Origin of the sequence: Brevibacillus sp. AY1 (assembly GCF_029870785.1) — a bacterium.
In the GTDB taxonomy this organism is placed as follows: domain Bacteria; phylum Bacillota; class Bacilli; order Brevibacillales; family Brevibacillaceae; genus Brevibacillus; species Brevibacillus invocatus.
In genome coordinates, this window is sequence record NZ_JAFLPN010000005.1 from 1 (window position 1) to 191,534 (window position 191,534).

181 protein-coding genes, 1 tRNA gene, 5 pseudogenes and 3 riboswitches are annotated in these 191,534 nt (G+C 48.7%); of the genes and pseudogenes, 44 read left to right on the forward strand and 143 right to left on the reverse strand.

Annotation, left to right across the window (positions count from 1 at the left end; translation table 11 throughout):
- Positions 1-129: 129 nt before the first annotated feature.
- Positions 130-507, reverse strand: a complete 378-nt coding sequence (locus tag JZI27_RS06760) for a Spx/MgsR family RNA polymerase-binding regulatory protein (RefSeq protein ID WP_122907697.1) — start codon at positions 505-507, stop codon at positions 130-132.
- 380 nt (positions 508-887) lie between these two features.
- Here JZI27_RS06760 and JZI27_RS06765 point away from each other — a divergent pair, with 380 nt between their 5' ends.
- Positions 888-1,592: a helix-turn-helix transcriptional regulator gene (locus tag JZI27_RS06765; protein ID WP_122907698.1), complete on the forward strand. Its 705-nt coding sequence runs from the start codon at positions 888-890 to the stop codon at positions 1,590-1,592.
- 135 nt (positions 1,593-1,727) lie between these two features.
- Positions 1,728-1,994 (forward strand): DUF2626 domain-containing protein, encoded by a 267-nt coding sequence (locus JZI27_RS06770; RefSeq protein WP_122907699.1) that lies wholly within the window; start codon positions 1,728-1,730, stop codon positions 1,992-1,994.
- Between the two features lie 56 nt (positions 1,995-2,050).
- Here the strand turns inward: JZI27_RS06770 and JZI27_RS06775 are convergent, their stop codons facing one another.
- On the reverse strand, positions 2,051-3,169 hold the full coding sequence (locus tag JZI27_RS06775) for a class I SAM-dependent methyltransferase (protein ID WP_122907700.1): 1,119 nt from the start codon (positions 3,167-3,169) through the stop codon (positions 2,051-2,053).
- A 129-nt stretch (positions 3,170-3,298) separates the two neighbouring features.
- Between JZI27_RS06775 and JZI27_RS06780 the strand changes: the two genes are divergently transcribed.
- Entirely contained in the window at positions 3,299-4,372 is a 1,074-nt protein-coding gene (locus JZI27_RS06780; RefSeq protein WP_122907701.1) for a coiled-coil domain-containing protein, read from the forward strand.
- Positions 4,373-4,386: 14 nt separating this feature from the next.
- Here the strand turns inward: JZI27_RS06780 and JZI27_RS06785 are convergent, their stop codons facing one another.
- Positions 4,387-5,664: a CapA family protein gene (locus JZI27_RS06785; protein WP_280207114.1), complete on the reverse strand. Its 1,278-nt coding sequence runs from the start codon at positions 5,662-5,664 to the stop codon at positions 4,387-4,389.
- Positions 5,665-5,754: 90 nt separating this feature from the next.
- Positions 5,755-6,402 (reverse strand): MBL fold metallo-hydrolase, encoded by a 648-nt coding sequence (locus JZI27_RS06790; protein ID WP_122907702.1) that lies wholly within the window; start codon positions 6,400-6,402, stop codon positions 5,755-5,757.
- 60 nt (positions 6,403-6,462) lie between these two features.
- Between JZI27_RS06790 and JZI27_RS06795 the strand changes: the two genes are divergently transcribed.
- Positions 6,463-6,960, forward strand: a complete 498-nt coding sequence (locus JZI27_RS06795) for a hypothetical protein (protein WP_251243149.1) — start codon at positions 6,463-6,465, stop codon at positions 6,958-6,960.
- Positions 6,961-7,022: 62 nt separating this feature from the next.
- On the opposite strand, the gene JZI27_RS06800 is transcribed toward JZI27_RS06795, so the two are convergent.
- The 3 genes from JZI27_RS06800 to JZI27_RS06810 all read right to left on the reverse strand — a co-directional run bounded on the left by JZI27_RS06800 (position 7,023) and on the right by JZI27_RS06810 (position 9,783).
- Positions 7,023-7,559, reverse strand: coding sequence for a hypothetical protein (locus JZI27_RS06800; RefSeq protein WP_280207115.1), 537 nt, complete (start codon positions 7,557-7,559; stop codon positions 7,023-7,025).
- Positions 7,560-7,630: 71 nt separating this feature from the next.
- Positions 7,631-8,083 carry a hypothetical protein gene (locus JZI27_RS06805; protein ID WP_122907705.1) on the reverse strand — a complete coding sequence of 151 codons (453 nt, stop codon included), beginning with the start codon at positions 8,081-8,083 and terminating at the stop codon, positions 7,631-7,633.
- Positions 8,084-8,448: 365 nt separating this feature from the next.
- Complete coding sequence (locus tag JZI27_RS06810) at positions 8,449-9,783, reverse strand: PhoH family protein (protein WP_122907706.1); 1,335 nt, start codon at positions 9,781-9,783, stop codon at positions 8,449-8,451.
- Between the two features lie 201 nt (positions 9,784-9,984).
- On the opposite strand from JZI27_RS06810, the gene JZI27_RS06815 reads away from it, so the two are divergent.
- Positions 9,985-10,605: a YhcN/YlaJ family sporulation lipoprotein gene (locus JZI27_RS06815; RefSeq protein ID WP_122907707.1), complete on the forward strand. Its 621-nt coding sequence runs from the start codon at positions 9,985-9,987 to the stop codon at positions 10,603-10,605.
- 143 nt (positions 10,606-10,748) lie between these two features.
- Here JZI27_RS06815 and JZI27_RS06820 read toward each other — a convergent pair whose 3' ends face one another.
- The 3 genes from JZI27_RS06820 to JZI27_RS06830 form a co-directional block, all read right to left on the reverse strand.
- Positions 10,749-11,936, reverse strand: coding sequence for a trans-sulfuration enzyme family protein (locus JZI27_RS06820; protein WP_251243148.1), 1,188 nt, complete (start codon positions 11,934-11,936; stop codon positions 10,749-10,751).
- The gene (locus JZI27_RS06825; protein ID WP_122907709.1) at positions 11,933-13,096 is read right to left on the reverse strand and encodes an aminotransferase class I/II-fold pyridoxal phosphate-dependent enzyme; all 1,164 of its coding nucleotides are present in this window, start codon (positions 13,094-13,096) and stop codon (positions 11,933-11,935) included. The genes JZI27_RS06820 and JZI27_RS06825 overlap by 4 nt, the downstream gene beginning before the upstream one ends.
- Positions 13,097-13,192: 96 nt before the next feature.
- Positions 13,193-13,311, reverse strand: a riboswitch (SAM riboswitch).
- 95 nt (positions 13,312-13,406) lie between these two features.
- A complete protein-coding gene (locus JZI27_RS06830) occupies positions 13,407-13,865 on the reverse strand; it encodes a pyridoxamine 5'-phosphate oxidase family protein (RefSeq protein WP_251243146.1) in 459 nt (152 codons plus the stop codon).
- A gap of 119 nt (positions 13,866-13,984) precedes the next feature.
- Here JZI27_RS06830 and JZI27_RS06835 point away from each other — a divergent pair, with 119 nt between their 5' ends.
- Positions 13,985-14,317: a DUF5665 domain-containing protein gene (locus JZI27_RS06835; RefSeq protein WP_122907711.1), complete on the forward strand. Its 333-nt coding sequence runs from the start codon at positions 13,985-13,987 to the stop codon at positions 14,315-14,317.
- Between the two features lie 2 nt (positions 14,318-14,319).
- On the opposite strand, the gene JZI27_RS06840 is transcribed toward JZI27_RS06835, so the two are convergent.
- The 4 genes from JZI27_RS06840 to JZI27_RS06855 all read right to left on the reverse strand — a co-directional run bounded on the left by JZI27_RS06840 (position 14,320) and on the right by JZI27_RS06855 (position 16,930).
- Positions 14,320-15,792 (reverse strand): hypothetical protein, encoded by a 1,473-nt coding sequence (locus tag JZI27_RS06840; protein ID WP_280207116.1) that lies wholly within the window; start codon positions 15,790-15,792, stop codon positions 14,320-14,322.
- Positions 15,793-16,006: 214 nt separating this feature from the next.
- Positions 16,007-16,279, reverse strand: coding sequence for a hypothetical protein (locus tag JZI27_RS06845; RefSeq protein WP_280207117.1), 273 nt, complete (start codon positions 16,277-16,279; stop codon positions 16,007-16,009).
- A gap of 12 nt (positions 16,280-16,291) precedes the next feature.
- Positions 16,292-16,618 (reverse strand): YlaH-like family protein, encoded by a 327-nt coding sequence (locus JZI27_RS06850; protein WP_122907713.1) that lies wholly within the window; start codon positions 16,616-16,618, stop codon positions 16,292-16,294.
- Positions 16,619-16,621: 3 nt separating this feature from the next.
- Positions 16,622-16,930 carry a hypothetical protein gene (locus JZI27_RS06855; protein ID WP_280207118.1) on the reverse strand — a complete coding sequence of 103 codons (309 nt, stop codon included), beginning with the start codon at positions 16,928-16,930 and terminating at the stop codon, positions 16,622-16,624.
- Positions 16,931-17,098: 168 nt separating this feature from the next.
- On the opposite strand from JZI27_RS06855, the gene JZI27_RS06860 reads away from it, so the two are divergent.
- Positions 17,099-17,575, forward strand: a complete 477-nt coding sequence (locus tag JZI27_RS06860) for a glutathione peroxidase (protein ID WP_251243143.1) — start codon at positions 17,099-17,101, stop codon at positions 17,573-17,575.
- A gap of 118 nt (positions 17,576-17,693) precedes the next feature.
- Here JZI27_RS06860 and typA read toward each other — a convergent pair whose 3' ends face one another.
- Complete coding sequence (typA, locus tag JZI27_RS06865; RefSeq protein WP_122907716.1) at positions 17,694-19,535, reverse strand: translational GTPase TypA; 1,842 nt, start codon at positions 19,533-19,535, stop codon at positions 17,694-17,696.
- A 133-nt stretch (positions 19,536-19,668) separates the two neighbouring features.
- On the opposite strand from typA, the gene JZI27_RS06870 reads away from it, so the two are divergent.
- The gene (locus JZI27_RS06870; RefSeq protein WP_280207119.1) at positions 19,669-20,286 is read left to right on the forward strand and encodes a YhcN/YlaJ family sporulation lipoprotein; all 618 of its coding nucleotides are present in this window, start codon (positions 19,669-19,671) and stop codon (positions 20,284-20,286) included.
- Between the two features lie 87 nt (positions 20,287-20,373).
- Here the strand turns inward: JZI27_RS06870 and speD are convergent, their stop codons facing one another.
- The 4 genes from speD to JZI27_RS06890 all read right to left on the reverse strand — a co-directional run bounded on the left by speD (position 20,374) and on the right by JZI27_RS06890 (position 23,414).
- Complete coding sequence (gene speD, locus JZI27_RS06875; RefSeq protein ID WP_251243141.1) at positions 20,374-20,778, reverse strand: adenosylmethionine decarboxylase; 405 nt, start codon at positions 20,776-20,778, stop codon at positions 20,374-20,376.
- Between the two features lie 348 nt (positions 20,779-21,126).
- Entirely contained in the window at positions 21,127-21,723 is a 597-nt protein-coding gene (locus tag JZI27_RS06880) for a hypothetical protein (protein WP_280207120.1), read from the reverse strand.
- Positions 21,724-22,067: 344 nt separating this feature from the next.
- A complete protein-coding gene (locus tag JZI27_RS06885) occupies positions 22,068-22,574 on the reverse strand; it encodes a DUF4446 family protein (protein ID WP_122907720.1) in 507 nt (168 codons plus the stop codon).
- A gap of 237 nt (positions 22,575-22,811) precedes the next feature.
- The gene (locus JZI27_RS06890) at positions 22,812-23,414 is read right to left on the reverse strand and encodes a hypothetical protein (RefSeq protein WP_122907721.1); all 603 of its coding nucleotides are present in this window, start codon (positions 23,412-23,414) and stop codon (positions 22,812-22,814) included.
- Positions 23,415-23,723: 309 nt separating this feature from the next.
- Here JZI27_RS06890 and JZI27_RS06895 point away from each other — a divergent pair, with 309 nt between their 5' ends.
- Positions 23,724-24,359, forward strand: coding sequence for a YktB family protein (locus JZI27_RS06895; RefSeq protein ID WP_122907722.1), 636 nt, complete (start codon positions 23,724-23,726; stop codon positions 24,357-24,359).
- 124 nt (positions 24,360-24,483) lie between these two features.
- Here the strand turns inward: JZI27_RS06895 and JZI27_RS06900 are convergent, their stop codons facing one another.
- On the reverse strand, positions 24,484-25,449 hold the full coding sequence (locus JZI27_RS06900) for an NAD(P)H-dependent flavin oxidoreductase (RefSeq protein WP_280207121.1): 966 nt from the start codon (positions 25,447-25,449) through the stop codon (positions 24,484-24,486).
- Between the two features lie 165 nt (positions 25,450-25,614).
- On the opposite strand from JZI27_RS06900, the gene JZI27_RS06905 reads away from it, so the two are divergent.
- A complete protein-coding gene (locus JZI27_RS06905; RefSeq protein ID WP_251243137.1) occupies positions 25,615-27,087 on the forward strand; it encodes an aminotransferase class I/II-fold pyridoxal phosphate-dependent enzyme in 1,473 nt (490 codons plus the stop codon).
- Between the two features lie 72 nt (positions 27,088-27,159).
- On the opposite strand, the gene JZI27_RS06910 is transcribed toward JZI27_RS06905, so the two are convergent.
- From JZI27_RS06910 to JZI27_RS06930, 5 genes are all read right to left on the reverse strand, one after another.
- The gene (locus JZI27_RS06910) at positions 27,160-29,298 is read right to left on the reverse strand and encodes a hypothetical protein (protein ID WP_280207122.1); all 2,139 of its coding nucleotides are present in this window, start codon (positions 29,296-29,298) and stop codon (positions 27,160-27,162) included.
- Positions 29,299-29,416: 118 nt separating this feature from the next.
- Positions 29,417-29,542 carry a GapA-binding peptide SR1P gene (locus tag JZI27_RS06915; protein ID WP_122907728.1) on the reverse strand — a complete coding sequence of 42 codons (126 nt, stop codon included), beginning with the start codon at positions 29,540-29,542 and terminating at the stop codon, positions 29,417-29,419.
- Positions 29,543-29,674: 132 nt separating this feature from the next.
- The gene (locus tag JZI27_RS06920; protein WP_122907730.1) at positions 29,675-30,481 is read right to left on the reverse strand and encodes an alpha/beta hydrolase; all 807 of its coding nucleotides are present in this window, start codon (positions 30,479-30,481) and stop codon (positions 29,675-29,677) included.
- An 84-nt stretch (positions 30,482-30,565) separates the two neighbouring features.
- The gene (locus JZI27_RS06925) at positions 30,566-30,865 is read right to left on the reverse strand and encodes a DUF3055 domain-containing protein (RefSeq protein ID WP_122907731.1); all 300 of its coding nucleotides are present in this window, start codon (positions 30,863-30,865) and stop codon (positions 30,566-30,568) included.
- Positions 30,866-30,972: 107 nt separating this feature from the next.
- A complete protein-coding gene (locus JZI27_RS06930; RefSeq protein WP_251243135.1) occupies positions 30,973-31,497 on the reverse strand; it encodes a MarR family winged helix-turn-helix transcriptional regulator in 525 nt (174 codons plus the stop codon).
- 178 nt (positions 31,498-31,675) lie between these two features.
- Between JZI27_RS06930 and JZI27_RS06935 the strand changes: the two genes are divergently transcribed.
- Both JZI27_RS06935 and JZI27_RS06940 read left to right on the forward strand, forming a co-directional pair.
- Positions 31,676-32,104 carry a DUF1885 family protein gene (locus JZI27_RS06935; RefSeq protein ID WP_122907735.1) on the forward strand — a complete coding sequence of 143 codons (429 nt, stop codon included), beginning with the start codon at positions 31,676-31,678 and terminating at the stop codon, positions 32,102-32,104.
- 124 nt (positions 32,105-32,228) lie between these two features.
- Positions 32,229-32,867, forward strand: coding sequence for a glycoside hydrolase family 73 protein (locus JZI27_RS06940; protein WP_280207123.1), 639 nt, complete (start codon positions 32,229-32,231; stop codon positions 32,865-32,867).
- 74 nt (positions 32,868-32,941) lie between these two features.
- Here JZI27_RS06940 and JZI27_RS06945 read toward each other — a convergent pair whose 3' ends face one another.
- From JZI27_RS06945 to dapD, 5 genes are all read right to left on the reverse strand, one after another.
- The gene (locus JZI27_RS06945) at positions 32,942-33,304 is read right to left on the reverse strand and encodes a DUF4912 domain-containing protein (RefSeq protein ID WP_122907876.1); all 363 of its coding nucleotides are present in this window, start codon (positions 33,302-33,304) and stop codon (positions 32,942-32,944) included.
- Positions 33,305-33,416: 112 nt separating this feature from the next.
- Complete coding sequence (locus tag JZI27_RS06950) at positions 33,417-34,013, reverse strand: hypothetical protein (RefSeq protein WP_251243134.1); 597 nt, start codon at positions 34,011-34,013, stop codon at positions 33,417-33,419.
- A 246-nt stretch (positions 34,014-34,259) separates the two neighbouring features.
- The gene (locus JZI27_RS06955; RefSeq protein WP_280207124.1) at positions 34,260-35,402 is read right to left on the reverse strand and encodes an N-acetyldiaminopimelate deacetylase; all 1,143 of its coding nucleotides are present in this window, start codon (positions 35,400-35,402) and stop codon (positions 34,260-34,262) included.
- Between the two features lie 3 nt (positions 35,403-35,405).
- Positions 35,406-36,614, reverse strand: coding sequence for an aspartate aminotransferase family protein (locus JZI27_RS06960; RefSeq protein WP_280207125.1), 1,209 nt, complete (start codon positions 36,612-36,614; stop codon positions 35,406-35,408).
- A gap of 14 nt (positions 36,615-36,628) precedes the next feature.
- Entirely contained in the window at positions 36,629-37,339 is a 711-nt protein-coding gene (gene dapD / locus JZI27_RS06965) for a 2,3,4,5-tetrahydropyridine-2,6-dicarboxylate N-acetyltransferase (RefSeq protein WP_280207126.1), read from the reverse strand.
- An 87-nt stretch (positions 37,340-37,426) separates the two neighbouring features.
- Positions 37,427-37,616: riboswitch (Lysine riboswitch) on the reverse strand.
- Between the two features lie 158 nt (positions 37,617-37,774).
- Here dapD and JZI27_RS06970 point away from each other — a divergent pair.
- Positions 37,775-38,335 carry a GNAT family N-acetyltransferase gene (locus JZI27_RS06970; protein ID WP_280207127.1) on the forward strand — a complete coding sequence of 187 codons (561 nt, stop codon included), beginning with the start codon at positions 37,775-37,777 and terminating at the stop codon, positions 38,333-38,335.
- Here JZI27_RS06970 and JZI27_RS06975 read toward each other — a convergent pair.
- The gene (locus JZI27_RS06975) at positions 38,330-38,521 is read right to left on the reverse strand and encodes a hypothetical protein (protein ID WP_122907746.1); all 192 of its coding nucleotides are present in this window, start codon (positions 38,519-38,521) and stop codon (positions 38,330-38,332) included. The two genes, JZI27_RS06970 and JZI27_RS06975, sit on opposite strands and share 6 nt — an antisense overlap.
- Positions 38,522-38,584: 63 nt before the next feature.
- Positions 38,585-40,606, reverse strand: coding sequence for a hypothetical protein (locus JZI27_RS06980; protein WP_280207128.1), 2,022 nt, complete (start codon positions 40,604-40,606; stop codon positions 38,585-38,587).
- A gap of 199 nt (positions 40,607-40,805) precedes the next feature.
- Here JZI27_RS06980 and JZI27_RS06985 point away from each other — a divergent pair, with 199 nt between their 5' ends.
- Positions 40,806-41,567 (forward strand): class I SAM-dependent methyltransferase, encoded by a 762-nt coding sequence (locus tag JZI27_RS06985; RefSeq protein ID WP_280207129.1) that lies wholly within the window; start codon positions 40,806-40,808, stop codon positions 41,565-41,567.
- A 108-nt stretch (positions 41,568-41,675) separates the two neighbouring features.
- On the opposite strand, the gene JZI27_RS06990 is transcribed toward JZI27_RS06985, so the two are convergent.
- The 3 genes from JZI27_RS06990 to JZI27_RS07000 form a co-directional block, all read right to left on the reverse strand.
- Entirely contained in the window at positions 41,676-43,196 is a 1,521-nt protein-coding gene (locus tag JZI27_RS06990) for an efflux RND transporter periplasmic adaptor subunit (protein ID WP_280207130.1), read from the reverse strand.
- A gap of 21 nt (positions 43,197-43,217) precedes the next feature.
- Complete coding sequence (locus JZI27_RS06995) at positions 43,218-44,618, reverse strand: ABC transporter permease (RefSeq protein ID WP_481752801.1); 1,401 nt, start codon at positions 44,616-44,618, stop codon at positions 43,218-43,220.
- A 72-nt stretch (positions 44,619-44,690) separates the two neighbouring features.
- Complete coding sequence (locus JZI27_RS07000; RefSeq protein ID WP_122907756.1) at positions 44,691-45,389, reverse strand: ABC transporter ATP-binding protein; 699 nt, start codon at positions 45,387-45,389, stop codon at positions 44,691-44,693.
- Between the two features lie 223 nt (positions 45,390-45,612).
- On the opposite strand from JZI27_RS07000, the gene JZI27_RS07005 reads away from it, so the two are divergent.
- Together JZI27_RS07005 and pdxK are read left to right on the forward strand one after the other, a co-directional pair.
- On the forward strand, positions 45,613-45,783 hold the full coding sequence (locus JZI27_RS07005) for a hypothetical protein (RefSeq protein WP_183184820.1): 171 nt from the start codon (positions 45,613-45,615) through the stop codon (positions 45,781-45,783).
- 171 nt (positions 45,784-45,954) lie between these two features.
- Positions 45,955-46,770 carry a pyridoxine/pyridoxal/pyridoxamine kinase gene (gene pdxK, locus JZI27_RS07010; RefSeq protein ID WP_280207132.1) on the forward strand — a complete coding sequence of 272 codons (816 nt, stop codon included), beginning with the start codon at positions 45,955-45,957 and terminating at the stop codon, positions 46,768-46,770.
- A gap of 75 nt (positions 46,771-46,845) precedes the next feature.
- Here pdxK and rarD read toward each other — a convergent pair whose 3' ends face one another.
- On the reverse strand, positions 46,846-47,730 hold the full coding sequence (gene rarD / locus JZI27_RS07015; protein ID WP_280207133.1) for an EamA family transporter RarD: 885 nt from the start codon (positions 47,728-47,730) through the stop codon (positions 46,846-46,848).
- A 235-nt stretch (positions 47,731-47,965) separates the two neighbouring features.
- Between rarD and JZI27_RS07020 the strand changes: the two genes are divergently transcribed.
- On the forward strand, positions 47,966-48,874 hold the full coding sequence (locus JZI27_RS07020) for an EamA family transporter (protein WP_280207134.1): 909 nt from the start codon (positions 47,966-47,968) through the stop codon (positions 48,872-48,874).
- 136 nt (positions 48,875-49,010) lie between these two features.
- Here JZI27_RS07020 and JZI27_RS07025 read toward each other — a convergent pair.
- The 18 genes from JZI27_RS07025 to JZI27_RS07110 form a co-directional block, all read right to left on the reverse strand.
- A tRNA-Leu gene (locus JZI27_RS07025) sits at positions 49,011-49,095 on the reverse strand.
- 213 nt (positions 49,096-49,308) lie between these two features.
- Positions 49,309-50,133 carry a hydroxyethylthiazole kinase gene (gene thiM / locus JZI27_RS07030; RefSeq protein ID WP_280207135.1) on the reverse strand — a complete coding sequence of 275 codons (825 nt, stop codon included), beginning with the start codon at positions 50,131-50,133 and terminating at the stop codon, positions 49,309-49,311.
- Between the two features lie 15 nt (positions 50,134-50,148).
- A complete protein-coding gene (locus JZI27_RS07035; RefSeq protein ID WP_280207136.1) occupies positions 50,149-50,643 on the reverse strand; it encodes a hypothetical protein in 495 nt (164 codons plus the stop codon).
- Positions 50,644-50,994: 351 nt separating this feature from the next.
- Positions 50,995-51,651 (reverse strand): YitT family protein, encoded by a 657-nt coding sequence (locus JZI27_RS07040; protein WP_122907767.1) that lies wholly within the window; start codon positions 51,649-51,651, stop codon positions 50,995-50,997.
- Positions 51,652-51,945: 294 nt separating this feature from the next.
- Positions 51,946-54,735 (reverse strand): ATP-binding protein, encoded by a 2,790-nt coding sequence (locus JZI27_RS07045; RefSeq protein ID WP_251243129.1) that lies wholly within the window; start codon positions 54,733-54,735, stop codon positions 51,946-51,948.
- Positions 54,695-55,156, reverse strand: a complete 462-nt coding sequence (locus tag JZI27_RS07050; protein WP_280207137.1) for a hypothetical protein — start codon at positions 55,154-55,156, stop codon at positions 54,695-54,697. Before JZI27_RS07050 ends, JZI27_RS07045 begins: the two co-directional genes overlap by 41 nt.
- A 20-nt stretch (positions 55,157-55,176) precedes the next feature.
- Positions 55,177-55,908, reverse strand: a complete 732-nt coding sequence (locus tag JZI27_RS07055) for a hypothetical protein (protein ID WP_280207138.1) — start codon at positions 55,906-55,908, stop codon at positions 55,177-55,179.
- Between the two features lie 18 nt (positions 55,909-55,926).
- A complete protein-coding gene (locus tag JZI27_RS07060) occupies positions 55,927-56,319 on the reverse strand; it encodes a hypothetical protein (protein ID WP_280207139.1) in 393 nt (130 codons plus the stop codon).
- Positions 56,312-56,716 carry a hypothetical protein gene (locus JZI27_RS07065; protein WP_122907775.1) on the reverse strand — a complete coding sequence of 135 codons (405 nt, stop codon included), beginning with the start codon at positions 56,714-56,716 and terminating at the stop codon, positions 56,312-56,314. The genes JZI27_RS07060 and JZI27_RS07065 overlap by 8 nt, the downstream gene beginning before the upstream one ends.
- 12 nt (positions 56,717-56,728) lie before the next feature.
- Complete coding sequence (locus tag JZI27_RS07070; protein WP_122907776.1) at positions 56,729-57,070, reverse strand: hypothetical protein; 342 nt, start codon at positions 57,068-57,070, stop codon at positions 56,729-56,731.
- 1 nt (position 57,071) lies between these two features.
- Complete coding sequence (locus tag JZI27_RS07075) at positions 57,072-58,088, reverse strand: ATP-binding protein (RefSeq protein WP_280207140.1); 1,017 nt, start codon at positions 58,086-58,088, stop codon at positions 57,072-57,074.
- A gap of 19 nt (positions 58,089-58,107) precedes the next feature.
- Positions 58,108-58,611: a hypothetical protein gene (locus JZI27_RS07080; protein WP_122907780.1), complete on the reverse strand. Its 504-nt coding sequence runs from the start codon at positions 58,609-58,611 to the stop codon at positions 58,108-58,110.
- Between the two features lie 16 nt (positions 58,612-58,627).
- The gene (locus JZI27_RS07085; protein WP_245996509.1) at positions 58,628-58,975 is read right to left on the reverse strand and encodes a hypothetical protein; all 348 of its coding nucleotides are present in this window, start codon (positions 58,973-58,975) and stop codon (positions 58,628-58,630) included.
- A 270-nt stretch (positions 58,976-59,245) separates the two neighbouring features.
- Positions 59,246-59,812 (reverse strand): bifunctional adenosylcobinamide kinase/adenosylcobinamide-phosphate guanylyltransferase, encoded by a 567-nt coding sequence (gene cobU, locus JZI27_RS07090; protein WP_280207141.1) that lies wholly within the window; start codon positions 59,810-59,812, stop codon positions 59,246-59,248.
- 37 nt (positions 59,813-59,849) lie between these two features.
- Positions 59,850-60,626 (reverse strand): ABC transporter ATP-binding protein, encoded by a 777-nt coding sequence (locus JZI27_RS07095; protein WP_280207142.1) that lies wholly within the window; start codon positions 60,624-60,626, stop codon positions 59,850-59,852.
- 4 nt (positions 60,627-60,630) lie between these two features.
- Positions 60,631-61,668: a FecCD family ABC transporter permease gene (locus JZI27_RS07100; protein ID WP_122907784.1), complete on the reverse strand. Its 1,038-nt coding sequence runs from the start codon at positions 61,666-61,668 to the stop codon at positions 60,631-60,633.
- A 1-nt stretch (position 61,669) separates the two neighbouring features.
- Positions 61,670-62,659: an ABC transporter substrate-binding protein gene (locus tag JZI27_RS07105; protein WP_280207143.1), complete on the reverse strand. Its 990-nt coding sequence runs from the start codon at positions 62,657-62,659 to the stop codon at positions 61,670-61,672.
- A gap of 181 nt (positions 62,660-62,840) precedes the next feature.
- Positions 62,841-63,028: riboswitch (cobalamin riboswitch) on the reverse strand.
- Between the two features lie 32 nt (positions 63,029-63,060).
- Positions 63,061-64,467 (reverse strand): prenyltransferase/squalene oxidase repeat-containing protein, encoded by a 1,407-nt coding sequence (locus JZI27_RS07110; protein ID WP_280207144.1) that lies wholly within the window; start codon positions 64,465-64,467, stop codon positions 63,061-63,063.
- Between the two features lie 124 nt (positions 64,468-64,591).
- On the opposite strand from JZI27_RS07110, the pseudogene JZI27_RS07115 reads away from it, so the two are divergent.
- A pseudogene (locus JZI27_RS07115) lies at positions 64,592-65,759 on the forward strand (DUF2515 family protein).
- A gap of 47 nt (positions 65,760-65,806) precedes the next feature.
- On the opposite strand, the gene JZI27_RS07120 reads toward JZI27_RS07115, so the two are convergent.
- The 4 genes from JZI27_RS07120 to JZI27_RS07135 all read right to left on the reverse strand — a co-directional run bounded on the left by JZI27_RS07120 (position 65,807) and on the right by JZI27_RS07135 (position 69,831).
- Positions 65,807-66,757: an MBL fold metallo-hydrolase gene (locus tag JZI27_RS07120; protein ID WP_280207145.1), complete on the reverse strand. Its 951-nt coding sequence runs from the start codon at positions 66,755-66,757 to the stop codon at positions 65,807-65,809.
- Positions 66,758-66,869: 112 nt separating this feature from the next.
- Positions 66,870-67,802, reverse strand: a complete 933-nt coding sequence (locus JZI27_RS07125) for a manganese-dependent inorganic pyrophosphatase (RefSeq protein ID WP_280207146.1) — start codon at positions 67,800-67,802, stop codon at positions 66,870-66,872.
- Between the two features lie 47 nt (positions 67,803-67,849).
- A complete protein-coding gene (locus JZI27_RS07130; RefSeq protein ID WP_280207147.1) occupies positions 67,850-68,251 on the reverse strand; it encodes a hypothetical protein in 402 nt (133 codons plus the stop codon).
- Between the two features lie 266 nt (positions 68,252-68,517).
- Positions 68,518-69,831, reverse strand: coding sequence for a hemolysin family protein (locus JZI27_RS07135; protein WP_122907794.1), 1,314 nt, complete (start codon positions 69,829-69,831; stop codon positions 68,518-68,520).
- A 224-nt stretch (positions 69,832-70,055) separates the two neighbouring features.
- Here JZI27_RS07135 and JZI27_RS07140 point away from each other — a divergent pair, with 224 nt between their 5' ends.
- A complete protein-coding gene (locus JZI27_RS07140) occupies positions 70,056-70,835 on the forward strand; it encodes a DUF1836 domain-containing protein (protein ID WP_122907796.1) in 780 nt (259 codons plus the stop codon).
- A 67-nt stretch (positions 70,836-70,902) separates the two neighbouring features.
- Here JZI27_RS07140 and JZI27_RS07145 read toward each other — a convergent pair whose 3' ends face one another.
- The 4 genes from JZI27_RS07145 to fmdA all read right to left on the reverse strand — a co-directional run bounded on the left by JZI27_RS07145 (position 70,903) and on the right by fmdA (position 75,737).
- The gene (locus tag JZI27_RS07145) at positions 70,903-73,176 is read right to left on the reverse strand and encodes a M28 family peptidase (RefSeq protein WP_280207148.1); all 2,274 of its coding nucleotides are present in this window, start codon (positions 73,174-73,176) and stop codon (positions 70,903-70,905) included.
- Between the two features lie 338 nt (positions 73,177-73,514).
- The gene (locus JZI27_RS07150; protein WP_122907799.1) at positions 73,515-74,126 is read right to left on the reverse strand and encodes an AmiS/UreI family transporter; all 612 of its coding nucleotides are present in this window, start codon (positions 74,124-74,126) and stop codon (positions 73,515-73,517) included.
- Positions 74,127-74,149: 23 nt separating this feature from the next.
- Positions 74,150-74,461, reverse strand: coding sequence for an FmdB family zinc ribbon protein (locus tag JZI27_RS07155; RefSeq protein WP_122907801.1), 312 nt, complete (start codon positions 74,459-74,461; stop codon positions 74,150-74,152).
- A 94-nt stretch (positions 74,462-74,555) separates the two neighbouring features.
- Complete coding sequence (gene fmdA, locus JZI27_RS07160) at positions 74,556-75,737, reverse strand: formamidase (protein ID WP_122907802.1); 1,182 nt, start codon at positions 75,735-75,737, stop codon at positions 74,556-74,558.
- 308 nt (positions 75,738-76,045) lie between these two features.
- Between fmdA and JZI27_RS07165 the strand changes: the two genes are divergently transcribed.
- Positions 76,046-77,320, forward strand: coding sequence for a sigma-54 interaction domain-containing protein (locus tag JZI27_RS07165; protein ID WP_280207149.1), 1,275 nt, complete (start codon positions 76,046-76,048; stop codon positions 77,318-77,320).
- Between the two features lie 70 nt (positions 77,321-77,390).
- On the opposite strand, the gene JZI27_RS07170 is transcribed toward JZI27_RS07165, so the two are convergent.
- From JZI27_RS07170 to JZI27_RS07235, 14 genes are all read right to left on the reverse strand, one after another.
- Positions 77,391-79,055, reverse strand: coding sequence for a peptide ABC transporter substrate-binding protein (locus JZI27_RS07170; RefSeq protein ID WP_122907806.1), 1,665 nt, complete (start codon positions 79,053-79,055; stop codon positions 77,391-77,393).
- Positions 79,056-79,146: 91 nt separating this feature from the next.
- Positions 79,147-80,130 (reverse strand): ABC transporter ATP-binding protein, encoded by a 984-nt coding sequence (locus JZI27_RS07175; protein ID WP_122907807.1) that lies wholly within the window; start codon positions 80,128-80,130, stop codon positions 79,147-79,149.
- Positions 80,130-81,128, reverse strand: coding sequence for an ABC transporter ATP-binding protein (locus tag JZI27_RS07180; protein ID WP_122907809.1), 999 nt, complete (start codon positions 81,126-81,128; stop codon positions 80,130-80,132). The genes JZI27_RS07175 and JZI27_RS07180 overlap by 1 nt, the downstream gene beginning before the upstream one ends.
- A gap of 13 nt (positions 81,129-81,141) precedes the next feature.
- Positions 81,142-82,119 carry an ABC transporter permease gene (locus JZI27_RS07185; protein ID WP_280207150.1) on the reverse strand — a complete coding sequence of 326 codons (978 nt, stop codon included), beginning with the start codon at positions 82,117-82,119 and terminating at the stop codon, positions 81,142-81,144.
- A 14-nt stretch (positions 82,120-82,133) separates the two neighbouring features.
- Complete coding sequence (locus tag JZI27_RS07190; protein WP_280207151.1) at positions 82,134-83,060, reverse strand: ABC transporter permease; 927 nt, start codon at positions 83,058-83,060, stop codon at positions 82,134-82,136.
- A 664-nt stretch (positions 83,061-83,724) separates the two neighbouring features.
- Positions 83,725-84,045: a hypothetical protein gene (locus JZI27_RS07195; protein ID WP_280207152.1), complete on the reverse strand. Its 321-nt coding sequence runs from the start codon at positions 84,043-84,045 to the stop codon at positions 83,725-83,727.
- A 138-nt stretch (positions 84,046-84,183) separates the two neighbouring features.
- A complete protein-coding gene (locus JZI27_RS07200) occupies positions 84,184-85,146 on the reverse strand; it encodes an ATP-grasp domain-containing protein (RefSeq protein WP_280207153.1) in 963 nt (320 codons plus the stop codon).
- 33 nt (positions 85,147-85,179) lie between these two features.
- The gene (locus JZI27_RS07205) at positions 85,180-86,310 is read right to left on the reverse strand and encodes a M20 family metallopeptidase (RefSeq protein WP_280207154.1); all 1,131 of its coding nucleotides are present in this window, start codon (positions 86,308-86,310) and stop codon (positions 85,180-85,182) included.
- A gap of 25 nt (positions 86,311-86,335) precedes the next feature.
- Positions 86,336-87,343 carry an ABC transporter ATP-binding protein gene (locus JZI27_RS07210; RefSeq protein ID WP_280207155.1) on the reverse strand — a complete coding sequence of 336 codons (1,008 nt, stop codon included), beginning with the start codon at positions 87,341-87,343 and terminating at the stop codon, positions 86,336-86,338.
- The gene (locus JZI27_RS07215) at positions 87,321-88,337 is read right to left on the reverse strand and encodes an ABC transporter ATP-binding protein (RefSeq protein WP_280207156.1); all 1,017 of its coding nucleotides are present in this window, start codon (positions 88,335-88,337) and stop codon (positions 87,321-87,323) included. Before JZI27_RS07215 ends, JZI27_RS07210 begins: the two co-directional genes overlap by 23 nt.
- 16 nt (positions 88,338-88,353) lie before the next feature.
- Positions 88,354-89,247, reverse strand: a complete 894-nt coding sequence (locus tag JZI27_RS07220; RefSeq protein ID WP_122907818.1) for an ABC transporter permease — start codon at positions 89,245-89,247, stop codon at positions 88,354-88,356.
- Positions 89,248-89,252: 5 nt separating this feature from the next.
- Entirely contained in the window at positions 89,253-90,209 is a 957-nt protein-coding gene (locus JZI27_RS07225; protein ID WP_280207157.1) for an ABC transporter permease, read from the reverse strand.
- 14 nt (positions 90,210-90,223) lie between these two features.
- The gene (locus JZI27_RS07230; RefSeq protein WP_280207158.1) at positions 90,224-91,879 is read right to left on the reverse strand and encodes an ABC transporter substrate-binding protein; all 1,656 of its coding nucleotides are present in this window, start codon (positions 91,877-91,879) and stop codon (positions 90,224-90,226) included.
- Between the two features lie 469 nt (positions 91,880-92,348).
- Positions 92,349-93,338: a quinone oxidoreductase family protein gene (locus tag JZI27_RS07235; RefSeq protein WP_122907821.1), complete on the reverse strand. Its 990-nt coding sequence runs from the start codon at positions 93,336-93,338 to the stop codon at positions 92,349-92,351.
- 169 nt (positions 93,339-93,507) lie between these two features.
- Between JZI27_RS07235 and JZI27_RS07240 the strand changes: the two genes are divergently transcribed.
- From JZI27_RS07240 to JZI27_RS07250, 3 genes are all read left to right on the forward strand, one after another.
- Complete coding sequence (locus JZI27_RS07240) at positions 93,508-94,770, forward strand: dicarboxylate/amino acid:cation symporter (protein WP_280207159.1); 1,263 nt, start codon at positions 93,508-93,510, stop codon at positions 94,768-94,770.
- Between the two features lie 20 nt (positions 94,771-94,790).
- Complete coding sequence (dapF, locus tag JZI27_RS07245) at positions 94,791-95,645, forward strand: diaminopimelate epimerase (RefSeq protein WP_280207160.1); 855 nt, start codon at positions 94,791-94,793, stop codon at positions 95,643-95,645.
- Positions 95,646-95,781: 136 nt separating this feature from the next.
- Positions 95,782-97,056, forward strand: coding sequence for a helix-turn-helix domain-containing protein (locus tag JZI27_RS07250; RefSeq protein WP_280207161.1), 1,275 nt, complete (start codon positions 95,782-95,784; stop codon positions 97,054-97,056).
- 113 nt (positions 97,057-97,169) lie between these two features.
- On the opposite strand, the gene JZI27_RS07255 is transcribed toward JZI27_RS07250, so the two are convergent.
- A complete protein-coding gene (locus JZI27_RS07255; RefSeq protein ID WP_280207162.1) occupies positions 97,170-98,525 on the reverse strand; it encodes a M20/M25/M40 family metallo-hydrolase in 1,356 nt (451 codons plus the stop codon).
- A 231-nt stretch (positions 98,526-98,756) separates the two neighbouring features.
- On the opposite strand from JZI27_RS07255, the gene JZI27_RS07260 reads away from it, so the two are divergent.
- Entirely contained in the window at positions 98,757-100,082 is a 1,326-nt protein-coding gene (locus JZI27_RS07260; protein ID WP_280207163.1) for an amidohydrolase, read from the forward strand.
- Between the two features lie 68 nt (positions 100,083-100,150).
- Here the strand turns inward: JZI27_RS07260 and JZI27_RS07265 are convergent, their stop codons facing one another.
- The 13 genes from JZI27_RS07265 to JZI27_RS07325 form a co-directional block, all read right to left on the reverse strand.
- Positions 100,151-100,990: a M55 family metallopeptidase gene (locus JZI27_RS07265; RefSeq protein WP_280207164.1), complete on the reverse strand. Its 840-nt coding sequence runs from the start codon at positions 100,988-100,990 to the stop codon at positions 100,151-100,153.
- Positions 100,991-101,015: 25 nt separating this feature from the next.
- Positions 101,016-102,425: a serine hydrolase domain-containing protein gene (locus JZI27_RS07270; protein ID WP_280207165.1), complete on the reverse strand. Its 1,410-nt coding sequence runs from the start codon at positions 102,423-102,425 to the stop codon at positions 101,016-101,018.
- A gap of 46 nt (positions 102,426-102,471) precedes the next feature.
- Positions 102,472-103,893, reverse strand: a complete 1,422-nt coding sequence (locus JZI27_RS07275) for a serine hydrolase (RefSeq protein ID WP_280207166.1) — start codon at positions 103,891-103,893, stop codon at positions 102,472-102,474.
- A 1-nt stretch (position 103,894) separates the two neighbouring features.
- Positions 103,895-104,725, reverse strand: a complete 831-nt coding sequence (locus tag JZI27_RS07280) for a GNAT family N-acetyltransferase (RefSeq protein WP_280207167.1) — start codon at positions 104,723-104,725, stop codon at positions 103,895-103,897.
- Between the two features lie 18 nt (positions 104,726-104,743).
- Positions 104,744-105,871 carry an o-succinylbenzoate synthase gene (gene menC, locus JZI27_RS07285; RefSeq protein ID WP_280207168.1) on the reverse strand — a complete coding sequence of 376 codons (1,128 nt, stop codon included), beginning with the start codon at positions 105,869-105,871 and terminating at the stop codon, positions 104,744-104,746.
- Entirely contained in the window at positions 105,871-106,863 is a 993-nt protein-coding gene (locus JZI27_RS07290; protein ID WP_280207169.1) for an ABC transporter ATP-binding protein, read from the reverse strand. The genes menC and JZI27_RS07290 overlap by 1 nt, the downstream gene beginning before the upstream one ends.
- Entirely contained in the window at positions 106,860-107,846 is a 987-nt protein-coding gene (locus tag JZI27_RS07295) for an ABC transporter ATP-binding protein (protein ID WP_280207170.1), read from the reverse strand. Before JZI27_RS07295 ends, JZI27_RS07290 begins: the two co-directional genes overlap by 4 nt.
- Before the next feature lie 28 nt (positions 107,847-107,874).
- Entirely contained in the window at positions 107,875-108,762 is an 888-nt protein-coding gene (locus tag JZI27_RS07300; protein ID WP_280207171.1) for a class A beta-lactamase-related serine hydrolase, read from the reverse strand.
- 29 nt (positions 108,763-108,791) lie between these two features.
- Entirely contained in the window at positions 108,792-109,706 is a 915-nt protein-coding gene (locus tag JZI27_RS07305) for an ABC transporter permease (protein WP_251243107.1), read from the reverse strand.
- 16 nt (positions 109,707-109,722) lie between these two features.
- Complete coding sequence (locus tag JZI27_RS07310) at positions 109,723-110,643, reverse strand: ABC transporter permease (protein ID WP_280207172.1); 921 nt, start codon at positions 110,641-110,643, stop codon at positions 109,723-109,725.
- A gap of 46 nt (positions 110,644-110,689) precedes the next feature.
- The gene (locus JZI27_RS07315) at positions 110,690-112,327 is read right to left on the reverse strand and encodes an ABC transporter substrate-binding protein (protein ID WP_280207173.1); all 1,638 of its coding nucleotides are present in this window, start codon (positions 112,325-112,327) and stop codon (positions 110,690-110,692) included.
- 30 nt (positions 112,328-112,357) lie between these two features.
- Positions 112,358-113,227 carry a MurR/RpiR family transcriptional regulator gene (locus JZI27_RS07320; RefSeq protein WP_280207174.1) on the reverse strand — a complete coding sequence of 290 codons (870 nt, stop codon included), beginning with the start codon at positions 113,225-113,227 and terminating at the stop codon, positions 112,358-112,360.
- A gap of 63 nt (positions 113,228-113,290) precedes the next feature.
- Positions 113,291-114,757, reverse strand: a complete 1,467-nt coding sequence (locus JZI27_RS07325; RefSeq protein ID WP_122907839.1) for a M81 family metallopeptidase — start codon at positions 114,755-114,757, stop codon at positions 113,291-113,293.
- 303 nt (positions 114,758-115,060) lie between these two features.
- On the opposite strand from JZI27_RS07325, the gene JZI27_RS07330 reads away from it, so the two are divergent.
- The 5 genes from JZI27_RS07330 to JZI27_RS07350 all read left to right on the forward strand — a co-directional run bounded on the left by JZI27_RS07330 (position 115,061) and on the right by JZI27_RS07350 (position 119,514).
- The gene (locus JZI27_RS07330; protein WP_280207175.1) at positions 115,061-115,345 is read left to right on the forward strand and encodes a hypothetical protein; all 285 of its coding nucleotides are present in this window, start codon (positions 115,061-115,063) and stop codon (positions 115,343-115,345) included.
- Between the two features lie 24 nt (positions 115,346-115,369).
- Complete coding sequence (locus JZI27_RS07335; protein WP_280207176.1) at positions 115,370-115,882, forward strand: hypothetical protein; 513 nt, start codon at positions 115,370-115,372, stop codon at positions 115,880-115,882.
- A gap of 165 nt (positions 115,883-116,047) precedes the next feature.
- Positions 116,048-117,199: a hypothetical protein gene (locus JZI27_RS07340; protein WP_280207177.1), complete on the forward strand. Its 1,152-nt coding sequence runs from the start codon at positions 116,048-116,050 to the stop codon at positions 117,197-117,199.
- A 250-nt stretch (positions 117,200-117,449) separates the two neighbouring features.
- Positions 117,450-118,820, forward strand: a complete 1,371-nt coding sequence (locus JZI27_RS07345) for an arsenic transporter (protein WP_481752802.1) — start codon at positions 117,450-117,452, stop codon at positions 118,818-118,820.
- A gap of 28 nt (positions 118,821-118,848) precedes the next feature.
- Positions 118,849-119,514 carry a DUF2642 domain-containing protein gene (locus JZI27_RS07350; protein ID WP_280207178.1) on the forward strand — a complete coding sequence of 222 codons (666 nt, stop codon included), beginning with the start codon at positions 118,849-118,851 and terminating at the stop codon, positions 119,512-119,514.
- A 164-nt stretch (positions 119,515-119,678) separates the two neighbouring features.
- Here the strand turns inward: JZI27_RS07350 and dacB are convergent, their stop codons facing one another.
- From dacB to JZI27_RS07385, 7 genes are all read right to left on the reverse strand, one after another.
- Positions 119,679-121,100, reverse strand: coding sequence for a D-alanyl-D-alanine carboxypeptidase/D-alanyl-D-alanine endopeptidase (gene dacB, locus JZI27_RS07355; RefSeq protein ID WP_280207179.1), 1,422 nt, complete (start codon positions 121,098-121,100; stop codon positions 119,679-119,681).
- Positions 121,101-121,110: 10 nt separating this feature from the next.
- Positions 121,111-122,112 (reverse strand): ABC transporter ATP-binding protein, encoded by a 1,002-nt coding sequence (locus JZI27_RS07360; protein WP_280207180.1) that lies wholly within the window; start codon positions 122,110-122,112, stop codon positions 121,111-121,113.
- On the reverse strand, positions 122,109-123,107 hold the full coding sequence (locus JZI27_RS07365; protein WP_122907842.1) for an ABC transporter ATP-binding protein: 999 nt from the start codon (positions 123,105-123,107) through the stop codon (positions 122,109-122,111). Before JZI27_RS07365 ends, JZI27_RS07360 begins: the two co-directional genes overlap by 4 nt.
- 39 nt (positions 123,108-123,146) lie before the next feature.
- Positions 123,147-124,043, reverse strand: coding sequence for an ABC transporter permease (locus tag JZI27_RS07370; RefSeq protein WP_122907843.1), 897 nt, complete (start codon positions 124,041-124,043; stop codon positions 123,147-123,149).
- Between the two features lie 108 nt (positions 124,044-124,151).
- Entirely contained in the window at positions 124,152-125,072 is a 921-nt protein-coding gene (locus JZI27_RS07375; RefSeq protein WP_280207181.1) for an ABC transporter permease, read from the reverse strand.
- A 44-nt stretch (positions 125,073-125,116) separates the two neighbouring features.
- On the reverse strand, positions 125,117-126,697 hold the full coding sequence (locus JZI27_RS07380) for an ABC transporter substrate-binding protein (protein ID WP_280207182.1): 1,581 nt from the start codon (positions 126,695-126,697) through the stop codon (positions 125,117-125,119).
- A gap of 494 nt (positions 126,698-127,191) precedes the next feature.
- Positions 127,192-128,169 (reverse strand): P1 family peptidase, encoded by a 978-nt coding sequence (locus JZI27_RS07385; protein ID WP_251243175.1) that lies wholly within the window; start codon positions 128,167-128,169, stop codon positions 127,192-127,194.
- Positions 128,170-128,602: 433 nt separating this feature from the next.
- Between JZI27_RS07385 and JZI27_RS07390 the strand changes: the two are divergent.
- Positions 128,603-128,829: pseudogene (locus JZI27_RS07390) on the forward strand (VOC family protein).
- Positions 128,830-129,045: 216 nt separating this feature from the next.
- Here the strand turns inward: JZI27_RS07390 and JZI27_RS07395 are convergent.
- From JZI27_RS07395 to JZI27_RS07410, 4 genes are all read right to left on the reverse strand, one after another.
- Entirely contained in the window at positions 129,046-130,566 is a 1,521-nt protein-coding gene (locus tag JZI27_RS07395) for a tripartite tricarboxylate transporter permease (RefSeq protein WP_122907845.1), read from the reverse strand.
- Between the two features lie 19 nt (positions 130,567-130,585).
- On the reverse strand, positions 130,586-131,029 hold the full coding sequence (locus tag JZI27_RS07400) for a tripartite tricarboxylate transporter TctB family protein (protein WP_183184830.1): 444 nt from the start codon (positions 131,027-131,029) through the stop codon (positions 130,586-130,588).
- Positions 131,030-131,160: 131 nt separating this feature from the next.
- Complete coding sequence (locus JZI27_RS07405) at positions 131,161-132,207, reverse strand: Bug family tripartite tricarboxylate transporter substrate binding protein (RefSeq protein WP_251243098.1); 1,047 nt, start codon at positions 132,205-132,207, stop codon at positions 131,161-131,163.
- A gap of 24 nt (positions 132,208-132,231) precedes the next feature.
- The gene (locus JZI27_RS07410) at positions 132,232-133,536 is read right to left on the reverse strand and encodes an FAD-dependent oxidoreductase (protein WP_280207183.1); all 1,305 of its coding nucleotides are present in this window, start codon (positions 133,534-133,536) and stop codon (positions 132,232-132,234) included.
- Positions 133,537-133,771: 235 nt separating this feature from the next.
- Here JZI27_RS07410 and JZI27_RS07415 point away from each other — a divergent pair, with 235 nt between their 5' ends.
- Positions 133,772-134,665, forward strand: coding sequence for a LysR family transcriptional regulator (locus JZI27_RS07415; RefSeq protein ID WP_251243096.1), 894 nt, complete (start codon positions 133,772-133,774; stop codon positions 134,663-134,665).
- 70 nt (positions 134,666-134,735) lie between these two features.
- Here the strand turns inward: JZI27_RS07415 and JZI27_RS07420 are convergent, their stop codons facing one another.
- From JZI27_RS07420 to JZI27_RS07505, 18 genes are all read right to left on the reverse strand, one after another.
- On the reverse strand, positions 134,736-135,689 hold the full coding sequence (locus JZI27_RS07420; RefSeq protein WP_251243095.1) for an aldo/keto reductase: 954 nt from the start codon (positions 135,687-135,689) through the stop codon (positions 134,736-134,738).
- A gap of 35 nt (positions 135,690-135,724) precedes the next feature.
- Positions 135,725-137,242 carry a tripartite tricarboxylate transporter permease gene (locus JZI27_RS07425; RefSeq protein ID WP_280207184.1) on the reverse strand — a complete coding sequence of 506 codons (1,518 nt, stop codon included), beginning with the start codon at positions 137,240-137,242 and terminating at the stop codon, positions 135,725-135,727.
- Between the two features lie 16 nt (positions 137,243-137,258).
- Entirely contained in the window at positions 137,259-137,765 is a 507-nt protein-coding gene (locus JZI27_RS07430; protein WP_280207185.1) for a tripartite tricarboxylate transporter TctB family protein, read from the reverse strand.
- 8 nt (positions 137,766-137,773) lie between these two features.
- Positions 137,774-138,844 (reverse strand): tripartite tricarboxylate transporter substrate binding protein, encoded by a 1,071-nt coding sequence (locus JZI27_RS07435; RefSeq protein WP_280207186.1) that lies wholly within the window; start codon positions 138,842-138,844, stop codon positions 137,774-137,776.
- 126 nt (positions 138,845-138,970) lie between these two features.
- Complete coding sequence (gene aroQ, locus JZI27_RS07440) at positions 138,971-139,411, reverse strand: type II 3-dehydroquinate dehydratase (protein WP_122907854.1); 441 nt, start codon at positions 139,409-139,411, stop codon at positions 138,971-138,973.
- Positions 139,412-139,421: 10 nt separating this feature from the next.
- On the reverse strand, positions 139,422-140,285 hold the full coding sequence (locus JZI27_RS07445) for a sugar phosphate isomerase/epimerase family protein (protein WP_122907855.1): 864 nt from the start codon (positions 140,283-140,285) through the stop codon (positions 139,422-139,424).
- A gap of 52 nt (positions 140,286-140,337) precedes the next feature.
- The gene (locus JZI27_RS07450; RefSeq protein WP_251243092.1) at positions 140,338-141,768 is read right to left on the reverse strand and encodes an aldehyde dehydrogenase family protein; all 1,431 of its coding nucleotides are present in this window, start codon (positions 141,766-141,768) and stop codon (positions 140,338-140,340) included.
- 18 nt (positions 141,769-141,786) lie between these two features.
- Complete coding sequence (locus JZI27_RS07455; RefSeq protein ID WP_122907857.1) at positions 141,787-143,556, reverse strand: thiamine pyrophosphate-binding protein; 1,770 nt, start codon at positions 143,554-143,556, stop codon at positions 141,787-141,789.
- The gene (locus JZI27_RS07460; protein ID WP_251243091.1) at positions 143,553-144,554 is read right to left on the reverse strand and encodes a zinc-dependent alcohol dehydrogenase; all 1,002 of its coding nucleotides are present in this window, start codon (positions 144,552-144,554) and stop codon (positions 143,553-143,555) included. The genes JZI27_RS07455 and JZI27_RS07460 overlap by 4 nt, the downstream gene beginning before the upstream one ends.
- A 54-nt stretch (positions 144,555-144,608) precedes the next feature.
- Entirely contained in the window at positions 144,609-145,451 is an 843-nt protein-coding gene (locus JZI27_RS07465) for a citryl-CoA lyase (RefSeq protein ID WP_280207187.1), read from the reverse strand.
- Positions 145,452-145,566: 115 nt separating this feature from the next.
- Entirely contained in the window at positions 145,567-146,457 is an 891-nt protein-coding gene (locus JZI27_RS07470; protein ID WP_280207188.1) for a LysR family transcriptional regulator, read from the reverse strand.
- Between the two features lie 120 nt (positions 146,458-146,577).
- A complete protein-coding gene (locus tag JZI27_RS07475; RefSeq protein ID WP_122907861.1) occupies positions 146,578-147,621 on the reverse strand; it encodes a LacI family DNA-binding transcriptional regulator in 1,044 nt (347 codons plus the stop codon).
- A 108-nt stretch (positions 147,622-147,729) separates the two neighbouring features.
- A complete protein-coding gene (locus JZI27_RS07480; RefSeq protein WP_122907862.1) occupies positions 147,730-148,122 on the reverse strand; it encodes a VOC family protein in 393 nt (130 codons plus the stop codon).
- A 39-nt stretch (positions 148,123-148,161) separates the two neighbouring features.
- Complete coding sequence (locus tag JZI27_RS07485; RefSeq protein ID WP_280207189.1) at positions 148,162-149,094, reverse strand: ketopantoate reductase family protein; 933 nt, start codon at positions 149,092-149,094, stop codon at positions 148,162-148,164.
- A gap of 118 nt (positions 149,095-149,212) precedes the next feature.
- On the reverse strand, positions 149,213-149,719 hold the full coding sequence (locus JZI27_RS07490; RefSeq protein ID WP_280207190.1) for a Bug family tripartite tricarboxylate transporter substrate binding protein: 507 nt from the start codon (positions 149,717-149,719) through the stop codon (positions 149,213-149,215).
- Entirely contained in the window at positions 149,673-150,011 is a 339-nt protein-coding gene (locus JZI27_RS07495) for a type 2 periplasmic-binding domain-containing protein (RefSeq protein WP_280207191.1), read from the reverse strand. Before JZI27_RS07495 ends, JZI27_RS07490 begins: the two co-directional genes overlap by 47 nt.
- Positions 150,012-150,015: 4 nt before the next feature.
- On the reverse strand, positions 150,016-150,450 hold the full coding sequence (locus JZI27_RS07500) for a MaoC family dehydratase (protein WP_280207192.1): 435 nt from the start codon (positions 150,448-150,450) through the stop codon (positions 150,016-150,018).
- 20 nt (positions 150,451-150,470) lie between these two features.
- Positions 150,471-152,066 carry an acyl CoA:acetate/3-ketoacid CoA transferase gene (locus JZI27_RS07505; RefSeq protein WP_251243087.1) on the reverse strand — a complete coding sequence of 532 codons (1,596 nt, stop codon included), beginning with the start codon at positions 152,064-152,066 and terminating at the stop codon, positions 150,471-150,473.
- A gap of 276 nt (positions 152,067-152,342) precedes the next feature.
- Between JZI27_RS07505 and JZI27_RS07510 the strand changes: the two genes are divergently transcribed.
- Positions 152,343-152,918, forward strand: coding sequence for a shikimate kinase (locus JZI27_RS07510; RefSeq protein ID WP_122907867.1), 576 nt, complete (start codon positions 152,343-152,345; stop codon positions 152,916-152,918).
- A 56-nt stretch (positions 152,919-152,974) separates the two neighbouring features.
- On the opposite strand, the gene JZI27_RS07515 is transcribed toward JZI27_RS07510, so the two are convergent.
- The 5 genes from JZI27_RS07515 to JZI27_RS07535 all read right to left on the reverse strand — a co-directional run bounded on the left by JZI27_RS07515 (position 152,975) and on the right by JZI27_RS07535 (position 158,308).
- The gene (locus JZI27_RS07515; RefSeq protein WP_251243086.1) at positions 152,975-154,051 is read right to left on the reverse strand and encodes a LacI family DNA-binding transcriptional regulator; all 1,077 of its coding nucleotides are present in this window, start codon (positions 154,049-154,051) and stop codon (positions 152,975-152,977) included.
- Between the two features lie 65 nt (positions 154,052-154,116).
- Positions 154,117-155,397: a TRAP transporter large permease subunit gene (locus tag JZI27_RS07520; protein ID WP_122907869.1), complete on the reverse strand. Its 1,281-nt coding sequence runs from the start codon at positions 155,395-155,397 to the stop codon at positions 154,117-154,119.
- On the reverse strand, positions 155,397-155,990 hold the full coding sequence (locus JZI27_RS07525) for a TRAP transporter small permease (RefSeq protein ID WP_122907870.1): 594 nt from the start codon (positions 155,988-155,990) through the stop codon (positions 155,397-155,399). Before JZI27_RS07525 ends, JZI27_RS07520 begins: the two co-directional genes overlap by 1 nt.
- Before the next feature lie 102 nt (positions 155,991-156,092).
- The gene (locus JZI27_RS07530) at positions 156,093-157,145 is read right to left on the reverse strand and encodes a TRAP transporter substrate-binding protein (protein ID WP_122910733.1); all 1,053 of its coding nucleotides are present in this window, start codon (positions 157,143-157,145) and stop codon (positions 156,093-156,095) included.
- Positions 157,146-157,276: 131 nt separating this feature from the next.
- Positions 157,277-158,308, reverse strand: a complete 1,032-nt coding sequence (locus JZI27_RS07535) for a zinc-dependent alcohol dehydrogenase (protein ID WP_122910732.1) — start codon at positions 158,306-158,308, stop codon at positions 157,277-157,279.
- Between the two features lie 354 nt (positions 158,309-158,662).
- On the opposite strand from JZI27_RS07535, the gene JZI27_RS07540 reads away from it, so the two are divergent.
- Positions 158,663-160,015 carry a hypothetical protein gene (locus tag JZI27_RS07540; RefSeq protein WP_280207193.1) on the forward strand — a complete coding sequence of 451 codons (1,353 nt, stop codon included), beginning with the start codon at positions 158,663-158,665 and terminating at the stop codon, positions 160,013-160,015.
- Positions 160,016-160,130: 115 nt separating this feature from the next.
- Here the strand turns inward: JZI27_RS07540 and JZI27_RS07545 are convergent.
- From JZI27_RS07545 to JZI27_RS07555, 3 genes and pseudogenes are all read right to left on the reverse strand, one after another.
- Positions 160,131-161,281 (reverse strand): annotated as a pseudogene (locus JZI27_RS07545) (thiolase family protein).
- An 85-nt stretch (positions 161,282-161,366) separates the two neighbouring features.
- Positions 161,367-161,966 (reverse strand): TetR/AcrR family transcriptional regulator, encoded by a 600-nt coding sequence (locus tag JZI27_RS07550; RefSeq protein WP_280207194.1) that lies wholly within the window; start codon positions 161,964-161,966, stop codon positions 161,367-161,369.
- A 143-nt stretch (positions 161,967-162,109) separates the two neighbouring features.
- Positions 162,110-162,805 (reverse strand): annotated as a pseudogene (locus tag JZI27_RS07555) (iron-containing alcohol dehydrogenase).
- Positions 162,806-162,900: 95 nt separating this feature from the next.
- Between JZI27_RS07555 and JZI27_RS07560 the strand changes: the two are divergent.
- From JZI27_RS07560 to JZI27_RS07585, 6 genes are all read left to right on the forward strand, one after another.
- Entirely contained in the window at positions 162,901-163,152 is a 252-nt protein-coding gene (locus JZI27_RS07560; protein ID WP_148038786.1) for a stalk domain-containing protein, read from the forward strand.
- A complete protein-coding gene (locus JZI27_RS07565) occupies positions 163,149-163,499 on the forward strand; it encodes a hypothetical protein (protein WP_251243082.1) in 351 nt (116 codons plus the stop codon). The genes JZI27_RS07560 and JZI27_RS07565 overlap by 4 nt, the downstream gene beginning before the upstream one ends.
- A 244-nt stretch (positions 163,500-163,743) precedes the next feature.
- Entirely contained in the window at positions 163,744-164,091 is a 348-nt protein-coding gene (locus JZI27_RS07570; RefSeq protein ID WP_122910721.1) for a VOC family protein, read from the forward strand.
- Between the two features lie 62 nt (positions 164,092-164,153).
- Positions 164,154-164,321 (forward strand): hypothetical protein, encoded by a 168-nt coding sequence (locus tag JZI27_RS07575; RefSeq protein WP_251243075.1) that lies wholly within the window; start codon positions 164,154-164,156, stop codon positions 164,319-164,321.
- Positions 164,322-164,537: 216 nt separating this feature from the next.
- Entirely contained in the window at positions 164,538-165,203 is a 666-nt protein-coding gene (locus JZI27_RS07580; RefSeq protein WP_280207195.1) for an HAD family hydrolase, read from the forward strand.
- Between the two features lie 85 nt (positions 165,204-165,288).
- A complete protein-coding gene (locus JZI27_RS07585; protein ID WP_280207196.1) occupies positions 165,289-165,477 on the forward strand; it encodes a hypothetical protein in 189 nt (62 codons plus the stop codon).
- 128 nt (positions 165,478-165,605) lie between these two features.
- On the opposite strand, the pseudogene JZI27_RS07590 reads toward JZI27_RS07585, so the two are convergent.
- Positions 165,606-167,209 (reverse strand): annotated as a pseudogene (locus JZI27_RS07590) (peptide ABC transporter substrate-binding protein).
- Between the two features lie 247 nt (positions 167,210-167,456).
- Here JZI27_RS07590 and JZI27_RS07595 point away from each other — a divergent pair.
- Complete coding sequence (locus JZI27_RS07595) at positions 167,457-168,179, forward strand: Crp/Fnr family transcriptional regulator (RefSeq protein WP_122910718.1); 723 nt, start codon at positions 167,457-167,459, stop codon at positions 168,177-168,179.
- On the opposite strand, the gene JZI27_RS07600 is transcribed toward JZI27_RS07595, so the two are convergent.
- The 12 genes from JZI27_RS07600 to JZI27_RS07655 all read right to left on the reverse strand — a co-directional run bounded on the left by JZI27_RS07600 (position 168,160) and on the right by JZI27_RS07655 (position 181,652).
- Positions 168,160-168,636, reverse strand: a complete 477-nt coding sequence (locus JZI27_RS07600; RefSeq protein WP_183185226.1) for a DUF3830 family protein — start codon at positions 168,634-168,636, stop codon at positions 168,160-168,162. The genes JZI27_RS07595 and JZI27_RS07600 overlap by 20 nt on opposite strands.
- A gap of 17 nt (positions 168,637-168,653) precedes the next feature.
- Positions 168,654-169,796, reverse strand: a complete 1,143-nt coding sequence (locus tag JZI27_RS07605; protein WP_183185224.1) for an NAD(P)/FAD-dependent oxidoreductase — start codon at positions 169,794-169,796, stop codon at positions 168,654-168,656.
- Positions 169,797-169,820: 24 nt separating this feature from the next.
- A complete protein-coding gene (locus JZI27_RS07610; protein ID WP_122910715.1) occupies positions 169,821-170,789 on the reverse strand; it encodes an ABC transporter ATP-binding protein in 969 nt (322 codons plus the stop codon).
- Positions 170,790-170,804: 15 nt separating this feature from the next.
- Positions 170,805-171,791, reverse strand: a complete 987-nt coding sequence (locus JZI27_RS07615; RefSeq protein ID WP_280207197.1) for an ABC transporter ATP-binding protein — start codon at positions 171,789-171,791, stop codon at positions 170,805-170,807.
- A gap of 16 nt (positions 171,792-171,807) precedes the next feature.
- Positions 171,808-172,869 (reverse strand): M24 family metallopeptidase, encoded by a 1,062-nt coding sequence (locus tag JZI27_RS07620; RefSeq protein WP_183185222.1) that lies wholly within the window; start codon positions 172,867-172,869, stop codon positions 171,808-171,810.
- Between the two features lie 76 nt (positions 172,870-172,945).
- Positions 172,946-174,652 (reverse strand): ABC transporter substrate-binding protein, encoded by a 1,707-nt coding sequence (locus JZI27_RS07625; RefSeq protein ID WP_122910712.1) that lies wholly within the window; start codon positions 174,650-174,652, stop codon positions 172,946-172,948.
- A 12-nt stretch (positions 174,653-174,664) separates the two neighbouring features.
- Positions 174,665-175,591: an oligopeptide ABC transporter permease gene (gene opp4C / locus JZI27_RS07630; protein ID WP_183185220.1), complete on the reverse strand. Its 927-nt coding sequence runs from the start codon at positions 175,589-175,591 to the stop codon at positions 174,665-174,667.
- Positions 175,592-175,603: 12 nt separating this feature from the next.
- Entirely contained in the window at positions 175,604-176,566 is a 963-nt protein-coding gene (locus JZI27_RS07635) for an ABC transporter permease (protein WP_122910711.1), read from the reverse strand.
- A 37-nt stretch (positions 176,567-176,603) separates the two neighbouring features.
- A complete protein-coding gene (locus JZI27_RS07640; RefSeq protein ID WP_122910710.1) occupies positions 176,604-177,776 on the reverse strand; it encodes a M24 family metallopeptidase in 1,173 nt (390 codons plus the stop codon).
- 14 nt (positions 177,777-177,790) lie between these two features.
- The gene (locus JZI27_RS07645) at positions 177,791-179,086 is read right to left on the reverse strand and encodes a M20/M25/M40 family metallo-hydrolase (protein ID WP_280207198.1); all 1,296 of its coding nucleotides are present in this window, start codon (positions 179,084-179,086) and stop codon (positions 177,791-177,793) included.
- 9 nt (positions 179,087-179,095) lie between these two features.
- Positions 179,096-180,295 (reverse strand): M24 family metallopeptidase, encoded by a 1,200-nt coding sequence (locus JZI27_RS07650; protein ID WP_280207199.1) that lies wholly within the window; start codon positions 180,293-180,295, stop codon positions 179,096-179,098.
- A gap of 4 nt (positions 180,296-180,299) precedes the next feature.
- Positions 180,300-181,652: a M20/M25/M40 family metallo-hydrolase gene (locus JZI27_RS07655; protein ID WP_280207200.1), complete on the reverse strand. Its 1,353-nt coding sequence runs from the start codon at positions 181,650-181,652 to the stop codon at positions 180,300-180,302.
- A gap of 367 nt (positions 181,653-182,019) precedes the next feature.
- Between JZI27_RS07655 and JZI27_RS07660 the strand changes: the two genes are divergently transcribed.
- Entirely contained in the window at positions 182,020-185,142 is a 3,123-nt protein-coding gene (locus tag JZI27_RS07660) for a hybrid sensor histidine kinase/response regulator (protein WP_280207201.1), read from the forward strand.
- 974 nt (positions 185,143-186,116) lie between these two features.
- Here the strand turns inward: JZI27_RS07660 and JZI27_RS07665 are convergent.
- Positions 186,117-186,521, reverse strand: coding sequence for a DUF6223 family protein (locus tag JZI27_RS07665; RefSeq protein WP_280207202.1), 405 nt, complete (start codon positions 186,519-186,521; stop codon positions 186,117-186,119).
- Between the two features lie 561 nt (positions 186,522-187,082).
- Between JZI27_RS07665 and JZI27_RS07670 the strand changes: the two genes are divergently transcribed.
- Both JZI27_RS07670 and JZI27_RS07675 read left to right on the forward strand, forming a co-directional pair.
- Complete coding sequence (locus tag JZI27_RS07670; RefSeq protein ID WP_280207203.1) at positions 187,083-187,769, forward strand: response regulator transcription factor; 687 nt, start codon at positions 187,083-187,085, stop codon at positions 187,767-187,769.
- On the forward strand, positions 187,766-188,887 hold the full coding sequence (locus JZI27_RS07675) for a sensor histidine kinase (protein WP_280207204.1): 1,122 nt from the start codon (positions 187,766-187,768) through the stop codon (positions 188,885-188,887). The genes JZI27_RS07670 and JZI27_RS07675 overlap by 4 nt, the downstream gene beginning before the upstream one ends.
- Before the next feature lie 285 nt (positions 188,888-189,172).
- On the opposite strand, the gene JZI27_RS07680 is transcribed toward JZI27_RS07675, so the two are convergent.
- Positions 189,173-190,459, reverse strand: coding sequence for an insecticidal delta-endotoxin Cry8Ea1 family protein (locus tag JZI27_RS07680; protein ID WP_280207208.1), 1,287 nt, complete (start codon positions 190,457-190,459; stop codon positions 189,173-189,175).
- Positions 190,460-190,870: 411 nt separating this feature from the next.
- Entirely contained in the window at positions 190,871-191,149 is a 279-nt protein-coding gene (locus tag JZI27_RS07685) for a hypothetical protein (protein ID WP_280207205.1), read from the reverse strand.
- 126 nt (positions 191,150-191,275) lie between these two features.
- On the opposite strand from JZI27_RS07685, the gene JZI27_RS07690 reads away from it, so the two are divergent.
- The coding region (locus JZI27_RS07690) for a hypothetical protein (protein ID WP_280207206.1) at positions 191,276-191,534 on the forward strand (259 nt) is incomplete at its 3' end.

The window sequence follows — 191,534 nt, forward strand, 5'->3', positions numbered from 1 at the left end:
TCGCGGTGGACACCCTTGCTCTTGGCTAGTGGTTGGTAACTACAAACCCCCACAGTGGACTTTCACCACCTAGTCAATCGCCATGCGTGGCACACCAAAAAAAGGAAGGCATCAGCCCTCCTCTTTTCATTAAGAAAGTAAATTTTTCATCGCGGATGAATTATATCCGACGATCAAGTTTTCGCCATCGGTCAGAATCGGGCGCTTCAGCAGCTGAGGTTCCTCGCTGAGCATTTCCAGCAGTTCCTTGACCGACATATCGTTAATGTCCACATCCAGGTTTTTAAAGCGTTGACTTCGTGTGGACAAAATCTCATCCAGGCCGTTGCTTGTCATTTTAATAATATCAAGCAGCTCTTCTGCTGTTGGCGGGTTTTTAAACAAGTGACGCTCTTCGTAATGTACCCCGTTTTCTGACAACCATGCTTTCGCCTTGCGACAGGAAGTGCAGCTAGGATACGTGAAAAACGTGATTTTTTGAGTGCGTGTACGTTCAGCAACTGCCATCAGTTACCCCTCCGTCTCTCTTCTTTACAGCTTCCTTTTTCATCTATAGGTAGGTGTAAAAAGGCTTAACCGCTTTATAAAAGTTAGCAAATAAAAAAACCTTTCTTACTTTGGATTATAAAGGTCTCATTAACACTATGTCAATAGTAGTTAATATAAAATATAGCCGTAAATCAAACGGTTTTTGTAGCATTTCACGTGATAAATAACTGCGCTTTAAAGGTGGTCTTTTGGTCAGAATCCGGAAAATCCGGCTTCGATACGCATTCTTTCTGAGCTGTAATATCCGCAGAATGTAACAGTTTGCACACTGTAACCTTAACAACCCTCGAAAAATCGGATACACTAATACAGATGCCATTCATGAAGGGGGTACCAGCATGCAAGTTGATGATGCACAAAAGTTAACCAGCGCTTTGGCGGACCCCACCCGTTTTTCCATTTATCAGTTTGTGGCATACAGTAAAAACCCGATAACGGTTCAGGAAGTAGCCGATCATTTTTCCATCCACCCCAATGTGGCTCGGCTCCATCTAACGAAACTGGAAGACGTCCAGCTCCTCACAGCTGTTTCTGACAAGAGCGGCAAGGGTGGACGGCCAAGTCGTCTGTATTCTCTGTCTGATCAGGTGGTTAGCCTGCAGTTCCCTCCTCGTGACTACCAGTTGCTCGCTGATATCGCTATCGAAAGTCTGCTCTCGCTTGGAGAGCCTGGCGAAAAAGCGTTGATCAAGATGGGACATCGAATGGGGACAGAGATGGCAAAACGGGCGGTTGCCCAAAGTCATATACATGTACAATCTGCAGACTTGGAAACAAAGCTTGACCAAATTCACCGACTCGTCGTAGCGCAAGGCTTGAAGCCGGAAATTGACATTATCTCTGATGGACTCTTGCGTTTTCGCGTGCAAAATTGCACGTTTTCTGAGTCTGCCAAAAAATATCCCAACTCCATCTGCAAAATGCATAATGCCTTGCTTACAGGAATATTTGAGACCTATCTGGGGAACATTGAATTACGAGAAGATGAATCGATGCAATGCGGATGTCAATCCTGCAATTATACGGTCATTCAGTATGGATAAGTCCAAAAAGTTCACGATTGTGTGAACAACTGCCAAAAAACCGTCATACCTTCCCGTTTACACGTGTTCACCTGTCCTATATAATGGGGAAGGAATCTTGTAAATATTGCCGATTACGCAAAAGGGGGGATACAGATGGATCGTATGTATCGCGTTCTTGGTTTCTGGACGATCGTGATCGCGCTGATGGCGTTCTGGGCACAGTTGTACCCAATGGCACTGATCTTCTTTGGTTTGACCGCTTTCTTCGTAGCCCTGAGCTACATGAATCTGACTGAGCGGGTATACTTAAACATTTTCTTTGGCTTTATGTTCTTGTCCTTCGTAGGTTTCACCTACTATACATTCTTCGTAATGCCTGTAGGTCCACAAGAACACGCACTCCTGCAAATGATGCTGTAATAAAAAAAGATGCTCTCCATGAGCATCTTTTTTTAATGGAGAAAATGATCCGAGACTTACGACGGAAAAAATGAACAATCCTCCGCTACCTGTTTCCCCTGTACCATGACACGAAACCTGCCTCCCAAGCCCGCCGGATCGACAAGTTGAACGATCGCACGATTTCTTTTCATGGCGTGGCTAGTAAAAGGGTCCCGATCAGAATGGGCGACAGCCTTTTGCAACAGTCCGCTGCGCATGAGAAACTGATCCTGGCGCAAGTAGCTCAGAAGCTTCAGCCCCTCTTCTTCCCCTCTTCTCTTCCATTCGGTAAAGTTCACATGACTGGTGATATCCTGTTCTCCAACATTCAGAAAAGGATTATCATGCCCTTGATGCCGATGAAAACACATGAGTGTCCCTTTTTTGCGGCTCGGATGGTAGAGCTCCTCCTGCCAATCGCCGTAGTCGATCGTAATGACAAAGCCCTTGCTTAACAAGCGTGATACGTCATGGGCAGCCTGACCCATTCCCAGGTTTACCTCAATGCGCACTCCTTTTGGTACCTCAGCTCCATACTTTCGTACATACTCCTCTAGCTGTGGAGTAGGATCGCGTTCCATTTCAGCAAAACCATCCTCTGTGACGGTCACCCACACTTCACGCCAACCTGCATCTTTTTTGACTGCAAGATGTACCGGAAATGCATCCAGCCATTCGTTGGACAAAACAATTCCCTCGATGGGTCCCGCTGCCGCTGCTTCAGCCAGAGATCCGTGCCAGACAATCTCAATCTCATGACCCTGAAGATTTTCTTTTTGCAGTTGCCGATGATAGGGACTTGTCTCAATCATGATGACTTTTGCAGTCTGGTACAGAGCCGGGTCGCTCTCGCGCAGCCGATCTAACATATGCCGGCAAAGCACCCCCGTCCCTCCTCCGATCTCTACAAGGGTAGGTTGTCTGAGCTGCCCCGCATGGAACATCGCTATTGCTACATCCGCCAACGTTTCTGCGAAGACAGGATGGACGGTCGTACTGGTGTAGAAGTCCCCTTCCTTCCCTACCTTTTGCCTATCGGTCATGTAGTAGCCCCAGACAGGATGGTAGAGAGCAAGCTCCATGAACCGCATGAAGGGAATTGCCTGCTCCGGACTGCTTTTTATTTCTTCACGTATCCATTCGGTTAGACCCATTCTTCTCTTCTCCTGCTATCCAAATTCAACTCTATAAGGCTATAATACGAAAAGAAGTCATACAATGTAGAGACAAAAGTTCCTTTCAATAGGCCCAGAGTTGCCCATCACGATATAAAAGGTGAAAATATGCGCAAATTCCTGCTCATCCTGCTCCTCGTTCTGTGCCCCTTAACCGTGTTTGCCCAGGAAGAGCAGTCTGTTCCTCTGGAGCAGCTGATCTTGCAGCAGCATTTTACGCAAAAGGAACTGGAGCGAACGCTAACACTGATCAAGGATGAAGAAACCCGTACAAAAAGCGATATTGCCCGCCTGGAACTCGACATGCAACGGCAAAAACTAATGATAGATGCGATGCGCCGCCACGCGGGTGAAGTGGCGCGCGCCTATTACACAGGCGAACGCGCCGACCTCCTGACCCTGTTGTTTCAGGCAGAGAATTTCAATCAGCTGCTTCTGATGGTTGATTTTATGCAGTACCTCTACGAAAGGGATATCACAAGACTGGAGATGTTCCAGGAAGAACGAACCAGACTGGCAACCATGCAGGCCGATCAGCAGAACTACTTGACCGAGCTCGCTACGCTGCGGGCAAAATACGAAGTTCAGCTGACCGAAATGCTCGCCATTCAAGCGGAAAAGGAGCAAAATGTCCAAAAGCTGGACGACCCAACAAGTGTAGAATCTCTCATGGACCACCTGATCATTGATTGGCAGCAGCGCGGATTGCCTGCATTCCAAACCTTTTTCGGCATGCTTGCCAACGTTATGGTCCAGGTTCCGGAGCTGGCTACTCCTGAGCGGATTCAGTCAAGCGGCTTTTTCACCCACACGCTGACGATCAAACAGGATGAGTTCAATCAATTCCTCGCTTCCAAGGACGAAATGTTCAAGCAATCCAAATTTATTTTCAGCGATAACAAGCTGATCGTGGAAGGTACCTATGACCATATGGAGCTTCGGCTGATCGGACGGTACGAACTGGTCTCACCCAAGCATTTGAAATTCCATATCGATTCTCTCTATTTTGACGGGTTCGAATTACCGCGCTCTACAGTGGATGAAATGGAGAAGATGTATGATCTCGGCTTCTACCCAGAGCTGATCTCCCCGAATATCCAAGTTGAAAAGATGAGCTTGAAGGATGAGGAGCTTAAACTGCAATTAAAACTAAATCTGCCCTTTGGGATGGGCAAACAGTAAAGCCAGCTACTGCGTTAGCTGGCTTTTTTCTGCGTGACTTCTTGAATCACATGGACGGGAATCTCTTGCTGCAAACGATTCATGTACTGAATCGCTTCTTTGGATACATTTACATCTTTCTCACTATTCTTTAGTTTTTCCAATGTTTGGGGAACAGGATAGATCACGTAGCTGCGCTTGCCGTTTTTACGTGAAAAATAGACATAAGTCGGAATCATTTCAGCATGCTCGATACTAGCTTCGCCATTCTCGCCCTTGTGCAAGGTCAGCTTGAGTATAGCCCCTACATCCTTGTAGTCCCAGCGTTGAGCCGAGATAAAGTTGCCCAGCGAATAAGCGATCAATCCTTTGTGCTCCTGCCCATCCTCAAGGGTCACAGTCTTCCACTCGTACGGCTGCACGACATGGGGATGCGCACCGAGGATGAGATCTGCTCCGTACTGAAGCGCCGATTCAGCTGTTTGTTTTTGAAAAGCATTAGGTAGACGCTTGTATTCATCACCAAAATGAAGGGCAACCGCTACGAGATCCGCTCCTTTTTCTCTCGCTCTGGCGATGTCTTTTTTCATCAGCTCATGGTCAATCAGATTGACCAAATAGGGTTTGCCCTCGGGTATTGGAATGCCATTGGTTCCATAGGTGTACGAAAGCAAAGCCAGGGTCAGACCGTCTTTACTGAGCATAAGCGACTCATCCCGCTCCTGCGGATTTCGAAACGTGCCCGTGTGCAAAAGCCCCACCTGATCGAGATGCTCGATCGTTTTGAGAACACCAGCCTCTTTGCGATCCAGCGAGTGATTGTTGGCTGTGGAGACAGCGGTGAATCCGACATCTATCAACGTCTGTGCCAATGACTCCGGCGAGTTGAACATAGGGTATCCGGAGTAGCGGGCCTCCTGTCCGGTCAAGGTCGTCTCCAGATTGCCGATAACCCAATCCGCTTCTTTAAACAAGGGTTGAACATGGACAAAGGAAGGGAGGAAATCATAGGATTTTTCAGCCGAGTTCCATGCACCTTCCAGCTGCTGGTCGTGGACCATGATATCTCCTACGGCCATGACAGACACCCGTGTTTCGGGAAAGCGTGAGGCATTTTCTTCCTGCAGAGGTTCAGGCGGCGGTTCATGGCTCACTTGCTCTGTGGCAGGCTCAGTGGCTGCTGAGGGAGGCATCGGCGGTGGTGGTTGAACTCTATTTTGTTCTTTCAGCTGTGTATTCGGCGGGACACAACCTGCGACCATTGCCAGGGCAAGAGCAATCGCCAACGCCCCGCAACGCCATTTCACTTTCATGCTTGTCGCTCCTTTTCTTTTGTGACCCCATCTTGTTTCGCCAAAAGTTTACAATTTCCTCCAATGCCTCGTGTTGTTCTCTCTGGCGACCTATCGAAGCAGCCCTGTTACGAAAGGATTGTAGGTCTTTTCCGTATCAATTGTAGTTTTTGGTCCATGACCCGGATAGACGATCGTCTCATCATCCAGCTCAAACAATTTATCCTGAATACTCATCATAAGCGTCTCGTAATCCCCACCCAACAGGTCTGTACGTCCGATACTTTGGGCAAACAAGACGTCTCCACCAAAGCAATGCTGTCCGATCACAAAGGAGCAGCTGCCTGGCGAATGTCCCGGTGTATGCAGAACGCGAATCGACAAACCAGCCAATTCCAGTAGCTGCTCATCCGACAGCTCTTGCTCTGCCCGTTCACAAACGATCGGCTCAGGCAAATTCCAGCGGCTGGAGCCATTCAAATCTGGATTCGTTAGCCACTCCTGCTCAACCGGGTGAATGTAAACCGGTGCATGGGTCAATGCTCTGACCTGGTTCAATCCGCCGATATGATCCAGATGAGCGTGAGTCAATAAGATTGCGACGACATTTTTGTTGGCAATTGCCTTTAGGAGAACATCTGGGTCCATCCCTGGGTCGATGACAATCGTTTCTCCGTTCTCTGTATTTGTCAGCACATAAGCGTTTGTCTGAAACATTCCCAGCGCATAGCTCTCGATAGTAAAGGATGCTTTATTCATAGGAACCTCCCTGTTTTTTTGGTACGATAAGGTAGAAAATCGTGATAGGTGGTGGGTCTCATGCAGCATATGTACGGTATCGAAATGCACGTACCCGTCGGCAAATTGCCCGGCTTCTATGCTCAAGTCATACATAAAATCGGGGATCATGTCAATGTGTTTGATCGTGATGATCTGCTTTTTGTCGTGGAATCTGAAGAAGATTGTGAACAGCTGTCCACAATACTTCAAAAGTCGAACATGCTTGGCGACCGTTTTGAGCTTCTTTACGTTCCTTCATCGGCATCTCTTGAGCAGCTCCAGGATATAGGCTTCGTCAGTCAAAATGACCGTATGTATCTTTATGCAGACCGGGTCTCATGTTTTTCTTTTGATCTGCAAACAGGCAGCTCACAGGATCGTTGGGCAGCCCTGGAGCAATTAAAGGAGCATGTACGAGGAAAAATTCCTGGAGCGGATGGACAGTCCCCCCTCTATATCCTCGATAGCAGCATGCCCGATCTAGCAGAAGGCATCGCAAAAGCTTATCAAGTCTCGCTGCAATGGTTGCACCGCTAAGGTTAGCATGCCACTCAAGTACAAAAAAGTGCGTTCATCAAGAACGCACTTTCATCCTCCCATTACAAGCGATCAAAACGGAACCAGACAACCTGCTCATTGATAATTCCGAAGCTGGCCGTCTGCTTGCTGCCTTTGTACACCACTTCTTTTTCCCCAGCAGCTTCGCCATACAGTTTTTTCAATTGTACCTCGCTGTCATACATGGCCAAACCGCGATTCGTTTTAAGCTCCTGTGCTTGTTCCTCGGGTACTCCTGCCAGCATAATCGACTGGATCACCCCATGCTCCACCATGACGATGACCTGTGCACGATCTACCAGCATCATGCCCATCACCATTTTTCCCTGGCCAGACGCCATCTGCTCCACGGTGTATGCTTCGCGTGTCTGCATGTCCATAAAATCAGCCTTGGCCGGGCGCAGAATGTCGATAGCTTCCTGAATGTTCTGTCCTACATACGTACCGTTAATGCCGTATTCTTTTTGATTTTCCGGATCAAAAGAGTCGCCAAGCTCGCTTTTGGAAGCACAAGCCGGAAGAATCAATACCGCGATCAAAAAGAGCGAAACGATTTGTCGATGTCTCCAGTTCTTCATTGTCGCACACCATCTCCAGCCTGTTTGTACATCGTTATCTTAACTCAGGTACAACGATGGAGCAAGAGCGGCTATCGATCATCTCGAGGGCCCGTCACCTTCCGCCTCGGTCGGTTCGGCGGATGATCAGTCGAAACCTGCTGTTTGAATCCTTCCAAAATTTTCAATAGCGAAGCAAAAAAAGGTGATCCAAACACGGCTACAATCCCCCATAGCCACGTGCCGACTTGCCAAGGATTCTCTACGTATGCAGAGGTAGCGCCCAATAGGATGGCAGCTGGATCAAGACCCAAAGCTCCAAAAATAACCCCTGCTGATACGACAGAAATCAGGAGATTAAAAAAACGCTTGTAGTTCATAAACCGCGCTGCCTCATTATGATCCTCCCAGCAGTCTTCTTTCGGCTCGTAATCGGTTGCCAGGAACGGGACGATCGATTTGCACGCTTCTGTGACACCGGCAGCAGCGCTGGATACAGCCGTAATATAAATTAGAAAAGCGATAGATGAGTCCAGACTTACCATATAATACCTCCCCTCCTTCTTTACATATCTATGGGAGGGTGGACAAAAACATGTGGGCGATGCCATTCAAAAAAACAGGCGATCCAAACTGTACAAACAAAACCGCCCCCAATAAGGGAGCGGTCCTTGTCGAGCCCGAAATGCTTTTTATGGGGTATTACCGGTTATTCTCTTTGGCACTTCAACCTCCATTATAGAGTAAAGTCACCTAAAGAATTCGGTTAACGCCAACGCGACTTTCGTCGATTGCTTCATCATGGTTATCCACGGCTCTTCGCCTCCTAAAAGGTTGCACCGTTTTATCATGAATCATCGGGCTCGACAATAACTAGTATGTTCCGTTCTCTTCAGCCTATACATGTCCCTCACAATAAATCTGCGGCAAGCTGTGCCAGCACGCTTCGTTCTCCTTTTTCCAGCCTGATATGTCCAGCCAGCTTCTGATCCTTGAAAACCTCCACGACGTAGGTCAATCCGTTGTTGCTCTCATCCAGATAGGGATGGTCGATTTGTTCGGGATCCCCCATCAAAACAATTTTGGAGCCGTCCCCTACACGTGTAAGAATGGTTTTGACCTCATGCTTGGTCAGGTTTTGTGCTTCGTCAATAATGATGAACTGCTCGGGAATGGAGCGCCCGCGAATGTAGGTCAACGCTTCGACTTGAAGACTGCCCATTCCAGCAAGGATCTTATCCAGGTCACCTGGTCGCTTTGTGTTGAATAAATATTCCAAATTATCATAAATCGGCTGCATCCACGGCCTCAGCTTTTCTTCTTTTTCGCCGGGCAGATAGCCGATGTCTTTTCCTAAAGGCACGATCGGTCTTGCCACCAATAGCTTTTTATATTTTTGCTGATCTTCAATTTGCAGCAAGCCTGCAGCTAAAGCCAGCAATGTTTTTCCTGTCCCTGCCTTTCCTGTCATGGTTACCAGCGGAACATCATCACGCAGCAATAGCTCGATCGCCATGCGCTGCTGTACATTTCGTGCGCGAATCCCCCAGATCGGATCATCGTCTGTCACGAGCATTTCCAGGTTCTTACCATCGGTATCCACTTTTCCCACCGCGGATATGGAGGGATTGCATTCGTCTTTCAATACCAGAAATTGATGCGGATAAAAGCGATACCGCGGAAAACAGATGGGTAAATGCAGCTTTCGGTTTGCGTAGTACGATTTGATCACGTCGGATGAGACCATCATTTTTTGATAACCGGTGTACAAGCTGGAGAATTCTCCTACTACGCGATCTGATAAGAAATCTTCCGCTGTCAGATTGAGGGCATCTGCTTTTACTCGCATCAGGGCATCCTTGCTGACGAGGATTACCGGACGTGGTTGTGGAGACAGATTTTCTTCCTCTTGCAAGTTGAGCGCTACGGCCAATATTCGGTTATCATTGCTCATTTCGGTGAATTGCTTTTGCAGCCTATGCAGGGATGAATGGTTCAGCTCTACGCGAAATAGTCCACCTGTCTCCAGGGTTATTCCTGAGTGCAGATGTCCGTGCTCACGAAAGCTGTCCAGCAAGCGCGATACATAACGGGCATTCCGTCCAATCTCATCCATATAGCGCTTTTTGGAATCAATCTCTTCCAATACTACAGCGGGTATGATGATTTCATTGTCAGCGAAGGAAAACATCGCCCGAGGATCTTGCAGGAGTACGTTGGTGTCCAGTACGTAGATTTTCTTCAAAATCTCGCCTCCTAATACCCATCTTATATACCCTATGCAATTTTTGAAAGGGATGCTCTGATGCAGGAGCGTGATGTACTAAAGTCTATGTGGTTCTTTTAACAGATAGTCTTGGACCATTTCACAGAATGAAAACAGGTCGGTGGGAACACAATACTTTTATCCCTGCCCTTCTTTCGGAGGAAAATAAGGAAAAGGAGAATGCGTGTGAAACGGAGCGTAATTGGAACACTCAGCCTATGTCTCTTGCTTACGGCGTGCACGACGAACAACAAGCCACCTGCTAACCAAGCTGCTCCACAGCCGAATCAACATATTCAGAAGACACAGCGTGTCCAGCAAACGAATCCCACACCTCCCAAGAACCAGTCTGCCGCAGCAACTGCTGATCGTCTGGTTGAACTGGCCAAACGTGTCCCGAAAGTGAATGGGGCTACAGCTGTAGTGGTAGGAAAATACGCGGTGGTCGGCATTGACGTAAACGCCCATCTGGATCGACCTGAAGTGGGAGTCATCAAATACTCCGTCGCCGAGGCGCTGAAAGAAGACCCTCAAGGCGCCACAGCTTTAGTGACCGCGGATCCCGATATCGTCCAACGACTGAGGGAGATGGCCGCAGATATTCGCCGGGGTCGCCCGATTCATGGATTTGCCGAAGAAATGGGAGATATTGTCGGTCGCATTATCCCGCAAGCTCCCCGGCATGTTCAACAACGCGAGGACAAGCCTTCGCGTGAAAATGAGCAACGCATCAACAAGGATGGCAGGTCTAAGCCACATGGAAATGACAAGATCAATGCCAACCGTACACAGGCACCATAGGCTGCATAAGAAAACCTCTATCGAGGCCATTTCAATGACGTGCGACCGCGTTTTAGAGGTAGGTTATTCTTGCAGTATCGGGACGTTTTACTCACAGAAGTTTATACTTTCCGATACTGTAAAAAAAGACATTCGTCCCAGGATTACGCCCGGGAGAATGTCTTTTTCTCATTGATTTTATGTTCAAATGGCGGAAGTGAATCGAGTGCTTGTGCCAGATCCTGCACAAGATCCTCAGTGTCCTCCAAACCTGCAGAAAGTCGGATCAATCCGTCAGTAATTCCTCTTTTCTCCCGTTCCTCTACAGGCATGGATGCATGTGACATCGCAACAGGATACGAAAGAATCGTCTCTACCGCACCCAAGCTGACAGCGACGATCGGCAGCTTCACCTGATCAAAAATCGCTTTTGCCCGCTCCCGACTACCGACATCAAACGAAAGGACTGCGCCATGACCGCTCGCCTGTCTTTCCTGAACGTGGTGTCCCTCATGCGAATGCAAGCCGGTATAATAGACACGGCTCACAGCAGGATGCTCCGCAAGCCAATGGGCAATGTGGTCTGCTGAGCGTGTGCCGACATCCAGTCTTGCTTTCAGCGTTTTTAATCCTCTCATCACCAGCCAGCTATCCTGCGCGCCAAGAATGGCTCCCATGCCGTTTTGAATCATATACAGCTGATCTCCCAAGGCTGCGTCTTTCGTGACTGCCAGACCAGCCACCACGTCGCTATGTCCTCCGATAAATTTGGTTGCACTGTGAATCACCACATCTGCTCCCAGCTCCAGGGGTCGTTGATAATACGGCGTCAGGAAGGTATTGTCCACGATAACCAGCAGCTCGTGTTGTTTGGCCATTCTGCACACTGCCGCCAGATCTGTGACCTTCAGCGTCGGATTGGATGGCGTCTCCAGATAAATGCCTTTGGTAGCCGGAGTAATCGCTGCCGTCACTTGTTCCACGCGGGTCGCATCCACAAAGGTCACCCCGATCCCCATGCGGGACAGCACCTTGGTCAAAAATCGAAAGGTACCTCCATAGACATCCTCTGCGACAATGACGTGATCGCCCGAGGAAAAGAGCATGAACACACTGGAAATGGCAGCCATACCGGATGCAAAGGCAAAACCCCTCTCTCCTCCTTCCAATACGGCAATTGCCTCTTCCAGCGCCTGTCTGGTCGGATTTCCAGAGCGTGCATAATCGTAGCGACCAGGGCATTCCAGATCTGCTTGATGAAAGGTCGAGGCTTGATAGATCGGTACCGAAGAAGCACCTGTGACCGGATCAAAACAAGATGTACCATGCAGCACTTTCGTTGCAAAGTTCATCGAACAGTCCCCCCTGCTACCAGGCTAGCGTCGAGTGCCTGTGTCAAATCCTCGATCAAGTCGTCAGGATGTTCAATGCCAACCGACAAACGCAACAACCGGTCACATACACCCACATATGCGCGAATTTCTTGCGGGATGTCTGCATGGGTCTGCGTTGCCGGATACGTACACAAGGACTCGACGCCACCCAGACTTTCGGCAAAAGAGATGACCTGCAGATTCTGTAAAATCACGGGCACCTGTTCAGCTGAACGGACACGAAAGGATACCATGCCGCTAAAGCCACTTGCCTGTTCCAACTGCGTCAGGTACCCAGTATGGTCCTGCAGCCCCGGGTAAAAGACCTCGGCAACGGCCGCATGATCTTTCAATCGCTGTGCTACTGCCCATGCATTAGCCTGATGACGTTCCATGCGCAGTGCCAGTGTCTTGAGGCCTCTGATCAACAGCCAGCTGTCTTGCGGTCCCAAAACAGCTCCGATGGTGTTATGCAAAAACTTCAGCTTCTCCGACAATTCAGCTCCTTTTGACACGATCAAGCCAGCCAGCACGTCATTATGTCCACCCAGATACTTGGTCCCGCTGTGCAGGACAATATCAGCGCCAAGCTCCAACGGCCGCTGACAATAAGGAGTCATGAAGGTATTGTCCACGATGGTCAACAGGCCATGCTCTTTGGCGATCTGCGCGATCAGACGAATGTCCGTGATCTGCATGAGCGGATTGGTCGGCGTCTCAACAAAAATGGCTCTTGTCTGCGAACGGATGGCAGTTCTCACTGCTGACGCATCACGCAGGTCCACATACGTAAATGCGAGTCCATAACGGGTCAATACCTGCTCAAACAAGCGATATGTACCGCCATACAAATCCAGTGAAACGAGAACGTGATCTCCTTGTGAAAACAAACCCATAACAGTGTGGATCGCAGCCATGCCTGAGGCACAGGCAAACCCACTGTCACCTGATTCAGCTGTCGCAATTGCCTCTTCCAGTATTGCCCTGGTCGGATTCGCCGTCCGCGTATAATCAAAGCCTGTGCTCTGCCCCATCCCCGGATGACGGTATGCGGTTGCGAAATAGACGGGAAAATTGATTGCCCCTGTGTTTTCGTCTCTTCCTACTCCTGTCTGAACCAGTTTTGTTTCCAAATGCATGATGATCTCGCTCCCCTCAAATTCAACTGCGAGGGCATGAAAAAAGCCCTCTTTCCTCTGAAAGAAGGCTTTGATTACGTCACCGTAAACAAATCCTTCTCATCTGTCAGAGTTGAATCACTCTGCAGGAATTAGCACCATTATCTCCCTGTTAAATACAGGTGATTGGTTGCCGGGCATCATCGGGCCAGTCCCTCCGCCGCTCTGGATAAGAAGAATACACTATTCATTTATGCTGTAATTGAACCTAATACTACCGGAATGGTTGCAATTTTGTCAAATCATTTTTTTCAAGAAAGTGGAATTGAATCTATGGACCTTTTCGAAGTGCTGCCATTACTTGACCATCCAGCTTCATCGCCGCTTTTTTATCATACGTTTTCTCGTATTGTGGTTCTACAGAGATTCGGGAACCATAAAACATGATGTCCCGGACCGAGTAAATCTCCATCTCAATCATCGCCAGCTTCAAAGGCACCTCTGCCATTCTGTCAGTCTTGATGGCTGCGCGTCCGTTGACAGCATATGAGGAGTCAGCTACGATCAGATGAAGCACGACCTCAGGCTGTTTGGCGATGTTTGCAAGGATCCGGGAACGGTTATTTACGGCGAAACGAATCAATTGCACAGATTCAGCAAACGTCCATGACAAAGAATGGAGCGCAGGTGCCCCTGTCTCATGGTCGATCGTCGCAAGTGTAACAAAGCGCTCTTGCTGCAGGAACGAAAACAATTCTTCGGACAATGTTTGGGAAACCGTTTCAGCCATGCCACTGCCCTCCCAGGAAAGATATGTAAATCCATTGTACTCTTCATTCGCCTTGATAGGCAACCGAAACTGCATGTTGGATCAAACCCGATCCAGAACAATCAGAAGGAGGCTAAAGCATGTCCCCAACAGAACGATTGCTTGCCCAAATCGATCATCTCTCCAAGGAAATCGCGGAAGTACGTAAACTGAATGAGCGAATGGACAAGATCGCCATGTTTCTAGAGGATATACGTTTAGCGGATGTCATTCAAAATTACACAGCCCCGCGCAAGCTGCTTTGGACGAATTTCCTCGCAGGTCTTGCCCGGGGGCTGGGTCTTACGATCGGGACTGCCATCGTATTGGCTTTATTCGGTTCACTTTTATCCCAATTTCTCTCGATTCCGATCATTGGCGATTACATCCGCCAGATCATAGACTATGTGGAGTCATATCGACAAATCAAATAAGATTAATCCTCATCTTCGTCATCATCGTCGTCATCGTCATCGTCTTCATCGTCGCGATCCTTGTCTTTCCCCTTCTTGTCCTGGTTTTTCCAATATCCGTAGGCATTGCCATTTGGATGCTTGTTATCTTTGGTCGTAACTGTTTTGTACGAGATTTCTTTTTCAATCACGAGCTTGCCATCTACATACAGCTCCAGCTTGACGTCGTCACCATTCCAAGACTTGTTTTTGCCAGAAAGAGAGAACGTGTGGTTGAACTCACCATGCGCATTTGGTTTTACAACCTTTTTCTGCCCATTCGGAGCGACAATCGCAAGACTTACATTTTTGTTCTTGTTTTTATCCCAGCCAGCAACCGTACCGCTGACCTTGATTTTTTTCTGCTTTGCATCGATTTCGGCAACTCCTGTAAGGGTATATACCTTAGCCGTATTCTCCGTCTTATTAATCACCTGGACATCGATCGAAGAAGAAGAGAGCTTCTTATCTCCCTTGTAGATTTCTACCAATGCTTTTTCTTTCCCCTCTGTTACATCCTTGAGGGTAAAGCTGAAGCTGCCTACATCATCCCACAGCTTTTGGACCTTCGCTGATTTTTTGACGCCATTGTAGGTAACGTATATCTTGTCAGCAGGCAACTTGACGATTCCGCGCAATTTCAGTTCGGATTTTTTGGCATCCAGCACCGAATAAGTATGCATCAAGAGCTGTGCGTCATCTTCTGTCTGTGGTACCAGCTTGACTTTTTCACTGTCCACCAATTTCGTTCCCGCATAGGCTTTCACAGTCGCATACTCATCCTTGGAGCTGCCATTCCACAAGAAGCTGACGGCAAAGGTAAGCTCACTGGTCGGCACCACGGTGATGGTATCGCCATTCGGCTTGGTGACGACGATTTTGGTTACATCAGGTGTGACGATCCCTTTTATATATGCCTTGATACCCTCGGTCTCTGCTTGGACACTGACGATTTCCTGATCATCCAGGAAGCGTACTTCCAGCCAAATATTCTTGTAGTGCTCCTGATAGATTCGTTCCCATTCCTCCGTATGGTCCTGCATGAATGTCTGCAAATGGGTATCCAGGCCGATTTCGTCCACAACCATATACAGATGCTCCGCTTGTTGCTTCAGCAGGATTTGCAAGGTGTCCGGATCGTTCAAGGCCAGGTCTTTCAAATTATAGCGCGTCGTTTTTTTCCCCTCGTCGTTCATCACGACCTTTGTCGATGTAGGCTTCAAACCGGAAACAGCACTGGCTGTTACCTGAGTTGCAGTTGCGGGGCTGGCTGCTTTTTGTGTGGTCGCAATAAGCTCCTTGTTCGCGATCGGTGTCGTTGTGACTTCTCCGACTGTTACCTTGGCAGGGGCAGAGTGTGTTTCTACGCTTGCACTTGCCAATAGTGGTGTTACTCCACCAATCAAGACGGCCGTCGTTACAACCGCTACTACGGGCCTGGTCATATATTTTTTCATCGATGTTGCCTCCCTCAAGTCTACTAATATTTACCTACATCACCCTGCGGCAAACTTACTGACGAGGCGTATTCAAGAAAGGTTGCAACTCTTGAAAATCTATTTCTTTATACACAGGCCCAAAGTCCTCAGAAGTCAGCCTCCATGCATAAAAAGCTCCTCCAAGTCGCCCTTTGGATCTAGGGACTTGAAGGAGCTTTCTCATTTTGGCCTTTTATGTATTATACCGGGGTTCATTATTAATCGCGATCAACAAGGCTTGTACAGACTCTGCGGGGTATCTGCTTTCCCATTCTTCACTATCGGACCGCCCTGTCAAGACGTACCAATCACCATCCTGCCGATAAGACAGCTCATTCATTTCATGATCCTCACGCAACATCTCCCGAAAGAAAGAAGCTGTATTCAAAGCGGATTGATCATCTGGTCTGGCATCGGCTACGACTTGGATTTGAATCCAGTTAAACAAGGCGTCATCACGCTTCATGCCGTATCCTCCTTAACTCCGTTTATTGGCATCAGGTTTAATCCGTACTTTCACAATCACTAAAATGGCGATCGCAACCATCATAGAGCTCTTCACCGGAAGCTGTACGTCTAAGATAGCAAAAATAAGTGAGCCAATAAACAAGAAAACAAGCAGCAATACCGTCTTCAATATCGGCATGCGCCAAGTGGTAGCAAATCCCAGATAGTACACGAGAATCAACTCCACGAAGATGATCCATGCCCGGTTGCTATCTGCCCAGATCCGAAAGCTATCATAGGCTGAGAGCTGGTCCGGATTTGCAGGAACGTATTGAGATGCAAGTATGAGCCAATCCATGTCTTATCCCTCCTGTTTCACCTGGGACAAGCCACTCTCGTGCAAGCCATGCAGGCAAACCTTTTCTTCTCGTACTTCATTTTCCTCGTCCACTGAAGCTTCCAGAATGACTGGCAGTTGTTCAAACATTGGAGATACGAAAAATTTCGTCAACGTCTCGCTGCAAGCCGCATCCATGTCATTACGTATTTTCGTGTGAAGCCCCCGCGGGTTCCTGGTGAACGCCTGCAAGGACTCGGCTTCCATGTTCAACGCGTCCAGAGCAGTATGGTACTCATCCTGTTCGACGCGAATCTGGCATTCGACTTTCAATCCGGGTCCACTCCTACATGATCAAGATCTATCCTTTTCACTTTATCAGGTGCACGTTGCCCTGTCAAAACTCCTGCTGCCCTGCACATCCCCGCGCTTCCCGAGCTGGCAAGCTTTGGAACGCACATGATATGATGGTTCTATCTGATAGAAAAAGGTGGGAATACCATGAGTATTTACGAGATTTCCGTCAAGACGATTACAGGAGATACGACTACGCTGGAGGCGTATAAAGGAAAAGCTCTGCTCATCGTAAACACAGCGAGCAAATGCGGTCTTACCCCCCAATACAAAGGCCTGCAGGAATTGTATGATCGCTATCGCGAGCAAGGCTTCGAAGTCCTCGGTTTTCCCTGCAACCAGTTTGCTGGACAGGAGCCCGGCAGTGAAGAAGAAATCGCTCAATTTTGCGATGTCAACTACGGTGTCACTTTTCCGCTCTTTGCCAAAATTGACGTCAACGGAGCAGATACACACCCGCTTTATCAACATCTGAAAGCACATGCGCCCAATGGCGAAAGCCAGGACATCGAGTGGAATTTCGCCAAATTCCTTATCGATCCGGATGGCAGCGTCGTAAAACGAATTGGCGCTCGGGTACAGCCAGAAGAACTGACTTCAGACATCGAAAACCTGCTCAAGTAATGCCAACCAGCTCCTGCATGCGCAACGTGCGGGAGCTCCAAGCAGCATCCTCTTGAAAGCAAGAAAAAGCCGCCTCCTCCTGTACACAGGATAAAGCGGCTTTTGATCTATTTCATCCTTACGCTTGCGGCTGAGCTTCCCAACGTCTTTGCTTTTCGTAGCGCTCACGATCGGATTTGTTCAAATACTTTTTGCGGAGACGAACGGATTGTGGAGTTACTTCGCACAGCTCGTCGTCATTCAAGTACTCCAACGCTTCTTCCAGTGTCAAGATGCGTGGTGTTTTCATTTTCACCGTCTCATCCTTGGTAGCGGAACGAACGTTTGTCGCATGCTTTTCTTTACATACGTTTACCGTCAGATCGTTGTCACGGTTGTGCTCACCCACGATCATGCCTTCGTACACTTCAGTACCTGGATGAATGAACATAATCCCGCGATCTTCTACCGACATCAAGCCGTAGGTTGTCGCAGTTCCTGTTTCATGTGAGATCAATACACCTGCATGACGGCCACCGACAGCACCTTGTACCAATGGACGGTAGCTGTCAAAGGAGTGGTTCATGATCCCGTAGCCGCGAGTGATCGTCAGGAATTCCGTACTATAACCGATCAGTCCACGGGATGGGATAATGAATTCGAGGCGCACTTGACCGAATCCATTGTTAACCATGTTGACCATCTCCGCCTTGCGATAGCCCAAGGTCTCCATGACAGAGCCGGTATACTCCTCTGGTACGTCGATTACGAGCATTTCTGCAGGCTCCATCTTTTGCCCATCAATCAAGCGAATGATTACCTCCGGCTTGGAAACGGCCAGCTCAAAGCCTTCGCGCCGCATATTCTCCACCAGAATAGACAGGTGCAATTCGCCGCGTCCAGATACGACGAATGCATCTGGCGAATCTGTTTCGTCCACACGAAGAGATACATCTGTCTCAAGCTCAGCCATCAGACGGTCGCGAAGCTTACGAGAAGTCACGTGTTTGCCTTCGCGTCCTGCGAATGGACTATTGTTGACCAAAAACGTCATTTGCAGGGTCGGCTCATCAATTTTCAGCAGCGGCAGTGGATCTGGATGGTCAATGTGGCAAATCGTTTCTCCCACGTTGATGTCATCAATACCCGCAATGGCGACGATATCGCCGGCTTTTGCCGTTTTTTGCTCGACACGCTGCAAACCAGAGAAACCAAACAGCTTTTGAATCCGTACTTTTTTCACAGAGCCATCACGTGTCGTTACCGATACCATCTCGTTCACGCTCATGGTACCACGGTAAATACGGCCAATCCCGATACGGCCCAAAAAGTCATTGTAATCAAGCATCGTCACTTGCATTTGCAGTGGCGCATTCTCATCTGCCTCTGGAGCTGGCATATGCTCAACGATCGTATCAAACAACGGACGCAGGTCTTCCTCCAGCTTATCCGGCTCCAAACCAGCAATACCTTGCAGGCCTGATGCATAGACGATCGGGAACTCCAATTGATCCTCTGTTGCATCCAAATCAATGAACAAGTCGTAAACTTCATTAATGACTTCTTGCGGACGAGCATTCTCCCGGTCCACCTTGTTTACGACAACGATTGGAGTCACTTTTGCTTCCAATGCCTTTTTCAATACAAAACGCGTTTGCGGCATACAGCCTTCAAAGGCATCAACGATCAACAGAACGCCATCCACCATGCTCATGATCCGCTCTACTTCACCACCGAAGTCAGCATGCCCTGGCGTATCCAGAATGTTAATAGTGAACTCGTTATACTTGACGGAAGTGGTTTTCGCCAAAATGGTAATCCCACGTTCGCGTTCAAGATCATTCGAATCCATCATTCTCTCTTCTACTTGCTGGTTGCTGCGGAATGTGCCCGATTGGATCAAAAGCTTGTCGACCAGTGTAGTTTTCCCGTGGTCAACGTGGGCAATAATGGCAATGTTGCGTATGTCAAGACGCTTCATGTGTACCTCCTCTATTTTGCATACCTTCCATATTAGCAGTTCATGATTCTAGGCACAATGGGTAGTTTTAACGCCCCAAACTTCTGAGTAAATCCTCACATCCTTGCCATACTAAGGATGGAGGTGGCCCCCAATGACGAAACTCTGGTCCATGACCCTGACCATTTTTCTGTTGTCATCATCCTTGGTAGGTTGCGGAAACGCCGGAAATACCGGAAACACCGGACAGGGAACTGATAACAGTGTACAGTCCCAAAATTACCTTCGCCATGTACCCAGCCGTTATAACAGTATTGTTCACGACTTTAGGGCTTATCAAAAAGACACCAACGAAAACAACTATCGCAAAGGCTTTACATCCAATGGCTTCAACCAAAACCAGGCAGAATTGCTCTCGAGAGCGGCGAACGACATTCCTGGCGTGATCCGTACCAGCGTGGTCGTAAACGGTCCTGAGGCAATAGTCGGGATTATGACGCGAGATCATCATGTAGGACAACAGGTAAAGGTCATCGAGCAGCAGGTTCATTCCATTTGTCGTGCGACTACACCCAGTCTCAAAATCCACGTTACCTCGAACCCCGACCATTTTGCCAAACTGCGTGCCATGAATGCTGCCATTTATCATGAGTCCATCAATCGTGTGAACAACACTCCTGTGGCTCCCAATGTCAGTCAAGGCTCTGTGGCCACCGACTTTTCTGTGATGTTAAACGACCTCGGGGCAGGTCTTCGAACCAATCACCGCTAATCAATCCAGGAAGTACGTTTTACGCACATTTTTCACGGAAAAGAGGTGCGGACAAAGTTCCGCACCTCTTGAATACTTACTCATGAGTTACTTGCTTGCCATTTCAACGACTTTAATCTCAGGCTCAACTACTTGCAATTCACCAGTTCCACGAACCAGTTTCTTCGCGTAGGTTTTTTCCGGCTTCAGCACGGATACGAGATAGTCAATGGCAACCTGTGGATCCACTGTGTCACCACAAGTGTAACAATCCAAAGCAGCAAAGCCGCGCTCTGGATAGGTATGAATGGACAGGTGGCTTTCCGAGAGAAGAACCAGAACGGTAGCACCTTGAGGAGAAAACTGCTTCGCTTGTACACTCAGTACAGTAGCACCACACGCCTCAGCAGCCTCAATCATTTCCTTTTTCAAAAATTCTGCGTCGTTCAACAAGTCAAACTGAACTCCCCATGTGTCAACAGCAACGTGTCTTCCGAAAGTCGAGTATTCCATCTTTCGGTTCCCCCTTCCTAGCAAGTGTAATGTTAAACATCGCTAGGACCTGCGTCATTCACTAACGGGGGCGGTTTCTTCTTGTTATCCACCCTTTAAAGTGAATCCTGGTTCCTAATCCTGTTTCCAACGAAAACAAACATACCATGCTTATGCCTACTTTGACAATACCCTTTTTTGCGGTGAAAACTGGAAATCAGACAAACGTTAAAAATGTGCCTAGAGCTTGAACGGATCAAGTGTGGCAAAAGGCCGTTCTGACTGCATCACGCTAGGCGATTACGCGATTTGCCAAGCAAATGAGCACAAAAAAATGGGCGCTACAAGGAGCAGTCCCATTTTTTATCCTTACACTTCTAATTCAAATAATCGTTGAGACAATGCGGTTAGTCGTTCATCAATCGCACTTAGCTTTTCCGGGGCAGTTCTCTTTGCCCAATTTCGCAGATCCAGCCATCGGTCGGTCTCCTGACGAATCGACTCAATCTCCTCTTCGCCGCCTGTCTGCTGGAACAGCTGATCCAGCTCGCGCGAAACGTAAGAGGCAGTATTTTCAAAGATGGACAATTCTTCGTCACCGGTCACTTCATGGATACTGACTACCGATCCTTGATCGTAGTGGTATACCATCGTGAAGCCGTCGTAAATCCGGTGTACGATTCCTTGGCCTCGAAACGTTTTCATGGCTTTGCGCATCGCTTCAGCAAGCTGTCGATCCCGGATGAGATACGAGCTGTCGCATGAATATCGATTGCCTGCACGCAGGAAATTCAGCTGAATTTCTCCGCTCTTGTCATTCAGAATAACGTCGCGATCACCGTTGTCGCATACTTTGACATCGACTGAAATGTGTTCATTGGTGAAGAGAGAGACAAATTGTGCCAGCTCTTCTTCATTCATCGTAAAATAGGCCTTGGCGTAATTGGTTGCTAAACGCTGTGCCATACTATCTCCTCAATTCTTTTGGTTTGCATGGGCCAAATGTGACCGTTACAGCTTCCAAGTCATGAGGAGACACGCTAAGTGTCAACGAAGGAACGTTGTAGAACCTGGCCTTGCCCCGGGAATCGAGAATCGATTTGGGTATTGAAGGCGGATCACCTACTTTTTGTATTTACGAAACAGCCATCCTTGACAAATTAATTATACATCAAGGCTTATAAAAAGTCTTGAGCATTTAATGGATGAATTTTCGCAAAAAAGCCGATTATCCGGATTTAACCCTTGGGAGGGATGATCATCTCCCTCATTCTCTGCTATTCTAATCGTTTCAACGGAATTGCTCAGGTTCAAGCGCCGATTTGCGGATTCATCGCTTTACGGATGGCAGCCAGCTCCTCTTCGGATAAGGCGTATTCAGAATCTCCCGCTTGTACGGGCTTTGCATACACACGCGATTCTTCACGTCCAAAAATGCTCGTAATGACGACGCCATTTTGTGCGTCATCGACCAACGCCACCGAAAAGCTCAGGTCGCTGCCGCGTTCGCCAAACGCATTGTAGCGAATGACAGCAACATTGCTACACTGGCCAGCCATTCGTTGTGCAAGACGGTTGATTGTAAATTGCTGGTCACTTTGCAATTTTTTCACTTCACCCACCTGATCGAGCAGTCGATGCATACCTTCCTCCAAGTTCGTTCCACTTGTTCCCGTAAGAAGCCGATTCATGGATTTACGCAGTCGGCTAATACGGACAGACTGCATAATCATGATAAAAATGAGAATGACGAGAAGCACCAAGACGGCCAAGAGCAAGATCGGCATACTGGGGACTTGTGATAGGAGGTTTTCCATGAAACGTTTTCTTCCTTTCTATTGCTGGGGTTCCAAAAGACTTCTCCATTGTACCTCCACCGAGCCGACGGTTCAAATATTCATGCTGTATTTTGTGTAAGTTTGGAGGGAGACATACGGGTAAATGGTTCCGTTTCCTCTCACCAAAAAAAGCGACACTCATCACGAGATGTCGCTTTTTTTATTCCTTATACGTTTGTGTCGAGCTCATCGTCCTTTTGACATCCTCCAGTCGTGCTATACTTCGAGCAACAGCATCTCTCGGCGAAGTTGCTTCAATCTTTCTGTAGAGCGCTTCACTTGCGTTTTGTCTTCTTGTGTCAGAGCATCGAACAACGTGGCCAATTCATAGTCCAGCTCCAAACGCAACACGGGGATCCGTTCTTCTGAATCACGTCTCTTCAACGCGGCTATCACCTGGTCCATCGTAACGTTGCAAGATTTTTCGTAGATCACTTTTTTCTCAGCTCCTTTAATTTCCACTATTCTGACGGCTTCACCGTACCGAATGTACTTCATCAATACACTCTCGTCGTCCACACTTACCTTGACGACCGCATGCCCTTTCGCTTGCTCCACGAATCGGTACAGAATCACGGCTACCCGAGAATCCTGCACCGGGACACCAGCCAAATGGAGTCTGTATGAGCCATTTAGCTTTTGCATGATCCATTCGGTTTGACCATCAGTGGTTTTCACGAGGAGGTGAAACTTCTCGGGAGATTCTTTCCACGTGACATTCACCCCAACTTCCACCAGGGCCTGCAACATCGCGTGCAGTGTTTTTCGATTAAACCAAACAGCCAGATTCAAATACTCCAGATCATGATCCAGATGCATTCAGGCCCCTCCCAATTGCAGAATACTCTGATAAAAAAGGCGCCTGTTAAGGGAGCGAGTGGTATATCATATTATTCAGACTTCGGTTTTGCTATTCATTTCCTGGCGTGTATTTTTTTCCTGCTTGGTATGATATCATATGGAGGATTCCAAGCTCCCTTGACAGGGACGTGCGCCCTTTTCTTTTCAGTATCCGTCGATACTGGTTGAAAAGCTCCCCATCTCTTGTGCTGCCACTAATGCTTAAGCAGGCAATGCCGGAGGATTTCTTACGGCGTACGATGATTGTCCGAAATGAGGTGTCTGAACATGTCAACATTCAAAGGTTTTACGCAAGAAGATTTTGACGTTTTTGCCATTGACGGCCTAGACCCACGCATGGAGGCCATCAAGACCGTTGTCCGCCCCAAACTGGAGGCACTCGGTCATCACTTTTCTCCTTCCTTATCCATTGCTACTGGCAATGAAATGTTTTTTCACGTGGCCAAGCATGCACGTCGAACGGTTAACCCCCCAAGCGATACATGGGTAGCCTGGGCGGCTGACAAACGTGGATACAAAAAACATCCGCATTTTCAGGTCGGATTGTGGGGAACCCATCTGTTCGTCTGGTATGCTGTCATATACGAATCTCCAGTTAAGGATCAGATCAGCAAGGCAATGCGTGCCAACTTGGATGAAATTCTCTCCCTTGTTCCTGCGAATTTTCACTGGTCTCCTGATCACACCCTTCCCGACAGCACGCCCCAGTCTGAATTGGGCAAAGAAGGTGTGCTAAAGCTGGTGGACAGGCTGGCTCAAGTTAAAAAAGCTGAGATTCTCTGCGGTATTCAGATTGATCGTCATGACCCGATACTCGCGGACAAAGATGCGTTGCTAACTCGTCTGGACGAGACGTTTGCCATTTTAAGCAAATTGTATCGCATGGGCCAAAGCCATTCTTAATCCGCCTTCTCCCATGTTGATAAGATATATGCAAAAGAACAGGTCCGCTTTCTTTCGAAAAGCGTTTGCCTGTTCTTTTGTTTTTGGCATAACACCGTCACGAGGGGAACACTAATGAACGAAGCTACTTGTTCGAGTATCCCTGAAGTCGGTCCAATGTAGCCTCTACACCCTGAAACATACGCGTGAAAAGCTCCTGTACGGACGGTACGTCATCAATCAGACCGATGACTTGACCAGCCCATCCGAAGCCTTGCTCCGCGTTTCCTTCATAAATGAAGATGCAATTATTTTCGCCGCTGATATACGATTTTAACTGCTCATAGCCTGCTCCCTCTTGCTCCATTTGCAAGATGCGATCCGAGCCTTTCGTACGAACCACGCGTGCAGGAGCCCCCATGGTTCGCTTGATGACAGCGGTATCCTGCTCGGTTGCTTGCAGAATGGCTTCTTTATAGGCAGCATGCGCATGAACGCACTCCTGGGTAGCAATAAAACGGGTCCCCATTTCCACACCTTCTGCCCCGAGTGCCAATGCGGCAAGAATGCCGCGACCATCACCGATCCCTCCGCTTGCAAGGACAGGGATCTTTACAGAATCCACGACTCTAGGCACGAGCACGAAGGTGCCAATATCATCCCGTCCGAGATGGCCGCCACCCTCCTGACCAACTGCCATGACGGCATCTGCCCCAATCGCTTCCGCTTTCTGTGCCTGTCGGACGGAGGCGACCAGTACCAGCTTCTTGACATCGTGACCATCCAGCCTGCGAATCAAGGGCTCCGGATTTCCGCCTGTAACGGAGATGACAGATACACCTTCTTCCAAGGCGACATCTACCATACCCTCATAGGTGCGATTGTATTGTCCGATGGCAAAGTTTACACCAAATGGCTTATCAGTCAATAAACGTACTTTTCGAATTTCTTCTCGCAGCGCTTCTTCGGACGTTAGGGACATTGCTGTAATTTGACCTAGACCGCCAGCGTTGGAGACGGCAGCAGCTAGATCTGCGTAAGCCAGGTAGGCCAAGCCTCCCTGGACCACTGGATACTGGATTTGAAGCAGTTCACTTACCCTTGTTTTCATGCCTATCACCTCGTTACTTCAAAAAATTCGCGGCACCTATTCCGAACTCCTTCTATGCCTATAATGATGAATAAAAATTCGCTTGCTTTCCCCCCCTATTTTGCTATACTCAATTTGTTTGTTTTTTCCCCTTTTATTCTTTATTCGTAAAGCGAGGCGATCGTAGTGAGACAAATGAAAACACCTTTGTTCAGCGGGTTGTTGGAGCACGCCAACCGGAACCCGATTCAATTCCACATTCCGGGCCATAAAAAAGGCATGGGCATGAATCCTACATTTCGCGAATTCATCGGCGAGAATGCTCTCTCGATTGACCTGATCAATATCGCGCCACTCGATGACCTGCATCATCCGAAGGCCATGATCAAAGAAGCTCAGGAATTAGCCGCCGAGGCGTTCGGCGCTGACCATACATTTTTTTCCGTTCAGGGGACAAGCGGTGCCATCATGGCCATGATCATGGCTACCTGCAACCCTGGCGACAAAATCATCGTCCCACGAAACGTGCATAAATCTATCATGTCGGCGATTATTTTTGCAGGCGCCTATCCGATTTTTATCCATCCCGTCATGGACGAAAAACTCGGGATTTCTCATGGAATCACCGTCAAGTCCGTACAAAAGGCTCTGGAAACCCATCCCGATGCAGCAGCCCTTTTGGTTATTAATCCGACTTACTTCGGGATTGCAGGCAACCTGCGAGAAATCGTTCGGACTGCGCATAATTATGAAATTCCTGTCTTGGTCGATGAAGCTCATGGTGTGCATATTCAATTCCATGAGGATCTTCCTATCTCTGCCATGCAAGCAGGTGCCGATATGGCCGCGACCAGTATGCACAAGCTCGGCGGCTCTCTGACCCAAACCTCCATCCTGAATGTGCGGGAAGGCTTGGTTGACGTGGACCGGGTCAAAACTGTGATGAGCATGCTTACGACCACTTCTACATCCTATATTCTCTTGGCATCTCTGGATATGGCTCGCCAGCACCTGAGCCTGAACGGTCACCTATTGAATGAACGCGCGATGCAATTGGCTGAAAAGGCCAGAAACATGATCAACGAAATTCCTCGTATCCACTGCGTTGGCCGTGAAATTCTTGGTAAGCCAGCCACTTTTGCAATGGACACCACGAAGCTGTTGATCCATGTTCGCGATCTGGGCATTACCGGATGGGAAGTCGAAAACTGGCTGCGCGACAAGTACAGCATCGAAGTGGAAATGAGCGATTTGTATAACATCCTATGTTTTGTCACCGCTGGAGATACCGAGGATACGATCCAAATTCTCGTGAATGCCTTGCGTGAATTGGCTGTTGAATTTGCTCATGTCCAGGCAGAAGACAAGCCGACCATTTCGCTGCCTGAAATTCCAGTACTTTCGTCAACACCACGAGATGCCTTCTACGCGCCAACGGAGACAATCCCCCTGACAGAAGCAGCTGGCCGGGTTATCACCGAATTTATTATGGTATACCCACCTGGGATTCCGATCTTTTTGCCGGGTGAAGTGATCACGCAGGAAAACATTGCGTACATCCAGGAAAATATCCGCGTCGGTCTGCCGGTGCAAGGACCAGAAGACGAGTCCTTGAAGACCATCAAGGTCGTGAAGCGACAAACGGCTATTTCGGGTTGAGCTACGAAGAATGAAGATAAAGCAGGCTGATTGGTATTCCACATACCATCAGCCTGCTTCTTTTTAGTCGCTTTACTTGTAAACGCGGATACTCAAATCATCCATACCGGCATCATCGAGTAAATCCAGCAAACGATCACTATTATCCAATGCATCATTCAAATATAGAACGATTTCTTTATTTGTCCGAGCAAAGGCAACAAAAGCAATGTCATCGAAATCATGGTTGTCTAGAAGGTCGAGGAACAGATCATCTTCCAATGCTTTGGCAAACGGATAATCGGTGTAATCCCCATAATCGATCCCGCCGTTATCTGTATCATCGTCGTCATCTTCGTCTTCACGTGCTTTTGCAAATGCCATCGTGTACACAAACGGATCTCCATCCCGCTCATCGATCCACACGACACGGTTTCCGCCTATGCGAGGCGATTCCATCTTCGCTTCGTCTTTCCAGTAGTACTTGCTGAAAGAGTCTTCTTCAACATCAAACAACTCAAAGTAAAAATCTCTAGGTTTAGGCGACAAGCGGTTGTCCGTAAAGAGAACCATGTTTCGCGACGCTTGAGGATCCAACTGATCACGAGAATTCCATCTCAGCAAAAGGTTGGTTCTACCACGATCGAGGTCGTAATAGTACATATCCCAAGAAGGATCAGTACCTTCTGCATATTCGCTCCATACGACAAAATTGTCGCCAATGGAAGCTTTCTCCACTTGTACTCCTGAGCGAATTTTCGAGTCGCGATCTCTGTCGATGTCGTACAGGTAAATGGTTGCTTTGTTTCGGCTGTCCTCCAGAACCCAAGTGATGTATTCACCGTAGATGTCAATGCTTAACGGGTCTTTGCTCAAACGAGCGACATCTACATTTTTTCCGGTAGACAGGTTTGTTAAGACGAGTTGGTTTCTGCGATCTTCATTGATCCAGATCAAATTGTTGCCATCCAGCTCATAATAATCTCTGAGCGGTTTTACTGATTTATCCGTGACTTTGGACAATTTTCCTTTTCGGATATCATATGACATCAGAGCTTTATCCGACTTGTCATACCAAACCGCATAGCGGTTGCTTACCAAAGGACGAATTGGATCTGAATCGGTCTTGCTGATGACTTGGCTTGCTCCAGTCTCCACATCGTACAAAATGACGTTAGAAGCTCGTTTTGCAGAGGAAACATACACAACATAGCGATCCGAGCCAGCAGGGTCTGAAGGATCACCTGATTCTCCGCCAAGTGTCACCTCTTCATCTTCATCCAGGTCGTACATATGCAGGCGTACTCTGCCTTCTTCATCAGTCTTGGCAAAGAGAATGTAGTCTTCATAGATGCGTGGCTGTAATCTGGAGTATACGCGAGAGGAGATTTTCTCCACATCATCTTCATCAACATCACCAAGCATCAGCGTGCTTTTGCTCAGGTACACGTATGTATCTTCATAGAGATGAGGTACACTTTTTATACTGCTGTCTGAAGTGAGCCTTTTATTCCTTTTGGTACGAATCGTATACATGTACAATTGGTCGCCACCGAATTGTTCGTAAACGATTTGATCGCCATCGATGACTGGGTTCGTTTGCTCCCCGGTGCTGACAACCGCTTCTTTTTCTTCCTGTGCTTTAATGTCGTAGTAATAAATATCAGCGTCTTTTTTATTGCGTTTATCCTGCCATGCTACATAGGATTGGCTTACGGTTGGCTTACTCGCTGCACCGCTAGTGGAAACCTGCTCCTCTGTATCTGTCGAGATATTATACAGGTATACATCCGTTCCTTTGTTGCGTGTGTCGGTCCAGACGATGTTGTTTCCGTAGATCTCGATATCTGTTCCTACTGTTGAATCACTGGTGATCCGCTTCTCTTTCTTTTTGGAAATGTCATAGAGATAGACATCCGAACCACCATGCCGCGAATCGATCCACACGACATACTTTCCGTCCACTTTCGGATTGGTTTTTGCAGATCTGCTATCTCCAATTTTCGTCTCGGTCGAATCATCAAGATCATATAGGGTAATGGTCTTTTCACCCTCTACAATCCAAACAGCGTAATCTTCGGCAATGTCGAAACCGTCCTTGGAGATTTGCGGCTGTCCCGAGTTGATTTTCACTTCTGCTCCAACGCTATTGGCAAACGCAGGCGTCCCGCTCCACAGAGTGGTGACCAGCATAACAGCGGCCATCATACTCTGGATGGGTTTTCGCTTCATGCAAAGATTCCTCCTTTACCAACAATTTTCATTCTTCCATATCCACACTATTATCCCCCATCATGAAAAGGTTGTCAAAAAAAATAGGACTCTCCATGAGTCCTGCGTACCTAGTATATTAATGATTTTCTTGTTTTTCATTCAGACATCCGTCGCAATTGCAAACGGCATAAAGCGTTTTCACTTGATTGCTTTCGAAATGTTCGATAATCGTTCCACAAGTTTGACATACAATTGTACCCATGTGTCGTTCCCTCCGTCATCACCTTGCCTCAGGCAATGTGAGTGAAATCATGCTCAAATAAGATGGTACCTCTATCTTAATATGTTACACTATTCGGAGTCAATACGGTAATTTCACACAATTATTTATCAATTAGTATGTCACATTTCGTTTTATCTCTTGATTCATCCATTCTTCCATCTGGTTTAAAATTTGCTCTTTTTCCGGTTCATTCAAGATTTCGTGACGAAGCCCTGCATATTTTCGGAAGGTGATTTCCCCACGGACACCATCTACAAAATTTTCAACCGCTTTTGCATTTACCAGGAAATCATCGCCCGCTTGCAAAACGAGCATCGGTACATCCAGCTTGTCTCGATTCGCCCATGCTTGATCCATCGCATGATGCAGCTCCTGAAACCAGCGCACACTCACTTTATGATAATTAAACGGGTCCGTACGATAACGCAGTTGGATATCCGCATCCCTGGAAACCATATCCGGAGTTATGCCATTTGGAATGGTCAGTGTAGGCCAAAAGCGATTCAAAGCTTGCGCTAAATGTGCTTTCCACGCAGGCACTTCCAACTGCAACTGCAAACAGGGAGAAGTCAAGATAACCCCGCTTAGCTTTTTGCTCTTCTCGTCATTTTGTACAAATCTTGTCACGATCAAGCCTCCCAGACTGTGGCCCATAATAAAAACGGGTCTCCCCTCGGCATCCGCACAGGCTTTGAGCGTCCATTGCCGCACCGTGTCCACATATTCGTGAAAGGAATCGATATGCCCCCTCTTCCCCCCGGAACGCCCACAGCCAGGTAAATCGCCAGTATATACGTCCCATCCTCGCTCATTGAAGTAATTTGCAACATGCTCATAGCGTCCATGGTGCTCGCCAGTACCGTGTACAAGCACCATCGCTGCCTTCGGGTCTTTTGCAGACCATTTATGTGTGTACATGTTTATTCATCCTCCGATACCTATCCTGCATGACATCAGCTAAATAAAATCAAACGAGCAGAAGTATAAACTTCTGCTCGCTACCTAATACTGATTTTCTTCAAAGGAAATGGTAGGTAAACACTCGTGGAAAAACTGGGCGAGGGCTTCCGCTTCACTCGCAGAATCTAGGCGAAATACTTTTTGCAGATAACCTGGATTCACCGCATCCTCCGAACAAAGGAGTGTCGATTGCCCGGTTTGCATACAGATGACCAGAGGCTTTCCAAAAAACTTGTGGGTAAATACAATCCCGAAGTCATGTCGAGTTCCTTCTGAGGCAAATCCGAGAAAACGTACTTTGGCGTTCTCAGATTCGTCGTACAAGTGGTCGAAATGCTCCATCAGCAATCCCTCCTCGTTTGAAGTTTCACACCGAATCGAAAATTAATGAAATATTCGGTGTAACATTAAGTATAAAGCAATTACCCTATTTTTTCCACCCCCTATTATCAGCTAATCAGATGCTGTTGGTTGGGAATTCTGTCTTCGCCCTCCTGAATCCAGCGCACCTTTTCTGAACCGTGCAAGGATTGGGCCAGGAAGGACAGGCATTCAAAGAACAATTCTACTACTGCTGTACTGTAGCGTTCCTCCATTTTCTCCAAAGCATACGTCAAACGGAAAATAGAGGGTACACTTCGACGACTTGCTTCAATGACTTCTTTCCCTTTGGGGGTTGGATAGACATGAACGACACGTCCATCTAATTCTGACTTTTCAATCGTGACCATCCCTTTATCCATCAATTTCTTGATGTGGATTACGATCGACGATGGATGCCAAAAGGTCCATTCAGCAATCTGTGTGACACGCACTCCTTCGTAGCAGTAGATAATCCAAAGGATGTTCAATTGAACAGACGAGTCCAGTTCTGCTTCTTTGGCAGCCTTTTCCCAGTCTTCTTTGTTCACGACATCAATGGCGCGCATCGTGTTTAATGCTTCAAAAACATTCCTGATAGAGACCTCCTGCATGGCTTATTCCCCCATGATCCTTTATCATTCTACGAATCTCATTTAAATAATAGTTATATTTTACACTTTTCAGAAAAGACACGCAATTAAAATTCGCTACAATTTGATACATTGCCAAAGAGTGGAAGCAATGCTACACTAAACAAAGTATTTCCATGTACGAGGAGTGATGGCAATCGTGAAGCTGCAATCCGCCTACATTTATTTTGTAGAGGGCTCAACAGCCACTCATGCAGACATTGAAGATGTTAAAGCCAAGTTTACACGATACATCGAAATGACGAAAAAGACCGGCGAACAGCTCGGTTGGTCATATGCCGAATCTGCATTTCCCTATGTGCTGGAGGAACGTCCAGAAGGGAAGGGCTCCTGGTTCCTTTTGAAAGGAATAGATCCCACTGTCTACAAAATGATCGTAATTGGCGTAGGCTCGAAAGAAGAGGACGGCAAAGAAAAACACTACGTGCAAGTCTCGCTACCTGAATCTTCAACAAACGGAGACAAGGGAAAGGCCAATGAATTCTGCCGTTATCTTGCACGTGATTACAAGGCAGAGCTACATCTTTTCAACAACCGCGTACAGTATTTCCAACCTCGCAAGCCTTAAAGGTTCAACCAAAACAGCCGCGCATCCTGCGGTTGTTTTCTTTTTTCCACCTTTCCCTCATACCGTTCGGACCTCTGTTCTCATACTATATAAGGAATTGTGAATATTGAAACGAGGTGACCGTATGGAGCAACAAGCTTTCATCGACCTGATCGCAGGGTCTGCACGTCAATCGTTTTTGACACACCATCTATTTCCCTCCGTCACGATCGCCCAAGCCATCCTGGAATCAGGCTGGGGCCAAAAAGTACCTGTCGATCCCGCAACGGGGCGTTCCTCCTATAACTTATTTGGCATTAAAGGTACGGGGCAAGCAGGTTCCGTCACCGTACGGAGCAAGGAAGTGGAAAATGGTGTTACAGTTGAACGACCTTCTCTATTCAGAGCTTACTACAACTATCAACAGTCCTTTGACGATCACGCCCAATTTTTACAAAAGCCAAACTACAAGTCAGTCCTAACATCTGCTACCCCTGAACAGGCTGCACAGGAGCTGGAAAAAGCAGGGTATGCCACGGACCCGCAATATGCTGAGAAACTGATACGCTTGATTCGCACCTATAATCTTACCCGCTATGATCAATTCTCACCGACAGATACACTTCCTTACCCGCCTTGGAAAGTAGATCTGGGCAAACGAGCATTGACGGAAGGGCTGCTCACCTCACCCGAATGGCTGAGTAAGCTGGATGAACCCATGCCAGTCTGGGCTGTACTTGCAGTAGCTCTAAGGCTACTGGACCAACAACGGAATGTAAAATAGCGCACCAATTCCGAGAAGGAAAGCAAAAGAAAAGAGGCCCCAAGACGTGGGCCTCTCTTGAATGAGCACGATGATCAAATCATTTGAGATCTCGACAGCGAGTAGAACCTTCCATCCACCATCCGGATTCCCAGATCGACGCAATAGGACAAGCCTTGCGTAACGCCGTAGAGAATCCACTCTGAAGAGAGGTGGTTGATATCAAAATCTGTGTAAAGGTCACTGCCATCCTCACGTATCTCTTGCCGGTCCGTCAGATCGAAAAGGCGAAGGACAAACGGTAGTTCGGCGAAGGGAATGGCGAATTTTTTCTCCACGTCCTGCTCGAACTCCTTTGTCATGCTCCACTTTGCCTGGATAGAATGCTCATCCTTCCAAGCAATGCAAATACTCGGGCCTTCTACGTCTGTTGATGACCGCGCGGGATTTGTCTCCATTTGCTCCCATCGTTCCTTTCTATCATGTACTTGCTGTTTACAGGTATTGATACATTTGTCTGTCATTATACCATGTTCACAAGCCATGTGAAAACGCATCCAAGCTATTCTTTTATCTTCCGACTGTAAAAGTATTCTCGCCTACCATGATGTAATCCTTCGATTTTTCGTATTTCATGTGTACCTGCACCTTGTATGTCCCGTATTTATCCAGCTTGGTCGAGACGAACGGTTCGGAGAAATAGAAGCTGTTTGCGTTTTGCGTCGAATACTTCCACTCTTTTCCCTGATCCACTTTCTTGCCATCAGGTGCGATCAATTCCACCCGTATTCTCAGGTCCTTCGCGATTGGTGCTTCATCTACCTCTACAAATACGTTGAATGTGCGCGGAACATCCTTGTCGCTGTATCCTTTGATCGGGTTGCTGAAAACCACCGTTTTATTGCGAGTCTGCTGAATTCCCTCGAGAACCAGTATATTCACGTTCGGCTTGATAATTTCCATCTTTCCCGTACGATCGTCGTAGTCGACAAAACCACCCATGCGGTTGATTACATCTTCTACTGGTTCAGCTGAGGAAGCCGGCAAATTGTTGGCAACTCGCTCACCACCAAGGAATACACGCATTTCCCCTTCTCCCACCGCAGCGCTGCTCCCTACACCCGCTACCGCCAGTACCATCAAGGCAGATAACCATACTTTTTTCATTCCACAATCCTCCAATATGAGTGCGCAACTGCGCGTATTATTCCGAAAATGTTACCCAATATATAAGACGCCCAAACACGCAAATAGTTGTGGCATCTTCATAAATTTTTTCAACAATATCCACACTATCCACAGCCCTCTGGATAATAGGCACAAAGACTTATGCACAGGGTTTTGTGAATAATTTCAAAGGATCATGAACAAAAAAAGAGCATCCCCCTGTAGAGACGCTCTTACCCTCACTGATTATGCTTTTATTGGCTGTGAAGAGAGCCACACAAAATAACGAGACACAGTCCGAATCGCCACATCGATTGCCTCTTCATTCGGCTCGATCTTCGCATGGTGCAGCCCAAATGGAGTATTGACCCCCAGCCAGAATAAAAAACCTGGTATCTCTGACAGGAAATAGCCAAAATCTTCACCCGTCATAGCTTCCGAACAGTGGATCAATGTAATGTCTGGACAAGCATCCTGTACCCATTCCATAAACGCTTCGGTCAAGCTTTCTTCATTATAGACTTGACAATAGCCGCATCCGTAATCAATTTCCGCAGAACATTCAAATCCTGCCTCGATGCCTTTTACGAGTGCCTCAATCCGGCCTTTGACACGAATCATGGATTCCATCGAGAACGTACGGATCGTTCCTTCGAGTCTGCCTTTTTCCGCAATGATGTTCTGTTTGGTGCCGCCCACGATCTTGCCAATCGTAATCACTGCGGAATCGAGTGGATCGATATTGCGTGCTACGACCGACTGCAATTGTGTCACCAGATGGCTCGCAGCGACCACCATGTCATTGGTCTTGTGCGGAAACGCAGCATGGCCGCCCTTGCCAAGCAGATCAACGAACAATTCTGAAGTGTTGGCGAATAGAATACCCGGTTTGGTAGCGATATGCCCTACTGGATACTCGGGAGCAATATGCAAGGCAAAGATGCAATCAGGTCTCCAAGCGGCGAATTCCTCACTTTGCATCATCGGCTCTGCTCCACCAGGCCCTTCTTCCGCCGGCTGAAAAACGAACAGCAAGTCGTCAGAGATCGGATGGTGAACAAAATGGGTCAAGAGACCAAGCGCAATGGCCATGTGCATATCGTGACCACATGCGTGCATATACCCCTCATGCAAGGAGCGGAACGGATAAGAGGTCTCCTCGTAAATCGGCAGGCCATCCATGTCCGTGCGCCAGGCAATCGTACGCTGCGGGTTCGTCCCGCTCACACGAACCAAAACTCCGGTACGCCACGTCTTGATCTGCATGCGCTCTTGTGGAAGGCTATTCAGATAGTCAAGAATGTAGCGCTGTGTCTTGACCTCCTGAAAACCCGGCTCGGGAATCTGGTGCAAATCCCTCCGGATCTGAACAAAGGCAGAGGTACTCATCCGTTACGCCTCCTTGGCAGAAATCGCGTTCAAATGTCGCGTGAAAACACCAAGGAAGAAATCGACATCCTCTTTGGTCAAGGTTAATGGAGGCAGAAGGCGGACAATCGTTTTTTGCGTAATATCGACCAAAATTCCGTCCTCCAGAAGATTTTGTTGCAAGCGACTGGCTTCCTCCGGAGACACACTCAGCGGAATTCCCACCATCATCCCTTTGCCACGCAATGCCTGCAGCTGCTCTGGCAAGCGCTCCTGCAAGCTGGCCAAGCTGCTCCACAAGTATTCAATCACTTCCTCCACATGGGAGGCAAAAGCAGGATCTGTCCATTCATCCATGACCGCGTTCCCCAGGGCAGCGGATAGTGGCGAAGGAGCAAAGGTGGTACCGTGGTCACCCGGTTTGAACTGGTTCATCAGTCTCGGACCAGCGATCACGCCCCCCAAAGGAAGTCCTCCCCCGACGCCTTTTGCAAACAAAATCAGGTCTGGTGTAATGCCTGCGTGCTGGTAAGCAAACAGCTTTCCAGTTCTCCCCATCCCTGTCTGGATCTCGTCCATCGCAAGCAACATGCCTTCTTCCTGACAGACTGCGGCTACGTCGCGCAGAAAGTCCTCAGATAACGGAATTACACCGCCAGAACCAAGTACCGGCTCCATCAAAACAGCAGCAGGCTTCTCGTTTTTGCAGATCGCTCGCAAGCCGTCTATGTCCCCAACCTCCAGCTCATAGACAGGAAAGGAAGGTTGCGGGAAATCCTGATACACATGAGCTTGTCGCGTGAGGCGAACCGCCCCCAACGTCCGGCCATGAAAGCTGTTGCGCAGGACGACAATCCCGTCTCTTCCTGCTCCATCGGTTTTCGACCATTTATGGATGAGCTTGATGGCTGCCTCTGTCGCCTCCGCTCCCGAGTTGCTGAAAAAGACCTTTCCCGGGATTGTCGCGTCCACCAAACGTTTTGCCAGTTTGATAGCAGGCTGATTGAGGAAGATATTGGAGATGTGCAAGAATTGCGTGCCCTGTTCTTTGAGCGCCTCCACAATTTTTGGATGAGAATGACCAAGCACGTTAACAGCAAGCCCAGTAAACAGGTCTAGATAGCTTTTCCCTGTGGTGTCGTACAGGTAGTTGCCCTCACCCTTGGCAATTGCGATCGGCAAGCGTTTATAGGTTGAGATGATGTATTGTTCATCGAGCGAACGCCAGTCCATGAGTCAACTCTCCCTTAGAGCTGACGCAGCTCTTGCATGATTTCGGTTTTGGAGCGTGTTTTGTCATCGATTTGCTTGATCACGCGTGCAGGAGTTCCCGCTACTACCACGTTTGGTGGTACATCATCAATGACGATAGCTCCAGCAGCTACTACCGAGCCTGTACCAACGCGAACGCCTTCCAGGATCACCGCATTGGCGCCGATCAAAACGTCATCCTCGATGATTACCGGTGTAGCAGATGGTGGCTCTACAACACCCGCGATGACAGCGCCCGCACCGACGTGGCAGTTTTTACCAATCGTTCCACGTCCACCTACAACAGCATTCATATCAATCATGGTACCTTCGCCAATAACGGCTCCAATGTTAATGGATGCGCCCATCATAATGACGGCATTATTACCGATGGTAACCTGATCACGAATGATCGCTCCTGGCTCGATACGTGCTTGAATACCTTTCATGTCCAAAAGTGGAATAGCGGAGTTGCGGCGATCGTTTTCCACCACGTAGTCTTCAATTTTTTCGGCGTGCTGAGTCAATACAGGCTCGAGATCTTTCCATTCACCAAACACCACACCTGTATTTCCCGTAATGAACGCTTTGGAGTTCACACCAAAATCGATGCCTTCCAGTTCTCCTTTTATGTAGAGCTTCACAGGGGTTTTCTTTTCGCTTTTCTGAATAAACGCGATAATTTCATGGGCATTCATCATGTTCATGGGTAAAATCCTCCTTTTGATTAAAAAGCATGTAAAAAAGCAATGAGTGCACATGCTATCTCATTGCTTTTGATTTCTCGCCAGCAAATCGTAAATAGCACTCCAAAAAAGGCCCTATGCCTTCAATGACAGGATTTTGGTTCTTCACGTCAATCCCAGCTCTTGCTATCTACGGGGTGTAGCAAAAGCTTCGGCGCTTCAGCCTTTCCGTCTTTTCCTACCCCCATGGTAGTTGATGAAAAGATGTACTCTTCGTCAGCGCACCTCTATTTAGATTTATCTATTGAATTTCATTTAACTCTACCAAATTCAACTTCAGGTGGCAACAGCTTTCTCGAGCATGAAGATGAGACTTTTATGAATAATCTCCTTAACAACAAAAGGAATTCTGTGGTACACTTTCGGTCCACGTCTGATAATCAAGGAGAGTCAATCATGCTCATACGTAACCAAGAAGCCATTTATCTTCGTCCTATGCAAGTAAGCGATGCATACGAACTGCACTCCCTCCGCACGCGCAACCATCATTTCTTGCAGCCGTTTGAACCCATTCGTCCTGCTGCACATCTCACACTCACAGGTCAAACCGAGCAGCTAGCGCAAGCAGAACGTGATTTTGCAGCCGGGACCGGATATGCTTTTGGCATTTTCCTGAACGATACAGACCAACTGATCGGAAGAATCGCATTGTCCAATGTGGTGCGTGGTGCTTGGCAAAACGCAACACTTGGCTACTTTCTCGATCAAGTCCAGAATGGCAAGGGATACACTTCGATGGCTGTGGGTCTTGTACTGGACTTTGCGTTCAATACGGCTGAATTACATCGTGTACAAGCCGGCGTCATGCCTCATAATTTGCCTTCCATTCGCGTGTTGGAGAAAAACGGATTTCGTCGTGAAGGTCTTTCCCTACACTATTTACAAATCAATGGTAAATGGGAGGATCATCTGATTTTTGCTCGTACCATCGAGGATACTCAATCTCCTTCCTTATGATTCCGATCGTTTCCACAAGCATTGGTTTCTGAGTAGCTCTACGATGAATTGTCGCAAGTCATCTGCGTGGGCATACTGCTCTACTTTCTCCAGCTGTATTTCGACTCCCGTCTTCCTATGCTTTACAATGCCCTCTTCCACATGAAAACCGTACGACTTCAGCATAATTATTTGCTCCTCTGTCATCGAATGACCTCCAGGTACACGTAAGACCCTCGCCGTCAGCAAGGGTCTTACATGCGCTATCCTTTATTTTACTTCTACGGTGAATACCAGTCTTTGGACGATTTTTTCATCGTCGATTTTCTTTTTATATGCGCTGTATCTTTCCACAATTATGCACGTGCGGTACGTTAAGGTGTTCTCAACCTCTACTGTATATTCGCCTGTTCGTCCATCTTGTTCAATCAATCTGCCCAGATCAAGGGAATCGTATCCGCCCGGTTCATAGTCCTCTGATTTGCGCGGTTTATACGCTTTGATGACTTCCCCATTATACTTCACCACTAATTCGTTTTTGGCAGAAATCTCACCGTCACCGAAGTCAAACATCGCCCCATACGGTACGGCACCATACTCCCATTGCAGATTGGTGATGTAAAGAAATCTGTTGTCTTTCTTGCCTTTATCCCGCCTGATTTTTTTCAAGCCCTTGTTGATTACATGTGTGGCCGATAGCTGCAGCTCTTCCAATTCATCAGGAGAGTTGACAACCATTTTGTCACCATTTGCGTACTCCTTGCCATCCTTCGTACGCAGCTTCATCGGGGTTAGTGTAGGAACTGTCCCCTTGTCCCCAACCTCACAGGATTGGGTAGATGCGGTCGGTGGCGTGTCTTCAATAATTTCGATGTAGCCACACCAAGACAATTCAGGATTTGCTTTGCTGTAGTAATTAATTTTATGGCGTCCCGTTTTGTAGCGGGATAATTCCAGACCTGTATGATCCCCGTTGAGGTAGGAGGTGTCTACGACCACATTATTCACCGCCCAAACTCCAGGCCCTTCTTCTGCTGATCCAGAGCCAAACCTGAAATGATCCGATGCCGTAGCTACCCATACCTTATGAATCGGATTTTGATAAATTTTTACGGTTGCATCCGATGAGTACAGATTCGATCGCTCCTCCTGCAAAGAAGAGGATTTATTGTTCTGGACCAGGACATCCAATGTAGTTCTCGCTGAGCTCACATCACAGCTCTGAGAATCTCCAGGTATTTGGATTTGGATGGATGTCGCACTTCTCGACGCTCGCTCTGTTCCCTCATCTTGATCTGGTTCGAATGTGACGGAGATGGTCATGCCCTTCAGACTTTCTGGAATCGCCACATCAATGTGTTGGGAACCTGAAAGAGTCTGCCCTGTACCATCCACCCACCATCGACCTGAGGCGGATGAAAACAGCTGAATCGTTCCCGGCACTGATTCAGCTGAGATTTTTTGGCGATCAGATAACTTCTGACCATTCGAATCTGTTCCAAGGTATAGGGACGGAAGCCCTACCTGAATCGTAATCTGCCAAGGAGACAAATTCGCATCATCAGGTATAAAAGTCAGTTCGTAATCACCGGCTAGTAACACTCCCGTAGAAAAAACCTGCCCTGTGAAATGATTGACTTCACTATTGGAGCTTTTCTTCACAAGTTTCCATGTTCCAGATTTGTTGCTGGTATACACCTTGGAGCCGTACTGCCCAAAGAGGGATTCCGTTGCACCGGTGGGAATGCTTGCGCCTGCTGCCTGCTCTCCCGGATAAATAAACGGAAAATTATACGCCTCGACACGGAATCGCACATGTACCGTACTTTTCGTATCGACTGCATCCGAAACAACAAAGCTCAGTGTATGTACTCCTGCTGACAACTGAGCAGCTGGAATCGTAAAACGCGGAACCTCCCATCGAAATGAGGTCTGATTGTCAGCTGTCACAGATGAAAATTCCGGCATCAGAACGCCATCGAGATAAACCTCTTTTTTATTCATATTTGTGCCGCTGCCGAAGGTCGTTTGGATCAAATCAATATCGAGTGGCGTGTCGGGCGGTAGAATAAACTCGTCATTTCTTACCCAATTCCAGCCTTCTTCACTCAATCCCGCTACCTGATAATCATTGAATACAATCAATTCGTGAACTGGCTTTTGATGTTTGGTAGTCTGACTGTCCCGTTTCACGGCTTTTGTCGCTCCAAAGGCAGGAGAAACAGAGGCTTCTGAGTAAAAACTGCCTGTCACCAGACATACCAGAAGCACGGATGCGAGCCATTTCTTCACGTTCTTCCTCTCACTTTCTGTATGGCAAACTTCATTTCGTTCTTATTCGACAAAAATGCTTGTTTTCCTGTCGTTTAGCAAAAATAGAAACGTATGTCTAACCTCTATTTCGATAGGTAAAAACTATTTGTTTTATAATTTATATAGATTTGACTTATAGTCTATCGGACTGGTAAAACAGGGGTAAGGAGGGGTTTTGATGAGTCAAGCGAATCAATGGAACGCAGAATTGTACGATGAAAAAATGAACTTTGTCTCCTATTATGGCAGAGGTTTAATCGAATGGCTACAACCTGTTTCAGGCGAACGCATTCTAGACCTAGGCTGCGGTACAGGAGATCTCACTGCCCAACTCGAAAAGGCTGGTGCCACAGTAACCGGGATGGATTATTCGAGTGAAATGATTGAATCTGCCAGAATAAAATATCCTCATCTCCCTTTCTTGGTTGCAGATGCTCATTCGTACCGCACAGATGAAATCTATGATGCCGTCTTCTCCAATGCAGCCCTGCACTGGATGACGCGGCCATCAGAAGTGGTGCGCTCTGTCTGGCTGGCACTGGCCCCAGGGGGAAGATTTGTCGCTGAGTTCGGAGGAAAAGACAACTGTCAGCAGGTCGTAGATGCGATCGGGACTGTTCTTGCCAAAAATGGCCTCTCCGCCCAAGAGCGCTTCCCGTGGTACTTCCCTTCCATCGGGGAATATTCAAGCCTGTTGGAAGCACAAGGATTTCGGGTAACTCTCGCCTCGCATTTCGATCGTCCAACGCGGATGCCTGACGGAGATCTTGGACTTCGACATTGGCTGAATTCATTTGGTGATTCCTTTTTCGCAGGCATGTCTGCAGAGGAAAAAGACGAGGCCTGCGCACAGGTAACGGAGCTGTTGCGTCCAGCACTTTTCGACGAGGACGGCTGGATCGTGGATTACAAGCGAATCAGAGTGATCGCATACAAATAATAAATCCGGAGCTGGAGCTTGTGTAGACAAAAAGACACGATTGTAAGAAAAATCCCCGAAATGCAAGACGTAATGTCCTGCCAACGGGGATTTTTCAATTCAACACCGTTACATGCCGCCCATGAGCAGCACTTCGTCTCCTTCAGCCAAACCACTCACGATCTCCAGATAATCCGTACCTTCTACGCCAATCTCCACTTCTTTCGGCATCGGCTCTCCATTCTCCGGATTCTTCACCATTACCGTGCCTTTGCCTTCTTCCATGACTTCAACAGCATTCAGCGGCAGGCGAAGGACGTTCTCTTTTTGCTCGATGAAAATGTCGCAGTCGCCCGTCATACCATGCTTCATTTCAGATGACTCAGCGAGCTCTACCTTTACCTCGAAACGAACTGCCTTGTCCTCCTTGGTGCCTTCTTTTGGCACTTCAACGACCTTCCCGACAAAAGGACGATTTCCAAAGGCTGTCACGTAAACTTCTACAGCTTGACCAAGCTTGATTGCCGGAATATCGATTTCATCAACCGCTGCCATAAAGTAGACGGATGAGGTATCCATGATGACTGCTACAGGCTCTCCGCCACTTGGTGTTTCCCCTTCCTTGACATTGAGCTTGGTAATGACGCCGCTGATCGGTGCTTCCACTTGTTTTTTCTCAATCTCACGTTTCTTTTGCTCCATTGCCAACAAAGACTCTTTGACGGAAAGCTCTTTTTCCCGAAGCTCCAGCTCTGCTGAGGAAACATCCATCCTGAAGAGCACTTGGCCTTCTTTGATCATGTCGTCTTCCTTGAACATCACCGAATCAATTTTTCCATGTGTATCGGCAACGACTTCCAGGTCATCCGGAAGCTCCAACGGAGTGGGATACTGACTTGCAAATAAAACGCCTTTATCGTTAGTAAATTGTACTTCCCCCATATCTCCGGCATACAAGGCACCTTGCTTACGCACCAAGACTTCCACGTCATGCATACCGCCACCCACTCCCTGAACCTTAGAGCCAGTCAAATCTATTTTACTGATGGTGCCATCCACATACGTGAGGGAAGCCCTCAAAAACACCTTCACTTCTTGACCTACTCGAAACCGCTCGGCTTCGAAGGCAGTAAACTTGCCGTTAATTTTCAGATGGTCAGTATCGACAAGTTTGACTACTACTGTATCTGGAGTCACTTCAGCGCCTTCCTTGACCAGAATCTCCTTCACTTTACCCGATTTTTTGGATATGATCCGGTCCTTTTTTTCCTTGAGTTCTGCCAGATCTTTTTGCGCCCGGGTAATCACCAGCTCCTGCCTTTGCAATTCGAGCAAAGCGTCTGTGGTATCTACCGTATACAGGAGATCTCCCTTACTTACCGTTTGTCCTTCACTGACCAGCAGTCGCTCCACTTTTCCGCTAACTTCCGGCTTTACTTCCTCTCTCGCTTTGGCTGCCACCGTTCCTCCTGCGAAGATGGTCTTCTTCACTTCCCCTCTCTCCACGTTTGCTGTCGGAAAGGATGGCTGCTCCATCGTCATTTCGTCACCATTTGAAGGGGTGGCGTTTAAATAGGAATACCCGAAATATCCTCCTCCACCCAGAAAAACGACTACAGCTGAAATAATGATCCACTTTTTCTTATTCATCACATGTTCCCCACATTTCTTTTATTCAGATCGAATCGCTTGCAAGGCGCTTAAACGGGAAGCGCGAATGGCAGGGAAAATTCCAGCCAGCAAGCCGATAATAAATGAAAACCCGATTGCAAAGAGAGCCAGCCAGCCAGGAATGTAGGCAAGGCGCATATTTTCACCATTCGGCCCAAAGCCCATGTTCAGACTATCCATCATGCCGCTGGAGGACCCGAGGTAATTGACAATCTCGACCGCTCCCCATGCCATTCCCAATCCGGCCAAGCCACCAATCAAGCCGATAAAGCCCGACTCCATCAGGAACAACCAGCGAATGTTGAATACGGTAGCTCCAATTACCTTCATAATTCCGATTTCCTTGGTGCGCTCCAGGATGGACATGATCATCGTATTGACGATCCCGATCGTAGCGACCAGCAGAGAAATCGCCGCGATACCGCCCAGGACGAGCTGAATGACGAAGAAGAAGTTGTTAATCGTCTCCAGCTCACGCGCTGGTGACCAGACCTCAAATCGCTTCTCTTGCAGGGCTTTGACCACACTCTCTACCTGTTCACGCGATTCGACTTTAACTGTAATGGAATCGAACTCCATCTCATTTTGCTTGTTTGCTTGTTCACGAGTACGCGGCGATGACGTACTGCCTTCGTCCCCACGACTGCGCATGACCCAGTCATTCAATTCCTTAATTAATTCGATCGGAGCATAAACAGCTCGCTGATCCCGGTAGCCTTCCGTTTGAAGCAATTGTCCGACTACCCGTACACGCACTTCTTTTTTCTCGTATTTAGGCTCGTCATCTACGCGATATTCACGTGTTAATTCCAGAGTGGCTGCTTTATCCACCAGATTGAAGGAAGAAGCTTGCCCCCCCATATCAGGAGGCTGCTCCCACATCTGCGGACCGCCTTGCTGTCTGCCGCTGTCCGCATTGCGTCTTCGGGCTTCACGCTTTTCCCGCTCTACGTCGCGCAATTCGCGAGTGACACCGAAAGCCACTACGACTTCTTGGGGCGAACCACTTAAATAGGTTCCTTTTTCGATATCGTTTTTCCGGTAGTCTGCCGATTCTCGTACATCCACCCCGATCAAATCGACATGCCCTTCCCGTCTGCCGACTTTCAGCTTGGCTTGCTCGTACAACCGCTTCATCGGCATAACAGCTGCGACACCCGGAATCGATTTCAGCTCTTGCACAGCTGCTAGATTCAAACGCTTTCGTTGATCGTCCGGAATCATCTCTTCTGTTTTCCGGTCCCAGTACATTGGTTCTACGTCCATTTCAGTCAAATTCCCAAAATTCTCTAAGCTTTTTACAGCGTTGTCCTTGAGGCCCAAGCTTAGTGCCATCATGGCTACAATAGCCGCCGTACCAATCATGACCCCGACAGAGGTCAAGGCGGTACGAAGCTTCATTCTCCAAAGATTTCTCCAGACAATACGAAAAGAATCAGTCCATCTCACTTGTTTCATTCACCTCGTAGCCAACTAGGCAGGCCTTGTTCTTTTTTGTACAATACGTCCATCCTGCATGTAGATCACCCGGTCAGAACTTTCAGCCACTTCCTGCTCATGGGTGACAATAATGAACGTTGTTTCATTTTCCTTGTTCATTTCTCTCATCAGCGTCAGGATTTCCTGTTCCGTCTTACTGTCCAGGTTTCCTGTCGGTTCGTCAGCGAGGATGATCGTCGGTTGATTGACAAGCGCCCTCGCGATACTGACCCTCTGCTGCTGCCCACCACTCAATTCGTTCGGCCGGTGGTGAATACGCCCTTCCAGACCTACGCGATTCAGAATTTCCGTGGCTTTCATTCGTCTTTTTTTAGGGCTCTCCCCCGAAAAGATCAACGGAAGCTCCACATTTTCCAATGCAGTCAAATTCGGAAGAAGGTTGTACGATTGAAAAATAAATCCCATGCATTTTCTGCGAAACAAGCAAAGCTGATTTTCATTAAAGCGTGAAATTTCTTCGCCGCTGACATAGATGCTGCCTTCTTCCGGCTTGGTCAGTCCAGCCAGCAAATTCAAAAGCGTGGACTTTCCTGAACCGGAGGAGCCGCACAGGGCGACAAATTCTCCCTTGTTGATATGAAGATTGATATCGAACAGCACCGGAACCTTGATCTTGCCTGTTCCATAGCTGTGATTAACATCCTTCACAGTCAATTCTCCTGCTGAATTCATCTCTTCTCTCTACACCCCTTTTACACATCGCTAAGAACATCATAAAGACATACTCCCATATAGACGTTACAAACTGGTAAAATGTAACGTCATTTTTGGTTATTATACAAATTTCATAAAAATGCAAGAAACTCTTCAAGAATATGTAACAAGCGCTTTAACATTTGCTCCCAGTCTCCTGATACAATGAAGTCAGTGAGAAACGAAGAGAGGGCAGATAGCGATGAGCATTTACCGATTTTTATTCGAAACCGCCACACGCCAATGGGTAGAAATCATCAAGGCACCGAGCATGTTTGAAGCCGCCAAGCAAGCGAAGCAGCTTGCTCTGAAACGCTCCAAGAGCATGTCTACGCCGATCCACTTCTCCTTTCATCACGCTGCTTCTGTGTAGACAAAAGCTCAAACAGAATCTACAGCCTTCTCCTTTAAAAGAGAAGGCATTTTTGTTCGTTCCCCAAGGCGCATCCCTTATTGACATCGACCTTTTTTTCCTCTTCAATAAGAGATAGTACTAGACTCGCATTCCGTATTGTTGCGGTTATAAAAAGGGAGATAATCGAAAATGACTATTCGCAAAGCACTTACCATCGCAGGTTCAGACACCAGCGGAGGGGCAGGTCTTCAAGCAGACCTGAAAACGTTTCAAGAGCGCGGCGTTTTTGGAATGACTGCTATCACGGTCATCGTGGCACAAGATCCTCATAACAGCTGGTTCCATGAAGTGTTCCCCATCGATGTTGCCGTTCTGGAAAAACAAATCGAAACCGTACTGTCCGGGATTGGTGTAGACGCCGTGAAAACAGGGATGCTCGGCTCCACAGATTTGGTCGATCTCGTCGCTCGCAAAATGAAAGAATACAATTTGCAAAACGTGGTTGTAGACCCTGTCATGATCTGCAAAGGCGCGGATGAAGCTCTCCACCCTGAGATTGCGGTTAGCTTGCGAGAAGTTCTCTTGCCTCATGCCACTGTTGCTACCCCCAATCTGTTTGAAGCAGGCATCCTCAGTCAGCTGGGTGCACTGAAAAGCGTGGATGACATGAAAGAAGCAGCGAAGCGCATTCACGATATGGGTACTGCAAATGTCGTGGTAAAAGGCGGCGGAAAGCTTGCCCATGAACATGCTGTAGATGTTTTCTACGATGGACAAACCTTTGAGGTGTTGGAAGCTGAGCGTTTTCAAACAACCTACACACACGGTGCGGGATGCACATTCGCAGCAGCCATTTGTGCGGAGCTGGCAAAAGGGAATTCCGTACGTGAATCTGTGCTGGTTGCCAAGGATTTCATCACGGAAGCCATCCGCCATTCATTTGCGCTGAATCAATATGTTGGCCCAACCCATCACGGTGCTTACCGCATGGCAAAACAAGGTTAACTCCAGGGCTAGAAAAAATTCCTGACTCTCTTGGCTGATCGGCCGAGCTGTCAGGAGTTTTTTGCTTTTCCATCCTTATGTTCGCAGCGCAACTGGCTGAGATTTTTTCCGCAAGGAGCTGATCGTAAAGACGATCAGAGCTGCCCAGATGAAGGAAAAGCTGATGATATGCGTGATCGTAAAAGGCTCGCCAAAAATGAAAATAGCCGAAAACATGGAGATGGTCGGTGACAGATACTGGATGAAGCCGATCGTGGATAACGGCAGTGTTTTCGTTGCCTCGGCGAACCAGAATAGCGGCAATACCGTTGCCACCCCGGTCAGGGTCAGAAGCAGAATCTGCCAGCCTTGCATATCCCACGCCGTGGCCGTTCCGTTCGCTTGTATCGCGCTCAAATAAAGGAGGGCAACCGGTACGATCAGCAGGGTCTCACAAGCCACGCCGGTCAGCGCATCCACCTGCACCTTCTTCTTCGCCAACCCGTACAAGGCAAACGATAATGCGAGCGCAATCGCCACCCACGGAACTTCTCCGTATTGAAGGGTGTTGTATAGAACTCCGATGGCTGCTAGCGTTAGCGCAATCCATTGTCCCAACTGCAGCCGTTCCCTTAAAAAGATGACACCAAAAAAGACACTCAAGAGGGGGTTCATGTAGTAACCCAAGCTCGTTTCGAGTACTTTTTCGTTATTAACCGCCCAGATATAAATGAGCCAGTTCGCTGATATTAAGATCGAGCTGAGAATCATCGCCCCTCTTACTTTAGCCCCAGAAAGAGCGTTTATCATGCTTCTCCAACGCTTCTTGATCAACAAGACGATTCCTACAAATACAAATGACCATAAGATCCGATGGGCAAGTATCTCAAATGCTCCTACGGTTTGAAACACGTTCCAATACAACGGAAGCAAGCCCCAGACCAAATACGCAATGACAGCGTATACGACTCCTCGTCTCATTCTCATTAGCCCCCAGTGGAGAAATGAAATCTCGTCTAATGCTCCTAGTGTAGCGGATTCACCCGATTCCTGCTATCACATTCTCGCTCTAGATTACAGGTAGACGGTTTTCTCCGTTATTTCACTACCACATTAGTAGAATAAAGTGCCAAAAATATTAATTGTACCAATTTTACCTCTATAGTACAATATTTTTATTCACCAAATTTTTAATGTATCGAAAGGAAGTTCACCTATGACATACTGGCGCTCTGTAATCCTCGTCTTGCTCGGGGCATGTAGCTATGGCGTATTATCCATGGTCATGAAGCTTGGTTTTTCAGTTGGCTACACACCCACCGAGCTGAGTGGCAGCCAGCTTCTTTTTGGCGGAATCATCATGTCTGTACTTGCACTCCTATTTTCCAAAGAACGGTTTCGCTTCAAATACGTCATGTCCCTTGTACCCGTCAGTCTGATGATGGCTTTTGCCAGTTATTTATATAATCTTGCCGTGAGTCATCTCTCTGCGTCGCTGGCTATCGTCCTGTTCTTTCAATTCACCTGGTTCGGCATTCTGCTTGAATCCATCTCAAAGCGTCAATGGCCAAGCCTGGATAAATGGATTTCGATCATCATGATCGGCGGCGGAACGGTTCTTGCCAGCGGCCTTGGCGAGACAGGCTGGAATGATGTCAGTCTGTTCGGCTTGGTATGTGGACTGTTATCCGGCTTTTCCTTTGCCGTCGTCATTTTTATGAGCGGCCGTATTCTTCCAGACCTGAATCCGTATTTGCGAAGTGCCATTTCGATCAGCATGGCATCCTTGATGCTCTCACTGGTGTACCCGCCGACCTTTTTACTGAATGGACGATTGCTGGACGGATTATTGCCATACGGGCTGCTCGTAGCCTTGTTCGGCTCGGTTATTCCGATCTTTTGTCTCTCCGTCAGTGTTCCCCGCCTTGGAAACGGATTGGTCACCATACTCAGCGCGATGGAGTTGCCTGCAGTTGTCCTGTTGGCCAGCTTTGTTCTACACGAGCCAGTCAGTTTGACCAAATGGAGCGGCGTCTTGTTGATCCTGGCCGCGATTGCAGTACCACAAATCAAATGGCGGCAAGTCCTCCCTCCATCACAAGCCATGAGGGAAAAAAGCGGTTGAGACGTCTATGCATACACAAGAAGCTGACTCCTGTCTACGAGAGACGAAGAGTCAGCTTCTTTTACAATAGAAAGAAACCAGCGATGCTGGCTCGAAGGCCAACAAGCTGGTTTTGTTCGTGTACGTCCTATGTAGATGGTGCGGTCGGCGAGACTCGAACTCGCACGGGTCGCCCCGCCACCCCCTCAAGATGGTGTGTCTGCCAATTCCACCACGACCGCATGGTTTAATAGGATAGTATATGTGTAGATTTTAAAAATGGGGCGGGTGATGGGAATCGAACCCACGAGACGAGTTGACCCCGCCTACACGATTTCCAATCGTGCTCCTTCGGCCGCTCGGACATCCATCCAACATCATGCTCAAAAGACGAGCATGTGCAATGATTAATCTATCATAACTCTCCATTGAATTCAAGGGCAAGTCATGACAGATTAACCCCCCTGCTCCAGCACTTCTTTTCGCACGACTCCCATCCGCTTCACATCATCTTCCACAATCGCAGACAGCTCATTCAAAAACTGCACCTGAAAGCTCCCTGGGCCTTCTTCTGCAGATTTTTTGGCCGCTTTTTCAGCTGCTACCCCATAGCAAACAAGGGCCGATGCCCCTGCCAGGAGCAGATCGCTTTCCACCGCAGCAAAAGCACCAATCACAGAAGTAAGCAGACAGCCTGTACCGGTCACCTTGGTCAAGATGGGATGACCGTTCCCGATGCAATACAGTGTTTTCCCATCGGTGATGACATCTTCTTTTCCCGTGATGGCAACGATCGTTCCTAATTGCTTGGCCGCTTTTTGGGCGAGTGCGACGACATCCTGATTTCCTTGTGCCGCATCGACGCCTTTGATCTGCCATTTTTCGCCGATGACATTCGCGATTTCTGCTGCGTTTCCTCTGAGAATCGAGACCTTGACCTGCTCGACGATTTTTTGAGCGGTTGCTGTACGGTACGCAGTAGCACCGGCACCTACCGGGTCAAATATGACGGGAACTCCATGTTCGTTGGCCGATTTTCCCGCAAGGATCATTGCTTCAACTTCGGTTTCATTCAAGGTTCCCATATTGAGGACCAATGCACCTGCAATGCTTGCCATTTCGGCAACTTCCTGCTTGGCGTAGGCCATAACCGGCGAAGCTCCCAATGCTAAAAGACCATTCGCGGTGAAGTTGGTGACGACCACATTGGTGATATTGTGAATAAGTGGATTGACTTGGCGTATTTTTTCCAGCGATTGTCCCACGACTTCCGATTGCACTTTAATATCTCCTCTCTATGCGCTTGACTCGGAGCGAGAAAGAAGCTTATGTACCTCCAACACCTCTCCAAGCTCGGGATGGTTTTGCATGACCCCCATAATCATATAAGATTGATTCAATTCGGGCAATTCACGTGAATGCGCCAATACCTTGTTTACTTCACCATCCAGGCAGACTACTTGGCCCAAATACACATAGTGACCGGGACCTTCCTTCATGATCTCGATCTCTTTGATGTGTCCTGTAATTTTTATCCTTTCGTCCTCTTCCCTAATCGCTTGCTCATCGACCCACTTTTGCTTCAATTCCTCGATGGACAATTCATGCGAGCGAACCAGAAAATCCCAATCTCTGGAATGCGGGAAAATATGCTTCGTTTCTTCTAAAAAAACATTATATTCATCATGCAAAAGATCTACATAGTGTACGACGTCCTCTGAGATGATCCGGATTGAATCCTCTCCACATTTATTGATGTGATAGGCAAGAAATTTGAATGATTCGATCATGTCAAAATTTCCCCATCCCCATGCCTGGCTTCCTAAGGAACCTCCTCTGGTCCCACACTTTGTACAAGTGAAATAATAGTAGGTTGTCATCGTGAGTTCCCCTTTATCCATTTTCTTCTCTATTCTGGTATCGGATGTGGAGGCTAAGGGTTTTATGCGCCGTTAGTCGCAACATTGCGTATCATTGAAAGAAATTTGATCAAAACTAAACACCCCTCCATGCAGACAGGCAACTCCACAAAGGGGTTCCCATCTCATCATGAAGGGGTGTCAGTATCAGTCGTTCATCGCGACGTTTGATCAAGAAGTGTTTATTAGATGCGATGCGTACCACTACGCACATCTCTTTCATTATCGATGGTTCAGGGACACGCGCCCGTGTCCGTGACCTTGATGAGCCTCCATTTGAGGTGCAGCACCAAGACCCATACTCCAGTTAATGACGCGACTGGAGATCACCACTGCAAGAATCGTGTAAAACATCTCTTTTGCAGGCAAATACCAGAAGGAAAGACTGAGGACCATCACGTCCATCAATAGGAAAATCGTCCCTACTGTAAGTCCTGTGTATTTGCTGAGCAGCAAGGAAAGGATATCGTCACCGCCTGTAGCGGCTCCAAAGCGCAATACCAGCCCTGTCCCAAGTCCAGTGAGGACACCGGACAACAGTGAAGCAAGCGGCATCATGGAGCTCATGTCCAAAACGATAGGCGAATACTTTTCAAACAGCTCGTAAAAACCCGTAAAAGAAAGAGATGCGACCACCGTGTTCCAGATAAACTGACGTCCTTTTACCAGCCATGCCACCAAAATAAGTGGGATGTCTAACGCCAGCATCATGAGTGCCGGTGACAAGTCAAAGATGTACTTGGCCAGTAAGCCCAGCCCGACGAACCCTCCTTCTGACAGGTGGTTCTGAAAATTAATGTGATAGTAAGCAAAAGCAAGCAAACAAGCTCCAAACAAAATCATACCGTAACGTTGAATGAACTGCAGCGCTCTCTTCATCTTGAATTCCTCGCATTTTTGTCGGTTTAGGCATGGGCTGCCAACCGACTACGGAGGATATTCGCAAGTATAAGTCGCTACTCATACAAATGGCCTCGCTTTCGTAGTAGGTTAACCGCCCGAGTGACGATCGACTACTACGAAGCTAGATGTAGGAGAGGTCAAATTGTTTCCAAATCGTCCTGTGGGGACGCATGGTATCCTTATCCCTTCCATTGCTTTTTTTTAATTATATCATAAAAAAAGCGATTATAGAAGCCTTCACAATGCCCGTTACCATGATCAGGACGATGGTCACACATGCTGTCCAAGCGTTACCCAAGGCTGCATGGGCTTGATCGCAAAATACTTTTCCAACAGCTCAGGATAATCGCTGCATTCATCCAGAACGATTGCATGACAGAGTCTGCTTTTTTGCCTACTGTTCAGAACAGAAAGCTCAACCATGGCTGCAATGCCGCTGTACTTGAGCACCCTGGCCTGCAGTCTACGATTGTCCTGGTGAAGCTCCTCAGGATGTTCCAGCAGTTCAGACAATGCCTCTCCAGTCGGAAACAGCGTTTTCATCCATGCATACGGAGTAGCCAGGTCCGCATATCGTTCCATGCTGTAAGGAACGGATGCAGCCGGAAGAAAACGGGTAAGCGCGTCTCTTAGGACCTCAAGCGGAGCTTCGCCTTGTTGAATCGTTGTTTTTATCTCTACCAGGTAAACGTAAGAAATCCATTCGGCTAGAGACGTATCCTGCAAAAAACGCTGGACGAGAGAGCTCCAAAGTCCCTGTATCGTCCCCTGATCAAATTGCTGTCCCGTTATACGGCTGACGAGCTGCGACAGTTTCTCATTGATCGCGCACTCTGCTTCCGGAAACAAGAGATACGTTCCGATGAGCCGCTTGCTATCCGAACGAAATCTTTCCTGCTGCAGGACGAATCTAGCCAAATCAAAGGGAGCTCGCTCTGGACGTTTCGGATCGGCTTGATTCTCGGCCAACAGTTCTGCGTCAACCTGGACATGGACTTTCATCGGCCGATCAATCTGTCCATGAAAAATAACGGCCTCTCCTTGCTTCAACCGAATGATTTCCTGGATCTGTTCATCATCCAGTCCGATGGCGTCACCAACCAATTGCCTGTCATCTTTGGCGAACAGCCGATGAATGATTTTCAGATTCGTATTTTTGATAATATCAGGAGACAGCTTTGTCGGTATCTGGTCTGCGATAATCATGCCCTGGCCGTACGTACGGATCTCGGAGAGCATGTGGTTGAAGGTCTCGACAGCTTTTCCCCGCAAATCGCCAATTTCCTGATTCGAGGAGCGTTGCGCATTTTCCAACAGGCGGTGAGCCTCTTCGATGACAAGCAAATGCTGAAGAGTGCCGCTATGCTTCCCCTCGGAGGAGTAGTGCTCGTAAATGGAGACGAGAAGCAGCCCCATGAGAAACACCTTTTCTTGGTCATCTCCGATATATTCGAGCTCCATCACCGTTGGCGTCTGCAAAAGCTCTGAGATGGAATGACCCTCCTGCGTGTTCAATATGCTCCCTTTCGCGCCACTGAGCAGACTGCCGATCCGCACCTTCAATGCCCCGCGAATATCGCTGGTCAGATCAGCTGAATAGCCTACAGCCTCTATAGCCTGATCGATGGCTTGATGCAAATCTTCCATAGTCGGGAAAAGCGCTTGGCGTTCCAATTGTTCAGCAAACAGATTGGTACCGGAAATGAAATCCCAGCCGGTGCGCTGATAGATGTGATAGAATGCCGTCTCCAGAATATAGGGCATCGGTCCATACATCGGAAAGGCTGCGACGAATACCGACTTCAAGTGATCCAGATGGGTCTGAATATGAATATGCTCTGGAAAAGCAAAAGGGTTGATCCGAAATCCATTTGCACCCTCGATGCCAAGTGTATAGCGACGCAGGTTCGGAACCTGATTTTCGAGGTATTTGTACTCGGTCTTAGCAGGCTCCAAGACTAAAAACGGCTTCTTCGCCTCTACGGCTTTCATCAGGAGGCTCTTGATCGTGCTCGTCTTCCCGCTTCCTGTGACACCCGAAACGAACACATGCTTTGTCAGATCCTTCAACGCGATCTGGACAGGAATACGGGTAGCGTGATGCTTGACCAGGGTACCCAGCTCGATTGCGGGATACTGAGGTTCTTGCAGATCGACGTCGAATTCAACGCGTCTGTTCAGCTTGATCCCAGGGACGCCGCTCGTCGGCAGCGCGATAATGGGTGCAATACAGTTCGCGGCAGCATAGTTGACATACTCCAGGCTGCTGCTGGCTTGTTTGCGCAGCTGATACATGCTGAGCGATCCAGAGCGTCGAGCGAATGACTCCATTTTTTTCGCTATTAGGGACGCAATGCCATCCCCAGCGTAAATATGATAGTCCACCTGCTTGAAAACAGTGCCTTGCGTGCTCAAAACGTAGAGATGATTCTCCAATACTTCCAGCTGTTGCTGAGCAGTCACATCCTTCAACTGATACGACGTGTTTTCTCCTCCAGCAATCATTTTCATCAGATTCTCACCAAGATGCCCCTGCTCGCCCACTTGAGTCATGCTTTTTTGCGAAAGCTTGGCAATGTGATCGTGCAGCAATCGAAGTTGTTCCTTGAAGACCGACTCTTCCTTCAGGTGGAATTTGACCTGGATGAGAAAATCCTCCCGTGGGATCATCTTCACAAGTTCGTCCAGCAGGTTTTCTTTTCTATCCTGTAAAACGAGTGGGGACACACTGCCCGATAGCGTTACTTTCTCCGCAGCAAAAGCTGTATCCAGGTCCCGAGGCAGCTTCTCCCACACGCACGAAGAAAAGTGCTTGTTCAATTTTTCGCGAAGCTCACTATCAGCGGTTCCCAGCATATAGGTGAGCTTTTCCTTTTGATAGACGATATAAAGGGACAGCGGTTCACTCGCCTGCGAATGATGCGCGATAAACTCCACAATCTCCTTGGCTATCGAAAAGCCGAAATTCAACTGGATCTGGATCTCGTCCTTACCCTGATAAAAATAATAGCTGTCATGCTCACTGGTCCGATCCAATTCTGTTAATTGATAAAATGGCACCTGCTTCCAACTCCCCGGTGTTCCATATCAAAATAAAATGCTCGCTTGCTTCATTCCGCACAAGCGATTGGAACAAGCTCTCCAATTCTGACGGTATCGCAGCTTCGTGCTTGTCCATCAGTTCTTTTAACTCATGCGGCCCATACAAGCCATTGAGCAGGCTGCTTTTGAGAGCAGGCTCCTGTATGTCATCCCACTGTGCAGCAGAATAGCATGCCGGTTCAACGCTTCCGCTTTGGAACAGCTGATGGATTCGGACTTCGATCTGTTGAGCAAAGGCATGCAGTTTTTCAAGCGAGTCCACTTTGCTGGCAAAAGGCAAATCCCGATCTGCTGCCGCAACAGAGCATGACGCGTACTGCTCATAGAGGGTCTGCAAGGTTTTATCGTCCGATTGAAGAATCAAGACTTTCATTTCCACTTCACTCACGCCCTTCCTTACTACAGGAACATAGCCATTTGTACGGATTGCTTAGGCAACCCCACAATCAGCTTCCCGCCTGCGTCTTGGATTTGTTCGATCACAGCTCTGGCTTGCTCTGGATTTTGCAGAAGCGCCTGTGCCGTATCTTCATTAATAACCACAAAGGAATGGTCCGAAATCTGTCTTCCTGCCTGAATCTGCTGCTGAAGCTCCCCTGCAGCCAGTTCTTGACGAAGATAGGACATTCCGCCGTTCTTCACTTCGTACGAAGCAGAATCACCCTTCATCACATCGTAATTGGCATCCACCACCACGTGATCTTTGTCCAGTCTCAGCTCCCACTGCTTTAAGCTCGCGTCCGATTCAAGCAATTGAAGGTCAATTTTATTGCCAGTTGGGACGCCATCCAGCTGGACTCCGATTTGTGTCCGGACTTCGCCATGCTGCATGAGGACGGATTCCATCAAGCTTTCCCCGAATTGACCTTTCAAATGAATGTCATTGTAAGCTGCTCGCACCATCTCTGGCGAGTGTTGTGACAATTCCCGGAATTCGGCCAGTTTTTTGTAGCGATCCTGATCCAACAGGACGTTGATGTTTTCCATAACCTGCTTGTTCATTTGCAACTCTGCCGCGCGGTTCCATTCTTGCGCCATACTGCTGACTTCTGCCAGCTTCTTGCCCGCCTCCTGAATCGCAAACGTCTCTGCTGTCTTCTCCGCGACAACCGCCGTCATGACTGGTTCCATAGCCGCCCCTCCTCCCCTTTACATGCTCGCCTTCGCTTTTGGTGGCTCCAGCTCGTATTGGACTTCTCCACGGCTGAGCAGCTCGGCTTGAGCCTCTTTTGTCAACCGGCTCAAGGGTACTGTTTTCCCGATCTGTTTTTGAATCCATTCGCCTTGTTGATTCTGAAAGTACATCTGGATATCGAGGCGGATGCTGTCAACCTCCGCTTTCTGCATACAGAATCTGCCCCCAACATAGTGCAAGGAGCCTTTTTCTGACTCCAGCTCGATCATCCGATCACATTCATCCGAATATTGAGCTGCCAACTCATCCAATGTGACGCGCTGGTTGTCCTTCTTCATCTTGTGCTTCCACATGAGATAGCAGCCAGCTGTGACAAGCCCACCCACGATAATGGTTTCTTTAATCATGTTGTTCACCTTTTTCCGGATGGGTAAGTTCATAGGCGATCCGTCTTTCTTGTTTCAGCGCACGCCTGTCGTCCAAAATCAATAGCTCGATGGGATATTTGCTGCTTTTGTTCTTTTTCACAACCCATTCACCGTCCGTTTTTTGAAAAAAGGCCTCCATCCCGACCAGAAAATGCTGTTCGTCCTCCGTGATTTCAATAGTAAAGGAGCCACCTATGAATAGTAGCCTTTCGCGTGCAATCGCTGCGAGGATGACAGCGTCGCAATCCGCTTCGTAATGCTTGGCAATCGCTTCAAACGTGTTTTTTTCTTTGTTGAATTCAATGATGAGGTTTTTATGTAATAAGTCACTAAACTTCTCGACCGACTTTATCATCTTGCCCGGCATTTCTTTCACATCATCTCACCCCTACAGGATCAGCTTTAGCTCATCTTCCAGTTCTTTGGAAATATCGACTTCCTTGTTGATCACGCGGGCTTTCTGACGAATTTCAGGCGGGACCTCTGATTCCGAGACGCGCTTGGTTTCGGTGGTTTCATACCATTGTCCCTTGCTGTCCTGCTGATATGTCTTGGCAATTTCTTCGTACGCTTCTTTCATTTTTTTCAAAAAGATCTTTGCGCCGATCACCGTTGCTTTCACTGCTTTCCTTGCTTTTGCAACCAAAGATCGCATCCAGTTCTTGATTTCGTCCCAAAAAGAAATCGCCAATACGGCAACTGCGCCGATCAGTAACGCGGTAAGTATCACCCTACTTCAACTCCTCAAGCTTCAATTGGCTTTTGACGTATTCTTCACTGACTGGTCGCGTTTCCACTTTGACCGAATCGGAACGGTCGGACCACGTGTTATTCGCCCTTTTACTCTTCATGATTCCTTGCAAAGCATCCGCCAGGTATTCATGTTTGACGAGTGGTTCTTCCGCTCTCGCTGCACGAAAAGCCGCCATGAGAATCGCGTTGGAGATATCGCTACCGGAAATCTGGTCAAACTCTCTAGCCAATTCCTCTGTACGAATATCGTGTGGGAGCTTTGTCGGAATCAGCTTTTTCAGAAGTCGAACACGACAGTCAAAATCAGGCAGTTCAAAATCGATGTGTGCCAGGATTCTGCGCATAAAGGCTGGATCGTAATTGGAGATGTAGTTGGTCGCAAACAAGATGACACCCTGGTAATCGTTCAGAAGCGTAAGCATAACCGAGCGAGTCTGATTCACACTGGTATCGGTCGCATTGTTCATATTCGTTACTCTTCGACTCAGAATCGCATCTGCCTCGTCAAAAAATAAAATGCTGTCAGAATCTGTGGCGATGCGGAAAGCCTCGGTCAAATTTTTTGGCGTGTCTCCCACAAATTTGGACTCTATGTCGGCATAGTTGATGACTAACAGCTTTTTACCCAAATATTCTGCGATCGCATGAGCGACCATTGTTTTTCCCGTGCCCGGCGGACCGTACAGATTTAACCCAACCTTGCGCGAGTGTTTATGCGTTTCCGAAAATCCCCAGGCGTCAAAAACCTGATCACTTTTATCTTTGATCGCGAGCGCATTCTGGATAGCTTCCAAAGTCCGGGCTGGCAAAATGACGTCTGCAAAGCTGTACTTTGGCGATTGCGGGATAAATGAAGCCGCTTGGGGCTTGCTGTCTTTACCTGCTTCTGCAACAGCCGGCTTTACTGGCTCTATATTTTTGGGTCCAACGATAGACCCTTGTGCACTCAAAGGCATAGTGGGCGTGCTTTGATCAATCCTTCTGCCGATTCCCATGTCAAATCCCCTTCCTCACTCAGTCCAATCTAATATGCTTGGTAATAACTCCGTTCGGATACTCGCGTTCGTCTGTCCAGCGATACACGCGTTCTTTTCCCTTGAAATCCAAGACCTCCAGTTTGCCCGTATCCACGAAATGCTGGACGGCTCTTCTCATCTCAGAGCGATCCATCTGACCTTCAAGTCGCAGCTTCTCGTGGAGCTCGTCCATCGTTGCCATTTCGATATCGAGAAAGATCCGCTTTACTTTTTGCCCTGTACTCTCCGGCTTGAAGTAGACGATGGCCGTCACAATCAGGCCGCACACGGCAAAAATGGCAATCGACCAGTAGCCGATGACGGTGTACAAATAGTAGAAACCATATAGAATACCGGCTGGGATCAGCACGTACAAAGAGAGTTTGAACAGCTTCCAAAGGATAACCAGAATGAAAACAATCGCGTAAAATAAATACTTGAGCAACGTCACGACCAAGCCAACTGCTATGAATAAAAGAACGATACCAATAATAATTTCCATGTTAAGTCTCCTTTGGCTATCGCGTCAGCTGAGCTTCCAGTTCATCTGTGATATCGGTCTCGCGGTACTTCTGGGCCATGGCTCGGATGTCTTCTGGAACATCTCGTTCGTTGACCTTTCTCGTGATCACCGTCTCCTGCCAACGTCCATTTTCCTTGGCGTAATGCTTGGAAATTTCCTCAATAGCCTCACCGATCTTCTTAATGAATACCTTGGTTCCATAAACAGCAGTCTTGATCACTTGCTTCACTTTTTGAAGGCATCGCTTGAGCCAATCGACAATACTGTTCCAATATTTCGCCACCAGGCTTCCCCCTACCAAAAGGGCAGCTCCTATCAATAACGCTTCAATAATCATTTGCATCGACTCCATTCCTCATGTTCCATCTAATACCCAGATCCAGACATGGATTAAACATTGCCTGCGACCCCATAAGTACATATACCCATATTCAATAGCCCCATAGACGGATTCTAGAGACTACTCACTATAGAACTTTATTCCCACTAAATTATTTATCATACTACGATATTTTCAGACAATTGTCGATCTCAAAATTGCCAGTTTCTTCTGTCTGACAGCTATTTAATGGTGAAAAAAAAGAAAGAAGGCATTGCTTCACCTTCTTTCTCACTAAAATTGAAAGGCTTGCTTTTTCATTTCCACCGGGATGCCAGCCGTGACGAGAAAAACCTGCTCACATTCCTGGGCAATACGCTGATTCATGATACCGGCGACATCCCGAAAGACTCTCCCGAGTGGATAATCCGGAACAATACCGTAGCCCACCTCGTTTGTAACAAGCAGTAGAGAACCTGGAAACGTGCGAATGACCTCCTGCAATGTCGTTATCTGCTCAAGTAAATGCTCTACTGAAGGGTGCCCTTCTCCACGCACCAACCAATTGGACAGCCACAGAATCAGACAATCGACCAAAAGGACAGTGCGACCATCCTGCACGTCCGGCCGTCCACCTAGTTCCGTCAGTTTTTCCGCCAGCTGAAAAGGTTCTTCTACCGTCTCCCAGTGAAAGGGAGAACTCTCCCGTCTTGCTTGGTGCTGCTTGACCCGCTGCTCCAATTCCTCGTCAAAAACGGGACTCGTCGCGATATAGATGCCTCGTTCCCCGAGATGAGCGGCGTATCGCTCCGCAAACGTACTTTTTCCACTACGGGCTCCGCCCGTCACCAATGCAATCATCCTGCACCCTCCAAACGCTGATCCTTCCCCTTGCGTCCTATCCACCTGCCTGCAGCATGATCTGCGGCAAATGATGAACCGGGTGCTCCAATACGATCGGTCTAGTGCCATAGACGTCTTCGATCAGACTGCTGCGCAATATTTCTTCGGGACTGCCCACGCTTACCTGCCTTCCCTTGTGGAGCATCAAAATCCGATCACAGTACAACGAGGCCAGATTCAAATCATGAAGCACCGCAACAACTGTAACCTGCGTCGTCTTTTGCCAGGAGCGCACGATATCCATCAGTTGGATCTGATAGCCGATATCGAGGTATGTCGTCGGTTCGTCCAGGAGCAGAACCATGGGCTTTTGCACCAATGCCTTGCCCAGCGCGACACGCTGTTTTTCTCCTCCACTCAAGTGATCGAGCGAACGCTGCTCAAGCTCACTCAGATTCAACATGTGAATGATCTCATCAATCAAGGGAGTAGGGTCCAAAGCTTCCTCGCCCAGCCAGTTCTGATAGGGGAATCTCCCCATCTCCAGCACTTCACGTACGAGAAATCCTACAGGTGGAAGAGCTTCCTGCTCCAGCACCGCCAGCATTCGGGCGAGCTCCTTGCGAGAGTAGCGCGTGAGCAGCTTTCCATCTAGACGAATCTCACCCTGGTCCATTCCGACGACACCAGAGATCAGCTTGCAAAGCGTCGATTTTCCGCTTCCATTCGGGCCGATGATGCCGAAAAACTCCCCCTTGCTTACGGAAAACTGGATATCCTGCAGGACAGGTGTCTGATTGTAGGATTTATGCAGTCCGCTTACCTCGATCATCTGACTATCCTCTCCCCTGTTGTTTTCTCTTCCTTAACAAATAGGCGAAGAAGGGCGCGCCCAGAAAGGCCGTAACGACACCCAATGGTATTTCTGTCGGGCTGAGCAGCATTCGCGCCAGCGTATCTGCCCACAGAACATAGATTCCTCCGAAGATCGTCGCCATCGGCAGCAGCAAGCGATAATCAGGGCCCATCATCAGCCTGACCAAATGCGGTACCACCAGTCCGACGAACCCGATAATTCCCGAGATGGATACTGCTGCTGCTGTTAACATGGTAGCTGTGACCAGGACAATCAATTTGGTTCGATCGACATGGACACCGAGATGCGCTGCCTGCCGCTCTCCCAATGCAAAAAGATTGAGTGAGCGCGCGTAGCTGATCAGCACAACCAATCCGATGATCAAATAAGGCAGCAGGACGTACGAAAACGCCCAGCCCCGAAAAGAAAGGCTGCCCAACAGCCAAAAGATGATCTCATTGACCATCTTGTCTGACAGAGAGACCATGAAGGATACCAGTGAGCCCAAAAAGGCTTGCACCACGACGCCAGACAGCAGCAAGGTCTCGGTCTGGATCTTGCCCTGTGTATTCGCGAGACGCATGACAATCCATAGACTGAAAAGCCCAGTCAGAAACGCGACTACGGGTGTGCTCCATTGTCCGAGAAAGGCAATTTGCAAGCCAAAAAGCAAGAGAAAGGAAGCCCCGACAGCAGCACCCGATGCTACCCCCATCGTGTATGGATCTGCCAGTGGATTGCGCAATACGCCTTGAAAGCCCGCACCTGCCAGAGAAAGGGACGCTCCCACCAGAATGGCCAAGACCACACGTGGAAAGCGCACCTTCATCACGATTTGTTCAGCAGACTCTGGCCAGGTGACCGGGATGTGCTCTGCCATGCCAGGAAGCTGATGCAGAAGGATCAGCCACACCTGCGACAGCGGCAGGCTGGCAGCCCCCATCGAGATACTCACGACGATAGAGAGGAGCAGAGTAGCAATCCCTACACCTCCCCATGCAGCCAGTCGTCTCTTCATCCTACTTCACCCGATCGGGATAGATGGCCTTCGCCACTTCAATCAACCCTTGCGTGATCCGTGGCCCGGGACGGGACATGACATTTTCGTCCATGCCAAAAACCTGTTTTTCTTGGATCGCCTTGATTTTTTCCCATCCACTTCGTGTGACGATGATTTCCTCCAGATTTTTGCCGGTATTTTGATCGACGAGCCCTTTTGCATACAAAATCACGTCCGGATCATCTTGGACGATTTTTTCCTCACTGATCTGATTCCAGCCTGTAGTATCGGAAGCGATATTGATTGCCTTGGCCAGTGTAATCAGTTCATCCATAAACTCTCCCTTGCCCACCGTCCAGCCGGGAGCAAATTCGAGGTATACCTTTTTCATTTCCTCGGGCCCTAGATCTTGAACCGCCTCTGTTACCCGTTCGATATCCAGCTTCATCTGGCTGACAATCGCTTCTGCCTGTTCTTGCTTGTTGGTGATCTTGCCCATGAGCAAAATATTGTCCATGATTTCAGCCACGCTATTGGGGCGTGTGATGTAAATTGGCAAACCTAAAGATTGGAGCTTTTCTGCGATCGGCTTATCCATCGAAATGCCGCCGATGACCAAGTCTGGACTCTGGGACAGAATCGCTTCTTCGTTGGGCTTGACAACTCCACCCACTTTTGGCTTCTTTGTTGCTTCGGCAGGGTAGTCATCAAAATCGGACACACCCACGATGTGTTCTCCAAGACCCAGGGCAAACAAGATTTCCGTCTCTGCAGGAGACGTGGAAATAATGCGCTCAGGTGCTTTTTCAAACGTGATCTCTTTTCCGGTCGCATCCTTGACGGTAAGTGGATACACGGTCTGCTTGGAAACCGATTCATCTGTATTTTGATGTGGTGTTTCCTGCTTTGCTTCAGGTGCAGGCTGAGCTTGAGGGGCTGCCTGCTCCGAACATCCCCATAATCCAATCGTCAACAGGACAGGGAGTCCCCATTTCCAAAAACGTTTCATCCGTGCTTCTTCCTCTCTTCTTCCATTCCATCATCACGATTCCTATGAAATCGACACCTACTAACGAAAAACCCTTTGAATCCACGAAGGAAACAAAGGGTCGGCTTTATGCTCAGGAGGCGCGGACACACAACGATATCCTATACTTCCCAATCCAGCCGATCCTCTCCGCGAAGGAACGCAGGTAAACGTACAACAGGCAGGTCTCCTGGCTCACGGGTATCAGATGCCCTCCCCTTCCCGTTTCCATAGAAACAGTGGCACGGAGGACCCTACCCGATTTACAGTGGCGGGACCGCGCCGGATTCTCACCGGCTTCCCTTTTCACCTGTCCATTTCGGACGAGGCACCTGTTGTTTTATACATAGTGAACGTGATGAATCAACCATATTCTCGTATCATCATAGCATTCCTGTCAGCAAAAAAGAAGGAGGAATGGCGAGGCTCGTCGGGATTCTGTATCCATCCGCCGTGGAGGGATCTGTACTGACGGTATCTGCCCCTTCGATCGGCAGGTTTCGCACCAGCGCAGAATCCGTATTTTTTTCAAAGGCAGGCCAGCCACCGTCGTCGTTTTGCATGGATAAAAGCCAAACCAGACCACGGTTCCAAGCGGCGGCTGCCAGTTGATCAGTCTTGGCCTGATTATGCAGGGCTCGCAAGGCAGCCGTCGTATCATCGATATCCGGATTCATCGTGTTGTGATCGGAGAATCCCCAACCACCGGGTTTCACTCCGGGATTGCGAATTTTCCAGTCTCCGTAAGTCGTTTGCTGTTTGCTCAGGAGATAACGATTGGCCTGTGAAATCGCGGGGTGAGAAAAGGAGAGTCCGCTGCGCTGCAAGGAATGGGACGATAGAGCGGTGTCCCAGACAGCGGAGGTCGCAAGCTGCAGGTGTACGCCAGCAGCTTGCGAGCATACAGAGGCTTTGAGCCCAGCTACAGCCTTCTGAATGACAGGATCTCGAGAAGAGTAGCCGCGTGCAAGCAGCGCATAAATCATGAGGGTGGTGGATGTGGAGTAATTGTACAGCGTTCCGTCCGGTTCAATACGCGAAAGCATAAACTGCTCCAGTCTTCGAAGGCCTACTTCGTGAAGCTTGCCAGGCAGAAAAGGAAGTCGCTGCACATAGTCGTGGATCGAGGATAGCAAGACTTGCCCATCTTTGGCGAAGCGTTCGAGGATACCATGTGGATAGATGCCCGGAGCGATGGGGTGAACGGCGTACAAATCAGACAGATCGGGTGTGTCAGGGAGCTTTTTTACGTATTTTCGATCGGCACAAATCATCATAGGCGCCAAATGAACACGGGCATACCCGACAAAATCATAGAAGCTGACGGGCAAGCTCGGAGGAAGTAAAGCCAGCTCTACAGGAACGATAAAATGCGCAGGCCACTGGTATTGTCCTGTCAATGCAGTTGTGATCTTGGTCAGCAGGTTCGCCTGGGTAAGCCCTCCCCTTTCTCGGATAAAGGAACGGGCTAGCGCCATTCTCGGCTCATTTTTCGTATACCGGCCAGAGAACAACAGGGCGTAGTAAGAATCAATCGTAGCAGACAAATTCCCTTGTGGTTCGTCCGGGTACAGTTTCCATGAACCGTCATCCTGCTGCTTGGAAACGATATGGCTGACCAGTTTTTCAATCAATCCTTCATCATCAATAGAAAGGGTTCGCAATAGGATGATCATGTGCGAATCTGTCATGGGAGAGGTTTCTAGACAAAATCGCCAGGATCCGTCTGCCTTCTGCCATTCGACCATAGAGGTCTGAATACGCCGAATTTCCGTTTGTACATCGCTCACCTGGTTCACCTCCGCAAAAATATGCTAGTAGAAAACTTGGCTGCTCCAAGCTTTTGGCGGAGCCTAAGTACCCAAAAGGCACAGGTAAACTTTTCGATCGTACAACGAAAGGAGGAGAGATCTCATGGAATTACCGTGGTTCTTGGCTCCCCATCTCCTTTCCTTCGCTAAGGAATGTAAGAAGGTAAAGGCAAAAGGCCACGCAAAGCAAGCAGCAGCATCCCTTTCAGAGAAAGATCAGGAAACGATAGAGCGCATCCAACAACAAACGCGTGACTGGAATGGTGACAATATCAGTCGAACCAGTGCCTATCTAACATTTTATCAAAAGCGCCCCGAGGTTCAATGGGCTTTGCTAGCTCATCTGGTCTCCCGAAACGCCGGATGGAATATGACCGATCTGCGCGGAGAATTCCTTCCACGGCTGCTTTCAGCCAATTATTACTGTATGAGGAAAGCGTCAAGCAACAGACCAATCTTTTTCATCTACTCTCCCGGCTCCATGCCTCCTCGTTCATGCAGGGTGCCTGGAATCACTTTTGGAAAACAGGGGATCGCAGCTTTTGACCATCAGCTTGATCATCAATGAACAGCACTATCTTGAAGAGCAGGTCATGCGAGATCAGAAGTACCAGAAAACAGTCATACAGACGCTGCCCTTTACCCTTCAGGAGCTGCTATCTCTAAGTCACATTCTTTTCCCTAGCCAGATGAAAGGATCAGGAGGAAGTCCGTTGCGGCTATACGGGGATAAAGTCTCACATTTTGCTTCCCTATCTGAGCGCATTGCATTAGGCAAAAAATTGTACGCGCTCTTGTTCAGGGATTCAGCTCGGTTGGAAGGAATTCTGGCATGGACCGTCAACCAACCACACAGCGGGTCGAGAAAAGATTATTGGCCACATCTCTTTCACGATGTAAACGAATCGGTGCCCGGTCAGCCTAACGTCAAAAAATTGAGCAATTGTCGGCTCAGAGCCGGTGCGAAACGCCTGTATTCCCCTATTCTCCGGCATGCATGGGAGCCTGAAGAGCATGCACCACCGACGCATCAAGACTGGTATCGTGGTGATCTTAGCGTCTTGCGCTTGTTCATCTCGTCCGAGAACCTTGTACGCGACGAAGAGATGGGGGACATGTATTGCAACGCACTAGAGACGATTGAGCTTGCCGTGATCGCCCGAGGCAAAATTTTTCCTGCCTATCCACGCTCTCCCCGGAATAAACGGCTCCATATGCTTGCGCCGCCTTCTACGCATCGATCATCATCTGAAGACGCAAAAAACCCTTGAATCCCTAAAGGGACCCAAGGGTTGGCAACTCAGCAGCCATGTGCAGGCTAGGCATTCCTTTTCTTTTGCAAATAATCCTCAATCCCCATCGCACAAACACTAAGATCAAGCTTGATGATATCGAAAACAGCATGGCCATCGCCAATTCCAAGCGGCTTCAAATGTTCTGCAACTTTTGCCAGAAGTCTATCGCAAAGTACGTCATGCCCCAGACCTTCCGCGATGACTTTTTCTCCCTCCGCTACAAAAATCGGAAGCCACTCTGTTACCTGCCGGAACGCTTCTTCTACCTGCTCGCTCATGCCGAAATGCCCGAAGTACAGCCTGTCCAATTTTCGTTCCCGGAATCTCGCGATAGAAGCCAGCATCGCATCCGGGCTGAATTGGTTGGGAGATGTGGAGGGCAAGAAGAAATCGATTCCCTCCCTTTTCAAGGTGCAATAGTAGACACCTGCCGTATCTCCTGTAAACATCCCGTTACTCACCGGATCATAGATACTGAAATGATGATTGGCATGCCCCGGAGAATCCAGGAATTCAAGCGTGCAATCAGGCCCGATCGTCAGCTTTTCTCCATCAGCGCGAATGAGCAGCCTCTCCTCTGGAACGGGCAGGATCGGATCAAACAATTCATCGAACTGCTCGCCATAGACTGCCCTCGCTCCTGCAATCAGTCGGCTGGGATCTACCAGGTGGCGCGCTGCCTTGGGATGGAGCACGACTGTAGCGTTCGGGCACTCCTGAAGAAGCAACCCCGCTCCCCCAGCATGATCGAGGTGAATATGTGTCAGGATCACGTATTTGACCTGCTCCAACGAAAAGCCTAGCTGCTTCAGCCCAGATCGGATGTATGGAACAGAAGGGCTTGGTCCCGTTTCAACCAAAGTCAGCTGCTCTTCTGCGATCACGTATGTGCCCGTTCGTTCCGGAAGCCCCCAGTCATAGCCGTCGATCAGATGAATCCGTTTGCCCAGTTCGATGGGTGAGTGGTCGTGCATGGTAACGCCTCCTTTTTCGATCACATCGGAATTGACCCAATATTTCCACTTTAAATGTAACATGAAAGCAGGCTGCCGGGCATCTCCCCACGGCAGCCTGCAATTTTTCTTTTTATAGTGCTTGGAACGTATCGGTCAAGACTGGTACAACTTGTTTCTTGCGTGATACGACGCCTTTGAGAACAGCCTTGTTGGCATCCAGCTGGACGTTGTAGGCTTTCTCAACGACGTGAGCCGCTTTTCCTAACGCCAAAGCCACGGAATCGTTATTCAAAATATCCGTTACGACGAAGAGGAACAAATCCAGTCCCTTTTCATCGATGATCGCGGTCAATGCCGCTTCCAGCTCAGCTTGACGATGCATGATATCATTTACATCTACTGCGTTTACTTGGGCGATTTCCACTTTCGCACTGCCCATTTGGAATTCTTTCGCATCGAGGGAGATCAGCTCTGTAATGGTTTTATCACTCAGGTCAGCACCTGCCTTCAGCATAGCCAGACCGTATGTTTGCAAATCTACGCCTGCGATTGCAGCGAGGTCGTGTGCAGCTGCCACGTCCTGCTCTGTGCAAGTTGGCGATTTCAGCAAGAGGGTGTCCGAGATGATAGCAGAAAGCATCAAGCCTGCGATTTCTTTCGGAATCTCCACGCCATTTTCTTTGTACAGCTTTTTGAGAATCGTGGTGGTGCAGCCAACTGGCTCTACACGCATATATAGCGGGTTGCTGGTTTCGAAATTGGCGATGCGGTGATGGTCAATGACTTCCACCACTTGTACCTGCTCAATATCCGAAGCGCTTTGTTGACGCTCGTTATGGTCTACCAGAATGACTTCCTTACCTTCATTCGCTACGGTTTCTACCTGGCGAGGTGCTTCTACCTTGAAGTAGTCCAGCACGAATTGCGTTTCACCATTCAGTACTCCCAGGCGAACCGGTTCAACGTTTTCACCCAGTTTGGATTTCAGGTCTGCGTAAACCAGTGCAGAGCAGATGGAATCAGTATCAGGATTTTTATGGCCGAAGATCAGTTTTTTTTCCACGTCACATACTCCTTAATCTTGTTTTGGCGAGAAGATTATACCATAGTTTAGAGGATATTCGCACGTATCATTATAGGTTCATCTCGAAGGATTGGAAAGCCTTGCCTGTCGGTAATGCACGACTGCCGATTGTACAAACGCGATGATTTCGGGATCGATCGGATATTGAAAAGCAAGCTCGGGTGCTTCCTTCTGAATACGCCACGCCTTTTTTTGCAATTCTTCTCTTCCGGCAAAAATCTGATCCGACGCCTCCGCGATCCTCCGTGCCCAGCTTTGTGCCTTTTCCGATAAGGGATCGCGTTCTCAACCACGGTATCGAGCGTCTGTTTCACCTGCTCCTGATCCGATACGTTGCAGGAAATGGCCATCGCTAGCGCTACGCCTCGTCCAACACCACGACCTGCTCCAGTGACAATAACAATCTTGCCTTCTAGTCGTTTACTCATATCTATCATCCTTTCGCGCTCTATCTGCAAGGTAATGTTCCATATAGATTGGTTGTACCAAGCTGTTCGTCACATCCTCATTGTAAAAGGTGACGTAACGTCACGTGCAAGAGGGTTTTTACATTAGAAAACTTGGCTACGCCAAGCTTTTGGCGGAGCCTTAGTTGCACTTATACTATCTTCCGCTAATCTTTTTAGCGCTTTAGCGCACTCAACACTTTCCGATAGTACAAAAAAAGATGGGAAAAGTCCCATCCTCTTCGTTACTAGTGTTCTCCTACTTCAGCAGGGACACTAGCTTTTTTTATGATCTCGATTTTTCGCACACGATGCTTATCCTTTTTCAATACGGTAAACACCATGTCCTGGTGCTGCCACTGACTGCCTTCCTTCAACGCAGGGTTTTGATTGTACAGCCACCCACCAATGGTATCCAATTCATCTTCCTCGATGGATGCGCCCAGCAGGTCATTCACATCGGAGAGCAGCACTTTTCCATCCACAATCAGATGTTCATTTGGCTGCAACACTTCAATCTCCGCTTTTTCCTCACTGTCAAACTCATCTCGGATCTCCCCTACGATTTCTTCAAGAATATCCTCGATGGTCACCATACCTGAGGTACCGCCGTATTCGTCGACCAAAATCGCAATATGTGTCCCTCTTTTTTGCATGGTCTTGAGCAAATCCTTCACGGGTGTTGCTTCCGAGACGGTGAGCACAGGACGAATCAGTTTTTTCAAATCGAGATTGCCGTCTTCTGCATAGCGCAGGAAGAATTCTTTCGTATTGATAACCCCGACGATCTGGTCCTTGCTCTCTGCAATAACAGGAAAACGTGTATATTGTTCTTCCTTGATCGTTTTCATGTTCTCTTCCAAGGAATCCTCACGATACAAGCAGATCATATCCGTACGCGGCACCATAATTTCGCGAGCAAGCAGCTCGTCGAAGTTAAAGATGTTGCTTACATACCCGTACTCAGATTGATTGATTTTTCCACTTTCGTAGCTTTCAGTCAAAATAATGCGCAGCTCTTCTTCAGAGTGGCTATCTTCATGCTCTTTTGCTGGTTTCATACCCATCAGCTTGATCAGCTTTGCAGCGGAACCATTGAGCAACCAGATCGCTGGGTAGAGTACCTTATAGAAGACAATAATCGGCTTGGCAACCCACAGACTGACTGCCTCCGCTTTTTGAATAGCAATGGTTTTCGGCGCCAGTTCCCCGACTACTACGTGCAAGAAGGTGACGATCGAGTATGCGATCAAAAACGAGAGAACGGCTACCACCTGTTCCGGCAGGAAAGGCTGCAAGATAGGATACAAAATGGCTTCTACGGTCGGCTTACCCAACATACCCAAACCAAGGGCAGTAATCGTGATACCCAATTGACATGCAGACAAGTAGCCATCAAGATTGTTCGTTACCTTTTGTACGGCAAGCGCGTTCTTTCTCCCTTCCATGACTAGCTGGTCTACCCGACTTGGGCGAAGCCGGATGATTGCAAATTCCGTCGCTACGAAGAATCCGGTAGCAAAGATCAGAAGTGCAATCAAGAACAAATTTAGCGTAAGCAATATCCTATCCCCTTCATATAGCTGATTTCTTATATGTACTTAATTGTAATGGATGCAAGGGAAACGTATCAAATCTCCCTGAAAAGGGTTCTGGCCGATTTTTACCCGTCTGGGGTGAATTTTTGATATTACGTCTATCGCTCTCCCGCTCAACTCTTCTTTTGACAATTAGCTTGACTAGTCATAATATGAGTTCATAAGAACTTAAAAATAAGGGGGACGTTATGGAAATCCTACAACTAACCCGAAAAGAAATGTCACAACTGCTACTCTGCTTGAATGGAGCTCGGGAAGACTCCCCTCTCACGATTCTTCGGGAAGCTTGGTCAAGCACGCATCAGCATGCCATTCAAAATGGACAAAGCTTTTCAGCCTTTATCACCACTTCTCTTTCTCCGATTTTCGAAAAGCTGATCAAGGCTGATAAAACCGAGCGCGGTCTCTCGCTGCATGATATCGTAGCACTGGGTAACCAGATTGAGTACACACACTTTTCGGTTACTGCCGTACAAAACTGGGTCAAACGAGATATGAAGGAATGGATTGGTACTCCCCGAAACGGGAAAAAGTATTCCATTGAGCAGGCGGCACTGCTGTACATTATAGAGGATCTGAAGGCAACGCTTGATTTCGAATCCATTCGCAAGCTGTTTTCCCTGATTTTCAACAATCCCGAGGATCATAAAGACGACCTGATCAATCCAATCGATCTGTATGCTGCCTACTCGTCCATTTTTGAGGAGATGGATGCGGACAACGATCATATCGTCGATACAGCAGCCGTGCAAAGCACGGGAGGCAGGGCAAAACCAATGATGGATTCCCTTATTCAGATCAAAGCAAGGGACTTTGCGGATACACTGACACACCTCAACGCCGATCAGAAGGAAGCTATCATTCATACTATCGTCATCGCTATCCTTTCCATACAATCCGCATTTTTCCAAACGCTGTCCAGACGTTCCTTGAATGCTGCACTTTTTTTGAGAAATCTTCATTCCTAATCCAACACGCAAAAAGGACCTCACCTGCATTTAGCAGATGAAGTCCTTTTTTCTTTTCAGTCTGGCTTTAAGGAAGCATGTAGCTTTTCATAACCAATGTCATATTATCGTACTCATATCCCCCAATCATTTCCGCAGGTCGAGAGGCTACCTGTTCTCCTGTGGGCAGGCCGAAGCTGCCATCCATCAAACGAAGGGAAACGGGAGCCGTAGGAGTCGTGGTTTTTAAGCGAAGAGTGACCCGCAGGCCCTCTACCGGCACCTGGTAGTACCTCATTCGCCAATTCCAGTTACGCTGTTCTGCGTAACGGTAATCAGGGGCGTTGCCATTGATTTGCACTTCCTCCACATCTGCATCCACTACTTCCAGCATGATGTAGTCTTTGGCACCCCTCCCCGTATTCAACAGGAGCTCAACCGTGCGGTACTCTCCGTCCTTCTCGTCCTGGAGTACAGACAATTGAGGGGACGACAATGCTTGATAGTTCGCCTCCTCAACCCAGACCCTCCGCTCTCTTCCTCCATCGATGATGAAATCGTTGAGATTGGTCTCATGAGGTTGCTGGAGAATAGTGCTGATCCATGCATCAGGACCTGTTCTACTCACCCAGTACGAGCTGCCTGTATCTGCATTTTCCACAAAAAACAGGTTGTTCAGTTCCGGCGTATCAGCACTTGGCTGGGTTTGATAATGAAAGCTCCCAAGCAAGACAACAGAAAGTACGACGAGTCCTAACGCAATGAGTCTACTACCCTGATTCACAAGAACGAGAAGAGACGGGTACATCCAAAATCCGATCAGGACAAATAGCGTAAACAGGACAGGCATGAAGACGAGCGGCAAAAAGTGAATCAGAATGAAGAGAAAGGGCAGGAAAAACCAACCTACTAATGCAGCACTGGCTGCATGAAGCAACCATCCCCGCTCCCCCTCACGCTCACTTTCTTTTCCAAAAACAAACAGAGCATAATGCAAAAGAAAAGGGAACACAAAGAAAAAGCTGGCACCTGGAAGATAGAGCGTCGTGAGCCATAGCAGCAAGAGACTGATCAGCACCCCTGCTGCGTGCATATGCCGCAAATCGGCCCATCTCTGCAAAATGGGAAACGTACAGGAGATCAAAGCCAGGATCAATAAAAGCATCGCTGCTGCCATCCATTCGATTCGGTACAAGAGCATATCTGTCGTCCAAAACATGGTTACAGCAGACCAGATCGCATACATCATGGCCCATGTCCCTGCCAATCCCCCCAAGATGAGCAGAATGGCCTTGCCTAAACTTTTCCACTGCAAGCACTGCGCTTTTCGGCGACGAATCAGCGTGTACACAATCACTGCTGTGATGAGCAGAGCAATGACAATACTCCATGTTTTGGGATAGGAGATCACTTGGTTCAACATCGAGAAATAAATGCGATCCGGTCCTTTGATCTCCAAAAGGTCAGCATGGCCAAAATGAACGATCGACTCAAAGACATTCTCTCCTTGATGCTGGAGCGAGCGCATATTGACATGTTCCAGATCATCCAGGGCGATATGATACGTATAGCCACCTTCGCCGTAAGCAAAATACAGCCCGATCACACCTTGCTCCCGTGCTATCGTAAAATCTGTATCATTGTTCAAAATTTCGTATGCATTGCTCATGCTGGAATTCGTTACAGGGTGCGGAAGAGCAAGAGCCATTTGCTGAATGAGCCAGCCATTTTGTTTTCCGGTTTCAAACATCATCGATGGTCCGGATGAACCTTTTGATTCATAATTCAGAACCATTCCCACGTCCTTTGCCCACGGATGGTCTCTCCAGAACGCACGGGCCCCTAATAAATCCAGCTCTTCCCCATCTGAAAAGAGAAAGATGACATCATTTTTCAATGGTTCCAGGTAGGTAAGTGCTCGCATCGTCTCCAAGATCGCCGCAACCGCTACTCCATTGTCATTCGCACCAGGGCTGCCGATTGCCGAATCGTAGTGAGCGGAGACAAGAATGGCCTTGCTGGAGGATGCACCCGGGACTCGTACAACAATATTATGCAAGGTGGCTGAGGTGACCAGGTTCCGATTTGCCCCTGTCAATGCATACTCGGCCACCTGAATTTCCGGCTTGTAGCCCCATCGCTCGGCCTCTGAAACAATATATTCCCTGACACGATCGTTTTCTGCAGAGCCTGTCGGATGAGGTGCACGGGCAATTTCCTGAAGAATCGCATACGCCCTTTGTGCAGAAAAGCTGTGATCTGCCGCTTGTGAGAGAGGCACCGGCGGCTGAATTTGCAAAATTGAGACAACAGCGACTCCAATGAAAAAGAACAAGAGTACTGCTTTTTTCAGGTAAGACATGTGTACGCCCCCATTGCACCAGTTCCATGATGTACCTATTTCTATGTAGTAAAATGGCCCCTTCATTGGCATGCTTCAACAAGACTGAAGTGATGAACGCTTAATGATCCCGCCATTTCGAATGGATGAAGCAGGCTTGTAATGGCAGGGTGGAGCCTTTGTTTTTGCTAAACATTAAAAATCCTTTTATTGCTCAGACTATTTTACCACCTCCTGGCTTGGGAACCCATCCCTTTTTTCTTCATTCTTTGCAAAATGCATTGGGTATTTTTTACCATTTCAAAAAAGAAGTGTCCCCCAAGTCGTTTCCAACTGAGGGACACCGTTCAAGCATTCGTTTACATAGTTACTTTGTCGGTTACCTGCGACTTTTTCGATGCACCGTACAGATAAACAAAAGCCACGACCGCCACCAACGTCACCAACCAGACCCAAACAAGCGAGATTCCTTGCCACACGCCTACCAATGACAAAAATGCAGGAACCGTAGCCGTGATCCAGGATTGAATCAACGTAACGAAACCGGTATATCGTCCAATATCTCGCTTCAAACCCAATAAGATAAAGAAGAGCGTCCATAAAAAAGACCACATCAACCAGATGATTCCGAATTTGATATCTCCAAAGTACATAAAGTTCACGAGAGAATACCCAATGGCTAAAATCGCCACCCACAAGGAATACCACCCAACCCCAGTCGTGTCCAGCTTGCAGAGGTTGGTAATTCCGACGTACAAATACGTAAATCCAAAAAGAAAGATGCCGGAAGCACCGAGAATAGCGGCAGTATCACCCTTTGCCTGAAAAATCAGGTACAGCGGAGTGATGACTTGAAGGACACCTACGAACAGATTAAAGATGCCCGCACTCTTCCCTTCCACTCTCCCCAGCAGCATGATGCTATTCAGAAACAATACTCCTCCAACGTACAAGAGACCTACATCTGACATCAGACATCCCTTCCTCTAGACTCTCAATGCCCTACCATCCAGGGTCTTTTGGGAGCGTGTTGATGAGAGTGATTGCTTTTGGCATGGGAGTGACCGCCTTGCTGACAGCTTCCCCCTTCATGCGAATGACTTTCTTTCCTCACGATCTTGGGTTCAACTCCCCGTTCAATGCGCTGACGCAGTGCTTGAGACGTGAAAATGAGACCAGGTGCAGAATACGCTCGATTGCTCATTTCTTCGCATGCTGGACAAATGACTTGCTCGGTGACCTCACTCATGCTCATCCATTGGATGAAAGGACCACACGAATCACATACATATTCATATCTAGGCATCGTTTTCTCTCCTTTTGCCAGGTTCACTGTCAGGTATAGAAGATGGGGAAAAAAGAGCAGGGCGAACATCGTGCCCCGCTCTGTCTTTCCGCTGTTACTTGGGCAGGATGTCGCGATCAAAGATGCTGGTCGGGATGGACAACGTGCAGCATGCATTGGGTATATCGACAATGCCGGCGATTCTTCCCTCCACCGGAGCCGTGCCGAGAAGCATGTATGCCTGTTCACCAGTAAAGCCCATTGCCGTTTTCAAATATTCAATTGCATTGAGGCATGCATTGCGATATGCGACATGAGCATCCATATACAACTGCTCTCCTGTCGTCTCATGGACAGAAATGCCTTCAAACACGAGGTACTCGGAATAATGCGGCTCTACTGGACCCGGCTTGAATACGGGGTTGTTAATGATGTTATATTTCGCCATACCGCCCTTGATCACATCCACATGCAAATCAAGCCATCCTGCCATCTCGATGCCTCCGCAGAAGGTGATCTCACCGTCTCCTTGGGAGAAGTGCAAATCACCCATCGACAGCTTTGCCCCTTCTACGTAGACAGGGAAGTAGATTCGCGTTCCTTTGGACAGGTTTTTAATATCGCAGTTTCCACCGTGCTCACGAGGAGGCACCGTACGCGCTGCTTCTCTGGCAATCCGATCAAATTCTGCTCCATGCAATTTACCCAGCACCGCACTTTCCGGAGTAGGCAGATTGGCAAGAGGAGGAACCCTTGTGGGGTTTTTCGCTACGAGTTCACTTTCGCGTTTGTTCCAACGATCCAACAATTGGTGGGATGGTGCTGTTCCAATCAAACCGGGATGAAGGATTCCAGCAAATTTGACGCCTGGCAAATGCCTGGAGGTTGTGTAAATGCCATGGAAATCCCAGATGGATTTGGCCGCCTGAGTATAGTGGTCGACAAGGAATGAACCTCCATTCTCTTTGGCAAAGATTCCATTGAATCCCCATTCGGAGTTCGGCAAGGCTCCGATATCCAGAATATCGACGACCAGTAGATCTCCCGGTTCTGCGCCATTTACCCAAACAGGCCCGCTGAGAACGTGAACGCGGTTCAGATTGACATCGCGAATGTCGGAGGGGTCGTCATTGTTGGAAATTTGGCCATCGGTCCAGTCTTTACACTCCATCCGAAACACAGCGCCTGGATTGACGGACACAGTCGCTGGAATATCCGGATGCCACCTGTTGTGTCCAGGAGCTTCCTGTTCCTCCATCGGCTTGTTCAGGTCTACACGAAACAATACGTCTGGCATGCTGTTTCCTCCTTATACTCATCTCGGTCATTCACCCTAAGACAGAAGCAAAAGACATGCCAAGAAGACTTCGTAAAAGAGAAATTCGACGGAGAGTCCATATTTGCCTGATAAATCTGACTTTGTTGGACTACCTGCCGGATGATTCAGGTATACTAAAGAAGAGTGTGTGTCTCATTTTCAATCACCTACCACCATTTTTCGAAAATGGCTTCGTTGGTTACCTGTGATCCTGCTCTTTGTCTCGTATTCGGACAATGTCTCATGATCGGACAATCCAACCATTTGCTGAAGGAGGCTGGCCATGTATGGAAAGAAATGATGATGCAAGCTTGCACATCCCCTTAGCGGGTGTTTCTCCTGATGTGGCAACTTCTCCTTGTCATTCGCTTCTGTGCGCATGGGGGAAGGTCAGTCAAGAGTATGTCATCGCAGTTGCTCGCAACCGTGTCGTCTATTTTGTCAACCGCCGTGCATCAGAGCGCTTTACCCTCAGACCTGGCTCTGTGCTAGACGATGACTGGGAACAGCTGATACAGAAAGAATGGACGATCGAAGAGGTTGATTTGGAAGAAGAGCAGCTCTATCGCCTTTATTTCATCCGTCCCAAGCTAAAGCCCAGCGTAGAAGCAAATGCCGCCTCCGCTTTTCCTGCCATCAAAACCAGCAGCCCGCTGTATCAAGCTCAGCTACATACCGCGCGAGTCGCCGCTCACTCCGTCTCCAACACGATGATTTCGGGTGAAACAGGATCGGGAAAGGAAGTGTTGGCCCGTGCCATTCATGCCGCAAGCAATCGCAAAGATAGGCCTTTTATTGCCGTTCACATCGCCTCTCTCCCTCGTGAGCTATTAGCGAGTGAGTTGTTCGGGTATACCGACGGTGCCTTTACAGGTGCAAAAAAAGGGGGAAAAATCGGAAAGCTGGAAGCAGCCAACGGTGGAACGCTGTTTCTGGATGAGATCGGCGAATTGACGCCTGAGATGCAAGTGGTTTTGCTGCGCGTTCTGGAGGAGCGAAAGATTACTCGATTGGGCGACCATGAGGAAAAGCCTCTCGACATCCGGATCATTGCTGCCACAAATCGTAAGCTTCAAGATGAAGTGACGGCGGGACGATTTCGCGCTGATTTGTATTACCGGCTGCATGTGCTTCATGTCAAGATTCCCCCGCTTCGAGAACGAAAGGAAGACATTCCCGATCTGGTTGAACTGCTCCTCCACAAGCTACAGGCTCAATACGGCAGAGGACCGCTTTCCGTATGCAAGGCTGCCTGGCAGCTCTTGCTTTCACATACCTGGCCAGGCAATATCCGAGAGCTTCGCAACGTCATGGAACGGGCCTTTTTGCTGGCGCTAGACGAATCGATCATCACCATTTCCCATCTCCCTGTAGAATGGAACCACTCCGCCCCAATAGTGGAAGCAACGGGCTTCAGACGTTCATCACTGCGTGATCTGGAGAGGGAAACGATCCAGCGCGCACTCGCTGACGCAAAATCCATCAGCGCTGCAGCCAAACAATTGGGCATTGCACGCAGTACCCTGTATCGGAAAATGAGCGAGTGGCACGGTGTTTTGTGAACGTAATAAGGCGTTCCTTCCGTCTGTGAAAGACTTTGGGAACGCCTCATTGTTTTTTTATGCCTTCAGGTTATTCAACGGTCGCATATTCAAAGTAAGTATGTCCGATGTAGTTTTTCATGACTCCTTTGACATGCGGTTTTGCCAGATAAGTATCCTGGTAGAAATAGAGTGGGAAGACAGGCATTTCGTCCATCAGGATTTGTTCAGCCTTGGCATAGTTAGCAGCGCGCTTGGTTTGATCTTGAATTTCCCGGTTTTCTTTCAGCAAGGCATCGTACTCCGCGTTGCTCCAGCGAGGGCCGTCTTTGGCATTGACGGTTTCAAACAAGGTCAGGTTGGTCATCGGATCCAGATAGTCTCCCGTCCAGCCATCGCGAGCGATCATGAAGTTGCCCATTCTCATTTCATCCCAATAAATTTTGGACTCCAAAATATTGATGGTCACTTCGACACCCAGGTTTTCTTTCCACATGCTGTGCAGGGCTTGTGCGATATCCTTGTCGGTATTGCCGGACATCGTCATGAACTCGATCTCTGGCAAGCCTTTTCCATCCGGATAGCCTGCTTCAGCCAAGAGACGTTTTGCTTCTGCTACATCTTCCTTGAACAAATCTCCTACCACATCGCGGTATTCCTTGGTAGGATCGACGAGATCTGGCATGCCGTAAGGGACAAAACCAAAAGCAATTTTTTCATTGGATTGCAGAACGTTTTTCACAATCGCCTCACGATTGATGGAAATGGCGAACGCTTTTCTCACACGAGGATCATCGAAAGGCTTCACGCTGGTATTGTAGTCAAAGTAGTAGGTACCAATACGCGGCTCTGCAAAAAATTCAGGTGTGTTCAAGTATTTTTGCAGCGATTCATTGTTGATGTTATCGGAAACGTCGATCTCACCATTCGTATAAGCAGCCAATTCGGCTTCTGCCGCTTCGATGAAGACGATTTCCAAAGTATCGAGCTGGACTTTATCTGCATCCAAATAATTCGGGTTTTTCTTCAGCACGTATTTTTGCTTGGGATGAATCTCAGAGAGTGTGAATGGACCTGTGACCAGATACGTCTCTGGTGTTTTCGTCCAGCCATCATTGCCGTCCACGACATCTTTGCGAACTGGATAATAGGACGTTGCACAAAGCAGGTTCAGGAAGTAGGTGGTCGGATTCTCCAGCTCCACCTCGAGTGTTTGATCGTCGACTGCTTTTACGCCAACCTGGTCAGCTGTCGCCTTGCCTTCGTTGTATGCCTGACCGTTTTTCAGGTAGAACAGGTCAAAAGCAGCTTCAGAGGCAACATCAGGATTCAACACCCGTTTCCAGGAATATTCAAAGTCATGCGCTGTGACAGGTTTGCCATCACTCCATTTGGCATTTGGATTGATCTTGAAGGTGTATTTCGTCCCTGTCTCATCGAGTTTCGTTTCACTAGCCAAAGATGGAACAGGAAGTCCATCTTGACTAATTTTGTAAAGTCCTCTGAACAGGTTTTGCATCACGATGGACGAACGTGAGTAAACGTTCAGCGTAGGATCCAGCGTTTCTGGTTCGGAAGGCAGTGCGTAAATGATTTTCTTTTCTTTTCCAGTTGATTCCGCGGGCTGTTGTGTTGCTGGCGCCTGTGTGTTCGTGTTGTTGTCCGTGCTTGGTGCTGCTGTGTTGCTGGAGCTACAACCAGCAACGACTACCGCTACTAATGATAACTTGAAAAAAAGGCCGACAAGCTTTTTCATTTTCTTCCCCCTCTGTCTTGTTTTCTTATGAAAAACTGTCTGTGACAGCTTCCATACCTACTGATTCAAGCATGATCCGGCATAAGCTTTATCATGAAGAGACGATGTGACAAGCGACCTGGTGTCCACTGCCGATTACCTTAAGCTCTGGTTTTACTTCTCGGCAAGTCGCGACGGCATAGGCACAACGCGTCTGAAAAGCACATCCCGGAGGCGGATTGAGCGGGCTTGGGACATCTCCTTGCAGATGAATCCTCTCACTCTTTTCTGCCAGGTCCGGATCTGCGATCGGCAAGGCAGACAACAAGGCTTTTGTATAAGGATGCTGCATGTTCGTGTACAACGTGTTGGCGTCTGCGATTTCGACCAAGCTGCCCAAATACATCACCCCAACTTTGTGGGAGATGTGACGCACCATCGACAAGTCATGCGAGATAAACAGATAGGTCAGACCGAATTTTTCCTGCAGTTCTTCAAGCATATTGACCACCTGGGCCTGAATCGAGACATCCAGCGCTGAGATCGGTTCGTCACAGACGATAAACTCTGGTTCCACAGCTAGCGCGCGGGCGATGCCGATCCGCTGTCTTTGTCCACCTGAGAATTCATGGGGATAACGGTTGATATGATCCTTTTTCAATCCAACCAGCTCTATTAGTTCCCGAATCCGATCTGCTCGATCTTTACCGCTGCATATCTTGTGGACATCCAGGGGATCGCCGATGATCTCACCGACCGTCATCCGAGGATCGAGTGAAGCATAGGGGTCTTGGAAAATCATCTGCATCTTTTTGCGAATGGGAAGGATTTCTTTGAACTTCAAGTGCTCAATCGGTTTTCCCTGAAACAGGATTTGACCTGAAGTCGGTTCATACAGCTTGAGCAGTGTTCGGCCTGCAGTCGTCTTGCCGCAACCAGACTCCCCTACGAGTCCAAGTGTTTCTCCCTTTTTAATGGAGAAGCTGACGTCATCCACCGCTTTTAGCTGGCGATCGCTTCGAGAGAACAATCCTTTTTTCACATCAAAGTACTTCTTCAAGTTTTTGACTTCAATGAGATTCTCGTTATTTTCCATCAGCTGCCCACCCCTCTTTCCACCTTTGCGGCTTTCGGGTGCATCAACCAGCATGCTGCCCGATGGCTTTCACTCAAGGAGATCGGGACAGGCGACATTTGTGTGCAGATCTTCATCGCGTGCTCACATCTGGCTGCAAATGCACAACCCTTGGGCGGAGATAACAGATCGGGTGGACTACCCGGTATCGGGATCAGTTTTTTCTTTTCACCCTCTGTGACTTTGGGCATGGAGCGCATCAATCCCCATGTGTAGGGATGCTGCGGGTTGTAAAAAACTTCCCGGGTCGTTCCTTCTTCTACGATCTCTCCACCGTACATGACGATGATCCGGCTGCACATGCTGGCTACGACTCCCAGATCATGCGTGATCAACACAATCGAGGTATTGCCCTTTTTCTTCAAATCGCTCATGAGATCCAGAATTTGAGCCTGAATCGTCACGTCCAGTGCCGTCGTTGGTTCATCTGCGATGAGCAGCTTCGGATTACAGGAGATCGCGATGGCAATCATCACCCTTTGTCTCATCCCGCCAGAAAACTCGTGCGGATATTGATTGAGACGGCTCTCCGGGCTGGGGATTTCCACCATCTTGAGGACCTCGATCGCTCTTTTTTTGGCTTCGGATTTGGACAGCTTTTGATGAATCCGAATCGGTTCCATGATCTGATCTCCGATAGTGAATAGCGGGTTTAGCGAAGTCATCGGATCTTGAAAAATCATCCCGATGTCGTTGCCGTGCAATCTTCTCATCTGCTTCTGGTCCATATCCATAATTTCCGTACCGTCAAAGGTCAAACGGTCGGCATCAATCTTTGCATTTTCGGGCAGCAAACGCATGATAGACAGCATCGATACACTTTTTCCTGAGCCAGACTCTCCAACAATGCCGACCGATTCTCCTCTATCTACATGAAAGGAGATACCGCGAACAGCTTGTACTTGTCCTGCTTCGATATGAAAAGTCGTTTTCAAATTGTTGATTTGCAACAGCTTCACCGGTAACCCCCCTTTATTTCTTCAGACGTGGATCAAGCGCATCCCTTAACCCGTCACCAATAAAATTAAGTGAAAACATCGTGAGACTGATCGCAAGTGCAGGGAACAACATCTGATAAGGTTGGGTAAAGATGGTAGGGATCGCATCATTCACAAGCGTACCCCAACTCGCAATCGGAACCTGGATACCGATTCCGAGAAAGCTGAGGAAAGCTTCCGAGAAAATGGCAGATGGCACCAAGAACGTCACCGTTACAATAATCGGGCCAATGCTATTCGGAATCAGGTGCTTAAACAAGATCCGCAGATTGGATGAACCGATGGAACGAGCGGCCAGCGCATACTCCTGATGCTTCAGCGTAACCACTTGAGAACGAACAATCCTCGCCGTACCGATCCAGGACGTCAGGCACAAAGCGATTAGTATACTTTGTATGCTGTTGCCCAGGAACATCATCACCAAAATGATGTACAGCAAATCCGGAACCCCGATCATGATATCGACAATCCGCATCAGGATCATATCAACCCTTCCGCCAAAGTAGCCGGATAATCCACCGTAGATAACCCCAATGACCATGTTGATGGCGGCAGCAACGAAGCCGATCAGCAAGCTAATCCTTGCGCCGTACAACGTCCGTACGAAAATATCGCGCCCAAACTTGTCCGTACCGAACCAGTGCTCCGAGGATGGGGGTTGGTTTCCATTATTTAAATCTTGGCCATCATATGTATATTGCGAAAACATTGGACCGAATATTGCGAAAACAGCCATAATCAGAACGAAGCATAACCCGATCATCGCCAAGCGATCCTTGCGAAAGCGGCCCCAGGCATCCTGCCAGTACGATTTGCTTGGGCGGGAAATCTCTTCGTTGTCTTGCTTCGAGTCTTCTCCGACCTTCTCGAACAGTTCATCTGGAAGCTCGTTTATGTGTTTCCCTGGAAAACGATCCTCTTCCTTGTCATTCATATGAACCGAAATACTCATTTTCCTCACCCCCTCTACTCATCTATTTTGATGCGACGATCGATTACCGCATAGAGAATATCGACAATGATATTGCAAATCACGATAAAAGCACCGAAGAAAACCGTCATACCCAAAATAACCGAATAGTCACGATCGCTGATCGAGGACACGAAATCCCTGCCGATGCCTGGAATGGAGAAGATTCTCTCAATGACGAAGCTGCCTGTCAACAGAATCGCAACCAGCGGACCCAAATATGTAACGATAGGAATAATTGCATTTTTCAAAGCATGCTTGCAGATGACTTGCAGCTCGTGTACGCCTTTTGCACGTGCCGTACGGATGTAGTCGTAACGCATAACTTCCAGCATGCTGGATCTCATCAACCTGGCGATGTAAGCGATCGGACTAAAAGCAAGGCATGTCACGGGTAGAATATAATGCTGCCACGAAGTCAACCCGAATGTAGGCAATATCTTCAATACGACTGCAAAAAGGAACAGCAAGAGTACGGATAGAACAAAGTTGGGAATCGAAATGCCTACGGTCGCAATGATCATGGATAGCCAATCAGCCCACTTTCCCCTTTTGATCGCAGAGGTAATCCCCAGTGGAATACCGACTAAAAGAGCGACGATGATCGCGATCAGACCAACCTTGGCAGATACCGGAAACCCTTGTTCGATCAACTCATTGACCGTTACACTGGTTTGCTTGAACGAGATTCCGAAATCTCCCTGAGCAAGGTTTTTGAGATAATTTACATACTGAACGGGCACCGGATCATTCAATCCGTATTTTTCCTGAACTTTTTCCATAACAGCCTTCGGTACCTTGCGCTCCTCAGCAGGGCTAAACGGTCCCCCTGGAATGGCATGCATCAAGAAAAAGGTTACCGTAGTCAGAACAAACATAGTAATGAGACCAGCAATGATCCTTTTGATGATATATCGACCCATTTCCACACTCCTCTCCTTCTGGACAGTAAAGCACTACTGCAATATTGTGTAAGACTTTTAAAAATTTTCTATCAAATCGAAATTATAGATCAATTATAGCTTATGAGTCATATAAATCGTCAAGTAGTAGTAAACATTTGAAGATAATTGCATATATTTGTTTAATCTAACTTTCTATAAAAAATTTTTATAATGGATATTATTTTAGTGAATATTAAAAACCCATCCTGCTTTCACATCCAGGATGGGAGCCTTTGTATCATAAAATTGGTGTTGCACATAACTCGTATCAAACCAGCGAAATTCCTACAAAAACGCCGGACAAGCGATACTCTGGTGGAGGCAGTTCATAGGCATCCATTGAACCATAGGAACATTCCCCAAAGCTGAATACCGAGGATCCCATTGAACAAGAACAGCACGAGCGGTGAATCTCTTCGCATCGGTTCTCCCATCCTATCACTGCGATTCGGTCCCTCCCGTTACACCTCAAACATGTGGACGAATCAACGAGGCGAATGTTACCCCATATGTCTCTTCAACTGGTTTTTCAAGGTAATTCGCCTTCTCCTCATCCATTTTGTATTCGGGTTTGTAGCGATTGAATGGCAGCCGTTATTTGCAAGATTTCAGCAAGATACTCTCAAAATAAAGCCGTCTCCTCTTATGTAATTTTGAAAGTATAGCGCAAACAGGAAAAGGCAGGCAAGGCACCCAGATTCCCGATCGCAAAGCTGACGCCAAACATCAGAGTAATGCCCATAATCCCCGCAATCGTAATCAAACTCGCACCGTGTAGGGAAAATGAAGGGATCCCATAGATTCGTAGCATGACGCCTGCTCCCAGCACTTGTATGAGTGAAACACCCATAATCATCGCAAACAGTCCCTGTTCCTTACCGATTAATGCATTCAGCGAGCTTTGCACCGCTCCTATCAACCCCGCCGAAAAAGCTAGAATCATGCTGATTACATAACTGCTCACAAAGAGATCTCCTTTTCGTTGACCGATGGTATACGAACGAATTTCAAAATAGAGATCAACGTAAAGCGTGAAAGCGACCGCCTGCCTGATCAGAACCAGGAGACGATCGCTTTCATAGCTGAATGCAGAAAAACGGTTTTACTTGGTAGAGATGATGGACTCGCCTTCCACTTTCTCTAGTTCCTTGCCTAAAAACTTGGCCAGTTCCAGCATGGCATACGTGCCTGCCGCTGCTTCTGCATCCGAGTTGTAATTGGTGTTGGTGTTGATGTCATAGGTGAAGATCTCACCAGCCTGATTGCGGATGAACTCGATCCCGGCGATCTGGATCTTGTTGGCGGCCAGAACCTCCTCGTACTTTTGAATGATCGGATCTTGGAAGTTCTCGATGACCTGGAACTTCGGCTTTTGTGGCTCTTCCTCTCCTGCCGGGCAGAACAGGTCCCCAATCTGGCATGCGTCTGCCGGGCACAGCTCAAAACCTTCCGAGGTATCGACGCGTACAGCGTAAAGAAACTTGCCGCCGATAAATTCGCATCGTGTGATGAATGGCTCAGGTGCCTGAATGTACTCCTGGATCAACGTGATCCCGTCAACCGAATCTTCGAATTCCGGACCAAACACGTAATCCTTCAAGCCCTCCAACGAGTAGAACAGTCGAACTCCCAGCCCTTTTCCCGCACGGTTATGCTTGGTGATAAACGGCTTGCCCAGGAATTGTTCAGCTGCCTTGACGATCTGCTCTTTTCCTACTGCAGCAATGGTTTTCGGCGTTTGAACGCCATGCTGATTGAGAGTGGCGTACTGGTATACCTTGTTTACCTCCAGCTGGATGGCACGACTGCCATTGAACACCTTGCGTCCATGGTGCTCCAGCCAGGACAGGACAACGCCTGTCAGTTCAGGGGCGTAGCGGTGGCCGCGCGTGTGGGAGGATGCACTCATGCGATTGTAAAAGACGCCCTCTGGAGGAGCGGAGGCGAGGTCGACCAACCCTTGATCCAAAAACCATTCCTCATAGGGCAGTCCCAGCTCTTCCAATCGGCGTGTCAAATGAACGGTCCATTCGCTGTTTTCGTGGATGATATGTATCTTTTTCATGGCATGACGCCCCTTTCCAGCTCTATTAGTATCTTACGAAAGCTTCTGGATGACTTTGGCGATGAGCAAAGTCCTCTCTACCAGGGAATCGATTTCCAGGTATTCTTCTGCGCTGTGTGCTTGTGCACCAACCGGTCCCAGACCATCGATGGTCGCGACGCCTACCGCAGCGGTCAGGTTGCCGTCAGAGCCACCACCGCTCTTGATGTCTGTGATCTCGACGCCCAGTTCACGCCCTGCCTCCTGTACAACAGCGAGGAGCTCACGTGATGCGTCACTCAGGATGAGGGGCGGTCTGCGCATCTTACCCGTCAGCTCGATGCTCGTACCCTCTACATCGGGAGTCGCACAAATCTCGCGGATTTTCTGATCCATTTCTTCGGCCTGTTCCGGGGTTTCCACGCGCACATCCAAGGCTCCATAGGCGTGAGGGGAGATGGTATTGACGGAAGTCCCCCCGCGGATGATACCGACATTGAGGGTCACTCCTGCCTCCAGATCGGTCAAAGCATGCAGCTTCACAATCTTATGTGCCAGCTCCTCGATTGCACTTCGTCCTTTTTCCGGTTCACCGCCCGCGTGTGCTGCAATTCCGCTGACTTTGAGAAAGTACTTTCCGCCGCCCTTTCGCTGGGAGACGACCGTTTCTCCGGATTGGGATGGCTCCACGATCAAGGCGTACTTTGTTTCTTTTGCAACTGCTTCGATCAAGGGACGAGATTCCGGAGAACCGATCTCTTCATCCGTGTTCAACAAAATGACGACATTTTTATAGGCTTCTGCGTTTTCTTGAATCAATGCCTTCAATGCGTAGAGCAAGGCCACCTGGCTGCCCTTCATATCGTGGACTCCCGGCCCGTAGGCACGCTTTTCATCTCTAGTAAAAGGGCGTTCACTCACGGTTCCTTCTACAAATACCGTGTCCATATGCGCAATTGCAAGAATCTGCGGATCACTTGCATCCTTGTGGCGAAAGGTTAGATTGTTGCCGCGCTCGGGCTGTTCGTCTACCTTCACCACGTAACCTAGGGTTTCGTATTCTTTTTGCAGCACTCTGCCTACTTCGTCGATCCCGCTCTTCACGTATGTTCCGCTGTCGATATTCACCAGCTTCTCCAGCAAGTGAAGCATCTCCTCTTGTTTGGACTGCAAGTAATCTTTCATTCTGCTCGCTCCTCTCAACCTGCCTCTAGTGATTTTCGTGAGTCTCATCGTACAAATGACACTGCACGTAATGATGGATAGAGATTTCTTTGTTTTGCGGAATCTCCGTCCTGCATCGTTCCATCGCAAATGGACATCGGGTATGAAAGATACAGCCCGACGGAGGATTCAGTGGAGACGGGACATCCCCTTGCAGCAAAATCCGTTCGCGTTTGATCTTGGGATTGGGGATGGGCACCGCTGACAACAGAGACTTCGTATAAGGATGGAGCGGTTGAGAGAACAATTGCTCCGTCGGTGCCTGCTCGACCAGCTGACCCAAATACATCACCCCTACCCGGTCTGCAATGTGCCGAACAACACTGAGATCATGGGCCACGAACAGATAGGAAAGCCCCAGCTCGGCCTGAATCTCCTGCAGGAGGTTGATCACTTGAGATTGGATGGACACATCCAGGGCTGATACCGGCTCATCGCAGACAATCAGCTTAGGGTTGAGAGCCAAGGCCCGAGCAAGGCCGACACGCTGACGCTGCCCGCCGGAAAGCTCATGGGGATAGCGATAATAATACTCTTTGCTGAAGCCCACTTTGTGCAGGAGTTCAAACACCCTTTGTGTGCGCTCCTCCTTTGTTCCGAGTCGATGGATGATCATCGGCTCCTCGATCGCATAGCCGATCCGCTTTTTCGGATCGAGGGAGGAATGGGGGTCTTGAAACACCATCTGCATTTCCTGGCGAACGGTACGAAGCTCGCTTCCTTGTAGCTCCAACAAATTTTTACCTCTGTAGAGGATCTCCCCCTCAGTTGGCTCGATCAAGCGCAGGATGCTTCGGCCTGTCGTGCTTTTTCCGCATCCGGATTCTCCTACCAGTCCAAAGGTTTCTCCTTCATAGAGATCAAATGAAATGGAGTTGATCGCCTTCACATGGTTGATGGTACGTCCGAGCGTGCTTTTTAAGGGGAACCACTTTTTTAATCCCCTCACACGCAGGAGCAGTTTTTTCTCTTCAGTCCAGATGGTGGCGTTCATGTTCCTCCCCCTGTGTCTTAAATTTAGCAGCATGCCAGCATCTGATCTTTTGCTTTGGCGATATCGCATGAAGCTGCGGCGGTTCCTGGCTGCATTGGCTATCCGCATACTCACATCTCGGGGCAAAACGACACCCCTGTGGAATCTGATGCAGCGATGGAACCATTCCTTTGATGACGTGCAGCTTCTGCTTGCGATCTCCGTCGATGGTAGGCACAGCTTTCATCAGACCCTGGGTGTAGGGGTGAAGCGGATTTTCAAATAGCGTCTCGACATCTGCTTCCTCGATGACCTGCCCCAGATACATGACCACGACACGCGTACACACCTCTGCCACTACACCCAAATCATGCGTGATCAGGATGATGCCCATCTGCGATTCTTGCTTCAGTTCTTGCATCAGTTCGAGGATTTGCGCCTGGATCGTCACATCCAATGCAGTCGTTGGCTCATCTGCGATCAACAGATTCGGCTGACAGGCGAGAGCCATGGCAATCATGACGCGCTGCCGCATACCTCCGGAAAGCTCATGCGGATATTCGTGTACTCTTTGCTCGGGTGCGGGGATGCCCGTACGGCGGAGCAGCTCTACTGTCCGCGAGAAGGCATCCTGCTTTGAGCACTTTTGATGTTGCGTGATCGCTTCCGCTATTTGATCTCCGATGGTAAATACCGGATTGAGTGATGTCATCGGGTCCTGAAAGATCATGGAGATCTCGTTACCCCGAATTTGCTGCATCTGATCGATTGAAAGCGCAAGAAGGTTGGTTCCCTGGTAGCGGATTTCCCCCAGGTAGTTCGTCTTTTTCTCGTCCAGCAGACGCAGTATCGATTCGGCGGTAACACTTTTTCCGCAACCGGATTCCCCTACGACCCCGACTGTCTCTCCCGCATCGACATGGAAGGAGACGCCATCAACCGCTGTAACCACACCGCGTTCCGTAGAAAAGGAAGTCTTCAATTCCTTGATCTCCAGCAGATGCTTATATGCCATGCTTCCTCCCCCTTCTCTACTTTTTCGTCTGGCTGTTGCGGGGATCGAGCAGATCGCGCAATCCATCACCAAACAAATTCAGCCCAAGCACCATCGCCATGATGAAGACTCCCGGAAATACCGTCATCCACCACGCGTTAAAGATCACGGATTTGCCGTCCAGAAGAATGTTTCCCAAGCTGGGATCAGGTGCCGGAATCCCTGCTCCAAGAAAACTGAGTGCCGCTTCTGTCAATATCGATGCGGCAAAGATATAACTCGTCTGGATAATCAAAGGTGACGTCGAGTTCGGGGCCATGTGCACCCAGATGATCCTCCACGCACTCGCTCCTTGGGAACGCAAGGCTTCGATGTATATTTGCTCCCGAACGACCAAGGCGACAGAGCGAACAACCCGGGCCACGGATGGCGTGTAGACGATGACCAGTGCCAGGATTACATTGCTTTTCATCGGCCCCATCGCTGCGACGATCGCAATCGCCAATAATATAGAAGGAAAAGCGAATAAACCATCGCAAATTCGCATGAGAACATGGTCCAAAATCGCGTAGTAGGCACAGAGCAACCCAATGACCAAGCCAAGGAAGGAAGCGACCAGCGCGACAGAAAAGCCGACTGAGATGGATACCTGCGCTCCATACAGAACACGGCTGAATAAATCCCTGCCGAAGTTATCGGTTCCAAACCAATGCTCAGAACTCGGTGCCTGCAATCTGTTTTTCGGATCGACCTCCAATGGCCCATAGGTCGTCAAAAAGGGAGCAATCCATACGAGCAGAATGATGACAAGCAAAATCGCGGAGCCCGTAACTGCAAATCTGTTGCCCCAAAAACGGCGGATATTGCGCTGCCGATGCTCTCTTTTGATCTCCAGCATCGAAAAAACGTCCCGTTCCGTAATCACTTTCATGCGAACTACCTCTCTTTACGATTCAGACGAACCCTGGGGTCAACAATCCCGTAAAGCAAGTCGATGATTAAATTGAGCAAGACATACGTGACCGTGATCAACAGTACCGTGCCCTGAATGACAGCATAATCCCTTCTCTCCACAGAGCTGATGATCAATTGACCGATACCCGGAATATTGAACACCGTTTCCACGACAGCAGCACCCGTGACCAGTCCGCCAAACGTCTCGCCGATCACCGTCAAAATCGGAATACATGCATTGCGGAGAGCATGCTTATAGATGACCATTCTCTCTTTCAAGCCTTTGGCTCTCGCCGTTTTGATGTAATTGTCTGCTATAATGTCCAGCATCGAGGAACGGGTCATCCGCGCAATCAAGGCCGCTTGCATGAAGCCTAGTGCAAGTGCCGGCAGGATGAGATAGCGCAGGTGGTTCCACAAGCCAGAGCTGAGCGGCTTGTACCCTGCTACCGGGAGCCATTTCAGCTGGACGGCAAAGAGTAGAATGAGGAACAAGCCGAGCAGAAAGCTGGGCACCGAGATTCCAAACAAGGATACGCCCATAACGGCCTGATCGATCATGGTCCCTCTGCGCCGTGCAGCCATAATCCCGATCGGTATAGCAATCAGGATCGCGATAATCTGCGCCAAGATCGCAACAGAAACGGTCGGACCCAGATGTTCCCAAAAAGCCTGGGTGACGGGTACATCCGAAAAATAGGATTTGCCCAAATCACCCTGCAAGACATTGGCCAGCCAATGGAAGAACTGAACGGCAAGCGGGAGATCGAGGCCGAGCTGTGAACGCAGCTCGGCTATCTCCTTTTCTCCTGCCTCATCCCCCAGCATGACCGCCGCCGGATCGCCTGGAGTGAGATGTACAATCATAAAAACCACGACGGCTACTACTGCCAGAATGGGTAGCATGGATAGAAGACGCTTCAGGATGTATCCACTCAAACCAAGCTACCTCCCTACTTTTTCGTTGTACTTACATTCCACAGGATGGGTCCGATGACGTCCTGCAGTCCTTGCACATGATTGGCCACAGCAGCCATGTTCACGCGATTCCCCAGCTTGATGATCGGCAGTTCTTGCCACACCAACGCTTGCAGCTGATCCACCAGGGGCTTGGCTTCCGCGATGGACGGTGCGCTCTGAATCTCATCCAAGAGCTTGTCGATCTCCGGGCTGTTCGTCCAGCCTGGATAGCCGCCGCGAGAATCCAGGAATGGCAGCTGATGCAAGGTCGGACGAACCGCAAAGCCTACAACGAAGAAATCCCATACCTTCTCATCCTTGCGTCGTTCTTGCATCGTCGGCCAGTCGTACACATCCAGCTTGGCATTCAACCCGATGGCTTGGAGCTGCTGCTGAGCCACGACCGCAGCATTGTAATAATCGGGGTAGTCGCGTGTCACCAGAATCGTCACTTCTTCCCCTTTGTAGCCGGATTCAGCCAGAAGCTGCTTTGCTTTGTCCAGATTGTGCTGATTGTATTCTTCTTTCCCTGCCTGGCTGTGCCAGTCGGACTGATTCGGTAGGGCCAATCCGGAATCGAGGGTGTAATAGCGTGAATCCCGATAAGCCGAGATCAGGATTTCCTCGATGTCCAATGCTGCATTGACCGCTTGGCGTGCTTTCACATTGCTGAAGAGGCCAGATTTCTTGTTAAACACAAAGGTCGTCATGCCGCCCTCACTGACAAAGCTGCTTACATCTGGTGAGTTTTCGATTTGCTCAGCGTTGTCAAACGGGATACTGAAGGCGATGTCGTATTCCCCTGTTGTGATTCCCGCCACCCGCGTCGACTCGTCCGTGACATAGTGGAAGTACAAATCATCCACCAGCGCTTCCTTCTTGCCGCCCAACCCGTCACTTGCTTCAGTACGAGACGCATAGTCCGGATATTTTTTCAGATGCACGTATTGGTCCTGCTTCCATTCCTCCAGTTGGAAAGGACCTGTACCGATAAAGGTTTTTACGGCCTCTACGCCGCTTTCCTCGATGATTTCCTTTGGCATGATCGCAGGAAACGGAGCAGTATCCGCTAAAATATGTAAGGTCAACAGTGAAGGCTTTTGCAGGGTCAAAACCACCGTGCTTGGATCTTTGGCTGTGAATGCAGCCCCAGACAGATTGGCTTTTCCTTGTGTCGAAACCTTCAGCCATTTATTCATGGACGCAACCACGTCGTCAGCTGTCATTTCCTTGCCGTTATGGAATTTGACGCCCTTTCGCAGAGGGAAGGTGATCGACAGTCCATCCTGGCTCACCTCATAGGATTCCGCGAGCATCGGTACCACTTCGTATTTGCTGTTCAAGGTCACCAGTGGCTCAAAAATCTGCCGGGCGATGTCTTTGGTCGAGGCATTAGTTGTCGTGTGCGGGTCAAGCGTTGCTGCCTTGGCCGGATAGGCGATGTTGATAACTCCCCCAGTGGCTGGGCTCTCCGCTTGGGTGGAATTGCCTTGAGCTGGTGTCGAACCGGAGCCGGCATTCCCCTCGCTAGTATGACCACCTGTCGTCTGGCCGCCGCATGCTGTCAATGCAAAGACACTTGCCAGAAGTATGGGCAACAGCTTCTTTTTCAAAGGTGAATCAGTGAATAAGCTTCTTCTTTTCTCCATGATGGCTCCCCCTTTTGTGACTCTCGTCTGCGTCTGATAGGTTCGAGAGGTACCTCTCGTTGTCTCAAATCTCTTCCGCTAGCTGCAACCTTTTGCAGGACGTAAACCCCGATTGGTTTGCTTGGAATTGTTATACAATAAAATAATCCTCAAATTCTCATCTGTCAAGTCGGAATTACACATTCGTCTTTTTTTCATGTAAAACGGGACACGAAAAAACCCTCGAATCCATCTTCGAGGGTTAGGATTTTGGCTATTCGCCAATGGCTCTTTACATGTCTCGCATAACCGGCGGCACTTCCTTGTAGCCCTTTGACTTGATAGCTCCCAGGATCACCCCTGCCAAAAGCCAGCTTCCACCTACGACGTAGGTCATGGTGTCAAAGCCTGACCAGACAAAGATGTAAATGTCCGCGGCCTGCTAGTGTTGTTCACTGCTCTCTCTCCCGTAGCTGCTTCATTTTAGACCCTATTCGCTCAACGCTTCATCTACAACCAGCAAGACTTTCCCCGTACTTTTACGACTTTCCACCCATTCATGTGCTCTGGCAGCCTCACTCAGCGAGAAAGTACCCCCGATTTTGATTTGCAATCGCCCCTGAGAAAGGAAAGGGATAACTTGTTCGGCAGTACGGCGCAGTTGTTCCGGGCGCTTTTGCCGAGTGGTGCCAAAGCTGAATCCGAGAACAGAACGGCAGCTCGCATGCAAATCCACCGTCTGGAAGCTTCCGATCTCTCCACTGGCATTTCCGAAATGGACGAGCCGTCCGTATGGAGCCAGGCACGTCATGCTTTTTTCAGAAACGCGCCCGGAGATCGAATCCAGAATGATATTGGCTCCCTCCCCTTGTGTCCATTCATTGACCTTCTCGGCAAAATCCTCCTGTTCATGACAAATCACGTGATCCGCGCCAGCCTCAAGTACGATCCCCGACTTGCTCTCACTACCCACGGTTCCAATCACTTTTCCTGCTCCCAAAAGCTTTGCCAGCTGGATCGCGGTCGTTCCGATTCCCCCTGCTGCTGCATGGATCAGTACGGTTTCTCCCGATTCTATTCTTGCTACCTCGGCAAGCAGCTTGTACGCGGTAAAAGAGACGATCGGACTCGCTGCTGCCGCCCTGAAATCCAAGCTGTCCGGGATGGCAAAAGTCAGCGCTTCATCCGCTACGACATACTCCGCATAGGAACCCTGGCTTGGGAAAGCGATGACTCTTTGCCCTATTTGAAAATGTTCCACTTCCGTACCCACACGCTCGATCACTCCGGCGACATCCAATCCCGGAATAAAAGGAAGCTTTCCCCCTTTTTTCCCATACCGGGATTTGATATCAGCAAAATTCACACTGGTCGCGACGGTTCGGATCAAAATCTGCTTCGGCATCATTTCCGGCATCTCGACGTCTGTATAGATCATGTTTTCGGGTCCACCGTACCCCGTAACAAGAATAGCTTTCATCTGTATCTCCCCCTACTCGCATGATTCAAGGTATAGTGCTTGGCCCTTGAATACTTCGTAGACTTCGTCCTTCATATCGTAACATCATTTGGAATTTTTCTGCTGAATATGTTATATTTTCAGAAGATTTAAAATTAAATCTTCCAATCGAAAGGGAGACTGATCTTTCATGGTTCATGCATCAAAAAACAGCGTCTGGCAGTCGTACCGTTATCCCATCATGCTCCTGATCTGCATTGCGATCGGGGCTATCGTCGGCACGATTATGGGGAAAGATGCCGAGGCATTGAAACCATTCGGGGACATCTTCATCAATATGATGTTTACGGTTGTCGTCCCCCTTGTCTTCGTGAATATCAGCAGCGCAGTCGCCAATATCGTCGACTTGAAGCGCTTGGGTAAAATCCTGGGGATCATGCTTGCTGTCTTTATTATCACCGGGATCATTTCCGCCACATTGATGCTCGTCGGTGTCTCCATCTTTCCTCCAGCCGAAGGAATCAACCTGGAATTAAAGGCCCCAGAGGAAATCAATCAGTTGAACACAGCAGACCAGTTTGTTCAGGCATTTACCGTTTCGAATTTCAGTGATCTTCTATCCCGAAAAAATATGCTCGCACTTATTGTCTTCTCCATTTTATTTGGGTTATCGGTCAGCCTGGCCGGAGAGAAAGGGCGAAAGGTTGCAGATGGACTAACCGCTTTGTCAGACGTTATGATCAAGATGATCAAAATCCTGATGTATTACGCGCCTATCGGTTTGGGAGCTTACTTTGCCAACCTGGTTGGGGTATTCGGTCCAGACCTGCTTGGATCCTACGCCAGAGCGATGGCCATCTACTATCCGATTTCCTTTCTCTATTTCTTCCTTGCATTCACGATTTACGCGTATTTGGCAGTGGGAAAACAAGGGCCTCGCATCTTTTGGAAAAATGCCATCTCCCCAGCTGTCACTTCCTTTGCGACTGGCAGCAGCGTGGCCACTATCCCAGTCAACTTGTCTGCAACAGAGAAAATCGGTGTACCCAAAGACATTCGCGAGATCGTCATCCCGCTGGGCGCGACTGCTCATATGGACGGGTCCTGTCTGAGTGCAATCTTGAAAATTTCATTCATCTTCGGCCTTTTCAACATGCCTTTTCATGGAATAGATACCTATTTAACCGCGATCATGATCGCTGTGCTGAGCGGTGTGGTGATGTCTGGCGTTCCAGGTGGTGGATTTATCGGGGAAATGCTGATTGTCACCATGTACGGCTTTCCGCCAGAAGCCTTGCCGATCATTGCGATGCTGGGCACGCTCGTCGACCCTCCTGCCACGATGGTAAACGCTACGGGAGACACAGTCGCAAGTATGCTGGTAGCGAGAATCGTCGACGGCAAGGAATGGATGAAAAAGAAAGTGATGGGCAGTCACAGCGAAACTGCTTAATGTAGAAGGAGTGCACGGACATGACGGCAAAAACGATTCCTTTTTCAAAAATGAATGGCTGTGGCAATGACTTCATCGTCATCGACAACCGCGAGCAAATCATGGATGGCTTCGAGCTTTCCACCTTTGTCAAAAACATCTGTTCACGGGGCACCTCATTGGGCGCTGACGGATTTATGATGCTCGAAAGCTCAGATCTCGCGGACTTCAAGATGCGCTATTTCAATGCAGACGGCAGCGAAGGAGAAATGTGCGGCAACGGTGCGAGATGCCTGTCCCGCTTTGCTTACCTTGCCGGAGCGGTCAAGGACACGATGACGTTTGAGACGCTGGCCGGGGTGTATCAAGCAGAAATTTTTGACAACAAGCAGACGGTGAAAGTAAAGTTTCCAGACGTCTTATTAGACGAATTAAAGCTTCACCAGCCCTATCCGCCCGGCGGTCCAGCGACGAACTACCACTACGGGTTTGTCGGGGTTCCACATACAGTCTGGTTTGTCGAAGAGCTAGCCAAGATCGACGATCAGCAGATTATACAGTGGGGAAAACAGGTTCGCTATAACGAGCAGCTTTTCCCTCAAGGAACCAACGTGAATTTCATCGAAGTAATCGGCCGACAAACCCTTCAGATTCGCACGTATGAGCGCGGTGTAGAGGCGGAAACGTACGCATGCGGCTCAGGATCGACAGCCGCAGCCATTATCGCTGGAATCATGGAAGTGGTCGATCCCGATTTGCCCGTGTACCTGCAAACACGAGGAGGTTTGCTTACGATTTCCTATGAATTGGCAGGCGGTGTTTCCCGCGACATCTTTATGGAGGGAAATGCCAAGCTCGTAGCGACCGGCGAGCTGCTGCCGGATTCCTGGATGTAACATGTCAGGCAAGCTGACAAGCATCAGCTACACAAACAAGCCTCCCTTTCAAGCAATCGCGGAAAAGGAGGCTTTTCCTTTTATGTTAAACGAGATACGATTACAGGCAACAGTTTCCCATTAGGAGGCCTTCTCTTTGGATAGACTTGCGATCATCGGTCCCATAGATTCAGTTGCATACATAGCAGGAGTTTGCGAGCAACAAAATGTATTCGAGCCCGTCCCGCTTCCCTACTCGCGCATAGAAGAGTGCAGAGAACTTATTTTGAACAATCGGCACCGCATCGATTTTTGGTTGTTTTCCGGCCCTGTCCCCTACTCTTATTGCGTCGAACAAGAATGGGTGACAGCTAAGAATGCGGCCTATCCGCCTTTGAACGGACGCGGCCTGACTAATGTATTATTTCGTGTCTTTCGAGAACGCACTCCGATTGCCGGAATCAGCTTTGATACATTTTTGCAAAATGAAATCGATGAAACCATGAACGAACTGCATCTTACAGATATTCCGATCACAACCTACGGATACGTCGGCTATCTCGATGCCAGTCAGATTCTTGCGCATCATCGCACGATCTGGGACGCAGGAAAGGCAGACATCATCGTCACCTGTATCCACAGTGTCTATGAAGAACTGCGGGCACAAGGACTTCCCGTCTATCGCGTAAGCCCTCCCATCTCCGTCTTGCGCCAAACCTTGCAAATAATTGAGCAGCGACTCAAATCCGAAAGATATCAGCTCTCCTCCGTCGTCATCATGGCCATCGAGGTCACCTACCCTGTGGAGAGTGAACAGGGCTTTTCCAACGAATCGGAGAAGTTGCGCTTGCAGCTCTACTACGATTTGCTCGATCTGGCTGAAAAGGCAAACGGCGCTCTATACCCCAGTACACCAAACCTTTTTCTCCTGTATACGACGAGTGGCGAGCTTGCCAACTTGAATCAAAAGCTGAGCCTTTATGAGTTTTTGCAAAATATCAAAGTAATGCTATCTGTCGAAGCCAAAATAGGAATCGGCTATGGACTGAATGTCCATCTCGCCAGAAAAAACGGACAAGCCGCCCTCGAACACGCCAGGTACTCTCCTGTATCCGGCATTTTTGAAGTTAGAGAAGACGGCAGCCTGCATGGTCCCTTAGAGCCGAAGAAACACGGCAATGACCATTGGGAGAGCATGATCAAGGAATTCTCTCTCAGCCCGATGCTCCTTGCACGCATGGAAGCATTCACCAAGCAATACGGTGTCAGAGAAGTGACACCTCAGGAATTAGCCCGCTTTCTGAAAATGACAGAGCGAAATGCACGCCGGATTTTGCAGGAAATGGAACATTCCGGTCTTGCCAGCCACGTTCGGATCGAGCAACCAAACGGTCGAGGTCGACCGAGAAAGGTTTACAAGCTGTTCCATTGATCCTCCTGCTCTCTATCCACATCAAATACCCCCGCTGCACATGAGACAGCGGGGGTATTCCGTGCTCCACCAAACGAAAATGGCAGACCATCAATGCAACGCAACTCCAATCGTCAATCGAGATCCCGTTTGGCGAAATCCTCCATGATGGCTGCGATATGCTTGATTCCTTGGATGTAATCCTCGACAAATATATTCTCGTTCGGTGCGTGATTATTAGACTGAAAATTACCCACCCCAACGGAGACAGCAGGAACACCGATGCTTTGGCATAGCACGTACATGGGTCCTGTGCCCGGCGACATGGGCATAAGAGTAGGCTCCATTCCGTATACCTCGATGCACGTATCCCGTACACTTGCTGTCAGGGGATTGACGATCTCGGTACGAGCCGGATAATCGAGCGAGTAAGCTTCTATCTCGATATCGGAGAAGCCATGCTTGTCCAGATGCTCCCGTAGCAAGCGCAAAATTTCATGCGGGTCCTGATTCGGAACGAGGCGAAAATCAATTTTGGCACGCGCGACAGATGGAAGCACCGTTTTCGTGCCTTCTCCCGTATAGCCGGATTCGATTCCACAAATCGTACACGTCGGTTGAAAGACCAGCTTTTCCTTTAAGGGAAGTCCGGACAAATCAAGCAGGAAGGATTCCAAGCCCAGGTTCTTGAGCATGCTCTCCTCGCTGTAGATCATCTGGTCCAGCGCTTCATAATCCTCCGGCGAGAGAGTGGCTACCCGGTCATAAAATCCTTCAATCTGAATCCTTTCATCGGGGGTTTTCAAGGTGGACAAAGCCCAGTTCAGTCGCCATGCAGCATTTTCGATAATGGCGGCATTCGCGGAATGTAGATCTGTGTTGGCGCCCCGACAAGTCAATTCCACATAGCACATTCCTTTTACGCCCAAACTCACTTGTGGACGTCCATCGGCATTCTTGTACCCAAACTCCCAGATGCAGCCGTCCGCGTGGAGCAGCTCTTTATGCTGGTGAACGAATTCTTCCAGACTGGTACTTCCAATCTCCTCTTCTCCCTCGACGATGAACTTGACCTGAAGGGGCAATTCACCGCGAACCTGCTGATAGGCGTGTACGGCAGCCAATCGCGCCATCAGATTTCCTTTATTGTCCGCTACCCCTCGCGCATAGACGCGACCGTCTCGGATCTCCGCCGCAAATGGCGGGGAGTCCCACAGCTCAATAGGGTCTTCTGGTTGAACGTCATAGTGATTATAAAAGGAAAGGATTTTGGATTTATCCGGATTAAATAATCCATACACGACAGGATAGCCCGAAGTGGACACCTGCAATGTCTCGGCACCCAATTCCTTCAGAATCTTCTCCACCATTTCGGCTGTTTCCTTCATGCCCCGATTTTGTGCTGCCACGCTTGGCAGCCGACAGATTTCCTGCAGCCAGGTGAGGTACATTTCTCTATTGTTTTCAATAAAAGCAAAGACATCCTCCATCGCGATCCCTCCCATTAAGGAAACATTCCTAAATAACCAGATATTTACTCATTATTGAGAATAATATGTCAAATTTTCCACCTATGTCAATTGCTGATTAGACTCTTTTCAAAATCAACTAGAGGATTTCATTCGCACACAGCGAATTAGTACTTCCATTTAAGGACTTTTTCCTAAATTTATCGCAATGGATATCCTTTGAGATGAAACTGGATCGGAGTTGAATCGAACATGAAAACGCATTGGCTGGATGACGTCGACCTCCTCTACCCTACCTTGGTAGAATGGCGAAGAGATTTTCACAAATACGCTGAGTCCGGTTGGGTTGAATATCGGACTGCAGCCAAAGTCGCTGGCCTCCTGTCCGACTGGGGATATGAGGTCAAAGCCGGAAAAGAAGTGATCCACAAGCATGCGCGTATGGGCGTTCCTCCACTAGCTTTCTTGCAGGAGCAGGAAAAGCGGGCGTTGGAGCAAGGTGCAGATCCCAAGTGGGTCGCACGTTTCCAAGGTGGCTTTACCGGGGTCACAGGGATTCTTGAAACAGGCAGGCCTGGTCCTACAGTCGCTTTTCGCTTTGACATGGACGCATTGGACCTCGAAGAATCAAGCAATGAGCAGCACCTGCCGGAAGCAACCGGCTTTCGATCGATTAATTCCGGCATGATGCAAGCCTGTGGGTACGATGCCCACACCACGATCGGACTCGGCTTGGCCCGCATCCTCATGCAGCTGCGCGAGCATTTGAACGGCAGAGTGATGCTTATCTTCCAACCCGCAGAAGAAGGCGTACGTGGCGCCAAATCGATGGTCGAGGCAGGAGTTGTTGACCATGTCGACCTCTTTTTTGCCTGCCACATCGGAACTGGCCCTTCCTTGGGAGAAGTCGTTTGTGGTGCAAATGGCTTCCTCTCGACGACCAAGCTCGACGTCACCTACCGTGGGGTCGCCGCCCACGCTGGCGCCAGACCGGAGGAAGGAAAGAACGCTCTGCTGGCTGCCGCGGCCGCGGCCCTGCATCTTCACGGAATTTCCCGGCACAGCGGTGGCGCATCCCGCATCAATGTCGGTGTCTTGACTGCAGGCAGCGGCAGAAACATCATCCCCGACTCAGCTACCCTCAAACTGGAAACGCGAGGGGAGACTTCAACGATCAATGCCTACATGGTTGAGCAGGCCATGAACGTCATCAGAGGCACCGCAGTCATGTACGGCGTGGAAGAAACGGTCCTCGTACAAGGTGGCGCCCAAAGTGCCGAACCGAGTGAAGCGCTGATCCCCTATATCCGAAATCAGGCCCAGCAGGTGCCAGGTGTCAAGCGAATCATCGATCTCCAATCCGCTCTCGGTTCTGAAGATGCTACGTTCATGATGGAACGCGTCCAGCAGCAAGGCGGTCTGGCTTCCTACCTGATTTTTGGCACAACTCTCGCAGCTGGTCATCATCATGAGAGGTTCGACATCGACGAGGATGTCATGAAAATCGCTGTAAAGACACTCGTTCACTGTGCATTACATACAGACCAGCTCACCCCTATCCTGCATGCGAAACCGTGAAAATTTGGCAAAAAAGGTGCTGCCCTCGATAAACCTTGGGACAGCACCTTTTGTTTACACTTCTTTCGTTACGTACCTGTAATCATGCGATTTACCTGACCTGTAAGCAACAACATCGCCTGCACGACGGGCATGATGCTGGCCATATCATCGGACTGGTAGCGCACCGTACGTCCATCAATCAGCTCTACTCCCGGCATCCAGCTAACCGCTGTGGCAAACTGCGACTTCGTAAATTCGATTTCAATCGTATTGACCTTTGGCAGTTCAATCGGCTTGACCTTGCTTCTGTTGAGCAGCGCCTCTTCTGCCGTCTGGCGTATCAGCTCTCGCGCCCGCTGCGGATGCATAGCGAGAGAGGATAGTCCGGTAATGCCCGATTTGACTGCGACTGTATGGACGCCCGGGATATCAGCCTCTACTTCCTGCGCCGTCTGCGAATCGCCCGTAACCAAGACGACTGGCACGTTGAAGGCTCCTGCGATCGCGGCATTCAACCCTGCTTCCCCCACTTCTTTTCCGTTCAGGACCAGGCGATGGATGGCAACACCGGACAATGTGTGGTTGAGCACAGCCTCACCCAAGCCTGCCCTTCCGTGATAGCCGATGAAAAATGCTGCGTCACATGTGTCATCGATGCCTTGCATCATGCAGAGTGGCTTGAAAAAGCCACGGATCACGTCAGCCGCAGGGTGCAGCTCCTCCAAGAGCAGATTGTTCATCGGACCATGCGATTCATTCACGATGATCTGCGTAGCCCCTGCTTCCAAAGCCCCCTCGATCGCCGCGTTTACATCCTGTGTCAAAAGACGCCGACCTGCCTCATAATGGCGTCGACCCGGAATGACATCCTCCCACTCACTAATGCCCGAGATGCCCTCCATATCCAATGAAATAAATACTTTCATGAACCATCCGTCCTCTCACTTCTGATCATGATTCCACTTTGGGCAGTTGGCGCGAACCCAGGGCAAAGCGCTTGATCTCACCGTCTTGATTTCGTACAAAACGGACGAGCGTATCGATCTCTCGACGAGTAAAGAGGAATGCATCCTCCCCAATCGAACGTAGCGGCAACGTTTCTTTTCCCATCTGGATGTGCAGCTGACCTGCTTCCTCATCCAGCTGGATCGTCACTTCATCGCCTTCCCCCGATTTGAACGCCCCAGCGTAAGATTTCATCCTGGCAAGTGGAACCTCGTAATCGGCAAAGGTCGCAAATGGCGTCTTTAACGGGCGATCGAAGAGGCTGTTCAACAGGCCCAGAGTCAGCTCCGTAATCGGGGCATCATCCACGTTGGTCAATAGGATGCCTGTCAGACCTGCCTCAGGCAAAATCAGCATGTGCGCTGTAATGCCCTTCAACCCCCCCGTGTGCTGGATGAGCGTCACTCCTTCCGCAAAAGAGAGCATGCCTAGACCGTATCCATAGCTGCGCAGGGCATCCACTTTGGCATGGGGCGAAACCATTTGCGTCACGCTTTCTGGCGTAAGGAGTTTTGTCCCTCCTGTCCGGTATAGCTCTGCGTATCGGAGCATGTCACGCGCGGATGCCTTGAGAAAACCAGCCGCCCGCATGGAGGGTGAATCCCACCAGATCGGAGCCCGGTACACTTCCTTTACGCCGTCTTTCTCTCTCGTCGAGTACAGGACGGAGTGATTGTCATCATGCAGCTCCTCTACGAAAAAGACCGAGCGCTCCATGCCGAGCGGCTGCAGAATATGATCCTTCACATAATCCTCGTAGGATTTGCCGCTTACACGCTCGATGATCGCACCCAACAGTCCAAAGGCGTCGTTCGAATAGCTGAATTCGGTCCCAGGTGGCCCCAGCAATTCGATGGGTTGATCCCCGATGTAAGCCATCAATTGCTCAAAGGTGTCGATCGGCTCTTTTCCCGCAAACTCCGGATGCTTCAAAAGCTCTTCTGCAGCCGGATCGTCTTGCATACTGCGCAGCATGGCCGGGATGAGCGACGACAGCGGCGGGAGGCCCGGTGTATGGGTCATGAAATGGTGAATCGTGACCTTTCGCGTATGTTCTTCATCCGGTGTACGAAACTCCGGCAGGTAGGTCACTACTGGATCGTGGACGGACAGCTTTCCTTCCTCTTGCAGCTGCATGATCGCGACGCAAGTGAACGATTTTGTAATCGAACCAATGCCAAATACGGTATCCAGATCAGGCGGCAATTGCGCTTCGCGGTCGCGGTAGCCAAATCCCTTTTCATAGATCAGCTCTCCGTCTTTGGCGACAGCGACGACGGCACCCGGCACTTTCAGCTCATCGAGCAGCTCCTGGGCAAACGTCTCAAATGTTTGCTCCCACGCCTTGGTCTTCATTTCGTGCCTCCTTTTTGATTAAAAAAGTCTCTGCGAAATGCGGTCGTCAAGCAAGCTGGTCCTGATCGCTTTGCTTGATGAGCTGACGGAAATGGAAGGAAACCCGGCTGACATCGCCTGTCTCCGCGCGAATAAAACGGATATACTTCTCCAGTCCCGTACCCATTTTAAAGACAAAGCTGTCTTCCTTTACAGGCCGCAACGAGAACGTCATGCCTTGCAGTTGCATTTCCAAGCCCGCTTCGTTCAAGGAGACCTGGACTTTTTCACCCTCGCCGGACTTATACTCGCCGATAAATTCATTCAGGGCATCTGCTGACACCGGATAATCAGGATAGAGCACGATCGGTTCTTCCACCGGAAGAGCTTGTGCCGTATTCAAGGTCGCTGCCAACAGCTCTGTAGATGGCGAACCATCCAGGTTGGTGAGAATGACACAGGTGATCCCCTGCTCGGGTACGATACAAAGCTGTGCCGCCACTCCTTTAATCGCGCCTCCATGCTCGATCAAAGTCCCGCCGCGGAAATCCGGTGTGACCATAAAGCCGTAACCGTAGTGACGTGTTGGCTCCAAACCCGCATAGTTGCCAATCATCTGACGGACGCTGTCCTCGGACAAAATTCGTCGCTCTCCCACCAAACCGCCCGTACGGAAGATTTCACCGTAAGCGAGCATATCGCGTCCCGTAGACTTTATGAAGCCGGCTGCACGCATCGACGGCGCATCCCACCAGAGCGGAGCTGCGAACACTTCCTTGCCTTCTTCTCCCTTTTTACTGGTGTACAGGGTCGTAATGTTGTCATAATCACCCAAATCTTCGATCAAAAAAACAGTGTGCTTCATCCCCGCTGGCTCCAGGATATGCTCCTGTATATAGCTTTCATACGTTTGTCCGCTGACGCGCTCGATGATGGCACCGAGCAGGGCGTAGCCATCATTGCTGTAGCTGAATTCGGTTCCTGGTTCTCCGAGCAGCTCTACGTCCAGACTGGCGATAAAAGCCATCAGTTGTTCGTACGTATCAATCGGTTCATGCGCCGTGAGGTCCACACTGTTGTTCGGATTTTCTTTCACCGCAGGGTCGATCTCCATACTGCGTCTCATCGCATAGTAAAGCGTCGGCAGCGACGGCAAGCCGGATGTATGCGACATCAGATGGGCGATCGTGATTCGCTTCGTCCGCTCTTCATCTTTCGTCCGAAATTCTGGCAAATAGGTGACGACTGCATCGTGAACGGACAGCTTTCCTGCTTCTTGCAGCTGCATAATCCCTACGCAGGTAAAGGATTTCGTAATTGAACCAATGCCAAACACCGTATCCTCCGTCACTTCTGCCTGCTGCTCCAGATCGCGAAGCCCAAGCCCTCCAGCGTACTGCATTTCCCCATCCTTTGCGATCCCGATAAACGCTCCAGGCAGCTTCGCGTCTTCCATCAGCTTCCCGGCAAATGCTTCCAATTGTGTCATTTCACATTTCCCCCTCGACGATTTTTTCAAGCACGTACGCATGCACCGGTTCCTCCGTTCTCAGCAAACCGATGATCGTATAGCCTAGCGTAAAAGCCGACTTGCACATATTGCGCAAAGCAAGACGCCATTCCAGTGCGACATCGAGATGTTCCTGCTTGATGGAATGAATCGCCGCCGGGACGGATAACAAGATGCCGGAATGCTCGCCAAGCCCTTCCCTAATGAGCGGGCGAGGCTGTTTTTGTTCGTCGTATTCCCAATCGATCAGTCTGGGATAGCTCCTCCAGGCGCTTTCTTCGTGCTGCCTTCCTTCGATTCCCATAACGGCTCGCTTGGAATCCAGCTCCCACTCCAGCAAAAAGCGGTCTGACGGCAATCCTTTGTTGATGCCGTCGCGCATTTCCCCGTAGTAAGACTCCATGTAATGCCGCACCTTGCCCCCCAGCTTGCTCAGGTTGAGATAGGCGTTGCGAGCCTCCAGAGGATCATACGTCCAGGTGATCGTCTCGTACCCATAGTCCAGAGCCCATTCCCGCTGCAGAAGCTTGAGTCTTCTGCCGATGCCCCAATCTCTGTAGGCAGGCAGGATTCCCAACATGTGTGAGCAAAGATGTGACTTCCCTTGCTTGAAGCCAGAAAAACCATAGCAAAATCCAACTGGCACATCCCCGTGATAGGCAGCGATGACGACTCCTCCGTTGTGAGACGCAGCCAACAGCTGGGCGACAGGAATCACGCTGCTTTCGCCCCATATTTGTCGTTGAAGGTCCTCGATTTCGTTCATCCGAGTCGCGGATGTGACGATCGCGTATTCCAATTCCGGCTTCATCTGTCTTTCACCTCAAAATCATGATGTCACGTCTGCCATGGTGTAGCTTTTTTCCTCGACCTGCAGTGCATGGACTACGCGCCAATTGATGTCATAGCCTATTCCCGGACCTTCCGGAACGCCCAGGATGCCGGGCTTGAGGAAGTTCACCTCGGGAACGACAATATCCTCTGCCCAATAACGGCTGGACGCAGACGTATCGCCAGGAATCGTAAAGTTGGACAGAGAAGTTATCGCGATATTGTGCGCTCGGCCTACTCCACTCTCCATCATGCCGCCACACCAGACAGGTACCTGATGGGCTTCACATAGATCATGGATTTTCTTGGACTCCGTGAGTCCCCCGACACGACCGATCTTGATGTTGATGATTTTGCAGCTACCCAGCTCAATCGCTCGTCTGGCATCCTCTGCTGAATGGATACTCTCATCCAGGCAAATTGGCGTTTTCAACTGTTTTTGTAATACAGCGTGATCGACAATATCGTCGTGAGCAAGCGGTTGTTCAATCATGATCAGATTGTACTGGTCCAGCTCCTTCATCACGTCGATCTGGTCGAGAGTGTATGCCGAATTGGCATCCGCCATCAGCGGCAGTGAATCCCCAAAACGTTTTCGCAGGGCATCGATCAAAGCAATATCAAAGCCAGGCTTGATTTTCACCTTGATCTTCTTGTAGCCATCTGCCACAAATCCCTCAACCTTTTTCACCACATCCTCCACGGATGGCTCGATCCCTACACTTACCCCTACATCGATTTCCTTGCGTTTTCCTCCAAGCGCCTGGGCAAGCGAAATGCCCTTTTGCTTGGCGTACAAATCCCAAACGGCTCCTTCGATCGCCGATTTTGCCATGCTGTTGCGGCGAATAGGCTCAAACAGACGGCTCACATCCTCCGGAGCCTCAATCTTATTCGTCAGCACCATCGGAATCATGAAGGTTTCCAGCATGTAGTGGATCGTATCCGTTGTCTCTTCATTGTAGAAGGGAAAAGGCATCGCTACGCTTTCCCCATATCCTGTCTCCCCTTCGCCATGCGCGCTGATCAGCAGGAAATCACGCTTTGCCAGTACGCCAAAGCTGGCCTCGAACGGATTTTTAAGCGGCAGATGCAGTCGTCTTACCTCGATTTTCTCGATCTTCATCAATGATCGCTCCTTTCAGGTGACCCGTAGAGATGGCAAGCAACGGCATGATTTCGTTCGATTGCAAGCTCCTGGGGCCGTACTCGTTTGCAAATCTCCATAGCCTGACTGCATCTGGGGTGGAAGGCACAGCCTACCGGCGGATTAGCCGGACTTGGCACGTCTCCGCCCAGTACGATCCTGTCTTTTTTCTGATTGGGATTAGGGATCGGAACTGCGGACATCAAGGCTTGCGTGTAAGGGTGCAACGGCTGCTGAAAGAGCCGCTTCTTGTCTGCGATCTCGACGATTCTTCCCAAATACATGACGGCAATGCGATCGCTAATATGCTTGATCACACCCAGGTCATGCGAGATAAACAGGTACGTCAACCCCAAATCATCCTGCAAATCCTGCATCAGATTTAAGATTTGTGCTTGAATAGAGACATCCAGCGCGGATACTGGCTCATCAGCTACGATGAGCTTTGGCTTCACGGCAATAGCGCGAGCAATTCCGATGCGCTGCCTTTGTCCTCCGCTAAATTCGTGCGGATAGCGATCCGCGTGATTGGGATTCAATCCAACCAGCTGCAGGAGCGCCAGTACTCGTTCTCTCATCTCATTGGTTTCCTCTTGTCTGGCTCCAACAGAAAGAGCTTCCGCCAATATCGTCGCAATGGTCAGTCGCGGGTTGAGCGAAGCATACGGGTCCTGAAAAATGATCTGCATCTGATTGCGCATGCTCCGAAGTTTTGCATGCGGCATGGAAATCAGCTCTTCTCCGCCGAATCGGACTGAGCCGGAACTTGGGCGAACCAGCTGCAAAATACTGCGTCCCGTCGTCGATTTGCCGCATCCGCTCTCCCCGACAATTCCCAAGGTCTCCCCCTGCCTCAATTGAAAGGAGACGCCATCCACGGCTTTGATATCGCCTGTTTTTTGTCCAAACAAACCTTTCTTCAGCGGAAAGTAGGTTTTGAGATCTTCTACGACCAGCAGATTTTCGCTCATATGGCCACCTCCTCGTCCGCATACATCCAGCACCGCACGGCATGCTTGCCAGTACGGACCACGGGCGGCTTTTCCTGCGCGCACCTTTCGATAGCTTGCGGGCAGCGGGAGAGAAACGGACAGCCTTCGTGCACTTCTCCCAGGATCGGCACATTGCCTTCGATTGGGGTCAATCTCCTGTTCTCCCTCTCCAAGCTCGGAATCGACTGAAGCAGTCCCACCGTATAAGGATGCTTGGGAGAAGCAAAGAGCGTTTGTACATCCGCCTCTTCGACGATTTCACCGTAGTACATCACCATGACACGATCAGCCATCTCCGCCACGACCCCTAGATCATGCGTGATCAGCAGAATGGCCGTGTTCACCTTTTGCTTCAGGTCATTCATCAGGTCGAGAATTTGCGCCTGAATCGTCACATCCAAAGCCGTGGTCGGCTCATCCGCAATCAGTAGATCAGGCTGACAGGCCATCGCCATCGCGATCATGACGCGCTGCTTCATCCCGCCCGAAAGCTGGTGGGGAAAGTCCTTGACGATCTTCTCCGCACGAGGAATCCCCACTTTCCTGAGCACGTCGATCGTGTGATTGCGCCTTTCCTGCTTGGTAGCATCCGTGTGCAGCCGAAATACCTCATCGATCTGCCTTCCGATTGAATGGACTGGATTCAGCGAGGTCATGGGCTCCTGGAAAATCATGGAGATATCACAACCGCGTATGGCTCGCATCTCACGCTCGTGAAGTTGGTTCAGGACCTTGTCCTTGAAACGGATTGTCCCGTCAATCTTTCCTAGCTTTTTCGCGATGAGTCCCATGATCGACAGAGAGGTCAAGCTTTTGCCACAGCCTGATTCACCGACCAGCGCTACGGTTTCTCCCGCCTCAATCTGAAAGCTGACTTGATTGACCGCCGTAAACGTACCTCGTTCCGTTTTCAGATTCACAGAGAGCCGATCAATATCCAACACTGTCTTTTTTTCCTTCATCGTGCAGCCCCCTATCCTTGCAATTCCATTACTCGTTTACGAAATGTTCATAGGCGGTTTGGGCCAGCCGGGCAATCATGCGCTCCCCTTCTTTGGTGGATGCATGGCCAAAAGACAAAGCCGTGATGGTAAATGCTCCTTTTTCCTCGGGAAGGTAGACGATACCGACATCATTCACCACATGGCCGACCGTACCAGACTTGCTGGCTACTACAGTCTGATCCGGCAGCAGGTACGGGATGCGATTGCGCAGCTGCTGCCTTTTCATGATGTCGAGAATGCCGTCACTTGCCGCTTGTGAGGAAAGCTGTCCTGTGCCAATCCATTCGAGCAGCTGGTTCATGTCAGCAGGTGTGGTGACGTTGTTTTCCGGTGTTGGTTGAAAAATGACGCTGTCCGAATCGAAGCCGGATGTCTTAAAGGCTTCGGTCACCTTATGAAAGCCTTCAGCCCCTTTTTTCTCACTGCCCATTCCGGCTCCCACGCTGAGCAGCTCCCAGCAGCTCTGCTTGATCGAGATATTTTGCAGGCCCAGCTCTTTCATGTAGGCGTCGACACGTTCGGCACCAATCAACTCCAGAATCTTGTCTGTGGCCAGATTGTCACTGACGATAATCATCAGCGTGGCCAGATCCCTCAGCGCTACGTCCGCTCCAGGAAGAAATTCCTTCAGTACGCCAGAGCCAGGAACCAAATCATCCTCCGTCAAGCGAAAACGCTGTTCCAAGCTACATGTTCCCTCGTCAATATCACGAAAAAGTGTCGCCAGAATCGGCACCTTAAAGGTACTTGCCATTTGAAAGTATTGCTCCGGACGAACCCTTGCCTCTTCTCCTGTCACCAAGTGCTTGACAACCACCCCGAAGGTTGCTGAACTTTCTGACAACACATATTCCAGCTTTTCCTGCAAGCTCATATCGTCATTCCTCTCCTTTACCCGTTCCGTTATTTTGGATCAAGAGCATCGCGCAGCCCGTCACCCAACAAATTGAAACCCAGCACGACCAACATGATCGCCAAGCCAGGGAATATGGACATCCACCACGCCTGCCCCAAAAATGCCTTTCCGACGTACACCATCGCACCCCACTCCGGTATCGGCGGCTGCGCACCCAATCCGAGAAAGCTAAGTGCCGCTGCGGCCAATATACTGGTCCCGAATTGCAGGGTCATCAAGACGATGATCGGCGATAGAATATTCGGCAGGATATGCTTGGTCAAAATGACGATATCGCGTATTCCCAGTGCCTTCACAGCTTCGATGTACTCTTTTTCACGAATGGAGAGGACCGAAGCGCGTACCACCCTGACATAGGAAGGAATGACCGCGATGACGATAGCGATCATGGCATTCGTCAGCCCTGGACCGAGCACCGCAATGATGGCAATCGCCAGCAGCAAGGCCGGAAGGGCCAGCATAATGTCCATCACCTGCATGATATAGAGCTCCACTTTGCGGTAATAGCCCGCAATGATCCCGAGTGTCACCCCGATCAAGGAGGCGACCGTGACTGTGATCAGCCCTGTCAAAAGGGAGATTCGGCCGCCGTACAGCAGCCTGGAAAAAATGTCTCGGCCAAAATCATCCGTCCCCAGCAAATGCGCAGCTCCAGGTCCCATCAGTCGATCCTTGAAGTTCATCTGATCGATCGGATGAGGAGCGATCAAGGGCGCACTGGCACATCCAATCGTAAACAGGATTAAGATCATGGCACCGAGCATAGCGGTTTTGTTGCGCACCAGCCGTTTTCCCACCTGTAGCCAATATGATGAAGGAGGAGGCGCTGCCTGATTCTCAACCGCTCGGATCGGAGGAGGCGTCTCATGGGCTACTTCTACCTGGCTCAAGTTTCCACTCATGGCTTCACTCTCCTTCCTACTCGTATTTGATCCGAGGATCAAACAGGGTATACAGCAAATCAACCAGCAAATTCGTCAACGCAAACAACACTGCTGAGAAAAACACAATTCCTTGAATGGTAGGCAGATCCCGCTTGCCTATCGCTTCAATCGCGAGACTTCCCAAGCCCTGCAAGGAGAAAACCGTCTCCGTCACGATAGCTCCTGCAAGCAGGGATCCAAATTCGATCCCGATCAACGTTATCACGGGAATGATCGCGTTTTGCAAGCCATGCATGATAATGACCGACGTCCGGGGCGCTCCTTTGGCTTGCGCGGTGCGCATGTACTCCTGTTTGATCACATCCAGCATGCTGGAGCGCGTCATCCGGGCGATCATCCCCGCCCCACCCAACGCAAGCGTGATCGAAGGCAGAATGAGCGAAAAGAACCCGTCATAACCGGAAATCGGAAAAATGGATAGCTGGTAGGCAAAGATCCAGATCAAAAACAGGGCGATCCAAAAGCCTGGTGCCGAAATCCCCAGAAGAGAGAAAAATACTACCAACCGATCCACCCACGTATTCTGCTTCACCGCAGCGACCATCCCAACCACAACACCGATCACAGTCGCCAGAATGATGCTGTACAAAGCCAACTGCATGGTGATCGGAAAGCGATCCTCGATCTCCTGCCACACCGTGTAGCCTGTGATGTAGGACGTCCCCAGATCCCCCTGCAGAAGCTTGGCGACAAAGCTGAAATAGCGGGCGTACCACGGTTTATCCAGTCCCAGCTGGGCATTCATAGCAGCGATGGCTTCTTCCGTAGGGTAATCCCCGAGCAGATACTGCACGGGGTCCCCCGGAATCAGATTCACCAGCAGAAAGATGAGGATGGTGACGCCTAAAAGCGTTCCCAAGAGCGAGAGCAATCTTCGAAAAAGATATCGGTGCAAAAAGCCTCATCTCCCTTTTTCTCGTCATGTTTGATAGCAGGAATCCTTATTTGGTGAGCTTGATGTCACCGAACAGGATATCACCCGTGAATGGATTCAGCTTGTAGCCTTCAATATCACGCGTGGCTGTTACGGTTTCACTCACGTACAGAGGAACCCATGGCGGATCGTTTACCAGGATTTCCATTGCTTCCTCGTAGACTTTCATTCGCTCTTCCTCTTTCAAGGTCGTGCGTCCTTTAGCCAAAAGTTCATCTACCTTCGGATTGGAGTAATGGACACGCTTGGAATTGTTTGTCTCCATCAGCAAATAAAGAATGTCCGGATCGTTCAAGCCGAAGTACAGAAGGAATAATTCATGATTCCCTTTAATGGCCCGATCCTTTACGGAAGCTGTATCTGTCACGGCGATCTTGATATCCAGGCCGATTTCTTTCAGCTGGTTTTGCAGGATTTGCGCTACACGCTGCAAGGCGGGATCTTCTGACAAGAGCAGCTCCAGCGAGAAAGGCTTGCCGTCTTTCTCTGCAATGCCGTCTCCGTTACTGTCGGTATAGCCAGCCTCCGCGAGCAGCTGCTTCGCTTTTTCGACGTTGTAGGCATACTTTTCCTTCGCCATGTTTTCGATTCTCTCGCTGTGGCCCGGAATGGTTGGGGGCAGCGGACCGTAGATCGGCTTGGCAAAGCCAGACAACGCGTATTGTACGATCGGCTCTCGATCTACTGCCATTGCGATCGCTTGCTTCACTCGTACATCCTTGAAAATATCCTTCTGGTTGTTGAAGCCCAAATACTTCATGCCCTGTTCCATGCTAGTCTCGATTTTGACACCAGGCACGTTTTGCAATTCCTGGATGTAGGTGCTCGGCACCTCCTGCAAAATGTGGATGGTCCCTTTCTTGAATTCGAGAATACGGGTATCGTCATCTTTCAGGAAACGGAATACCAGTTTGTCAACATAAGGTGCTCCCTGATTATCCGCGTAGACCTGGCCCCATTTATAATCCGGGTTTTTTACATACGTCAGAGACGCGCCACGCTTGATCTCCGGATTCATGAAAGGCCCCGTCGCCAGCGGTGCTTCTCCGAACTGCTCACCTTTTTCTTTCAGACGCTCGGGATCCAGAGGTGTTATAAAGGTACCGAGAAGCATGTTGGCAAAAGGAGCAAACGGCTCTTTAAAGTAGACCTTGACCGTATGTTGATCCGTCGCTTCGACCTTCTCAATGGGTCCTGCCAGGTCTTTGACGGGCGAGATCTGGGCGAAGCGCTCAATCGATACCTTGGCCGCTTCCGCTGTCATCGGCGCACCGGAATGGAAGACAACATCCTTGCGCAGCTTCAATGTCCATACTTTGCCGTCTTCCGATACCTCCCAGGACTCCGCCAAATGCGGAACCAATTTCCCTTGCATATCCCGGCTTAAAAATGAATCATACGGTTGGCTGTTGGTTGTATCCAGCCACGTTGTTTTTTGCGGGTCCAATGTATCCGGCTCCACAGGGGCTGCAATGACGAGTGTGCCTCCCTCTTTTGCTTGTGCCTGCTGCTGTGGAGCAGCTGGTGAATCCGTGCCTGTCGGCTGCTGGGTGACACTCGTGTTGGTTGAACATGCGGCAAGCAACAAGGAAATACTGAGTCCAATCGTTGCCAAACTTCTGTTGCGCCTTCTCGATCTCATCATGTCATACGCCCCCTTTGACCTGTTCACTTTTTATTCTTTTTGTTGAAAGAATGGGTAGAACTGCTCGCTGGTCTGGTCATACCGTTTGATTCGTTTTTGTACCTGCTCCCGATCTGCCTGCGACACACCGCTGACGAGCACGTTCAACAGCGTAAAAATAGCAGACATTCCTTTCAAAGTAGCCGGAGAAGGCGTAGAGACTTTGAGCAGTACATCTGCAACAGGACCAAGCGGTGACAAATCATGATCAGTTATGCCTACTATCGTCGCTCCTTTTTCTTTGGCTGCCTTGGAAAAAAACAACGTCTCCTGCAAATAACGGGGAAAGTACAGAACGATGATCAGCCAGTCTTCATTGGCTTCCGATATCAGATAATTGGCATCGTCCACTTGCCCTCTGTAGAGATGCGTATCTCCCCTGACAATATTTAAGGCATAGGCTAGCCAGTAGGCCGGTGCATAACTGGTCCGCCCTCCCAGCACGACGATTTTCTTCGCTTTGATGATAGCCTCAACTGCCTGATCAAACACGCGGCGGTCCAACCCATTCAAGGTTTTTTGGATAAAAGCCAGGTCCTGTTCCATCGTAAATGAGATGACATCCTCGCTATCCTTGTACTCATAAGCAGAGTCGTGGAAAGTTTGCACAATGTTCTCACGAATCACCGGAAACAACAGCGACTGGCGGATCTCGTTTTGCAGTTCGCTATATCCTGAGTAGCCAAGAGAATAACAGAGGCGGATCACGGTAGTCTCACTGGTTCCGGTCATGGACCCGATTGCTTTTGCTGGATGAAGAGCAACTTGATTCGGCTCATCGAGTAGGTATTTTGCTACTAATTTTTGCTGGTTCGTCAATTGTTCGTATGATTTGCGAATTTTCTCCTGCAAGCTCTCCATCGAATCACCTATTCCAATAAATATGGCCTTTCTATTAAAATCGTTTCTTTCTATCAGGTTGGATTAGCGCGTGACAGCATCCAGCGGATAGACGGGCCTGTTCAAGCGTTTGTAGTCAAAGGATTGGAAATTCAGCGTAGTCAGTCCTGGTGAGTCTACCGTAATGATCTGGGCGCTTATCGGTTCAAAGCTAGCACGGAAATGCTGGCTGGACTTCAGCGAAACAATTTTGTACTGTGTGACATCGATGCCGTGTAGAAGGAAAATTTGTTCATCGAGCACCTGTGTTTTCACCGAGCAGACGAGGATATCGACACCGTTGGCCTGCAAGCGTACCGACTTGCCCAGATGGACGGGGGAGCCTTTGCCCATTGGCGAGGAGGTGATGAACGAGCCGTCTGTCAGTGCTTTTACATAGGCCTTGAGCTTGATCGGTTCACCATGCAGCTTATCCGTTTTGCCACCAAGCTCGACCTCGATGGTAGCCCCTACTCCTTTTTCATGAGCAAACGCAGCCACTTCTGGATCGTAGATAAAGCCAAAGCATGCATCTTTCAGATCTGCCGCCAGCATGGCACGAAGCAGGTAGGTTCCATCTCCAGGCGTCCCGCCGCCCGGATTGTCGGAGGTTTCATTGATGACGACAGGGAACGCGTTCGCTGCTTTCGCCAAGGCCAATCCTTCTTCGGGAGACAGGATGTTCAGTGAAAACTCCTCTCGTTTTTCCCAGATCGCATTGGCTACATCTTCTGCCGCTCGCTTTGCCAATTCAGCATCGTTGTTGGTCACGGCTACGACCGTAACGCCTAATTCTGGAATATCCGTGTAGGGAAAACCGTGGAAAAACGCACAGTCCACCACCCCTGGTTCTTTTTCCCATTTGTAGCAGACTTCGTTGATATCTTTTGCTGGGGAGAGATTCGTGGTAGAAGTCGGAACGATCAATGGGAGTTTAGCCCGATACATGCGTGGAACGAGCGAGCCGTTCACCATTTTTTCTGCCAGCTCTACAGCTTCCAGTCCGCGTTCATAGCAATCTGTATGCGGATAGAGATGAACCCCCAGCAGGATGTCAGCCTCTGTGATCATCTCCTCTGTTATATTTCCATGCAGGTCAAGTGTCACGATCAGCGGAATGTCATAGCCTACCTGCTGACGAACGGATTTGATCAGGGCTCCTTCCAGGTCATCGATGCCTTCTGCGACCCCTGCGCCGTGCAGAGACAGGCAGATCGCATCTACCTTGCCAGCTGCAGCGATTCCCGAAAGCAATTCGTCCAGAAGCGCGTCATAGGTTTCTTTGGTGATAGTTCCTGCCGGATACGCACTGGCAGCAAACGCCCCTACGACCTCAATTCCGCGCTGTTCCGCTGCATCGACCATCCCTCCAAGAAAATCGCGAACCCCTCTATGCGCGTTCACGATCTCTTCCCCTCTCGTCCATTCCCACAGTTCAAACAGGTCCCTCGTAGTCGGGACATTCGAAAACGTGTTCGTTTCGTGCATGACCTCCGCAATTACGATTCTCAATGCTCTCTCCCCCTGTTTTTCATAGTCAGAACATCCCTGAAGTCTAAACTTTAAAATGTTATGTTTTTTGAAGTTATAACTCTAGTTGGATTATATGCCCATTAGTGGGATTAATCAATATGAACTTTCTGAAAAATTAAAAAATAATTTTTAAACAATAAAATCGTGTTACGCGTCGAAGCCCGGTCGGCTATTACCTATCAATTACAAAAAAAAAATAGACTGGAACATGATGGCATTTGCTTATACCCTGCCTCGCCAAAAGTCATACATTGGTTAGCAAGGCAAATGGGAGGTGATTGAATGCCAGGGAAAGACAAGAAACACGAAGATCAAAAAAATAAAGATAAAAAAGAAACGCAAGAAGCAAACGCACCGGAGAAAAAGAAGCGCGGTTCAGATGACAAGCAGAAACACGATTCCAATGGCAAAGGCAAGGAACCGGAAAAGAAAGCAGGAAGTAACAAACCTCCCGGAAAAAAAGCCCCCTCTCAAGAAGGCGATGCTGGTAACAAGAAGCACGTAAAGGATGATAGTGGGAAGCCGGACTCCAATGACAAAGCCAAACGTGAGAACAAGAAAAAATAAACTCTTAGGAGGAAGGGATCATATATGGACAAAGCTAGTCTTGATTTGCTTTTGGGCAGATCGATCCGAGTCGACAGAGGCGGCCCGGAGTCAAAAATCGGCAAGCTCATAGCGGCGAAAGGCGATCACTTTGTTGTCTATAATGAAAATGATGGCATGCTGTATTATAAAACGGATCACATTAAAAGCCTGACCTTAGACACTCGTGACAATTCCGACGCACCAGAAGATCCCAATGCGTTCCAACCCTTTATCCCTAAACATATCGATGTCGATAATTTTGCCAGTATTGTAAATGAAATGATGTTTCATTGGGTTCAAATTAACCGTGGCGGCCCGGAAAAAATTGAAGGTGTTCTGGTTGATGCCAATGATTCGCACATTACTGTCATTGCAGGCAATGAAGTGATCAAAATACTGGCGTTCCATATTCGAAATATCAGCTATGGTCAGAAAAAGAAAGACGATCAGGAAAAGGACAAGAACAGCCAAGACAAAAGCAATCAAGATAAAGATAAGAACAAAGATAAAAACTAAGTAGAGACGTGTAACGCAAAAATTGCCGTATATACGGCTCTTTTTGTTCTCACATTCTGCTTCTGCGGATTTTTAATCACCGAAGACACATTCACTATGCACGTTTTTCCTAGTTGCATATAGATGTGGTAGCACTGTCCATCCGTGATGATTGGAGGGAGAAGAATGAAATACACCAATCCTCGTTCCTTCAACTATTTGATCAATAGACTAGTACGTATTCATTGTAGCGGAAAAATATCGCATTCTGGGCGACTGTTAGCTGTCAAAGATGATTATTTGGTACTCCTCACAGATGACAAGCATCTCTACCTTCCACTCCACCAAGTGAAAAGCGTTGCTGTTGACAGCCTAGATAATTTCCCCGTGTATCAGCTTCAGTGCCCGCTAAGTGATTATTTTGACGCAGAGAATTTTCAGCAGCTCCTGCGGAAAATGATTTATCGGACCGTCCTCATTCAAAGCGGACCAGAACGTATACGAGGGGTCCTGGTCGGCTTGCGCGAAGAGGATATAGATCTGATTGACGGATACGAACTTATTAAGGTGGCAACGTATCATATTCATACTCTTTGTCGTGATAGTCATCAAAAAACACAATCATCAACCATTGATTCAAAAGTAGCTACGAGCAAGCCAGAAAAAGCAGCCGAAAACAAAAAAGATAAAGCAATGGAGAGCAAGAAGGAAAAAGCAGTTGATTACGACAAAGGAATAGTCATCGAAAACAAAAAAGATCGAGGGAAGAACGCTAGCGTAGAAAAGGTGGCACCGCCTATCAAACAAACGGATTCCACTTCAAGCAAAGACCAAAAAGCCAGTGCCGTAGATGCAGCCGCGCTCCCCCCAATAACAGTCAGACCCGAACAGGCAGCCCCTATTTCCATACCGCAGGAAAAAGATCATACCCAGAAGTCAAGCTCTATTCCCACATTGAAAAGCCCTGCACCCGAACCTACCAGAATACCTTTTCTTGTAGAGGATCCGGAAGATAGAGCGATCGAATCCCCCTCTCCTACTAAGGAGCCACTGATGACATTCGAATCGAGACTTGACTCAGCATCCCTTCCTCTCCAACGACTTCCCCATCATTCCCCTCCTTCTAACAGCCAGAAAAACCGGCTGCGACAAAACAAGAAAGTCCAGTCCAGGAAAAAACAATGGAAAGTTACGAAAAATAGAAAGAAACAAACAAGTGGCTTTTTAATAACCAAAAAACCTCTTAAAAATAAATGGTACCTGAACGTAAAAATTCGCTCAGGCAGACAGTACGGCAAGATTTGGTTAGCGCCGGTCATTCTATATGGTCGTTCGTAAAAGCAGGTATGAAGGGAGGGGAATCGAATGATCATCAGTTTCTTCCTATTCATTTCTAGCGGTTATTTGCTCTATATGCTATTAAAGCCCCCCGTTTCTTTCCACCAAGAAAAGGAAAGCACCCAAGTGTTCGATCCAAAACCAAAGATACACCTCCATCCTCAATCTGCCGGGAAATTAGCCAATGTCAAACAATACCCGAACCAGCCTTTTTTGAGGAACTCTGTGACTAGTATGGCGAATACCAATGATTAGCACGATGACCGTATTGATGATTTCCATATTTGCGCTCACAGTGATCTTTATCCTGTGGAGGCCGTATGGAATAAATGAGTCAATCCCAACCTCTATTGCAGCTGCTTCGATTTTATTGATCGGACTTGTTCCCCTCACCGACGTATTTACTATTTTTGATACCGTCACCGGTGCTTCCATCACCATTTTATCTACGATCGTAATGTCCATTGTTCTGGAAAGTATCGGGTTCTTCAGATGGGCTGCATACAACCTCGCTATGAAAGCAAAGGGCTCCGGCATTTTGCTGTTCTGGTATATTAACCTCCTCTGTTTTTTAATGACCCTCTTTTTTAACAACGATGGAAGCATCCTCATCACAACACCTATTATCATCCAAACTCTTACTTTGCTCCGAGTCAAACCTCATCAGCAAATCCCCTTCCTCATATCGGGAGCGTTGGTAGCCACCGCCGCTAGCGCTCCGATCGGAGTAAGCAATCTCGCCAATTTAATTGCACTGAAAATCGTAGGTCTGGATTTAAACTCTTATGCTGCCATGATGTTTGTCCCCTCGATGGTTGGAATCGTCTGTATCGCAGCTGGTCTCTATGTTTATTTCAAAAAAGACATCTCCATCAACTTCCACTCCCTGACTGAAAAGATTGGCAAGAAGGAGATGCACTTGCAAACCTTCGGAACAAGAATGCCACATCCTTTGGGAGCAAAAACGAATGGACATGCGTCTATAGATTGGCATATGTTTCGAATTTGTATCAGTATAGTCGTGCTAACCCGAATCAGCTTCTTTGCCCTCGCTCCTTTTGGTGTTCCGACAGAATGGCCCGCTATCATCGGTGCTATTTTGTTGATCTTGGTTCGATGGTACAAGAAAAGAATGGGCCTAATGGATATCGTGAAGAAAAGTCCGTGGCATATCATTATTTTTGCATTCAGTATGTATGTAGTCATTTTCGGCCTGCATAACGTGGGTTTGACTTCCATCATTATCAACACCTTGGGAGATACTGTTGCGGCACATCCTCTGTACGCCATTTTCATCATGGGTCTTCTGCTTACGATCCTGTCGAATGTAGCCAATAACCTGCCTGCCATTATGATCGGGACGATTTCTATTAAAGAAATGGGATTAGACATGCACACGATGCAGGTTGCTTATTTAGCCAATGTGATTGGAGCCGATATAGGTTCACTTATCCTTCCGATGGGTACCTTGGCTTCCCTGCTCTGGATCCACACTTTGAGACAGTACAAGATCCCGATGAACTGGGGCAAATATCTCAGAGTAACCTTATTCGTCATTCCCGCGAGCCTCATTCTGAGTTTGCTCATGCTGTATCTGTGGACCGAATACTTTGTGTTTTAATTTTGGGACGAGGGAGGATTGACGAATAGTGAGTTACCTGGATTCACTGGTGGGAAAGGTCATTCAACTGGAAATATCAAACAAGATCAATCTGTTAGGACTATTAATCGATTATGGTCTTGATGTCATCGTCATCTTTGATGGTATTGACTATGTCTACATCCCCTCTGGCCATATTCAAAATATCCGCCTTGTTTCAAATGACACGCAAATTTCAAGCCCTTCGAATGACAATATAGATGCGGATAACGACTTGTCGTGCAGGAAAATACTGATGGAGTCAAAAGGGATGTTTGTTCAGATCTTCGTGGCCGGAAATCAATCCATTCACGGCTATGTCACCAATGTGCTCTCGGATTATTTCTGTTTCTTTTCACCGGTCCATAAAACGCTGTTTGTTCCCTTATTTCACCTCAAATGGCTTATTCCTTATCCCGAAAATAAAACTCCCTACACCCTGGACAAAGATAACCTCCCTGTAAGTCCCTCTGTGATCAAACTGGCACGTACCTTTGAAGAACAGCTGAAAAAAATGGAGGGTAGAATCGTAGTCTTTGATCTGGGGAGCAACCCTGAAAAAATCGGTCTGCTAAAAAGCATCCAAAACAGTATGGCCGAGTTGATCACTGCTGATCAAAAATCACTGTATTGGAACATTCATCACGTAAAAATGGTCAACTTTCCTAATATGTGAGGATTAGAAAACTTGGCTACGCCAAGCTTTTGGCGGAGCCTTAGTTGCACTTATACTATCTTCCGCTAATCTTTTTAGCGCTTTAGCGCACTCAACACTTTCCGATAGTATAAGAAAAGGGCCCCCTTAACGGAGCCCTTTTTTCATGCTATTCCAACCGCTTCTTATGTGGCAGATCCCTCTGCCAGCGCCAACAAAATCCGATCCTCCTGCGCCTTCAGGTAATCTGTCTCGCCTGGATAGCGATTGCCCATAATCGAAAAAACAAGCCTTTCGCCGGATGGCATCGTGGCGTAACCGGATAAACCGCTGACAGAGGTCAGCGTACCTGTTTTGGCTTTTACCTGTTGAGAGAGAGGACTATCAGTCAAGCGAGACTCCAGTGTTCCATCCACCCCAGAAATAGGGAAAGAATGGAGCAGGCTTTCATACTCCGCTTGTGTGGTCATTGCCTCCAGCACCGTCAAGATTTGCCGTGGGGATACAAGATTGTACGGACTTAATCCCGAACCATCGCGCAATTCAAAGCGACCTTTTACACCCAATTCCTCCAGCGTCTCACGAACGACCTCGATACCCGCAGTCGCGCTGCCTTCACCTTTTACAACCGCGCCCATCGTCTTCAGCAGCATTTCCGCGTAATGATTATCACTCGTCTTGTTCAAATGCTTGGCGAATTCCTTCAATGGTGCAGATTCCAGCGCTGCAATTCGATTCCTGTCTTTTGGCTCTACACCCCCCACAACCTTGCAATCAGGTGCCAGAAGGACTCCTGCTTCGGCTAATGCTTCTTTCAGTACCGTTCCGACGTAGAAAGGCGGCTCGTCTACAGTCACCGAATGAGAGACTTCCTCCCCAAGAGGTAGATTGCCCTTTACGATAATGCTGTTCGTTCCGCGTTTCCGCTTGATTTCCAGCGTGTTTGTCTCTTCTGCTGAAGCCGTCCTAGCTTCTGATTGAATCTCTACATAGCTGGTATTTGGCAAAAGGGCAAGCTCAACAGCATCCCCCACTTGTGCCCCCGGACGAGCCTCTACCAGAACGGTTCCGCGATTCAACGACAAAGGACTGGTCTGGGCACTGTAGTATTCTGATTCATAGTCCCACGCCCATCCATCTCCGAGGCGTTGTTCATCAAAATAGGACGTATCCACGATGATGTTCCCCGTAAGCTGTCGGATGTTTTTCTCTGTAATGGCCGCCACGATTTGCGCAATAGACACGCCGTCATGAACTTGAAATGGCGCGCAGGAATGAAGGGTTGGGTCACCAAAGCCCTTGATCACCAGGTCGCCTGATAGCACCCCATCATGATGCAGCTCTCCCGCATAGGAAATCTCCGTTTGATAGCGGAAATCCCCACCCAGTCTTTGCAGCGCGGCCAAGACTGTCAAGATTTTGGTATTCGAAGCCGGGGTAAACAACTTGTCTGCGTCGTGCGCAAACAGTACCGCTTGATCCCCTTCCCGATCAAGGGATTTGACCATGACACCAATAGAGGCACCAGTCAGCTCGACTTCCGATACAATCTGATTCAGTCGATCCTGCAAGGTGTGGATGGTGCTCTCATCATAGGATTTTGCCAAGCTTAACGCCTCATTTCTCTGTAGGGTTGGGATGAATGTCGCGATAGTAGAGATGACAGCTAACGAAGTGACCGGGTTCTGCTTCGATCTCGCGCGGCTTCACTTTCTCGCATACTTCCATGCGAAATTGGCAGCGCGGATTAAAGTAGCACCCTGTAGGAGGAGAGATGGGACTTGGAACGTCTCCCTTCAAGATAATCCTCTCTTTTTTCATATCTGGATCGAGTGAAGGTATCGCCGACATCAGGGCTTGGGTGTACGGATGCAATGGCTTCTGGAACAATTGCTTCTTGCCTGCTTGCTCCACCATTTTCCCGAGATACATGACGCCGATGCGGTCACTGACGTGCTTGACCACACTGAGATCATGCGCGATAAAGATATACGTGAGCTCGTACGTTTTTTTCAAGTGCTGGAACAGGTTCAAAATCTGCGCTTGAACAGAGACATCCAAAGCTGACACTGGCTCATCCGCAACGATCAGCGAAGGATTGACCGCGATGGCCCGCGCGATTCCGATCCTCTGGCGCTGACCGCCGCTAAATTCATGCGGGTAACGCCCGGCGTGCTTCGGGCTTAATCCGACATTCACCAGCAGGTCGGTCACCATCTCTTTTCGCTCTTTTGCATGTTGACCGATCTGATGCGTCGATAGAGCTTCTACCAGAATCGACTCAACCGTCAATTGCGGATTTAGCGAGGCATAGGGATCCTGGAAAACAATCTGGATGTCGCTTCGCAGCTTTCGCAATTCATTCTTTGACAAATCCGTTACTTCTCGGCCTTTAAACTTGACCGACCCAGAAGTGGGCTCAATGAGTCGCAGGATGCTCCTGCCCATGGTGGATTTGCCGCATCCGCTCTCCCCGACAATCCCCAGAGTCTCTCCTTTTTGAACACGGAAGGAAATATCATCTACTGCCTTGACGAATAGGCTGTTCTTGTTGAAAAAACGATTGCCAACAGGAAAGTATACCTTCAGCTCTTTTACATCCAGCAGGGCATCCGTCATGCGATCACCTCTTGATTCTCATACAGCCAGCACCTGACCCATTGTTCTCCTCGCTCGAACAATGGCGGATTCTCCAGATGACATTTTTGAAAAGCTTGTGGACATCTCGCATAAAAAGGACAGCCTGTCTGAATCACCCCGAGATTGGGCACATTCCCAACGATCGGAACCAGTGGCTTGTCGCTATCGTCATTCATATCTGGCACCGAATTCAGCAGTCCCACCGTATAGGGATGCTTGGGCTTTTTAAGCAGCGTACGCACATCTGCCTGCTCGACAATTTGTCCGTAATACATCACCATGACGCGATCCGCCATCTCCGCAACGACTCCCAGATCATGGGTAATCAGCAGGATTGCGGTATGAAAATCCTTCTTCAGCTCGTTCATGAGCTCCAGGATTTGCGCTTGAATCGTGACATCCAGTGCTGTCGTCGGTTCGTCGGCAATCAGCAGCTTGGGAGTGCAAGCCATTGCCATCGCGATCATGACCCGCTGTCTCATGCCGCCAGACAGCTGGTGCGGATACTCGTCCATGATTTTCTCAGCGCGAGGAATTCCGACTTTTTTGAGCATCTCAATTGACTTTTCCTTGATTTCTGCCTGGGACAGGGAGGAGTGCAAATAAATCACTTCCCCGATCTGTTTGCCTATTTTGTGCACAGGGTTCAGGGAGGTCATCGGCTCTTGAAAAATCATCGACATGGTATTGCCACGGATGGAACGCATTTCTCGCTCCGAAACTTTGTTGAGATCCTTCCCCTCAAAGAGGATTTTCCCTTCCGTATAGCCTGCATTTTTCGGAATGAGCCTCATCAGCGAAAGGGAGGTCACACTTTTCCCACAGCCCGATTCGCCCACTACGGCCAGCGTTTCCCCTTCTTTGATGGTCAGGTTCAGGTCTTTTACGGCTTGAATATGACCGCCGTTTTCCGCCTTGAAGTGAATATACATATTCTCCACTTTTAAAAGCTCTTTTTCTTCTGTATTCGCCATGATCTACGCCCCCTTCTTCGTCTCATGAACATTCCACGATTATTTCATTCTGGGATCGAGAGCGTCACGCAATCCGTCTCCTAATAAGTTAAAGCCCAGGACGACCAGCATGATCGCCAGTCCTGGAAAGAGCGTCATCCACCAAGCCTGGCTCAGGAATGATTTTCCTACAAAAACCAATGCCCCCCACTCCGGGTTGGGAGGTTGCGCACCCAGTCCAAGGAAGCTCAGGGCTGCAGCGGCCAGGATACTGACACCAAATTGCAAAGTCGCCAAAACGATGATGGGAGAAGCAATATTCGGCAGGATATGGCGGAAGATAATCTTCCAATCCCGTACCCCCAATGCTCTCGCGGACTCGATGTACTCCTTTTCACGAACAGCCAGTACAGAGCCCCTGACAACCCGGACAAAGGAAGGGATGACCGATATGGCTACGGCGATCATCGCATTGGTCAAGCCGACACCGAGTACAGCCACGATGGCAATGGCCATCAAGAGCGATGGGAACGCCAAAAGGATATCCATGAGCTGCATAATATAGAGGTCCAGTCTTCGGTAATAACCGGCGATCACGCCTAGCAATACACCGACCGTACCGGCAATCGAGACGGCGACGAGCCCCATCAGCAGGGAAACGCGACCGCCGTACAGGATTCGCGTGAAGATGTCCCTGCCGAATTCATCGGTTCCAAGCCAATGCTCTGCACTCGGTGCCTTCAGGCTCTCATCAAATCTCATCTCGTTCACCGGGTAACTCGTTAGGAGAGGCGCACATATGGACGTGAGAATAAAAAAGAGCAAAATCGCTCCACCAAACATCGCACCTTTGTTCTTCCGCAGTTTTTTCCAGGCCATACCAAAGAATGAAAGGGATGCTGATCCCAGCTCCTCCGGAACGACTGGCTGCAGATTACCTTCGGTTTTTGTCATCATCTGGTTGAACTCCCCTCCGAGATGTGTAGTCCAACTATTCCTTCCACGCCAGGAGATTGACAAGCTGGAAAACGATTGCACCAGCTTGTCAATCCTGTCGAGCAGCATTTAATCGTAGCGAATACGCGGATCGAGTTTGGTATAAATCAAATCAACAACTAGATTGACGATGATAAACAAGAACGCCATGAATAGGATCAAGCCTTGCACGGTAGGGATGTCACGGGTCGCAATGGCGGAAACAATCAGGCTTCCCATACCAGGAAGGGCAAAAACGGTTTCCGTCACGACAGCTCCTGCCATCAATGCGCCAAACTGCAAGCCGATCAGCGTCGTTACTGGAATCATCGCATTCTGCAGGCTGTGCTGAATGATCAACCGATACAGGTTGGCTCCTTTTGCCTTCGCCGTGCGGATATAATCCTGCTTGATGACCTCCAGCATGCTGGAACGTGTCATCCGCGCAATATTCCCCGCTGTTCCCAAGCCCAGTGTGATGGATGGCAGGATGAGCGAGTAAAACCCTTTGTAGCCCGATATCGGAAACAATCCCAGGTGATAGGCGAAAAACAGGATCAGGAACAAGGCGATCCAAAAGCTCGGTGCTGATATTCCGATCAAGGAGATGACCATGGCGAGCTGATCGAAGATGGTATTCTGGTTCATTGCCGCAATGATCCCGATGATGATCCCGAATATCGAGCCAAAGATGATACTGTACACCGCTAGCTGAGCGGTAATGGGAAATCGGTTCAAGATCTCTTCCATGACGGTATAGCCCGTCACATAGGAGGTACCCAGATCACCCTGGAATACGCCTGCCATATAGCTGAAATACTGCATCGGAAGTGGCTTATCCAAGCCCAATCGACTCTCCAAATCGGCAATCGATTCCTCGGTAGCGAAGTCTCCCAGGATATACCTCACAGGATCACCAGGGATGAGATGGAGCATCATGAAGACCAAAAGAGATACGCCGATGAGTGTTACGCCCATTGTCAATAATCGTTTGAGAAGGTAAGACGGCAATCTAAGCCCCCCTAGACATAAGAAACTTCAAGTACGTGCTGTCATTATTCGGTTACCTCTACATCCTGCCAGATAATTCTGTTAGAGATCGGATGCTTCTTGAAATTTTTCAGTCCGCGTGTCGCTGTGATGCTCTCACGAACAAAGAGCGGTACCCAAGGTGACTGTTCAACCAGGAATTCCTGTGCCTCTTCGTAAATCTTGAAGCGTTTTTCCGGATCCATTTCCACTCTTCCTTTTTGCAGCAGAGCATCGAGTTCATCGACTTCATAGTGCAAGCGCGTGGATTTGCCTTTACCAAAGAGCAGGAAGTACAAGATATCCGCATCGAACCAGCCATAGCTCCACAAGATCATTTGGTGGGAGCCTTTTGGCGTTTGCTCGATAATCGCAGCCGACTCCTTCACAGTCAATCTCACATCAATGCCGATCTCTCTTAACTGATGCTGCAAAATTTGGGCTACCCGTTGCATGGCAGGCTCATTTTGCACCCACATTTCCACCGATAATGGCTTGCCATCCTTCATCACAATGCCTTCTCCGTTCTTCTCGGACCAACCCGCTTCGGCCAACAGCTGCTTCGCTTTTTCTTTGTCCTGTGTATACTTTTGACGTGCTTTTTCTTCGATGGCTGGGCTATGTCCATTGACCACCTCTGGCAGAGGACCGAATACTGGCTTCGCCGCACCTCTCATCGTATTTTGGATAATCGGCTCGCGATCGACAGCCAGAGCAATGGCCTGACGCACTTTTACATCTTGGAAAATAGGCAATTTATTGTTCCAGCCCAAGTAGGTCATGACATAGTCGGACACTCTTTCCAGTTCCACGCCCGGTTCTTTTTCCAGCTCCTCGATATATTGGAACGGAACATCCAGCAGGACGTTGACCGAGCCCTTCTTGAACTCCAGGATTCGGGTCTCATCGTCAGGAATGAAGCGGAAGGTCACCTTGCTGAAGCCCGGAGTTCCCTTTGCTCCCCAATCCGCTTTCTCAAACGGTTTGTAAACGACTGAATCTCCTCGTTTGACCTCTGTCAGCTGGAGCCTACCAGCAGCACTCGCATTTTTGTCGAACCCTTCACCCTGTGCATCCAAAGTCGATACGTCCAAGGGAGCAAGATAAGCCGAGGTTGCATTGCTGAAGAACGGTGCATACGGTTCGCTCCAGGTAATTTTGAACGTGGTTTCACCCAGAACCTCGATTTTTTCAATGGAACCTGCATTTGTTTTGAAAGGCGATTTTTCGAGGAAGCGCTCAAATGATTTCTTGACTGCTTCGGCATTGATCGGTTTCCCTGAATGGAAAACAGCATTTTCCTTCAACTCAAACGTAATCTCTTTTCCTCCATCTGCAACCTTGTAATCTTTGACTAACCCTGGAACAATCTCTCCATTCAAATCTCGCTCGAAAAGTGTGGCGTACAAATGTTCAGTCGGTTCGCCAATCGATGAGGTTTTGTGAATATCCAGAGAATCCGGTTCCGTAACAGCGGCAACCACGATCTCCCCTTTAGCTAGTTCCTGACTAGGCTCTGGATTCTCCTGACTCGCTGGAGCGCAGCCCGTAAAGAGCAGGGATGCAATCACCGTTGGGATCAGCCAAGATTTGGTTCTCTTTTTCATGTTCATACCCCCGTTTGCAGATAGAATGAATAGGATGAATACCACTTGCATGAAAACCATTCTGTTCTCTTACAAACCAAAGCTGTTTACTTTTTTCCCCCTTATTTTTATTAGATTATTCTGTATATTGGTAAAAATAGTACTTTTAAAACAATTTTAAATCCAATAGGAAACTCTCATGAGGATATAAAAAATAGTAATAGGGGAGATAAAGCGAATGGAAGAAATAAAAAAAAGCCCAGCACTACTGGGCTGGACATCCTTGAAAATGAATGTGGTGGGGACCCTCTTAATCAGTTGAATAGCCATAAAAATGTATTTTATATGCTAAACTTTGCATAAAATTACAAAAATCCAAATGCTCCTTAAACAGCGTACACCATTCTATACCCCAATCGAAGGTATTTTAAACGATGAACTCTCCCAATCCCACAATCCCGAGATGTGAAAAAGCATGCAGACCTACTCGCCCTTGCAAAATAGGCACCAGCTTTTTATGTAAGATCCCGGTAAGCCGGAAGCCCTTCAGCTCCCTCGGCTGCTTTGATTGCATTCACGACTGCAGCGGCCAATACTTCCGCGGACAAGGTCCCCACGAGATTGACGGAAGCGTCTACTCCTCCAGTCGCAACAGCAAAAACCGTATCGCCATCGCTCATGGTATGGACGGGAAAAATCGTTTTCGCTAGGCCGTTATGCGCCATTTGGGCTACTTTGTTGGCCTGGGTCTTGTTTAGATTGGCATTGCTTGCGACTACCGCAATCGTCGTATTCGTGCCGCTCGGTACCGGAGGAGAAGCCTGCTCGATCATCCAGGAAAGCGCATCGCGAATTTTTCCAGAATCATCGCGGGCTCCAGCTAAAATCTCACCGGATACAGGATCCTGTACCTGTCCCACTGCATTGACTGCAACCACCGCTCCCACCACCAATCCGTTAGGCAGCTGAATCGATGCGGAACCAAGCCCCCCTTTCATCGCTCGCTTTCCACCAGCAAGCTTTCCGACTGTTGCGCCTGTCCCTGCCCCTGCATTTCCTTGTTTGACCGGATCCTTGCTGGCTATTTTGGCGGCTTCATAGCCCATCTGCTGATCCGGTCGAATTTTGGCGCTGCCAAAGGACAGGTCAAAAATCACCGCAGCAGGAACGATGGGGACAACTCCCACCCCGACATTGTGACCGATCCCCTGCTCTTCTAAATAACGCATGACCCCGCTTGCTGAGTCCAAACCATATGCACTGCCTCCAGTCAATACGATGGCATTTACCTTTTCCACCATATTGATGGGATTGAGAAGATCCGTTTCTCTCGTTCCAGGAGCCGAGCCGCGAACGTCTACTCCACAAGCCGACCCTTTTTCCAGCACCACTACTGTGCAGCCCGTCATAGCGCTCAAATCCTGCAACTGCCCGACTTTTACTCCAGGTACATCCACGATGGTACCGCCTGTCTTGAATAGGTCTCCCGACATGGGGGCTGCTGCTGCGACATTCGTGCCCTGTGCTTCTTCTGCTCTCGCAGCACTGACACCGATTAGACTGGTCGGTACAGCAGCCGCCAAGCCCAGCATGGCCGCTTTTGTTAAAAATTCTCTGCGTGAATAAGAGCGGGCGTCTGCCCAATCAGCCTGATCATTGCCATGATCGCTATGTGCTGGACTCACGGATATAGACTCTTCGAATGACTCTTTCCCAGTATCGCCTTTCATCAACGTCCCACCTTTTCGACAGATTTAACAACATTTTATTATTATTTGAATATTTAGTCTATTTAATTCAGTAGACAAAATCTTTCATAAACTACCGATTATTCGCCTTCTTTCCTTTCAGAACATCTACTTTACAACTATGTTTAATAGGGTTTTTAATAAAGGAAATAATCTACAAAGAGATGAGGCGGAATACATGGCCAATAAGCGCATGGATCACGTGGGAATGGTAGTGAAAGATTTTGAGAAAGCGATCGCGTTCTATCAAACGGTGGTCGGGTTTGAACTCAAGGGAAAAATCACCCACACCAATGGCTCGGAGCGCAGTTCGTAGACAAAGAAATCGTCACTCTGCCAAATGGCTACCGCTACTTTTTCATTTTTGGCCCGGAAGGTGAATGGGTCGAATTTTTTCAAAGATAAGCTAGCGTTCAAGATCCTCTGTAGCGGCCCCTTCCATACAAAGATCAGAACCCCCAACTCCATGAGAAGTTGGGGGTATTTCGCACCAGCGCTATTCGTTGTGTACGGCTATTCGCGATTGATCCGTCATACGAGCTCGACGAAGCAGTCTCTTCATTCATCCACCTGATGCGATCGTTTACAGCGCAAGTGGGAAATGGGAAACGCTGTACATGATTACTCCGTGATTTCTACATCAGAGCCCACTGCATCCTTTACCCGTGATTTTGTCCGTCTCATCATCACAATAGAAAGGACGAACAGAACGATGGCTAACAGGAAGATGGTCAATGAAATCGGTCTTGTGAAGAAAATGGCAAAGCTTCCTTTCGACATCGCCATAGACTGGATAAACGATTTTTCAAACATGGGTCCCAAAACAAAGGCCAAGAGCAATGGAACGACCGGCCAACGATATTTGTTCAGGAAATAGCCAATGACACCAAAAATGATGGCGATAAAGACATCGAACAAGCTGTTATTGATCGAATAAGCCCCGACAAAGCTGAGAATCAAAATGACAGGTCCCATGATGCCATAAGGGATTTTGGTCAATTTCGCCCACAGCCCGATCAACGGCAAATTCAAGACCAGCAGCATCACGTTGCCGACGAACATACTGGCAATAACTGCCCATACAAATTCACCGTTCTCTTCAAACAAAGTAGGTCCTGGCGTCAGCCCGTTAATCATGAAGCCCGCTAACAGAACGGCTAATGTGGTTGAGCTTGGAATCCCCAGAGCAAACAAGGGAATAAAACCCGATGAGCTGGTTGCATTATTCGCCGCTTCAGGGGCCGCAACCCCTTTCATTTCACCATGACCAAATCTTTCTGGGTGTTTTGATACTTTTTTCTCCAGGTCATAGGCCAAAAAGGTTGTAACGGCTGCGGAGCATCCCGGCAAGAGCCCCAGGAAAAAACCGACTAAACCTCCACGGAACATCGCTCCGGAATTCTCGCGTATTTCCTTGAACTTGGGATAAATGTTGGTAATTTTGCCAACAGCAATCGATTTCGTGTTCTCTTCCATTCCTTTGATAACTTCCGAAATGGCGAATAAACCGATCACGACGCTGATGATATCGATGCCTGCTTGTAATGGCTCGATTCCGAAGCTGAAGCGCACCTGACCACCGGTAAGTCCAACCCCTGTCATGGAGAGCAAATAGCCAAAGAGTCCCATGATCAAGCCTTTGATCAAAGACGCGCCAGCCAAATTGACGATGACCGTTAACGCCAGGAACATCAAGGCAAAATATTCGGGCGAACCGAATTTCAATGCTTGATCGGCAAGCAGAGGAGCGAAGAAAACAAGGCCAATGACACCCATCGTTCCGGCTACAAAGGAACCGATCGCGGCAATGCCAAGCGCCGGTCCGCCCCTGCCTTGTTTGGCTAACGGATACCCATCCAAGGATGTAGGAACCGCGGATACCTCACCTGGAATATTGAGCAATATGGCGGTAGTCGACCCCCCGTACATGGAGCCGTAATAGATCCCCGCCAACATGATAATCCCTTCTGTCGGCCCAAGAACGGTGGTGACCGGCAGCAAAATCGCAATGGTGGAAGTCGGTCCAAGACCCGGCAGCATGCCTACTAGCGTGCCAATCAATGCTCCCCACAGCGCCATCATGATGTTCATCGGTGATAAGGCAACCGAAAATCCGTCTAGCAGTAGGTTTAATGTTTCCATTTACAAGTCACCCCCTGAATCACAAGTTGAATATCCCAGCAGGGAATGGCATATCGAGCCAGTAGACAAATACTGCGTATACACATACCGTCTGAATCGCAGAGAAGATGACCGATTTACGAAAATTGTAGGAACCGATAATCCGAAATAACGCGATGGAAATGATAAAAGTTCCGATGGCAAAGCCTAGAAAATAGAGTAGAACACAATAGCCCAATAAAACGCCAAAAATGCCGATAATTTTCCGCAGCATTTGACGGTCAGGGAATTCAACTTTAAAACTTTGCCCTTTTACAAAGACCGCGAGTAAACCAAGCACGATCAATCCGATCCCGATCACGCCCGGCATGATGTGGTCCCCGACGTAAAAACTCAACCTGGTAGGGTATAATCGAAAAGCTTCGTAGAGGGAAAGCCCACCAAAGATGATGCTGATCAAACCTCCGACACGATCGGCCACCATAAGCTTGCTCCTTTCCAATCGTTCCGATGCCAGCCAAATTCCTGACAATGATCATATTTGCAAAGAGGGATAGCGTCTACCCCTCCTTGCAAAATGACAGTGGAACTTGAACTTGTACCTTTACTAGAACACTACTGTTTCTTAGGGATGTTCAAGGTTTCAGGGCTTACTTTCGCTGCACCTGCATCCTGTAGCAGCCAAGCAGAGATCGACTGCTGTTCGCGCCAGAACTTCTCCGCCTCTTCCCCGCTGATGCCCATCGGGATAATTGCCAAATTTTTCAGCAATGCTTGGTAATCAGCATCCTTGGAAGCTTCTGCGAATGTTTTTTCCAACGTTTGCTTAACGTAGTCAGGCGCTTCTTTTTTCACCCACACGCCATAGAACGGTCCCCATGGCATGTACTTCGACATAGCTGGCAATTCATCGGTAATGGCTGGCACGTCTGGAAGCTCTTCTACCTTTGCATCGTTTACGACAGCCAGGACGCGAACCTTCCCGCCTTTCGCGTTTTCGATTGCCTTCGACAAGCTGACGATCGATACGTCAATATGGTTACCGAGCAGCGCTGTAACGATTGGGCCTTCACCATCAAAAGGAACCATGTTGAATTCAACGTTCTCACTCTGACTGATCATTGCAGTTACCATGTAGGACAGTCCGCCCGGTCCAGTCGTCCCCATTTTAATATCGGCAGGATTCGCCTTTACATCATTCATCAGATCGGTCATGGTTTTGTATTTCGAGCTTTCGTTTACAGTAATGGCAGCCAACCCGCGGCCCATGATGTGAACGGGATAGAACTCCTCAAAGCTGCGCTCTGAAAGCTGCAGTACACCATAAACGGTCGGGTTTTCTGCTGCGAACAGCAAGGTATTGCCATCTGCTTCTTTGTCAAAAACGTACTTTGTCCCTACCGTACCTGTCGCACCTGGTTTGTTCGTGATGTTGATCGATTGACCCAGCTGTTTTTCAGCTACTGTTGCAATCGCTCGTGCTACCAGATCCGTTCCGCCACCTGCTCCGAAAGGAACGATACCTTCGATTTGTCTGGTCGGATATTGTGGCTGTCCGCTATCTCCCTGGCCGCTGCTGCATGCGGACACGAGAAGCATGCTTGTCAGCAAGCAAAGAGCTGCTCCCTTTTTCCATAGTGAACGCTTTTTTTGTTTAAACATGAACATTCTCCCCCTAATCAATGATTAAATGATTGCGCCTTGCTCGCATAATTGTTTCTTTAATTTGCTTGTATCGATATCTTTTAGAAGTACCTGATCCTGCATGCTCAACACACACGCAACGCCTGCCGCTTGTCCGATCGCCATGCAGATGGCCATGACTCTTGTGGAGGCATTGGCAAAATGTGTGGTGGAAATCGATCTTCCTGCGACAAGCAGGTTATCGACATTCCCAGGAATCATCGTCCGATACGGAATCTGGTAGTTTTGCTTCAAGTAAGTCTTGATGGTCCTGTTCTCGGCAGCATCGTGATATTCGACTGGCCAAGCCCCCCAACAAATCCCGTCCTCAAACGTGGCTCCCTGCATCACGTGTTCCTCTGTCAGAACAAAGTCAGCTACAATTCTTCTCGACTCTCTGACGCCGATTTGCGTAGCGATTTCACTCAAATGAGAATCCTTGAAGCCAGGGACCTTATCTCGCAAAAACTTGCTGTACTCCACACTGGATCTTCTACCCTCGATTTCGGCTTCTGTCAGTTGTTTGGCATCGATGGCTGAAAAAGTGATCCAGTTCAAGTTGGCAATGACCGAATTGCCTACGGCAGATTCCATATAAACCCCTGAAGTCCGGGTAAACGCATACTCGCTCTTGTCAATGCTTGCTTGCGCCAAATCCTTATATTGCTGACGGGTGAACGTCCTTGCTTCCGTGAAATCGACATCTCCCATTTTAAAAATGGTCGTCGCTGCTTGTACCTGCCCTGTTTCATTGCCAATTACATAAGGGGCGTCTACCATCGGTATAACGTCTGCATCTCCCGTACAATCCACAAATTTTTGAGCGAATACGCGGAAGACTCCCTCTTTGTTCGTAATGATAGCATATTGGATGTTTCCGCTTTCTTTTTTCACGCCAATGACTTGTGTATGCAGCAGGAGCTGGATCTTCTCATAATGGGCCAACAAGCGGTCAATGGCGACTTTGAGTAAGTGATGGTCGCACGTATCTGCCCGATGCTGCCCAAAATCAACGCCTTCATTCGCTCCGCCCAGCTTGCCGAGCTCCAGGAACAGCTCGTCTCTTACCCCGCCGATAATCTTGCTTTCTTTATCAGCCGAATAAGCGCCGCAAATCGTGCTCACTGCGGCGGTAGTAGCCATTCCGCCGAGAAAACCGTATTTTTCGATGAGAAGCACTTCTGCCCCGCATTTAGCTGCCCCTACAGCTGCCCCAATCCCGGCGAAACCGCCACCCATCACCAGGATCTCCGTATGCAGATCGCCGCCGTATTTAAAACCCAACTCCGTTACTGCCGATTCAAACATTGTGTCTGCCACCTCATGTCTATACCTTTAGTAAAATTTCTTCACTCACCACTTACCTGATGCTTATTTGCCACCTCCTGATTGTCTGCGAAAATAAGCGTTTTCATTTTCACTATTAATGATCAAAAATTTCATGAATTAAGAACAGTATCGCCCTATTATTTATAAAATTCAATCTGTATAATCAAAGTATTAATAAGTAATAACCATAAATAGATAGAAAGCTGGTGTCCTTATGGAATTGCATCAGTTACAGTACGTCATTGAAATTGCCAGGCACAATCATTTTACACGTGCGGCAGAAGAGATCTGTGTCTCGCAGTCAACACTCTCTCAGCAAGTGACGAAATTAGAGGAAGAACTGGGGGTCAAGCTCTTCGATCGGACGACCCGTACAGTCAGACCCACTCCAGCAGGAGAAGAATTTATCTTTTATGCGAAGCGAATCTTGTCGGATATCGAAAGAGCCAAAAATCGGATGCAAGAGTACGCGGGTCTTTCAAAAGGGAAAATCAAAATCGGTGCGATCAACTCCATGAGCAATCTGGCCAATATCATCGTGAACTTTCAAAAGGATTATCCTGGCTTGAACATCATGATTGTGGAGGAAGGTAGCTACAAACTGTTGGAAATGCTGCAAACGCTCCAAATCGATATCGCCATCATTACCCCTCCTGTAGAAATGAATCTGCAAACAACAGCTGATATTTACGAGCTGATTGATGATGACCTGGTTCTCGTTACCCCCAAAAATCACCCTTTGGCCCAAAGAGACAAAATCGACTTGGCCGAAGCAGCCCAGGAGAAGTTTATTTTTCCGAGTCGAACACACAGCGCGTACAATTTAGCCTTGCAAGCTTGTCGAGACGCCAATTTTGATCCGGATATCGTTTGCGAAAGCAGCAGCCTGTACTCGCGGTTTGACCTGGTCAGCAAAGAGATGGGGGTTTCCCTCGTCTCCTCCAAAGGAGTGATATCGAGCGACAACGATAAGGTTTCTACCATCGCATTGACGAAATCGATCAAAAAGCCGACCGTTCTCGCCTTGCTCAAGCATACCTACCATCCCCCTGCCGTCATGGCTTTTCGGGATTATATACTGGATTCTGTATCCTTCAAACAAGCCTAGATCAAACAATACCCCCAACCGGCAGCAAGGTTGGGGGTATTTCACACTAGCGCTATACGTTTTCGTACGGTCATTCGAGATTGATCCATCTGACTTCCTCTTCACTTAATGGAAGCTCCAGTGCGACGAAGCAGTCTCTTAATTCCTCCACATTTTGCGGTCCTATTACAGCGCAAGTGGGAAATGGCTGATTCAAGACATAAGACAGGGCGATGTGATTCGCGGTATAACGGCTTCCTTTTTGTGCTGCCAATTCTTTCGCCCGCGAAAATCGCTCCCAGTTTGCTTCACTGTAGTATACACGTACCATGTCAGGGTTGTCAGTGATGTCGGGTGCAAAACGACCCGTAAAGAAGCCACTCGCCTGTGACGCCCAGGACAGCATCGGCATTTGCGTCTTTCGATGCCACTGCTCGTATTCCTGATCGATATAGACCGTTCCAGGCCACCTGGGTTCGTTCGCTTTCGCTAGGCTGAAGGATGGGCTGTTCACCAGCAAGCGATGATATCCTTTTTGATCCGCATACTGATTGGCTTCCTCGATTCTCTTATAGGACCAGTTCGATACACCCGCCCGTCTGATTCGACCAGCACGGATATGATTCTCCAGCATGTCCATCAATGCATCTACAGGAACGGCAGGATCATCCCGATGCAGCATGTACACGTCTACATAGTCTACTTGTAGCCGCTCCATGCTTTCTACCATGTCTTTCGTGATTTCCTCCGGATTCACCCTGTTCACAGATGCATCGTGAGTCCCATCCTCAGCCACAAAATGATGTCCGCCTTTATCTACAATAACCATCTGTTCACGGTTGTTTCGCGCTTGCATCCAGCGCCCGATCATTTGTTCACTTTTTCCCCGGTTATAGAGATTAGCGGTATCGAGCGTGTTGCCACCAAGGGCAACGAACGTGTCCAGCATCTCAAACGCAACCTGTTGATCGGTAGACAGACCCGATGTTCCCAGAATGAGCTTCGAAAAGGATTTGTCCAAACCAGGGATGAAGATCGTTTTCACTCTTTACCACCTCCTTGCATCTTAGCACTCTAACCTTAGACATCAGCTGATTTTTTCGAGAATTTCTGGAGCAGTTGGCCCTTCACTTTTTTATAGAGGGCAGTCTGCGAGAAAAGGGTAAACAGAACGAAGAGAGTCAGGATCAAGCTGATCGGATGGATAAACAAGCTGGATACGAAGCCCCAGATGCTGCCTTCCTCAGTAATAATCGCTCTTCGCAAGTACACATCCATCTGTGGTCCGAGAATAATCCCCAAGACCATAGGTCCAGTCGGGAACTTATACAGTCTCAGCAAGTAACCGATTACCCCAAAGACGATCATCCAGTACACATCTGCGACACTATTGTTAATCCCGTACGAACCAATGACGGTAAAGAACACGATGATCGGCATCAATACGTATTTAGGGATCAAGATGACTCTGGCGAAGAAAGAAATCGCAGAGAGTCCCCAGATAACAATGAAGATGAGGGAAACGAGTGCAGCACCCAGAATGATCCAGAACAATTCAGGGGTTTCCACCATTAGCATCGGACCTGGCTTCAAGCCGTGAATGGTCATGGCACCGATCAAAACCGCGGTAACCGCATCCCCCGGAATCCCCAAGGTCAGCATCGGAATCATCGCGCCACCGTTTGTAGACATTACTGCTACTTCTGGTGCGACCAGGCCTTCATAGGCACCTTTACCAAATGGACGGGTCGGATTTTTTACTGTCTTTTTGGCATGGTCATAGGCGAGCAAGGAAGAGATTTCCCCACCGGCACCGGGCAGAATGCCGACTACGACACCGATAATGGCTGTACGAATAGTGAGAGGCAAAAACTTGATCAGATAGATGAGTGGAGGCAGAACTTTTCCAATAATGACATCCGCTTTGGTTTTTCCGAGATTGTGCAGCTGAATCAGGACTTCCGACAATCCGAACAAACCTAGCATACACGCGATATAGTTAATCCCGCTTTTCAACTCCAGATTTCCAAAAGTAAAGCGTTCTACACCGGTAAGGGAATCCATCCCCACCATTCCAAGCGTTACACCTACACCTGCCACGAAAATGGCTTTGGCCATCGAGCCTTCGCTGAGTCCACCAACCAAGAGCAGGCCGAGGAACATGATCAGGAAGTAATCGCGTGCAGCAAATCCCAAAGCAAGCTCACCCAGAAACGGCGCTGCTACCCCGAGGCACAAGAGTCCGATCGCGCCACCAATCACCGCGTAAATTGTCGTGATCCCGATGGCGACCCCTGCTTCTCCTCTCTTCGTCAACGGATATCCGTCAAAAGTATGTGCCAGCGAGGAAGCCGAACCAGGGACGTTGATCAGAATAGAAGAGCGCGCGCCTCCGTACACTCCGCCATAAAACACGGCAATCATCGTCACGATCGCGGGAATCGTTTCCCAGGTATAGGTCAAAGAAACTAGAAGGGTAACTGCCATCGTAACAGACAGCCCAGGCAAAAGTCCTTTCACGACACCAAAAAGGGTTCCCAAGGCGATCAGGATCAGCAGTTGAATATCCAAGAAGGGTACTAGTATCTGATCTAACATGCTAAACACTCCTTAACTAGGGAAACACAATGTGGAAGACATGGACGAACGTATAATAAAACGCTACCGAAACAATCAGGGAAACGATGAAGCTGCGAAGCATTTTTTCTCTGCTGAGCAGAAGCATCGATCCAAAGAGAAACAAGAAAGAGAGAACCATGAAATTGATATAATTCATCAGGATGGCGAAAAGAACAACGAGGGCAGTGAATAAAATCAATCGAATATTGATCCCTTTTTGGGTGATGTTCTCTTTTTCATACATCTCTTTCTCAGGTTCTTCCTCGTCGTTTCCTTCAACCGCTACATGCTGCTTCGTCTCTTCTTGCGCAGAAGAGGGAGATTGAATCCCTCTTCTGGCAATCATAAGAGCACTAATGAGCATGACAACGCCAACTAACGCAGGAAAAAAGGAAGGAGAGGAAGGGTCAAATACATCCTGTTCTTCGATGTTAAACGATAACACTACAACTGCAAGACTGAGTACAATCAGGAGTGTAGAAATATATTTTCCCGCTACCATGTCATCACCTAATTCTTTTTCTCGATGTTCAAATCAGCCGGACTTACTTTTGCAGCTCCTGCCTCCTGCAGCAACCAAGCCGTAGTCGATTGCCAATCCATCCAGTATTTCACGGCTTCGTCACCCGAGATCCCTACAGAGATCGCACCCGAGTTCGACAGGAAGTCTTGGAAATCTGGATCTTGCTGTGCCTTAGCAAAAACGTCTACCAAATATTTTTTCACGTCATCCGGTGTATCCTTTTTCACCCACACACCATAGAAAGGTCCCCATGGGAGGTATTTTTTCATATCTGGCAATGTTTCTACGACTGCTGGAACATCTTTCAGCTCGTCGATTCTCTCGTCGTTGATTACAGACAGTACGCGAACTTTTCCTGCTTTGGCATTCTCAATCGCTGCAGGCAATCCCAGAACAGTTGCATCGAGGTGTCCGCCGAGCAGTGCAGTCAGTGAAGGTCCGTCTCCATCAAATGGAACCATGTTGTACTGGGTATTCGTTACAGTACCGAGCATCGTGGTGACCGTGAAAGGCAGTCCTCCTGGTCCAGTAGAAGCCATTTTGACTTTGCCAGGGTTTGCTTGTGCATCCTTGATCAGGTCATCAAGCGTTTGGTATTTGGAATCCCCCGGAACAACCACTGTTGCGATCCCGCGAGCCAGGATGTTTACAGGGTAGAAATCTTTGAAGTCCACATCAGAAATCTTCATGACCCCGTAAAGCGCAGGATTTTCTGCTGCAAACAGCAGGTTGTGTCCATCGGATTTTTTATCGTTAACATACTGTACGGCAATGGCGCCAGTCGCACCTGGTTTATTCGTCAGAACGAGGGAGTTCCCCAAGTGTTTTTCAGCCAAAGGACCGATTTTGCGTGACATGGTGTCCAACGCTCCACCTGCTCCCCACTGAATGACACCGGTTACAGTACCTGTCGGAAAGTTGGTGGTGCTTTCTTGTGGTGCGCTCGCATTTCCTTGAGGTGCGCTGGAATTGCTAGCATTACTTGCTGGTTGGGAACCACATCCCGCCAACATCAGCATACTGAAAGCGATTACAGAAATAGCTGTCTTGCGTAACATACATTTTCCCCCTTCATTTTTCTTTTTAAATAGTTTTAAAAATTTTTATAAATACTATTATAGTATAGAATCGACATTTTTCTACTTCTAAAGTAAATATTTTATTGATGAGATTTACTTAACTGATTATTCCTCGATCGACGCTACAGCTGCTCTCAGACCTAGCAGGTAGCTTTCGACCCCGAAGCCGCAAATTTGGCCTTTTGCGATCTCCGCAAATACAGAGTGATGGCGGAACTCTTCTCTGGCGTGGATGTTGGACATATGAATTTCAATGATCGGAACCGTAAGAATGGCGAGTGCATCACGCAGGCCGTAGCTGTAATGCGTCCATGCGCCAGCATTGATGATGACGGCATCCTTCTCTTCCTGATAAGCCTGGTGAATTCTCTCTACCATCTCTCCTTCATGATTGGAGTGATAGCACTCGATCTCGACGCCCAGCTCGTCAGCCAGCCCTTTCAATTTCGCATTGATCTCATCCAGCGTGACCGTGCCGTATTGCTTCGGGTCCCGCTTGCCAAACATGTTGTGATTGATTCCATGCAGCATCAATATCTTTTTCATATCGCTTCTCCTATACTTCAATTAGTTTTTTTTTATCGGTCGACAAAGACTCTTGATTAGTGCGCGGGTGCTTTTCAAAATACGCCTTCGCTGACTCCAGGCATCGGCGGGCAAATTCCTCGTAGCCCAGCTCCTGAGATCGTTTGGTGTTCGGCAATTCTATGGAGTATGGAATCTCCGGGATCCGGTTTACCACACTCGCAATATCGATGCCGCCCTCCCCTACATACAGGCGTGCCTCGCGGAGAATGCGCGTCATTTCCTCCTTGGCGGTCGGAATCTCGACTGGCGCATCGCACAGGTGGAAGAAACGGAACCATTCACGTGGGATGGCGTCCAGATCCTCTACTTTATCGCCCGAGCGATGGAAGTGATGCATGTCGAGCATGACACCTGCATTGTCTCGCTTGACTGTATGGAGGACATCAAGTACACCTGCAAGCGTGGATACGCTGGCGATCGGAACGAATTCCAGCTCCACCGTCAGTCCCAACGGTTTTGCCAAATCGCACAGCTCCGCGAAGCGCTCGACGGCAAAATTGCGGTCATCCGTCCAGATACTGCTCAGGACATGACGCCCACCTAACTCGGCAGCCGCTTCCATCGAAGGCAGGTAGCGCTTTGGATCTACGCCATCGTAAATCCTTGCCAATTCGATGTCGAGCAGCTTGATGCCCGTGTCGGAAAGCGCTCTCTTTGTCTTTTGCATCAACTCCTTATTATCAGCAAGCGAGTAGTTTGGTTCGCCAGGAAGACCCATGTAAATGGGTCTTAAACTGACGAAGTCATAACCAGTTCTTGCCGCGATTTCAATCATCTCGTCCGGTGGGCAGCCTAGCACAGTCAGATACGCTAAGGAAAATTGCTTCGCCACTTGGTTATTCCTCCAATCGTATGATGGTGGATGTCTTTTGGAAAAAGCAGGTTTACTTCTCCAACTCAGGATCGAAAAACTCTCCGAACAATTCCTCATCAGATGGTTTGTCTTCTGGAATCGGGCGTGAAACCCAAGTTGTGTTCATATAGTGCTTCAGGTGCACATTCTCGGAGACGATATTGCCGCCCCAGGTTCCGCAGCCCAGGCTGGAAGTCATCGGCATCCCGTTGTTGAAAGCTCCAGCGTTTGCCTTGGATTGCGGCTGACGTACCATGATCCGGCTGACAGGAGCAGCCATACCCAGACGGTGGATGTGGTCATCATTGAAGGAGTAGATTCCGCAAGAGTGACCTTTCCCTCCTACCTCGTAGACCGCACGCATCATATCCAGCGCATTCTCGAACTCGCCCTCGTACTTGTAGACAGCTAGCAGAGTCGTCAGTTTTTCTCCGGAGAATGGATATTCTTTTCCGATTTTGTCGCCTCTGACGATGATGAATTTACGATCATCCGGAATGGAGAACCCGGCGATTTCAGCCAGCTTTTGCGGCGCCAGAGCGACTGTGGTCGGCAAGCGATGTCCTTCGTCGTCCCACATGACAGCACGCAGCTTTGCTTTTTCTTCTTCATTTGCCAAATATCCGCCGACCTTTTGCAATTGCTCCAGCATGTCGTCAAAAATCTTGTCACTGATGATCAGATTGCCATCAGAGGAGCAGCCAGAACCAAAGTCAGAGGTCTTGCTCAGCATGGTGTTTTTTGCAGCATCCGCTGTATCTGCGGTTTCATCGATAATCATGGTTGCGTTACCCGCACCTACGCCATAAGCAGGTGTTCCTGAGCTGTACGCGCTCTTCACCATGTCTTTTCCGCCAGTTGCCAGTGCCAGATCTGCCCGTGCCATCAAGGCTTTGGTCATCGGAATGTTGACGTTGGTCAGGCATTGCAGGATGTCAGCAGGCGCACCTTCACGCTCCAGCGCTTCTCTCATCAAGCGAACCGTTTCGAATGACGTTTTCTTGGAGCGCGGATGTGGAGAATAAATAACTACGTCTCTGGCTTTGATCGCATAGATCGCGGTACCTGCCGGAGTCAGATCCGGGTTGGTCGTCGGAACGATGGAAGCGATGATGCCGACCGGCTTCGCGTATTTTACAATGCCCTTTTCCGGGATTTCTTCGATGATTCCGATACTTTTTTGGCGAAGCGCATCGCGCAGGATCCCGCGAATTTTAAATCGCTTGTTCATGCGGCTCTCAGGATCACCCAGTCTGCTTTCCTCGATGCCCATCTCTACCAGACGTGCGAATGTTTTCTTGTTTGCAACAGCCCACGCCACCGCTTGGCACAGACGATCCACTCGCTCCTGATCGTAGGTCTCGATGATCGCCAGCGCTTTTCTTGCCTTTTCAAACGCCAGATCCAGCTCCTGCTGTTGTTCTTCTGTCAATTCAGTCGCTCTTACTTTTACCTCTCCCATGTCTCCCTGCCTCCTCTGTTATGCGTCTACCGCTACGTGGTGAACTTTCTTGTCCGGTGAATAAATGTCCATGATATTCCAGTGGCCCGCTGTTGGGGTTGGGATATTCTGCATTTGCACGTCGATCACAACGGGTTTATTGGATTCAATAGCTTTTGCAAGCGCATCTTTAAATTCAGACGCTGACTCAATCTTGATGCCTTCGACCCCGTAAGCTCTTGCAATTGCCGCATAGTCTGGCGAATAAGGTTTGCCGTCGCGTTTGAACAACGTTCCGAGAGTGGTACCGAAGTGAGCCTTTTGCAAACCGGCAATCGTACCGAACGCGTAGTTGTTCATGATGACCCAGACGACAGGAATGTTTTCTTCCGCTGCGGTTGCCAGTACGGCAGGGTTTTGTCCGAAGCCGCCATCTCCCACCAGGGAAATCACCACTCGATTGGGTTGGGCGATTTTGGCGCCGAGTGCTGCTGGAGCACCGAAGCCCATCGTAGCCAAGCCGCCTGGCGTCAATACGGTACCTGGTTCATAGACCGGGAACTGCTGACCTACCCCGTTTTTGTTCCAGCCTACATCTGTCGTGATGAAAGCGTCTCTCGGCAGTACTTCGCGTACCTCCTGCAGGATGCGTTGTGGTGTCATCGGGAAAGCATCAGACTCGATATGCTCTTTGTTCAATCCTTGGAATTCAGCGCGATTCGCAGCGATCTTCTGTTTCAGTTCCTCGTTTTGCTTGCCCGCTGGCAGCAGTTCTTTGGCTACGCGATTCAATGCCGTCAAGGCCTGCTTCAGATCCGCTACTGCTCCGATGTCTACCGGATAGTTTCTGCCGATTTCACTAGGATCGATATCGATATGAATCAGCTTGGTTTTCGGAATGTCGAAGGTGTATTCTTTTTCCCAGGAGCTTGCATCTGCTTCGGCAAAACGCGTTCCGAGTGCGAGTATCAGGTCTGCGTTGCGAGTTGTATCGTTGATAAAGGTAGTTCCCCAGAAGCCGGTCATTCCCAGCGTCAGTGGATGGTCGTCAGGAAGCGCTCCTTTTCCCATCAGGCTGTGAGCTACAGGAATGCTCAGATGATCGACCAGCTCTTTCAATTCTGCTGCCGCATCGGCGATCATGATGCCTCCGCCAACATACAGCACGGGATTTTTTGCAGCAATGAGCTTCTCCACGATCCGTTTAGCTGTCTCATGATCGAGCGATGGCTTGTGCAGCTTGCGAGTATGAAGCTTCACCTTTTCAAATAGTTCGACATCGATTTCCATCGAAAAGATATCCATTGGAACGGATACGAGTACGGGTCCCGGTCTTCCGCTCTCTGCGAGCTGGAAGGCTTTTTCCAAAATCTGCGGGAATAGATCCGGGCGGTCTACGCGCCATGCCCGTTTCACGAATGGACGGTAGATTTCATATTGCGAAGCGTCCGCGTGCAGGTTTACTTCCTGGTGCGGGTGCTTGCCGTAGTAGTGGCTAGGCACGTCGCCAGCAATGACGACCATCGGGATGGAATCGAGTGCTGCGTTGGCCACGCCTGTCGCTGCATTCGTAAGCCCTGGTCCCAAGTGACTCAAGACGACTGCCGTCTGCTTTTTCGCACGCGCATAGCCATCGGCAATGTGAGCGGCGATCTGTTCATGTCTGGTGTTGATGAATTTGATGCTGCTGCCCTCTTCCAAGGCATTCAATACGGCGATGTTGGTGTGTCCGCACAGTCCGAAGAGGTGCTCCACGCCGCGATCTTCCAAATACTTGACCAGTTGATGAGAAATGAGTTCCTTTTTCATTCGCTATGATCCCCCCTGAAATCGAGAATGATTTTTCCATAATCGCCCGAAAAAGCGTTTTCAAATGCTTGTTCATATTCTGAAACCGGCAAGATCATCGAGACTACGGGATCAACCTGAAAATTATCATTTCGCAAATATTCAATCGTCTGCAAAAAGTCATCCGGGAAGTTGTAGATGATCGAGCCGTAAAGTGTGATTTCATTGCGTACGACATGGGCAACAGGAAATTGTGCTTCCGAGGTGATTCCGATCATGACCATCGAACCGCCGGGAGTGACAAGCTGCATGCCTTGTTCGATCGAGGCACGCGTACCTGCTGCTTCAATCACAATGTCAAACGTTTCACCAGCCACCTCGTCTGGCAGTGCAGTCCGGATATTTTCTACCATTCGCCCTACCTTTTCCAGCTTCAACGGGTTGATGTCAATGGCGGTAACCTTTGCTCCCAGGTAGCTTGCCATAAGCACAGCCAGCTTGCCTTCATTGCCGCAGCCTACAATCGCTACGGAAACATCTTTGTCGATCTTGACTTTGCGCAAGGCATGTACCACTACTGCGAAAGGCTCAATCAGGATGGCTCTTTCATCTGTCAAATCATCCGGTACAGGAAGTACGAATCGCGAGGAAATGACAAACTCTTCTGAAAATCCTCCATCTGTGTTGATCCCGAGAGATTTCTTGTTCTGACAGACGTTCGTGAGCCCTTTTTTGCACTTCACACAGCGTCCGCAAAAGGTGTTCGGCTGTACGACAACCCGTGTTCCAGATGGATACAGTGCGTCCTCTCCAGCCTCGACGATGGTACCGAGCAATTCATGACCCGGGCGCACCGGATATTTGGCGTAGTTGATTCCACCTTTGAACACATTGAGGTCTGTTCCGCATATCCCGCCGTAAATCAGTTTGATTTTCACTTCGTCTCCGGTCGGTCCGGGAAGTGCTTCACTTTCACGTAACTCCATCTCGAATGGATTGTTTAGATATAATTCCAGCACTCGCTTATGTTCACCACCTTGTTGTTTCGTTTCTGCCTTTTCGAGTGCAAGGGGTTAGTCTTGCTTATCTAAATGTCTCAGCTCTGGTCCAGAATAGCGGACCAAGTCGTCCCGATTCGGACACGGACCTTTGATCAAGACTCGGTTTTGCAGCTCCTCAAAAGCATGAGCGACAATTCCCATCCCTCTTGAGAGAGCAAAGATACCTTTGGCCGACTCGGCAGGGATTGCCAGTTCACACTGGATCGCTGCAGCCACGCCATCGACGTTCATCGTCATCTTTCTCTTCTTGCGCTCTTCCAGCTGGCGTCTGAACTCTTCCGCCATTTTCAGGTAGGCTCCCGAGATTTCGCCCTCTTCCACAAGCGTTTGCGCAAGCGCATACAATCTTCTGATGCGAGGGTCATCGTCATGCAGCTGATGCCCGATGCCAGCCAATTTTTCTCCGTTCTGTTCAAGCAGATCGAGCTGCTCCCCAATCACTTCGTTGAATGAACGCTTCGGATCGGCTTCCAAAATCCCATTTGTCTTATAAAACAAGGTCATGGCTTTCTCAGCGGCTCCGCCGTGCACATCACCCAATACGTTGATGCCTGTTGCGACGCAGGAATTAAAAGAGATTCCGCACGTTGCTGCCATTCTAGCTGCAGCGATAGAAGGGGCTCTCGGACCGTGATCCGCTCCCGCTACTAAAACGCTTTCAAGTAAGCGTGCCTTTTTCTCGCTGAGCACCTCTCCACATAGAAGCAAATAAAGCATCTGGCTGTAGGAGAGCGTACCAATCAATTCTTCAATCGGATAACCTCTGACGATGATTTCATTTTTCTTGATACTGCTGATCTCGGTATCCCACCATACATCTCCGTTGGAATAAGCATCCAAAGCACTACGGCCCATCTCTCATTCACTTCCTTTTCCATCCTTCTTCGCTTCTCTTGATCACAGTATAGCTGGTGTTTTGCCAGTAATAAAATGAATAAAACTCATGGAATCCATGAGTTTTAGGAATGTCTTATTTGATTAACTTTTGGCTTTCTTCGATAAATCGTTTGAACTGTTCGAGGGCAGGCGACATATAACGATCCGATCGCCATACCATTTGGATGGTTCGTTTGCAATTCGGATCGGCAACGGTGAGAATAGAGAGTTTGTCCATATCCAATCCCGGGATGAAAGGGATCAGGGCTACGCCAAAATTGGCTGCCACAAACCCTGCGATCGTCGCATCCCCTACCCCTTCAAACGTTACCTTGGGCTTGAATCCTGCCTGCTGACAGAGGTTGTCAATCACTTCGCGAATCCCACTCTCATGCTTGTAGGAAACGAATGGCTCGTCCGCTACCTCTCGCAAATAGACTTCGGTCCTATCAGCGAGTCGATGGTTCTTCGGTACGATGAGAAAGAGCTGCTCTTCCATCGCTGCTACTGCTTCGATGTGCTTGTTTTTCATCTGCTCGTTGGGTGAACAAAACCCGAGCTCGATTTCCCCTGCTTCCAGCAGATTCATGATTTTTCTCGTAGAGTCTTGCGTCAGCGCAAACTCGATACCCGGAAATTTTTCGCGAAAGACGCCAATCAGATCAGGCACAAAGCTGGAGCCAAGCGTATGGATAAACGCCAGAGAAATACTTCCGTTGTAGGGATCATCCAAATCCTTGATTTCCTGCTTGGCAAGTGTGATCTCCTGCATCGCCCGATTTACGTACGGCAAGAGAATCTCCCCGTACCGATTCAGCACAACGCCGCGAACCTTGCGCTCAAACAAGGGAACCCCCATCTCTTCCTCCAGCTTGGCAATCGAGCGACTGAGTGCAGATTGAGTCAAAGCCAGTTCATCTGCTGCCCGGGTAAAATTCTGCACTCTGGCTAAGGTTTGGAAATATTCAAGCTGCTGCCACTCCATCTGAACGCCTCCCGTGCATTCTAATCATAGCTACTTGCTACTACTCGATATGAAAATAAGTTGCAGACGGATTATAGAAACATTTCCAGTCTACAACTTATATTTGGTTTCGCATACACATCACTCGTTCGTTTCTGATTTTATCCAAGAGCTGGAAGTGCGAACGATTAATTCAGGCTTGATAATAATACGTTGTGGCTCGATATCCAAACCCATGATTCTTTGGTGCAGCAAATCTGCCGCATAGGTGCCGATCAGTTGCGGGCATGAAGATACCGTGGTCAAACTGGGAATCGAAGTAGCTGCTTCTTTGAGATTATCAAACCCTACCACAGCGATGTCTTGACCTGGCGTTAGTCCTGCTTCTTGCAAACCGACCATAGCCCCAAATGCGATGACGTCATTGTAGCAAAAAATGGCTGTAGGCGGGTCGGGATGCTTTAATAGTTGCCTTACCGCGTTTAGTCCGCCATCTCTTGTCATTGGGCTACCTACCATCAAGGTTTCGTCAACAGACAAGCCCGCTTCTTGGAAGGCTTGACCATATCCTTCTTTTCTTGCTTTCCAAGAAGAAGCTTCCGTAGGCCCGCCAAGCAAAGCGATTCTGCGATGTCCAGCAGAAATCAGGTGCTCGACAGCGACTTTTGAGCCCGGTGCAAAGTCAACACCCACGTAATCACAGTCCGCACCTGATATTTCTTTTCCGATGAGAATGACTGGGATTCCCCATTTCTCTAGTCGATTGATCGTATCCAGAGAGCTCTTCGTAGCTGGACAGAGAATCACACCACTCACTCGATACTCCAGCATCGTGGATAGCAGACTGTCTTGCTTGGCCCCGGATTCGGAGGTTGTTCCCAATAACACAGTATATCCGTGCTTGTCCAGTTCTTGATGTACACCCTCCAGCAATTCTGAAAAGTAAGGATTTGCGATCTCTGTGATAATCATCCCGACCGTAGACGAGCTTTGAGAGCGCAAATTGGCTGCTACCCGATCATATACGTATCCCAAGTCACTCATCGCGGCCAAAACTCTTTTTTGGGTAGCTTCTGAGATATTCTGAACCTTATTTCTGACGATTAAGGAGGCCGTTGTCTTCGAAACCCCTGCATGATCCGCTACCTGCTGCAGAGTGACGCGCGCCCGTTTTTTCTTATTCACGACTTCCAATCACCTACTCAAGACTTTCTTCCTTCTCTTTTGACACAAATTAATCCTAAACCAAAAATAAAGGCAAGTAAAGAAAACGAAATCGTAAGAAGATGGGACTTACTTCGTAACATAACTAACCTCGACAGAAAGCAGTTGATTGACACTGTTAGCTTTTTCCTGAATCAATTCTAGAACCAATCCATCTGGCAGTTGAACCCAGTTACGTCCCTTTGGCAATCCCGAGCATCCCCAGGTGTACACCGCTTCTAGCGCCTGCTCCAAATCCTCAGTTATGATAGCAATATGACCCATGCGCCCTTCACCTGCTACAAAACCCGGATCCGAGATGAGTTGCAAGCCACCCATAAGCCAAACCTGCTTGGGGTCTTTTTTTTCCCCATCATAACCTACGACTGGCATTCCCAATGCCTCCTGAAAAAAGCCAATATGCCAATGAATATCCTTGACGAAATAGGCTACGTGCTCCACATACGACTTTTTTGAGTACACGAAAGTTTGCCCCTCTCAATATTAATGATGTCGTTCCAATCATTTGAGATACTGTAGCCCATATTCGATTCCTTTTACACTCGCCACCAATGTTTTGTTGACAGGAGTGGGAACCCCCCATTTCTCTCCCAAGCGGACGACGGAGCCATTTATGAAATCGATTTCGGTTGGCATTCTTTGCTCGATACTTTGAAGCATCGAAGGTTTAAAATCATCAGGCAAGCCTTCCGAAGCTTTGAACCAGGCTTCCGTTGGCTCCCGAATGGACAGTTGAACACCCATTGCCTTTGCAACAGCCATTCCTTCTGCTACCGCCTCAAGCGCAGTTTCCATCAGCTGTGGCATTTTATACAACCCGCCATACGGCAGTCTCGTGATTGTACACAAGGCACCTGTGGCAATATTGATCAGCAGCTTATCCCAAATGATGCCCATGATATTGGAGCTGACCGCGGTCGCCAAGCCTGCATGATTAAATACTTCAGCTACTCGGTTTACCCGCTCAGAGATCCTGCCGTCCATCTCTCCGATATAGGTTTCTTTCCCTACCGTTCCCGCATTGACATGGCCCGGATTCAGCATGACGCCACCTACATAAGTCCTGCCTACCAACACGCGTTCCTTGCCCACGACCTCGGCGATGATCTCTTCATTGCCCAAGCCATTCTGTAAAGACATCACCATCGTGTGCTCCCCCACAATCGAGTGGGCATTCTCTATAGCCTCTCTGGTGTGATAAGATTTCACGAGTACAATCATTAAGTCTACAGGTTCCATCCCTTCACAACTCGTAGCCGCGTGCACTTTCACTGTTCTTTCACGGCCATGTTCCCGAAGAGTCAGACCTTTTGTATTCATCACCTGTACATGTTCAAGCGAACGCCGAACCAATGTAACCTGTGAACCCGCTTCTGCCAATTGGCCGCCAATCGTACTGCCTAAAGCTCCTGAACCCAGTATGCATATTTTCATCAGTAGCCTCCTCGCCTGTATCCTTTCCTATGGGATGACTCTTCATCAAAGATAAAGCCCTGCTTGACTCATTTCCAGAAGAAAAAAGCTGCGCAGGACTTTTTTTTCTAAAGATCAATTATTCTTTTTTCTGAATCCCCAACTGATCCGGACTCACTTTGGCCACTCCTGCATCCTGCAACAACCAGGCCGTCGTCGACTGCCAGTCCTTCCAAAATTTAACCGCCTCAACGCCTGACAATCCGATCGAAACTGCTCCTCTTTGCTTCAAGAAATTCTGGAACTCGGCATCTTGTTGTGCCTTGGAGAAAGCATCAGTCAATACCTGTTTGATCGGATCTGGAGTATCCTTTTTGACCCAAACGCCATAAAAAGGACCCCACGGTAAGTATTGTTTTATTTCGGGAACCGATTCCACAATCGCGGGAATCTCTTTTACTTGCTCTACTCGCTCTTCACTGAGCACTGCAAGAATACGTACCTTGCCTGCCCTCATATTCTCGATAGCAGCAGTTAGACCTGTAACCGTCACATCTACGTGTCCTCCCAATACAGCTGTCAAAGCTGGCCCTCCGCCATCAAAGGGAACCATGTTGAACTGAACATTCGTCACTGAAGTAAGCATGGTAGCCATCTGCATTTTTATCGACGACGTATTGCAAGCCAATCGCACCGTTTGCTCCTGTTTTGTTACTTAACACGATGGATTGACCCAGATGTTTTTCTGCCAATGGAGCGATGGCTCGCGAGATCGAATCGGTATCTCCACCTGCTCCCCAAGGGATGACACCTGTTATGGTCTTTTTCGGATAGTCAGCGCTCTTCCCCGTTGTATGACCACCTTGAGAACTGCATCCCACTGCCAGAATCAATGACAAGGTAATTAGAAAATTGGTTGTTTTGCGAAAATGGCGCATAGGATCAACCCTCCACAGGGAAAAACTTCAAAATATGCTGTGCAGCTGTACAGATTTCATCTTTCTGGTTGAACACTTCCACTTTTGCAACCGTTCGCAGATTCTCCTCGTCCACTTCGATAATCGTATACTTGGCAGTCAGGGTGTCCCCAAAAAATACAGGTTTTATAAAACGGAGTCTGTCATAACCGTAGGAGACACTGGGAAGACTGGCTCTTGCCTGCAGCTGGATCAGCGTGGATGCAGTAGAACCGATCGCGAGGGAAATGATGCCATGCGCTATCCGTGTTTTGTATTTGGTCGTCTTCATGAATTCTTCATCGGTGTGCATCTGGCTGTAATCCCCTGTGATCTCCGCGAATTGATACACTTCTTTTTCTGTGATGGTCTTGGAAAAAGAGCAAGTGTCCCCTACTTGAAATGGCAATTGATGACTCATCTTATTTCCCCCTCAAAATGTTATAGTCCGTTTTTTGACCTGCGCCACTCGTCGCGAATATTCATCGGCTGGTTTTGGAACAAGCGATCATCCATCGTTTTGAGATCTGCTGAAATCAGCGGTCTGAATCCCATTTGGCTAATAATGTCGCGTTCAAGGTCAATCCCCGGCGCGATCTCGATCAGTTCCAAACCATCAGAAGTGAGACGGAATACCGCTCGTTCTGTGATGTAGAGCACATCCTGTCCCCGCGTCAACGCATCCGGACCGTTAAACGTGATCTCAGAGACCTCTGGTACCAGCTTCTGAAAGCGCCCCTCCTGATTGATCTGCAAAACGCCGTTCTCTACCGCGGTCTTCAATCCACCAGCTGTCAATGTCCCACTGAAGATCACTTTCTTGGTGTTTTGGCTGATGTTGATAAAGCCGCCAGTCCCCATGATTTTGCCGTTGAACTTATGGACATTCACATTGCCTGCCTGATCCACTTCGGCAAAGCTCAGGAAACAGACATCCAATCCTCCACCATCGTAGAAATCGAACTGAGCTGGCATATCGAGCATTGCCTGCATATTGACACTAGCGCCGAAAAAGATTCCTTGAGCAGACACCCCGCCGATCGGCCCCGTTTCCACCGTCAATGTAAAATCCTCGCTAATCCCCTCCTCTCGCGCGACGATTCCGATGCCGTCCGAGATTCCTACGCCTACATTTCCCACATGACCGGCAGCGACCTCAAAAAGAGCGCGACGGGCAATCACTTTTCTCTCATTCAATGGCAACGGAATGACATTACCTGTCTCCATCATGTAATCGCCCGACATGAAGCGATTGACCGAACCGGAATACAGCTGTGGCTGTTCATGATGGACCACGACTGCATCAACGAGATAGCCGGGTATTTTTACCGATTTTGGATGTAGAGATCTTGCCTTTACCAGCCTTTGTACCTGTGCAATCACAATCCCACCGTTGTTGTGAGCGGCTTGAGCCATTGCCAGAGCATCCAAGTAAGCGATTTCATCTTCCATGCTGATATAGCCTTCCGTATCAGATGTTGTACCGCGGATAATCGCAACATCGGGTCGCACTGCCGGATAGAACAGGCAGTCCTGACCGTTCACTTGCATGACAGAAATGAGCTCTTCTGTGGTCCGTTCATTCAGCTTGCCTCCCTTTTGACGGGGATCAACAAACGTGCCAAGACCCACATGGCTAAGGATTCCCGGATGTCCAGCTGCAGCAGAGCGAAGCAATTGACTCATGACTCCCTGTGGAAAATTATAAGCTTCGACTTCATTGTTTTCTGCCATCTCTGCCAGACGAGGGGATTGCCCCCAATGCCCCCCGATGATTCTCTTTACGAGTCCTGGCAGTGCTAGAGGGGACAAACCTCGATCAGCACGATCACCAAGGCCAGTCGAATGCCAGAACGTTAAATCTCGAGGTTCTTGCGACTCCTTAAATCTGCGAGCCAGTGCTTCGATTACGGTTGTAGGCTCTAGCAAACCGCCACCAGCGCCACAAAACGCCACTGTAACTCCTGAAGGAATCCATGAAACGGCTTCATCCGCACTGACAATCGCGGCCAAGCAAGTGCTTCGTTGTGGTTTCATGACTTTTGCACTCCTTATCATTGCTTTTGAAAAAACGTGTAAATATCAAGATTTAATTTATCGATATACTATATCGATTTAGTATATCGATACAGTTGATTATAATTAGGTGTTTCTAATATTGTCAATTTTTAATAAATTTTTATTGAAAAGCATTTTGAAAGATAGGTTTGCAGCTCGTTGAAATGATTTGACACAAGGGACTTTCCCGCATCATAATAGACTTTAAAGCGTAACAGTAACCAACTAGACCACAGGTAGAAAGTGAGTTTACGAATGACTGAAAATATAGATATATCCATTCGAGAAAAAAATATCGCTTTTATCGGATTTATGGGTGCGGGCAAGACGACCATCGGACAGCTGGTCGCCAAAAAACTGTATCGTGACTTCATTGATATCGATCAAGAAATCGAGCGAATCCACCAGATGCCGGTCTCGCAAATCTTTGAAAAGCTGGGAGAAGCCAGCTTTCGCAAAATGGAACGAGAACTGATCGTTTCCCTTTGCACAGGCACCCGGCTGAAAATCATCTCCCTCGGAGGCGGTGCGTATTTGCAGGAAGAAGTGAAAAAAGCCTGCTTGTCTCACTGTCTGGTCTTTTTCCTCGATTTATCTTGGGAATCCTGGAAGGAACGCATTCCACTGATCATCGACAGTCGTCCTGTTTTGCAAAATAAATCGCTCGACGAAATCGAGGAGCTGTTCATGAAACGAAGAGACGCCTACTCGATCAATCATTCTCAGTTTACTACCAGTGAAATCGACCCCGAGACCGCGGCGGATCGTATCGTGGAATCGTTAAAGCTGGCTTGGGACATTTATCAACCCAATCGAGATGATATTTATTAAAAAAACCTCCCTCTTGAGACTGTAAAAGTCGAAAAGGGAGGTTTTCCTGTATTTGTTTAGTTGAGCGAGGGTGTACACGATTCGCGTACGACCAGCTGCGGTTTCAAAATAATTCGTCTAGGGGCATCTTCCAGACCCCGAATCCGCTGGTGCAACAGCTCGGCAGCATTCGCCCCGACCAGCTCCGGGGTGGCGGCGATGGTGGTCAAGCTAGGATTGGAAATTGCCGCTTCTTTGATGTTGTCAAATCCGACAACTGCCAGATCCTTGCCAGGCGTCAATCCCGCTTCCTTCAAGCCGTGCATGACCCCGAACGACACGACGTCGTTGTAGCAAAAGACGGCTGTCGGCGGTTCGGGAAATTGAAGGATCTTGCGCAGAACCTCCACTCCACCTTCCCGCGTGGCTGGACCTTCCAATCGCAGGCATGGGTCGACCTCGATCCCCGCTTCCTGATGGGCAAGCAGATACCCCTGATAACGATCTCTCCAGGCAGATGATTCGGAAGGTCCACCCAAAAAGGCGATCCGTTTATGCCCGAGCGCAATGAGGTGATCCACCGCCATTTTTCCGCCCACTACGTTGTCGATACCGACATAGTCACAGTTGGCATGCGGGATGTCTTTGGCTACCAAAACGACGGGTATATCCCACTGTCTGAGACGCTCAATGGTTTCCGATGACGTACTTTTGGAGACGGGGCTCAAGATGACGCCGCCTACCCGATACTCCAGCATGGTGGAGATCAATGTATCCTGTTTTGCCTTTAGATCGAATGTAGTTCCGAGAATGACCGTATATCCATCCTTGTCCAACGCTTGATGCACACCCACCAGCAATTCAGAAAAGAACGGGTTGTCGATCTCTGTGATCACGAGCCCGACCGTGGACGAGTGCTGCGAGCGCAGATTGGCTGCCACTCGATCGTATACGTAGCCCAGCTCGCGCATCGATTCCAGCACCTTGTTCCGGGTCGCTTCCGAAATATTCGTGCTGCCTCGAACAATCAGGGAAGCGGTTGCACGCGATACACCTGCATGTTCCGCCACCTGCTGGAGCGTGACCCTCGGCCGTTTTTGTCGTTTTACGATAGGAATCACCTGCTTGCCGCTTATTGTCAACAGTACAGTCATTTTATCATTGTCACTAACAGAGGTACAGGCAATAATCCGTTCTTTTACAAAATATGCCTACCCTGTCAAATCAGCCATTGAAGGGGAACTGTCACGATCGACGGGAACAAAATCAGCAGAAGCAGTACGATCACTTCCACCAGCAGGAAAGGCCAAATGCCCTTCATGATGTCCTCAATTCCGATCTTGCCCACCCCGCAAGCCACGTTCAGAACGGTACCTACTGGCGGAGTCAACAGTCCGATGCAGTTCGCTAGGATGAAGACGACGCCAAAGTAAATCGGATCGATACCGGCCTGTTTGACTATCGGCATGAGGACCGGGGTCATAATCAGTACAACAGGTGTCAGGTCCATCGCTGTGCCGATGAGCAGCACGACGGCCGTGATCGCCAGCATGAGCAGAGTAGGGCTATCAATCAGTGGAGCGAGCATTTCCGACAGAACCAATGGAATATTGGCAACCGTGATCAACCAGGCTGTGACCATCGCCGCTGCCACAAGGAACATGACGACGCTCGTGGTTTTTGCCGAGGCAACCAATACTTTGTACAAGTCCTTTACCTTCAATTCCCGATAGACCACAAAGCCTACAAACAGGGCATAAAAAGCAGCTACTACAGCAGCTTCTGTAGGCGTGAAAATGCCCATGCGCATTCCGACGATAATGATGACGGGCAGCATCAATGCCCAGACCGCTTGCTTGGCGGCACCCCAAACCTCTCGCATCGATTTGCGAGGGAAAACCTGGACATCATCTTGTTTGCGCATGACCAGCCACCAGGTCGTGACCAAACCGAGACCGATCATCAATCCCGGCACGATTCCAGCCATGAACAGCTTGGTGATGGAAAGACCGCTGGAAACACCGAAAATAATAAAGGGAATACTCGGAGGAATGATCGGGGCAATAATCCCACCTGCAGCAATCAAGCCCGTCGAGCGATTGCGGTCGTAGCCCGCCTTGATCATCATCGGAATCAGGATCGCTCCAAGCGCTGCCGTATCTGCCACCGCTGATCCGGACAAGCCTGCGAACAGCACGCTGGCCACAATCGCGACATAGCCCATCCCTCCGCGGACATGACCGAAGATCGACATGGCAAAGTTGATGATGCGCTTGGAGATTCCCCCTGCATTCATCAGCTCTCCGGCGAGGATGAAGAAGGGCACGGCCATCATGGGGAAGCTGTTGGCTCCGTTGATGAGATTTTGCGCGATGATCTGGCTGTCAAAGACGCCGAGAAAAATCATCAGAGCGACTCCGCTCACGAGCAAAGCCAATGCGATCGGCATTCCCAATGCCATGACGCCAAGCAGTGAGCCGGCAAAAACCACTAATGCCATTACGCTCTACCTCCCGTCGTATGCCATTTTTGGCGTGAGTCATCTGTTTCTTCCGCTGCTTCCGCTGCTGCCACCGCTTCCATTGCCTCCTCGTCTGATCCTTTCATGGAGATAAGCCTCTCCACTGCATCTTTGTGAAACAAGACCTGATACATATTGAACAAGACGATAATAGCCATCCCAATGCTCACTACGATTCCAATTCCATAAATGTAGGAAAGCGGCAAGCCGACTGCTGGCGAGAGTGCTTTCGTACTGATCATGGTGGATTTCCAACTACCATCCAAAACGAGCCAGAGTACATAGAGAACAATCAGGTTACTGAGGACAAACGCCACTTTTTTACCAACCAATGGCAGTTTTTTGATGAACATGTCTACACCCAAATGACTGTTGTCCTTGAGCGCCCCAATCGCGCCTAGAAACGTGAGCCATACGAAGAGAAAACGAGACATTTCCTCTGACCAGGTAATACCTGAATCGAAAGCATAGCGCAATACCACGTTCAAAAAGACCAGAATGGCCATACCGCTCAAGCAAACAGCCATCAACACATTCGTGACTTTGGTTAAAACGGCCAGGGCTTTTTCCATGATGCTACCTCCTTATGAAGAAATGACGATGCTGACATCGGGGGTAGAAACATCGAAAGGAGGATCAGGGTTTGTCCTCCTTTCGACCTTCACACAAAAGCGTTACTTGTTGGCATCCATCAATTTTTTCACGAAATCCTCACCCAATTGAGCAGAGTACTTTTGATAGATCGGTTGCACTTTTTCGTAGAATGCTTGTTTTTCTTCAGCAGACAGCTCAGTGACCGTCATGCCGCTATTCTTCAAATATTCTTCTGCCGTCCTGGTTTCTTCCTGGTTCAATTGACGCTGGAAGTCCTTCGCTTCATCGGCAGCCTTGGTCACCATTTCTTTTTCTTTGTCAGAGAGGGAATCCCAGAATTTTTTACTGATCAAGAATGGGCTTGCATTGTAAATGTGGCCTGTCTTCGTATAGTATTTTTGCACTTCGTAAAATTTGGATGAGGTCACGTTGCCTGCCGGGTTTTCCTGACCGTCCACTACACCTTGCTCCAACGCGGTAAACAGCTCGGTGAATGCCATCGGTGTAGGAATGGCGCCCATTTCCTTCCACATATCAATGTGCAGTTCATTCTCCAGAGTCCGAATTCTCAATCCTTTAATATCCTCTACAGTCCGCACATCTCTCTTTCCATTGGTCAGATTGCGGAAGCCATTTTCCCAGTAGTTCAATCCAATGACCCCAACCGCTGGTAGTTCATCAAGCAGCTCTTTTCCAATCGAACCATCGAGAATTTCATAGGCTGTCTTCTCATCCTTAAACAGGAAAGGCAGGTCCAATGCAGTGAATCGAGGGACATCTACTGCGATGGGTCCACTAGACATGGTCGAGCCTTGAATCGTGCCCACTTTCATGGCATCAAAAACGGCACGGTCTCCACCCAGCTGTCCGTCTGCGTAAACCTCTACTTTAATGGAGCCGCCTGATTCCTTCTCCAGGATTTCTCCAAACTTCTCCAATCCTTTCGTTAAAGAACGTTCTTTCGCCGTTACAACAGCCAGCTTCATCACTTTCGGCGCAGCTGTTTCTGCCGGCGTGGCTCCATTGGCAGCAGGAGCAGGGGTTGGAGAAGCTGAAGGACTAGATGATTGCGACGAACATCCGACGAGAGCCAACATGCAGGTAAGTACAGAGAAAATGACGAACTTTTTCATGCAAAATCCACCTCATCTTTTTTTCTTTGTCTTGTAATCACGCGCTCCAAACACCAATCCTCTTTTTATCTCGATCTGGTCACCCCGATCCCCCTCCTCCATAGCAGTGAATTGATGTGCATGGTGACCCGCTACTTTTTAGCGGTAGACTCTTCCTGTCCTCCATCGGCGATTTCAATATTATTGAAATCCAATACAATCTTTCCAAAATCCCCTGATAAAGCGCTTTCAAAAGCTTCTTTATACTTAGTAAAGGGAAGAATCTTGGATACGATGGAAGCTCCATTGAATGTCGGGTCACGCAAGTATTCAATGGTTTCTCGATAATCAGCAGGAAAGTTGTAAATGATGGTTCCATACAGCGTGAGTTCATTACGAACCACATGCGCTACAGGCAGATTGGCTTCCTTCGCGAGCCCGATTACCACGAGTGCTCCTCCGGGTCTAACCAGGTGTACCGCCTGCTCGACCGAGCTTTTGGTACCTGCAGCCTCGAAGACGACATCGAATGTCTCATTGTCCAAATCTTCTGGCAAAACAGCGCGAATCTCTCCTACCTTGGAAATGAACTCCAGCTTGTTTGGATTGATGTCAATCGCTGTCACCCGACCTCCCAAATGATAAGCCAGTGCAGCAGCCAGCATGCCTTCGTTGCCGCACCCTACGACACAAACGGAGGTTTCTTTTGTAATGTTCACTTTTTTGAAGGCGTGAACAACGACTGCGAAGGGCTCAATAATGACGGCTCTTTCATCAGGAAGATCGTCTGGGATGTCCATCACATACCTGGAGGAGATGAGAAATTCCTGGGAAAACCCGCCATCCACCGTGACTCCGAGCGATTCCTTTTTCTCGCAGATATTGGTTTCGCCCCTGCGGCATGGAACGCATTTGCCACAATACGTATTTGGCAAAATGACAACCCTCGTTCCAACCTGATAGGCAGCGCTGCTTCCTGCTTCGATGACGACTCCCACCAGCTCGTGTCCTGGACGCAACGGATACTTGGCATGATTCAGCTTTCCCTGGAAGACACTCAGATCCGATCCGCAAATCCCCCCGTACATGACCTTGATCTTCACTTCGTCCCCTACAGGTGTGCGAAGCGTTTCTACGTCTCTCAATTCCATTTCGTTTGGTTTCTTTAAAAATAACTCCAACACCTTATCCCACCACCATGTTGTCGATTGTAGATCAGTTGTGCTCTTGATTCGTTTTCCACTCTTATTAGATCGATCTAACAATGATTAAAAAATATATGATCGTCCAAAGCATGTCATCAAAAATCCTGACCTGCCTGTAGTCCAATCATCATTTGATCGTGAAAACGACGTGTTGACTTTACTAGATCGATCTAATAGAATAGAGAGATTCTTCCATGCCCTACCCGAATTCTTGCATTTGGCAACCAGAGTTGATTAGATCGATCTAATAGGATTATATTCTCTCGTTGAAAGCGTTGTCAATAAAATGTTCTGAATTCGGATAATGTTTTGTTTATGAAAGGATGTCACATCATGCGTACACTACTCTATTCAACCTTGATCGCGCTGTACATGCTGTCTCAGTTTGTGCCTCATCCGGCACTCAATTACACGATTGGCGTGATCGCAATCGTCGTGCTCATCTTCTCTTTTTTTCATACCAATAGCCTGTACCGCGTTACTGGACTCATCTTTCTTACCTTAGGCATCATTTTATTTGTTTATAACGGCCTTGCCTGGCACACGTTTTTCCTTCACTTTCAATCTATGCTGGGTCTGCTCTCGCTCTTTTTGGTCCTCCCCTTTATCAACTCGCTCATTCGCATTGGGCGTTATGATAAGAGCTTGAGTCAGCTTTTGCGCGATCGTGTCACCCGCTTTACGACGATTTACAAACGCAGTTTTCTGGTCAGCCACTTTCTCGGTGTGTTTTTGAATATGGCGACACTCCCACTATTGATCGGTTCATTAAAGCCATCCCTTCAGGCCTTTTCCGAAGAGATGAAGAACAAGTATTTCTGCACCAATCTATTGCGCGCCTATGCGATTTGTCTGACCTGGAGTCCGATGGAGGTTCTCGTCAGCCGTACGATTGACATTACGGGAGCTTCCTATCATTTTATCCTACCGATTGTGCTCGGGATCGTCGTCATTGCGATTGCCGTGGATTTTGCCATTTCGGGGTTTACTTACAAAAACCTGCCATTGACGATTGAATTGGCCCAGGAGATCAACTACAAAAATGTGTATAAAAAAGTGGCACAGATGCTTGGCATGCTGATCGTTTTCGTGCTGGTCGTATCCTGGATTCAGCAAACGCTGGAGAAAGGCTTTCTTTTCTCTGTCGTTCTGCTCCTGATCCCTTTCTCGATCCTGTGGTCCGTGATGATCAAGAAAACCAAGAGCTATCTTCGTGTAACCATTCCTTATTGGAAGCAAAGAACGAAAGGCTTGGCCGACTACTTTTTCATGTTTCTGAGTGCAGGCTTTTTTGTCGGGGTTCTTTCGATTTCCGGATTGCTGTCGTTCCTGCAGCCGATTATTCAGGAGGCCGCTGAGACGCCGATCCTGCTCTATCTGCTGATCGCAGGGTATTATTTGCTTACGTCATTCATCGGCTTCCATCCGTTGATCTCGCTTACGTTATTGGCGGAGTTTTTGGTACCGATTCTCCCGCATGTCGCTACCTTGCCACTCGCAGTCGTCCTGATTACCTGCGGATTGGCTACGGTTATGTACGGTCCGTTCAGTTTGTCGGTTTCGCTGATGGGCAGCGAGCTTAGAATCAACCCTTTCCTAATCACGAGATGGAATGTCGGGTTTGCCATTTGTTTCATGCTCATCAGTATTGCAGTAGCATTTGGGGTAGAAAAGATTTTTTATTGATCCGGTCTGGAAGGCTACCCTTGCAGTCGTATTGATACAGCAAAAAAAGATGGCTTCTGCATTCAACAGAAGCCATCTTTTTTATGCATATGGGACGTGTTTCACCCCTACTTACTTAGCCTTCACGCTCGATGATTGTAGCTACAGCCATCCCATGCATGATGCAAAGCGTGGCAAGACCGTAACGCGCTTCTCTTTTTTCGAGCTCGTGCAGCATCGTGGCAATCAGTCTTGTGCCACTAGCACCGAGTGGATGTCCCAGTGCAAGTGCTCCTCCGTTGACATTCACTTTTGCCGGATCAGGCTTAATCTCTTTTTCCCAGGCGAGAACGACCGAAGCAAAAGCTTCATTCACTTCGAACAAGTCGATGTCTTCCAGCTCCAGCCTCGCCCTTTGCAACACTTTTCGCGTAGCCGGAATAATGCCTGTCAGCATGATCGTGGGATCGACTCCTGACACCGCTGTAGCCACCACACGCGCTCGGGCCGATAGCCCAGCTCCTCTGCTCGTTGGCGGGACATGAGCAGGACTGCCGATGCTCCATCATTGATCGGACTGGAATTACCTGCGGTGATCGATCCCTCCGGTAAAAAAGCCGGCTTCAGTGCTGCCATTTTTTCCAGGGATGTTTCACGCGGAGATTCATCCATGAGGAAGTCCATCTGTTGACCGTCTGCCGTATTCGCACGGACAGGTACAATTTCTTGCGCAAACCGATTGACGGCTTGAGCCCGCAGAGCCTTTTCATGACTGTTCAGCGAGTAAAGATCCATGTCTTGGCGGGACAGGTCCCATTGCTTCGCGATGCGTTCCGCTGAAATACCCTGTGGAATCATCTCGTATTGGGCAAAGAGTTTATCACTTAGTTGTGTCATGTCAATGCCCATTTTTACTCGGTTCATACTCTCGACACCTGCTGCAATCACCACATCCGTCATGCCTGCCAGTATCTCATGTGCCGCCTGATTCAAGGTTTCCAGACTGGAGCCGCACGCCCGGTTGGAGGTAACCCCGCAAACCTCCACAGGAAAGCCTGCAATCAGTGATGCCAGGCGAGCGATATTTCCGCCCTGTTCCGCTACCTGTGTGACACATCCCATTTTGACATCCTCGACAAGTACCGGGTCCAAGCGGTTTCGTTCGACCAAGGCTCGAAGTACCTGCGCAGCAAGCTCGTCTGGGCGCGTGTGGCTCAGAGCTCCATTCTTTTTTCCGATTGGCGAGCGTACGGCATCCACAATCACTGCATTATGATTCGATTTCATCGTTATGCCCCCTTCTATTTTTAAAGACCGATCGGTCCTTTTTTCGCCCGAAAAAAAGCCCTTTGCGGCTTCTTTTTTATCTTCATCAACTACCCAGTTCTTCAGTCAAAAATACTTTCAGATGCCGGATGGATCTTTCCATATACACCGGATCACCATATAGCTTGCTCAGCATCAAGGCTCCTTCGAGCATGGATATAAACATTGCCGCCACGTATTCGGCATCTGCATCCTCCCTGACCTCACCCTTTCTTTTGCCAGACTCGATCACACCACGAATCGCTCCCAGCAATTGGTCCATCGCATGAATGGCTTGCTGACGCATCAAAGGATCGGTATCATCTGCCTCGATAGCGGCATTCATCACCGGACAGCCCCCAGGCATGAACTTACCTTTGGCTAGCCCTTCGAATACGGATGCGATGGCAAGCAGGCGTTCCATGCACCCTTTTGTGCCAGTCAACGCTTCTGTAAAATAATGGGTCATGGTTTCGACCGAATAGGAGAAAGCACTGAGCATCAGTTCTTCCTTGCTTTGAAAATGGTTGTAGATCCCTCCCTTTCGTAGTCCTGTCTCGTGCATGATATCCGATATTGAGGATGCCGCATAACCCTGGCAATTGAACAAGGTGGATGCTTTTTGCACGATCAAGGCTTTGGTTTGTTCGCCCTTGCGATACGTCATAGAAAACTACCCTCCATAATTTAAGACCGATCGGTTTGTTTCATTATACATCCAGTATATTCCATTGTAAATATGGACATTTACGTTTCGCCAGTCGAAAAAAACGCTGCTGCTTCATCGTTCCTAAGCAGCAGTGTTCTTTTTTAGCCGAGCGAATAAGCGTAATCGTAGCAGGTCAGGTAAAGCTCCACGATTTCTTCCTTCGACGGTACTCTCGGATTGTTTCCAGGGCTTCCACTCGCTAGCGCATCATGCATTGGAAATGCCGTGTGGGACATGGAAAAGGGCGCCGATTGGACGAGACATCCCGTGTACCAGGGTGACAGATGCGTTGGAAAAAGCCATGCCGGCCTGCAGCGACCCGATGCACATACCCTCTTTGGCATCCAGATCATGCGGATCATCATAGGAGCGTTGCAAGGAGCTGGTGATATGTGTGATAGCGGATCGGGCAAGGGTATGAGTCATGGGATGTGCCTTTCTGGATAGAAACGCTTCTACAGCATGGCAGAGAGCATCGACGCCTGTAGCCGCGATGACAGGCGGTGGCGCCGAGCAGGTCAGGTAAGGATCGACGATGGCGATGGTTGGCATGAATGCAGGGTGCTTGATCATCATTTTGACGTCAGTAGCGGTGTTCGTGATGATGGTGACATCGGTGGCTTCCGAGCCGGTTCCTGCGGTTGTGGGAATGGCAATATGCGGGATGATAGGAGCTGTCCACATTGCTCGACATAACCAAGCTTTGTCATGATGGAATCGGTAATGATCAATGCTTTTTTCGCGTGAGCGGCTGCTGCTTCTTTTCCGATCTGTTGAAATGCCTCCCTGCCGTACATGATTATTTGTGTCCAATCCGCAGGGAATCCAAATTCTGAAGGCGAATCAAGATCTACCTCAGGATTATGCAGAAGGAGGCCTAGCTTTTCTTTTGGTGATTAACGGAAAAGGCTTTTCTCCTGAGGAATCCGCTGTTTACGTAAGCGAAAAGCAAGACGAGATCATGGTGCCTGTACGCACCATCGCGGAACAGCTCGGCTACAAGCTTAGCTGGAACCAAAACAACAAGTCGATCGAGCTGACCAAAGGTCCTCATTTCCATATGATCAAGATCGGCGAAGATCAATACAACATCGCAAAAATGAATATGACACTCGGTGCAGCACTGTCTATGGTCCGATCATGACCGCGAGCCTCCCGCCGATCACAAGTGCTACAAAAATCGTCGTCAAGGACAGCACTGACGCACTGGAAATGCTGGGAACCTCCGGAGAAGTCACTGAGGTTACGACTACTGCAGATGGACACACGCAATTGACCATCAAAGGAGAAAAGCTGTCGGATCAATCTGTGGAGCATATCACGTTGACACTGACTGACGATACACCAATCATTGGAACCAAGGACAACCAGCCGATCCAGGTTGACGATCTAGAAAAGGGAGCAAAGGTGTTCGGTTTCTATGGCCCGAAAATGACGAGAAGCCTTCCACCGATTGCTGAGGCTGTAAAAATTGTTGTAGAGGAAGAATAGATACAGGAAGAAAAAACAGCGCAAGCCGGTCGACTCCGAGCCTACGCTGTTTTTCCTTTCTGCTGGTCTTGAATCTGAGGCAGAATGGTCCATCTCATCCAAACATGATTCAGGAATAAAAGGAAGGCAGAGCCAAGAAAAATCATCGGCAAACCGAACGCAGACTATAGGAAAGTCGTGATTGACGTTGAATAGTTTTTGGTAGAAAAAAGAGCCTTAACCTGGCTTGGGAGGTTTTCGTTCGATGATCATGAATCAAATCGGTACCGTCTTCGTTCCAGTTCGCGATATTGAAAAAGCGAGAGAATGGTATTGTCGTATTCTCGGGTTACCGGTAGAAGGCGATATTCTTTTTGGACACCTCTACGTGGTTCCGATGACAGCTGGTTCGGGGTTGGTGTTGGATAGCAGGATTTTTGAGGAAGAAACACGAAGAAATTCGCCCTTGTTTCATTTTAATGCGGTGGATATTCAGGCAGCCTACGACTGGATGAAGCAGAATGGCGTGGAACTGATCACCGGTATTGAACACGATCATTGGTTTAATTTCAAAGATCCGGATGGGAATGTATTGATGGTATGTAGATGTTGAGGGAATAGAGAATAAGACAAAACCCCCTTGAACACACTAAGGTGTTGAGGAGGTGACCATCCATGAGCGATCGCGAGAACCAAATGAATCCAAACCCTGACCAGGATGAAGTCAAATACACGATTTCTGATCTGGACGAAAGCCAAATCGAAAAGCAGCATCAGTTTCAGATGTTTCCTACACCTGATGAAGAATTCGCTTATGAAATCATCACGGAGCTGGAAGATTAATAGCCAGAGCACCTTCACCGGATCTTGTGGAGGTGCTCGTTTTTTGTTCTCTCCCCCTTCCGGTGTGAAAAGCCCGGAGACCGAAACTTTCCCCGCAAGATTTGGAAGCGTATAGGTAGAGTGCCTACGGAGAGAGGAATGTCGGGTTTTTACCCGAATATTTGAATCTTGTCCTGTAATAATGAGAAGCCTTCCTAGGGAAATGAGGAGATAGACGTGCACGACATCCTTTCAAAAAAGAAGGGCATTATTTTTGACATGGATAATACCCTTTTGCAATCCCGGATCAACTTTCCGGGTATGAAAAAAGCAGTCTTTGATTTGTTGGTTCAGCATCAGCTAATGGATCCACAGCTGGATTACACAAAGCATTCTGCTTCTCAGCTCATCGATTTCGGGCGTCATTCCGGCCGCATTACTCACGAGATCGAAGCCTCGATTTGGGATACCATCGTCGCCTACGAAACAGAAGGCATGCATGGTGCCGCACTGGAGGATGGAGCTGCAGAAGTGCTCGACGCACTCAAGTCGCACTACACGTTGATCATCCTGACGAACAACGCCAGGTCTGCTGCAATAAAAGCTTTGAACGAAACCGCAATTATCCATTCCTTCGATCAGATTGCTGGTCGGGAGCAAATGACGATGCTCAAGCCCTCTCCATCTGGCATCCATTTCATCCTCGAGCAATATCCCGACATTTCGGCAGAGCAATGGGTTATGGTGGGAGATTCCTGGATTGACGGGAAAGCGGCGCAAGACGGTGGCGTATCTTTTATCGCTTACCAAGGCGACCAGCAGGAAATGGAGGGGCATGGGGTCACTCCCGTTGCGTACATCGGTCATTTGCGCGAGCTGCTTTCTCCCGGTATCCTGAAATAAAGAACACTGAGTTTCTCTTTTTACGCTATAATAGCCCTTGTTCGATTCCGTTTCACATTTTCTGATCCGAGGTGGCCTGTAGTCTATGAAAAAGAAAATCGTTCTGGTATTAGATGTCGATATCAAGCAAAATGCAGATATGCAAGGTATGGCTGACGCCATGTCCAAAGCCATCCAATCGGTTGATGATATCGTCCTCCATGAATTGGTTATGTTCGATAATGATGAGACAAGTGCGGATAAGCTGATTGCTAGCGTAAAGAGTGAGGGATAATCCCTTTCTCAACGTTGAACAAAAAATGAAGTTTCTCTACACTTTGTGAAGCCACCTTAATGGTGGTTTCTTTCAATCGTTCTACTAGACCGGGATATCGAAAAAAAAAAGAAGGGCAAGCTCGCCCTTCATTCCGTAATAGAAGCCCATTTATAATCCACGGAGCCCAAGCCATCAATAACAACATCTTGGACGTATTCGCGTTTCACCCAAGAGTTGATGTAGTAGTAAATAGGCATAACCGGCATTTCATCCATTAAAATCTGCTCAGCCTGCTCCATGATTTTCTCCCGCTTGATCGGATCCTTTTCCATTGAGGATTGATTCAGCAGCTCGATGTATTTGGAATTCTCCCATCGGGTATCATTGGTTCCCCCATCCTTGTACTTGAATAGCTCTAAAAAATTGATCGGATCGTTGAAGTCTGCCAGCCAGCCCATTCGACCCAATTGATAATTTCCATCGTGCATGTCTTCGATATGAACCTGCCATTCTTTTACTTCCAGCTTAACATCAACACCCAAGGATTCCTTCCATTGACGCAACACTTCTCTGGCGATTACCTCATGACCCTCTCCAGAGTTGATAGAAAGCGTGATGTGTGGTAACGACTTGATGCCCATTTCCATCATACCTTCTGCTAAAAGCTTTTTGGCAGTCTCGACATCGTTGTCTTTAAAATAATGCATCTCTTTTACCTTCATGGTTGGCGGAACTACGCCCAATGCTGCAATATGGTACATCGAAACGTTTTCGAACAACGTTTGTCGGTCCAGTGCATAGGCGAATGCTTTCCGAATTTTTGCATTTTGGAACGGTGGCTGCTCCGTATTAAACTTATACCAGTACACACCGCAATCGGTTTTACATATAGTAACCGATGTTCAATAAGCTTGGGTACAGCATTTGCAGGAATGTTTCCCAGAGGAGATCCCGCCCAATCTAATTCACCCTTTAGGAATTTGGAGAATTCCTGATCGCCATCCCTGATGATGGAATAATCAATTCCATCCAGCCTGACGCTGTCCTTGTCCCAATAGTTGTCGTTTTTAACTAGCTTGATTCGTTCTCCCCGTTCCCACATCGTGAGTTTAAACGGGCCATTTCCTACGTGGGTGTTTACATTTTGTGCCCAGTTCGGATTGGAGTTAGCCAATTTCTTGTTTACAGGATAGTAGCTATAAAATGATGTCAACTCTAAAAAATAGGGAGTAGGATGCTCCAATGTGACCTGTAACGTTTTGTCATTGAGTGCTTTTACTCCTACTTCATTCAGAGAGGCTTCTCCCCATTGTGCCTTCTCCGCGTTTTTGATCGGGAACATTTGGTAGGCGTAGCTTGCCGCATTTTCAGGATCGATGACTTGCTTCCACGCGTATTCAAAATCATGGGCGGTTACAGGATCCCCATTGCTCCATTTCGCATTGCGCAAATGAAACGTATAGGTGACGAGATCATCCGACACCTCAATTTTCTCTGCCATTGACTCATGGGCTTTTCCGTCCTTACCGATACGGGTCAATCCATCAAACAAAGCCTGAATAAAAGCGACAGAGGTAGTATCCTCTGCAACACTAGGATCCAAGGTTATCGGATCGCTCATCACTGCCAATCGTAAAATATGTTCATCCGAAGCGGATGCTTTCATTTCCACAGCTTGAACAGGAGCTTTCGGTAAGAGAATCGTTACGATAAGAAATATATGAAAAACCATAACTAGAAACCTTAACATTCTTTTGCCCCCCCTTTTCACACTTTTCACATTTTATATCCAATTCCAGTTATTATCAATGCAACAAAAAAACTCCTCAATCCTCTCTAAGAAATGGAAGGCTTCTAAACTCGCACAAAACAAGGAGCCCTCCAGCTACGAAGGACTCCCTTTTCGTCCAGCACTATCCCCTGGTCGATCCTGGCTATGATATAATCCTGTTTAGCGACAATCCTTTCACAATTTTCTAACAGCAGAGGTGGATACCATGCTAGAATCCATCAGAGAAGTCTATCAGGCGACCCCGTGGCTGGAGAATTTGCCCCATCAATGGGATTTGTTGAAACATGCAGGGACCCCGATGGAATGTAAAAAGGACACCATGATCTTCGAGCAGGATGACCATGCCGATCACTTGTATCTGATAGCAAGCGGCAGAGTCTGTCTCTATGCGACCACTCCATCCGGCGAGGAAAAAGCATTGGCCTTCATCGGAAAAAATGGCTTGATCGGAGAGTACGACTCGTTTGGCGACCTGCCACATGCCACCAGCGCCATTACAGTCTCTAAAACGGTTCTCTACAAGATCAGCACAAGCCAGTTCAGAGAACTTCTCAAGCAAAACTTCCATTTAGTAGAGCAGCTGCTCCATTTTGAGAGCCGCAAATACCGAATGCTGTGCGCTCAAACCTTGCAGCTGAGCTACAGTAAAGCTCCGCACCGCATCTGCGCGACGCTGATTCAGCTGGCGCTCAATTACGGTACTCCCTTGGAGCAGGATCATCTCCAGATCACGACGACCTTTACCCACCAAGAGATGGCAAATCTGGTGGGTACGACGCGTATTACCGTCATCAATACGCTCAAATGGCTGGAGCGTCACCACATTTTGAAAAAACCGAACAAATATTATGTGATCACGGATCTACATCGGCTCGAATTACTGGTTCAGGATGAGACGTGGAAGCTGACTAAGCACGCTGAATCATGATGGTTTGCTGCCCCTCCTGGATCGCCTTTGCCCCCATGAAAGCAAAGGCTTCGAGATCCTCTTGCCGTATGACCGCAAACCGGTTTCCAGGCACCCACCCCATCGGGAAAAAGGTTCGGCAATCCTGACCATAAAAGCACCCCAGATCATAGATCGGTGCAGGGATGCCATTCCAGGCAAAGGGCGGCATGTAGGTAAACAAAAGATCCCCGACCGCCGGAAAGCACGTTTGATTTTCCGGAACGATTTCATGTAACGGAGTGGTGGCGCAGCGCTCCTGCGGGAGTTGGATGGAAAGCTCCTTTCCCGTGTACATAGCATGCTTGCAGGAAATCTGCAAAGGCTCCGAGAGAATTTCCCAAATCGCCTTGCACGTAATCGGCGCCTTATCCGTCAACAGGTCTGCCCATATCTCGATCTGATGTTCGGGAAATGACAGCTTAATCTGATTGGACATGTTCTCTCTCCCTTCCATTAGACCACCCTCGGTTCGGGGATCAGCGCGTTTTGGCGGAAACGGTTGAAATGAAGCGGTGATATATCGATCGTCGGTTTGTTTCCAATGATCGTATCCGCGATGGTTTCACCAATGGCTGGAGCCATCATGAAGCCGTGTCCGCTCATCCCGATCGCTTGATAGTACCCTGCCACTTCATCCACTCCTCCGAGAATAGCCTGATGGTCAGGGGTACTATCGTAGGTACCGTCCACATGCGTGCGGAACTCTACTTGTGCCAATGGCGGAAACAGTTCCATACCTACTTCAGCGGCTTTCATTTGATAATTGAAGCTATTGTACGGAGGCTTCATATCACTTCCCAAATAGCTGAGATAGATGGTTCCATCCGTCAGCTGTTTGGCCGCGAATCCACGCTCAAAGGATATCAGCAGCGGCTCCAAAATACGTTCTTCGATTCGATTGGTGTACAAAATTCGCCGAACCTCTGGTTGAATCGGGATATCCACCCCGATGGTCGCGGCAAGTTCTTTGGAGCCCAGCCCGGCGGCATTGACCACCATGCTGCAATCGATTCGTCCACGCGCCGTTTGCACCCCGACCACCCGATCGTTCTCTACTAGAATTTGCGGAACCTCATCCAGAATAAACCGAACCCCTCGCCGTTTAGCTGCGGCTGCGAAGCTATTCGTTACATGATAGGCATCATCTGCAAATCCATCTGTCGGGCAAAAGGACGCGGACAGAAAAGTTTCTGTGTCGACTCCCGGTACAATCTCTCTCACTTCATCCCGATTGATGAGCTTTGTCGGGATGCCCAGCTTGTTTTGCAGCTCGATGCTCGGTCGATAGTTTTGTTCTGCCTGCTCGCTGTGGAACAAGTACAGGTACCCCACCTGTCGGAACTTGATCTCATATTCCGGCTCCAGCTCATCGTTAATCCGCTGATAGAAGCTGGTAGCTGCCTTGGACATCAGGCAATTGATTTCCGTCCCCCATTGCTGCCGCACACCTCCAGGGCAAATCCCCGTAATCCCTGAGGAAATCCCACCCTTATCAATCACCACAATATCTGAATATCCTTTTTTGGATAAAAAATAGGCAATGGAGCAACCTATCACCCCTGCACCCACGATCACGATTTCCGCTTTATCTCGCATCATACTGCCTCCATTCCCTCGACATTATCGTAAATGACATGCGACGAGATGCTGATTTCCCACCTCTTTATGAGGCGGCTGAACTTCCTTGCAGATCGCTTGCGCTTCCGGACATCGGGAGTAAAAACGACAGCCCTGCGGCGGATCGACCGGACTCGTCAAATCACCTTTTAACAGGATTCGCTCCCGCTTGATTTCCGGGCTGGACGACGGAATCGCACTGATCAGCGCCCGCGAATACGGGTGCTGAGGATTCCGAAAAAATTCTTCCTTTTCCGAGATTTCGACGATTTGCCCTAGGTACATCACTGCAATCCGATTGGAAATATGTTTGACAACACTTAGATTGTGCGTGATGAACAGGTATGTCAGCCCGTACTTTTGCTGCAAATCCTGAAACAGATTGAGGACCTGAGCCTGAACAGAAACATCGAGCGCCGACACGGCTTCATCCATCACGATCAGCTTGGGTCTGACAGCCAAGGCCCGGGCAATCCCGATCCGCTGGCGTTGACCGCCAGAGAACTGGTGTGGAAAATGATTCAGGAAGTGCTTTCCTAAGCCCACCTCGTACAGCAGCTCTTCCATGAACGCATCTCGTTCTTTTTCGCTCACCACCTGATGCAGCTTAATCGCCTCGCCGATGATACTACGAATCGTCAGCCTGGGATTGAGCGAAGCATAAGGGTCCTGAAACACGATTTGCATGTCTTTTCGCTTTTCCTTGAGCGCTGTTTTTCCCATTCGGTACAAATCCTGCCCTTCGAGCAAAACCTCGCCCTGCGTCGCTTCGATCAGGCGAAGTATCGCCCTGCCCGTCGTCGATTTCCCGCAACCCGATTCGCCAACCAGCCCCAGCACTTCCCCTCTGGGTATCGAAAAACTGACATCATCCACCGCTTTCAAATAGCTATTCGTCTTTGAAAACAAGCCCTTTTTGACAGGGAACCATTTGACGAGATTTTTCACCTCGAGAATGTTCTCTTTGTGCATCGGCAGCCTCTCTCCTTATCTGGGTGACGGTTCCCAACGCTCTGTGTATTTCCAGCAGCTCACCTGGCTGCCTTGATAGCCGATGAGCGGCGGTGCTTCCTCTTCACAGAGGGTTTGTTTTTCATCGCATCTGGTGCAAAAACGACACCCTTGTGGCATCTGCTGCAGGGTGGGAACAACGCCCCTGATGACCTGCAGACGCTCCCTGGTCTGCTCCAGCGTCGGAATGGAATTCATCAGTCCCTGCGAGTAAGGATGCAGCGGTTCCCTGAAAAATCGCTTGACCTCGGCATACTCGACCACCTTGCCAGCGTACATGACCGCCACATGATCTGCTGCCTCCGCGATCACACCCAGATCGTGCGTAATCAAGAGAATGGACGTTTGCAGTCGTTCCTTTAAATCGAGCATCAAATCGAGAATTTGCGCCTGCGTCGTCACATCCAGCGCTGTCGTCGGCTCATCTGCAATCAACAGGTCAGGCTGACAGGATAAGGCCATGGCGATCATCACCCGCTGCCTCATCCCTCCGGAAAGCTGATGCGGATAGTCATCCACTCTTTTCTCCGGGGATGGGATGCCCACCAGACGTAGCATGTCGATCGTCTTTGCTCGCGCTGCTTTTTTGTCCAGCTGCTGATGCAGGCGAAGCACCTCCATGATTTGCTCTCCCACGGAATAGACAGGATTTAACGAAGTCATCGGCTCTTGAAAAATCATCGAGATTTCATTGCCGCGAATGGCACGCATCTGTTCTTCGCCAAGCTGCAGCAGATTTTTGCCTTTGAACAGGATCTCGCCGCCTACAGCCTTTCCCGGAGTAGGGATCAGATTCATGACGGATAACGAGGTCAAGCTCTTGCCGCTTCCAGACTCGCCCACTACACCCAGGGTCTCCCCTTTTTTCAGCGTGAGACTGACCTTGTCTAAAGCAGGGAGAAATCCATCCTCTGTGAAAAAGCCTGTGCTCAGTTCTTTTATTTCCAGCAAATTGTCACTCACGCTACCACCCGCTTCCTTACAACCTAATCACTCGAGGAGTCCGCGTCAGCACCCGGCATCCATCTGCGGTCACCACGACCATATCTTCAATCCTGACACCGCCAACGTTTGGCACATACACCCCCGGTTCTACGGTAAACAGCATGCCAGGCTCGAGCCGGGCTGGGTTATCCATCACCACACGGGGGAATTCGTGAATATCCAAGCCAACTCCATGACCTAACCCCCGGAGGCTATAGCTTTCGAGATCTGCCGCTACCAAAACATCACGCGCCAGCTTATCCACCTCATGACAGGTGGAACCTGGCTTGATTCCAGCCACAGCCTGTTCCAAAGCCCGATGAACGCAATCGTATACGTTCTGCAACACAGGCTCCAGCTCGCCCACGATGATGGTCCGGGTTATATCGGATCGGTATCCCAGCCAGGTTGCCCCAAAGTCGATCACGATCAGATCGTTTTCCTGGATCTTGCGCTCTGTTGGCTTGGCATGAGGAAGCGCAGAGTTGGTGCCGGATGCGACAATGGTAGCGAACGCAGGTGCTTCACTTCCCAGCTTTCGCATGAGGATTTCCAGTTCGACGGCGATTTCTCGCTCGCTCACACCAGGTTGGATAAATGGGCATAGCTTTTCCAATGCGTCCTCGGCAATTTTCAAAGCTTTTTGGATGCCTCCCACCTCTTCATCCTCTTTTACCGAACGGAGCTGGATACAGATATCGACAAACGGTACCCAATCTATTCCGGGATTTCCGCTGCGAAGCGAGGAGATCTGAAAATCGGTGATTTCCTTGGACTCATAGCCGATGGAGGCAATCCCCAGCTTCCTGATCGCGTCCGAAATGACCGAAAATGGGTCCAGCCCGTGGATGATAACCTCCCAGCCTACCGCTTCCTGCCTCGCTTGCTCCGAGTAGCGCTGATCGGTGATGAGCACCGCATTCGTCGCTGTAATCAGCAGATAGCCGTTGCTTCCGGTAAAACCTGAAAAATAACGAAGATTATTAAGCGATGGGATGAAATAGGCGTCAACGCCCTTCTCCCTGATGGCGTCACGGATTTTTTCCAGTCTCTTCATACCCATTCTTCTTTCTTTCAAAAATTAGCAGGTCTCCCTCCCACTATTCGATCAGGAGGGAGCTGCTTCACCTTGCTTATTCGCTGACGGCCCAATCCTTCGCGTTGAACGTAGGACCTCGGAAATCAGGTTCAAAACCAACGAGTCTCTTGTTCGCCACATAGGGAGCTTCCTGCTCGTACAGCGGAATCCAAATCTCGTCCTCGGCCAGCTTTTTGCCTACTTCCCAGAAGATGCTCTTCCGTTTTTCCACATCGACTTCGGCGACTTGCTGCTCCAACAGCTGATCCACTTGAGGATCGGAATAGCTCACGAAATTGTAGCCATTTGGCGGCATGTATTTGCTGCCGAAGTAGCTGCGGTACTCATCTGGATCTGCTTCCACACCAAAGCCGAGAATGTAAGCATGATAATCATCGGCTGTTACCTTACGCTGTGTGCCATCCGCATTTTTCGGCAGTAGCTTGGTGACCAGTGTTGGGAAATCGAGCGCTCGCAGCTCCATGTTCACACCAATCTGCTCAAAATTTTGTTTGATCAGAGCAGCCGTTTTTTCCCGTTCTGTTTTCCCTGTCGGTACTTCCAGCGTAAAGGTCAGCTGCTTGCCTCCCTTTTCATACATGCCTTTTCCGTTCTTTGCATAGCCCGCTTCCTGCAGCAGGGCTTCCGCTTTGGCCGGATCAAAAGGATACTGAGGCAGGTTTGGATTATGGGACCAGTGATTGGACGGGAAGATATCGAATGAGACTTTGCCGTATTCACCCAAAATCGAGCCTACAATGGACGCCTTGTCGATTGCGTGAGCCAAGGCCAGACGCACTTTTTTATCCTGAAAATGCTCATTGAGCGCATTGAAGCCGATGTAGTACATGCTCAGCTGATTCGCGAGCTTCAAATCCGCGTAATCGAGTGTCTGAATACTCGGAATCTCGGCGATCGGCACAGGCGCCACATCTACCTCCCGATTGATGAAGGCAGCCAGCATGGTGTTGGTATCACCAAAGCGCGCAACGATTTTGTCCAGCTTGGGTGCTCCCTTGAAGTAGTCTTTGTTGGCTTTCAACTCAATGTACTGCCCGGATTCCCACTTGACGAACTGGAACGGTCCAGTACCAACAGGATTGCGGTTAAACTCGTGTTTCGCCCACTCCTTAGGCGACACGTCCTTCAGAAGATGCTCTGGCACGATCCCGATAAACAGACCTGAGATGAACGGTGCGAATTTATCGGTGGTCGTAAAGGAAATCGTGTTGTCGTCAATCACTTTGATTCCGGACACCTCTTGCGCTTTCCCGTCTCGCACTTCTTCCGCTCCGACGACAGGGGATACCCGCCAGTAACCGCCAGCATCATAATCTGGCTTAGCTAGCGAAGAAAAGGTAAAGGCAACATCTTTTGCGGTAAAAGGTGTTCCATCATGCCACTTCACGTTCTTTTGCAGATGAAACGTATACGTTTTGCCATCTTCGGATACGTCCCATTTCTCTGCCAGACTTCCAACCATTTTCAACTCTTTGTCGGGAATGACCAGCGAATCAAAAATCATATGTGTCACAAACGTATCGGATGACGTGGCCCAAATATGAGGATTGAGATTGCCTGGCTCACTTTCCGAGGCGATAGTAAGATTTCCGCCTTCTTTCGGCGCCGCTGTCTCCGTGGGACTGGCTGGAGTCTGTGTCTGTTGCTGTGGCTGTGGCTCTGGACTGGATGAAGAAGAGCAGCCAGTTATCGCGAAGAGGACTGCAGAAAGGAGAAGTGCTACAAAAGATCCTTTTTTCACCTGAAATACCCCCTAGTTTTTTGTCTTTGGATCAAGCGCATCGCGCAGTCCGTCCCCGACCAGATTGATCGAGAGGATCGTCAGTAAAATGGCAATTCCGGGTGGTGCCCAAATCCACGGCTTGAACTGAAGCACCATGATCGACGTCGCATCCTGCAGCATGTTCCCCCAGCTCGGGATCGGCTGCTGCACACCCACGCCCAAAAAGCTCAAGGCTGATTCTGTCAGAATGGCTTCTGCTGTTTGCAGGGTTGCCTGAACCGTGATGGGTGCCATGATGTTCGGCAAGACGTGTTTAAACACGATCACCAGATTGTTTTGTCCCAGTGCCCGTACTGCTTCCACGTACTCCATCTCCCGGATTCTCAGTACCTCTCCCCTCACCAAGCGCGTCATGGTCGTCCAGCTGACCAGACCAATGATGATCATGACATTGTAAATGCTTGGCGTCAGCATGGTGGAGACGGAGATCACAAGGAAGAGAACCGGAAAACAGATCACGATGTCTGTAACGCGCATGATGACGGCATCCACCCATTTTCCGTAGTACCCTGCCAGCAAGCCGAGGAGTACCCCAATTCCTGTGGAGATCGCGACTGCGACCAATGCGACGCTCAAGGAAATACGTCCACCGTAGATCAGCCTGCTGAGAATATCCCTCCCCAGGCTGTCCGTTCCCAGCCAATGCTCCCCGGAGGGCGGTGCCATCACATTGAGCATCCCCGTCTGATTTTTTACTGATGAATAAGGATCATAGGGAGAGATCAACGGCGCGAATACGGCAGTCAATACGAGCAGACAGAGGATCATGCCTCCGACCATCGCCAATCTGTTCTTTTTGAATCGTTTCCAGGCTTCCGCGACGATACTGTCTTTTTTCAGGGAAGAGATGGTTTCGTTTACCGCGGTGTTGCTTGCAAGATCTGCATGTTGGCTCATGTTCATCTCCCCTTACGAATATCGAATCCGCGGATCGGCCCAAGCGTAGGAAATATCGGCGATCAGATTGCCCGCCAGCACCAGAATCGAGGTGAACAGATTCAAGGCCATGATCACCGGATACTCACGGCCCACAATAGAGGATATCCCCAGGCTGCCCATCCCTGGCCAGTTAAAAATGTGCTCCGTTATATAGGCGCCGCCAAACAAAAACGGGATTGAAAGTCCAAAGATCGTAATAACGGGAATTAATGCATTACGCAGAGCATGCTTGAAGATGACCACGCTTTTGCTCAGACCTTTTGCGTGCGCCGTCCGGATGAAGTCCATCGAGAAGACCTCCAGCAGGCTGGATCTGGTAAATCGCATGACGACAGCAACAGTAGGCAGTGCCAAAACTGAGGCAGGTAAAATGATATGTTTGGCGTAGTCGATGTACAAGGCGAATCCGGTCAGATCTTTTCCGATCGTTTTCATCCCCGAGGTTGGGAACCACCCGAGCTTTAACGCAAAGAGGAAGATCAAGCCCAAACCGAAGAAAAACGACGGGATGGAAATGCCCACCAGAGACACTACCGTTAATACGTAATCAGGCGTTTTGTTGCGGTGCAGCGCAGAGTACACCCCCAGCGGAATGCCGATGACAAAGCTGAGCAGAAATGCCGTACAGGTGAGGAGCAGCGTCGCAGGCAGCCGCTCCAGTATCAATTGCGTCACAGGCTGACCTGTCTTGATCGTGTAGCCGAGATTGCCCTGCAAAATTTCTTTCAGCCAGTTGAAGTACTGGTAGATGACCGGCTTGTTGAAGCCCAGCTCCTCTTGCACCTTTTGCATCTCACTCAGCGGGATTTTCGGGTTGATCATGGTTTGCATGGGATTCCCCGGCGCCAGTTGCATGATGAAGAAGGTGAGCAAGGTAATCCCGATCAGGATGGGAACGGCCTGCAGCAGCCGACGAACAATATAGCTTCCCACGATGTAATCACCGCCTTTTTGCTTTTTTGTTTACTTTTTATGGAATGAGGATCAGTTCGTCCTGACGTTCAGTGAGGTATTCGATGCCCGCTTCGGTGACCAGGACATTTTCCTCAACGATGAAGGTCGGCCCGTCTTCTGGCAAAATCGTTGGCTCCAGCGTGAACACCATGCCTGGCTCCACCAATCCGTATGGCGCATGGCCGTAGCGCTCCCATCTCGGACCAAGCAGCGTTCCTCCGTCATGGACGTCGCGACCGATCTGATGACCAGTAGCATGAGTGATCTCCGGCATTCCTCTGTCCAGCAGCAGATTGCGTGCGACCAGATCGACCTCATAGCCCTGAACTCCTGGCTTCAAGGCTTCTCCTGCCGCAGTAATCGCTGCATGGGCCGCATCGAAGGCCGCCTGGATATGGGCTGGCGCTTTGGTCTCTCCCGGCTTGAGAAAGTAAACCGTCCGGGCGATATCAGAGACGTATCCCTCGACATCCACCGAAAAATCCATGATGACCAAATCCCCTGGAGCCACGATGGCTTCTCCCGGCGGTCGGTGAGCGATCCGCTCTTTCATAACGATTGGCATGGAAAGGGTACGGTCTACGCCATTGACCACCTCGCGCTTCTCCATTTCCTTGACGAACAGCTGCCCAATCTCGATCTCCGACATGCCTGCCCGCAATTGCGTAAAAATCTCGTCGTAAATCTCCTGCGTGACGACGATAGCTTGCTTGATTCTCTCGATCTCCAGTGGTGTCTTGATGCTGCGCAGCTTTTCCAGAAATCGTTCAGAAGAAGTGAATTCGCCGGAATAGCAATCCTTCAACACATTGCGCAGCCAGCGATAACGTCCGGTCGTCAAACCGTCCGCCAGATTTTCCTTGCGCGAGTAATTCAGCGCGATAGTCTTTGGCTGATGCTGCGTCACGAACTCTCGCAGAGTTTCACCCAATTCCGTCGAGTATTTGAGCACCTCATCAAACAAGCCTGACTCCTCGATATCCTGGGCATCGATCCTGCTGCACATCGCGTACTTTTTGCCGTCCTTGCAGATGAGAAACGCTGCCGGGCCTACGGACTTCACACCCGTAATCAAGGGCAGGCAGGGATCGCTGCCCTCGCTGGTCAGGATCAGCCACAGGTCGATATCACCCTCCTGCAAATAACGCACGGCTTGTTCCATTTTTTGTTGATGGATGACGTAGTTCATCGTCTTTCCCTCCCTTACGAATCCAAACAAATCTGTCGCAATGTTTCGGCAATCAATTTGGTGCCAAATAACAGAGAGCTGACTGTGATCGCTTCGTTGTGGTTATGTACTTTTCGCAACACATCTGCGAAGGGTAGCTGCGGCAGAAGCGGTGAAAACCCGTACACATCTGACCCTCTCGTCCCTAAAAAACGTCCGTCTGTTCTACCCAGAGCGAGAATCGGCAGCAGCGTGACGCCCGGATCATGCTCACGCAATCTGAACGCAAATGCCGTCACGAGTGCGGAATCCTCCAGCCTGCTTTCAAAGCCTGGTTCAAAGCTGTCGATCTGGTAGCTGATTCCAAATGCTGTGCACCATTTCTGGAGCAGCTCTTCCACGGCTGACTGGCTGACGTGAGGCAAAAGTCGAAATTCGATCTGTGCCTGAGCCTTGTAGGCAATAACATTGATCCGCTGCCCTACCTCAACGGAATTGACAGTGACGCTGTTTCGCAGCACATAGTGACGCAAATGCTGCAACGTGGGATCGCTTGCCATTCGCGATTCACCCATCGTTTCCAAAAATCGCTTGCCTACTCCTACAGCTTCTTCCGGGAACGTATGTGCGGTGATGTGCTCGATCGCTCTGGCCAGCTTTTCAATGGCCTGCCCTTCTGGTGGACAAGATGCGTGGCCGCCTTGCCCCGTGGCAAGAAGCGTAGCTTTGCATACTCCTTTTTCCCCGGCTGTGATGAGCATGTAGTCTTTGTCGCCGTCTGCCAGATAAAAGCCTCCGCCTTCGTTGATCACCCATCCTCCGGGAAACCACTCTGGATGCTCTCGAACGAGATATTCCATGCCCTTCCTGCTGCCTTGCTCTTCATCGGCAGTGGCGAAGAAATACACATCTCGGTTCAGTGCGTTTGTCGTGGAAGCTCGCTTTAGCAGGATGAACGCCATCAGCTCCATAGCCACTAGATTTTTGGTATCCAGTGCTCCCCTTCCGTAAATCCACCCCTCTTCTTCGACAGCGGCAAAAGGGGGATGCATCCAATCTTCTTCAGACGCTGGCACCACATCCAAGTGGCTGATCAGCAAGATCGGGCGTTCTTGGCTTTTGGCTCCCTTCAGCTTGGCGAGAAGATTGCCTCGTCCTGGCTCGCTTTCCACGATCGTGCTCTCGATCCCCTCAGCGCGCAGCACCTCGGCGATATAGCGCGCTGCTTCTGTCTCATTTCCAGCAGGGGCCGATGTGTTGATGCGGATCAGCTCTTTAAAATGCACTACCGTTTTCTCTTCCAGCTCATTCGTCCACTCGATCGAAGACATGATATCCTCCTAAGATCCACAAGCGATGGTCACCAGCTCCAGCTGCCTTTTGCTCAACACTTTCGCGCCTTCATCCGTGATGAGTACGTTTTCTTCCACGAGGATGCAGGGCAAACCATCGTCTTGAATCACCGTAGGCTCGATGGCGTAAATCTCTCCGATCTGCACGGTTCCTTCGACAGCTGGTCTTGGCGGTGTGCGGCGCGGCCCCAGCGTCGTTCCCCCGTCGTGTGTTTCTCTGCCTACCTGATGTCCTGTGGAATGGCGAATCGTCGGATAGCCAGCCGCTTCGATCACCTGACGCGCTACGGCATCTACCTCCCAGCCCTGCACGCCCGGCCGGATGAATTGAATGGCTTGCGTAATCGCGTCGATCGCGGTGCGGAACGCTCGCTGGATCTCTTCCGGCGCTTCTTTCTCGCCTGGCTTCAGCAAATACACCGTTCTGGCGATATCCGAGACATAGTCTTTCACCTTGAGCGAAAAATCGATGATCACTATGTCTCCCGGGATCGTCTTATGGTCTCCCGGCTTCCGATGGGCCAACCCATTTCGTACTGTACAAACGAGCGGTGGATCATGCGGATTGCCCAAACCATTGGAGAGACCGCGCTTTTTCATCCCTTGCACGAACAGCTCGCCGATTTCTATTTCTGTCATACCGCACTTGATTTGGGAAAATACTTCCTCGTATATCTCGATGGTAGCGTCTACTGCTTCCTGCATGCAGGTGATCTCAGCAGGAGACTTCACGCTTCGCAGCTCCTTCAGGATCGCTTCGCTCGACACCTCGATTGCCTGCAAGCGCTCTTGGCCTAGCAGCTCCTCTAACCACAGATATAATCCAAGCGTCAAGCCGTCGCACAAATGATCGTGGTTGGAAATATTGAGCGCCAGCTTTTGTGGGGCCAGCTTTTCCAGCTCCTGCACAAAAACCTCATCCAGACTGGAGTAATACGGAATCACCTCCGCGAACAAACCGGTTCCCTCGTAATTTCCTTTGTCACTCACCGTTGCAATGACCTTGTGCTGACCAGTCCGGTTGATAAAGATCGCTGCGGTATGAAACGAACGGATGCCAAACAATAGCGGCATGCATGGGTCCGAGCCTTCTCTCGTCAGCACCAGCCAGGAATCCACCCCCGCCTTTTCCAGCAGGGTCACGGCATGGTCCAATTTTTCCTTAGCAATCTGATATTTTTCCTGCACCTGATTACTCCCCTTCCGCCATGAATTGGCCAATCGCTTCGTATAAAATCTTGACTCCAAACACCAGTGAGTCCAGCGGGATGCGCTCGTTTACTCCATGCACCAACGGAAGCACCTTTTCAAATGTGACATCGGGAAGCATGGGAGAAAAACCGAACACCCGAGAGCGGTAAGGCAAAAGATGACGGCCGTCGCTGCTGCCCGTTGCGATGAACGGCACCACTTTGCTGCCCGCAATCTCCGCTCGCACCTTTCGATCAAACCAATCAAACAACGGACCTTCAAAATCCGTCTCGTACCCTTGGGCAAAGCTCACAATCTGCCAGGTCACAGGCAGGTCCTGCACCAATTGCGCCAGCTTCTTCTCGACCATTTCTCTCATAACTCCCGGCAGTAGACGGCAATCCACACAGATGACGGTTTCGCCTTGTGGCTGCCGAGCCAGCCTGCCCCCCTTCCAGATGGTGGGTGCCATTGTGTTTTCGGTCATGGCGCGCAGAACATTATCCATGAATGGACTGACATGCGGCTGCAAGAGGCGCAGCTTCTCTGCCAGTGGGGCTGAGCTTGCCTCTCCCAGCTGACAGCTTTGCAGCAATTCATCCAGGAGGTAACGCGTGGTCTTCGGTGTCTCCTCCGCCCAGCGGAATTGTGTGATCCGCCGCACCAGTTTGGCTGCAGCATGCATTGGGCGATTGTCTACGTAGTACGGAGTCGACTGACTTTTTTCCACATAGAACGTGATTTGGCAGATTCCTTTTTGTCCTGTCTCACACAGATAGTGGGGAATCCCGTTTACCAAGATGGGAAAACCGCCACCTTCGCTGATGACATGCTTGTTGCGGAAGAGTTCACCGTGTGTTTTCAGCAGTTCGAGAAGGCCATAGGTGCTGCCGCTTTCTTCGTCTGCTGTGGCGACCAGCAGGATGTCTTTTGGGAAGGTACGATTTTCCCGCTTCAACAGGATCAGCGCCATCAGCTCCATGATGGTCAGCTGTTTGGTGTCAATCGTTCCGCGTCCCCAGAGGACATCATCCACGATCTCGCCGGAAAAGGGCCCATGTTCCCAGTCATGTTCATCAGCACCAACCACGTCCAGGTGCGAAAGCAGAAGCAGTGAGCTGCTTTCCGGGGCTTCTAGTGCCTGAGCCGCACTCTGTTGATAGGAGATGAGCAGATTGCCTCTCCCCTCGGCTGTTTCTTGGATCTCGGCATGAAGACCGTTCTCACGGGCGAGCTCTGCCAGATAACGGGCTGCTTCCAGCTCATTGCCTGGTGGATTCGTTGTATTGATTTGGATCAGCTTCTGCAAATACGTGGCTGCCTCGGTTTTTACGAGGTTCCATTGAATTGACATGGAATCATTCCTTTGTTGGTGCTTGAGCAGTATTTCTGTCTTTACTTTCTGAAATGTTTTAATTTTTCACAATCTTATCATGGGTGGGAAAAAGGGATGGGTAAAATATTTTACAAATATGAAAAAAGAGGGCTGTATGGTCTGCCCTATTGGAAACGCCAAAAAGACCGCTGGACATGCGGTTTTTGATTTTACATTGGTAGAAACATCTCTATCTTTTCTTACACGACCATGCTCGCTGTGGTAAATTATGGAGTAACACCTGCTTGCCTGTATGCGACAGTAGGGGCTATATTCACATAGAAACATACTACAAAACTGATTAGGAGAGAGAACGTTCCTGGCAACTGTTTCTCCAAAATACCAAATGAAAAAGAGTCATATTTTCTTATTCATAGGCCTATTATTGGTTATTCTGTCTACCTCACGCATGGTGTGGATGGAATTGTTTCGTGAACAAAAACAAGTCTCGATTCAGAATGGACAATTAGATTTGCGGGGTTGGAATCCAGAAGACGGTGACATTCTCTTACTTGATGGGGAATGGGAGTTTTATCCCTCACAATGGTTGATGGGTGGACAACAACAAGGTACAGGCGAGGAGGCTCCAAAGCTTATACAGGTTCCAGGAGGATGGAATGAAGAATTGCATGCAGAAAAGTCAACACCGTATGGATTTGCTTCCTATCGCCTGCGTCTGTATGTAAATCCGGAGATGGACCTGAATTATAGTATTCGTGTGCCAAGTGTGCGCTCTTCCTCAGAGTTATATGTGAATGGCCGACTGCTTGCCCAATCCGGACGAGTGGCGAAATCGAAGGATGATTATATCGCGAAGAACCTGCCTTATTCTACAACCTTTACGGCCGACGAAAACGGCGTCATCGAGCTGGTCATTCAGGCGGCCAATTATATGGATAGTCGAAGCAGCGGCATTATTCGCTCGATCAAATTCGGTTCAGAAGAAGCCATTGCAAAGGAAATGAAAATCTCCATCTCCATGCAGCTTCTGGCGGTCATTATATTTCTCATGCATGCTGCCTATTCACTTATTTTGTTTTTACTAGGGAATCGAGAAAAGAAGCTGCTCTATTTTTCTTTGCTGACGCTATGTACAGCCCTTTCGAATATATTAAGTATGGATGAGAAGCTGTTTCATCTCTTGTTTTACATCGGCTATGATTGGGATTTTCGGCTATCCAATGCAGCTCTCATTATTGGCTGCTTTGCTCTGATGGAGTGTACCGACCATCGTGAACTCCCTTATTGGAGCAGGATCTATCCGATTTACAAGACAATGAATTTGGGGACTGCTGGCATTACGTTGTTTTTAGCGACTGATCAGGTCATCATGCTTTTTCCGGTGTATTTTCTATTGGTTAGTGTGGCAACAGGTATCACCATCATCGCCATCATAAAAAAAATATTGAAGGATATTAAAAGCCACCTGCTGCTGCTCTTTTCCATACTTGCGCTGATCCACCATTTAATCTGGTCGTTAAGCTGGCGGGAAATCGGAGTGAGCGTTGTCCACTACCCTTTTGATCTGATTATTGCGATGGGGTGTTTTGTCTCTGTATGGTTTCATGAATATTTCAACATGCATACGAACACAAAGAATCTTGCTGCAACTCTGCAAAGAATGAATGACCATAAGGATCAATTTTTGGCAAACACTTCCCATGAATTCAAAAATCCGCTTCACGGCATTCTGAACCTGTCACAATCTGTTTTGAAAAGGGAGCGACATTTGTTGCAGGAAAGGAGTATCAAAGAGCTTGAAACGATATTATCTGTCGGACGTCGGCTGACATTGATACTCAATGATTTGATCGATGTAAAGAGCTTGCGTGAAGGCAATCCTCGTCTACAGAAAAAAGCCCTTTTGATTCAGCCAATCGTGACCGGAGTAATCGACATGCTGCAATTCAATGCAGAGGTGAAGGCTGTCAAAATTGAAAACCATATTCCTGAAGATTTTCCTTCTGTAATGGCAGATGAAAATCGGGTCATTCAAGTGCTTTTCAATTTGCTTCATAATGCTGTGAAATATACGAATGATGGAATGATTTCGATTCAAGCGTTTGCGAAGGACGGAAGAGCTTATATCGTGATTACCGACACCGGAATCGGCATGGATCAGGACATGCTGAAGCGCCTCTTCCGTCCCTATGAGCAAGCCAATTCGAACGCGACCATGATTGAAGGCGGATTTGGGTTAGGTTTAAGTATCAGCAAACAGTTGGTTGATCTTCATGGTGGTACTTTAGAAGCGTCATCTGTTTTGGGTGAAGGCTCCACATTTACATTTTCGCTAAAGCTAGCAGGTTTGGAAGCGGAGAAAGAACAAGATGCTTCACCCTCCTTCGAAGTGTTGGCCATACAACCTACGTCGATTCAGGATAAAGTCTCAGCGAGTGTCGAAAAAGAGGAAGTCACACCAGCTGCGAAGCAAACCACTCTCCTAGAAATGAATCGAAAACGTCCGCTCATTCTCATCGTGGATGATGATCCCGTCAATCTACAAGTGCTTGAAGCAATCGTACCCCCAGATGAATATGAGGTATCGATGGTAACGAGCGGCAAAGAAGCAATGGCTATGCTGGACACAAGGGATTGGGATCTCGTGATCTCCGACGTGATGATGCCACAGATGTCCGGCTATGAGCTGACGCGAAAGATTCGCGAGCGGTTTACACTCACCGAGCTACCCGTTCTGCTCCTGACCGCCAGAAGCCAAGCGAAAGACATTCAAAGCGGTTTTTTAGCGGGAGCAAACGATTATGTGACAAAGCCAGTGGAAGCCATTGAAATAAGATCGCGGATCGAGGCGCTGACTACGATTAAACAAACCGTTCGAGAGCAATTGCGATTAGAAGCTGCATGGCTGCAAGCGCAAATCCAGCCTCATTTTATCTTCAATGCCTTGAATGCTGTAGTCGCTTTAAGTGACATTGATTTGGACGAGATGCGCACCTTGCTCGATGAGTTCAGCCATTTTTTGCGGAATAAATTCGAGTTTCAAAACATGGACGAGCTGATCCCAATCGAAGACGAGCTAAGTCTGGTCCGCTCCTATCTCTATATTGAAAAAGTTCGGTTTGCAGACAGGCTGCAGGTTGATTGGGAGATCGACAACTGCCAGGATGTAAACGTTCCTTTTCTGTCGATCCAGCCTTTAGTGGAAAATGCGATCAAACATGGCATTATGAATCGCACGCGTGGAGGAAAGATTATTATCCGGGTCTCTGTCTATGAAACGTATGCGGAAATTACCGTTGAGGACGACGGGATTGGAATGGATGAGGCACAATTGCAACGGATATTGGAAAGAAATGCAGACAGCAGGTTGGGGGTTGGATTGATCAATACAGATCAACGATTGATACGGCATTTTGGGACTGGGCTTCAGATTAGAAGTGTATTGGGTAAAGGGACGAAGGTTGCGTTTCATGTGCGGAGCAAGGTGAATACGCGGAAATTAGGGTGATTGAAGGAAAGAAAGGATGAATGGTCGAGAGAGATTACTTTTCCCGTGTTGTTGCTACATTTGGGAAAATCGTTAAGATAGCGAACTAGTGTGGCGGTAATAGGCAAAAATAAACGGCCTTAGTTCCATGGATAACGGGACTAAGGCCGCTTAACACTTTTTTCGCATCTTGTCCAAACAAGCGCTTGATAAAATCATATTTTCTAATAAACAAAGTTTGCATTACAAAAGCTTGACTTCATTCTATGAGTACTAGGTGTACAAACCACTATGTAATCAGGCCCGAATCGATACAAGCCCTGTACATCAGTGCTTCAAGCTTTTTTTGCCCTTCCATACCGCCGTCCCCTCTATTATAGGAGCATCGGCTTATTACATTTGCCGAATAGACTACAATGATTCAGATAAACTATCAACTTTTTCCGCTCCCTTATGAAGGGATTAGTATGGTAAATCGGAAAAATGATCGAATGGAAATTAGTATAAGGTGTAAACCCTAAAGTCGTAATTGAGCGCTGGGGATATGCCACAATTAAAAAACTGTAAACACATAGACTCATGTCTATTGCTAGCATACTCTAATTTTCTGAAATACCCTCATAAGCAGGCACCACTGAAATGAAGCATAAAGGAAAGAGATTCGGCTATTTCCGAAGAACGGATATAGTTGAATCTCCTATTTGATTTAACCGTATTCCAAGTTACAGCTTGAACGATAATCTCCTCAAATAAAGTCCTTGTTCCTTAGTCTCCAAAGGGGGGTACAAACAATCTTCGCAGTTGCTCCTATGTTACGTGCATTCCTGATTAGGGAAGTAGTAGCTGCTGATCCCCATGTATGCTAAACATTTTTGTCCATATCATTTTTCTCGTAGATCTTCAAACCTAAGCATCCTTACAGTATTATGGGGAGCGTAAATAGTATAGTACGTATTGAGGCCGCACGTGGAATCGTATTTCATACACCAGCAATCCTATCGGCGCCGGGAACGGACCAAAGTTAATCCGGCGAAAATCACGCTGGTTAGCCCCATCACGATTGCAACGATCGCCCCGGCTCGCCCGTCTCCTGTACCGAAATTACCCGTGTATAGGGTCAGATGCAACGTACCGTAGGCTATGACTATCAGCCCCACTACCACGGCAACAATGGCCCCACGTCGCCCGCTACCTGTGCCAAATCGACCGGCGGAGCGAGCCAAAGACAGCCCTGCGAGTATCGCGCTCATCAGCCCTACTACCGCGTCTACCGTGGCCCATAGTCGCCCGGGAGTGGTTAGTCCATATCCGACATTAGGGTTGGTTACCTCTGCGGAGGCAATAGTTGGCACAAGTACAAGCATACAAAGTATTACGAATGAACCTAGCTTCATTTTCATTAGTTCATTTCCCCTTTTGTTTTTGCAAATCGAATGAATTTTAAGTATATAAAACTTTTTCCATCAATTTCTCGAAGGCTCGAAGAGTTCGATAAGAGCAAGATTAGCTATTTATACCGCGCGATCTCCAACTTTCGGTTCACTACCGCTTTCGGATAAGTTGCTCATCATAGAATCCTCGCTTTCGATAAATTTGAAGCTCTTCGTATTCGATCCCATGATCCGGCTGTGTCGGGTTTCTCCGATTTCAGGATCTTTGTCGTTAAACAGTGTCCTCCAGGTGGTTGGTTATAGATACAATCTGGTTCGAATTCCAGGCTAAAGTCTGGAAAGCTTGATAAATCCACCTCCTACAAGGCGTACACTTTTCATTACGCCTACCCTCCCGGTTCAAATGTTTTACCTTCACAGCCACTTTACACAATAAATGTCGAGAACTTATGCAGATCCTCTTCTCATTGCGTGGATTTCTTCAAGTACCGGAGAAATCACGATATAATCTCGGTAAGCAGTTTCATTTGGTCAACGATGCAAACTACATATAGAAAAGATGTGATGAAAATGGATGCAAAACTGTTGCTTGTGGAGGACGAACCGGGCATGTTGGATGAGATGCAGACCTATTTGCTTCGCGAAGGATTTCAGGTATTGACTGCCCGTACCGGCAAGGAAGCGCTCACGATTGCCCGGTCTGAACGGCCAGATCTTGTCGTGCTTGATTGGATGCTCCCCGAGAAAAGTGGTATCGACGTATGCCGTGAGATCAGGCAAACTTCGCAATGCGGCATTATTATGGTCACGGCACGATCGGAGGAATCGGATAAAATCGTCGGACTGGAAATCGGCGCGGACGATTATTTGACGAAACCATTCAGCTTGCGAGAGCTCACTTCACGTATTCGAGCGCTACTTCGCCGCTTACACGGATTTGAGGAAAGGTCAATATTCTTGGAAAGAGATAACTTGATCATTTCCGAGGCGAAATGTCAGGTATTAAAAGACAGCCAGGAAATCCAACTGACACCGACCGAATTCAAAATTTTGTACACGCTTGCAGCTCGTCCCGGCATTGTTTTCAGCCGTTTGCAATTGTTAAAAGTGGCCTTGCAGGATGAGTACATGGGATACGAAAGAACGATGGATTCTCATATCCGAAATCTACGCCGCAAGCTGGGAGACGATCCAACTAATCCTCGTTATATTCAAACGGTATACGGTTTCGGTTACCGATTCGGTGAACCATCATGACGTTGACCGTACGCCAAAAAATATTTGTCTGTATGGGGCTGCTCGTTCTTATCCTCGGCGGCTCTCATGCCGTAACCAATCTGTTTTATATGGAGTCCTTGTTCGATCAATTCCGGAATGAAGAATTCAGTGCATCTTTTTTGAACGCTCCGCCCGCGGAACAAATCGAAATCTTGAAAACATATGTCATAGACAAGATGAAGTTGTTTTGGCTTGGAAAATGGGGATTTTTCGTAGCGACTGGCCTATTCTTCAGCTTATGGATTTCTGGGGTACTGACGCTCCCGCTTCGAAAGCTCATTGCCGCTATCGAACGCGTTGCAAAGGGGGATCTGGAGGTGAGCGTTCCTGTACAGTCAAAAGACGAATACGGGAAAGTCATCCAGACATTCAACGATATGACGCTGCGCCTGCGTGAAGCTGAGGATGCCCGTAGGCGGTTGGTGGCTGATGTCACTCACGAGCTTCGTACTCCGCTGTCCATCATGCAGCTAAAACTGGAAAATTATCAGCAGGCCGGTCATCCTGTCCCGCCGGAAATGCTTCGGATCCATGATGAAGTGATCCGATTGAGCATGCTTGTAGAAGATCTTCATGTCTTGTCGTTGGCAGAAGCAGGCAAGTTGTCGCTCGATTGCAAACCGCTCGATCTGGCGGCACACCTGGAACGAATCGTGGACGACGTGAAAGTCGAAGCGGAAGAAAACGGTTTGGAAGTTCACCTCCATACGATTTCAAGGCCGATTACCGTGATGGCCGATTCGAGACGGATCACGCAGGTTTTCATTAATTTGCTGACCAATGCAATTCGTTACACGGCTGCTGGAGGGAAGATTACGGTTGAAATCGAAGACCGGGTCGTTGATCAGAATGCTTCATTCGCACGTGTCTCGGTCATCGACACTGGTATCGGAATACCAGCCGAGGACCTTCTCCACCTATTCGATCGATTTTACCGCGTAGAAGAAGCGCGCTCGCGGCATACAGGCGGTACGGGGCTTGGATTATCCATCTCCCATCATTTTGTAAGAGCCCACGGCGGTTTTATCCGCGTTTCAAGTCAGCCTGATGAAGGCACTACATTTACTGTTTATCTGCCTATTGGCAATGAAAATTAAAACAAGTTGATAACCCTAGCGCAGAAACAAGCCCTACTGAAAATAACTTGATTTTTAGCAAGCATGAGATCTTCTAGTTGGAATAGTAACGTCAATAGACAATGAAAGACTTCTTAACATTTCCAATCAGCAATGACGTAATGCTCATGTCACGGTTTTCGATTTTTTAGGGCGTTATCTTCTAGAATCCGGTACGTTTATAACACAAAAACAGGACTTCACGGTTTGCGTAGTCCTGTTTTTGTGTTATAAATGGGGTTTCTGGTTACTTCGGCCATTAAGACCTTAGTTACTATATTTGAATCCTAGCTTTATGACAGAAATTCCTGACGTTCCTGATGGTCCAGATCCCGTCTTATAAGCACTGCAGACAAGCTTGTAATTAGACTCTACAACTGCATCCACGTCGGTTCCGCTCCAATTTTTACGATTTCCAAGCATTCCAGATGTTGAGCCATCTGAAAATAAAACTTCCACTCTACATATAATTCCTGAAGAGAATCTCAACTTCATGCCCGTAACATACTTATCCTGTGTTGCATGTAAGTAATGAGGCTCTCCACCCTTTGGATTACCAACAAAATTCCCTGAATGATCGGTATATATCAATTGCATACCATCAATGGAGTTGTACTCACGAATGTACACTTGCTTAAGTTCACCTGGTTGGTCTGTTACATTTACCGAATACGACACCTTCCTGTCATTTCCATTGATGGATAAACTATATGGCCCCATCCAAATCGTTTCAAGATTCGGGTCTACAATGGCTGGTTCACTCTCACGCCCAGGCAAGTAATGGTGGAGCGTAAAAGTCGTAGCGATACTTGCTGCAATTTTCGCAATCGCATCATTCATCCAGCTCTCTTTGATCGCTTCGCAAACCCCTTGAAAAGTTGCTTCGATACTATTAAAATCATCGCGGTAATGGACGCTTTTTCCTGTAAATGTATCTTTGGCATTCCCATGAGCTGCCCAATAAAAAAATGGAGGGACTGTAGTAGCGTTCTTGTCTGTATACCACTTTATCTCTATTTTACTTTCTCTCCATGCCTTCCATTTCGGGTAAATCTCAAGGAAAAATTTATGATAGTCTTGATATCTCTTCGTCAAATCCTTTTGCCATACTGTCGTATTGTCTTCGGTATATATTTCTTTGCCGTGACTGAGTCTTTCTCTGAGAAGCGTTAAATGTATATTGGCGATCGTAATGGTGAGGGGAATTAAATGAATGGAGTTAGATGACTCCGTGAGTTTATGATGCATAATATTTAACTGTGTAAGCATGGAGGTCATAAAGCCGCCCTTTTCACGATTACCAGCATCCACATATTGCTTCATCGTATCTTCTAAACCTTCAATCTCGTGCTTCCGTTCCTCCATCTCTTTGTCTAATATCGCTTGATCTACTAATCCCTTTACCTGCTCCTTAATGAGGCTAAAAATATCCGCTTTATCTGTTGGCCATAACTGCCCAATAGCAAAGGAAACAATAGCCCCGACATACGGAATCTTTTTTACAGCCCCCTCTGTTATGCTTTTAATTCTATTATTCCACGTATCAGCAAGCATCAAATACGTATTCCCCTTTCTTACATGGATGTATAGTAGTTCTCCTCATGTTAAATAATTCCTCCCCTTTATGACCAGGTCAGATAGCGTTTATACAAAAAAAGCCCGGATTTCCCTCTTTCAGGTATTACCGGGCAAGCTCATTTTTTTCCTGTGTGGCTTTACTTTTTGTCACTCCATACCATCTTCTCAGTAAGCTCTATCATTTCCTCCACTGTCGGGTCAGGGTGCAGGATTATCACCGTATCCCGCAATCTCTTTTCGTCCCACGTAACGACTCGAATCTCGGGCATATTAGGAAGCGGTCAATCCACGAACTTTGATAGCATGATCTCCATTCGTTCCAATCGAGCCATTTTCAGTTGGGGTAGGAATGACACCTTAAAAAGTAAAAATCCCTCAATAGAGGGATTAGTAAGTTATTGACGTTTCCTTATATTTTTTCATGACCGTATGAGCAATATCCATTTTTCCATCTAAGTAACCAGTTGGATTAACAGTAGTTATCGATCCACTTTCAAGTTCCTGCAACCTTAGATCAATAAGACAACCTGCCACCCTCGATAAATTATCGATTACTGTTAACAACTCGTTCTGTTCTTGATTCATGCCCATTTGCAATGAAGTGGCATGAATTTCAATAATCTTTTTGTGTAATTCCATAAGGTATCCTGAGTTCAATTGAGTCATCCCCATCACTTCCTTATATAAGTTTGTCTACTTCATTAATATGTTTAGGGATGATGGTTAGAACTAAGGATGAAACATAATAGAATCTCATTTAAGTATAGTTTGATTGGAAAAGGAGTTGTTTCTGTGATTTATCCATTAGTAATGTGTACTCAATGTAGGAAAAGAACTTTGATACCTGGGCTAGCAGGTATCCCTATAACCATTACTGATTGGCTGAGTTATAAGGATAGCGCCTTGAAAAATGCGAAATTCACAATTTCCTATGTGGATAATAATCAAAGAAAAGCAGTTGAGGTGGAACGATGGTATCTCTTAAGCCCCGAAATTGGATTTGAGTCATACCCCCTTATCCTGTTAAGCTGGTATCAGAAGAACAGAGGGG

What these genes read in the sequence shown, in the direction of transcription:
- JZI27_RS06760 (WP_122907697.1), bottom strand. Translation starts at nt 507, where the DNA reads ATGGCAGTTGCTGAACGTACACGCACTCAAAAAATCACGTTTTTCACG.
- JZI27_RS06765 (WP_122907698.1), top strand. Translation starts at nt 888, where the DNA reads ATGCAAGTTGATGATGCACAAAAGTTAACCAGCGCTTTGGCGGACCCC.
- JZI27_RS06770 (WP_122907699.1), top strand. Translation starts at nt 1,728, where the DNA reads ATGGATCGTATGTATCGCGTTCTTGGTTTCTGGACGATCGTGATCGCG.
- JZI27_RS06775 (WP_122907700.1), bottom strand. Translation starts at nt 3,169, where the DNA reads ATGGGTCTAACCGAATGGATACGTGAAGAAATAAAAAGCAGTCCGGAG.
- JZI27_RS06780 (WP_122907701.1), top strand. Translation starts at nt 3,299, where the DNA reads ATGCGCAAATTCCTGCTCATCCTGCTCCTCGTTCTGTGCCCCTTAACC.
- JZI27_RS06785 (WP_280207114.1), bottom strand. Translation starts at nt 5,664, where the DNA reads ATGAAAGTGAAATGGCGTTGCGGGGCGTTGGCGATTGCTCTTGCCCTG.
- JZI27_RS06790 (WP_122907702.1), bottom strand. Translation starts at nt 6,402, where the DNA reads ATGAATAAAGCATCCTTTACTATCGAGAGCTATGCGCTGGGAATGTTT.
- JZI27_RS06795 (WP_251243149.1), top strand. Translation starts at nt 6,463, where the DNA reads ATGCAGCATATGTACGGTATCGAAATGCACGTACCCGTCGGCAAATTG.
- JZI27_RS06800 (WP_280207115.1), bottom strand. Translation starts at nt 7,559, where the DNA reads ATGAAGAACTGGAGACATCGACAAATCGTTTCGCTCTTTTTGATCGCG.
- JZI27_RS06805 (WP_122907705.1), bottom strand. Translation starts at nt 8,083, where the DNA reads ATGGTAAGTCTGGACTCATCTATCGCTTTTCTAATTTATATTACGGCT.
- JZI27_RS06815 (WP_122907707.1), top strand. Translation starts at nt 9,985, where the DNA reads ATGCGTGTGAAACGGAGCGTAATTGGAACACTCAGCCTATGTCTCTTG.
- JZI27_RS06820 (WP_251243148.1), bottom strand. Translation starts at nt 11,936, where the DNA reads ATGAACTTTGCAACGAAAGTGCTGCATGGTACATCTTGTTTTGATCCG.
- JZI27_RS06825 (WP_122907709.1), bottom strand. Translation starts at nt 13,096, where the DNA reads ATGCATTTGGAAACAAAACTGGTTCAGACAGGAGTAGGAAGAGACGAA.
- JZI27_RS06830 (WP_251243146.1), bottom strand. Translation starts at nt 13,865, where the DNA reads ATGGCTGAAACGGTTTCCCAAACATTGTCCGAAGAATTGTTTTCGTTC.
- JZI27_RS06835 (WP_122907711.1), top strand. Translation starts at nt 13,985, where the DNA reads ATGTCCCCAACAGAACGATTGCTTGCCCAAATCGATCATCTCTCCAAG.
- JZI27_RS06840 (WP_280207116.1), bottom strand. Translation starts at nt 15,792, where the DNA reads ATGAAAAAATATATGACCAGGCCCGTAGTAGCGGTTGTAACGACGGCC.
- JZI27_RS06845 (WP_280207117.1), bottom strand. Translation starts at nt 16,279, where the DNA reads ATGAAGCGTGATGACGCCTTGTTTAACTGGATTCAAATCCAAGTCGTA.
- JZI27_RS06850 (WP_122907713.1), bottom strand. Translation starts at nt 16,618, where the DNA reads ATGGATTGGCTCATACTTGCATCTCAATACGTTCCTGCAAATCCGGAC.
- JZI27_RS06860 (WP_251243143.1), top strand. Translation starts at nt 17,099, where the DNA reads ATGAGTATTTACGAGATTTCCGTCAAGACGATTACAGGAGATACGACT.
- typA (WP_122907716.1), bottom strand. Translation starts at nt 19,535, where the DNA reads ATGAAGCGTCTTGACATACGCAACATTGCCATTATTGCCCACGTTGAC.
- JZI27_RS06870 (WP_280207119.1), top strand. Translation starts at nt 19,669, where the DNA reads ATGACGAAACTCTGGTCCATGACCCTGACCATTTTTCTGTTGTCATCA.
- speD (WP_251243141.1), bottom strand. Translation starts at nt 20,778, where the DNA reads ATGGAATACTCGACTTTCGGAAGACACGTTGCTGTTGACACATGGGGA.
- JZI27_RS06880 (WP_280207120.1), bottom strand. Translation starts at nt 21,723, where the DNA reads ATGGCACAGCGTTTAGCAACCAATTACGCCAAGGCCTATTTTACGATG.
- JZI27_RS06885 (WP_122907720.1), bottom strand. Translation starts at nt 22,574, where the DNA reads ATGGAAAACCTCCTATCACAAGTCCCCAGTATGCCGATCTTGCTCTTG.
- JZI27_RS06890 (WP_122907721.1), bottom strand. Translation starts at nt 23,414, where the DNA reads ATGCATCTGGATCATGATCTGGAGTATTTGAATCTGGCTGTTTGGTTT.
- JZI27_RS06895 (WP_122907722.1), top strand. Translation starts at nt 23,724, where the DNA reads ATGTCAACATTCAAAGGTTTTACGCAAGAAGATTTTGACGTTTTTGCC.
- JZI27_RS06900 (WP_280207121.1), bottom strand. Translation starts at nt 25,449, where the DNA reads ATGAAAACAAGGGTAAGTGAACTGCTTCAAATCCAGTATCCAGTGGTC.
- JZI27_RS06910 (WP_280207122.1), bottom strand. Translation starts at nt 29,298, where the DNA reads ATGAAGCGAAAACCCATCCAGAGTATGATGGCCGCTGTTATGCTGGTC.
- JZI27_RS06915 (WP_122907728.1), bottom strand. Translation starts at nt 29,542, where the DNA reads ATGGGTACAATTGTATGTCAAACTTGTGGAACGATTATCGAACATTTC.
- JZI27_RS06920 (WP_122907730.1), bottom strand. Translation starts at nt 30,481, where the DNA reads ATGTACACACATAAATGGTCTGCAAAAGACCCGAAGGCAGCGATGGTG.
- JZI27_RS06925 (WP_122907731.1), bottom strand. Translation starts at nt 30,865, where the DNA reads ATGGAGCATTTCGACCACTTGTACGACGAATCTGAGAACGCCAAAGTA.
- JZI27_RS06930 (WP_251243135.1), bottom strand. Translation starts at nt 31,497, where the DNA reads ATGCAGGAGGTCTCTATCAGGAATGTTTTTGAAGCATTAAACACGATG.
- JZI27_RS06940 (WP_280207123.1), top strand. Translation starts at nt 32,229, where the DNA reads ATGGAGCAACAAGCTTTCATCGACCTGATCGCAGGGTCTGCACGTCAA.
- JZI27_RS06945 (WP_122907876.1), bottom strand. Translation starts at nt 33,304, where the DNA reads ATGGAGACAAATCCCGCGCGGTCATCAACAGACGTAGAAGGCCCGAGT.
- JZI27_RS06950 (WP_251243134.1), bottom strand. Translation starts at nt 34,013, where the DNA reads ATGAAAAAAGTATGGTTATCTGCCTTGATGGTACTGGCGGTAGCGGGT.
- JZI27_RS06955 (WP_280207124.1), bottom strand. Translation starts at nt 35,402, where the DNA reads ATGAGTACCTCTGCCTTTGTTCAGATCCGGAGGGATTTGCACCAGATT.
- JZI27_RS06960 (WP_280207125.1), bottom strand. Translation starts at nt 36,614, where the DNA reads ATGGACTGGCGTTCGCTCGATGAACAATACATCATCTCAACCTATAAA.
- dapD (WP_280207126.1), bottom strand. Translation starts at nt 37,339, where the DNA reads ATGAACATGATGAATGCCCATGAAATTATCGCGTTTATTCAGAAAAGC.
- JZI27_RS06970 (WP_280207127.1), top strand. Translation starts at nt 37,775, where the DNA reads ATGCTCATACGTAACCAAGAAGCCATTTATCTTCGTCCTATGCAAGTA.
- JZI27_RS06975 (WP_122907746.1), bottom strand. Translation starts at nt 38,521, where the DNA reads ATGACAGAGGAGCAAATAATTATGCTGAAGTCGTACGGTTTTCATGTG.
- JZI27_RS06985 (WP_280207129.1), top strand. Translation starts at nt 40,806, where the DNA reads ATGAGTCAAGCGAATCAATGGAACGCAGAATTGTACGATGAAAAAATG.
- JZI27_RS06990 (WP_280207130.1), bottom strand. Translation starts at nt 43,196, where the DNA reads ATGAATAAGAAAAAGTGGATCATTATTTCAGCTGTAGTCGTTTTTCTG.
- JZI27_RS06995 (WP_481752801.1), bottom strand. Translation starts at nt 44,618, where the DNA reads ATGAAGCTTCGTACCGCCTTGACCTCTGTCGGGGTCATGATTGGTACG.
- JZI27_RS07000 (WP_122907756.1), bottom strand. Translation starts at nt 45,389, where the DNA reads ATGAATTCAGCAGGAGAATTGACTGTGAAGGATGTTAATCACAGCTAT.
- JZI27_RS07005 (WP_183184820.1), top strand. Translation starts at nt 45,613, where the DNA reads ATGAGCATTTACCGATTTTTATTCGAAACCGCCACACGCCAATGGGTA.
- pdxK (WP_280207132.1), top strand. Translation starts at nt 45,955, where the DNA reads ATGACTATTCGCAAAGCACTTACCATCGCAGGTTCAGACACCAGCGGA.
- rarD (WP_280207133.1), bottom strand. Translation starts at nt 47,730, where the DNA reads ATGAGACGAGGAGTCGTATACGCTGTCATTGCGTATTTGGTCTGGGGC.
- JZI27_RS07020 (WP_280207134.1), top strand. Translation starts at nt 47,966, where the DNA reads ATGACATACTGGCGCTCTGTAATCCTCGTCTTGCTCGGGGCATGTAGC.
- JZI27_RS07035 (WP_280207136.1), bottom strand. Translation starts at nt 50,643, where the DNA reads ATGATCGAATCATTCAAATTTCTTGCCTATCACATCAATAAATGTGGA.
- JZI27_RS07040 (WP_122907767.1), bottom strand. Translation starts at nt 51,651, where the DNA reads ATGAAGAGAGCGCTGCAGTTCATTCAACGTTACGGTATGATTTTGTTT.
- JZI27_RS07055 (WP_280207138.1), bottom strand. Translation starts at nt 55,908, where the DNA reads ATGGAACCAGTCATGACGGCGGTTGTCGCGGAGAAGACAGCAGAGACG.
- JZI27_RS07060 (WP_280207139.1), bottom strand. Translation starts at nt 56,319, where the DNA reads ATGATTAAAGAAACCATTATCGTGGGTGGGCTTGTCACAGCTGGCTGC.
- JZI27_RS07075 (WP_280207140.1), bottom strand. Translation starts at nt 58,088, where the DNA reads ATGGGAATCGGCAGAAGGATTGATCAAAGCACGCCCACTATGCCTTTG.
- JZI27_RS07080 (WP_122907780.1), bottom strand. Translation starts at nt 58,611, where the DNA reads ATGGAAATTATTATTGGTATCGTTCTTTTATTCATAGCAGTTGGCTTG.
- JZI27_RS07085 (WP_245996509.1), bottom strand. Translation starts at nt 58,975, where the DNA reads ATGCAAATGATTATTGAAGCGTTATTGATAGGAGCTGCCCTTTTGGTA.
- cobU (WP_280207141.1), bottom strand. Translation starts at nt 59,812, where the DNA reads ATGATTGCATTGGTGACGGGCGGAGCCCGTAGTGGAAAAAGTACGTTT.
- JZI27_RS07095 (WP_280207142.1), bottom strand. Translation starts at nt 60,626, where the DNA reads ATGATCGAGGTAAGCGGACTGCATAAATCCTACAATCAGACACCTGTC.
- JZI27_RS07100 (WP_122907784.1), bottom strand. Translation starts at nt 61,668, where the DNA reads ATGAAGAGACGACTGGCTGCATGGGGAGGTGTAGGGATTGCTACTCTG.
- JZI27_RS07105 (WP_280207143.1), bottom strand. Translation starts at nt 62,659, where the DNA reads ATGAAACGTTTTTGGAAATGGGGACTCCCTGTCCTGTTGACGATTGGA.
- JZI27_RS07120 (WP_280207145.1), bottom strand. Translation starts at nt 66,757, where the DNA reads ATGCACGACCACTCACCCATCGAACTGGGCAAACGGATTCATCTGATC.
- JZI27_RS07130 (WP_280207147.1), bottom strand. Translation starts at nt 68,251, where the DNA reads ATGAGTAAACGACTAGAAGGCAAGATTGTTATTGTCACTGGAGCAGGT.
- JZI27_RS07140 (WP_122907796.1), top strand. Translation starts at nt 70,056, where the DNA reads ATGGAAATCCTACAACTAACCCGAAAAGAAATGTCACAACTGCTACTC.
- JZI27_RS07145 (WP_280207148.1), bottom strand. Translation starts at nt 73,176, where the DNA reads ATGTCTTACCTGAAAAAAGCAGTACTCTTGTTCTTTTTCATTGGAGTC.
- JZI27_RS07150 (WP_122907799.1), bottom strand. Translation starts at nt 74,126, where the DNA reads ATGTCAGATGTAGGTCTCTTGTACGTTGGAGGAGTATTGTTTCTGAAT.
- JZI27_RS07155 (WP_122907801.1), bottom strand. Translation starts at nt 74,461, where the DNA reads ATGCCTAGATATGAATATGTATGTGATTCGTGTGGTCCTTTCATCCAA.
- fmdA (WP_122907802.1), bottom strand. Translation starts at nt 75,737, where the DNA reads ATGCCAGACGTATTGTTTCGTGTAGACCTGAACAAGCCGATGGAGGAA.
- JZI27_RS07165 (WP_280207149.1), top strand. Translation starts at nt 76,046, where the DNA reads ATGGAAAGAAATGATGATGCAAGCTTGCACATCCCCTTAGCGGGTGTT.
- JZI27_RS07170 (WP_122907806.1), bottom strand. Translation starts at nt 79,055, where the DNA reads ATGAAAAAGCTTGTCGGCCTTTTTTTCAAGTTATCATTAGTAGCGGTA.
- JZI27_RS07175 (WP_122907807.1), bottom strand. Translation starts at nt 80,130, where the DNA reads ATGGAAAATAACGAGAATCTCATTGAAGTCAAAAACTTGAAGAAGTAC.
- JZI27_RS07185 (WP_280207150.1), bottom strand. Translation starts at nt 82,119, where the DNA reads ATGAGTATTTCGGTTCATATGAATGACAAGGAAGAGGATCGTTTTCCA.
- JZI27_RS07190 (WP_280207151.1), bottom strand. Translation starts at nt 83,060, where the DNA reads ATGGGTCGATATATCATCAAAAGGATCATTGCTGGTCTCATTACTATG.
- JZI27_RS07200 (WP_280207153.1), bottom strand. Translation starts at nt 85,146, where the DNA reads ATGAAAAAGATACATATCATCCACGAAAACAGCGAATGGACCGTTCAT.
- JZI27_RS07205 (WP_280207154.1), bottom strand. Translation starts at nt 86,310, where the DNA reads ATGAAAGATTACTTGCAGTCCAAACAAGAGGAGATGCTTCACTTGCTG.
- JZI27_RS07210 (WP_280207155.1), bottom strand. Translation starts at nt 87,343, where the DNA reads ATGAACGCCACCATCTGGACTGAAGAGAAAAAACTGCTCCTGCGTGTG.
- JZI27_RS07215 (WP_280207156.1), bottom strand. Translation starts at nt 88,337, where the DNA reads ATGGCATATAAGCATCTGCTGGAGATCAAGGAATTGAAGACTTCCTTT.
- JZI27_RS07220 (WP_122907818.1), bottom strand. Translation starts at nt 89,247, where the DNA reads ATGAAAGTGATTACGGAACGGGACGTTTTTTCGATGCTGGAGATCAAA.
- JZI27_RS07230 (WP_280207158.1), bottom strand. Translation starts at nt 91,879, where the DNA reads ATGGAGAAAAGAAGAAGCTTATTCACTGATTCACCTTTGAAAAAGAAG.
- JZI27_RS07235 (WP_122907821.1), bottom strand. Translation starts at nt 93,338, where the DNA reads ATGAAAGCTATTCTTGTTACGGGGTACGGTGGACCCGAAAACATGATC.
- JZI27_RS07240 (WP_280207159.1), top strand. Translation starts at nt 93,508, where the DNA reads ATGGTTCATGCATCAAAAAACAGCGTCTGGCAGTCGTACCGTTATCCC.
- dapF (WP_280207160.1), top strand. Translation starts at nt 94,791, where the DNA reads ATGACGGCAAAAACGATTCCTTTTTCAAAAATGAATGGCTGTGGCAAT.
- JZI27_RS07255 (WP_280207162.1), bottom strand. Translation starts at nt 98,525, where the DNA reads ATGGAGGATGTCTTTGCTTTTATTGAAAACAATAGAGAAATGTACCTC.
- JZI27_RS07260 (WP_280207163.1), top strand. Translation starts at nt 98,757, where the DNA reads ATGAAAACGCATTGGCTGGATGACGTCGACCTCCTCTACCCTACCTTG.
- JZI27_RS07265 (WP_280207164.1), bottom strand. Translation starts at nt 100,990, where the DNA reads ATGAAAGTATTTATTTCATTGGATATGGAGGGCATCTCGGGCATTAGT.
- JZI27_RS07270 (WP_280207165.1), bottom strand. Translation starts at nt 102,425, where the DNA reads ATGAAGACCAAGGCGTGGGAGCAAACATTTGAGACGTTTGCCCAGGAG.
- JZI27_RS07275 (WP_280207166.1), bottom strand. Translation starts at nt 103,893, where the DNA reads ATGACACAATTGGAAGCATTTGCCGGGAAGCTGATGGAAGACGCGAAG.
- JZI27_RS07280 (WP_280207167.1), bottom strand. Translation starts at nt 104,725, where the DNA reads ATGAAGCCGGAATTGGAATACGCGATCGTCACATCCGCGACTCGGATG.
- menC (WP_280207168.1), bottom strand. Translation starts at nt 105,871, where the DNA reads ATGAAGATCGAGAAAATCGAGGTAAGACGACTGCATCTGCCGCTTAAA.
- JZI27_RS07290 (WP_280207169.1), bottom strand. Translation starts at nt 106,863, where the DNA reads ATGAGCGAAAATCTGCTGGTCGTAGAAGATCTCAAAACCTACTTTCCG.
- JZI27_RS07295 (WP_280207170.1), bottom strand. Translation starts at nt 107,846, where the DNA reads ATGAAGGAAAAAAAGACAGTGTTGGATATTGATCGGCTCTCTGTGAAT.
- JZI27_RS07300 (WP_280207171.1), bottom strand. Translation starts at nt 108,762, where the DNA reads ATGAGCTTGCAGGAAAAGCTGGAATATGTGTTGTCAGAAAGTTCAGCA.
- JZI27_RS07305 (WP_251243107.1), bottom strand. Translation starts at nt 109,706, where the DNA reads ATGAGTGGAAACTTGAGCCAGGTAGAAGTAGCCCATGAGACGCCTCCT.
- JZI27_RS07315 (WP_280207173.1), bottom strand. Translation starts at nt 112,327, where the DNA reads ATGATGAGATCGAGAAGGCGCAACAGAAGTTTGGCAACGATTGGACTC.
- JZI27_RS07320 (WP_280207174.1), bottom strand. Translation starts at nt 113,227, where the DNA reads ATGGAGAGCTTGCAGGAGAAAATTCGCAAATCATACGAACAATTGACG.
- JZI27_RS07330 (WP_280207175.1), top strand. Translation starts at nt 115,061, where the DNA reads ATGCCAGGGAAAGACAAGAAACACGAAGATCAAAAAAATAAAGATAAA.
- JZI27_RS07335 (WP_280207176.1), top strand. Translation starts at nt 115,370, where the DNA reads ATGGACAAAGCTAGTCTTGATTTGCTTTTGGGCAGATCGATCCGAGTC.
- JZI27_RS07340 (WP_280207177.1), top strand. Translation starts at nt 116,048, where the DNA reads ATGAAATACACCAATCCTCGTTCCTTCAACTATTTGATCAATAGACTA.
- JZI27_RS07360 (WP_280207180.1), bottom strand. Translation starts at nt 122,112, where the DNA reads ATGACGGATGCCCTGCTGGATGTAAAAGAGCTGAAGGTATACTTTCCT.
- JZI27_RS07365 (WP_122907842.1), bottom strand. Translation starts at nt 123,107, where the DNA reads ATGGCGAATACAGAAGAAAAAGAGCTTTTAAAAGTGGAGAATATGTAT.
- JZI27_RS07370 (WP_122907843.1), bottom strand. Translation starts at nt 124,043, where the DNA reads ATGATGACAAAAACCGAAGGTAATCTGCAGCCAGTCGTTCCGGAGGAG.
- JZI27_RS07380 (WP_280207182.1), bottom strand. Translation starts at nt 126,697, where the DNA reads ATGAAAAAGAGAACCAAATCTTGGCTGATCCCAACGGTGATTGCATCC.
- JZI27_RS07385 (WP_251243175.1), bottom strand. Translation starts at nt 128,169, where the DNA reads ATGTCGGGAGACCTATTCAAGACAGGCGGTACCATCGTGGATGTACCT.
- JZI27_RS07395 (WP_122907845.1), bottom strand. Translation starts at nt 130,566, where the DNA reads ATGGAAACATTAAACCTACTGCTAGACGGATTTTCGGTTGCCTTATCA.
- JZI27_RS07400 (WP_183184830.1), bottom strand. Translation starts at nt 131,029, where the DNA reads ATGGTGGCCGATCGTGTCGGAGGTTTGATCAGCATCATCTTTGGTGGG.
- JZI27_RS07405 (WP_251243098.1), bottom strand. Translation starts at nt 132,207, where the DNA reads ATGTTTAAACAAAAAAAGCGTTCACTATGGAAAAAGGGAGCAGCTCTT.
- JZI27_RS07410 (WP_280207183.1), bottom strand. Translation starts at nt 133,536, where the DNA reads ATGTTTGAATCGGCAGTAACGGAGTTGGGTTTTAAATACGGCGGCGAT.
- JZI27_RS07415 (WP_251243096.1), top strand. Translation starts at nt 133,772, where the DNA reads ATGGAATTGCATCAGTTACAGTACGTCATTGAAATTGCCAGGCACAAT.
- JZI27_RS07425 (WP_280207184.1), bottom strand. Translation starts at nt 137,242, where the DNA reads ATGTTAGATCAGATACTAGTACCCTTCTTGGATATTCAACTGCTGATC.
- JZI27_RS07430 (WP_280207185.1), bottom strand. Translation starts at nt 137,765, where the DNA reads ATGGTAGCGGGAAAATATATTTCTACACTCCTGATTGTACTCAGTCTT.
- JZI27_RS07435 (WP_280207186.1), bottom strand. Translation starts at nt 138,844, where the DNA reads ATGTTACGCAAGACAGCTATTTCTGTAATCGCTTTCAGTATGCTGATG.
- aroQ (WP_122907854.1), bottom strand. Translation starts at nt 139,411, where the DNA reads ATGAAAAAGATATTGATGCTGCATGGAATCAATCACAACATGTTTGGC.
- JZI27_RS07450 (WP_251243092.1), bottom strand. Translation starts at nt 141,768, where the DNA reads ATGGGAGAGGTAAAAGTAAGAGCGACTGAATTGACAGAAGAACAACAG.
- JZI27_RS07455 (WP_122907857.1), bottom strand. Translation starts at nt 143,556, where the DNA reads ATGAAAAAGGAACTCATTTCTCATCAACTGGTCAAGTATTTGGAAGAT.
- JZI27_RS07465 (WP_280207187.1), bottom strand. Translation starts at nt 145,451, where the DNA reads ATGGGCCGTAGTGCTTTGGATGCTTATTCCAACGGAGATGTATGGTGG.
- JZI27_RS07470 (WP_280207188.1), bottom strand. Translation starts at nt 146,457, where the DNA reads ATGGAGTGGCAGCAGCTTGAATATTTCCAAACCTTAGCCAGAGTGCAG.
- JZI27_RS07485 (WP_280207189.1), bottom strand. Translation starts at nt 149,094, where the DNA reads ATGAAAATATGCATACTGGGTTCAGGAGCTTTAGGCAGTACGATTGGC.
- JZI27_RS07490 (WP_280207190.1), bottom strand. Translation starts at nt 149,719, where the DNA reads ATGCTTACTTCAGTGACGAATGTTCAGTTCAACATGGTTCCCTTTGAT.
- JZI27_RS07495 (WP_280207191.1), bottom strand. Translation starts at nt 150,011, where the DNA reads ATGCGCCATTTTCGCAAAACAACCAATTTTCTAATTACCTTGTCATTG.
- JZI27_RS07500 (WP_280207192.1), bottom strand. Translation starts at nt 150,450, where the DNA reads ATGAGTCATCAATTGCCATTTCAAGTAGGGGACACTTGCTCTTTTTCC.
- JZI27_RS07505 (WP_251243087.1), bottom strand. Translation starts at nt 152,066, where the DNA reads ATGAAACCACAACGAAGCACTTGCTTGGCCGCGATTGTCAGTGCGGAT.
- JZI27_RS07510 (WP_122907867.1), top strand. Translation starts at nt 152,343, where the DNA reads ATGACTGAAAATATAGATATATCCATTCGAGAAAAAAATATCGCTTTT.
- JZI27_RS07515 (WP_251243086.1), bottom strand. Translation starts at nt 154,051, where the DNA reads ATGACTGTACTGTTGACAATAAGCGGCAAGCAGGTGATTCCTATCGTA.
- JZI27_RS07520 (WP_122907869.1), bottom strand. Translation starts at nt 155,397, where the DNA reads ATGGCATTAGTGGTTTTTGCCGGCTCACTGCTTGGCGTCATGGCATTG.
- JZI27_RS07525 (WP_122907870.1), bottom strand. Translation starts at nt 155,990, where the DNA reads ATGGAAAAAGCCCTGGCCGTTTTAACCAAAGTCACGAATGTGTTGATG.
- JZI27_RS07530 (WP_122910733.1), bottom strand. Translation starts at nt 157,145, where the DNA reads ATGAAAAAGTTCGTCATTTTCTCTGTACTTACCTGCATGTTGGCTCTC.
- JZI27_RS07540 (WP_280207193.1), top strand. Translation starts at nt 158,663, where the DNA reads ATGCGTACACTACTCTATTCAACCTTGATCGCGCTGTACATGCTGTCT.
- JZI27_RS07550 (WP_280207194.1), bottom strand. Translation starts at nt 161,966, where the DNA reads ATGACGTATCGCAAGGGCGAACAAACCAAAGCCTTGATCGTGCAAAAA.
- JZI27_RS07565 (WP_251243082.1), top strand. Translation starts at nt 163,149, where the DNA reads ATGACCGCGAGCCTCCCGCCGATCACAAGTGCTACAAAAATCGTCGTC.
- JZI27_RS07570 (WP_122910721.1), top strand. Translation starts at nt 163,744, where the DNA reads ATGATCATGAATCAAATCGGTACCGTCTTCGTTCCAGTTCGCGATATT.
- JZI27_RS07575 (WP_251243075.1), top strand. Translation starts at nt 164,154, where the DNA reads ATGAGCGATCGCGAGAACCAAATGAATCCAAACCCTGACCAGGATGAA.
- JZI27_RS07585 (WP_280207196.1), top strand. Translation starts at nt 165,289, where the DNA reads ATGAAAAAGAAAATCGTTCTGGTATTAGATGTCGATATCAAGCAAAAT.
- JZI27_RS07595 (WP_122910718.1), top strand. Translation starts at nt 167,457, where the DNA reads ATGCTAGAATCCATCAGAGAAGTCTATCAGGCGACCCCGTGGCTGGAG.
- JZI27_RS07600 (WP_183185226.1), bottom strand. Translation starts at nt 168,636, where the DNA reads ATGTCCAATCAGATTAAGCTGTCATTTCCCGAACATCAGATCGAGATA.
- JZI27_RS07605 (WP_183185224.1), bottom strand. Translation starts at nt 169,796, where the DNA reads ATGCGAGATAAAGCGGAAATCGTGATCGTGGGTGCAGGGGTGATAGGT.
- JZI27_RS07610 (WP_122910715.1), bottom strand. Translation starts at nt 170,789, where the DNA reads ATGCACAAAGAGAACATTCTCGAGGTGAAAAATCTCGTCAAATGGTTC.
- JZI27_RS07620 (WP_183185222.1), bottom strand. Translation starts at nt 172,869, where the DNA reads ATGAAGAGACTGGAAAAAATCCGTGACGCCATCAGGGAGAAGGGCGTT.
- opp4C (WP_183185220.1), bottom strand. Translation starts at nt 175,591, where the DNA reads ATGAGCCAACATGCAGATCTTGCAAGCAACACCGCGGTAAACGAAACC.
- JZI27_RS07640 (WP_122910710.1), bottom strand. Translation starts at nt 177,776, where the DNA reads ATGAACTACGTCATCCATCAACAAAAAATGGAACAAGCCGTGCGTTAT.
- JZI27_RS07645 (WP_280207198.1), bottom strand. Translation starts at nt 179,086, where the DNA reads ATGTCTTCGATCGAGTGGACGAATGAGCTGGAAGAGAAAACGGTAGTG.
- JZI27_RS07655 (WP_280207200.1), bottom strand. Translation starts at nt 181,652, where the DNA reads ATGTCAATTCAATGGAACCTCGTAAAAACCGAGGCAGCCACGTATTTG.
- JZI27_RS07660 (WP_280207201.1), top strand. Translation starts at nt 182,020, where the DNA reads ATGAAAAAGAGTCATATTTTCTTATTCATAGGCCTATTATTGGTTATT.
- JZI27_RS07665 (WP_280207202.1), bottom strand. Translation starts at nt 186,521, where the DNA reads ATGAAAATGAAGCTAGGTTCATTCGTAATACTTTGTATGCTTGTACTT.
- JZI27_RS07670 (WP_280207203.1), top strand. Translation starts at nt 187,083, where the DNA reads ATGGATGCAAAACTGTTGCTTGTGGAGGACGAACCGGGCATGTTGGAT.
- JZI27_RS07675 (WP_280207204.1), top strand. Translation starts at nt 187,766, where the DNA reads ATGACGTTGACCGTACGCCAAAAAATATTTGTCTGTATGGGGCTGCTC.
- JZI27_RS07680 (WP_280207208.1), bottom strand. Translation starts at nt 190,459, where the DNA reads ATGCTTGCTGATACGTGGAATAATAGAATTAAAAGCATAACAGAGGGG.
- JZI27_RS07685 (WP_280207205.1), bottom strand. Translation starts at nt 191,149, where the DNA reads ATGACTCAATTGAACTCAGGATACCTTATGGAATTACACAAAAAGATT.